General features: G+C 64.7%; 212 protein-coding genes, 1 tRNA gene, 1 pseudogene and 1 riboswitch (1 of these 215 cut by a window edge). Of the genes and pseudogenes, 108 read left to right on the forward strand and 106 right to left on the reverse strand.

The features are described from left to right. Window positions 1-132 precede the first annotated feature (132 nt). Window positions 133-531, reverse strand: a complete 399-nt coding sequence (locus tag OWC48_RS22085) for an MAPEG family protein (protein ID WP_282521843.1) — start codon at window positions 529-531, stop codon at window positions 133-135. Between the two features lie 82 nt (window positions 532-613). Here OWC48_RS22085 and hemH point away from each other — a divergent pair, with 82 nt between their 5' ends. From hemH to OWC48_RS22110, 5 genes are all read left to right on the forward strand, one after another. Beyond that, window positions 614-1,651, forward strand: coding sequence for a ferrochelatase (hemH, locus tag OWC48_RS22090; RefSeq protein ID WP_282521844.1), 1,038 nt, complete (start codon window positions 614-616; stop codon window positions 1,649-1,651). 11 nt (window positions 1,652-1,662) lie between these two features. Then, on the forward strand, window positions 1,663-2,640 hold the full coding sequence (locus OWC48_RS22095) for an ABC transporter substrate-binding protein (RefSeq protein WP_306664430.1): 978 nt from the start codon (window positions 1,663-1,665) through the stop codon (window positions 2,638-2,640). Window positions 2,641-2,746: 106 nt separating this feature from the next. Then, window positions 2,747-3,274 (forward strand): hypothetical protein, encoded by a 528-nt coding sequence (locus tag OWC48_RS22100; protein ID WP_282521846.1) that lies wholly within the window; start codon window positions 2,747-2,749, stop codon window positions 3,272-3,274. A gap of 191 nt (window positions 3,275-3,465) precedes the next feature. Further along, on the forward strand, window positions 3,466-4,470 hold the full coding sequence (locus OWC48_RS22105) for an SPFH domain-containing protein (protein WP_282521847.1): 1,005 nt from the start codon (window positions 3,466-3,468) through the stop codon (window positions 4,468-4,470). Window positions 4,471-4,582: 112 nt separating this feature from the next. After that, window positions 4,583-5,026 carry an NfeD family protein gene (locus OWC48_RS22110; RefSeq protein ID WP_282521848.1) on the forward strand — a complete coding sequence of 148 codons (444 nt, stop codon included), beginning with the start codon at window positions 4,583-4,585 and terminating at the stop codon, window positions 5,024-5,026. Window positions 5,027-5,229: 203 nt separating this feature from the next. Here the strand turns inward: OWC48_RS22110 and OWC48_RS22115 are convergent, their stop codons facing one another. Further along, window positions 5,230-5,556 (reverse strand): helix-turn-helix domain-containing protein, encoded by a 327-nt coding sequence (locus OWC48_RS22115; protein ID WP_282521849.1) that lies wholly within the window; start codon window positions 5,554-5,556, stop codon window positions 5,230-5,232. A gap of 72 nt (window positions 5,557-5,628) precedes the next feature. On the opposite strand from OWC48_RS22115, the gene OWC48_RS22120 reads away from it, so the two are divergent. After that, window positions 5,629-6,183 carry a carboxymuconolactone decarboxylase family protein gene (locus tag OWC48_RS22120; protein WP_282521850.1) on the forward strand — a complete coding sequence of 185 codons (555 nt, stop codon included), beginning with the start codon at window positions 5,629-5,631 and terminating at the stop codon, window positions 6,181-6,183. 157 nt (window positions 6,184-6,340) lie between these two features. On the opposite strand, the gene OWC48_RS22125 is transcribed toward OWC48_RS22120, so the two are convergent. Continuing rightward, window positions 6,341-7,348 (reverse strand): SIS domain-containing protein, encoded by a 1,008-nt coding sequence (locus OWC48_RS22125; protein ID WP_282521851.1) that lies wholly within the window; start codon window positions 7,346-7,348, stop codon window positions 6,341-6,343. Window positions 7,349-7,539: 191 nt separating this feature from the next. On the opposite strand from OWC48_RS22125, the gene OWC48_RS22130 reads away from it, so the two are divergent. Further along, window positions 7,540-9,297: an outer membrane beta-barrel protein gene (locus OWC48_RS22130; protein WP_282521852.1), complete on the forward strand. Its 1,758-nt coding sequence runs from the start codon at window positions 7,540-7,542 to the stop codon at window positions 9,295-9,297. Window positions 9,298-9,498: 201 nt separating this feature from the next. Here the strand turns inward: OWC48_RS22130 and OWC48_RS22135 are convergent, their stop codons facing one another. After that, on the reverse strand, window positions 9,499-10,950 hold the full coding sequence (locus OWC48_RS22135) for a glutamate synthase subunit beta (protein WP_282521853.1): 1,452 nt from the start codon (window positions 10,948-10,950) through the stop codon (window positions 9,499-9,501). Window positions 10,951-11,082: 132 nt separating this feature from the next. Beyond that, on the reverse strand, window positions 11,083-15,816 hold the full coding sequence (gene gltB / locus OWC48_RS22140) for a glutamate synthase large subunit (RefSeq protein ID WP_282521854.1): 4,734 nt from the start codon (window positions 15,814-15,816) through the stop codon (window positions 11,083-11,085). Between the two features lie 491 nt (window positions 15,817-16,307). Between gltB and OWC48_RS22145 the strand changes: the two genes are divergently transcribed. Continuing rightward, window positions 16,308-17,081, forward strand: coding sequence for a hypothetical protein (locus OWC48_RS22145; RefSeq protein WP_282521855.1), 774 nt, complete (start codon window positions 16,308-16,310; stop codon window positions 17,079-17,081). 101 nt (window positions 17,082-17,182) lie between these two features. Here OWC48_RS22145 and OWC48_RS22150 read toward each other — a convergent pair whose 3' ends face one another. Both OWC48_RS22150 and OWC48_RS22155 read right to left on the reverse strand, forming a co-directional pair. After that, entirely contained in the window at window positions 17,183-17,953 is a 771-nt protein-coding gene (locus OWC48_RS22150) for an alpha/beta fold hydrolase (protein ID WP_282521856.1), read from the reverse strand. A 154-nt stretch (window positions 17,954-18,107) separates the two neighbouring features. Then, window positions 18,108-18,569 carry an Hsp20 family protein gene (locus OWC48_RS22155; RefSeq protein WP_282521857.1) on the reverse strand — a complete coding sequence of 154 codons (462 nt, stop codon included), beginning with the start codon at window positions 18,567-18,569 and terminating at the stop codon, window positions 18,108-18,110. Between the two features lie 207 nt (window positions 18,570-18,776). Between OWC48_RS22155 and OWC48_RS22160 the strand changes: the two genes are divergently transcribed. Then, on the forward strand, window positions 18,777-19,724 hold the full coding sequence (locus OWC48_RS22160) for an alpha/beta fold hydrolase (RefSeq protein WP_282521858.1): 948 nt from the start codon (window positions 18,777-18,779) through the stop codon (window positions 19,722-19,724). A gap of 185 nt (window positions 19,725-19,909) precedes the next feature. Here OWC48_RS22160 and OWC48_RS22165 read toward each other — a convergent pair whose 3' ends face one another. Both OWC48_RS22165 and OWC48_RS22170 read right to left on the reverse strand, forming a co-directional pair. Further along, complete coding sequence (locus OWC48_RS22165; RefSeq protein WP_282521859.1) at window positions 19,910-22,681, reverse strand: di-heme-cytochrome C peroxidase; 2,772 nt, start codon at window positions 22,679-22,681, stop codon at window positions 19,910-19,912. 191 nt (window positions 22,682-22,872) lie between these two features. Beyond that, a complete protein-coding gene (locus OWC48_RS22170; RefSeq protein ID WP_282521860.1) occupies window positions 22,873-24,669 on the reverse strand; it encodes an adenylate/guanylate cyclase domain-containing protein in 1,797 nt (598 codons plus the stop codon). Window positions 24,670-24,894: 225 nt separating this feature from the next. On the opposite strand from OWC48_RS22170, the gene OWC48_RS22175 reads away from it, so the two are divergent. Both OWC48_RS22175 and OWC48_RS22180 read left to right on the forward strand, forming a co-directional pair. Beyond that, complete coding sequence (locus OWC48_RS22175; protein ID WP_282521861.1) at window positions 24,895-25,527, forward strand: LysE family translocator; 633 nt, start codon at window positions 24,895-24,897, stop codon at window positions 25,525-25,527. A 66-nt stretch (window positions 25,528-25,593) separates the two neighbouring features. Continuing rightward, window positions 25,594-26,004, forward strand: coding sequence for a GFA family protein (locus tag OWC48_RS22180; protein ID WP_282521862.1), 411 nt, complete (start codon window positions 25,594-25,596; stop codon window positions 26,002-26,004). Between the two features lie 3 nt (window positions 26,005-26,007). On the opposite strand, the gene OWC48_RS22185 is transcribed toward OWC48_RS22180, so the two are convergent. Next, window positions 26,008-26,760 (reverse strand): sulfite exporter TauE/SafE family protein, encoded by a 753-nt coding sequence (locus OWC48_RS22185; RefSeq protein ID WP_282521863.1) that lies wholly within the window; start codon window positions 26,758-26,760, stop codon window positions 26,008-26,010. Window positions 26,761-26,852: 92 nt separating this feature from the next. Between OWC48_RS22185 and OWC48_RS22190 the strand changes: the two genes are divergently transcribed. Then, entirely contained in the window at window positions 26,853-27,743 is an 891-nt protein-coding gene (locus OWC48_RS22190; protein WP_028148086.1) for a LysR substrate-binding domain-containing protein, read from the forward strand. 224 nt (window positions 27,744-27,967) lie between these two features. Here OWC48_RS22190 and OWC48_RS22195 read toward each other — a convergent pair whose 3' ends face one another. From OWC48_RS22195 to OWC48_RS22205, 3 genes are all read right to left on the reverse strand, one after another. Next, the gene (locus OWC48_RS22195) at window positions 27,968-28,945 is read right to left on the reverse strand and encodes a tripartite tricarboxylate transporter substrate binding protein (RefSeq protein WP_282521864.1); all 978 of its coding nucleotides are present in this window, start codon (window positions 28,943-28,945) and stop codon (window positions 27,968-27,970) included. 22 nt (window positions 28,946-28,967) lie between these two features. Next, window positions 28,968-29,750, reverse strand: coding sequence for a histidinol-phosphatase (gene hisN / locus OWC48_RS22200; RefSeq protein ID WP_282521865.1), 783 nt, complete (start codon window positions 29,748-29,750; stop codon window positions 28,968-28,970). 547 nt (window positions 29,751-30,297) lie between these two features. Further along, a complete protein-coding gene (locus tag OWC48_RS22205; RefSeq protein WP_282521866.1) occupies window positions 30,298-31,188 on the reverse strand; it encodes an N-formylglutamate amidohydrolase in 891 nt (296 codons plus the stop codon). Between the two features lie 328 nt (window positions 31,189-31,516). Between OWC48_RS22205 and cpdR the strand changes: the two genes are divergently transcribed. Both cpdR and OWC48_RS22215 read left to right on the forward strand, forming a co-directional pair. After that, a complete protein-coding gene (cpdR, locus tag OWC48_RS22210) occupies window positions 31,517-31,876 on the forward strand; it encodes a cell cycle two-component system response regulator CpdR (RefSeq protein ID WP_007597092.1) in 360 nt (119 codons plus the stop codon). A gap of 74 nt (window positions 31,877-31,950) precedes the next feature. Then, window positions 31,951-32,025: transfer RNA gene (locus OWC48_RS22215), tRNA-Val, on the forward strand. Window positions 32,026-32,241: 216 nt separating this feature from the next. Here OWC48_RS22215 and OWC48_RS22220 read toward each other — a convergent pair. Continuing rightward, window positions 32,242-32,766, reverse strand: coding sequence for a DUF4440 domain-containing protein (locus OWC48_RS22220; RefSeq protein ID WP_282521867.1), 525 nt, complete (start codon window positions 32,764-32,766; stop codon window positions 32,242-32,244). Window positions 32,767-32,927: 161 nt separating this feature from the next. Next, on the reverse strand, window positions 32,928-34,229 hold the full coding sequence (locus OWC48_RS22225) for a heme-binding protein (RefSeq protein ID WP_282521868.1): 1,302 nt from the start codon (window positions 34,227-34,229) through the stop codon (window positions 32,928-32,930). 505 nt (window positions 34,230-34,734) lie between these two features. Here OWC48_RS22225 and OWC48_RS22230 point away from each other — a divergent pair. After that, on the forward strand, window positions 34,735-35,220 hold the full coding sequence (locus OWC48_RS22230) for an L-2-amino-thiazoline-4-carboxylic acid hydrolase (protein WP_282521869.1): 486 nt from the start codon (window positions 34,735-34,737) through the stop codon (window positions 35,218-35,220). A gap of 11 nt (window positions 35,221-35,231) precedes the next feature. Further along, window positions 35,232-35,477 (forward strand): hypothetical protein, encoded by a 246-nt coding sequence (locus tag OWC48_RS22235; RefSeq protein ID WP_282521870.1) that lies wholly within the window; start codon window positions 35,232-35,234, stop codon window positions 35,475-35,477. Between the two features lie 111 nt (window positions 35,478-35,588). Here the strand turns inward: OWC48_RS22235 and OWC48_RS22240 are convergent, their stop codons facing one another. Continuing rightward, window positions 35,589-36,041 carry an NUDIX hydrolase gene (locus OWC48_RS22240; protein WP_282521871.1) on the reverse strand — a complete coding sequence of 151 codons (453 nt, stop codon included), beginning with the start codon at window positions 36,039-36,041 and terminating at the stop codon, window positions 35,589-35,591. A gap of 231 nt (window positions 36,042-36,272) precedes the next feature. Here OWC48_RS22240 and OWC48_RS22245 point away from each other — a divergent pair, with 231 nt between their 5' ends. Then, a complete protein-coding gene (locus OWC48_RS22245) occupies window positions 36,273-36,695 on the forward strand; it encodes a RidA family protein (RefSeq protein WP_282521872.1) in 423 nt (140 codons plus the stop codon). A 9-nt stretch (window positions 36,696-36,704) separates the two neighbouring features. Here the strand turns inward: OWC48_RS22245 and OWC48_RS22250 are convergent, their stop codons facing one another. Next, the gene (locus tag OWC48_RS22250; protein WP_282521873.1) at window positions 36,705-37,796 is read right to left on the reverse strand and encodes an enolase C-terminal domain-like protein; all 1,092 of its coding nucleotides are present in this window, start codon (window positions 37,794-37,796) and stop codon (window positions 36,705-36,707) included. Between the two features lie 195 nt (window positions 37,797-37,991). Here OWC48_RS22250 and OWC48_RS22255 point away from each other — a divergent pair, with 195 nt between their 5' ends. Continuing rightward, complete coding sequence (locus OWC48_RS22255) at window positions 37,992-39,554, forward strand: adenylate/guanylate cyclase domain-containing protein (RefSeq protein WP_282521874.1); 1,563 nt, start codon at window positions 37,992-37,994, stop codon at window positions 39,552-39,554. 268 nt (window positions 39,555-39,822) lie between these two features. Here the strand turns inward: OWC48_RS22255 and OWC48_RS22260 are convergent, their stop codons facing one another. The 5 genes from OWC48_RS22260 to OWC48_RS22280 form a co-directional block, all read right to left on the reverse strand. Continuing rightward, window positions 39,823-41,046, reverse strand: coding sequence for an ABC transporter substrate-binding protein (locus tag OWC48_RS22260; RefSeq protein ID WP_282521875.1), 1,224 nt, complete (start codon window positions 41,044-41,046; stop codon window positions 39,823-39,825). A gap of 319 nt (window positions 41,047-41,365) precedes the next feature. Next, the gene (locus OWC48_RS22265; protein WP_282521876.1) at window positions 41,366-42,298 is read right to left on the reverse strand and encodes an alpha/beta hydrolase; all 933 of its coding nucleotides are present in this window, start codon (window positions 42,296-42,298) and stop codon (window positions 41,366-41,368) included. Window positions 42,299-42,440: 142 nt separating this feature from the next. Beyond that, window positions 42,441-42,956, reverse strand: coding sequence for a hypothetical protein (locus OWC48_RS22270; protein WP_282521877.1), 516 nt, complete (start codon window positions 42,954-42,956; stop codon window positions 42,441-42,443). A gap of 19 nt (window positions 42,957-42,975) precedes the next feature. Continuing rightward, complete coding sequence (locus OWC48_RS22275; protein ID WP_282521878.1) at window positions 42,976-44,598, reverse strand: NAD(P)/FAD-dependent oxidoreductase; 1,623 nt, start codon at window positions 44,596-44,598, stop codon at window positions 42,976-42,978. 325 nt (window positions 44,599-44,923) lie between these two features. After that, window positions 44,924-45,493 carry an alpha-ketoglutarate-dependent dioxygenase AlkB gene (locus tag OWC48_RS22280; RefSeq protein ID WP_282521879.1) on the reverse strand — a complete coding sequence of 190 codons (570 nt, stop codon included), beginning with the start codon at window positions 45,491-45,493 and terminating at the stop codon, window positions 44,924-44,926. A 79-nt stretch (window positions 45,494-45,572) separates the two neighbouring features. Between OWC48_RS22280 and OWC48_RS22285 the strand changes: the two genes are divergently transcribed. Beyond that, entirely contained in the window at window positions 45,573-45,713 is a 141-nt protein-coding gene (locus OWC48_RS22285) for a hypothetical protein (RefSeq protein WP_007597071.1), read from the forward strand. On the opposite strand, the gene OWC48_RS22290 is transcribed toward OWC48_RS22285, so the two are convergent. From OWC48_RS22290 to OWC48_RS22300, 3 genes are read right to left on the reverse strand one after another with little or no spacing between them, the layout of a single operon-like run. After that, the gene (locus tag OWC48_RS22290) at window positions 45,710-47,296 is read right to left on the reverse strand and encodes an ATP-binding protein (RefSeq protein ID WP_282521880.1); all 1,587 of its coding nucleotides are present in this window, start codon (window positions 47,294-47,296) and stop codon (window positions 45,710-45,712) included. The two genes, OWC48_RS22285 and OWC48_RS22290, sit on opposite strands and share 4 nt — an antisense overlap. After that, window positions 47,293-47,997 (reverse strand): response regulator, encoded by a 705-nt coding sequence (locus tag OWC48_RS22295; RefSeq protein ID WP_282521881.1) that lies wholly within the window; start codon window positions 47,995-47,997, stop codon window positions 47,293-47,295. The genes OWC48_RS22290 and OWC48_RS22295 overlap by 4 nt, the downstream gene beginning before the upstream one ends. Window positions 47,998-48,013: 16 nt before the next feature. Then, window positions 48,014-49,510 (reverse strand): DUF4153 domain-containing protein, encoded by a 1,497-nt coding sequence (locus OWC48_RS22300; RefSeq protein WP_282521882.1) that lies wholly within the window; start codon window positions 49,508-49,510, stop codon window positions 48,014-48,016. A 191-nt stretch (window positions 49,511-49,701) separates the two neighbouring features. Between OWC48_RS22300 and OWC48_RS22305 the strand changes: the two are divergent. Further along, window positions 49,702-51,065, forward strand: a pseudogene (locus OWC48_RS22305) (glycoside hydrolase family 3 N-terminal domain-containing protein). Here OWC48_RS22305 and OWC48_RS22310 read toward each other — a convergent pair. Continuing rightward, window positions 51,041-52,663 carry an ABC transporter substrate-binding protein gene (locus OWC48_RS22310; RefSeq protein ID WP_282521883.1) on the reverse strand — a complete coding sequence of 541 codons (1,623 nt, stop codon included), beginning with the start codon at window positions 52,661-52,663 and terminating at the stop codon, window positions 51,041-51,043. The pseudogene OWC48_RS22305 and the gene OWC48_RS22310 overlap by 25 nt on opposite strands. Before the next feature lie 83 nt (window positions 52,664-52,746). After that, window positions 52,747-53,628, reverse strand: coding sequence for a LysR family transcriptional regulator (locus OWC48_RS22315; protein WP_282521884.1), 882 nt, complete (start codon window positions 53,626-53,628; stop codon window positions 52,747-52,749). A 97-nt stretch (window positions 53,629-53,725) separates the two neighbouring features. Here OWC48_RS22315 and OWC48_RS22320 point away from each other — a divergent pair, with 97 nt between their 5' ends. Then, the gene (locus tag OWC48_RS22320) at window positions 53,726-54,403 is read left to right on the forward strand and encodes a peroxiredoxin-like family protein (RefSeq protein WP_282521885.1); all 678 of its coding nucleotides are present in this window, start codon (window positions 53,726-53,728) and stop codon (window positions 54,401-54,403) included. A 3-nt stretch (window positions 54,404-54,406) separates the two neighbouring features. Here the strand turns inward: OWC48_RS22320 and hydA are convergent, their stop codons facing one another. Together hydA and OWC48_RS22330 are read right to left on the reverse strand one after the other, a co-directional pair. Then, window positions 54,407-55,861: a dihydropyrimidinase gene (hydA, locus tag OWC48_RS22325; RefSeq protein ID WP_282521886.1), complete on the reverse strand. Its 1,455-nt coding sequence runs from the start codon at window positions 55,859-55,861 to the stop codon at window positions 54,407-54,409. Window positions 55,862-55,975: 114 nt separating this feature from the next. Further along, window positions 55,976-56,584 carry a TetR/AcrR family transcriptional regulator gene (locus tag OWC48_RS22330; RefSeq protein ID WP_282521887.1) on the reverse strand — a complete coding sequence of 203 codons (609 nt, stop codon included), beginning with the start codon at window positions 56,582-56,584 and terminating at the stop codon, window positions 55,976-55,978. A 103-nt stretch (window positions 56,585-56,687) separates the two neighbouring features. Between OWC48_RS22330 and OWC48_RS22335 the strand changes: the two genes are divergently transcribed. The 6 genes from OWC48_RS22335 (at window position 56,688) to OWC48_RS22360 (ending at window position 60,879) form a co-directional block, all read left to right on the forward strand. Continuing rightward, complete coding sequence (locus OWC48_RS22335) at window positions 56,688-57,383, forward strand: PspA/IM30 family protein (RefSeq protein ID WP_282521888.1); 696 nt, start codon at window positions 56,688-56,690, stop codon at window positions 57,381-57,383. A 40-nt stretch (window positions 57,384-57,423) separates the two neighbouring features. Next, a complete protein-coding gene (locus OWC48_RS22340) occupies window positions 57,424-57,699 on the forward strand; it encodes a YiaA/YiaB family inner membrane protein (protein ID WP_282521889.1) in 276 nt (91 codons plus the stop codon). A gap of 219 nt (window positions 57,700-57,918) precedes the next feature. Then, the gene (locus OWC48_RS22345; protein ID WP_282521890.1) at window positions 57,919-58,980 is read left to right on the forward strand and encodes an amidohydrolase family protein; all 1,062 of its coding nucleotides are present in this window, start codon (window positions 57,919-57,921) and stop codon (window positions 58,978-58,980) included. 71 nt (window positions 58,981-59,051) lie between these two features. Beyond that, a complete protein-coding gene (locus OWC48_RS22350) occupies window positions 59,052-60,164 on the forward strand; it encodes an amidohydrolase family protein (protein WP_282521891.1) in 1,113 nt (370 codons plus the stop codon). Between the two features lie 21 nt (window positions 60,165-60,185). Next, a complete protein-coding gene (locus OWC48_RS22355) occupies window positions 60,186-60,599 on the forward strand; it encodes a Rieske (2Fe-2S) protein (protein WP_282521892.1) in 414 nt (137 codons plus the stop codon). Window positions 60,600-60,672: 73 nt separating this feature from the next. Continuing rightward, on the forward strand, window positions 60,673-60,879 hold the full coding sequence (locus OWC48_RS22360) for a hypothetical protein (RefSeq protein WP_014491844.1): 207 nt from the start codon (window positions 60,673-60,675) through the stop codon (window positions 60,877-60,879). Window positions 60,880-61,043: 164 nt separating this feature from the next. Here OWC48_RS22360 and OWC48_RS22365 read toward each other — a convergent pair whose 3' ends face one another. Next, on the reverse strand, window positions 61,044-61,889 hold the full coding sequence (locus OWC48_RS22365) for an SDR family NAD(P)-dependent oxidoreductase (protein ID WP_282521893.1): 846 nt from the start codon (window positions 61,887-61,889) through the stop codon (window positions 61,044-61,046). A gap of 184 nt (window positions 61,890-62,073) precedes the next feature. Here OWC48_RS22365 and OWC48_RS22370 point away from each other — a divergent pair, with 184 nt between their 5' ends. The 3 genes from OWC48_RS22370 to OWC48_RS22380 all read left to right on the forward strand — a co-directional run bounded on the left by OWC48_RS22370 (window position 62,074) and on the right by OWC48_RS22380 (window position 65,552). Then, on the forward strand, window positions 62,074-63,570 hold the full coding sequence (locus OWC48_RS22370; protein WP_282521894.1) for an aldehyde dehydrogenase family protein: 1,497 nt from the start codon (window positions 62,074-62,076) through the stop codon (window positions 63,568-63,570). Between the two features lie 121 nt (window positions 63,571-63,691). Then, a complete protein-coding gene (locus OWC48_RS22375; RefSeq protein ID WP_282521895.1) occupies window positions 63,692-64,819 on the forward strand; it encodes an alkene reductase in 1,128 nt (375 codons plus the stop codon). A gap of 226 nt (window positions 64,820-65,045) precedes the next feature. After that, window positions 65,046-65,552, forward strand: a complete 507-nt coding sequence (locus tag OWC48_RS22380) for a GFA family protein (RefSeq protein WP_282521896.1) — start codon at window positions 65,046-65,048, stop codon at window positions 65,550-65,552. On the opposite strand, the gene OWC48_RS22385 is transcribed toward OWC48_RS22380, so the two are convergent. Beyond that, window positions 65,506-65,937, reverse strand: a complete 432-nt coding sequence (locus OWC48_RS22385) for a TfoX/Sxy family protein (RefSeq protein ID WP_282521897.1) — start codon at window positions 65,935-65,937, stop codon at window positions 65,506-65,508. The genes OWC48_RS22380 and OWC48_RS22385 overlap by 47 nt on opposite strands. A 151-nt stretch (window positions 65,938-66,088) precedes the next feature. Between OWC48_RS22385 and OWC48_RS22390 the strand changes: the two genes are divergently transcribed. Beyond that, complete coding sequence (locus tag OWC48_RS22390; protein ID WP_282521898.1) at window positions 66,089-67,750, forward strand: thiamine pyrophosphate-binding protein; 1,662 nt, start codon at window positions 66,089-66,091, stop codon at window positions 67,748-67,750. A gap of 157 nt (window positions 67,751-67,907) precedes the next feature. Here OWC48_RS22390 and OWC48_RS22395 read toward each other — a convergent pair whose 3' ends face one another. Continuing rightward, on the reverse strand, window positions 67,908-69,287 hold the full coding sequence (locus OWC48_RS22395) for an LLM class flavin-dependent oxidoreductase (RefSeq protein ID WP_282521899.1): 1,380 nt from the start codon (window positions 69,285-69,287) through the stop codon (window positions 67,908-67,910). A gap of 296 nt (window positions 69,288-69,583) precedes the next feature. On the opposite strand from OWC48_RS22395, the gene OWC48_RS22400 reads away from it, so the two are divergent. The 6 genes from OWC48_RS22400 to OWC48_RS22425 all read left to right on the forward strand — a co-directional run bounded on the left by OWC48_RS22400 (window position 69,584) and on the right by OWC48_RS22425 (window position 75,382). Then, window positions 69,584-70,969, forward strand: coding sequence for a M20 family metallopeptidase (locus OWC48_RS22400; RefSeq protein ID WP_282521900.1), 1,386 nt, complete (start codon window positions 69,584-69,586; stop codon window positions 70,967-70,969). 99 nt (window positions 70,970-71,068) lie between these two features. Further along, window positions 71,069-71,980 carry an amino acid ABC transporter substrate-binding protein gene (locus OWC48_RS22405; protein ID WP_282521901.1) on the forward strand — a complete coding sequence of 304 codons (912 nt, stop codon included), beginning with the start codon at window positions 71,069-71,071 and terminating at the stop codon, window positions 71,978-71,980. Window positions 71,981-72,224: 244 nt separating this feature from the next. Beyond that, window positions 72,225-72,956 (forward strand): amino acid ABC transporter permease, encoded by a 732-nt coding sequence (locus OWC48_RS22410; protein WP_282521902.1) that lies wholly within the window; start codon window positions 72,225-72,227, stop codon window positions 72,954-72,956. Between the two features lie 4 nt (window positions 72,957-72,960). After that, a complete protein-coding gene (locus OWC48_RS22415; RefSeq protein WP_282521903.1) occupies window positions 72,961-73,653 on the forward strand; it encodes an amino acid ABC transporter permease in 693 nt (230 codons plus the stop codon). Between the two features lie 12 nt (window positions 73,654-73,665). Beyond that, on the forward strand, window positions 73,666-74,397 hold the full coding sequence (locus OWC48_RS22420; protein ID WP_028147939.1) for an amino acid ABC transporter ATP-binding protein: 732 nt from the start codon (window positions 73,666-73,668) through the stop codon (window positions 74,395-74,397). Between the two features lie 124 nt (window positions 74,398-74,521). Next, window positions 74,522-75,382, forward strand: a complete 861-nt coding sequence (locus tag OWC48_RS22425) for a D-amino-acid transaminase (RefSeq protein ID WP_282521904.1) — start codon at window positions 74,522-74,524, stop codon at window positions 75,380-75,382. Between the two features lie 221 nt (window positions 75,383-75,603). On the opposite strand, the gene OWC48_RS22430 is transcribed toward OWC48_RS22425, so the two are convergent. The 3 genes from OWC48_RS22430 to OWC48_RS22440 all read right to left on the reverse strand — a co-directional run bounded on the left by OWC48_RS22430 (window position 75,604) and on the right by OWC48_RS22440 (window position 78,990). Further along, window positions 75,604-76,065 carry a carboxymuconolactone decarboxylase family protein gene (locus tag OWC48_RS22430; RefSeq protein ID WP_007615070.1) on the reverse strand — a complete coding sequence of 154 codons (462 nt, stop codon included), beginning with the start codon at window positions 76,063-76,065 and terminating at the stop codon, window positions 75,604-75,606. A gap of 40 nt (window positions 76,066-76,105) precedes the next feature. Further along, window positions 76,106-77,722, reverse strand: a complete 1,617-nt coding sequence (locus OWC48_RS22435; protein WP_282521905.1) for an MDR family MFS transporter — start codon at window positions 77,720-77,722, stop codon at window positions 76,106-76,108. Window positions 77,723-77,838: 116 nt separating this feature from the next. Beyond that, window positions 77,839-78,990 (reverse strand): HlyD family secretion protein, encoded by a 1,152-nt coding sequence (locus OWC48_RS22440; RefSeq protein WP_282521906.1) that lies wholly within the window; start codon window positions 78,988-78,990, stop codon window positions 77,839-77,841. A 141-nt stretch (window positions 78,991-79,131) separates the two neighbouring features. On the opposite strand from OWC48_RS22440, the gene OWC48_RS22445 reads away from it, so the two are divergent. Next, on the forward strand, window positions 79,132-80,043 hold the full coding sequence (locus tag OWC48_RS22445; protein WP_282521907.1) for a LysR family transcriptional regulator: 912 nt from the start codon (window positions 79,132-79,134) through the stop codon (window positions 80,041-80,043). 114 nt (window positions 80,044-80,157) lie between these two features. On the opposite strand, the gene iaaH is transcribed toward OWC48_RS22445, so the two are convergent. Both iaaH and OWC48_RS22455 read right to left on the reverse strand, forming a co-directional pair. Next, window positions 80,158-81,576 carry an indoleacetamide hydrolase gene (gene iaaH, locus OWC48_RS22450; protein WP_282521908.1) on the reverse strand — a complete coding sequence of 473 codons (1,419 nt, stop codon included), beginning with the start codon at window positions 81,574-81,576 and terminating at the stop codon, window positions 80,158-80,160. A gap of 76 nt (window positions 81,577-81,652) precedes the next feature. Continuing rightward, window positions 81,653-85,102: an indolepyruvate ferredoxin oxidoreductase family protein gene (locus OWC48_RS22455; protein WP_282521909.1), complete on the reverse strand. Its 3,450-nt coding sequence runs from the start codon at window positions 85,100-85,102 to the stop codon at window positions 81,653-81,655. 151 nt (window positions 85,103-85,253) lie between these two features. Here OWC48_RS22455 and OWC48_RS22460 point away from each other — a divergent pair, with 151 nt between their 5' ends. After that, complete coding sequence (locus OWC48_RS22460; RefSeq protein ID WP_282521910.1) at window positions 85,254-85,709, forward strand: Lrp/AsnC family transcriptional regulator; 456 nt, start codon at window positions 85,254-85,256, stop codon at window positions 85,707-85,709. Window positions 85,710-85,831: 122 nt separating this feature from the next. Here the strand turns inward: OWC48_RS22460 and OWC48_RS22465 are convergent, their stop codons facing one another. Genes OWC48_RS22465 through OWC48_RS22475 form a run of 3 tightly spaced genes read right to left on the reverse strand, consistent with a single transcriptional unit; the run spans window position 85,832 to window position 89,072 of the window. Then, window positions 85,832-86,617 carry a fumarylacetoacetate hydrolase family protein gene (locus tag OWC48_RS22465; protein WP_282521911.1) on the reverse strand — a complete coding sequence of 262 codons (786 nt, stop codon included), beginning with the start codon at window positions 86,615-86,617 and terminating at the stop codon, window positions 85,832-85,834. A gap of 15 nt (window positions 86,618-86,632) precedes the next feature. After that, window positions 86,633-88,000, reverse strand: a complete 1,368-nt coding sequence (locus OWC48_RS22470; protein WP_282521912.1) for an LLM class flavin-dependent oxidoreductase — start codon at window positions 87,998-88,000, stop codon at window positions 86,633-86,635. 19 nt (window positions 88,001-88,019) lie between these two features. Next, a complete protein-coding gene (locus tag OWC48_RS22475; RefSeq protein WP_282521913.1) occupies window positions 88,020-89,072 on the reverse strand; it encodes an Ldh family oxidoreductase in 1,053 nt (350 codons plus the stop codon). 295 nt (window positions 89,073-89,367) lie between these two features. Here OWC48_RS22475 and OWC48_RS22480 point away from each other — a divergent pair, with 295 nt between their 5' ends. After that, entirely contained in the window at window positions 89,368-93,432 is a 4,065-nt protein-coding gene (locus OWC48_RS22480) for an EAL domain-containing protein (protein ID WP_282521914.1), read from the forward strand. Here OWC48_RS22480 and OWC48_RS22485 read toward each other — a convergent pair. The 5 genes from OWC48_RS22485 to OWC48_RS22505 form a co-directional block, all read right to left on the reverse strand. Then, window positions 93,406-93,747 carry a hypothetical protein gene (locus tag OWC48_RS22485; protein WP_282521915.1) on the reverse strand — a complete coding sequence of 114 codons (342 nt, stop codon included), beginning with the start codon at window positions 93,745-93,747 and terminating at the stop codon, window positions 93,406-93,408. The genes OWC48_RS22480 and OWC48_RS22485 overlap by 27 nt on opposite strands. Before the next feature lie 222 nt (window positions 93,748-93,969). After that, a complete protein-coding gene (galE, locus tag OWC48_RS22490) occupies window positions 93,970-94,962 on the reverse strand; it encodes a UDP-glucose 4-epimerase GalE (protein WP_282521916.1) in 993 nt (330 codons plus the stop codon). Between the two features lie 19 nt (window positions 94,963-94,981). Next, window positions 94,982-95,788 carry a WecB/TagA/CpsF family glycosyltransferase gene (locus OWC48_RS22495; RefSeq protein WP_282521917.1) on the reverse strand — a complete coding sequence of 269 codons (807 nt, stop codon included), beginning with the start codon at window positions 95,786-95,788 and terminating at the stop codon, window positions 94,982-94,984. Beyond that, window positions 95,781-98,159, reverse strand: a complete 2,379-nt coding sequence (locus OWC48_RS22500; protein WP_282521918.1) for an exopolysaccharide transport family protein — start codon at window positions 98,157-98,159, stop codon at window positions 95,781-95,783. Before OWC48_RS22500 ends, OWC48_RS22495 begins: the two co-directional genes overlap by 8 nt. Window positions 98,160-98,441: 282 nt before the next feature. Next, window positions 98,442-99,242 (reverse strand): class I SAM-dependent methyltransferase, encoded by an 801-nt coding sequence (locus tag OWC48_RS22505; protein ID WP_282521919.1) that lies wholly within the window; start codon window positions 99,240-99,242, stop codon window positions 98,442-98,444. 396 nt (window positions 99,243-99,638) lie between these two features. On the opposite strand from OWC48_RS22505, the gene OWC48_RS22510 reads away from it, so the two are divergent. Then, window positions 99,639-100,667: a glycosyltransferase family 2 protein gene (locus tag OWC48_RS22510; RefSeq protein ID WP_282521920.1), complete on the forward strand. Its 1,029-nt coding sequence runs from the start codon at window positions 99,639-99,641 to the stop codon at window positions 100,665-100,667. Window positions 100,668-100,673: 6 nt separating this feature from the next. Here the strand turns inward: OWC48_RS22510 and OWC48_RS22515 are convergent, their stop codons facing one another. Continuing rightward, on the reverse strand, window positions 100,674-101,660 hold the full coding sequence (locus OWC48_RS22515; RefSeq protein WP_282522119.1) for a glycosyltransferase: 987 nt from the start codon (window positions 101,658-101,660) through the stop codon (window positions 100,674-100,676). Between the two features lie 248 nt (window positions 101,661-101,908). Between OWC48_RS22515 and OWC48_RS22520 the strand changes: the two genes are divergently transcribed. From OWC48_RS22520 to OWC48_RS22535, 4 genes are all read left to right on the forward strand, one after another. Continuing rightward, entirely contained in the window at window positions 101,909-102,976 is a 1,068-nt protein-coding gene (locus OWC48_RS22520) for a glycosyltransferase family 1 protein (RefSeq protein WP_282521921.1), read from the forward strand. A 50-nt stretch (window positions 102,977-103,026) separates the two neighbouring features. After that, complete coding sequence (locus tag OWC48_RS22525) at window positions 103,027-104,379, forward strand: O-antigen ligase (protein ID WP_282521922.1); 1,353 nt, start codon at window positions 103,027-103,029, stop codon at window positions 104,377-104,379. 117 nt (window positions 104,380-104,496) lie between these two features. Continuing rightward, entirely contained in the window at window positions 104,497-105,639 is a 1,143-nt protein-coding gene (locus OWC48_RS22530) for a GNAT family N-acetyltransferase (protein WP_282521923.1), read from the forward strand. A 110-nt stretch (window positions 105,640-105,749) separates the two neighbouring features. Continuing rightward, the gene (locus OWC48_RS22535; protein WP_282521924.1) at window positions 105,750-106,634 is read left to right on the forward strand and encodes a protein-L-isoaspartate O-methyltransferase; all 885 of its coding nucleotides are present in this window, start codon (window positions 105,750-105,752) and stop codon (window positions 106,632-106,634) included. A gap of 101 nt (window positions 106,635-106,735) precedes the next feature. Here OWC48_RS22535 and wrbA read toward each other — a convergent pair whose 3' ends face one another. The 3 genes from wrbA to OWC48_RS22550 are packed head-to-tail and all read right to left on the reverse strand — an operon-like array spanning window position 106,736 to window position 108,882. Beyond that, window positions 106,736-107,335 carry an NAD(P)H:quinone oxidoreductase gene (wrbA, locus tag OWC48_RS22540; protein WP_282521925.1) on the reverse strand — a complete coding sequence of 200 codons (600 nt, stop codon included), beginning with the start codon at window positions 107,333-107,335 and terminating at the stop codon, window positions 106,736-106,738. A 46-nt stretch (window positions 107,336-107,381) separates the two neighbouring features. Beyond that, window positions 107,382-108,080 (reverse strand): pirin family protein, encoded by a 699-nt coding sequence (locus tag OWC48_RS22545; RefSeq protein WP_282521926.1) that lies wholly within the window; start codon window positions 108,078-108,080, stop codon window positions 107,382-107,384. Window positions 108,081-108,129: 49 nt separating this feature from the next. Further along, entirely contained in the window at window positions 108,130-108,882 is a 753-nt protein-coding gene (locus tag OWC48_RS22550; RefSeq protein ID WP_282521927.1) for an SDR family NAD(P)-dependent oxidoreductase, read from the reverse strand. A 119-nt stretch (window positions 108,883-109,001) separates the two neighbouring features. Here OWC48_RS22550 and OWC48_RS22555 point away from each other — a divergent pair, with 119 nt between their 5' ends. Then, the gene (locus OWC48_RS22555) at window positions 109,002-109,940 is read left to right on the forward strand and encodes a LysR family transcriptional regulator (protein WP_028147962.1); all 939 of its coding nucleotides are present in this window, start codon (window positions 109,002-109,004) and stop codon (window positions 109,938-109,940) included. Between the two features lie 129 nt (window positions 109,941-110,069). Next, window positions 110,070-110,591 (forward strand): REP-associated tyrosine transposase, encoded by a 522-nt coding sequence (locus OWC48_RS22560; protein WP_282521928.1) that lies wholly within the window; start codon window positions 110,070-110,072, stop codon window positions 110,589-110,591. Window positions 110,592-110,644: 53 nt separating this feature from the next. Here the strand turns inward: OWC48_RS22560 and OWC48_RS22565 are convergent, their stop codons facing one another. Beyond that, a complete protein-coding gene (locus OWC48_RS22565) occupies window positions 110,645-110,902 on the reverse strand; it encodes a hypothetical protein (RefSeq protein ID WP_166344774.1) in 258 nt (85 codons plus the stop codon). A gap of 148 nt (window positions 110,903-111,050) precedes the next feature. On the opposite strand from OWC48_RS22565, the gene OWC48_RS22570 reads away from it, so the two are divergent. Both OWC48_RS22570 and OWC48_RS22575 read left to right on the forward strand, forming a co-directional pair. Further along, window positions 111,051-112,037 (forward strand): tripartite tricarboxylate transporter substrate binding protein, encoded by a 987-nt coding sequence (locus tag OWC48_RS22570; RefSeq protein WP_282522120.1) that lies wholly within the window; start codon window positions 111,051-111,053, stop codon window positions 112,035-112,037. A 95-nt stretch (window positions 112,038-112,132) separates the two neighbouring features. Continuing rightward, window positions 112,133-112,495, forward strand: coding sequence for a cysteine rich repeat-containing protein (locus OWC48_RS22575; protein ID WP_282521929.1), 363 nt, complete (start codon window positions 112,133-112,135; stop codon window positions 112,493-112,495). A 126-nt stretch (window positions 112,496-112,621) separates the two neighbouring features. On the opposite strand, the gene OWC48_RS22580 is transcribed toward OWC48_RS22575, so the two are convergent. From OWC48_RS22580 to OWC48_RS22590, 3 genes are all read right to left on the reverse strand, one after another. Then, window positions 112,622-113,488, reverse strand: coding sequence for an adenylate/guanylate cyclase domain-containing protein (locus OWC48_RS22580; protein WP_282521930.1), 867 nt, complete (start codon window positions 113,486-113,488; stop codon window positions 112,622-112,624). A 186-nt stretch (window positions 113,489-113,674) separates the two neighbouring features. Further along, window positions 113,675-114,142: a YbaK/EbsC family protein gene (locus OWC48_RS22585; protein ID WP_282521931.1), complete on the reverse strand. Its 468-nt coding sequence runs from the start codon at window positions 114,140-114,142 to the stop codon at window positions 113,675-113,677. 41 nt (window positions 114,143-114,183) lie between these two features. Further along, the gene (locus tag OWC48_RS22590) at window positions 114,184-114,915 is read right to left on the reverse strand and encodes a haloacid dehalogenase type II (RefSeq protein WP_282521932.1); all 732 of its coding nucleotides are present in this window, start codon (window positions 114,913-114,915) and stop codon (window positions 114,184-114,186) included. Window positions 114,916-115,448: 533 nt separating this feature from the next. Between OWC48_RS22590 and OWC48_RS22595 the strand changes: the two genes are divergently transcribed. The 3 genes from OWC48_RS22595 (at window position 115,449) to OWC48_RS22605 (ending at window position 117,246) form a co-directional block, all read left to right on the forward strand. Then, window positions 115,449-116,045: a superoxide dismutase gene (locus tag OWC48_RS22595; RefSeq protein WP_028147969.1), complete on the forward strand. Its 597-nt coding sequence runs from the start codon at window positions 115,449-115,451 to the stop codon at window positions 116,043-116,045. Between the two features lie 71 nt (window positions 116,046-116,116). Next, complete coding sequence (locus OWC48_RS22600) at window positions 116,117-116,710, forward strand: hypothetical protein (RefSeq protein ID WP_282521933.1); 594 nt, start codon at window positions 116,117-116,119, stop codon at window positions 116,708-116,710. 38 nt (window positions 116,711-116,748) lie between these two features. Next, complete coding sequence (locus OWC48_RS22605; protein ID WP_282521934.1) at window positions 116,749-117,246, forward strand: heme-binding protein; 498 nt, start codon at window positions 116,749-116,751, stop codon at window positions 117,244-117,246. 78 nt (window positions 117,247-117,324) lie between these two features. Here OWC48_RS22605 and OWC48_RS22610 read toward each other — a convergent pair whose 3' ends face one another. Continuing rightward, complete coding sequence (locus tag OWC48_RS22610; RefSeq protein ID WP_282521935.1) at window positions 117,325-118,209, reverse strand: amidohydrolase family protein; 885 nt, start codon at window positions 118,207-118,209, stop codon at window positions 117,325-117,327. A 342-nt stretch (window positions 118,210-118,551) separates the two neighbouring features. On the opposite strand from OWC48_RS22610, the gene ykgO reads away from it, so the two are divergent. The 3 genes from ykgO to OWC48_RS22625 all read left to right on the forward strand — a co-directional run bounded on the left by ykgO (window position 118,552) and on the right by OWC48_RS22625 (window position 119,811). Continuing rightward, entirely contained in the window at window positions 118,552-118,677 is a 126-nt protein-coding gene (ykgO, locus tag OWC48_RS22615; protein ID WP_006611362.1) for a type B 50S ribosomal protein L36, read from the forward strand. A 107-nt stretch (window positions 118,678-118,784) separates the two neighbouring features. Beyond that, on the forward strand, window positions 118,785-119,426 hold the full coding sequence (locus tag OWC48_RS22620; RefSeq protein ID WP_282521936.1) for a M48 family metallopeptidase: 642 nt from the start codon (window positions 118,785-118,787) through the stop codon (window positions 119,424-119,426). 124 nt (window positions 119,427-119,550) lie between these two features. Continuing rightward, window positions 119,551-119,811: a hypothetical protein gene (locus tag OWC48_RS22625; RefSeq protein ID WP_282521937.1), complete on the forward strand. Its 261-nt coding sequence runs from the start codon at window positions 119,551-119,553 to the stop codon at window positions 119,809-119,811. Between the two features lie 7 nt (window positions 119,812-119,818). Here OWC48_RS22625 and OWC48_RS22630 read toward each other — a convergent pair whose 3' ends face one another. Next, a complete protein-coding gene (locus OWC48_RS22630; protein WP_282521938.1) occupies window positions 119,819-120,001 on the reverse strand; it encodes a hypothetical protein in 183 nt (60 codons plus the stop codon). 327 nt (window positions 120,002-120,328) lie between these two features. Between OWC48_RS22630 and OWC48_RS22635 the strand changes: the two genes are divergently transcribed. Next, entirely contained in the window at window positions 120,329-121,285 is a 957-nt protein-coding gene (locus OWC48_RS22635) for an alpha/beta fold hydrolase (RefSeq protein ID WP_282521939.1), read from the forward strand. Window positions 121,286-121,403: 118 nt separating this feature from the next. Here the strand turns inward: OWC48_RS22635 and cycA are convergent, their stop codons facing one another. Then, window positions 121,404-121,799 carry a cytochrome c-550 CycA gene (gene cycA / locus OWC48_RS22640; RefSeq protein WP_282521940.1) on the reverse strand — a complete coding sequence of 132 codons (396 nt, stop codon included), beginning with the start codon at window positions 121,797-121,799 and terminating at the stop codon, window positions 121,404-121,406. Between the two features lie 264 nt (window positions 121,800-122,063). On the opposite strand from cycA, the gene OWC48_RS22645 reads away from it, so the two are divergent. Both OWC48_RS22645 and OWC48_RS22650 read left to right on the forward strand, forming a co-directional pair. After that, a complete protein-coding gene (locus OWC48_RS22645; RefSeq protein ID WP_282521941.1) occupies window positions 122,064-123,557 on the forward strand; it encodes an FAD-linked oxidase C-terminal domain-containing protein in 1,494 nt (497 codons plus the stop codon). A gap of 16 nt (window positions 123,558-123,573) precedes the next feature. Then, window positions 123,574-124,746 carry an acyltransferase family protein gene (locus OWC48_RS22650; protein WP_282521942.1) on the forward strand — a complete coding sequence of 391 codons (1,173 nt, stop codon included), beginning with the start codon at window positions 123,574-123,576 and terminating at the stop codon, window positions 124,744-124,746. A gap of 45 nt (window positions 124,747-124,791) precedes the next feature. Here the strand turns inward: OWC48_RS22650 and OWC48_RS22655 are convergent, their stop codons facing one another. Further along, window positions 124,792-125,268, reverse strand: coding sequence for a putative quinol monooxygenase (locus tag OWC48_RS22655; protein ID WP_282521943.1), 477 nt, complete (start codon window positions 125,266-125,268; stop codon window positions 124,792-124,794). A 221-nt stretch (window positions 125,269-125,489) separates the two neighbouring features. On the opposite strand from OWC48_RS22655, the gene OWC48_RS22660 reads away from it, so the two are divergent. The 4 genes from OWC48_RS22660 (at window position 125,490) to OWC48_RS22675 (ending at window position 129,963) form a co-directional block, all read left to right on the forward strand. Beyond that, window positions 125,490-126,728, forward strand: coding sequence for an FAD-binding protein (locus tag OWC48_RS22660; RefSeq protein ID WP_282521944.1), 1,239 nt, complete (start codon window positions 125,490-125,492; stop codon window positions 126,726-126,728). Next, window positions 126,725-128,047, forward strand: a complete 1,323-nt coding sequence (gene glcF, locus OWC48_RS22665) for a glycolate oxidase subunit GlcF (RefSeq protein ID WP_282521945.1) — start codon at window positions 126,725-126,727, stop codon at window positions 128,045-128,047. Before OWC48_RS22660 ends, glcF begins: the two co-directional genes overlap by 4 nt. Before the next feature lie 69 nt (window positions 128,048-128,116). Then, window positions 128,117-128,491, forward strand: coding sequence for a histone (locus OWC48_RS22670; protein WP_282521946.1), 375 nt, complete (start codon window positions 128,117-128,119; stop codon window positions 128,489-128,491). A 440-nt stretch (window positions 128,492-128,931) separates the two neighbouring features. Next, window positions 128,932-129,963 (forward strand): TorF family putative porin, encoded by a 1,032-nt coding sequence (locus tag OWC48_RS22675; RefSeq protein WP_282521947.1) that lies wholly within the window; start codon window positions 128,932-128,934, stop codon window positions 129,961-129,963. Window positions 129,964-130,231: 268 nt separating this feature from the next. Here the strand turns inward: OWC48_RS22675 and OWC48_RS22680 are convergent, their stop codons facing one another. Next, window positions 130,232-131,992 carry an ABC transporter ATP-binding protein/permease gene (locus tag OWC48_RS22680; RefSeq protein WP_282521948.1) on the reverse strand — a complete coding sequence of 587 codons (1,761 nt, stop codon included), beginning with the start codon at window positions 131,990-131,992 and terminating at the stop codon, window positions 130,232-130,234. Between the two features lie 305 nt (window positions 131,993-132,297). Here OWC48_RS22680 and OWC48_RS22685 point away from each other — a divergent pair, with 305 nt between their 5' ends. Beyond that, the gene (locus tag OWC48_RS22685; RefSeq protein ID WP_282521949.1) at window positions 132,298-133,962 is read left to right on the forward strand and encodes an L-lactate permease; all 1,665 of its coding nucleotides are present in this window, start codon (window positions 132,298-132,300) and stop codon (window positions 133,960-133,962) included. Between the two features lie 242 nt (window positions 133,963-134,204). Further along, window positions 134,205-134,603 carry an META domain-containing protein gene (locus tag OWC48_RS22690; protein ID WP_282521950.1) on the forward strand — a complete coding sequence of 133 codons (399 nt, stop codon included), beginning with the start codon at window positions 134,205-134,207 and terminating at the stop codon, window positions 134,601-134,603. Window positions 134,604-134,814: 211 nt separating this feature from the next. On the opposite strand, the gene OWC48_RS22695 is transcribed toward OWC48_RS22690, so the two are convergent. The 3 genes from OWC48_RS22695 to groES all read right to left on the reverse strand — a co-directional run bounded on the left by OWC48_RS22695 (window position 134,815) and on the right by groES (window position 138,206). Beyond that, a complete protein-coding gene (locus OWC48_RS22695; protein ID WP_282521951.1) occupies window positions 134,815-136,026 on the reverse strand; it encodes a hypothetical protein in 1,212 nt (403 codons plus the stop codon). A gap of 143 nt (window positions 136,027-136,169) precedes the next feature. Then, window positions 136,170-137,801 carry a chaperonin GroEL gene (gene groL, locus OWC48_RS22700; RefSeq protein WP_282521952.1) on the reverse strand — a complete coding sequence of 544 codons (1,632 nt, stop codon included), beginning with the start codon at window positions 137,799-137,801 and terminating at the stop codon, window positions 136,170-136,172. Window positions 137,802-137,909: 108 nt separating this feature from the next. After that, window positions 137,910-138,206 carry a co-chaperone GroES gene (groES, locus tag OWC48_RS22705; RefSeq protein ID WP_014491914.1) on the reverse strand — a complete coding sequence of 99 codons (297 nt, stop codon included), beginning with the start codon at window positions 138,204-138,206 and terminating at the stop codon, window positions 137,910-137,912. Between the two features lie 329 nt (window positions 138,207-138,535). On the opposite strand from groES, the gene OWC48_RS22710 reads away from it, so the two are divergent. After that, window positions 138,536-139,057, forward strand: coding sequence for a hypothetical protein (locus tag OWC48_RS22710; RefSeq protein WP_074122687.1), 522 nt, complete (start codon window positions 138,536-138,538; stop codon window positions 139,055-139,057). A 164-nt stretch (window positions 139,058-139,221) separates the two neighbouring features. Here the strand turns inward: OWC48_RS22710 and OWC48_RS22715 are convergent, their stop codons facing one another. Beyond that, window positions 139,222-140,001, reverse strand: coding sequence for a protein phosphatase CheZ (locus OWC48_RS22715; RefSeq protein ID WP_063985625.1), 780 nt, complete (start codon window positions 139,999-140,001; stop codon window positions 139,222-139,224). A gap of 314 nt (window positions 140,002-140,315) precedes the next feature. Here OWC48_RS22715 and OWC48_RS22720 point away from each other — a divergent pair, with 314 nt between their 5' ends. Beyond that, window positions 140,316-141,131: a L,D-transpeptidase gene (locus tag OWC48_RS22720; protein WP_282521953.1), complete on the forward strand. Its 816-nt coding sequence runs from the start codon at window positions 140,316-140,318 to the stop codon at window positions 141,129-141,131. Between the two features lie 72 nt (window positions 141,132-141,203). On the opposite strand, the gene OWC48_RS22725 is transcribed toward OWC48_RS22720, so the two are convergent. The 6 genes from OWC48_RS22725 to OWC48_RS22750 all read right to left on the reverse strand — a co-directional run bounded on the left by OWC48_RS22725 (window position 141,204) and on the right by OWC48_RS22750 (window position 146,703). Then, complete coding sequence (locus OWC48_RS22725) at window positions 141,204-142,064, reverse strand: DUF2076 domain-containing protein (RefSeq protein ID WP_282521954.1); 861 nt, start codon at window positions 142,062-142,064, stop codon at window positions 141,204-141,206. 125 nt (window positions 142,065-142,189) lie between these two features. Continuing rightward, window positions 142,190-143,035, reverse strand: a complete 846-nt coding sequence (locus OWC48_RS22730; protein ID WP_282521955.1) for a ChbG/HpnK family deacetylase — start codon at window positions 143,033-143,035, stop codon at window positions 142,190-142,192. Continuing rightward, on the reverse strand, window positions 143,032-144,078 hold the full coding sequence (locus OWC48_RS22735) for a glycosyltransferase family 2 protein (RefSeq protein WP_282521956.1): 1,047 nt from the start codon (window positions 144,076-144,078) through the stop codon (window positions 143,032-143,034). Before OWC48_RS22735 ends, OWC48_RS22730 begins: the two co-directional genes overlap by 4 nt. A gap of 85 nt (window positions 144,079-144,163) precedes the next feature. After that, the gene (gene hisG / locus OWC48_RS22740) at window positions 144,164-145,141 is read right to left on the reverse strand and encodes an ATP phosphoribosyltransferase (RefSeq protein WP_282521957.1); all 978 of its coding nucleotides are present in this window, start codon (window positions 145,139-145,141) and stop codon (window positions 144,164-144,166) included. Between the two features lie 3 nt (window positions 145,142-145,144). After that, on the reverse strand, window positions 145,145-146,296 hold the full coding sequence (locus OWC48_RS22745) for an ATP phosphoribosyltransferase regulatory subunit (RefSeq protein ID WP_282521958.1): 1,152 nt from the start codon (window positions 146,294-146,296) through the stop codon (window positions 145,145-145,147). 188 nt (window positions 146,297-146,484) lie between these two features. Continuing rightward, a complete protein-coding gene (locus OWC48_RS22750; protein ID WP_282521959.1) occupies window positions 146,485-146,703 on the reverse strand; it encodes a hypothetical protein in 219 nt (72 codons plus the stop codon). Between the two features lie 199 nt (window positions 146,704-146,902). On the opposite strand from OWC48_RS22750, the gene OWC48_RS22755 reads away from it, so the two are divergent. Beyond that, window positions 146,903-147,409, forward strand: a complete 507-nt coding sequence (locus OWC48_RS22755; RefSeq protein ID WP_282521960.1) for a hypothetical protein — start codon at window positions 146,903-146,905, stop codon at window positions 147,407-147,409. 70 nt (window positions 147,410-147,479) lie between these two features. Further along, window positions 147,480-148,430 (forward strand): helix-turn-helix domain-containing protein, encoded by a 951-nt coding sequence (locus OWC48_RS22760; protein ID WP_282521961.1) that lies wholly within the window; start codon window positions 147,480-147,482, stop codon window positions 148,428-148,430. A 56-nt stretch (window positions 148,431-148,486) separates the two neighbouring features. Here the strand turns inward: OWC48_RS22760 and OWC48_RS22765 are convergent, their stop codons facing one another. Then, complete coding sequence (locus OWC48_RS22765) at window positions 148,487-149,251, reverse strand: 16S rRNA (uracil(1498)-N(3))-methyltransferase (protein WP_282521962.1); 765 nt, start codon at window positions 149,249-149,251, stop codon at window positions 148,487-148,489. A gap of 211 nt (window positions 149,252-149,462) precedes the next feature. Here OWC48_RS22765 and OWC48_RS22770 point away from each other — a divergent pair, with 211 nt between their 5' ends. Together OWC48_RS22770 and ubiA are read left to right on the forward strand one after the other, a co-directional pair. Next, window positions 149,463-150,122: a hypothetical protein gene (locus OWC48_RS22770; RefSeq protein ID WP_166083821.1), complete on the forward strand. Its 660-nt coding sequence runs from the start codon at window positions 149,463-149,465 to the stop codon at window positions 150,120-150,122. Further along, the gene (ubiA, locus tag OWC48_RS22775) at window positions 150,119-151,051 is read left to right on the forward strand and encodes a 4-hydroxybenzoate octaprenyltransferase (RefSeq protein ID WP_282521963.1); all 933 of its coding nucleotides are present in this window, start codon (window positions 150,119-150,121) and stop codon (window positions 151,049-151,051) included. Before OWC48_RS22770 ends, ubiA begins: the two co-directional genes overlap by 4 nt. Before the next feature lie 113 nt (window positions 151,052-151,164). Here the strand turns inward: ubiA and OWC48_RS22780 are convergent, their stop codons facing one another. Beyond that, on the reverse strand, window positions 151,165-151,683 hold the full coding sequence (locus OWC48_RS22780; RefSeq protein WP_282521964.1) for a DUF6101 family protein: 519 nt from the start codon (window positions 151,681-151,683) through the stop codon (window positions 151,165-151,167). A 276-nt stretch (window positions 151,684-151,959) separates the two neighbouring features. Here OWC48_RS22780 and OWC48_RS22785 point away from each other — a divergent pair, with 276 nt between their 5' ends. The 8 genes from OWC48_RS22785 to OWC48_RS22820 all read left to right on the forward strand — a co-directional run bounded on the left by OWC48_RS22785 (window position 151,960) and on the right by OWC48_RS22820 (window position 159,544). Continuing rightward, entirely contained in the window at window positions 151,960-153,363 is a 1,404-nt protein-coding gene (locus OWC48_RS22785; protein WP_282521965.1) for a TldD/PmbA family protein, read from the forward strand. Beyond that, window positions 153,350-154,168 (forward strand): 3'(2'),5'-bisphosphate nucleotidase CysQ, encoded by an 819-nt coding sequence (locus tag OWC48_RS22790; RefSeq protein ID WP_282521966.1) that lies wholly within the window; start codon window positions 153,350-153,352, stop codon window positions 154,166-154,168. Before OWC48_RS22785 ends, OWC48_RS22790 begins: the two co-directional genes overlap by 14 nt. 60 nt (window positions 154,169-154,228) lie before the next feature. After that, window positions 154,229-154,471 (forward strand): DUF4170 domain-containing protein, encoded by a 243-nt coding sequence (locus OWC48_RS22795; RefSeq protein ID WP_014491932.1) that lies wholly within the window; start codon window positions 154,229-154,231, stop codon window positions 154,469-154,471. Next, on the forward strand, window positions 154,468-155,181 hold the full coding sequence (locus tag OWC48_RS22800; RefSeq protein WP_282521967.1) for a lysophospholipid acyltransferase family protein: 714 nt from the start codon (window positions 154,468-154,470) through the stop codon (window positions 155,179-155,181). The genes OWC48_RS22795 and OWC48_RS22800 overlap by 4 nt, the downstream gene beginning before the upstream one ends. Beyond that, on the forward strand, window positions 155,144-156,478 hold the full coding sequence (locus OWC48_RS22805) for a 3-deoxy-D-manno-octulosonic acid transferase (protein ID WP_282521968.1): 1,335 nt from the start codon (window positions 155,144-155,146) through the stop codon (window positions 156,476-156,478). The genes OWC48_RS22800 and OWC48_RS22805 overlap by 38 nt, the downstream gene beginning before the upstream one ends. Next, complete coding sequence (lpxK, locus tag OWC48_RS22810) at window positions 156,471-157,487, forward strand: tetraacyldisaccharide 4'-kinase (RefSeq protein ID WP_282521969.1); 1,017 nt, start codon at window positions 156,471-156,473, stop codon at window positions 157,485-157,487. Before OWC48_RS22805 ends, lpxK begins: the two co-directional genes overlap by 8 nt. A 313-nt stretch (window positions 157,488-157,800) precedes the next feature. Beyond that, window positions 157,801-158,136, forward strand: coding sequence for a GYD domain-containing protein (locus tag OWC48_RS22815; RefSeq protein ID WP_282521970.1), 336 nt, complete (start codon window positions 157,801-157,803; stop codon window positions 158,134-158,136). A gap of 1,093 nt (window positions 158,137-159,229) precedes the next feature. Beyond that, complete coding sequence (locus OWC48_RS22820) at window positions 159,230-159,544, forward strand: hypothetical protein (RefSeq protein ID WP_282521971.1); 315 nt, start codon at window positions 159,230-159,232, stop codon at window positions 159,542-159,544. A 16-nt stretch (window positions 159,545-159,560) separates the two neighbouring features. Here OWC48_RS22820 and OWC48_RS22825 read toward each other — a convergent pair whose 3' ends face one another. Continuing rightward, window positions 159,561-159,788, reverse strand: a complete 228-nt coding sequence (locus OWC48_RS22825; RefSeq protein ID WP_014491939.1) for a DUF2093 domain-containing protein — start codon at window positions 159,786-159,788, stop codon at window positions 159,561-159,563. Window positions 159,789-159,982: 194 nt separating this feature from the next. On the opposite strand from OWC48_RS22825, the gene OWC48_RS22830 reads away from it, so the two are divergent. The 3 genes from OWC48_RS22830 to OWC48_RS22840 all read left to right on the forward strand — a co-directional run bounded on the left by OWC48_RS22830 (window position 159,983) and on the right by OWC48_RS22840 (window position 162,532). After that, window positions 159,983-160,807 (forward strand): dienelactone hydrolase family protein, encoded by an 825-nt coding sequence (locus tag OWC48_RS22830; protein WP_282521972.1) that lies wholly within the window; start codon window positions 159,983-159,985, stop codon window positions 160,805-160,807. Between the two features lie 265 nt (window positions 160,808-161,072). Beyond that, entirely contained in the window at window positions 161,073-161,222 is a 150-nt protein-coding gene (locus OWC48_RS22835; protein WP_008130160.1) for a hypothetical protein, read from the forward strand. Between the two features lie 134 nt (window positions 161,223-161,356). Next, window positions 161,357-162,532, forward strand: coding sequence for an IS481 family transposase (locus OWC48_RS22840; protein WP_282521973.1), 1,176 nt, complete (start codon window positions 161,357-161,359; stop codon window positions 162,530-162,532). Window positions 162,533-162,672: 140 nt separating this feature from the next. Here OWC48_RS22840 and xseA read toward each other — a convergent pair whose 3' ends face one another. Beyond that, window positions 162,673-164,295: an exodeoxyribonuclease VII large subunit gene (gene xseA, locus OWC48_RS22845; RefSeq protein ID WP_282521974.1), complete on the reverse strand. Its 1,623-nt coding sequence runs from the start codon at window positions 164,293-164,295 to the stop codon at window positions 162,673-162,675. Between the two features lie 138 nt (window positions 164,296-164,433). Between xseA and OWC48_RS22850 the strand changes: the two genes are divergently transcribed. The 3 genes from OWC48_RS22850 to OWC48_RS22860 are packed head-to-tail and all read left to right on the forward strand — an operon-like array spanning window position 164,434 to window position 166,298. Further along, window positions 164,434-165,444 carry an alpha/beta hydrolase gene (locus OWC48_RS22850; protein WP_282521975.1) on the forward strand — a complete coding sequence of 337 codons (1,011 nt, stop codon included), beginning with the start codon at window positions 164,434-164,436 and terminating at the stop codon, window positions 165,442-165,444. Then, entirely contained in the window at window positions 165,441-165,995 is a 555-nt protein-coding gene (locus OWC48_RS22855; protein ID WP_282521976.1) for a hypothetical protein, read from the forward strand. Before OWC48_RS22850 ends, OWC48_RS22855 begins: the two co-directional genes overlap by 4 nt. A 3-nt stretch (window positions 165,996-165,998) precedes the next feature. After that, window positions 165,999-166,298, forward strand: a complete 300-nt coding sequence (locus OWC48_RS22860; protein ID WP_282521977.1) for a transcriptional regulator — start codon at window positions 165,999-166,001, stop codon at window positions 166,296-166,298. Window positions 166,299-166,407: 109 nt separating this feature from the next. Here OWC48_RS22860 and mauJ read toward each other — a convergent pair whose 3' ends face one another. After that, a complete protein-coding gene (gene mauJ, locus OWC48_RS22865) occupies window positions 166,408-167,751 on the reverse strand; it encodes a methylamine utilization protein MauJ (protein ID WP_282521978.1) in 1,344 nt (447 codons plus the stop codon). Continuing rightward, window positions 167,748-167,993, reverse strand: coding sequence for a hypothetical protein (locus OWC48_RS22870; RefSeq protein WP_282521979.1), 246 nt, complete (start codon window positions 167,991-167,993; stop codon window positions 167,748-167,750). Before OWC48_RS22870 ends, mauJ begins: the two co-directional genes overlap by 4 nt. Before the next feature lie 225 nt (window positions 167,994-168,218). On the opposite strand from OWC48_RS22870, the gene OWC48_RS22875 reads away from it, so the two are divergent. The 3 genes from OWC48_RS22875 (at window position 168,219) to OWC48_RS22885 (ending at window position 171,051) form a co-directional block, all read left to right on the forward strand. Further along, window positions 168,219-168,437 (forward strand): hypothetical protein, encoded by a 219-nt coding sequence (locus OWC48_RS22875; protein ID WP_282521980.1) that lies wholly within the window; start codon window positions 168,219-168,221, stop codon window positions 168,435-168,437. A 274-nt stretch (window positions 168,438-168,711) separates the two neighbouring features. Next, window positions 168,712-169,995 carry a phosphoribosylamine--glycine ligase gene (gene purD / locus OWC48_RS22880; RefSeq protein WP_282521981.1) on the forward strand — a complete coding sequence of 428 codons (1,284 nt, stop codon included), beginning with the start codon at window positions 168,712-168,714 and terminating at the stop codon, window positions 169,993-169,995. Window positions 169,996-170,148: 153 nt separating this feature from the next. Further along, entirely contained in the window at window positions 170,149-171,051 is a 903-nt protein-coding gene (locus OWC48_RS22885; protein ID WP_282521982.1) for an alpha/beta fold hydrolase, read from the forward strand. 142 nt (window positions 171,052-171,193) lie between these two features. Here OWC48_RS22885 and OWC48_RS22890 read toward each other — a convergent pair whose 3' ends face one another. Next, entirely contained in the window at window positions 171,194-171,652 is a 459-nt protein-coding gene (locus tag OWC48_RS22890; protein WP_071909524.1) for a nucleoside deaminase, read from the reverse strand. A gap of 118 nt (window positions 171,653-171,770) precedes the next feature. Between OWC48_RS22890 and OWC48_RS22895 the strand changes: the two genes are divergently transcribed. Together OWC48_RS22895 and rsmD are read left to right on the forward strand one after the other, a co-directional pair. Further along, on the forward strand, window positions 171,771-173,861 hold the full coding sequence (locus OWC48_RS22895) for a pseudouridine synthase (RefSeq protein WP_282521983.1): 2,091 nt from the start codon (window positions 171,771-171,773) through the stop codon (window positions 173,859-173,861). Next, window positions 173,862-174,416: a 16S rRNA (guanine(966)-N(2))-methyltransferase RsmD gene (rsmD, locus tag OWC48_RS22900; RefSeq protein ID WP_282521984.1), complete on the forward strand. Its 555-nt coding sequence runs from the start codon at window positions 173,862-173,864 to the stop codon at window positions 174,414-174,416. A gap of 111 nt (window positions 174,417-174,527) precedes the next feature. Here rsmD and mutL read toward each other — a convergent pair whose 3' ends face one another. Further along, complete coding sequence (gene mutL, locus OWC48_RS22905) at window positions 174,528-176,339, reverse strand: DNA mismatch repair endonuclease MutL (RefSeq protein WP_282521985.1); 1,812 nt, start codon at window positions 176,337-176,339, stop codon at window positions 174,528-174,530. A 241-nt stretch (window positions 176,340-176,580) separates the two neighbouring features. Between mutL and OWC48_RS22910 the strand changes: the two genes are divergently transcribed. After that, complete coding sequence (locus OWC48_RS22910; RefSeq protein WP_282521986.1) at window positions 176,581-176,898, forward strand: ribbon-helix-helix domain-containing protein; 318 nt, start codon at window positions 176,581-176,583, stop codon at window positions 176,896-176,898. Between the two features lie 198 nt (window positions 176,899-177,096). On the opposite strand, the gene OWC48_RS22915 is transcribed toward OWC48_RS22910, so the two are convergent. Genes OWC48_RS22915 through OWC48_RS22930 form a run of 4 tightly spaced genes read right to left on the reverse strand, consistent with a single transcriptional unit; the run spans window position 177,097 to window position 180,070 of the window. Beyond that, window positions 177,097-178,665: a GMC family oxidoreductase gene (locus OWC48_RS22915; protein WP_282521987.1), complete on the reverse strand. Its 1,569-nt coding sequence runs from the start codon at window positions 178,663-178,665 to the stop codon at window positions 177,097-177,099. 29 nt (window positions 178,666-178,694) lie between these two features. Continuing rightward, a complete protein-coding gene (locus tag OWC48_RS22920) occupies window positions 178,695-179,243 on the reverse strand; it encodes a gluconate 2-dehydrogenase subunit 3 family protein (RefSeq protein ID WP_282521988.1) in 549 nt (182 codons plus the stop codon). Between the two features lie 44 nt (window positions 179,244-179,287). After that, window positions 179,288-179,683: a VOC family protein gene (locus OWC48_RS22925; protein ID WP_282521989.1), complete on the reverse strand. Its 396-nt coding sequence runs from the start codon at window positions 179,681-179,683 to the stop codon at window positions 179,288-179,290. After that, a complete protein-coding gene (locus OWC48_RS22930; RefSeq protein ID WP_282521990.1) occupies window positions 179,684-180,070 on the reverse strand; it encodes a c-type cytochrome in 387 nt (128 codons plus the stop codon). Between the two features lie 303 nt (window positions 180,071-180,373). On the opposite strand from OWC48_RS22930, the gene OWC48_RS22935 reads away from it, so the two are divergent. Further along, window positions 180,374-180,679: a hypothetical protein gene (locus tag OWC48_RS22935; RefSeq protein ID WP_282521991.1), complete on the forward strand. Its 306-nt coding sequence runs from the start codon at window positions 180,374-180,376 to the stop codon at window positions 180,677-180,679. 69 nt (window positions 180,680-180,748) lie between these two features. Here OWC48_RS22935 and arfB read toward each other — a convergent pair whose 3' ends face one another. The 7 genes from arfB to OWC48_RS22970 form a co-directional block, all read right to left on the reverse strand. Further along, a complete protein-coding gene (arfB, locus tag OWC48_RS22940) occupies window positions 180,749-181,168 on the reverse strand; it encodes an alternative ribosome rescue aminoacyl-tRNA hydrolase ArfB (RefSeq protein WP_282521992.1) in 420 nt (139 codons plus the stop codon). Window positions 181,169-181,285: 117 nt separating this feature from the next. After that, entirely contained in the window at window positions 181,286-182,653 is a 1,368-nt protein-coding gene (locus OWC48_RS22945; RefSeq protein WP_282521993.1) for a pitrilysin family protein, read from the reverse strand. Further along, complete coding sequence (locus OWC48_RS22950) at window positions 182,650-184,044, reverse strand: M16 family metallopeptidase (protein ID WP_404979817.1); 1,395 nt, start codon at window positions 184,042-184,044, stop codon at window positions 182,650-182,652. The genes OWC48_RS22945 and OWC48_RS22950 overlap by 4 nt, the downstream gene beginning before the upstream one ends. Before the next feature lie 204 nt (window positions 184,045-184,248). Beyond that, window positions 184,249-184,971 carry a hypothetical protein gene (locus OWC48_RS22955; RefSeq protein WP_282522121.1) on the reverse strand — a complete coding sequence of 241 codons (723 nt, stop codon included), beginning with the start codon at window positions 184,969-184,971 and terminating at the stop codon, window positions 184,249-184,251. 106 nt (window positions 184,972-185,077) lie between these two features. Beyond that, a complete protein-coding gene (lspA, locus tag OWC48_RS22960) occupies window positions 185,078-185,572 on the reverse strand; it encodes a signal peptidase II (RefSeq protein WP_166344691.1) in 495 nt (164 codons plus the stop codon). A 9-nt stretch (window positions 185,573-185,581) separates the two neighbouring features. Further along, a complete protein-coding gene (gene ileS / locus OWC48_RS22965; protein WP_282521995.1) occupies window positions 185,582-188,590 on the reverse strand; it encodes an isoleucine--tRNA ligase in 3,009 nt (1,002 codons plus the stop codon). Between the two features lie 204 nt (window positions 188,591-188,794). Further along, window positions 188,795-189,766, reverse strand: a complete 972-nt coding sequence (locus OWC48_RS22970) for a bifunctional riboflavin kinase/FAD synthetase (RefSeq protein WP_282521996.1) — start codon at window positions 189,764-189,766, stop codon at window positions 188,795-188,797. 231 nt (window positions 189,767-189,997) lie between these two features. On the opposite strand from OWC48_RS22970, the gene OWC48_RS22975 reads away from it, so the two are divergent. Continuing rightward, a complete protein-coding gene (locus OWC48_RS22975) occupies window positions 189,998-190,393 on the forward strand; it encodes a response regulator (protein ID WP_007596883.1) in 396 nt (131 codons plus the stop codon). 216 nt (window positions 190,394-190,609) lie between these two features. Here the strand turns inward: OWC48_RS22975 and OWC48_RS22980 are convergent, their stop codons facing one another. The 3 genes from OWC48_RS22980 to OWC48_RS22990 all read right to left on the reverse strand — a co-directional run bounded on the left by OWC48_RS22980 (window position 190,610) and on the right by OWC48_RS22990 (window position 194,748). Next, the gene (locus OWC48_RS22980) at window positions 190,610-191,464 is read right to left on the reverse strand and encodes a TIGR01459 family HAD-type hydrolase (RefSeq protein WP_014491965.1); all 855 of its coding nucleotides are present in this window, start codon (window positions 191,462-191,464) and stop codon (window positions 190,610-190,612) included. Window positions 191,465-191,479: 15 nt separating this feature from the next. Further along, the gene (locus OWC48_RS22985) at window positions 191,480-192,967 is read right to left on the reverse strand and encodes an EAL domain-containing protein (protein ID WP_282521997.1); all 1,488 of its coding nucleotides are present in this window, start codon (window positions 192,965-192,967) and stop codon (window positions 191,480-191,482) included. A 230-nt stretch (window positions 192,968-193,197) separates the two neighbouring features. Further along, window positions 193,198-194,748 carry a winged helix-turn-helix domain-containing protein gene (locus tag OWC48_RS22990; protein ID WP_282521998.1) on the reverse strand — a complete coding sequence of 517 codons (1,551 nt, stop codon included), beginning with the start codon at window positions 194,746-194,748 and terminating at the stop codon, window positions 193,198-193,200. Between the two features lie 120 nt (window positions 194,749-194,868). Between OWC48_RS22990 and OWC48_RS22995 the strand changes: the two genes are divergently transcribed. Beyond that, on the forward strand, window positions 194,869-195,708 hold the full coding sequence (locus OWC48_RS22995) for a class I SAM-dependent methyltransferase (protein ID WP_282521999.1): 840 nt from the start codon (window positions 194,869-194,871) through the stop codon (window positions 195,706-195,708). Window positions 195,709-195,757: 49 nt separating this feature from the next. Here the strand turns inward: OWC48_RS22995 and OWC48_RS23000 are convergent, their stop codons facing one another. The 7 genes from OWC48_RS23000 to uvrC form a co-directional block, all read right to left on the reverse strand. Further along, window positions 195,758-196,888, reverse strand: coding sequence for a YihY/virulence factor BrkB family protein (locus tag OWC48_RS23000; protein ID WP_282522000.1), 1,131 nt, complete (start codon window positions 196,886-196,888; stop codon window positions 195,758-195,760). A gap of 1 nt (window position 196,889) precedes the next feature. Continuing rightward, complete coding sequence (locus OWC48_RS23005; protein ID WP_282522001.1) at window positions 196,890-197,477, reverse strand: phage holin family protein; 588 nt, start codon at window positions 197,475-197,477, stop codon at window positions 196,890-196,892. A gap of 90 nt (window positions 197,478-197,567) precedes the next feature. After that, entirely contained in the window at window positions 197,568-198,527 is a 960-nt protein-coding gene (prmB, locus tag OWC48_RS23010; RefSeq protein ID WP_282522002.1) for a 50S ribosomal protein L3 N(5)-glutamine methyltransferase, read from the reverse strand. Beyond that, window positions 198,527-199,024, reverse strand: a complete 498-nt coding sequence (locus tag OWC48_RS23015; RefSeq protein WP_282522003.1) for a molybdenum cofactor biosynthesis protein MoaE — start codon at window positions 199,022-199,024, stop codon at window positions 198,527-198,529. The genes prmB and OWC48_RS23015 overlap by 1 nt, the downstream gene beginning before the upstream one ends. A gap of 3 nt (window positions 199,025-199,027) precedes the next feature. After that, window positions 199,028-199,279 carry a molybdopterin converting factor subunit 1 gene (gene moaD / locus OWC48_RS23020; RefSeq protein WP_018318355.1) on the reverse strand — a complete coding sequence of 84 codons (252 nt, stop codon included), beginning with the start codon at window positions 199,277-199,279 and terminating at the stop codon, window positions 199,028-199,030. Then, entirely contained in the window at window positions 199,276-199,893 is a 618-nt protein-coding gene (pgsA, locus tag OWC48_RS23025) for a CDP-diacylglycerol--glycerol-3-phosphate 3-phosphatidyltransferase (RefSeq protein ID WP_014491974.1), read from the reverse strand. Before pgsA ends, moaD begins: the two co-directional genes overlap by 4 nt. A 107-nt stretch (window positions 199,894-200,000) precedes the next feature. Further along, on the reverse strand, window positions 200,001-202,064 hold the full coding sequence (uvrC, locus tag OWC48_RS23030) for an excinuclease ABC subunit UvrC (RefSeq protein WP_282522004.1): 2,064 nt from the start codon (window positions 202,062-202,064) through the stop codon (window positions 200,001-200,003). 249 nt (window positions 202,065-202,313) lie between these two features. On the opposite strand from uvrC, the gene OWC48_RS23035 reads away from it, so the two are divergent. Further along, the gene (locus OWC48_RS23035) at window positions 202,314-202,937 is read left to right on the forward strand and encodes an outer membrane protein (protein WP_014491976.1); all 624 of its coding nucleotides are present in this window, start codon (window positions 202,314-202,316) and stop codon (window positions 202,935-202,937) included. 86 nt (window positions 202,938-203,023) lie between these two features. On the opposite strand, the gene OWC48_RS23040 is transcribed toward OWC48_RS23035, so the two are convergent. The 4 genes from OWC48_RS23040 to OWC48_RS23055 all read right to left on the reverse strand — a co-directional run bounded on the left by OWC48_RS23040 (window position 203,024) and on the right by OWC48_RS23055 (window position 205,815). After that, the gene (locus OWC48_RS23040; protein WP_008544396.1) at window positions 203,024-203,239 is read right to left on the reverse strand and encodes a cold-shock protein; all 216 of its coding nucleotides are present in this window, start codon (window positions 203,237-203,239) and stop codon (window positions 203,024-203,026) included. A 257-nt stretch (window positions 203,240-203,496) separates the two neighbouring features. Further along, a complete protein-coding gene (locus OWC48_RS23045; protein WP_282522005.1) occupies window positions 203,497-204,357 on the reverse strand; it encodes a 23S rRNA (adenine(2030)-N(6))-methyltransferase RlmJ in 861 nt (286 codons plus the stop codon). Between the two features lie 153 nt (window positions 204,358-204,510). Further along, entirely contained in the window at window positions 204,511-205,224 is a 714-nt protein-coding gene (locus OWC48_RS23050; RefSeq protein ID WP_282522006.1) for a ribonuclease T2, read from the reverse strand. A gap of 129 nt (window positions 205,225-205,353) precedes the next feature. Beyond that, on the reverse strand, window positions 205,354-205,815 hold the full coding sequence (locus tag OWC48_RS23055) for a hypothetical protein (protein ID WP_282522007.1): 462 nt from the start codon (window positions 205,813-205,815) through the stop codon (window positions 205,354-205,356). A gap of 183 nt (window positions 205,816-205,998) precedes the next feature. Here OWC48_RS23055 and OWC48_RS23060 point away from each other — a divergent pair, with 183 nt between their 5' ends. Continuing rightward, a complete protein-coding gene (locus OWC48_RS23060) occupies window positions 205,999-206,292 on the forward strand; it encodes a hypothetical protein (RefSeq protein WP_282522008.1) in 294 nt (97 codons plus the stop codon). Window positions 206,293-206,336: 44 nt separating this feature from the next. After that, the gene (locus OWC48_RS23065; protein ID WP_282522009.1) at window positions 206,337-206,867 is read left to right on the forward strand and encodes a DUF3617 family protein; all 531 of its coding nucleotides are present in this window, start codon (window positions 206,337-206,339) and stop codon (window positions 206,865-206,867) included. Between the two features lie 51 nt (window positions 206,868-206,918). Here the strand turns inward: OWC48_RS23065 and OWC48_RS23070 are convergent, their stop codons facing one another. Genes OWC48_RS23070 through OWC48_RS23080 form a run of 3 tightly spaced genes read right to left on the reverse strand, consistent with a single transcriptional unit; the run spans window position 206,919 to window position 209,596 of the window. Then, window positions 206,919-208,307 carry an ATP-binding protein gene (locus OWC48_RS23070; protein ID WP_282522010.1) on the reverse strand — a complete coding sequence of 463 codons (1,389 nt, stop codon included), beginning with the start codon at window positions 208,305-208,307 and terminating at the stop codon, window positions 206,919-206,921. Between the two features lie 18 nt (window positions 208,308-208,325). Continuing rightward, entirely contained in the window at window positions 208,326-209,057 is a 732-nt protein-coding gene (locus tag OWC48_RS23075; protein WP_282522011.1) for a response regulator transcription factor, read from the reverse strand. Beyond that, the gene (locus tag OWC48_RS23080) at window positions 209,054-209,596 is read right to left on the reverse strand and encodes a MarR family winged helix-turn-helix transcriptional regulator (protein WP_282522012.1); all 543 of its coding nucleotides are present in this window, start codon (window positions 209,594-209,596) and stop codon (window positions 209,054-209,056) included. Before OWC48_RS23080 ends, OWC48_RS23075 begins: the two co-directional genes overlap by 4 nt. A 336-nt stretch (window positions 209,597-209,932) precedes the next feature. On the opposite strand from OWC48_RS23080, the gene OWC48_RS23085 reads away from it, so the two are divergent. The 5 genes from OWC48_RS23085 (at window position 209,933) to OWC48_RS23105 (ending at window position 214,215) form a co-directional block, all read left to right on the forward strand. Next, on the forward strand, window positions 209,933-211,015 hold the full coding sequence (locus OWC48_RS23085) for a branched-chain amino acid aminotransferase (protein ID WP_282522013.1): 1,083 nt from the start codon (window positions 209,933-209,935) through the stop codon (window positions 211,013-211,015). 138 nt (window positions 211,016-211,153) lie between these two features. Beyond that, complete coding sequence (locus OWC48_RS23090; RefSeq protein ID WP_282522122.1) at window positions 211,154-211,678, forward strand: YegJ family protein; 525 nt, start codon at window positions 211,154-211,156, stop codon at window positions 211,676-211,678. 83 nt (window positions 211,679-211,761) lie between these two features. Then, on the forward strand, window positions 211,762-213,282 hold the full coding sequence (gene hisS / locus OWC48_RS23095) for a histidine--tRNA ligase (RefSeq protein WP_282522014.1): 1,521 nt from the start codon (window positions 211,762-211,764) through the stop codon (window positions 213,280-213,282). 55 nt (window positions 213,283-213,337) lie between these two features. Next, window positions 213,338-213,604 carry a tautomerase family protein gene (locus OWC48_RS23100; protein ID WP_282522015.1) on the forward strand — a complete coding sequence of 89 codons (267 nt, stop codon included), beginning with the start codon at window positions 213,338-213,340 and terminating at the stop codon, window positions 213,602-213,604. A gap of 206 nt (window positions 213,605-213,810) precedes the next feature. Further along, a complete protein-coding gene (locus tag OWC48_RS23105) occupies window positions 213,811-214,215 on the forward strand; it encodes a thioesterase family protein (protein WP_282522016.1) in 405 nt (134 codons plus the stop codon). A 136-nt stretch (window positions 214,216-214,351) separates the two neighbouring features. Here the strand turns inward: OWC48_RS23105 and proC are convergent, their stop codons facing one another. Together proC and OWC48_RS23115 are read right to left on the reverse strand one after the other, a co-directional pair. Beyond that, complete coding sequence (gene proC / locus OWC48_RS23110; protein ID WP_282522017.1) at window positions 214,352-215,176, reverse strand: pyrroline-5-carboxylate reductase; 825 nt, start codon at window positions 215,174-215,176, stop codon at window positions 214,352-214,354. A 200-nt stretch (window positions 215,177-215,376) separates the two neighbouring features. Further along, entirely contained in the window at window positions 215,377-215,877 is a 501-nt protein-coding gene (locus tag OWC48_RS23115; protein WP_028169834.1) for a YbjN domain-containing protein, read from the reverse strand. Between the two features lie 387 nt (window positions 215,878-216,264). Next, a riboswitch (FMN riboswitch) is annotated at window positions 216,265-216,440 on the forward strand. 74 nt (window positions 216,441-216,514) lie between these two features. Here OWC48_RS23115 and OWC48_RS23120 point away from each other — a divergent pair. From OWC48_RS23120 to OWC48_RS23150, 7 genes are all read left to right on the forward strand, one after another. Further along, window positions 216,515-217,072 (forward strand): 6,7-dimethyl-8-ribityllumazine synthase, encoded by a 558-nt coding sequence (locus OWC48_RS23120; protein ID WP_282522018.1) that lies wholly within the window; start codon window positions 216,515-216,517, stop codon window positions 217,070-217,072. A 100-nt stretch (window positions 217,073-217,172) separates the two neighbouring features. After that, a complete protein-coding gene (locus OWC48_RS23125; RefSeq protein WP_282522019.1) occupies window positions 217,173-218,375 on the forward strand; it encodes an MHYT domain-containing protein in 1,203 nt (400 codons plus the stop codon). Window positions 218,376-218,599: 224 nt separating this feature from the next. Further along, complete coding sequence (locus OWC48_RS23130; protein WP_282522020.1) at window positions 218,600-219,463, forward strand: xanthine dehydrogenase family protein subunit M; 864 nt, start codon at window positions 218,600-218,602, stop codon at window positions 219,461-219,463. An 11-nt stretch (window positions 219,464-219,474) separates the two neighbouring features. Further along, the gene (locus OWC48_RS23135) at window positions 219,475-219,975 is read left to right on the forward strand and encodes a (2Fe-2S)-binding protein (RefSeq protein WP_282522021.1); all 501 of its coding nucleotides are present in this window, start codon (window positions 219,475-219,477) and stop codon (window positions 219,973-219,975) included. Next, entirely contained in the window at window positions 219,972-222,392 is a 2,421-nt protein-coding gene (locus tag OWC48_RS23140) for an aerobic carbon-monoxide dehydrogenase large subunit (RefSeq protein ID WP_282522022.1), read from the forward strand. The genes OWC48_RS23135 and OWC48_RS23140 overlap by 4 nt, the downstream gene beginning before the upstream one ends. Before the next feature lie 106 nt (window positions 222,393-222,498). Continuing rightward, window positions 222,499-223,365: a MoxR family ATPase gene (locus OWC48_RS23145; RefSeq protein WP_282522023.1), complete on the forward strand. Its 867-nt coding sequence runs from the start codon at window positions 222,499-222,501 to the stop codon at window positions 223,363-223,365. Continuing rightward, window positions 223,362-224,338 carry the 5' portion of a VWA domain-containing protein gene (locus tag OWC48_RS23150; RefSeq protein WP_282522024.1) on the forward strand. It continues 232 nt past the right edge of the window, so the window shows 977 of its 1,209 coding nt (coding positions 1-977); its start codon is at window positions 223,362-223,364; its stop codon lies off the right edge, out of view. Before OWC48_RS23145 ends, OWC48_RS23150 begins: the two co-directional genes overlap by 4 nt.

The raw sequence follows: 224,338 nt of genomic DNA on the forward strand, positions 1-224,338 counted from the left end.
CGGCATCAGCGCTTCCACAAAGCTCGGCTGTCCCGTCTGCTTAACCGCCATCGCTACCCTCCAAGGCTTTGCCCGAGGGAATCACAATTGACGAATTACGCAACAGGCCCACAAGGGGAGAAGGAAGAAAGATCACACCGGCAAAAACCGCTTCAGCGCCGGCATGAAGAAGATCCCGAGATTGATCGCAAAGCCGATGCTCCAGAGGATCGAGCGCAATGTCGGGCGGTTGCCGAGATAGGTCAGCACGTAGGCGATCCGCACGATCAGGAACAGCACGGCGAGCTCGTCGATCAGCCGCTGCGGCGAATCCCGGAATTCGGCAAGCAGCACCGCGAAGGCGAAGAACGGAAAGGTCTCGATGCCGTTCTGGTGGGCACCGAGCGCGCGCTGCGCCAGCGCATCCTCGAAGAAGGCGGGGTCGCGCGGCCGGGAATTGTCGAACGTGCGAAACCGCGTCCATTTGATCGAGACGATCGTCGACAGATAAAGCAGCAGCGCTCCAAATACGCACCATTCCGCGAGCGTCATCTTTCCTCCCCCGCTTGGGCGCGACCCTAGCGAAACCGGCCTCATCTTGACAAGTTCGGAGCAACGCGCGACGCAACTGATCATGACGACAATTGCCCCCATCGCAGCGCAAAAGCCCGCCGTCCGGTCCAGCCTGCGGCGCGTCGGCGTGCTCCTGGTCAACCTCGGCACGCCCGATACGGCCGATGCGCCCGGCGTGCGGGTCTATCTCAAGGAGTTCCTCTCGGACGCCCGCGTCATCGAGGACCAGGGGCTGGTCTGGCAGTTCGTGCTCAACGGCATCATCCTGCGCAGCCGTCCCCGCACCAAGGCGCTGGACTATCAGAAGATCTGGAACAATGAGCGGAACGAGTCGCCGCTGAAGACCATCACGCGCTCGCAGAGCGACAAGCTCGCGGCCGCACTGTCTGACAGCGACCACGTCGTCGTGGACTGGGCGATGCGTTACGGCAATCCCTCGATCAAGTCGGGCATCGATGCGCTGATCGCGAAGGGGTGCGACCGCATCCTCGCCGTGCCGCTCTATCCGCAATATTCCGCCTCGACCTCGGCGACGGTCTGCGACGAAGTGTTCCGCGTGCTCGCCCGCTTGCGTAACCAGCCGACGCTGCGGGTGACGCCGCCTTATTACGAGGACGAGGCCTATATCGAGGCGCTCGCGATCTCGATCGAGACGCATCTGGCAACGCTGCCCTTCACGCCGGAGCTGATCGTCGCGTCCTTCCACGGCATGCCGAAATCCTATGTCGACAAGGGCGATCCCTATCAGTCCCACTGCGTCGCCACGACCGAGGCGCTGCGTCGCCGGCTCGGCATGGACGAGACGAAACTGCTGCTGACCTTCCAGTCGCGCTTCGGCAATGACGAGTGGCTCCAGCCCTACACCGACAGGACCATGGAGCGGCTGGCCAAGGAAGGCGTGCGTCGCATCGCGGTGGTGACCCCCGGCTTCGCCGCCGACTGCCTGGAGACGCTGGAGGAGATCGCGCAGGAGAATGCCGAGATCTTCAAGCACAATGGCGGCGAGCAGTTTTCCGCGATCCCCTGCCTCAACGACAGCGTATCTGGCATGGACGTGATCCGCACCCTGGTGCTGCGCGAGCTTCAGGGCTGGATCTGATGGCGCGTCCCATGAACCGCCGCGAGACTTTGGCGCTTCTTGGGACGATCGCCGCGCTGCCGGCCTCGGTGCTGGCGCAGCAGCCGAACGCCACGCGGCGGCTCGGCGTGCTCTCGGTCACGGCCGCGGATGACGCGATCGGGCAGGCCCGCAGCACGATCCTGGTCGAGACGCTCGCCGCCCATGGCTGGAAGGAGCACGACAATCTCAGGATCGATTGGCGCAGCGGCGCTGGCGACCGGGCGCGCATCGCGCGCCTCGCCGACGAACTCGTGGCGCTCAAGCCGGACATCCTGCTCGCGGTCGGCACGCCCTCGGTCGAGGAGCTGCGCCAGCGCACCACGACGATCCCGATCGTGTTCGCCGTCGTCACCGATCCCGTCAGCCAGGGCTTTGTCAAAAACCTCGCTTATCCCGGCGGCAACATCACCGGCTTCACCGATTATGACGGCCCGCTCGCCGGCAAATGGCTGGAGATGCTGACGCAGGTCACGCCAAAGGTGTCCCGCGTCTTCGTCGTCTACAATCCAGCCACCGCGCCGTTCGCGCCCCTGATGCTGCACACGATCGAGGACGCCGCACGGACGCTTCACGTGACGGTCGAGGCAGCACCAGTTCACGACGCCGGCTCGATCGCCGCGCTGGCTTCGCGGAAGGATGGCGGCCTTTTGGTGCTGCCTGACTTCTTCACCATGGCCAATCGTGCCCAGCTCCTGGCTGCAATCGGTGAAGCCCGCGTGCCGGCGGTGTTCTGGAGCCGCACCTTCGTCGACGAGGGCGGGCTGATGTCCTACAGCACCGACAGCGCCGAGCAGCTCCGCCGCGCGGCCAACTACATCGATCGCATCCTGAAGGGCGCGCAGGCAGCCGACCTGCCGGTCCAGAATCCCACCAAGTTCGAGCTTGCGATCAACCTGAAGACGGTGAGGGCGCTGGGGTTGACGATGTCACCCTCGTTGCTCGCGATCGCCAACACCGTGGTTGAATAGGGGCGCCGATGCTGCCTTCGACTGGTGATTCCAGAATTCCTGGGGCAGAATGACGGTGGGGATGTTGCCGCGAGCGATGCGGCTCGAACGGGGCGGGCGCGATTGCATGCGGGGATTGTTGCTTGTAGCTGTCGTGGCCTGCGGACTCGCCGGCTGCAACACGACCGGGGACGTAGCGTCGACCATGTATCCGGAAGCAGTGCGGGCCGGCGGTGCCGTCAAGAGTGATACGGCCATCGTCCTGGTCGCAAACGGCGGCAGCGAGACGATCAACTATCTTCAGTTCGTTCACAACGGCTTTCCCGCGATCAATGCGCGAGGGATCAGCCTTGCTCCGGACGGCCTTGTTGCGATTCCGGTCGCGGTCGGAACGACGGGGCTTGAGCTGCAAAACTATACGACGACGGGTCGCCCGGGCACCTATCTCCCGAATGGCGCGTCGATGGGATTCGTGCCGGTGCATACGCCCAAGATCGATCTTCCCTCCCCTGGACTGTATTACGTTGCGACCGTCTTTCCGGGGCAGCAACGCAGCTTCGAGACAAGGCCGACGGCCGTCCAACTGGCGAAGCTGCGCAAGGAGCGGCCCGAGCTCGCCGCGCTGAAGCCGGTGAATTTTACATGGTCCAACTAGGACACCGTTGCTAGGTTGCCGCCGTGCCGTTTCAAGGGTTTTCTCACAATACTTATCGGCGATCGTTCCGCCTCCGTACTTCTTGTGGAAATGTCGCTCCGCGCCGACGTGAATGGTGACCGCTGAACCGGTAAGGTCACGTTCCCGACCAATGACAGCGCGGGAAGGGGCTTTCCCGCCTTGGAGGAAATATGAGCGGTTTCGATGTTTTCGCGATTGTTCTGGTTTTGCTCGTCATCGTCACGCTGGTTGCCGGCGTGAAGACGGTGCCGCAGGGCTATGACTGGACCATCGAGCGGTTCGGCAAATACACCCAGACGCTGAGCCCCGGGCTCAATCTGATCGTACCCTATTTCGATCGCGTCGGGCGCAAGATCAACATGATGGAGCAGGTGATCGACATTCCCGAGCAGGAGGTCATCACCAAGGACAACGCCACCGTGACGGTGGACGGCGTCGCCTTCTATCAGGTGTTCGACGCCGCGAAGGCGAGCTACGAAGTCGCCAACCTCAACCAGGCGATCACGGTCCTGACCATGACCAACATCCGCTCGGTGATGGGCTCGATGGACCTCGACCAGGTGCTGTCGCACCGCGACGAGATCAACGAGCGCCTGCTCCGCGTCGTCGACGCCGCGGTCTCGCCCTGGGGCGTCAAGGTCAACCGCATCGAGATCAAGGACATCGTGCCGCCCGCCGACCTCGTCGAAGCCATGGGCCGGCAGATGAAGGCCGAGCGCGTCAAGCGCGCCGACATTCTGTCCGCCGAAGGCCAGCGCCAGTCCGAGATCCTGCGCGCCGAGGGAGCCAAGCAGGGGCAGATCCTCCAGGCCGAGGGCCGCAAGGAAGCCGCGTTCCGCGACGCCGAGGCCCGCGAACGTTCCGCCGAGGCCGAGGCCAAGGCGACGCAGATGGTCAGTGAGGCCATCTCCAAGGGAGACGTCGCCGCGCTGAACTATTTCATCGCCGACAAATATATCAAGGCGTTCGGGCAGCTGGCCGACTCGCCGAACCAGAAGGTCATCATGCTTCCGGTCGAAGCGATGAGCATGCTGGGCTCGCTCGCCGGCATCGGCGAGATCGCCAAGGCAACGTTCGGAGAAAGCGCGGCGTCCGCGGCCGCTGCCGCCCGCCGTGGCGGGTCGGTGCCGACGACCGGCCCCACGCCGCCGGCGGTGCCGCCCCGGCAGGGATAATCAAAGCGCATGCGCTTCCGATGAGGGCATGCGTCAATTTAAAGCGCATGCCCCGGAAAAGTGGAGACCGGTTTTCCGATCAGGGCATGCGCCAATAGAAGGAGGTCGTGTCATGACCGACATGTTCGTATCGCTCGGCACCTGGAATTGGCTGATCTTCGGCTTCATCCTGATGGCGCTGGAAGTGCTGGCGCCGGGCGTATTCCTGTTCTGGCTCGGGCTCGCCGCGTTGCTGGTCGGCCTGATCTCCTTTGCTGTCGCCGTGTCGTGGCAGATCCAGCTCGTGATGTTCGCAATCTTCGCGGCCGCCGCCGTGCCGGTGTGGCGCCGGCTGGCGCGGCCGAAGCTGGACGCAAGCGCCAGCCCCTTCCTGAACAAGCGAAGCGAGGCATTGCTCGGCCGCGAGTTCACGCTGGAGAAGCCGATCATCGACGGCAACGGCACCGTGCGCCTCGGCGACACGGTCTGGCGCGTGGCCGGGCCCGATACGCCGGCCGGGACGCGGGTGAAGGTGGTGCAGGTGGACGGTGCGAATTTGACGGTGGCCGCGGCGTAGCCGCGCTTACCCTCCCCTGGAGGGGGAGGGTCGATCGCGCGAAGCGCGAGCGGGGTGGGGTGATCTCTCCACGCGGGCACTGTAGGCTGTGGAGGCACCGTCACCCCACCCCGTCTCACATTTCGCTGCGCTCCATGTGAGCCGACCCACGGGCGAGCTACGCTCGTCCCGGACCCCTCCAGGGGAGGGTAAGCGAGAAGACCTCACTTCTGCCACCTCTCCGCGAACCGGTGCAGCGGCATGAACGTCTCGCACAGCTCGCGCCCAAGCGCCGTCAGCCCGTAACCTCCTCCGTCGCCCAGCTCCACGAACCCCGCGTCGCGCAGCTCCGTCAGCCGCGCCTGCAGCACCGTCGGCGAGGCCTCGTCGCAGGCGGCGCGCAGCGCGCGGGAGGTGAGGGGGGCGTCGCGCAATTCCCACAGGATCCGCAGGCTCCAGCGTCGGCCGAGGAGGTCGAGCAGCGCCATGATCGGCCGGCCGGTGCGCGAGCCGCGCACCGTCCGGGTCCCTGATGCTGCCTGCTTCGCCATCCCGGCCCTCTTGCGCTGTGCTACAAATAATGTAGCGTATTGCTACGATAATTGTAGCAACGGAGACAGCTGATGTCCCAGGCCACGCCGCGTATCGCGCCGCTCGTTCCGCCTTATCCCCCGGAGATCCAGGCCCAGTTCGACCGCATCATGCGTGGCGCCCCGCCGCTGGCGCTGTTCCGGGTGATGGCGGGCCACGCCCGCGCCTGGGACAAGTTCCGCGCCGGCGGGCTTCTTGATCCGGGGCCACTTTCCCTGCGCCAGCGCGAGATCGTGATCGACCGGACCTGCGCGCTGACCGGATGCGAATATGAATGGGGCGTGCATGTCGCGATCTTCGCCGGGCCGGCGAAGCTCACCGAAGATGAGGTGCACGCCACCGTGCTGGGCGACGCGACGTCACCCTGCTGGTCGACGGCCGAGCAGGCGCTGATCGCCGCCGTCGACGCACTGCATCACCGCGCGACGTTGGACGACGCCGAATTCGCCGCGCTGTCGGCGCATTACGACGAAGCCCAGATCCTGGAGATCATGCTGCTGTGCGGCTTCTACCGCACGGTGTCGTATCTGGCGAACGGGCTGAAGCTGCCGCTGGAGGAGAAGGCTGCGCGGTTTCCGGCGGTCTAACCGCCGTCATTGCGAGCGTAGCGGTGCCGCTCTTGGTCCCTCATCCTGAGGAGCGCGGAACGCGCGTCTCGAAGGATGAAGGCCCGGCCGGTGGCCTCGCCCTTCGAGACGCGCGCCGTTGGCGCGCTCCTCAGGGTGAGGGTCAATACAGCGCGCCCTACGCCACGCCCGCCCGCAGCAGATCGTGCAGGTGCACGATGCCCACCACCTTGTCGGCTTCGGTCACGACCAGCGTCGTGATCTTGCTTGTGTTCAGCACCTCGATCATCTCGGTGGCGAGCATCGAGGGCGGCACGGTCTTCGGCTGCCTGGTCATGATGTCGTCGACGGACGCCGTCAGGAGATCCGGCCGCATGTGGCGACGCAGATCGCCGTCGGTGATGATGCCCGCGATGCCGCCGGCATCGTCGACGATGCAGACGCACCCCAGGCCCTTGGCCGACATCTCCATCACCGCGTCCGACATCTTGGTGCCTTCAGGCTTGACCGGGATCTCCGCGCCCGTGCGCATGTAGTCGCGGACGAATTTCAGCATCGCGCCGAGCTTGCCGCCGGGGTGGAAATGCGCGAACTCCAGCGCGGTGAAGCCGCGGCCTTCGAGCAGCGCGATCGCAATGGCATCGCCGATTGCGGCCTGCATCAGCGTCGATGTGGTCGGCGCCAGATTGTGCGGGCAGGCCTCGCGCGCCTTCGGCAGCTCGATCACGATGTCGGCGGCTTGTCCCAGCGAAGACGCCGCGTTCGACGTCACCGCGATCATCGGGATCGCGAAGCGCGCCGAATAATTCACCAGCGTCTTCATCTCCGGCTGCTCGCCGGACCAGGACAGCGCCATGATGACGTCGTCGGTGGTGATCATGCCGAGGTCGCCATGGGCGGCTTCCGCGGTGTGGACGAAGAAGGCCGGCGTGCCGGTCGAGGCCAGCGTCGCCGCGATCTTGCGCGCCATGTGGCCGGACTTGCCGAGGCCGGTGACGATGACGCGGCCCTTGGCGTTGCGGATCAGGTCGACCGCCTTGGCGAATGTCGCGCCCAGCGGACCGCGCAGGGCGGCGGCGAGCGCATTGATGCCGCCGCTCTCCGTCTCCAGCGTGCGGAGCGCGGATTCGACGCTGTCGGGGATGGGGCCGGATGATGGGGTCATCAGCGGTTTCGAGCTCGGCATGTTCAGGTCCAGGGAGGAGGGGCGCTCGCCCGTTGGCGCCTGCTTAGCATGCCCGAGCGGGCGAGGCGACGCGGCCGCCAAAGCCCTCAACCGGTCATTAACCATAATTGTTTTAACTCCATTAACGATGGTTCCCGCCCGCGGGCGGAGGTCGTCGTGGAAGTCTTTGATTTCGTTGGAGTTCTTACATCGTGGGGGCGCCTCCAGGCACGAGCCGGAGCAAACGCGGGCATTTCCTGCGCGCGGCTTTGCCATGCCTCGCGCTGACCGCCCTGCAAAGCGTGCCGGCGGCCGCCCAGAGCCTCACGCCCGACCTGTTCAATCCCAACCGCGGCGGCTTTGCCGCGCCCGACACGCTGCCGACGCGCCGCACGGCGGGCGTGCCGCAGGCGCCGTCGGATACGCTTCCGGCGCTGCCCGATCCCAATGCCGATCCGCGCAAGCGCCAGCAGGCGCCGGCAACCTCGCGCGTCGGCCAAAACTCGACCAACCAGGTCCCGACCTACGGCCTGCCCGCCGCCAACGGCGCAAGCGGCTCCGGCTACGACTCGCTCAACCGCAAGCGGCAGCAACCAAAGCTCTATCCCGGGCAGCCGAAGCCGAAGCGCCCGGTCGGACCCGGCTCGCCGGTGCCGCCGGCAACGCCGGACCGGACACTCGGGCCGCCGCGCATCGCGCCGCCGCCGTCCGAGACTGCGCACAAGGTGCCGGTGCCGCCGGCGATGGCCGGCAACGTGCCCGGCCAGCCGCTGCGCCGTCGCCTCAAGGTCGATGACGACGCGTTCGGCGCGGTCGGCGACTATGCCGGCAGCTTCCTGATCAAGGGCGGGCTCGAGCTCTCGGCCGGCTACGACACCAATCCGGCGCGCCTGAACAAGCCGATCGGCTCGCCGGCCTATGTCGTCGCGCCCGATCTTCTCGTGATGTCCGACTGGGAGCGCCACGCGCTGGTCGCCGATCTGCGCGGCTCGTTCTCCGGCTACACCAACAACATGCCGGCGACGATCGACGGCTTCGCCTCGCCGTCGCCGGTCGAGATCGATCGCCCCGACTTCACCGGTCATGTCGACGGCCGCCTCGACGTCGACCGCGACTTCAAGCTGACCTCGCAGCTCCGCCTGCGGCTCGCCACCGACAATCCCGGCAGCCCAAACGTGCAGGCCGGCCTGCAGAAATATCCGGTCTACGCCGCTTACGGCACCACGCTCGGCTTCGACCAGACTTTTAATCGCTTCCAGGTCGCAGCCGGCGCCACGGTGGATCGCACCGCCTACACCGATTCCAAGCTCACCGATGGCTCGACCTTCAGCAACGGCGACCGCGACTTCAACCAGTATGGCGGCATCGGCCGCTTCTCCTACGACCTGAAGCCGGGCCTGAAGCCGTTCGTCGAGATCGAGGGCGACACCCGCGTGCACGACCAGGCCGCCGACCGCAACGGCTACTTCCGCGATTCAAACGGCGGCTATGCCAAGGTCGGCTCGTCGTTCGAATTCTCGCGCATCCTCATCGGCGAGATCTCGGTCGGCTATACCGCGCGCAATTATGTCGACCCGCGCCTGAGCCAGCTCGCGGGCTTCCTCACCGCGGGCTCGCTGATCTGGAACGCAAGCGGCCTGACCACGGTGAAATTCGCCACCGACACGCAGATCGCGGAGTCCACGGTCCCCGGCTCCTCCGGCGTGCTGGTGCACACCTACGGGATCGAGGTCGATCACGACTTCCGCCGCTGGCTCACCGCCGTCGGCAAGTTCACCTACGGCACCTACGACTACCAGAACCAGAATCGCAACGACAAGACCTACTCACTCGAAGGCAATCTGATCTACAAGCTCAACCGCAACATCTGGATCAAGGGCACGCTGCGCCACGACATCCTGAACTCGAACCAGCCGGGGTCGAGCTCCCAGGGGACGGTGATGTTGGTGGGGGTGAGGTTGCAGAATTAAGGCGGCGGTGCGTCGCGATTGAGCGTATGCGGCTTAGTTGGCTTCGCTCTCGCCACTCACTCCGCTGTCATGCCCCGGCTTGACCGGGGCATCCAGCACGCCGCGGCTTATCCGTATACGTTTGACGTCTCTGGAATACTGGATCGCCCGGTCAAGCCGGGCGATGACACCGTTTGCTGATTTGGCGGCCGAGCAACAAGCTCAGCGCGGCAGATCCGTCTTCCCCATCAAAAACGTGTCGATCGACCGCGCACACAGCCGGCCCTCGCGGATGGCCCAGACCACCAGCGACTGGCCGCGGCGCATGTCGCCGGCGGTGAACACGTTCGGGCGCGAGGTCTGGTAGTCGAGCGTGTTGGCCTTGACGTTGCCGCGCGGGTCGAGGTCGACCGAGAGCAGCTTCAAGAGGCCCTCGTGCACGGGATGGACGAAACCCATCGCGAGCAGGATGAGCTCGGCATCGAGCTCGAACTCGGTGCCGGCAATCGGCTTGAACTTGTCGTCGACGCGCACGCAGTGCAGCTTCTTGACCTTGCCGTTCTCGCCGGAAAACTTCTGCGTCAGCACGGCGTATTCGCGGACCGCGCCTTCGGCCTGGCTGGAGGAGGTGCGCATCTTGAGCGGCCAGTTCGGCCAGGTCAGGCCCTTGTTCTCGCGCTCGGGCGGGGCGGGCATGATCTCGAGCTGGGTCACCGAGAGCGCGCCCTGGCGCAGCGAGGTGCCGATGCAGTCAGATCCGGTGTCGCCACCGCCGATGACGACGACATGCTTGCCGCCGGCCAGGATCTCCTGGACGCCGCCGAGCGGCTCCTCGGAGACGCGGCGGTTCTGCTGCGGCAGGAAGTCCATGGCGTAGTGGATGCCTTGAAGATCGCGGCCGGGGATCGGCAGGTCGCGCGGGGCTTCCGCGCCGCCCGTCAGCGCAACCGCATCGTACTCGTTGAGCATCTGGCGCGGGTCGACATTGCCGTCAGCGCCGACATTGCTGTTGTAGTGGAAGGTGACGCCTTCGCCTTCCATCTGCTTGACGCGGCGGTCGATGATGCCCTTCTCCATCTTGAAGTCGGGGATGCCGTAGCGCAGCAGGCCGCCGGCCTTGGCGAACTTCTCGAACAGGTGCACGTCGTGGCCGGCGCGCGCGAGCTGCTGCGCGCAGGCCATGCCGGCCGGACCCGAGCCGATCACCGCGACCTTCTTGCCGGTCTTCACGGCCGCCACTTCCGGCCTCAGCCAGCCATTGTCCCAGGCGCGGTCGACGATCGCGCATTCGATGGTCTTGATGGTGACGGGGTTGTCGTCGATGTTGAGCGTGCAGGACGCTTCGCACGGCGCCGGGCAGATGCGACCGGTGAACTCCGGAAAATTGTTGGTCGAGTGCAGGTTGCGCGAGGCCTCTTCCCAATTGCCCTGGTAGACGAGGTCGTTGAAATCGGGGATCTGGTTGTTGACCGGGCAGCCGGGCGTGCCGGGCGCCACCGAGCCGGTGCCGTGGCAATAGGGAATGCCGCAATTCATGCAGCGCGCGGCCTGGTCGCGCGTTTCCTTCTCGGTCAAGGGAACGACGAACTCGTTGTAATGCTTCACGCGCTCGGCGACCGGGGTGTACTTGCGGTCATGCCGTTCGATTTCGAGAAAACCCGTGATCTTGCCCATTAAACCCGAAGTCCCTGCCGCTTAAATTCGTTTTGTTTCTTCCTCGCCGTCATTGCGAGGAGCAATCCAGTCTGCATCAAGGAAGAAAGTCTGGATTGCTTCGCTTCGCTCGCAATGACGGGGTGTGATGCCCTACGCCCCGATCGCGATTTTCGGCTCGGCGTCCGCGTTGGCGGCCATTTCGCGCAGTGCGCGCCGGTACTCCACCGGCATCACCTTGCGGAATTTGGGCAGCCAGTCCTTCCAATTGGCAAGGATCTCGGCGGCGCGCTTGGAGCCGGTCGCTTTCGCATGGCGCGTGATCAGGACGTGCAGGCGCTCGACGTCGGAGTCGAGCAGGTTCTGGAACACGTCGACCCGGCCATGCGCCTCGAGGTCACCGGCGTGATTGTAGGTGCCGGCGTTGATCAGCTCTTCCGACAGGACCGGCTCGAGCTCAACCATGCTGAGATTGCACAGCTTGTCGAAGTCGCCGGTCTCGTCGAGCACGTACGCGATGCCGCCGGACATGCCGGCCGCGAAGTTGCGCCCGGTCTTGCCGAGCACGACCACGATGCCGCCGGTCATGTATTCACAGCAATGATCGCCGGCGCCTTCGACGACCGCCACCGCACCCGAGTTGCGCACGGCGAAACGCTCGCCGGCGACACCGCGGAAGTAGCACTCGCCCTGGATGGCGCCATACATCACCGTGTTGCCGACGATGATGCTCTCTTCCGGCACGATGCCGCTGTTGGCGGGAGGCTTGACGATGATCTTGCCGCCCGAGAGGCCCTTGCCGACATAGTCGTTGGCTTCACCTTCGAGCTCGAAGGTGACGCCTTGCGCCAGCCACGCGCCGAACGCCTGGCCGGCGGTGCCCTTGAGGCCGACATGGATGGTGTCGTGCGGCAGGCCGGCATGACCGTAGATCTTGGCGACCGCGCCCGACAGCATCGCACCCGCGGAGCGGTTGGTGCTGTTGATCCTGGCCTCGATCTTCACCGGCGCGCCGCGGTCGAGCGCAGGCGTCGCCTTCTCGATCAGCGTGCGGTCGAGCACCGCTTCCAGATGATGGTTCTGGCGCTCGGAGTAATAGATCTTCTGGCCCTTCTCTTCCTTCTGCTTGACGAACAGCTTGGAGAAATCGAGGCCCTTGGCCTTCCAGTGCGCGACCAGCCTGGTCTGATCGAGCAGCTGAACCTGTCCGATCATCTCGTTGAAGGTGCGGAAGCCGAGCGACGCCATGATCTCGCGGACTTCCTCGGCGACGAAGAAGAAGTAGTTGATCACGTGCTCGGGCTGGCCGGTGAAGCGCTTGCGCAGGACGGGGTCCTGGGTGGCGACGCCGACCGGGCAGGTGTTGAGATGGCACTTGCGCATCATGATGCAGCCGGCGGCGATCAACGGCGCGGTGGCGAAGCCGAACTCGTCGGCGCCGAGCAGCGCGCCGATCACGACGTCACGGCCGGTGCGGAAGCCGCCGTCGACCTGGACCACGATGCGGCTACGCAGTTGCTCGCGCACCAGGGTCTGGTGGGTTTCGGCAAGGCCGATCTCCCACGGCGAGCCGGCATGCTTGATCGAGGTCAGCGGCGAAGCGCCGGTGCCACCCTCGAAGCCTGCGATGGTGACATGGTCGGCGCGCGCCTTGGCAACGCCGGCGGCGACCGTGCCGACGCCGATCTCGGAGACGAGCTTGACCGAGACGTCGCCCGTCGGGTTGACGTTCTTGAGGTCGTAGATGAGCTGCGCCAGATCCTCGATCGAATAGATGTCGTGATGCGGCGGCGGCGAGATCAGGCCCACGCCCGGCGTCGAGTGCCGGACTTTTGCGATGGTCGCGTCGACCTTGTGGCCGGGCAGCTGGCCGCCTTCGCCGGGCTTGGCACCCTGCGCCATCTTGATCTGCATCATGTCGGAGTTGACGAGATACTCCGTGGTGACGCCGAAGCGGCCCGAGGCGACCTGCTTGATCGCCGAGCGCATGGAATCGCCGTTCGGCATCGGCTTGAAGCGGTCGGCTTCCTCGCCGCCTTCGCCGGTGTTCGACTTGCCGCCGATCCGGTTCATGGCGATCGCGAGCGTGGTGTGCGCCTCGCGCGAGATCGAGCCGAAGCTCATCGCACCGGTGGCGAAGCGCTTGACGATGTCCTTGGCCGGCTCGACCTGGTCGATCGGGATCGGCTTGCGCTTCTCTTCGTCAGCGTTCTTGATCCGGAACAGGCCGCGCAGCGTCAACAGCCGCTCGGACTGCTCGTTCAGGATCTTCGCGAAGGCGCGATAGCGCTCCAGCGAATTGCCGCGGGCGGCGTGCTGCAGCAGCCCGACCGACTCGGCGGTCCAGGCATGGTCCTCGCCGCGGCTGCGATAGGCATATTCGCCGCCGACATCGAGCGCGGTCTTGTAGACCTGCGCCTCGCCGAACGCGTCGGCATGACGGCGCACCGCTTCTTCCGCGATCTCGGCAAGGCCGACGCCCTCGACGCGGGTGTGCGTGCCGGCAAAGAACTTTCCGACGAAATCCGCCTTGAGGCCGACCGCATCGAAGATCTGCGCGCCGCAATAGGACTGGTAGGTCGAGATGCCCATCTTGGACATCACCTTGAGAAGGCCCTTGCCGATCGACTTGATGTAGCGCTTGACGATCTCGTAGTCGTCGAGCGAGCCGGGCAGGCGGTCCTTCATCGCGATGATGGTCTCGAACGCCAGATAGGGGTTGATCGCTTCGGCGCCGTAGCCGGCGAGGCAGGCGAAGTGATGCACTTCGCGGGGCTCGCCGGATTCGACGACGAGGCCGACCGAGGTGCGCAGTCCGACACGGATCAGATGATGATGCACGGCGGCGCAGGCGAGCAGTGCCGGGATCGGCACCCGGTCGGTGCCGACCATGCGGTCGGACAGGATGATGATGTTGACGCCCTCGCGGACGGCGGCTTCCGCACGCGCGCAGAGCTCGTCGAGCACCTGGTCCATGCCGGCAGCACCAAGACCGGCGTGGAAGGTGGTGTCGAGCGTGCGCGACTTGAAGTGCGACTCGGCGACCTCGGAGATCGAGCGGATCTTTTCGAGATCCGCATCGGTCAGGATCGGTTGGCGCGCTTCGAGACGCTTGGTGGTGGCGAGGCCCTGCAGGTCGAACAGGTTCGGCCGCGGTCCGATGATGGAGACGAGGCTCATCACCAGCTCCTCGCGGATCGGGTCGATCGGCGGGTTGGTGACCTGCGCGAAGTTCTGCTTGAAGTAGGTGAACAGCGGCTTGGCCTTGTCCGACAGCGCCGAGATCGGCGTGTCGTTGCCCATCGAGCCCGCGGCTTCCTCGCCGGTGGAGGCCATCGGCGTCATCAGGATGGAGATGTCTTCCTGGCTGTAGCCGAACGCCTGCTGGCGATCGAGCAGCGACAAATTGGAGCGCACGCCGGTGGTCGGCACCTTCGGCAGCTCTTCCAGCACGATCTGGGTCCGCTCCAGCCACTCCTTGTAGGGATGGCTCCGGGCGAGTTCGGCCTTGATCTCGTCGTCCGGAATCAGGCGGCCCTGCTCGAGGTCGACCAGCAGCATCTTGCCGGGCTGCAGCCGCCACTTGGTGATGATCTGGTCCTCGGGGATCGTCAGCACGCCCATCTCGGACGCCATCACGATGCGGTCGTCTTTGGTCACGAGATAGCGCGCCGGCCGCAATCCGTTGCGGTCGAGCGTGGCGCCGATCTGGCGGCCGTCGGTGAAGGCGATCGCGGCGGGGCCGTCCCACGGCTCCATCAGGGCTGCATGATATTCGTAGAAGGCGCGGCGCTTCTCATCCATCAGGGGATTGCCGGCCCACGCCTCCGGAATCATCATCATGACGGCGTGTGGCAGCGAGTAGCCGCCCTGCACCAGGAATTCGAGCGCGTTGTCGAAGCAGGCGGTGTCCGACTGGCCCTCGTAGGAGATCGGCCAGAGCCGGTTGATGTCCTTGCCGTAGAGCTCGGAGCTCACGGAGGCCTGGCGCGCCGCCATCCAGTTGGTGTTGCCGCGCAGCGTGTTGATCTCGCCGTTATGCGCGATCATGCGGTAGGGATGCGCCAGCGACCAAGCCGGGAAGGTGTTGGTCGAGAAGCGCTGATGCACCAGCGCCAGCGCGCTCTCGAAGTCCGCCTCGTGCAGATCGGGATAGTACTTGCCGAGCTGGTCGGCGAGGAACATGCCCTTGTAGATCACGGTGCGGCACGACATCGAGCAGGGATAATAGCCCGCAAGCCCGCGGTCGCGGCGCTGGTAGATCGCCTGCGAGATCGACTTGCGCAGAATGTAGAGCCGGCGCTCGAAATCGTCCTCGGTCTTGGCGGTGCCGTTGCGGCCGATGAACACCTGCATGCAGGCGGGCTCGGTCGGCTTCACGGTGACGCCGAGCGAGGAATTGTCGGTCGGCACGTCGCGCCAGCCGAGCAGGGTCAGGCCCTCTTCCTTGATCTGGTCGGCGATGATGCTCTTGATGACGTTGCGCCAGGCGGTGTCGCGCGGCATGAACAGCGCGCCGATGGCGTATTCGCCCGGAGCCGGCAACGTGAAGCCGAGCTCCTTGGCCTTGCGGCTGAAGAAGGCGTGCGGAATCTGCACCAGGATGCCGGCGCCGTCACCGGCGCGCGGGTCGGCGCCAACGGCGCCGCGATGCTCGAGGTTGCAGAGGATGCTGAGCGCGTCCGCGACGATCTCGTGGGACTTCTTGCCCTTGATGTTGGCGATGAAGCCGACGCCGCAGGAATCCTTCTCCAGGCTCGGATCGTAGAGGCCTTCGGCCGGCGGGCGCGAATTGTGTTCCTGAATCGGATCGGTCGTTTTCGAGGCGACGGTCGCCGACAGCTCTTCTGCCACGATGTTTGCGCGCTCGAATTGCGACCCGTTCATTGTTCCAATCCTCTCCATGCGGCAAGCTGCCTCACCGCTATCTTCGGCGCACCTTCGGCGTTCCGCGGCACCCGCCTCTGGGTCACCGCTCGTCCGCTGCGAGCCGCATTTTCTTAAATTCAGGCCAAGGCGTTCTTCGTCCCCGAGAACGGCTTTGCCTGTTGCCTTCCTGGCGCTCGAAAGCACCGACTTTCGTTGCAATCCGTATGCCGGAACTGCAAGGAAAATTGAGACAGTCTTCCTGTCCTAACCAACACCTTGCCAAATTTTTGTCTATCACACAAGCGCGCGGAAGTCCCGATTCCCAGAGTGTCAATCAGCGCTTTCCGCATGGCACGCGGCCCCGGTTTTGAAGCAAACGCGCCCTGATCCGGCCCTGCCGACGCCGAAATCCCGAATGAAGCTTCGGATCAGCCCTTCGAAAGGCGCGCCACGCCGCAAGAAGCGAAAGAGTGCGAGACATTCGGGGGCCTGACAGGAGCGTGTCGACCATGAAGTTTTTCACAGGATGTGTGGCCGCTGCCACGCTGGCGCTGTTGGCAACGGCCGCCGAGGCACAGGTTCCGGCAAACGGCGCTGCGCGGGGCGCCTATATAGCGGTCTCGGATTTCGATGGACCCTATGGGCCGCCGGAAGCCGCGCCGCCACCGCCGCCGCGTTACGGCTACGGCTATGGCTACGAGGAGCGGGGCCCGGCGCCGGCGCTGCTGCCGTCGACGGAGGTCTACGCCGTGCTGCGCGACAACGGCTTCTCGCCGCTCGGCATCCCGCGCCTGCGCGGCAGCGTCTACACCATCGCGGTGATCGACCGCCGCGGCGACGACGGCCGGCTGGTGATCGATGCCCGCGACGGGCGAATTCTGCGCTTCATGCCGGCCGCCGACGCCTTCGGCATGGCGCCCAGCGATGAGGTGCCGACGGTTGCACCTTACCGTCCGCAAAGCGCGCTGCCGCCGCCGACCATGGTCCGCAGCGGCCCGCCGCGTCCACCGGCCTCGATCCCGCATGTCGCCAGCCGCACCGTGCCGCTGCCCAAGGCCGCCCCGCACCGCGGCGAGGCACCTGTCGCCGCCACCAAGCCGGCCGCGCCTGCACCCCAGCAGGCACAAGCGCCGCAGCCACAGCCCGCCCAGCAAACCGCTGCCGTGCAGGCAAAGCCCGCTGAAGCCGCACCGCAGACCGCAGGACCGACCGTCGGTCAGGCCAAGCCGGCTCCGACGATCATGCCGACGCAGGAGATGCCGGCGGCGCAGGGGTTGGACTAGCGCGCTCGTTTGCGACTGCACGCCCCGCTCCGGACGGAGATATGAGCAAAACAAAAGCGCCCGAGAATCTCGGGCGCTTTTTCATTGCGGCGATCGCGCGCTCAGCTGCGCGCATACCCCGCGGCTTCCAGGATCAGGTTCGCCACCTCCTTCGGATGCGACACCAGCGAGAGATGGCCGGCATCGAGCTCGATCGTGGTTGCGTTCATGCGCTTGGCGAGGAAGCGTTCGAAATCCGGATTGATGGTGCCGTCGTTCTTCGACACCGCGTACCAGCTCGGCTTCGTGTGCCATGCAGCTTCCGTGGTGCGGCCGGCGAAAATCGAGGCGGCCGTCGGCCATTGCACGGCGTAGAGCTCCCTGGCCTGCTCCGGCTTCACGCCATTGGCAAAATATTTCAGGAAGGCGTCTTCCGAGAGTTTTGTGTAGCCGTCGCGCTCGACGATGCCGGCGCGGGCCGGGCCCGCCGGAAACTGCTTCGACAGCGCGACGAAGTCTTCGTTCGCATCGGGCGCGCGTGCGGCGACGTAGACGAGGCCGGTGACCTTCGGGTCGTTGCCGACCTGGCTGATCACGGTGCCGCCCCAGGAATGCGCGACCAGCACGGTCGGACCATCCTGTTCGGCCAGCACGCGCTTGGTCGCCTCGACGGAGTCAGCAAGCGACGACAGCGGATTTTGCACGGCAGTGACGTGCAGGCCCGCGGCCTGGAGGATCGGGATCACCTCCGACCAGCTCGATCCGTCGGCCCAGGCGCCGTGCACCAGCACGACGTTCTTGGCTTTCACCGTCTGCGGTGTCTGCGCATGAGCCAGGCTGATGGGGCCCGCCAGCAGGCTCGCGGCGACGAAAAGGCTGCGCCAAAGTGACATGATCGTGCTCCGTATTGTTTTTGCTGCGATGTCCAAAGGACGGAGCGCGTCGTCGCGGCGTTACGTGTCCTCACCGTTCTGTGATGCGATGCAAAAACGAAAAAACGCCCCGGGGCACCGGGGCGTTTTCGCAACTTGGCGGTTGTCGACGTGCTTAGGCGGCGACTGAGCTCTCGATCACCTGCGCCTTCGGCGCGCTCGCGTTGATGGCGATCTGGCGCGGCTTCTTGGCTTCGGGAATCTCGCGCACGAGGTCGACGTGAAGCAGCCCGTTCTCGAGCGAGGCGTCCTTCACCTGCACGAAGTCGGCAAGCTGGAAGGCGCGCTCGAAGGCACGCGCGGCGATGCCGCGGTAGAGCACTTCGGACTTCGAGTTCTCGTTGGCGACTTTCTCGCCCTTGATCGTCAGCGTGTTTTCCTTCGCGACGATGGAGAGCTCGTCCTTGGCGAAGCCCGAGACCGCAACCGTGATGCGGTAGGCGTTCTCGCCGGTACGCTCGATGTTGTAGGGGGGATAACCGGGGCTACCGTCCGAACTGGCCTGGTCGAGCAGGCTGAAGAGGCGGTCGAAGCCGACGGTGGAACGGTAAAACGGAGTCAGGTCGTAGCTACGCATGGTCTAGTCCTCCATTGAGCGACTGTTGGTAACCCGCCCGCCAATCGGGCCGGGCTTTAGTCTGTGTGCAGCCTGATGTTCCGGTTCCGAAACACTGGTAGCGGCCTGCACCAAGGTGATATGGGTTCAGGGGAACGGCGTTCAAGAGGGCGGCAGCTTGCGCCTTTTCGGCGCTCCAGCCCCTTGATTTGCAGCATTTCTCGCCCAATGACGCTGATCTCGATTCCGTCCAATCCCGTTCCCGAAGACGTCGTCAGCGGCACCATCAAGACACCCGATGGCGCCGAGCTGCGCTTTGCGCGCTGGGCGCCGCCGGCGAACCGCAAGGGCACGGTCTGCGTCTTCACCGGACGCAGCGAGCAGATCGAGAAATATTTCGAGACCGTGCGCGACCTGCGCGACCGCGGCTTCGCGGTGGCGATGATCGACTGGCGCGGGCAGGGCCATTCCTCGCGCCGTCTGCGCGATCCGCGCAAGGGCTATGTGCGCGACTTCTCCGATTTCGAGATCGACGTCGAGACCTTCGTTCAGCAGGTGGTGCTGCCGGATTGCCCGCCGCCCTTCTTCGCGCTCGCCCATTCCATGGGCGGCACGGTGATGCTGCGGGTGGCGCACGCGGGCAAGCGCTGGTTCGACCGCATGGTGCTGTCGGCGCCGATGATCGACCTGCCCGGCCGCGCCACCTCGTTTCCGGCGCGGGCGCTGCTAAAGACGATGCGCCTGATGGGGATGGGCGGTCGCTATGTCCCCGGCGGCACCGACCACATCACCGGGCTCAATCCCTTCATCAACAATCCGCTGACCAGCGATCCCGTGCGCTATGCGCGCAATGCCGCGATCCTGGAGGAGGATCCGACGCTCGGGCTCGCGTCACCGACGGTCGCCTGGGCCGATACCGCCTTCCGCGCCATGAACACCTTCAAGGGCAAGAACTACCCGTCCGAGATCCGCCAGCCGATCCTGATGCTGGCGGCCTCCAGCGACACCGTGGTCTCGACCGCGGCGATCGAGGAGTTTGCCTATCACCTGCGCGCCGGCTCCCATCTCGTGATCGCCGGCGCCAAGCACGAGATCCTCCAGGAGCAGGACCGCTACCGCTCACAGTTCTGGGCCGCCTTCGACGCCTTCGTGCCGGGCACGCCGCTGTTCAAGTGAGGTGGCGGAAGCTTCCTGAGGACGGCTGATCGTTCCACAATCTCCGTCATGCCCGGGCTTGTCCCGCCTGCGCGGCCGAAGCCGCTTCGGCGCGGCGAAGGCCCGGGGCATCCACGCCTTGCTGCGCGATCAAGGAACGTGGATGGCCGGGACAAGCCCGGCCATGACGATGAACCTTCTCTGCCTCACAGCGTCTTCAGATACTCGATCAGCTCGTAGCGCTCGTCGTCGTTCTTGAACTCGCGGCCGATCACGCCCGGGCGTCTCGGTTCACCTTCCTTGCGCTCGAAGGAATGGCCGCGCACGCTATTGCCCTGGACCGGCTTGCCGTCAGGTCCGTTCATCGAGAACTCGGTTTCGCCCATCTTGCACTTCTCGCCCGCGGTGACCGCAAAGCCGACCGTCACGGGATCGTAGTCGCGGCGCCCCATGCAGAATTCTTGCGGGCGCTCGTTCTGCGGCTTCAGCAACCAGTAGAGCGACGGCACCGAGCCGTTGTGCAAGTAAGGCGCCGTTGCCCAGATCCCGTTCAGCGGACGCGCGCGATAGCGCGGCTCGGGCGTCGGATTGAGACAGTTCTTGCGCGCGAGATTCCACAATTTCGCCCGCTCGGCGTCCGGGACCTTCTCGTCGTCCATCCATTTGCGGGCGACGAGATCGACCACCGTCATGAGGCCGAGCGCATAGACCATCTCGTTGGGCGAGGTGCTCGCCGTCGAGACGTCGCATTGCCACCATTTCTGGAGGTCGGCTGTATTCACCTTCAGGAAGCCGGGCACGTCGACAATCCTCTTGCCGAGCACGAGCGACTGTTCGGGATCCGTCTTGATCTCGTCGAGGGGAATCGTCACCGCGTTCAGGACCTTGCTGTCGCCGCTCGGCTCCCAATGTCCCGAGGACCAGAAGGCCTTGGTGTTGACGGCCGGCAGGTGGCATCCAGCGCACATCTCCGCGTAGATCTTGCGGCCATTGTCGACCTTCTTCTGATCGATCCTCCATGCGTCGCCGAGGATCTGCGAGGGCCATTGCGGCGCCAGCAGACCGCCGAATTTCGGATCGGCCGAGGGATCGGCCGGCTTGAACGGATCGGGACCCCTGAGCATGTCCTCGATCCAGCCGAGCGTCCTGATGTGAACGGAGGACCGCCACAGCCTGTCCTCCGGATAGGCATCGGACAGGTTGAGCAGCGCGTTGACGCCCAAGGCTTCGCCGGCGTTGCGGATCAGCGGCTGCTCGATCGAGGCGTCATATTGGGCAAACTTGAACCACGGCACGGTCCAGATCGCGGGGAAGCTGACCGGTGCGTCCTGGGCATGCAGGTTCTTCTCGAATCCCTTGACCCCGCTCAGCGCGAGATCCTGCGAGAACACCTGGTTGCCGATGCGATTGAGGGCGTCGAGGCGGCCGAACCCTTCCTCGGTGTCCTTCTGCTGCTTGCCGTCCCAGGTCTTCTTGCTCTCGATCGTCTCGTTGTACTTGTTCTGCCAGTCGATCAGGAATTTGCCGATCGCGCCGAGCTTCTGCTTGAGCGCGTCGCGGTCCGCCTTGCTGGCTTCGCTCCCGAGCACGCGATCGGCGAAACGCTGAAAGCGGAACGGGACGTACAGCGTGTAGGCGATCGACAGGCCCGTCGACAGCTCGAGCTTCTTCAGATCGGTCATGGCCGGGCCGCCGTCGAAGCGGACGTCGATGCCCTGATAGTGGATCTGGCCGGTATGGCAGGCCGCGCAAGTCAGCCCGATCTTGTCCTGTTCGTGATGGCCCGTCGCGGGATCGACGACGCCGGTCATCCGTGCGAAGCCGACCGGCAGGCCGTCGACGTTCTCGGCGGGGGTCCACCTCGTCGACCAATCCGGCACCTGCGTCGTCTCATAGACATTGGCGTAGCCGAAGCGGCGCAGCGTCGTCGCGTCGGTCTGGATCGACTGCGGGCTCGGGATGAAGCCGAAGCGCTCGAGATAGGCGCTATCCTTCATCATGCCCGGCCGCGAGAACAGGCGAAGGCGCGGCTGCTCCAGCGCCATGAACCATTCATAGGGCACTGGAAAGGTCGCGGTGCCCTGGCTGGCATGATGAAACCAGTGCCGGTCCTTCAGCGACCAGTTCTGCTCGAGCCAGTAGGCGGCGGTCGTCTCGGGGACCGCGGGCAGGGGCGGCGGCAGAAGATTCACGAGGATCCCCTTCTGCGGCAGCATGGCGCGGACCTGGTTGGGGAATTCGGCGACCGCGACGAGGGCGACCAGACCTAGGGCAATCAGCAGGGCCGCGAGCTTGACGGCGCCCCGCACCACGCGCTGACAGGTCGACAGCACCGGCTGCGACACGACCCGCTGGTTGATGCGCGCGGGAAATTTGCGCTCGTTGAACAGCGTACGCACGTCGGCGATGCCGAGATAGCGGTTCTCGCCTTCGCCCTTGCCCATGATCTTCAGCAGGATGGGCCATTCGAATTGCATCAATATCCGATAATACCAGCGCGCAGCGCTCCCGGCTCGCTTGAGGTTGTCGCGCATGTAGGTCTGTATTTCCGACGCGTTGATGCCGGGCTCAGTACCGCCGCCGTTCGGATCGGAATAGACCCTGCCGAAGCTGGCCAGGCGGGCGATCTGATCCTCGTTGACTTTGCCGTCGACGCCGAGGATGCGCGAACCGGCGCCGCGCTTGTCCAGGGGGCCGCCGCGCAGCGCATCGAGCTGTGCGCCCGAAAAGATGCTCTTCAGGATGTGACCGAAGCCGTTGGCGATCAGCGCGATGCCGCGGGTCTCGACGCGGGCCACAATCTTCATCAGCCCCTTGTCACCGCTCGCATTCGCGATCGTCTGCGATAGCTTGCCGATCGGCACGGTCCCGCCGTCGACGAAACCTTCGCCGACGAGGCCGCGCAGGAAGGGGCAGGGATTGTCTGGCGAGACCTGGATCGAGGGATCGAAGGGAGGCTTCGAGGCGGGGTCGTTCATGGCCCAAAATCCTGAAAACAGCGAATCGTGAAATGAAGACGCGCCGATCAAGCGCGGAAAGTCCTAACAAACCGACAGCAACCTATACTACTTCAGCGTGTAAAGAAGTGTGGCTGAATTCACGGTCCTGTCAATAAAAGTCGGCCCGCGGTTTGCGAAGGGACCGGGTCGGGACCGAGAAGGCCCGCCTGTCAGGACTCGGCCGCGCGTTTGACGTCGCTTTGCACCAGGGTCAGCTTGCCGAGCGGCACGCCCGCGTTCAGAAGTCCCTCGCGGTAATGGGCAAGGTCCTCGGGCCGCTTCCAGTGGAAATTGCGCAAGTGACGATCGACATTCAGTGTCGGGTAGTTGCGCATCAGCACGCCGACGGCCTCGCCCGCCTCATCGTCCCGGCCCAACTGTGCCAACGCCGCGGCACGGATCGCCAGCGCCTGCATGTGGTTCGGGTTGATGTAGAGCTGCTCGCGGGCCCAGGACAGGGTCGCGTCGTATTGCCCCAGCAGATAATGGCTGAAGGCGTTCAGCGCGGCCCATTGGTAGCGCGGATCGCTGTTGTCGCGCTGTGCGGCCATCGAGAACAGCTCGATCGCCTCGCGGTGCTCGCCGATGACGAAATGGCAGATGCCGAGCACGCCGCGTGCGCCGTTGTCGTAGGGATTGAGCGCGACCGCGCGCTTGGCGGCGTCCATCGCGGCCTCGTAATGCGCCTCCATGGCATGCGCCCAGGACAGGATCGAGAAGGCGAAGGAGGAGCGCGGGTCGAGCCGGACGCTGGTCTCGGCGAGGGCCATCGCCTCGGCCCACATCTCGCGCGTGCCCTTGACCCACCCGAACTGGATGCTCTGGATCTGGATCGTGGCGAGATAGGCGTGCGCGATCGACAGTTTGGGGTCGAGGCTGATGGCTTCGCGGAACAGGCCGACGGCGGTGGCCAGGTCTTCCTTGGTCTGCCGGTAGTAGTGCGACAGCCCCTTGAGGAAGCGGTCCCAGGCGGTCACGTCGGTGGAGAGCCGCGCCGGCGCCGAGGCCTCGGCACGAACGATCTCGGTGGCGATGGCGGCGGACAGATTGGTGGTGATCTCGTCCTGCATCGCGAACAGGTCGCCGATGTCGCGGTCGTAGCGGCCGGTCCAGAGCTGCTCGCCGGTCTCCGGCGCGATCAGCTCGGCGGTGACGCGGATCTTGGCTCCGGCGCGCCGCACCGAGCCCTGGATCAGATAGGTGGCATCGATCTCGCGCGCGATCAGGCGGGTGCCGGTGTTCTTGCCCTTGAACGCGAAGGTCGAGTTGCGGCTCAGCACACGATAGAAGGATTGCAGCGACAGCGCGTGGATCAGATCCTCGGTGAGGCCGTCGGAGAAATATTCGTCCTGGGCGTCGCTGAGATTGGCGAAGGGCAGCACGCCGACGATCGCCGTGCGGTACTGCTGCGACAGCGCCGACGCCTCCCGGAGCTCGGGCGCGAGCGCCGGCGCACCCTCGGGCATCCAGGTCCAGACCCCGACCGGGTCCTTGATGTTCTTGAAGCGATGGTTGCCGGCATCGACCAGCAGCGCGGTCAGGTGTTTGCTCGCCTCCCGGTAGGCCTTGGCCGAGATGGCGAAGCCGCCGGGGCTCGCCACCGATTCGAGGCGGACGGCAATGTTGACGTCGTCACCGAATACCTCGTCCTCGTCGGCGATGACGTCGCCCATGTGGATGCCGAGGCGAAACTGCATGGCGCGCTCGGCGGGCAGGTGATGGTTGCGCTCCGCCATCAGCGTCTGCATCGCGATCGCGGCCTCGACGGCGCCGACGATGCTCGCGAACTCCAGCAGGAAGCCGTCGCCGGTGTTTTTGACGACGCGGCCGCCATGGTTGAGGATGATGGGATGGATCGCGCTGCGATGGGCCTTGAAGGCGGCATGGGTGCCGGCCTCGTCGCTGCCCATCATGCGCGAATAGCCGGCGACATCGGCGCAGACGATGGCGGCCAGACGTCTTTCCATAGTCCGGAGCTCCAAGAGACTTGGACGGGACCGATGACCGGCCACGGCGTGGCAGTCGCCTCGAATCCCGCATTGCCAAGAACCCAGCCTTTATAAAGCAGATAAGGCCGAGCGAAAGCATCATCCGCATTGCAAATTTGAGGTAAATTCCCCGCAATTCTGGCGATGGACGGCGGCGGCCGGACCGAATAAGCCCGCCTTTCAGGGCTGACGGGGGCACCTCACATGCTGGGCATTCACGAAATCTGGCTCTTCATCCTGTCGGGCATATTGCTCAACATCACGCCCGGCCCGGACTCGGTCTACGTGATCGGCCGCAGCATGCAGATGGGCTGGCGGGGCGGTGCCGCGGCCGCGCTCGGCATCAGTTTCGGCTGCTTTTTCCACGTCGCGGGCGCGGCAATCGGCCTTTCGGCCCTGCTGATGGCCTCATCGACCGCCTTCTCGATCCTGAAGCTGGTCGGCGCGGCCTATCTCGTCGTGACAGGACTTCAGATGCTGTGGTCGCGCCCGGCGCTGGCCGCAGTCATCGACGAGCCGGTGCGCAGCCCGCTGCGGCGGGTCTTCCTCCAGGGCGTCTTCACCAACGCGCTCAATCCCAAGGTCGCGCTGTTCTTCCTGGCCTTCCTGCCGCAATTCGTCGCAGCCGATTCCCTGCACAAGCCGCTCGCCTTCCTGACGCTCGGCTTGATCTTCATTTTTACGGGAACGTTGTGGTGCCTGGTGCTGGCGGCGTTCGCGGCAAGGGCCGCCCATCGCTTGCGGAGCTCCGAGGGCGCGATCGCCTGGGTCAACCGCGCCCTCGGCGGCCTCTTCATCTATCTCGGCATCCGCGTCGCCATGCTGGAGACGCGATAACTCGTTCGAACGAATGATGGTTACAGCACGCAGTCGGCCCGATAGAGGCTGCGCGGGGAGGTTTCAATGGTTCGTGGAAGCTGTCTGTGCGGTACCGTGCGTTTCGAGGTCGATCAGGTGCGCGCGCTGACGCATTGTCATTGCGCCAATTGCCGCAAGCTGACCGGTGCCGCCTTCGCCACCTACGCCCATGTCGATGCCGACAAGTTTCGCTTTGTTGCCGGCGAGGACATGACGGTGGCTTACGAATCCGCACCGGGGAGCTTCCGCCATCGCTGCAAGACCTGCGGTTGCCTGACGCCGGGCAAGGCGAGCTATCTGCCGACCGTCAGCATTCCCGCCGGCCTGCTCGATGACGATCCCGATGTCAGGCCCCGCCTCCACGTCTTCACCTCGTCGCGCGCGCCGTGGTGGACGATCCAGGACGATCTGCCCCAGCACGAAAAATGGGTGCCGGGTTACGAGCCCAAATCTTAAGCCTCAGGCGAACTCCTTCAGCAGTGCACTGCCCGCGAGATAAACGCCGAGCAAAATCATCGCGATCAGGAACCAGCGGCGAAACGCTTCCGCCGGCATCCGCGCCCGCACCAACTGGCCGACGAACATGCCGGCAAAGGCCATGGCCATGCCCACGGCGCCCGGCACGGCGTTCGCCGGCGTCAGCAAGCCGCCGGCGGTGAGATTGAAGGCGAGCGCCAGCGTCGCCGTCGTGAAGAACACGCCGAGCGCCTGCACCAGCTCGTCCTTCTCCATGCCGATCGCCTGCATGAACGGCATCGACGGGATCACCTGCACGCCTGTCGAGGCCGAGATCACGCCGGTGATCACGCCGACCACGCCGCCGGCCCATTTCTCGTTCTGGGGCGCGACGCGGAACTCGAATTTGCTGAGCCCGATGATCGCGTAGATCACGAGCAGGATTCCGAGCACGATCGTGCCGTAACGGGCATGGGGACCGGTCAGCGCGCCGGCATTGAGCCAGCATCCGATCACGGTGCCGATCATCAGCGGCCACAGCCGCCTCAGGATGTCGCGCAGATAGGGGCCGGAGAAGGTCTGCCAGATATTGGTGACGATGGCGGGCACGATCACGATGGCGATCGCGCGGCTCGGCGCCATGCTCACCGCGAGCAGGCCCATGGACACGGTCGGCAGGCCGAGCCCGACCACGCCCTTGACGAATCCGGCGATCAGGAAGACGGCGGCGATGAGGATGAGGAGCGGGTCGATCATATCTTGCACATTGACCGAAGCCGCGCGCGGGCACAATCTGGAGGTTACGGAGACAGTCTTCGTTCTTGGCGGAGGCTGAGGAGAATCCAGCCATGCGCTTCGACCTCGTCGACCTCCAGCTGTTCATCGCGGTCGCCGACCAGCGCAGCATCACCCGCGGCGCCGAGCGATCGAATCTCGCCTTGGCCTCTGCCAGCGCGCGCATAAAAGGGCTCGAGGACGCGCTCGGCGTCGCGCTGCTCAAGCGCGGGCGGCGCGGTGTCGAGCTGACTGCGGCGGGCGAGAGCCTGCTCGACCATGCGCGGGTCGTGATGCACCAGGTCGACGCCATGCGCGGCGATCTCGCCGGCTTTGCCAGCGGCGTGCGCGCGAGCGTGCATTTTCTCGTCAACACCTCGGGGCTGTCGGAGCATCTGCCGAAGGCGCTGGCGGGCTTCCTGCGCGAGCATCGCGACGTCGCCATCGACATCGAGGAGCGCGAGAGCACCGATATCGCGGCAGCGATCACCGCCGGTGCCGCCGATCTCGGCTTTGCCGCCGAGCACGCGCTGCCCGACCATATCGAGCGCTTCGTCTTCAGCGAAGACCACCTGACATTGGTGACGTCGCGGCGCGGCCCGTTCGCGGGCCGTCGCCAGATCGATTTTCAGGAGACGGCCGCTTGTGATTTTGTCGGGCTCACCAGTGCCACTGCGCTCCAGATGCACATTTCGAAGCACGCCGCCCGGCTCGGCATGCGTCCGCATTACCGTGCGCGTCTGCGCGATTTCGACGCGATCTGCCAGATGGTCGCCGCTGACGTCGGCATCGCCCTGGTGCCGATATCCGCCGCCCGCCGCTGCGCCAAGCTGATGCCGCTGGCCATGGTCCGCCTGCGCGATGCCTTCGCCAACCGCAAGCTCGTGATCTGCGCACGCAGCTTCAAGGCGCTGCCAAGGCCGGCCAAGATGCTGGTGGAGCATTTGCGGGCGGCGGCGGTGTGAGGGCGGCTTTTTGGATGTGAGCCTACGCTGCGGCTGTGCGCACAACTGCGCTCCCTCCCCCCTTGCGGGGGAGGGCGGGGGAGAGGGGTGGCCCAGGAAAAGGTACCTCTGTCGCGAAGAAGAGAGATCGATGGAGTCCCCGTGTGAACCCCTCTCCCTAGCCCTCCCCCGCAAGGGGGAGGGAACGCACCTGTCGCGTTGTGAGGCCGTTCGCCTACCGCGCGCTACTTCGCCGTCTCGACCCCGGCGTCCTTGATCACCTTCGCCCACTTCTTGGTCTCGTCCGCGATGAAGCTGCGAAAATGCTCCGGCTCGTCGCCGATCAGCGTCGCGCCTTGGGCGGCGAGCTTTTCCTTGACCGCGGGATCCGCCATGGCCTTCGTCGCCAGGCCATGCAGCGCGGTGACGATCTCCTTCGGCGTGCCCTTGGGCGCCACCATGCCGTACCAGTTCTCGATGCGAAGATCAGCAAAGCCCGCTTCCGCGGTGGTCGGCACGTCGGGCGCGGTCGCGGAGCGCTCGGCCGAGCCGACCGCGATCGGCTTCAACGCGCCGGCCTTGACCTGCGGCAGCAGCACCGGAAGATCCAGGAAGGTCATCTGCACCTGCTGGCCCAAGAGATCGTTCACCGCGGGAGCTGCACCACGATAGGGCACGTGGACGATGTCGATCTTCGCCGTCAGCTTGAACAATTCGCCGGCGAGGTGCGGCAGGCTGCCGGGGCCGGAAGAGGCGAAATTGAGCTTTCCGGGCTGCGCCTTGGCGAGCGCAATCAGCTCGCCGATATCCTTGGCGGGCACGTTGGTGGCGACGACCAGCATTTCCGGCACGGTCGCAACCAGCGTCACCGGCGCGAGGTCGCTCGAAGTGTCGTAGGCGACCCGCTCCATGCTCGGGCTGATCGCGAGCGCGCCGGCTGAGGAGATGGCGATGGTGTAGCCGTCGGGCGCGGCCTTCGAGACGGCGTCGGTGCCGAGCACGCCGCCCTGGCCGCCGCGGTTGTCGATCAGCACCGGCTGCCCTGATAGCTCCGACATGCGCTGGCCGATCACCCGCGCGATGATGTCGTTGGGACCGCCGGCCGGGAACGGCACGATCAGCTTGATCGGTTTTGCGGGAAAATTCTGCGCCGATGCCAATGACGGCAGCAGCAGGACCAATCCCAAGAACAATTCAACGAGCAGCCTGCGTGAAATGGTCATGCAAGCCTCCCGCTCGCGATTGTTATTGGTTGAGCAGTTTCAGTGCTTCTTCGTGAACTCTGGCGTCGCCGGCCGCGATGATGCGGCCGCCGCCCTGCGCCGGCTTGCCTTCCCAGGTGGTGACGACGCCGCCGGCGCCGGTCACGATCGGGATCAGGGCCGCGATGTCGTAAGGCTTCAACTCGGTCTCGACCACGAGATCGACGTGACCGGCCGCCAGCATGCAATAGGAGTAGCAGTCGCCGCCGTAGCGCGACAGCCGCGCGCCCTGTTCGATGCGGCTGAAGATGGCGCGGTCGCGCTCGTTCATCAGCAGCGGGCTGGTGGTGTAGCTTGTTGCTTCCGACAGCGCGGCGCAGCGGCGGACCTGGAGCCGGCGCTCGCCGGACGGGCCTTTATACGTGGCCGAGCCGTTGTCGCCGGAGAAGCGCTCGCCGATGAAGGGCTGGTGCATCATGCCGTACACCGGCGCGCCCTTGTGCAGCAGCGCGATCAGCGTGCCCCAGATCGGAAAGCCGCCGATGAAGGATTTCGTGCCGTCGATGGGGTCGAGCACCCAGACATAATCGGCGTCCTCGCGCTCATTGCCGAATTCCTCGCCGACGATGCCGTGCTGGGGGAAGCTCGCCTTGATCAGCCGGCGCATCACCGCCTCCGCGGCGCGGTCGGCCTCCGTCACGGGGTCGAAATCCTTGGTCTTGCTCTTATCGTCGATCGACAGCGAGGTGCGGAAGAACGGCAGGATGGTTTCGCCGGACGCGGTGGCGAGCCGTCCGATGAAGGCTGAGAAGTCGATCACCGTCACGGCGCATCCTCAAAACGAAAGTCGGGTGAAGCTCGCTCTTGCCTAGCTCAATTCGCTTCTCGCGTGCAGCGTTGAGTTGATTTGCACCCTGGTATTTTGGATGCCGCAACCGGTTGCCACATCCCAGTCATATGCTGGCCAAATATCGATCACAGAGTTGAAAACTTAGTTCCGAGCATGCCTTGTTCGTATGCAAACGGTTATCAACCCATTGAATTTCCTTATCAAAGAAACTGAATCTGGGTTTCGCTATAAGCAAATGAGCCATGTGCATATTGCATGGGAAACGGCTCAAAAGGCCTTGCACTTTGTGCGCCGCGGCCGCATATTGTTGCGGTGCGGTAGCGCTCTGCGTTACCGCTGCCCTCCTTGGGCGTTTCCTCCCTAGACTTGGGCCGCTTCTTCATCAGAAGCGGCCCTTTTTTCTTTGAGCCTCGATCTTCACTTCGAGCGCGCGAAAACGCGAAGCGAAGATTCGGCGCACGATACGCTGGCAGCTTGATCTGATGTTTGATCGGCGACGCGATCGCGCGGCGACGGCTCGCGTCTATTCGGCCGCGGCCTGGAACGGGCCGAGATCGCCGAACGGGATCGTCGTCGCCAGCACGTCGGCGAGCACGCCGAAGTCGTTTGCCACTTGCGCAAAGCGCGGACTGCGCTCGCGCCGCCGCTCGTCCATGTAGATCGCGCGGTTGAGCTCGAGCTGCACCGCGTGCAGGCCGCTTGCGGGGTTGCCGTAATGCTCGGTGATGAAGCCGCCGGCATAGGGCTTGTTGCGGCCGATCGAATAGCCGAGGCCGCCCATGGTCTCCTCGACCCTGTCCGGCAGCAGCGGCGTGCAGCTCGTGCCGTAGCGGTCGCCGATCACGATGTCGGGCCGCCGCGGCTCGTCCCTGCTGACGCCGACCGAGGGCATCGAGTGGCAGTCGACCAGCACCACGGTGCCGAACATCTGGTGCACCTTGTTGATCAGCCGGCGCAGCGCGCGATGATAGGGCTTGTACAGCGTCTCGATCCGCGCCAGCGCATCGTCGACCAGGATGCGTTCGCGGTAGATTTCCTGACCGTCGCCGACCACGCGCGGGATGGTGCCTAACCCGCCGGCGACCCGCATCGAGCGGGTATTGGCAAAGCTCGGCAGCCGGCCGGTGAACATGCGGGGATCGAGCTCATAGGGCTCGCGATTGACGTCGACATAGGAGCGGGGAAAGTTGACCCGTACGGTCGGAAAGCCGCGCTCGCTCAAATGGCCGATCAGCTCGTCCATGAAGGAATCTTCGGACCGCCGCAGCGTCGTCAGGTCGATCCTGGAGGCGCTGAGGAATTCGTCCGGATAGGTCGAGCCGGAATGGGGCGAGTTGAAGATGACAGGCGCGCGCCATTGCGCGGGCTCCACGATCTCGAAGGCGGGCGACACGTCGCCGTCAAACCGGGTCATCTTCTCAGGCTTCGTCCCTTCGCGCCGCGGGATCCGGGTCTCGGATCAATTGATTCGGCCGGTGGAGCGGCTCTTATGTGTCGTCATTGTCTGGAATCGCAACCATTCTGCCAAGCGAAAAGATGTGATCGGCGCTGGAACATGTCTTAACCGTGTGGGCAGGGAAGCGGGGATACGCCGGCGCGGCTCGATTGATTCGTGCCGCATTCGGGTTCACAAGTGACCGGCAGCGCAGCCAGCCCAGGGTAAAGATTTTCACCCCAAATTTACCCTCTGTCGGGCTTAGTAACCTCTGCTGATATCCTCTGGGGATTTGACGTTTCCTGCCATGCCCAAAATCCTGCTCGCCGAAGACGACAACGACATGCGCCGTTTCCTGGTCAAGGCGCTGGAAAACGCTGGTTTTCAGGTCTCGTCCCACGACAACGGCATGGCCGCCTATCAGCGGCTCCGGGAAGAGCCGTTCGAGATGCTGCTGACCGACATCGTGATGCCGGAGATGGACGGCATCGAGCTCGCCCGCCGGGCCTCGGAACTCGACCCCGACATCAAGATCATGTTCATCACCGGCTTCGCCGCGGTCGCCCTGAACTCGGATTCGGACGCCCCCAAGAACGCCAAGGTGCTGTCCAAACCCGTGCATCTGCGCGAATTGGTCAGCGAAGTGAACAAGATGCTGGCGGCCTAAATCGGCTCCCTTCGGTCCTTGCACCGGCTCCCCTGAGCCGTTATAGGGACCCGACCCGATCTAGACGATATCTAGGGCGCGTAGCTCAGCGGGAGAGCACTACCTTGACATGGTAGGGGTCACAGGTTCGATCCCTGTCGCGCCCACCATCCTTCGCTCGCAAAGCGAGAGAAGGATGCCACGCCGAAGCCCAAAGGGCGCAGGCGGGCTGCCCGCCACGAGCTTCGGCAAGGCAAGCCCAACAATCCGAAATTGCGAAGCGAACGTGTAGCCCGGATGGAGCGAAGCGCAATCCGGGGTGTATCCTCTCCGACGCCGTCCCGGATTACGCTGCGCTCCATCCGGGCTACGATTCTCGATCGCGGCTATTTCAGTTCCGTGTTCGCGACCGGCAGGACGGAGGCGACTGACCAGCCGTTCGCATCCCGCACGTAGGTCTGGCTGATCAGAAACGTATTCTGTTGGGCTGGCTTGCCGGGAAGGCCGCGCGTGAAGACGATGGGAACGAGGACCTGCATGACCTCGTTCGAGATCACGGCGACGTGGAATTTCGACATGTCGGGTTCGAGGTGCCAGGTGCCCTCGTAATAGCCCTTGAAGCGGTCCGCGACCGCATCTCGGCCTCTTGTCTCGATGCCTCTCGCAAACAACAGCGTGCCGGGCGAATTCCACAGCATGGCCTTCACATCGTCCGCGTTGTGCGCATTCTGCGCGGCAATGAACTTTTCGAAGATGGCTCGTGCCGCCGCATCATCTGCCGCGGCCAGCGCCGGTCCGGCCGACCAGGCCGTCGCCGCGAGAAACAGCGCTGCGGCAATTGCCGCAAGATGACGGCGCCGCGCAAACGGCCGTAGCCTGATCGAGCCTCGAGACATCTTGGAAGGGGGCATGTTCATCTCTCTTTTGGATGACAATGATCATACCATTGTTCGTCTCGCCGGCTTTTCAGGATCGCGCGAGCGGCGGTCACCGTTGCATCACGGATGCGTTGGTTCAGGCCACGTCCCGATGCCGCGGAACGTGGCGCTTCGTCGTCACACCGCCATCCGCCTCACGTCAGCGGCAACAGATGATCCGGGATCGGCACGGGTGCGGCCGGCACCAGCGATGCGACCGAGACGTGCGGCCAGGTCAGCCCGGCGAAATCCAGCATGACCTTCTGTGAATACTGGATCTGCGTCGTCGCCACCCTGACGTGGCCGCCCTTGAATCCCTTGTTGGGCACGAACGGGATTGCGGCGACAAAGCTCGGAACCAGCGGCACGTTGCTTCTCTGGCGCGGTTGCAGGATCACCGGCGGCGTTCCCGGCGGCAGGGCCGGCACGTCGATGTCGTAAACCACCGTCTCGATCCAGAACACCGCGTCCATCTGGAAGGCGTTGGCGTTGGCGCTCCCGCCGCCTGGCGGCGGATTGGGCTGCCCCTCGAGGAATGCGATATTCGCGGTGCCGCCCGCGAAGTTCGGCGCGGTGGGATGAGGTCCAGGCGAGGGAATGGCCGGCAGCGGTCCGTCGGACAGCGGCGTGCCGGGCTTCGTGGATGTCTCGATGACGATGGTCTGCGTGATGGTCTGATGCGCGATCTGATTGCGCAGCACCGTGTTCGGATCGGTGATCATGGCCTGGGTGAGCCTGCCGGAGGCGATCAGCGCGGTCAGATCCTGAGGCAGCCTGCGAGTCGTGTTGTTGGTCGCGGTCTGGTTCTGGAATGTGATCTTGTTGCCCGGATTGCCGCCGACGAACGGGGTGATGTCGATCGCCGCGATGGTTGGCTTGCCGGCGACCGGAGCCAGCGCGGTGCCTTGCGCAGTGATCGTCGTGCCGTGCGGGATCGATGCCATGCGCGCAACGGTGAACGGCTCGTTCGGAATGGTGGTGGCGGGCACCGCCAACCAGATGCCGGGTTCGAAGTGAATGCCCACGGGCTCCTGCGTGGTGACGTCGCGGATGGTCTGCAGATAGGGCACGCCGTTCAGGAATGCGTCCCTCTGCTGGTTGGAGCCGCGATTGGGGATCGAGCCGAGGCTGGGTTCGAAGGAGAGCGTCTCGTCGGTGAGATTGAGCTCCAGCACGTTGTCGTCGGGATCGGTCGTGTTGACTGGTCCCGGCATCGGTGTCGGCGTGATCTTGCTCTCCGGCCGGAAGATCGTGTTGAAACCCCTACCCGTGAACGTGCCCTTGAAGGCCGCAAGCGGACCGAGGGGCGACGGCAGGGTGACCGGCGGGGGAGCTGCCGCTGCCGCTGCGGCGGCCGCCGCCGGCCGTGCGGCAGCCCTGAATGCTTCATCGACCTCGTGGATGGAGAAATTCGCGGTCTTGGTGAATGCACTGGTGAGTGGTTTGGGCTCGTCCATGGTGATCCCTCGCGATGCTGCAACTGTCGATGCCGGCATTTCCCCGGGCCGGCTGTCCGGGCAGGTGAGTCCTGGCAGGTGAGTCCTGCGCTATTGCGCCTCGTGATCCCGATCGCGTCTCGTGATCCCGATCGCGTCTCGTGATCTGCCCGATGCCGGGCATGACAACATCGTTCACGCGCGCTCATGCGCGCGTGCCGACTACGTGCATCGATCGGGCTTACGTTGTTGGTCGGGCCGGATACTGAACGGATCTGCGTGAATCGATCGTGATTTTCAACTTGCGGTTCGAGCAAATGTGCGGTCGCGAAATTGGCGAGCCCTGCGAACTGGCCGAAGCATTGCTTCCTTCTCCGTGCTCGAAAATGAGATCATCAAAATGAATGTCGGGCGCCTGGCCGGCTTCGGTTATACTGGACCATCATACAACCTTAAGATGGTCGCAAATGTGTGCCAGGTCACAGGGCCAAAGAGTCGCAGCAACGAGAGACGAGCGAGGCTGCCCATGAGCGTTTCCGTCATCGAGCAAGCAAAAATCCAGGCGCAGGTGCTGGTGCCGCTGGTCAAGGCATTGCAGGCCGAACTCGGCGAGGCGCGCGCCAACGCGCTGGTGCGCAAGGCGCTCGGCGATCTCTATCGCGGCTTCGGTGAGGCGTTCTGGAAAACGAAGAACGAGACCGAGAACAAGACCGATCTCGGCAAGGCCGTGTCGTCGGCGTTCAAGACCTATGCCCGCGACGATGCCCTCGCCTATGACGTCGTAGCGCAGACCGAAGACACCTTCGCGTTCGACGTGACGCGATGCGCCTATGCCGAGTTCTACAAGGCGTTGGGCGAACCGGAGCTCGGCTTCCTCCTGGTCTGCACCGCCGATTTCGCGACCGCGGACGGGTTTGGTCCCGACGTCAGGCTCACGCGCACGCAGACCATCATGCAAGGCGCCAGCCATTGCGATTTTCGCTACCGGCGCGAGGCCGGGGGATCACGGTGAAGGGGACACAAATGATGCGGGTAAGCTGCCTTGCCATGGCAATGCTGGCGCTGATGGCGTCATGCGCCGATGCGGCGATCGTCGACTGGCAGGCCGAGCTCCAGCGCTGCCGCGTGCTGCGGCAGAACGTGGCGCCACTGCTTCAGGCCGGCGAGGGGATATCAGCCGTCGGCCGCTCCAACAGATCCGTCCGCCGTTGCATCTGGATCCAGCGCATGGCGGTGCGCAAGAAGATCCCCGGCGCGGAGGTTTGGTAGCACTCCGTCATTGCGAGCGCAGCGATGCAATCCAGAATCTTTCCACGGTGATAGCCTGGATTGCTTCGCTGCGCTCGCAATGACGATGTGGAGGGAGCGACGTCCTCAGGTCTATCTCCCGCGCAGCAAGCCCTTCAGTCCCGCCGGATAAAGGCTCGGCCCACCCTCCACGTCGAGCTCCGCAAGATCGAACCAGCGTGCGACGATCTCTTCGCCGTTATCCTCGCGGAAATCGATGCGGTCCTGGCCGCTGAACGCGCCGTCTGGAAGCGCGACCTCCGCGATGAACATCACCTCGTGCCCGGTCGATCCCTCGTGCACAAAAATGTTCTCCATCACCAGCGGCTCGCCGATGATCGTGATGTCCATGCCGAGCTCTTCGTTGAATTCGCGCACCAGCGCAGTCCGCCAGCTCTCGCCGAATTCGATCTCCCCGCCGAGCGGCCTGACGCCCTTGATCCGTCCTGCATCGTCACGCACCTCGGCCGCGAGCAGCCGCCCGCCCCGCCAGTGCAGGCCGATCGCGACGACGCGGACGTGAGGGTGGGGCCGCCATGTGGACATGGGGGCATCGTTATCGCGCCCGCCGCCGCTGCGCAATGCGCGGTGGCGAGACCTTGTCGGGCTGGATGCGCACCGCCTTCGGCATGCAAATGCTTCGCAGCCTTGATCCGTGACTCTCCGCCTGCCATTGTCCGGTCATCCATTACGGCGACGAGCCTGGTGAGATGCAATTTGCGGCGTTCGGCGAAACGTGTCGCTTCGCCGGACGTGACGAGAAGGCAGGTTTCCGAGATGAGCAGCGTGAACAAGCCCGGTGGCAACTATTTGCCGGTGATCATCCATAGTGGAATTGCGTATGTCAGTGGTCAGCTGCCGCGTCGCGGCGAAGACCTGCTGTATGCGGGCAAGGTCGGCGCAAATGTCGATATCGCGGCCGCGCAGGAGGCCGCTGCTCTCTGCGCCGATCTCTGCATTTCGGCTGTCAATCACGCAACAGGCGGAGAGGACAGGATCGTCCAGGTCCTGCAGCTCGTTGGATACATTGCTTCAGCACCTGGATTTACCCAGCAGTCGCAAGTCATGAATGGGGCCTCCGACCGGCTGATCGAGCGCTTGGGGGATCGCGGTCGTCACACGCGCACGTCTGTCGGCGTCGCCGAGTTGCCGCGGGGCGCTCCCGTCGAGCTGAGTATGATTGCCGCTGTTCGGTCGTAAGAGGCGGTCTTATCCGGCGAGATACTTCTTCACCGCCGCCTCATCCCACGCAATCCCGTTGCCGGGCTCCTCGCCCGGCAGGGCAAAGCCGTCCTTGATCTGCAATCGTGTCGCCAGCACCGCGTCGGCCCAGTCGACATATTCCAGCCAATGCGCGGTCGGCGTCACGCAGAGCAAATGCGCGCTGACCTCCGAGAACAGATGCGTCGACATCTCGATGCCGGCGGCATGTGCGAGCGCGGCGGCGCGGAGCCAGCCGGTGACGCCGCCGATGCGCTGGACGTCGGGCATCACGTAGTCGCAGGCTTCCGCGGACAGCGCTGATTGCATCGAGAAGGCGCTGTCAAAATTCTCGCCGATCTGGACCGGCGTGCGGAGCGCATCGGCAATGCGGGCGCAGCCGGCATAGTCGTCGTGGCGGATCGGCTCCTCGATCCAGGTCAGCCCTTCGTCGTCGAGCATCTCGCCGCGGCGGATCGCTTCGGTGACCGTCAGAGCCTGGTTGTAGTCGCACATCAGCGTGACCTGATCGCCGACGGCCTTGCGCACCGCGCGCACCACGGCGAGATCCTCCCGCGCATCGGGCCGGCCGACGCGGATCTTTGCGGCGTGAAAACCTTCGGCCAGCAGCTTGTGGGCTTCGTCCACCGCGGCGCCCGCCGGCATGATGCCGAGCCCCTTCGAATTGTAGGCCCTGACCGGCTTCGGCGCGCCGCCGAGCAGGCGCGTGAGCGGCAGGCCTTTGCTGCGCGCCAGCGCGTCCCATGCCGCCATGTCGATGCCGGATTGCGCCAGCCGCTGCAGGCCGGCGAGGCCGAGCAGGGTGAAGCGCTGGGTCAGCTTGCGCTCGATCTCGAACGGCAGCAGCTCGTCGCCGGCGACGAGCTCTGACATTTCCGTGACCATCGCCGTCAGCGGCTTCAAGGCCGACGGCGTGATCGAGAACAGATAGGCATGTCCCACCGCGCCCTGGTCGGTCTCGCAGTCGATCAGCACCAGCGGCGCCTTTGCGACCGCGCCGGTCGAGGTCTTGAGCGGCAAATTCATCGGCACGATCACGGGGCGCGCGTTGAAGCGCCTGATGCGGATGGTCTCGGTCATATGGAGTATCTCCCGGCGGAGTGAATGCAGGTTAATGTCGATCTTAAACATTCGCCATGAAACGAAAAGCCATTTGCTGCGACCCACCATGAAATGGGGTTGCGCGGCCTCGCACTTGCGGGCTCTGTGCCGCCGCAAGCTCTTGCCGCGAATTCCAGGGATTTGCGACAAGATCGCACACGACGGAGCCACAGCGTGAAACAAGAGATCTCCGAAGAACAGCGCAAGAGCGGCATCCTCACGGGGGCCGTGATCGCCTTGCTCCTGCTCGCTTTGCCGCTCGCGGTATGGCTGGACCTGACCGACCTCAGCAAGACCGCGCTGCGCCGGCAGGCCGCCGACCTCAACTCGGTGATCACGAGCGTGCGCAGCTACTATGCGTCCAACGTGGTCGGCCGCATCCTGGCCAACCCTGATGGCACCACCAGGGTCGTGCACAATTACGAATCCGTCCCCGGTGCGATCCCGATCCCGGCGACGCTGTCGCTGGAGCTCGGACGGGTGATCGGCGCGCAGCAGGAGAACATCGCCTACCGCTTCGTCTCGGATTTCCCGTTCCAGAACCGCGCCGCGCACCAGCTCGACAAATTCGAGAAGGACGCGCTCGACGCGCTTCGGAGGGATCCCGAGCAGAAGATCGTCGAGACCGAGACCTCGCTGTTCTCCGACAAGGTCCGGCTGGTCGCGCCCGTCAGGATGGGCCCGGCCTGCGTCAGCTGCCACAACAGCCACCCCGAGAGCCCGAAGAAGGACTGGAAGGTCGGCGATATCAGAGGCATCCAGGAGGTGATCATCGCGCAGCCGATCGCCGCCAACATCTTCTCGTTCAAGTTCCTGCTGGCCTATTTCCTGATCGCCGCGGGCTGCGGCCTGTCGTTCCTCTCGCTCCAGCGCCGCCAGGCCGGCCGCATCAAGGGCATGAACAAGGAGCTCGAATCCGCCAACGACTTCCTGGCTTCGTTGTCGATGAAGATCTCGCGCTACATCCCGCCGCAGGTCTACAAGAGCATCTTCAGCGGGCAGAAGGATGTCACCATCCACACCGAGCGCAAGAAGTTGACGATCTTCTTCTCCGACATCCAGAATTTTACGGCGACCGCGGAGCGGCTTCAGCCGGAATTGTTGACCCAGCTCCTCAACGAATATTTCACCGAGATGTCGGCGATCGCGCATGAATATGGCGGCACCATCGACAAGTTCATCGGCGATGCCATGCTGATCTTCTTCGGCGACCCCGAGACCAGGGGCGACCGTGCGGACGCGCAGGCATGCCTGCAGATGGCCTGGCGCATGCAACAGCGCCTTGCCGAGCTCAATGCGAAGTGGCGCGCCTCCGGCATCGAGCAGCCGTTCCGCTCGCGCATGGGCATCAATTCCGGCTATTGCAATGTCGGCAATTTCGGCAGCAGCGACCGCATGGACTACACCATCATCGGCGCGGAAGCGAACCTCGCCGCGCGCCTGCAATCGATCGCCGAGCCCGGTGGCATCGTGCTGAGCTACGAGACCTTTGCGCTGGTCAGCGACATCGTTCGCGCGCACGCGCTGCCCGCGATCACGATGAAGGGCATCAGCCGCGAAATCATTCCCTATTCGGTCGACGCACTCAACGATGCGGCGGCGGAGCGGAGCGGGGTCATCACCGAGCGCGCGCCCGGCCTCGAGCTCTATCTCGACCCCGCCGTGGTGAAGTCAGGCGATGCGGCGCGGGTGCGCTCGCTACTGGAAAGCGCGCTGGCTTCGCTGAAGCCGGCGTGAGACGGCGCGCGCAGTCTTGCGTGACTCCTCTTGAGAGCGCGCCGTGTGGCACCCCTCTCCCTAACCCTCCCCCGCAAGGGGGGAGGGAACGCATTTGAGCGTGCGGTTGGATTTGGTTCTGTGAACTCATTGAGCTTCTGAGCCCAGCCCTCACGGCGCGGCACACTGCGCTCCCTCCCCCTTGCGGGGGAGGGCGGGGGAGAGGGGGGGCCCAGCAAAAGGTGCGTGCTTGAACGCCGCGCTGCACCAACCCACGTCCACGTGAAGCTTACCGCGCCGCCCCTTCCGTAAACGCCGTCTCGATCACATCGCCAAAAGGTTGCCACGACCTGCCGTCAAACTGCACCAGCCGCATCTGCCTGATCGGCAGGTAGCTGTTCGGCGAGGTGCTCATCCTGATGTTGGGCAAGGCAACGGAGGGCTGCTGATCCCTCAGCGAGGCCGCCTGCCTCATGATGTTCTCGCGCGAAAAATCGTCGCCGCATTGCTTCAGCACCTGCGTCAGCGCTTCGGCTGCGGCGTAGCCATAGAGCGCCGCGGTGTTGTTGGTGCTTTCGACGTGGTGGTACTTGTCCATGAAGGCGAACCAGTCCTTCATGGCGGGGTCGTTCTTCCATGCGGGGTCGCTCGGATCCTTCAGGAAGGCCGCCGAGATCACGCCGGCCGAATTCTCCAGGCCCGCGGGCGCCATCGCGTTGGCGATCGAGGCGGAGGCGTCGTTGACGATGATGACCGGGCGCCATTTGAGTGACGCCGCCAGCTTGATCACCTTGGACGCCGTCGACGGCACGCCGAGAAAGACGAAGATGTCGGCGCCAGCGCGCTTGAGGATCGAGACGTGCCCTTCGAGATGCTCATCGGCAATGTCGAAGGCGATGTCGACGAGGACAAGGCGGTTCAGGTCGCCAAGACCTTCCTGGATGCCCCTGTAGAGCATGCGTCCGAACTGGTCGTTCTGCCAGAGCACCACGATCTTCTTCTTGGGATAATAGGCCTGGATATAGTTGGCATAGATGCGCCCCTCCGACCGGAATGAGGGCTGCCAGCCCATGGTCCAGGGAAACGCCTTGGCCTGGCTCAGCTCCTCGTCGCCGGAGGCGACGAACAGCTGCGGGATTCTCTTCTCGTTCAGGTACCAGCGCGTGGCGATATTGCCGGGCGTGCCGAACGAGCCGAACATCAGGTGCACGTCGTCCTTCTCGACCAGATTGCGCGTCAGCTCCAGCGCGTTGGCCGGATCGGAATTGTCGTCGCGCGTGATGAAGCGGATCTTGCGGCCGTTGATGCCGCCGCGCGCGTTGATCATGTCGAAATAGGCGGCTTCCGCCTGGCCGATGGCGCCGAATTCCGAGAGCGGTCCCGAATACGGCATGACATTGCCGATGCGGATTTCGTCGTCGTTCGCGGGTTGCTCGGCGCGTTGCTCGGACATCGCGCCAAGCGACGCGATAGCGATCATCGAAACGAACAGCATCCTGCCGATGACGCGCATGCTCGATACCTTGATATTGGCCCCTCCAAGAGGTCGGCTCAATCCGCACCAAGTCCGCTTGATCTACGTCAAGCGTTTGTCAAACCTGTGGCTTGATCGCCCGCTTCAAGGCGACGCATCGCAGTCGAACGAAGCGACAGCCGTGTTGACGGGCTCCGGCAGTCTTCTCTGAGAGAGTCCCCGTGTGGCACCCCTCTCCCTAGCCCTCCCCCCTCTTGTCCGCCGTAGCCTTGGCCAAGGCGGATGCGGGGGAGGGCGGGGGAGAGGGGTAGCTCAGCAAAAGGTGCGAGTGGATCGGCACGCCGCCCGCAACGCGCCGCTACGGCAGCCCGCGCGCCTCGAGCTGATGCACCAGCAGCAGCGTCGGTTCGGCGAGGCTGTCGCCGGAGCCGTCGAGGCCGAAGGCGGCGGCGATACCGTCGCGGCTGCGCAGCAGCGCGCTGCGCGGGCAGTGGCCGGCGCCGCACAGCGTCTTCTTCAAGGTCTCGCCCTGCGCCACGAGGCTCGCGGGATCATTCGCGGCCCAAGCCAGCACGATCGGCGCGTCGACGTTGAGGATGCCGGGGAAGACCGACCGCTTGTCATATTGGGTTGCATCAGTGCCGAGATAGGCCTTCTCGCTGTCGTTCGCGTCCTTGCCAGCGCGGTAGATCCCGGACACCAGCACGACGGCCGCGACGTCGGCCCGGTCGGTCTGGAACTCGGGATGCGCCAGCAAGGTGGCGACATGGAAGGCGCCGGCGCCGTAGCCGACCGCGACGATCTCGCGGGCATCGCCATTGAACAGGTCGATATTGCCGTGGACCCAGGACAGCGCCGCCGCGACGTCGGTCGCACCCATCGGCCAGGTTGCCGAGGGCGCAAAGCGATAGCTGACGCGCACGCCGATCATGCCGTTACGCGCGGCAAAGCACATCGCCTGGTCCTGGATCTCGCGGGACAGGTCCGGCGCGCCGCGATCGCCGGTAAAGGTGTCGCCCCCCACGAACAGCAGCACGGGCCGGGGCGTATCCGCCTTGGTCTCGCTGCTGGTGGCGACGTCGAGCACGTTGGCTTCGCTCTCGCCGTAGCGCAGCCCGCGCGAGAAGGAGATCTGCTCGCACAGCCGCGCGGTGCCACCGGCGGTCGTGTCGTTGTCGGTGAGCCCCACCCGGACAAGATCGGACGGCCGTGTGAGCCGCGCCGGCGACGGACCGTGTGCGGAGGCTGCCGTCATGCCCAGGATGAGAAAAAAAGCGAGATAATTCTTCATGTTGGTATGTTGGTGCCGGCCTGCGTGCCCGATATGGGCTCGCGCGTTTGGCCTGTCTTTTCAATTCGCCTTATTAGTTAGTTGGTCTTGAGGCGATTTCACGGCACCCGGTTTCTTGCCCATGTTCTTGCCCATGCGCAGTTCAATTCCCCGGCTGGAACGTGCAGTCGGCCCCGCTGCCGTCTCTCCGGCGGATGGCATTGGGGTCGATCGTGCAGCTCAGCTTGCTCAGGCTCTCGAAGTTCGATCCCGCCGCACCATCGGACGGAATGCCGGCGAGCGCTTCTGTCGCGAAAATTTCATTGGCCGTCGAGCCGTTCACGGTCCTGCTCTTCTTGCCGAAGGCCAGCTCGCAGTTGCGTAGCGTGATGTCGACATTGCCGGTGCGGCAGACGATGCTGTCCGCGGTCACCACGATCGGCTTCTTGTAGGGAATCTCGGCATTGGCGGCGAACAGCATCGCCACCGCCTTCTTCTCGGCGCCGGTCAGGTCCGGCGACAGCGGCGCGATCACGCCCGCGAGCGCCAGCGCCGTCGAGCCCGAGACTTTTGCAGGCGTTGCCTCCGAGGCCCCGGCGGCGTTGAAGGCGCCGGCAAAAGCGAGCGCGGAGACGATGCGGGCCCAACTCCTGGATCGGGCCCCTGTCGTGAATGTCATTCGCGCCGCTCCTCTTCGGTCACGGCTTCGATGCCGCAAGGCGCCCGGAGCCTATGACAGAATTGCTGGTCCTGGCAGAGCCCTGCGCTCCAGGCTGCTTGTCGATGGCCTTGATGATCGCGGCCGCCGCCGTCTGGCCGGACTGGAGAGCGCCTTCCATGTAACCGAAATAGGCAAAGCAGGTGTGCTCACCGGCAAAGAACAGGCGGTCCTCGAAGCCCTTGGCCAGCAGCGGCCCGGCGAGGCAGATCTCGCCGGGGGCGGGACAGGAGTAGCCGGCGGCGGTCCATTCGTCCCGCGGCCAGGCCATGAACTCCGGCTGATCGGCCAGATGTGCGACATAGCCCTTGTAGACGCTGCCGATCTGCTGCGCGTAGAACGCGTCGACCTGCGTCTGGTCCCCGGGCTTGTAATGCTTGAGAGCTTCCGCCGCGACGTCGGCGCCGGCAAACAGGCTGAGCTCGACCGGGTGCTCCGGCGGGGCGATCTGGTTGTCCGTCCCTTCCCAGGTGACACCGAACTGGTTCGAGATGGCGGTCGGGGCGAGGCCCTCGCCGATCCAGAAGCGCTTCTTGAGCGGGCTGAGATATTTCACCGCCGTCCCCATCGTGACGTAGTAGTCGTGCGGCAGGTGGGGCGTGATCGTGATCTTGGCGTCCGGTGAGTCCGGCCACAGGCTCGGGGGTATCGCGAGCACGGCATAATCGGCGTTGAAGGACGCGCGTGCCGTTCCGTTGCCGGAGGGGCCGAATTCCAGGGTCACGCCCTCGCCGTCGATGCGGATGGCGCACACCGGCGTCGACAGGTGGGTGCTGGCGCCCTTGTCCTTGATGTCCTGCGCGAGACGAATGGCGAGCTCCTGATTGCCTTCCGAGCAGCGCAAAGTCTCGGTCTGGGTGAAGAAGGCGTCGATCTGGTTCTTCATCCGTCCGCCCGCGACGACGGTCAGATTGGCAAGAAGGCTCTGCTCGGTGGTCGGCTGGCCGGCATCGTTGGAGAACTGCTCCTCCATGGCGTGCATGGTGAGCTTCGAGCAGTCGAGGCTGGCGATCCACTCCGCAATCGTCCTGGCGTCGAGTTTCCTTGCGCCCTTGGTGCGCCAGGGCTTGTGAGGCTTGACCCTGCCGGCCCACCGGCTGAGCTTGCGGAAGGCGTCGTCCATCTCGTGATAGACCAGCTTCATCTGGCCGTCGGAGAGCTTGTGGCCGTCGAGAAACAACGGCATGTCGAGCTCGAGCGCGTCGAAATTGGTGTCCGAAGTGATGACGGACAGGCCGAGCTCGAACCGCTTGGCATATTTCAGCCAGAGCGGATGGTTGTAGCCGATCAGCTCGCCGCCGGCCTCGACGATCCCGCTCGGCTTCTTCTTGCTGAGAACCCGGCCGCCGAAGCGGTCGCGGGCCTCGAACAGCGTCACCTCGCAATGCGCGACGAGTTCGGAGGCCGCCATCAGGCCGGCGAAGCCGCCGCCGATGATCGCGACTTTCGGGCGTCGCACCGCCAGCGCGCGGAGCGCGGTGGGCGAGCGGATCGCGGGCGGGGTGGGTTGAAGGGCGAGCTTGTCCTTGACCCGCCGCTGGCGCTCTGCCCCCGAAATCCTGGGCCCGTAACGCCGGTGCAGCCGCGCAAACAGCGAACGCATCGCGAGCCTCCCTTGAAAATGTCTTCTGCCGGGACGGCGCCGTGCCGCCCTGAAATGCTGCAACATCGGCTAAAAATTGGCCGGCCGATAGAAGCGAGATTAACTTACAATCTTGCGGAGAGTCGAGTGGCGGCTTCTCTTCCGCCGACGTCTTGCCCCTGGCCCGCAATTGAAGGGAAAATCCGCGAATCGCGCGGCGATTGCGCGGCGCGGCTGTTTTGGTCCGACGGGTCAAACATTTGGGGCGCGCGACCGCGGTCGCATGCCGGCCGCGCGTTCTACTGTGCATGGGGTTGTTTTCGCAGTTTTAGTTTTGGACCGGCCGTTACACCCGCTTCATCGTCCGGAAGGTGATGGAATAGCGGCGTGCCTCGACCGGCGGGATGCTGTGCTCCCATTGCGACCGCGCCTCGCCGTCCATCATGTAGAGCGAGCGCGGCAGGGCTTCGAGCGCGTGGCGCTCCCATTTGTCGCCGCTGCGGCGGCGAAAGCGGAATTTGCAACGAGCGCCCAGCGACAGGCCGAGGATCTCCTTGAAATGCGGCTTGTCGCGGTGCCAGCCGATGCCGACGCCGGTGTCGTATTCGGTGCAGAGCACCTGCCGGACACTGCCATCGGCGAGGCCCGCCCAGGCTTCGACCTGCCGCGCGACGGGCAGGACCCAGTCCGGGATCGGCTCGGCCTCGGCCAGCCGTTGCAGCGAATAGTCATAGCGATAGCCGAACGACGCCACCCGGCGGTTGCCCTCGAAGGCGCCGAACTGGAAGCGCTGCAATGGCAATGCTGCAATGCGGCCGATCAAGTCCTGCTCGACGGCGGCCTCGACGAAGTCATCGGTATAGCGAAGCCCGGCAGGGCCGGCTTGCGGGGCGGCGAATAAACCAAGCTGCGTCATTGCTCGCATTTCCGTGATGGAACCTAATGGCGGCTGATGCGACTTACATAGGACACGGAAAAAAACGTGCGAGGCTGTCATGGCAGAGAAGCATACCGCCGATCCGGCAGAGATCATGCGGGCGACCGGTCATCCTGAGCTGGAATATGCCGCCGGCTGGACCATCGCTGGTCTGGTCACCATCGGCACCATCGTCGCCGCCTGGGTGTTTGCCATTTAGGCTGCGGGAAACTGAAGCTCGAAGGCCGCGCCCTCGTCAGTCGGCTTGAGCCTGATCGAGCCGCCATGGCTCGCCATCACTGCGCGCGCGATTGCCAGCCCCATCCCGGTGCCGCCCTGGTCGCGGCGGGTGGTGAAGAACGCATCAAAGATCCTGTCGCGGTTCGGCGCCGAAATCGGCTCGCCGTCATTGCTGACCGTCACAAGCAGGGTCGTCCGCCCGTCCACCGCCTCCAGCCTGATTGTCCCGGCTTTGTGCCGCATCGCGTTGTCGGCGAGATGCGACAGTACGATCAGCGCCTTCTCGCCGGACATGCCGATCGCCCGATCGAGGCGGCCGCTGGCCTCGATTGAGCTGGCTGGAAAGCGGCTCCGGAGGTCGGCGATGACGGGCGCAAGCTCGGTGCGCTCGTTCTGCGGCAGGCTCTCGGCGCGGGCGAGCTCGCGCAGCCGCTGCGCCATTGCCTCGAGCCGTTGGGTGTCCGACAGGATGTTGGCGATGAACGTCTTCTGCTCGGCCGGCGTCAGGCCGTCGGCCTTGCCCTGATACGAATCCTGCAACAACTCGGCCGCGCCCTTGATCGAGGTCAGCGGCGATTTCAGCTCGTGGGTGAGGTGGGCCGAGAACGTCGCGATATAGTCCGAGCGCCGCGCCAACTGTTCCGCCATGCCGAGAAAACTGTGCGAGAGCTGGGCGAACTCGCGGGTGCCGTAATGCCGGAGCGGCCTGAACGCCTCGCGATCGCCGCGGCCGATCCGCGCGGCGCGGTCGATCAGCTCGCGCATCGGCAGCGTGATGGTGCGCGAGAACACGAGGCCGATCGCGATGGTGCCGAGGATCACGGCAAGCCCCGCCAGCACGAACTTGGCCCGCTCCTGGTAGAGATGGTCAAAAATGTTGCTCGGCGTCCGCGTGGTGTAGATCACCCCCGCAACGCGGTTGTTGACGATGACGGGCATCGCCGAGAACACGTGCACGCCGAGGCCGCGGCTGAACGAATAGATCGGCGGCGGCGGCCGATCCGGGACGCGGTTGCGCAGGGTGGCGCGGTATTGCCCGTGCAGCGCGTCCGCGACCTCCTCGATATGGGCCAGCGACTGCCCGACCTCGTAGCGCCCGGCGATCACCACGCCCTGCGGATCGAGGATGCGAAAGCCTGCCAGCGTCACCTTCTGGGTCTCGCGGATGATCGGCGTCAGCCTTGCGCCGATCTCGACATAGGCTGGCTGCGCCGGCTGCGGAGCGGCTTGCGCATCGGGCCGCCGTCGCAAGAGATCGTTGGCGGTGAGGTCGAGCGCGGGACGGATCGGGGTGACCTGGTCGCCGGGGTCGGGCAGCACGTTGGGCGGCACCTCGGCGCCGAGCGTCAGGCCGTTGTCGAGCCGCGCCGTGACCTCCTGCGCATAGATCGTCGCAAGCACGCGGCTCTGCGCGATCAGCTCGGCCTGGGTCTGGCGGATCAGCTGGTTGTCGTAGAGGCGGAAGAAGAACAGGCCGACCAGCGGCAGCACGCCGACGGTCGCCAGCACCGTGAAAATCACGAGGGTGAGCGACGGCCGCCATTTGTCCGGCGCTGCGCTCATGCCTCTTTCTCGCAGCGGCCGAGCTTGAAGCCGACACCGTGGATGGTCTCGATGACGTTCTCGCAGGCCAGCGCCGCGAGCTTGGCGCGGATGTTGCGGATGTGGCTGTCGATGGTGCGGTCGGAGACCTGGATGTTGAGCTGATAGGCCGCCCGCATCAGCTGCTCGCGGTTGAACACCGAGGTCGGCCGGGTCAGGAACGCGCGCAGGATGCCGAACTCGATCGCGGTCAGCTTCAACGGCGTGCCCGAGAAGGACGCCACGTGCTGCTCGGGATCGATCAGGAGACCGCCTTGCGACAGCGCGGCCGGCCCGGCCTTGGCCTCGCCATTGCGCGGGCTGAGGCGGCGCAGGATGACGTTGACCCGCGCCACCAGTTCGCGCGGGCTGAACGGCTTTGTCACGTAATCGTCGCCACCGATCTCGAGGCCGAGGATGCGGTCGATCTCCTCGTCGCGCGCCGACAGGAACAGGATCGGCACGTCGGAGCTCTTGCGGATATCGCGGCAGACGTCGAGGCCGTCGAACTCGGGCATGCCGATGTCGAGCACGATCAGGTCGGGCTTGTCGGCGGCAAAGCGGGCGAGTGCCTCCTTGCCGTCGCGCGCCTCGATCACGTCCATGCCGGCCTTCTTCAAGGCGACGCGGATGACCTCGCGGATGTGGCCCTCGTCGTCGACGATGAGAATGCGATGCGCCAAGAACCTCTCCGCTTCCTCAGCCTGCCTGCTGATCCTTCGCCTGCGCGTCCAGCCTGCGCTGGAGCCGCCAGCTCCGAAAGCCCCAGCTCCGCCAGGCCAGATCCTGGCGCTGCTGTTCTACAAGGCGGTCGCGGCGCGACACAAGGCAGCTCTCGGGGGCGCCGGGTCGGAGCAAGATGGCCTTGTCGATGGCAGGCAGCGCCTGCGGCCCGAGCGTCAGGAGATAGTTGATGTCGATCTGCACGCCCTTGCCCGATGCTTCCCGGCTGTGGGCGACATTGTAGTCGGCAATGAACGCATCGAAGTTCACGAGCGAGCAGCTATAGAGCACGATCGTCAGCGCGATCAGATTGGCGCCGACGAGCCACTGGTTGGACCGGTTGAGCGCGATGCGCGCCACGATCAGGACCAGCCCGAGCGCCACCAGCCCCATCCAGATGAAGGCGGCGATCCGCCAATAGGTCAGCATGTAGATGTCGACATAGAGGTCGAGGCGAAGGATGGAGGAGGCGACGAGCAGGACGTTCTGCCCGACCCAGAGATAGACCAACGGCCGGATCACCTTCGATTTCTCGGTTGCCCCGCCCGGGCGCATCGCCACCAGCACGAAGGCGGCGGCGAGCAACGCGGTCGCTATCAGCGGATAGGCGCCGCGATGGGCGTAGGCCGCATAGGTCAAATTGTCGGGCAGTGCCACATGGCCCCAGAGATAGATGCCGTCGAGAATGGACTGCGCCGCGAACAGCAGGTTGAACAGGATCAGCGAGCGCAGAATGGTGGAGGGGTTCAGAAATTCGGCCGAGACCAAGGGCGGGAGCGGGGGCGGCACGGGGCCGTCGGCAACGGCGGTGGTGACAATCGTCCTGCGCCGCCAGCGCACATGGATGAACGGCCAAGCCAGCGCCAGCATCATGGCCCAGAATAGTATGCGCGGGATGCTGACATATGCGAGGATGAGCTTTGGATTGAGCAGGGACACCCACTGCTCGATCACCGGATTGGCCGCAGCGAACAGCGCGACGAAGACGGTGCTCAGCACGGCGGGCATCAGCCAGAGCGCGAGGCCGCGGGTGAACGCCGACATGTTGAAGACCTGGAGCGCCTCGAGGAAGAACCTGAAGGGCCCGAACAGGACAAAGTTGCGCAGCGCGCGGGCACGCTCAGCGAACCCGGTCGTTTCCGGATTGGTCGCGATCAGAAGTGCAATGGCCAGCGCCATGGTGAGGATCAGGAAGGACAGCATGTTGAGCTCCTCGACGGCCGGCACGAGGCCGGCGACGAGAATGGCCGTGCCGATCATGGCGCGCCGCAGATCCAGGGCCGCATGATTGAAGAGCACCGACACGCAGGCCATCGCGATCGCAAAGAGCGTCAGCGACAGCCCGATCCGCTGGCCGTAGAATAGCCAGTCGGCGAGCGCGGCCAGCACCAGCGCGAGGCCGACCTTGGCCGGGATCGAGGAATGCCTGATCGGCTGGATTTCCTCTGCTATCGTTGAAGCCAGGCTCGTCATGTCCAAATGACCTTTCGTGATGGGTGGCATCACGAAGTCTGAACGGCGCTTGTGCAGAAGGCGGGACCATCGTCTGCACGGTTTCAGGAGTCTTTTGCAGTTTTCGTGCAGGCGCGCGTTTGCCTCTCGCGCAGCGTGATTCGCTTTGATAGGTGCGAAGCATTAGCCACTCCTATAGCGCGTGACACATCATGCAATTCCTCGGTCGTATCGGTCTCGTCCTGCTCTGGCCGGCCGCGCCGCTCATCGCATTCGTGGCGGCCAACAAGAACGATCCCTATCTGGTCCCACTGCGCGGCGCAGGAAACCTCGCGCTTGTCGTCGCAAGCATCGTGATCGTCATCGTCCTGCTGCGCAGAGAACGGTGGCGTACCATCGCGGGCAAGTTGCTCGTCGTGCTCTGGTGCCTGCCGCCGGTCCTGATGTCGGCGGCGCATCTGAAGTTCGAGCTGCGCAAGCACGATGTGCTTGCCGCGAGCGCCACCGAGGCCCGTCAGCTCGGACCTCACTTCATGGTGGGCTATTCCTCCTTTCCCGAGGTTGCGCGCCTTGCCGAGCAGGGCTTGATCGGTGGCGTCTATGTGACCCGGCGCAACATCCGCGGCCGGACCGTCGAGACGTTGCGCACCGAGATCGCGGCGCTCCAGGACAAGCGGCGGGTGGCGGCCTGCCGCCGCTGGTGGTTGCGGCAGACCAGGAGGGCGGCATCGTCGGACATCTCGCGCCGCCGCTGACGAAGGTACCGGCGCTGGCGACGCTCAGCGGGCTCGCTCCCGACGAACAGCAGGCCAAGGCCGAAGAGTTCGGCCGCATCCATGGCCGCGAGCTCGCCGGGCTCGGCGTCAACCTCAACCTCGCGCCGGTACTCGACCTCAAGCCGCCGGTTCGGCGCAATCGCCTCGATTTTCACACGCTGATCGGCCAGCGCGCGATTGCGACCGATCCTGCCGTCGTCAGCACGATCGCGAGCGCCTATGTGCGCGGGCTGGAAGAGTCAGGCGTCGGTGCTACGCTGAAGCATTTTCCCGGCATCGGCCGCGTCCGTACCGACACGCATCATTTCAGCGCGAAGCTCGACACGCCGGTTAGGGAATTGGAGGCAACCGACTGGCTGCCGTTCCGCGAGGTGTTGTCGCATTCGCGCAGCGCGCTCATGGTAGGGCACGTGACGCTCACGACCGTCGATCCCGATCGCGCGGCCTCGCATTCGAAACGCGTCATTGACGGCATCATCCGCGACAAGTGGGGTTACCAGGGCATGGTGATGACCGACGACCTCGTGATGGGTGCGATCTACCAGCACGACGTCTGTAAAGCCGTGGTCGAGGCGATCAACGCCGGCGTCGATCTGCTGCTGGTTGCCTATGACGGTGCGCAATTCTACCGGGTGTTCGCCTGCGCGCTGGATGGGGCGCGGCAGGGCAAGCTCGACGCGGCGATGCTGCGCACGAGCGAGGCACGGTTGGCGCGGGGCTTCCCGACGGAGCAGGTGCGGGCCGCCTCAGACGTCGTCCGCGTTGTCGACCGGCATCAGCCCTTCGCGAACTGGCGGTAGTCGGGTTCGCGGTGAAACCAGAACTCGTAGCCGGTGATGGCCTTTTGCATGGCGACGTCGTGGATCGGCTGGTTGAGCGGAACGACGGGAACGTCGCGCATGCAGAGCGCGATGAAATCCTTCACGCACCGGTCGTATTCCGCCGCATCCGCCGTGAAGCGCGCCTTGTCGATCAGCGCGTCCATCGCCTTGTTCTGGTATGACGAGATGTTGAAGATCGAATTGTTGCCGTGGAAATTCCAGTAGAAATAGTACTCGGGATAATCGAGCCAGCCGCTGAATCGATTGAGCGCGAGCGGCAGCTCCTTCTTGTTCAGCGTCGTGCGCCAGTTCGCGCCGGGGATTTTTTCGATTCCCGCCTTGATGCCGATCTTGGCGAGACTTTCCTGGATCAGGATCGCGGCCGGCTCGCCGACGGTCGCAGTGCCTGTGTCGAGCGACAAGGTCGTCTCCAGGCCGGACTCAAAGCCTGCTTCCTTCATCAGCGCCCTGGCCTTGTCGAGATCGGTGACGTAGGGAAACGGCTGCGGCCAGACCGGCTTCGAGACATCGGCGGCGCCGCCATACATGGGAACGGCGCGGCCGAAGAACGCGCTGCTCTGGATCTGCTCATAAGGCATCGCCCACGCGATGGCCTGCCGTAGCTTCACATTGTCGAACGGCGGCTTCGCGGTGTTGAGTGCGACGTACCAGAGCGCGTTCGGGATCGGCACGCCTGATACCTTGACCTTGCCCTCCCGAATGATCTGCTCGAAATCACGCGGCGCAAATCCGCTGGAAATATCCGCATCGCCCCGCTCCAGCATCGCGCGGCGCGTGCCGGCCGAGGGGACGTCGCGCGCGATCACGCGCTTGATCTTCGGCAGCGGTCCGCTCTTCCAGTCGTCGAAGCGGGCCAGCACGGTCTCGCTGCCGGGCTTCCAGCTTTCGATCCTGTAGGCACCGCCGCCGGCCTCGTTGGTCCTGAGCCAGGCCAGCGCCCAGGGGTCTTCCGCCGTCGCGTTCTTCTTGGCGAGTTCGGAATTGATGATGAAGGGCACGACAACGGCGACGTTGAACAGCAGCATCTTGTCCTTGCGGACATAGTCGATGCGGAAGGTGTGGTCGTCGACCAACAAGAACTGCTCGGGCTTCTCCAGCGATCCCGCGGACATCTGGAAGGTCGGGAAGCCGCCGACCTTCACGGCACGGTCGAACGACCATTTGACGTCCTTGGCGGTAACAGGCGTGCCGTCGTGGAATCTCGCGTCCTTGCGAAGCTTGAAGGTGCAGGACATGCCGTCGGCGGCGACCTCCCAGCTCTCGGCGAGTTCGGGCGCGAGCTTCTCGCGATCATAGGACACCGTCCCATCGGGCAGCGTCTTGGAGGCATAGGTCAGCAGGCGATCGTAGCAGTTCCAGGACAGGCCGTTCACGGTCTGGTTGGAGCCGACGCCCTGCATGTCGAGCGAGTTCGGCCCAAGCTCCTGCACCACCAGCAGCGTCTCGGCACGCCCCTGCGCCCTGGCGAAGGAGGGCGTGATCGCCGTCAGCCCGGCCGCGCCAAGGCCGCCGAGCACCAAATCGCGGCGGCTGATGTCGAAAGACGATGCGTTCATCGATGCCTCTTTTGCGGGAGATCTTCAATGTAAGGAGGCAAGGCGCGTGCCATCAGGCGCGCTTCATGGCGTCGCATCCGCGCCTATCTCAACTCCTCCGCCAGGAAGTCGACCAGCGCGCGCACCTTGATCGAGGGGCGCGGACCCGCCGGGAACACGGCATACACCTCCACCGGCGCGAGCTTGTAGCTCTTCAACACCGGCACCAGCGCGCCCGCCTCGATCTCGGGGCCGGCCATCACCGGCGACGTCATCGCGATGCCGAGGCCTGCCAGCACACTCGCGAACACGCCGGGACCGGAATCGGTGGTGATGCGGCCGCGGACATCGACCGAGGTCTCCGCGCCGTTGCGGGTGAACGACCAGGTGGTGCGACCGAACATGCCGGGGCCGAAGATGCAGTCGTGCGAGGCGAGATCGGCAGGCGTCTTCGGGATGCCGCGCTCGGCTAGATAGGATGGCGCCGCGACGAGAAAGCGCGACACGGTCGCAAGCTTGCGTGCGCCGAAGCCGGAATCGTCGAGGGGGCCGAGGCGAATGGCAACGTCGGTGCCCTCCACAACAAGGTTTTGCCGTTCGTCGGCGACGGACAGCTCGACGCGCAAGAGGGGATGAGCCCTGAGGAATTTCGGCAGGCGCGGAATGATGTTTCGCGTGCCGTAGACGATCGGCATCGTGATGCGCAGCGTTCCACGCAAGGAATCGACGCCGCGCGCGGCATCCTCGGCATCCTCGATATCAGCCAGCACTTCGCGCGCACGCGTCAGGAACAGCGCGCCGGCGTCTGTGACCGTGATGCTGCGCGTGGTCCGCAGCAGCAGCTTGACGCCGAGCCGCGTCTCCAAGTCACCGATGATGCGCGACACCGAGGGCTGCGACAGGCCGAGCTCGCGTGCGGCCTTTGAAAAGCTGCCGCTCTCCGCCGCGCGGACGAAGACGGCCAATTCCTGGAGCCGGTCACTCATTTGAAATCCGGATAAAACTTGTCCGTATCGACCGTATATCCCTTCATTCTCAAATGATCCAGATAGAGCGGGCCAACAGCAAAAGATGGAGCTACCCATGGCCCTGCAAGACAAACTCGACGCCTTCAAAGCGGACTTCGAAGCCGGCCGCTTTCCGCTCAAGCCGAGCAAGGAGGCGCTCGACACCATGCACCGGGCTACCGCCGAGCTGATCGCGAGCGGCCAGGCGCAGCGCGCCAAGAAGGCCGGCGACGCCGCGCCGGAATTCATCCTCAGGGATCCCGACGGCAAGCCTGTGTCCTCGCGCGACCTGCTCGCGAAGGGACCGCTGGTCGTGTCGTTCTATCGCGGCGTCTGGTGCCCGTATTGCAACCTCGAGCTCCAGGCGCTCCAGGAGGCGCTGCCAGAGCTCGCCGCGCGTGGTGCGAGCCTCGTTGCGATCTCGCCGCAGACCGCGCCGAACAGCCGCAAGTCGGAGCGCGAGAACAAGCTGTCGTTCCCGATCCTGAGCGACGTCGCAAGCGGCGTCGCCGACGCCTTCGGCATCCGCTTCGCGCTGCCGGCCGATCTCGTCTCGCTCTACAAGTCCTTCAAGAACGACCTGCCGACGTTCAACGACAATCCGGCCTGGGTGCTGCCGATGCCCGCGCGCTACGTCATCGGCCGCGACGGCATCATCGCCTATGCGGAAGTGAACCCGGACTACACCCAACGCCCCGATCCATCCGAATTGCTGCCGGTGCTCGACCGGTTGCAGGCCGGCAAGGCGGCTTGATCGTTACGGCGTGACCGCTCCGCGTGCGACCGCGCGCGGGGCGGTCAGTTGCTTCCATGTCGAGTTGGCGACGTGCACCGGCGAGAACGCCGGACGCTCGACGTAGTGGCCGTCGCCGGCCTCGGCGCGGAGATCGCCATCCTTCCAGACGATGCGGCCACGCGACAGCGTCGCGGCCGGTCCGCCGGTGCAGGCAAAGCCTTCGAACACGTTGTAATCGATCCGGCTCATCTGCCGCTTCGCGCTGATGGTCTCGCTCGCCCTGGGGTCCCACACCACGACATCGGCATCCGAACCGACGGCGACGGCGCCCTTGCGCGGGTAGATGTTGAGGATGCGGGCGATGTTCGCCGAAGTCACCGCGACGAACTCCTCCTTCGTCAACCGTCCCGTGGCGACGCCCGCGGTCCACAGCAGTGCGAGCCGATCTTCGAGGCCGCCGGTGCCGTTCGGGATCTTCCTGAAATCGCCGAGCCCGAACCGCTTCTGTTCGGTGGTGAAGGCGCAATGGTCGGTGGCGACTACCTGGAGCGAGCCGGCTTGCAGGCCGGCCCAAAGGCTGTCCTGATGCGATCTGTCGCGGAACGGCGGCGACATCACGCGCTGCGCGGAATGGTCCCAGTCCCTGTTCTGGTACTCGCCGGCATCCAGCAGCAGATGCTGGATCAGCGGCTCGCCATAGACGCGTTTCCCAGCGGCCCGTGCGCGGGCAATCGCTTCATGCGCCTCGCGGCAGCTCGTGTGGACGATGTAGACCGGCGTGCCCGTCATATCAGCGATCATGATGGCGCGGTTGGTGGCTTCGCCCTCGACCTCCGGCGGCCGTGAATAGGCGTGACCCTCGGGGCCGGTGACGCCGCGCGCGATCAGCGCTTCCTGCATCAGGGCGACGACGTCGCCGTTTTCCGCATGGACGACAGGCATGGCGCCGAGATGGGCGCAGCGCGCGAACGAGTTGTAGAGCTCGTCATCGTTCACCATCAGCGCGCCCTTGTAGGACATGAAATGCTTGAAGGTGTTGATGCCGTAGGTTTTGACCACGGTCTCCATCTCGTCATGGATCTGCTTCGACCACGACGTCACCGCCATGTGGAAGCCGTAGTCGGTCGCCGCCTTCTCGGATTTGTGCCGCCATTCCTGATAGGCCGCGAGCATCGACTGGCCGGGATCGGGCAGGCAGAAATCCACCACCATGGTGGTGCCACCGGTCAGCGCCGCCTTCGTCCCGGATTCGAAATCGTCGGCGGTCACCGTGCCCATGAACGGCATTTCGAGATGGGTATGCGGATCGATCCCGCCCGGGATGACATAGGCGCCGCCGGCATCGACGATCTCCGCGCCCGTCGGTGCATCGAGCGATGTTCCGATCGCGACGATGGTCTCGCCGTCGATCAGCACGTCCGCACGGCGCGAATGATCATGATTGACGACGGTGCCGCCGCGGATGAGGAGGGGCATGGGAGACTCCGGAGAGAGGACGAGACGCGGCGAAAGCTAAGCGTGCTGCCAGCGATGCGACAGGCGAAATTTTAGTCAGGTGCCGCCGCCAGTTTCGCTGCGCTCTCTCGGCTTCTACGCCGCCCGCGCGATCAAGCCGTCGATCATCGCCCGCACCAGGCCCGCGATTTCCTTCCGCAGCGCCGGCAGCGGCACGGCGACCAGCCTCTGCTCGAGCCCCAGCGCCACCATGCCATGCACGGCCGAGAACAGGCTGCGTGCGGTGATGCCGAGCTCCTCTGCCCCTCTGTCTGGAAACAACGCTGCCAGTGGCGTGTAGATGTGGCGGAACAGCTGCAACTGGTCGTGGACGGACCAGTCGGGGACTTCCTTGCCGGCCTCCATGCGATGCTCGAACATTGCGCGCCAGAGCTCGAGATTTTCTGCGGCGAAATCGCAATAGGCGATCGCGATGCGGACCAGCGTCTCCTGCGGCGATGGATTGTCCGCGCTCACCGCCGCGCTGAGCACCTTGTCGAGTCGGAGTAGCGTGCGTGAGCCGACGCGCAGGACCAACTCGTCCACGTCGGCGACGAGATTGTAGACCGCGCCATTGGCGCAGCCGATCTCGCGGGCGAGATCGCGGGTTTTTAGACCCGCCAACCCTCGCTCAGCAATCATCCGCTCGGCCGCCTGAATCAGGTCGGCCCGCAGTTTCTCTCGACGTTCCAAGGCTTTAGTCATTTGTTAATCAAATTCTTGAGCGACGCTCAAAAATATATTGAACGATGTTCAAGATCTCTGCTACAAACCATCCGTGAGCAACGCTCATAACAGGGAGCAGCAAATGTTCAAGACCGTAGTGACACTTTTCCGCGGCAGCGTGGCCGCCGCGGGCGAGGAACTGGAAGACCGGACGGCCCTTCTGATCCTCGACCAGCAGATGCGCGATGCGGCCGCCGCCGTCGAGCGCAGCAAGCGGACGCTGGCGCTGGCGATCGCCCAGGACCAGCAGGAAGGCCGCAAGCTCGAAGCGACCGTCGCCCGCATCGCCGATCTCGAGACCCGTGCGGTTGCGGCGCTCGACGGTGGCCGCGAGGATCTCGCCAAGGACGCGGCCGAAGCCATCGCGGGCCTGGAGGCCGATCGCGATGCGGCGATGACCGCACGCGCATTGTTCGCGACCGAGATCATCAGGCTGAAGCGCCATGTCGCGAGCGCGCAGGCCCGCATCACCGAGCTCGATCGCGGCCGTCGTGTCGCCCGTGCCTCGGAAGCGGTGCGCTCGCTTCGCCGCAGCGGCATCGAGGCGGCACGTCCTTACGAATCCACGCTGCCGGAGGCGGAGAGCACCTTGAGGCGCCTGCGCGACCGACAGATGGAAGCCCAGGCCGCTGACGACGCGCTGGTCGAGCTCGATGCGGCCTCCGGTCCGCTCGCCACTGCGGAACGGCTCGCCGAGCAGGGCTTTGGCCCCCGGCTCAAGACGACCGCGGACGACGTGCTGGTGCGGTTGAAGTCCAAGCGCATGCCGACTGCCTGATCCCAAACCCCATCATCATTCGAACCGACAGGAGACCATCATGAACCAGAACGGCCAGCCCCACAGCAGCGCCTGGGTGACCTTCACTTACGCGTCCTTCGCAGCCTCCGCGTTCCTCGTCGCCATCGGCATCTTCTTCCTGCCGATCGATCTCTGGATGAAGGGCTATCTCACCATGGGCATCGTGATGCTGATCCAGACCTGCATCACCTTGACCAAGACGGTGCGCGACAATCACGAGAGCAGCCGGCTGGTGAACCGGATCGAGGATGCCAGGGCCGAGCGCCTGCTGATGGAAGTCTCCAAGGCGGCTTGAGGCGAGAGCGCAAAGAGCGGAGGATGCCCCGGCATCCACCGCTCGCGCCGAGAGACCATCCATCATCGAGTAGCGCGGAGCTTTGTATCGCGCCTGCGAAATGCAACCGAGCCATGACGGATCGCGCGGGCGGGCGACCTTGCGCACCAGCGCGGTCAGGGGCACTCTGCGCAAGCGGCGCACAGGAACGCCGCCAATAAGATTGCGCGAGGAAGCTTCATGGCGGTGACGCGGATCGACTGCGATATCCACCCGGCGGTTGGTGGCACGCGCACGACACTGCTTCCCTATCTCAGCGATCACTGGAAAGAGCAGGTCGTGAGCCGCGCTATCGACGGGCTCGATCTCACCTCCTATCCGCCGAGCATGCCGCTCACGGGCCGCGCCGACTGGCGGCCGGCCAATGGCGCCAAGCCCGGCTCCGATCTCGCGATGGTGCAGAAGGGCGCGTTCGAGCAGCTGGGTGCGAGCCACGCGATCCTCAACGTGCTCTATGGCGCACAGGCCGTGTTCGACGCCTACATGGCGGCGGACTTCTGCAGGGCCATCAACGACTGGATCGCGGCCGAATGGCTGTCGTGCGATCCCCGCCTGCGCGCCTCCATCGTGGTGCCGATGCAGGACCCGGATCTCGCGATCGAGGAGATCGAGCGCCGCGCCGGCGACAATCGTTTTGTCTCCATCCTGGTGTTGGCGCAGGGCGAGACGCTGCTGGGACGGCGGCATTTCTGGCCGGTCTACCGGCTCGCCGAGAAGTACAGGCTGCCGCTCGCGATCCATGCCGGCACGCAATATCGGCAAGCGCCTAGCTCGGCCGGCTGGCCGTCGCACCGCTACGAATATTACTTCGTCGAGGCCCAGGCGTTTCAGGCGCAGATCCTGAGCCTCATTTATGAAGGCGTTTTCGGCAAGTTTCCGAACCTGAAGGTCGTGCTGATGGAATCAGGCGTGAGCTGGCTGCCGGCCTTCATGTGGCGCGCCAACAAGACCTGGCGCGGCGTCCGCGTCGAGGTTCCCTGGGTCGAACGCGAGCCGGCCGCGATCATCCGCGACAATTTCCGCGTCACCATGCAGCCCTTCGATGCGCCGACTGATGCAAAAAGCGTCGAGGAGATCATCGACCAGATCGGCTCCGAAAAGATGTTTTTGTTCGCGTCCGACTATCCGCACTGGCAGTTCGATGGCGACGATCCGATCCCGCCGCACCTGCCGAAGAGCATCATCGCGAAGATGTGCGTCGACAATCCGCTGGAGACGTTTCCGCGGTTATCGCTGAATTGACGCATGATCCGGAAAAGTGGGTACCGGTTTTCCGATAAGATCATGCGCAAACAAAAAGTTTGGAGGATCGCATGAGTGACGTCATCGACCGCCCGCTGCTCGACGAAGAAAAGCCCGCCACCTCGCGGTTGCGCATCGTCGATTGCGACGTGCATCCGAGCCTGCGCTCGACCGACGATCTCAACGAGTTCCTGCCGAAACGCTGGCAGCAGCATCTGAAGGAATATGGCAGCCATCTGCGCACGCCGTATCTCTTCACCACGCCCTATCCGCGATCCTCGCCACTGATCGCGCGGCGCGATGCGTGGCCGCCGACCGGCGGGCCGCCCGGCTCCGATCTGGCCTTCATGCAGAAGCAGCATCTCGATCCGCTCGATGTCGAGTTCGGGATTCTGCAGGTGCTTGATCTCTTCATCTTCTCGCAACAGAACCTGGAATTCGGCGCCGCGATCCAGCGCGCCATCAATGACTGGCAGCTGGCGTTCTGGTCGCATCGTGATCCGCGCCTGAAGGCTTCGATCCTGGTCGGGCAGGATGGCGTGGATCTCGCCATCGCCGAGATCGAGCGCTGCGCCAAAATCGGCGAATACATCCAGATCAATGTTTCTCCGCGCGCCAACGAGCCGCTCGGCCGCCGCCGTTACTGGCCGATCTACGAGCGTGCGCAAGAGTTGGACCTGCCGCTCGGCATCCATGTCGGCGGCTATGGCGGGCATCCGCCGACCGGCGGCGGCTGGCCGTCCTATTATGTCGAGGAGCACCAGTCCAACGCGCACACCATCGCGGCGCAGCTTGCGAGCCTCGTCATCGAGGGCGTGCCTGAGCGGTTTCCCAAGCTGAAGATCGTCTTCATCGAGGGCGGGTTCGGCTGGATCCCGTCGGCGGTGTGGCGGATGGACCAGCATTTCGAGCGCTTCCGCAGCGAGGTGCCGCATCTCAGGCGCAAGCCGTCCGAATATGTCCGCGAGCATTTCTGGTTCACGACGCAGCCGATCGACGAGCCCGACGAGGCGCGGCATCTGCGTTCGCTGATCGAATGGGTCGGCATCGACAGGCTGCTGTTCTCGTCGGACTATCCGCACTGGGATTTCGACGATCCGCGCTTCGCCTTCAAGACGCCGCTGACGGAGGCCGAGCGGAAGAAGATCTTCAGCACCAATGCCCGCGCGGTCTACAAGTTCTGAGCAAAGAGGTTCTGAAAGGATATGGCCCGTCACATCGTCGCGCGCACCTCGGAGATCCCGCCCGGCGGTAACAAGGTCGTCGATATCGCGGGCCGCGACATCGTCGTGTTCCACGTCAATGGCGAGTTCTTCGCACTGCTGAACCGATGCCCGCATGAGGGCGCGCCGCTGGAGAAGGCGGCATGCGTGGCGCGGCTGACCTCGCCCGAGCCCGGCGTCTATGAGCGTTCGCGCGTCGGCGAGATGCTGCGCTGTCCCTGGCACGGCTGGGAATTCGACATGCGCAACGGCCAATCCTGGTTCGATCCGAAACGGGTCAAGATCCGGTCCTATCCGGTCGCGGTGGAGCGTGGCGAAGAGTTGCAGAAGGGCCCGTACGTCGCCGAGACGTTTCCGGTGCATGTCGAAGACAGCTATGTGATTGTCGAGGTCTGAGCCGGCATTGCCGATTGAGATTCCAACGCAGGTGCGTTATGGCTCTCGCGCTTTCCAGAGGCGGAGATGAGCTTTGTCGAAACAATCCCTGCGTGAGGAGGCCGAGCGCCTGATCCGCGAATCGATGGAAAAGAAGACCATCGTCGTCAAGCAGGGCTCGACCCGCATCGAGGCCGTCTGCGGCAAGTGCGGCGCGCCGAACCGGGTGCAGGCGGAAAAGGGCCAGAGCCGGGTCAAATTCGCGTGCAAGAATTGCGGGCACCAGCAAGAAACGCTGTAGGGCGTTTGCGCGGTATTGCCGCGCCGCGAGTGCTCTTGCTCCTCATCCCGAGGAGCCCGCTGAAAGCGGGCGTCTCGAAGGATCGAGGCCCGAGCCGCCTCAGCCGGGCCTGCATGGTTCAAGACGCGCGCAAGGGCGCGCTCCTCACCATGAGGGTCTGATAGTTACTCCCCGTCCACAAATCTCTTGAACGCATCCGCATAGTCCGCATGCCAACGTGACAGCGGCGGGCGGTTCTCGACGATGTCTCCCGCCGCCCACAGCATCCGCTTCTCGTCGAGCGCGCGCGGCACGTCGTTGTCCGGGCAGAGGATATAGAAGTCGTCGGCCTCCAGCCGCGCCAGCATGAAATCCACGGTCTGCTCAGCCGTCCAGGCTCCGGCCGGCTTCTCGGTGCGGCCCCTTGCGGTGAGGCCGGTGAAGACGAAGCCGGGAATCAGCAGATGCGCGGTGATGCGGCAGTCCTTCGTGTTGCGCAGCTCGTGCTGCAGCGCTTCCGTAAAAGCCTTCACGCCGGCCTTGGAGACGTTGTAGGCGGGATCGCCGGGCGGCGTGGTGATGCCCTGCTTCGACCCGGTGTTGATGATGAGGCCGCGCCTGCCGCGCGCGATCATGTTGGCTGCGAAGATGCGCGAGCCGTTGATGATGCCCCACATGTTGACGCCGATGATGCGCTGCCAGTTGTCGGGCTCGCCGAACAGCGTGCTGCCCGGCTGGATGCCGGCATTGTTCATGAGGATGTCGGTACCGCCGAAGCGCTCGCGCACGCCCCGTTCGAGTTCCGTCACGCTCTCGGCCTTGCTGACATCGGCGGCGAACGTCATCACATGTGTGGCAGGCGTGACGGATGACAGCTTTGTTGCGGCTTCCGCGAGCCGCGCCTGGTCCACATCTGCGATGCACACCTTCATGCCGGCGCGCGCGAAGGCCAGCGCGGCTGCCAATCCGATACCGGATGCGCCGCCCGTGATCACGGCGACATTGTCTTTGACGATGGCGGAATGTGGCATGGCTGGTCTCCGGGGGAAGGGCACGGTCGAGCTATAACATGGCGCTCGCGCGACCCTGCACAAGTCGGCATGGGAGGTCTTCGTTCTACGCCGCCTTTACGCCTCTCCGCCACCGCTGTATCCTCGTCGACTTAACGATCCCGCCCAGATCGAACCAATCAATCATTTGACAGGGAGTGCAGCCATGGCTGTGTCGCAGGCTATTCCGATCACGCGCCATCCGTTCGCCAACGGGTCCTACAAGCAGATGCTGATCGACGGGAAGTGGGTCGATGCTGCCTCAGGCAAGCGCTTCGAGACCCACAACCCCGCCACCGGCGAATTGCTGGCGACGGTCGCCGAGGGCGACAAGGAAGACATCGACCGTGCCGTCGCCGCCGCTCGCCGTGCCTTCGAAGGCCCCTGGAGCAAAGTAAAACCGTTCGAGCGGCAGAACCTGCTGCTCAAGCTCGCCGACCTCGTCGAGAAGAATTTCGACGAATTATCGCAGCTCGACACGCTCGACATGGGCGCGCCGCTCAGCCGCACCCGCGCCTATCGCCTGCGCGCCGTCGGCATGCTGCGCTATTACGCCGGCCAGACCACCGCAATCCACGGCGAGACCATCGAGAACTCGCTGCCCGGCGAAATCTTCTCCTACACGCTGAAGGAGCCAATCGGCGTCGTCGGCGCCATCATTCCCTGGAACGGCCCGCTCACCGCAACGATCTGGAAGATCGGCCCGGCGATCGCGACCGGCTGCACCGTGGTGCTGAAGCCTGCAGAAGAGGCGCCGCTCACCTCGCTGCGCATCGCCGAGCTGGCGATGGAAGCCGGCATTCCGCCCGGCGTCATCAACGTCGTGCCCGGCTATGGCGAGACCGCGGGCGCTGCTCTCGCCTCGCACCATGACGTCGACAAGGTCGCCTTCACCGGCTCGCACGTCACGGGCCAGTCGATCATCCGCGCCTCCGCCAGCAATCTCAAGCGCGTCTCGCTCGAGCTCGGCGGCAAGTCGCCGGACATCGTGTTCGCCGATGCCGATCTCGATGCCGCAGTCCCCGGCGCCGCGATGGCGGTGTTCGCCAACTCAGGCCAAATCTGCAGCGCCGGCACGCGCCTGTTCGTCGAACAGTCGGTCTACGAAGAGTTCGTCGGCCGCGTCGCCGAGTTCGGCAAGAAGCTGCAGGTCGGCAACGGCCTCGATCCCAATGTGCAGATCGGCCCGCTCGTTTCCGAGGAGCAACTCAAGCGCGTCACCGGCTATCTCGACATCGGTCAGAAGGAAGGCGCGCGTGCGCTTGCCGGCGGTGGCCGCGTCACCGAAGGCGCACTATCAAAGGGCTTCTTCGTCTCGCCGACGGTGTTTGCGGGTGTCCAGGACAACATGCGCATCGCGCAGGAGGAGATTTTTGGTCCCGTCATCTCCGCGATCGCGTTCAAGGACATGGACGAACTGGTCAAGCGCGCCAACAACACCACGTTCGGCCTCGGCTCGGGTCTGTGGACGCGCGACGTCAGCAAGGCCCATGCGGTCGCGAAGAGCCTGCGCGCCGGCTCGGTGTGGGTGAACTGCTACCAGGCGATGGACCCGGCCGTGCCCTTCGGCGGCTACAAGATGAGCGGCTACGGCCGCGAGTCCGGCAAGCAGCACGTCGAGGAATATCTCAACGTGAAGGCCGTCTGGATCAAGACGGCGTAACGTTTATTCCCCTTCCGCTCGTTGCGGGAGATGAATATTTCCTTTTGCAGGGGCGGCTCCTTTTCCGGCGGCCGCCCCTCTTTATATGACCGCCATCCTTCCATAGCCAATTGGGTCCAGCATGAAATTCCCGGCGTTGTTTCAACCCTTGCAGGTCGGTCCGTACAAGCTCGCGCACCGCGTTGCGTTGGCGCCGCTGACGCGCATGCGAGCCGAGCGTGAGAGCTTTTCGCAGCGTCAGCTCAATGCCGACTATTACGGTCAGCGCGCCACACAAGGCGGCTTGATCATCGCTGAAGCGTCCCCCGTGCTCTCCCATGGCCGCGGTAACCCCGCGACGCCCGGCATCTATTCGGAGGCGCAGATCGCCGGCTGGCGCAAGGTGACGGATGCCGTGCACGCCAAGGGCGGCATCATCTTCCTCCAGCTCTGGCATGTCGGCCGCGTCTCGCATTCCTCCTTCCACGGCGGTGAGCTGCCGGTCTCGGCTTCGGCGATTGCGATCAAGGCCGAAGGCATGAAGGCGATGACCGCCGACGGCAAGATTTCTGACTACGAGACCCCGCGCGCGCTGGAGACCGACGAGGTCAAGGGCATCGTCGAGGCCTTCCGGCAGGGTGCCAAGAACGCGCTCGCCGCCGGCTTCGACGGTGTCGAGATCCACGGCGCCAACGGCTATCTGCTCGAGCAGTTCCTGCAGTCGCGCAGCAACCAGCGCACCGATCAATATGGCGGCGGAATCGAGAACCGCGCGCGGCTTCTGCTCGAAGTCACGCAGGCGGCCATCGACGTCTGGGGCGCGAACCGCGTCGGCGTGCGGCTGTCGCCCCACGGCATCGCCAATGATTCCGGCGAGCCCGATCCGATGCCGCTTTACTCGCACGTCGTGAAGGCGATCGACAAGCTCGACCTTGCCTATCTTCACTTCATCGAGCCGCGCTCCAGCGGCGCCGGCCGTGCCGACGTCCACTGGGAGAACGTGCCCTCCGCAATGGTGCTGTTCCACCCGCTCTACAGCGGCGTGCTGATGACCGCCGGCGGGTTCACCGGCGAGACCGCGAATGCGGCAATTGCCGACGGCCACGCCGACATCATCGCCTTCGGCCGCATCTTCATCTCCAACCCCGATTTGCCGCGCCGCCTTCGGCACGACTATCCGATCACGCCGTATAACCGCGCGACGTTCTACGGCGGCGAGGAGAAGGGGTATACGGATTACCCGGTGTATGACGAGCTCGCGACGGCGTAGAGACCTTCGTAGCCCGGATGGAGCGCAGCGAAACCCGGGTTTCTCGCCTCGCCGATAGACTTCCCCGGATTGCGCTTCGCTCCATCCGGGCTACAGGTCTATATTCGTAGCTCCGACGAGCCCACAAACTCCGTCATCGCGAGCGCAGCGAAGCAATCCAGAGTCTTTCTGCAGAGGCAGTCTGGATTGCTTCGCTGCGCTCGCAAGGACGACGGAAGGACCTACCATGGCCAAAGCCGCAGTCGCCGCAGGAACCGCCACCGGCCAATGCCTCTGCGGCAAGGTCACCTTCGAGATCGACGTCCCCGCGCGTTGGGCCTGGCATGATCATTCGGCCAGTAGCCGCCGCGCCCACGGCGCGGCCTATGCCACCTATGTCGGAAGCTGGAAGAAGCGCTTTCGCATCGTCTCGGGGAAAGCCGCGCTGGCCCGCTACGAGGACAAGGCGACCAAGACCGCGCGCAGCTTCTGCTCACATTGCGGGACGCCGGTCGCCTATGAGCGTCCGCGTGGGCCGCACATGGTCAACATCCCCCGCGCGCTGTTCAACGAGCGCACCGGCCGCCAGCCGCTCTATCATATCGCGATCGAGGAGCTTCAGGAATGGGCCTATACCGGCGAGCCGCTGGTGCCGCTGAAGGGCTTACCCGGTGTGGTCTGGCAGCGCTCGAAAAAGAAGAAGCGCACTAGCGGCGAAGACCCTTTCGAACTCGGCCGCGAGGAGGTGCTTTAGCCTTGGCGGCGACCTTGGTCTTCGCCGCAACGGCCTTCCGCGGCGCCGCTTTGCGTCCCGCGGCATTCGCCGCCACGAAGTCGAGCCCGCGCTCGACCCATTTTTTCAGATCGGCATCGCTCTGATAGCCGTCCGGCGCGACGCGCACGAAGCCGGTCATGATGCGCCCGCGCATTTCCATCGGGCTGGCGTGCGGCTCCTGCAGCATGCGTGCATGCGCTTCCGGGCCGACGCGGATCAGCATGCCGCCGCGCCCGCTGACGGTGCAGCACATGGTGTTGTTCACCATGAAGCAGAGGCCGCCCATCATCTTCTTTTCCGCGACGTCTCGCTGACCCGCCAGTAATTTGCGCACCCGCGCCGCGGTGTTCTCGTCATAGGCCATCGCGTCTCCCCATGCAGGCTTACGCCCAAGCATGTTCCCAGCTTGCCCGCGCCGACGCAAGTCTGCCATGACGGCGCTTCCTTGCGTGCCTCGGCCAAGTTCGGCCATCATGCCTCACCTTGCGGCAATACCCGCGGGGCCTGGAGGAAACATGAAGAACAAGATCACCGGCCGCTCCGCTTTTCTCGCGCTGCTCAAGGACGAGGGCGTTACCCATCTGTTCGGCAATCCCGGCACCACCGAGCTGCCGATCATGCATGCGCTGAAGGACCATCCTGATCTCACCTATGTGATGGCAATGCAGGAGAGCCTGGTGGTCGCGATCGCGGATGGCTACAGCCGCGCCTCCGGCAAGCTCGTCGCTTGCAACGTCCATGTCGCGCCGGGGCTCGGCAACGCGATGGGCTCGCTCTACAACGCCCAGTTCACGGGCACGCCGATGATCCTGACCGCCGGCCAGCAGGAGCAGGGCCACGGCCTGATGGAGCCGGTGCTTTATGGCCCGCTGGTGCGGATGGCCGAGCCGCTGGTGAAATGGGCGGTCGAGGTGACGCGGCTGGAAGATCTGCCGCGCATCGTCCGCCGCGCCGCCAAGGTCGCGATGACGCCGCCGACCGGGCCGGTGTTCATCTCGCTGCCGGGCGACATCCTCAACAGCGAGGTCGGCATCGATCTCGGCCGCTCCACCCGGATCGACGCCCGCGTCAAGCCGTCGGACGAGGCGCTGAGGGCGTTTGCAGCGCGGCTGCTCAAGGCCGAACGTCCCGTCATCGTCACCATGGACGAGGTGGTCAAGAGCGATGCACTGAAGGAGGCCGCCGAACTCGCCGAGCTGCTTGGTGCGGCCGCCTATCAGTCCTCGACGCCCTATGGCTCTCATTTCCTCTCGGAAAGCCCGAGCTTCGTCGGCACGCTGGCGCGCGTGCAGAAGGTCGCGCGCGACACGCTTGCGCCGTATGACCTCCTGATCGCACTCGGCGGCGATCCGCTGCGGATGTCGGTCTATAGCGAGGTCGACGCGCTGCCTGACGGACTCGGCATCGTCCAGATCGGCCTCGTCGATTGGGAGATCGCCAAGAACTACGGGGCTGAAATTGCGCTGAAGGCGGATCTGAAGGAAACGCTGCGGGCGCTGATCCCGGTGCTGAAGGAGATGGGCGGCGCTACGCTGGCAAGCCGTGCAAAGCAGCGCCTCGCCGAGCTCGCGCCGAAGAACTGGACCGCGCGGCGTGCTGCGCTGGTCGAGCAGATCGGCAAGACTGCCGGCCGCAGCCCGATCGATCCGGACTTCCTGGTGCTGCAAATGGTCGAGGCCATGCCCGATCATGCGATCCTCGTCGACGAAGGGCTCACCTCGAGCCGCCAGATCACGGCGCTGCGTCCGCACCGCGACCGCTTCGGCTATCATGGGCTTGCGTCCGGCGGCATCGGCTGGGGCCTGCCGGCCTCCGTGGGCGCCAGCCTCGCCAATCCGGATCGCCCGGTGGTTTGCTTCTCCGGCGACGGCAGCGCGATGTATTCGATCCAATCGCTGTGGACGGCGGCGCATCACAAGCTGCCGCTCAACGTCGTCATTGCCAACAATGGCGGCTACCGCATCATCAAGCAGCGCCTGCTCGCCTTCCATGGCGACGACAATTACGTCGGCATGGATTTTGTCGATCCGCCGGTGGATTTTGCAGGGATCGCGAAGGCGCTCGGCTGCGAGGCGATCAAGGTGAGTGATCCCCGCGAGCTGAAGGCGACACTGGCGTCGGCGTTCAACCGCCCCGGAACGAAGCTGATCGAGGTGATGGTGGATGGGAAGGTGTAGGGGGCGCCATCGCACTGGCACTCGCCGCGTTCTCAGCTGTCATCGCCCGACTTGATCGGGCGATCCAGTATTCCAGAGACGGCTGTGATTCCTCGATAGGCCGCGGCGTACTGGATGCCCCGGTCAAGCCGGGGCATGACAGCGTACCTAGCGGCTTCTACCCCTTCTTCCCCACCCGATATCCTGCCGCCGGATGCGGCGCACCGAGCCTTGCGCGGCCGTCGCCGAACAGCTTCTCCCGCAGGGTCCCTTTCGCATATTCCGGCTTGTAGCGTCCGCGCTTGGTCAGCTCCGGCACCAGCATGTCGGCGATATCATCGAAATCGCCGGGCGAGATCGCAAACGCGACGTTGAGGCCGTCGACGTCAGTCTTCTCGAACCAATCCTCGATCTTATCTGCGACGCTCTCCGGCGTGCCGACCACGACCGGGCCGGCGCCACCGATGCCGACATGCTCGATGACGTCGCGGACGGTCCAGACGCGGTCGGGGTCGCCGCGGGTGACGTTGTCGAGTGCACTGCGGCCGGCATCGTTCTGGACGTGACGCACCTGCTGGTCGAGCTCGTAGCCGGAGAAGTCGATGCCGGTCCATCCCGACATCAGGGCCAGCGCGCCTTCCGCACTGATATGCGACCGGTAGTCGGCATATTTCGCCGCCGCTTCGGCTTCCGTATTGCCGAGGATGATCGTCATCATGTTGAACATCAGGATCTCCGCCGGGTTGCGGCCGAGCGCGGCGGCTTCCTGGCGGATCGCGGAGACGCGCGGCCCGATGATCTTGGCCGACGGTCCCGACATGAACACGCATTCGGCGTGCTTCGCCGCGAACTGCCGACCGCGCGGCGAGGTGCCGGCCTGGTACAGCACGGGCGTCCGCTGCGGCGACGGCTCGCTGAGATGGATGGTGTTGTTGATGCGGTAATTCGCGCCCTCATGATTGACGCGATGAACCTTTGTGGGATCGGTGAAGATGCCGCGCGCCCGGTCGCGCAGCACGGCGTCGTCCTCCCAGCTGCCTTCCCAGAGCTTGTAGACCACCTCCATATATTCGTCGGCGATATCGTAGCGGTCGTCGTGCCCGGTCTGCTTGTCCTTGCCGGCGCCGCGTGCGGCGCTGTCGAGATAGCCGGTGACGACGTTCCAGCCGATCCGTCCCTCGGTGAGATGGTCGAGCGTCGACATCCGCCGCGCGAACGGGTAGGGCGGCTCAAAGGACAGATTGCTGGTGACGCCGAAGCCGAGATTTTTCGTCACCGCCGCCATCGCCGAGAGCAGCAGCAGCGGCTCGTTCGACGGCGTCTGCGCTGCATTGCGCAAGGCCGCGTCAGGGCTGCTGCCATAGACGTCATAGACCCCGAGCACGTCGGCCAGGAACAACCCGTCGAAACGCCCGCGTTCCAGCGTCCTGGCGAGATCGATCCAGTAGGGCAGGCGGTTATATTCGGCGGTGCGATCGCGCGGATGGGTCCACAGCCCGGGTGATTGATGCGCGACGCAATTCATCGCAAAGGCGTTGAGCCTGATCTGCTTGGCCATGATGATCCCCCGGCGCCCTGTACCGAGCGCTCTTCGAATGATAAACGTGCGCCCCAACTTGGCGAAGTTCTTGCATATAATTGGCCCTTGGCAAGGGCCAAGAATAGAAAGGCTTGCGCTTGGCAAGGCCAAAATCAGCGGCGCTCCCGCTCTTGGCAAGCCAATCTCAAGAGAGCAAGAACGAAATCGCAAGAGAACTACAAGAGAACTCCAAGAACTGTCCAAGTCCCCGCCACTTTCGAAGGGCTACCTGTCTCGGGTATGGTCCTTCGTCCCAACGCCCCGAAAAACCAGCCATGACCAGAGCCGACGCCATCGCCCGCGCCCGTGACGATTTCAAATCCGGTGCGTTCCTCACCGAGCTCGACCGCCGCGTGGCCTTCAAGACCGAAAGCCAGAACCCGTCGCGCGGCGCCGAGCTGCGCGGCTACCTGGAACAGGAGATGATGCCCTCCTTTGCCGCGCTCGACTTTACCAGCCGCATCGTCGAATCCCCGAGCGGCAAGGCGCCGTTCCTGTTCGCCGAGCATCACGAGAGCGCGTCAGCGCCGACGGTGCTGATCTACGGCCATGGTGACGTCGTCGACGGCATGGAGGGGGAGTGGCGCGACGGCCGCGATCCATGGCGCACGACGGTTGCGGGCACGCGGCTCTACGGCCGTGGCACCGCCGACAACAAGGGCCAGCACAGCATCAACATGGCGGCACTCCGCGCGGTGCGCGAGGCCCGCGGCGGCAAGCTCGGCTTCAACGCAAAATTCATCGTCGAAATGGGCGAGGAAATCGGCTCGCCCGATCTCGGCAAGGTCTGCGACCTCAATCGCGATGCGCTCAAGGCCGATTTGTTCATGGCCTCCGACGGACCGCGCCTGTCGGCCGACCGGCCGACCTTGTTCCTGGGCTGCCGTGGCGGCATCCGCATTCATCTCGACGTCAATCTGCGCGATGGCGGCCATCATTCCGGCAATTGGGGCGGCGTGCTCGCCAACCCCGCGACCATTCTCGTCAACGCGATCTCGACGCTGGTCGACGGCCATGGCCGGCTTCAGCTCGACGCGCTGGAGCCGCCGCGGCTTACCAACCAGATCCGCAGCTATCTTGCCGACGTGCAGGTGGTGCCGACCGAGGACGAGCCGGCGCTCGCGGAGAACTGGGGCGAGGAAGGGCTGTCGGCCGCCGAGCGGCTCTATGCCTGGAACACGCTCGAAGTGCTGGCGATGTCGTCCGGCAATATCGAGAAGCCCGCGAATGCCATCCCCGGCCACGCCAATGCCGTGCTGCAACTGCGTTTCGTGGTCGGCACCAAGGTCGACGGCCTGATCGATGCCGTCCGCGCGCATCTGGTGCAAAAGGGCTTTCCGATGGTCGAGGTGCGGGCCGCCCAGAGCTTTGCGGCGTCGCGCACCGATTTCGACAGCCCCTGGATCACATGGGCGGCGGATTCGGTGAAGGAGACCACCGGGAAAGCGCCGGCCGTTTTGCCGAATTTCGGCGGCTCGCTGCCCAACGACGTGTTTTCCGAGATCCTGGGCCTGCCGACGATCTGGGTCCCGCACTCCTATCCCGGCTGCTCCCAGCATGCGCCCAATGAGCACATCCTGCTGCCATTGACCGAAGAGGCCTTGACGGTGATGGCCGGGCTGTTCTGGGATCTCGGGGAATTGCCCAAGCCATTAAGCTGAGCCATTAACCTGAGCCGCAATCCAGCCGAAAGTCACATTCTAATCCGGCCTGATTTGTGCTTGCATCCGGCCGCATCATCCTGAAAGGGGAACAAAAAAGTGAGACATTTCCGTAGCATCGGCCTCGCGCTCGCCGCGACCTTCGCCGTCAGCCAGGCCGGGGCCCAGGAGCTGACCGGCACGCTGAAGAACATCAAGGACACCGGCGCCATTACGCTCGGCTTCCGCGACTCCTCGATCCCGTTCTCCTATCTCGACGACAACCAGAAGCCGGTCGGGTTCGCGATGGATATCTGCTACAAGATCGTCGACGCCGTGAAGAAGGAGCTCAAGCTCGACAAGCTCGAGGTCAAGCTCAATCCGGTGACTTCGGCGACCCGTATTCCGCTGATGGCCAACGGCACGATCGACCTCGAATGCGGCTCGACCACCAACAATGTCGAGCGCCAGAAGCAGGTCGCCTTTACCAACACCCACTTCCTGACGGCGAGCCGTTACGTCTTCAAGAAGTCGAGCGGCCTGAAGTCGATTGACGACCTCAAGGGCAAGACGGTGGTCTCGACCGCCGGCACCACCAACATCAAGCAGCTCACCGAGGCCAACGTCGAGAAGAAGCTCGGCGCCAACATCATCCCGGCCAAGGACCACGCCGAAGCCTTCCTGATGGTCGAGACCGATCGCGCGGTCGCCTTCGTCATGGACGACATCCTGCTCGCGAGCCTGGTTGCCGGCTCGAAGGCGCCGGACGACTACGTCATCTCCAAGGACGCGTTCTCGAAGCCCGAGCCCTACGGCATCATGCTGCGCAAGGATGACGCCGCCTTCAAGAAGGTGGTCGATGCCGCGACCGCTGCGGTCTACACCTCCGGTGAGGGCCAGAAGATCTACGAAAAGTGGTTCACGCAGAAGATCCCGCCGAAGGGTCTGAACCTCAACACCCCGATCTCGGCCGAGCTGAAGAACGAGTTCGCAAAACCGTCGGACTCGCCGAACCCGGACGATTACAAGTAAGATGCTGTCTACCTCTCCCCGCGTGCGGGGAGAGGTCGGAATTCGCGCAAAGCGCGGATTCCGGGTGAGGGGGACTCTCCACGAGTCGAACTATCACCTCCCTTGCGGAGAGCCCCCCTCACCCCAACCCTCTCCCCGCAAGCGGGGCGAGGGAGCATATTCGGGCCATTCTGGAGGGAGAGTGGCCGGTCATTTGCATAGGCGCCTGCGACTTCCATGATTGGCGCGTTCGCGCGGGGGACACGTGAACTACCACTGGAACTGGGGAATTTTCTTCGAGCCGAACCCGATGGGGACCGGCACCTATCTCGACATGCTGTTGTCGGGTCTGGTGCTGACCCTGAAGACGGGCGTACTCGCCTGGATCATCGCGCTGATCTTCGGCTCGCTCGTCGGCGTCATGCGCACGCTGCCGTCCAAGGGCGCCTACTGGTTCGGCTTCTGCTGGGTCGAGTTCTTCCGCAACATGCCGCTGCTGGTGCAGCTGTTCCTGTGGTTCTTCGTGCTGCCGGAATTGCTGCCGAAGGCCGCCGGCCTCTGGCTGAAGCAACTGCCGAACGCGCCGTTCTGGACGGCTGCGATCGGCATCGGCTTCTTCATGTCGGCGCGCGTCGCCGTGCAATTGCAGGCCGGTATCGGCTCGCTGCCGCGCGGGCAGAAGATGGCGGCGACTGCGCTCGGGCTGACCACCGTGCAGGGCTATCGCTACGTGCTGCTGCCGATGGCGTTCCGCATCATCCTGCCGCCGCTGACCTCCGAGTTCCTGAACACCATCAAGAACACGGCCGTGGCCATCACCATCGGTTTGCTCGAACTCACCGGGCAGGCGCGCTCGATGCAGGAATTCTCGTTCCAGGTGTTCGAGGCCTTCACCGCCGCAACCCTCCTCTATCTCCTCGTCAACGCCGTCGTGGTGACCGCGATGCGCTTCCTCGAGCGCTGGGTCGCGATTCCCGGCTACATCACGGGGAAATAGCGCCATGTTCAGCAATTTCGATTTCGGCGTCATTATCCGCGCGTTGCCCTATCTGTTCTACGAGGGCATGACGTTTACGTTGACGCTGACGGCACTCGCCGCGCTTGGCGGCCTGATCTTCGGCACTGCACTCGCGCTGATGCGGCTCTCGGGCTTCAAGATCCTGGGCCGCATCGCCGGCATCTATGTCGACTTCATGCGCTCGCTGCCGCTGGTGCTGGTCATCTTCTGGTTCTATTTCCTGGTACCCTATATCGGGCAGTGGCTGACCGGCGCGTCGCGCCCGATCAGCGTCGGCGCGTTCGCATCCTCGCTCATCACGTTCATCATGTTCGAGGCCGCGTACTTCTCCGAGATCATGCGTGCCGGCATCCAGTCGATCTCGCGCGGACAGCCGGCCGCGGCCAGCGCGCTTGGGCTCAACTATGCGCAGACGATGCGCTACGTCGTGCTGCCGCAGGCGTTCCGCAACATGCTGCCGGTCCTGATCACGCAGACCATCGTGCTGTTCCAGGACACCTCGCTGGTCTACGTGCTGTCGATCACGGACTTCCTCGGCGCGGCCAGCAAGGTCGCGCAGCGCGACGGACGGCTGGTCGAAATGTATCTGTTTGCGGCCGTCGTCTACTTCACCATTTCCTGCATCGCGTCCTTCGGCGTTCGTCGCCTCCAGGCGCGCATCGCCATCCTTCGATAGAGCGCATCGGTCATGATCGAAATCAGCCACGTCAACAAATGGTACACCCCGACCTTCCAGGTGCTGACCGACTGCACCACCAGCGTGACCAAGGGCGAGGTCGTCGTGGTCTGCGGCCCCTCGGGCTCGGGCAAGTCGACGCTGATCAAATGCGTCAATGCGCTGGAGCCGTTCCAGGAGGGCGACATCAGCGTCGACGGCACTAAGATCAATGACCCCAAGACCAATCTGCCGAAACTGCGTTCGCGCGTCGGCATGGTGTTCCAGCATTTCGAGCTATTCCCGCACCTGAAGATCATCGACAATCTCTGCCTCGCGCAGCAGAAGGTGCTGGGACGGTCGTCCGACGCGGCTGTGGCGAAGGGCATGCAGCTCCTGGACCGCGTCGGCTTGAAGGAGCAGGCGCAGAAATTTCCGGCGCAGCTCTCCGGCGGCCAGCAGCAGCGCGTCGCGATCGCCCGCGCGCTTGCCATGGACCCGATCGTGATGCTGTTCGACGAGCCGACCTCGGCGCTCGACCCTGAGATGGTGAGCGAGGTGCTCGACGTCATGGTCGATCTCGCCCGCGAAGGCATGACCATGATGGTCGTCACCCACGAGATGGGCTTTGCCCGCAAGGTCGCCAACCGCGTCATCTTCATGGACCGCGGCGAGATCGTCGAGGACGCGGCGAAGGAGGACTTCTTCGGCAAGCCGCGCAGCGACCGCGCGCAGAAGTTCCTGTCGAAGATTCTCTCCCACTAACCTCCGCCGTCATTCCGGGACGCGCCTCTTGGCGCGGGCCCGGAATGACGGGTTGAGGGTTTCGTGACCCAAACAAATCCCGTATACGAACTGGCAAAATTCCACTCCCGCCAGGAGACCTGCCTTGGATCCGATCGCCTACGTCAACGGCTCATTCGTCCCGCTCTCGGACGCCAAAATCTCGGTGCTCGATCGCGGCTTCCTGTTCGCCGACGGCATCTACGAGGTCTCGGCCGTGCTCGACGGCAAGCTGATCGACAACGCTTCGCATCTGACGCGCTTGGAGCGCTCGGTCGGCGAGATCAAGCTGAAGCTGCCGGAGACGGTCGAGCGCATCACCGAGCTCCAGAAGGAGCTGATCGCGCGCAACAAGGTCGAGAACGGCCTCGTCTATCTCCAGGTCACGCGCGGCGCCGACAAGGGCCGCGACTTCGCCTTTCCCAAGGGCGACGTCAAGTCGAGCCTAGTGATGTTCACCTCCGAGAAGGACATCATCAACGCGGCCTCGGCCAAGACCGGCATCAACGTGATCACGGTGCCCGACATCCGCTGGGAGCGGCGCGACATCAAGAGCGTGGCGCTGCTCGCGCAGGTTCTGGCGAAGCAGGCCGCGGCCGAAGCCGGCGCCGGCGAGGCCTGGATGCTGGAAGACGGCTACGTCACCGAGGGCGGTTCGTCCTCGGCGTTCATCCTGACCAAGGACGACGTCATCGTGACCCGCAAGAACTCCAACGCGATCCTGCCGGGCTGCACCCGCAAGGCCGTGGTGGCGCTCGCCGAAGAGCGTCAGCTCCGCGTCGAGGAACGTTCCTTCACGGTCGCCGAGGCGCTCGCCGCCAAGGAAGCCTTCGCCACCTCGGCGTCGCTGTTCGTCCAGCCGGTGGTTGCGATCGACGGCAAGAAGGTCGCCGATGGCAAGCCCGGCCCGATTGCCACGCGGCTGCGGGAGATTTATATCGAGTTCGCGAAGGCGACGGCGGTTTAAGCCGACCACGCTGCGAGGGGCGCGGCACTGCATCACCAAGCTTAGGTGTCATCGCCCGGCTTGACCGGGCGATCCAGTACTCCGAGGCGGTCGTGGTTCAATCGATGGGCCCCGGCGTACTGGATGCCGCGCCCCCGTGCGCAATTGCGCACTAGGCGGGGCATGACAGTTGGATGTGTGGAGGCGGCATTGCGTCCATCACGCCGTCACGAACATCGCCCCTACGCCACGGACGCCTTCACCTTCACCGGATGCACCGCGCGGAACGCGATCGCGATTCGGTTCCAGGCATTGATGGCCCCGATCAACATCGTCAGGTTTACCGTCTCCGCGTCGGAGAATTGCGCGCGGACCTGCTCGTAGACGTCGTCCGGCGCGTGGGTCTCGGAGATCAGCGTCACTGATTCCGTCCAGGCCAGCGCGGCACGCTCGCGATCGGTATAGAGCGGGGATTCGCGCCAGGCGTTGAGCAGATAGATGCGCTGTTCGGTCTCGCCGCGCTTGCGGGCGTCCTCGGTGTGCATGTTGATGCAGAAGGCGCAGCCGTTGATCTGCGACGCCCGGATCTTGACGAGCTCGATCAGCGATTTCTCGAGTCCCGTGGACTGGATCTGCTCCTCCAGCGCCATCAGCGCCTTCATCGTGTCGGGGGCGGCCTGGTAGAAGTTCATGCGGGGTTTCATGGTCGTTCTCCTTTGCTTGAGTTAGTCTCTTGGGTTGATCTCAGTGCGCTCCACCGGCCGAGGTCTGGCCGGGTTTCTTCAGGAAGAATACGGCGACGAGCGCCACGATCAGTGCCATGCCGAGCAGATAGAAGGTGTCGCTGAAGGCGAAGATGTAAGCCTGCTTCTGCACGGTATGGCCAATCGCGACATAGGCGCGATGCGCGGCGTCGGCGCGGTCGAGCACGCCGTGATTGATGAAATACTGGGTGAGCTGCTCCAGCCGGGTCCGCGTCGCCTGCTCGAACACCGAGACCGACTGCATCAGCACGTTGGAGTGATATTGCTCGCGCTTGGTCAGCACGGTCTGAAGCAGCGCGATGCCGACGGCGCCGCCGAGATTGCGCATCATGTTGAACAGGCCTGAGGCCGAGCCTGCATTCTCCGCTTCGATGCCGGCAGTCGCCACAGCCGACAACGGGGCCATCACGAGCGCTTGGCCGATCGCACGGACGACATTGGGCCACAACAGCTGGTCCGCAGCGTAATCGTTGGTCATATAGATGTTCATGAAGTTGGAGCCTGCGAACAACACGAAGCCGACGCCGATGATGATCCGCGCGTCGAACTTCCGCATCAGGCGCGGCACCAGCGGGATCAGCAGGAGTTGCGGCAGTCCGGTCCAGGCCAGCACCATGCCGATCTGCTCGGCATTGTAGCCCTGGATGCGCGCCAGATATTGCGGCAGGATGAACACCGAGCCGTAGAGCGCGACACCGAGCAGGAAGTTCGCGAGCATGCCGAAGCCGAAATTACGGCGCACCAGCAGGCGCAAATTGAGCAGCGGCTTCTTCGCCGTCAGTTCGATGATCAGGAAGGCGGTCAGCGCGGTGGCCGCGATGACCGACAGCTTGACGATGAAGGGCGAGCCGAACCAGTCGTCCTTGTTGCCCTCTTCCAGCACGGTCTGAAGCGCCGACAGGCCGATCGCCATGGTGAAGATGCCGGCCCAGTCGCCCTCGCGCAGCAGCGCAAGCTTCATGGGCTTGGCGTCGAGCGCGTACCAGAGCATGCCGACCATGATCGCGCCGGGCACGAGGTTGACGTAGAAGATGTACTGCCAGCCGAAATTCTCGGTGAGATAGCCGCCGATGGTCGGGCCGATCGCCGGTGCGAACGTTGCCGACAGCGCGAACAGCGCAAGGCCGACCGGCTGCTTGGCGCGCGGCAACAGCGTGATGATGAGCGTGAAGGCCATCGGGATCAGCACGCCGCCGGTGAAACCCTGCACCGCGCGCAGCACGATCATTTGCGGCAGGTCCTGCGCCAGCGCGCAGGCCGCGGACAGAACCAGGAACAGGACCGCGTTGGTGAGCAGATAGATCCGGATCGAGAACACCTGCGCGAGCCAGCCGGACAGCGGGATCACCACGATCTCGGCGATCAGATAGGAGGTCGAGATCCAGCCGCCGTCGTCGATGCCGGCGCCGATCGCGCCCTGGATGTCGGCGAGCGAAGCGTTGACGATCTGGATGTTCAGCACCGCCATGAAGGCGCCGAGGGTCGCGCCGATCACCGCGATCCAGGTTTTTGCGGAAACCGCCGGCGTGGCGGGCGCGGCAGGGGCGGGAATGCCGGCAGCGGAGGCGGCGTCGGCGGTCGGTTGGAGCGTGCTCATGGAAGCCTCGTCTCGGTCACGGAGACAGGATGCATTAGGCGGTTGGTTTCGATAATCGAGGAAGCGTGGGAAGGATCGTCCGGCGGGACTTGATAATCCTGCTAGCCTTCCCGGCTTCAGCCGCCGTCCGGGCGGGAGGCGTTGTCGGCGAGCCGCTTGGCCGTCTCGCGCTCGGCCAGCACAGTCGCCTTGGTGTCGATGGTCGGCACCGCCGACATGCCGGGCCTGAGCAGGCCGGTCAGGCTGTGGTCGTCGAGCACGATCTTCACCGGCACGCGTTGCACGATCTTGGTGAAATTTCCGGTGGCGTTATCGGGCGGCAGCAGCGCGAATTCAAGTCCGCTGGCCGGCGACAGGCTGTCGACGTGACCGCGTAGCGTGCGATTGCGAAAACTGTCGACGTGCAGCTCGACCGGCTGGCCCGCACGCACATGCGTGAGCTGCGTCTCCTTGAAGTTCGCGACGACATAGACCGCATCGAGCGGCACCACCGCCATCAATTGCGTGCCAGCCTGCACATACTGGCCGACGCGTAATGAGCGTGCGCCGACCGTGCCGTCCACCGGCGCGGTGATCTCGGTATAGGACAGGTTCAGCTCTGCCTGCTGTGCGACCGCGCGCGCCCGTTCGAGCTGCGCTGTGGCCTGGGCGCGCTGGGTGGTGAGCACATCGACCTTCCGTTGCGCGGCCACCAGGCCTGACTTGGCGTGCTGCAATTGCGCGTTGCTGGCGCGTAGCGCGGCATCGGTCTGCTGCGCGCGCTGGATCGTGCCGGAGCCCGACTTCATCAGATCGTCGTAGCGGGCGCGCTCTTCTTGGGCGAATTTCAGATTGGCGTCGGCCGCGGCCACGTCGGCCGTGCTCTGCTCGATGATGGGCTGCTGCAGCTCGAGCTGGGCGTCGATGTTGCGCACCGAGGCTTCGCCGGCGGCGACATCGGCGCGGGCCTGGTCGAGTGCCGCCTTGAAGTCGCGGTCGTCGATCTTCGCCAGCGTCTGGCCCGCCTTGACCTTCTCGTTGTCGCCAACCAGCACCTTCGCGATGTAGCCGGAAACCTTGGGCGCGACGATGGTGGAATCCGCCTTCACATAGGCGTCGTCGGTGGATTCGAGGTAGCGGCCGGTGCTCAGGTAGTCGTAGCCGAAGTCGCCGGCCGCGGCGATTCCGAGGACCAGTGCCAGGCCGATGGCCGCCCGCTTGATCGCCTGCCGGGACGGGCGAAAGCTGATTTTCTGATTGATTTCAGTAACATAAGAAGTATTCGACATGGCATCCTCGGAATTCCCAACCGCCCCGGTCCGAACGGTGCGGTATTGATGCCAGCAAGATGCGCTGTCTTCCCGCTTGTGATAATCCCGGAAGAAATGGAAGCATTATCCAGCCATAGCGGATAATCCGGAGCCAGACCGATGGACCGCTTCACCAGTCTCACCGCCTTCGTCCGGGTGGTTGAAAATGGCGGCTTCTCCGCCGCCGCCCGCCGGCTCAACATGTCCACGACCATGGTGAGCAACCACGTCCAGGCGCTGGAGGACCGGCTCGGGGTTCGGCTCCTGAACCGCACCACGCGAAAAGTCAGTCTCACCGAAATCGGCAAGGCCTATTACGACCGCTCGACGCAGATCCTCGCCGATCTCGAACAGGCCGATGACATCGCCGGCGCGCTGCAATCGACGCCGCGCGGCACGCTGCGGGTCCATGCCGCCACCCACATGGTGCCCATGGTCGCGTCGGTCGTGGCCAAGCTCCTCTCCACCTATCCCGAGGTTAAGGTCGATCTGCGCATGGGCGAGGTTGATGTCGATCTGATCGAGGAGGGATACGACATAGCCTTGCGCATGATTGCATCGCCGGATTCGAGCCTGATCGTCCGCCGCCTCGCCACGTGGCGGCATGTGTTGTGCTGCTCGCACGACTATCTCGAAAGACATGGCCGGGTGCAGCAGCTCGCCGAGCTCACCGAGCACAATTGCGGCCGTCACCTGAACTATCCTTTTGGCGACGAGTGGCGCTTCCTCGATCGCAAGGGGACACCGGCATCAGTGCGTATTTCCGGCAGGCTCGTCACCAACAGTGGAGAAGCGTTGCGGAACATGGCGCTGGAGGGGGCCGGCATCTGCCTGATGGCCGGATTCCTGGTCAGCGACGATCTCGACGCCGGCCGGCTGGTGCGTCTCCTGCCCGAATATCGGCCGGTCGAGATGTCGATGAACGCGGTCTATCCGCACCGGCATCATCTGTCGGCGAAGGTCAGGACCTTCATCGACATGCTCGTGCATCACAGCGCCGAGCAGCAGAAGCTGATCAATCCGTATTCGTGAATTGGCGGCGGCAGAGCCGTAGGGTGGGCAAAGGCGCGTTAGCGCCGTGCCCACCATCTCTCCATGATTCGAAAAGAGGTGGGCACGCTTCGCTTTGCCCACCCTACGATTTCGTCAACGCGGCGGCGGCAATCGTCCAAACACGGCGTCAAGCGCCATGCCGATTGCAAGCAGGCGGCGATCGCTTCCGGCAGGGCCGTCCAGTTCGAGGCCGACAGGCATTTTGCTTGTCGCGCCAAGCGCGATCGGGATCTGGACGCCGGGAATGCCGGCATTGCTGCCGGAATCGGTGTTCTGGATGATCAGGCCGAAATTCTCGAGACTGCTGGACTCCGGGTTGGAGGCAATTGCAACCCGCGGCGTGGTCGGGAAGGCGACGGCGTCGAGCTTGTTGCTGGCAAACGTATTGCCGTAGAGCGCCTGAAGCGCGGGGCGCGCGGTCCTGATCGCGGCGTCATAGATCGGCCTCGCGTCGAACAGCGCGTTGTCGGGGCCGGGCAGTTTTCGCGGGATCACCATGCCATCATAGATGCCTTTCACGTCGGCGCTGGAGATCTTCTCTGCCAGCGCCTCGATGCTGAGGCCGGTCCCGGTGTGCTTGAGATAGACGACCATGTCGTCATAGGCCTCATACAGCGCGACGGGAAAGCTGGCCTGGCCGTTGAGCTCGGTGAGCTCAGGCATCTCGATCTCGACGACCGTGACACCCTGCGCCTTCATTTTTGCGATCGCCGCGTGGAACGCAGCTTCCGTATCGGCGTCGAGATTGGTCAGCATCGATCTCGCGATGCCGATCCGCACCTGCTTCAGATCAGCCGGCGCAATCGCGTCGCCGCCTGCGATCACGCGGTCGAGCAGCGCGACATCAGCCATCGTCGCGGCCATGGGCCCCGCGGTGTCGCGGGTGTGCGAGATCGGCGCAATACCCTCTTGCGGATAGCGCCCGACCGTCGGGCGCAACGCGGCGCATCCGTTCAGCGCGGCGGGAACCCGGACCGATCCGCCGGTGTCGGTGCCGAGCCCGCCCGCGACGATCCGCGCGCCGAGCGCGGCGCCTGTGCCGGACGAGGAGCCGCCGGCAATCAGCGTGCGGTCATAAGCGTTGCGCACGCCGAACTCCGCGCCGGTCTTGAACGCGGTGTTGTAGCCGGAGACGCCGAAGGCGAGCTCGTGCATGCTGGTCTTGCCGATGATGACGGCGCCTGCAGCTCGCAGCTTCGCGACTACGGGCGCGTCGGCCTTCGGAACGTAGTCCTTCAGTGCCGGTGTGCCGGCGCTACAGGGCAGTCCCACGACTTCGATGTTGTCCTTGATCACGATGGGCACGCCGCCGAGCGGTTTTGTCTTGTCGCCCGATGTGTCGAACGCAGCCGCGGCCTTCAGGGCGCCGACCACGTCCAGCGTGACGAAGGCATTGAGCTCGGCGTGGGCTTTGGCGCGGCTCAGTACTTCTGACGTGAGTGCGGTGCTCGTGACTTTTCCGGCGCGCAGGTCGGCGACGGCCTGACTCAGGGTCAACTGGTCGAAATCCATGATGCGTCATCCGATTGCAGGGGCGCCAACAGGGCGCCACCTAAAGTCCGGAGGCTGAGGCCTCACTGGTGCCGCGTCAACCGCGGGCGTGCATCTTTTGCGTTACCGATGTCGTCAAATTCGTGAGCAGTCGCTCGACCTCGGGCTTCACCTTGGCGATCGCGGTGTCCTTTACTGGTCCGTAGCCGCGGATCTCCATCGGCGCTTTTGCGACGGCAACGAGGTCGGGCAGATGTGCAGCCTCGAGCTGGCCGAGCATGCGTTCGATCAGGCCTTCATACCAGGCGATCAATTCGCGTTCAGTGCGCCGCTCATTCGTGTAGCCGAACGGATCGAACGGTGTTCCGCGCAATCCCTTCAACCGCGCCAGCATCGCGAGCGGCATCTGGATCCACTGGCCGAAAGCGCGCTTGCGCGGACGGCCGCGTGCGTCAGGTTTCGACGGCAGGAACGGCGGCGCGAGGTGATATTGGACGCGAAAACCGTCCTCGAACTCGCGCTTCAGCTCGCCGAGGAAACCGCTCTGCATCTGCAGACGCGCCACCTCGTATTCGTCCTTGTAGGCCATCAACTTGAACAGGGCGCGCGCGACCGCCTCGGTCAGCACCTCACTGCTTAGAGCGGCTTCGGCGCTGCGGACCTTTGCGATGGTCGCCCGATAGCGCATCGCATAGGCGGCGTCCTGATAGGTGGTGAGGAAATCGGCGCGGCGATCGATGATCTGATCGAGAGTCTCGGCTTCGGGCGCCTCGTCCGTCTTCGGCAAAAACTCGGGATCGGCCGCGGCGATCCGGCCCCAGGCAAGGGCCTGCTTGTTGCGTTCGACCGCGACCCCGTTGAGCTCGATCGCGCGCAGCAGCGCCGGCAGCGCGACCGGAATCAGGCCGCGCTGCCAGGCAAAGCCGAGCATGATGATGTTGGCATAGACTGCATCGCCGAGCAGCCGTTCGGCGAGCGCGTTGGCATTGATGGTGTCGAGATTGTCGTTGCCAATGACTTGTCGGATCGCGCGCAGGCGGGCGGGCGAGGCGAGATCGGCGTCGCGGAAGCGGACGACGTCGCCGGTCGGCATCTCCGCGGTGTTGACCGCGGCGCGCATGCCCCGGCGATAGGTGCCGGACGCCTTAGGCGAGGAACTGACGACGAGGTCGCAGCCGATCAGCGCGTCGGCCGCGCCCTGGTCGATGCGGACCTGATGCAGCTCGTCCGGACTTGGTGCAAGGCGGATGAAGCTCAGCACGGGACCAAATTTCTGTGCAAAGCCGGTGAAATCCAGCACGGAGACGCCACGCCACTCCAGATGCGCGGCCATGCCGATCAGGGCGCCGACCGTGATCACGCCGGTGCCGCCGACGCCTGTTACCAGCAGGTCGTAGGGACGGTCGAGCGTGGCGGGAGCAGGCAGGGGAAGCGTAGCCGCGCGGCCGAGCGCATCGATTTGGCTTGCGCTCTTCTTCCGGCGGATCGCGCCTTCGACGGTCACGAAACTGGGACAGAAGCCGTTGAGGCAGGAAAAATCCTTGTTGCAGGTCGAGAGATTGATCTGGCGCTTGCGGCCGAACGGCGTCTCCTTCGGCTCGACGCTGAGGCAGTTGGACTCGACCGAGCAGTCGCCGCAGCCTTCGCAGACGAGATCGTTGATATAGGCGAAGCGCCTGGGATCGGCGGTCTGCCCGCGCTTGCGCCGGCGCCGTTTCTCGGTGGCGCAGGTCTGCTGATAGATCAGCACCGAGACGCCTGATACCTCGCGCAGCTCGCGCTGCACGGCGTCCATCTCCTCGCGCGGATGGATCGTCACGCCGATCGGCAGGTCTGCCGGCAAGAACTGCGCGGGATCATCCGACACCAGCGCGATGCGCCCGACGCCTTCGGCGCGAACGCTATGGGCGATGGCATGCACGCTGATGGGACCGTCGACCGGCTGGCCGCCGGTCATCGCCACCGCATCGTTGAACAGGATCTTGTAGGTGATGTTGGCCCTAGCGGCGATCGCCTGCCGGATCGCCATCGAGCCGGAGTGGTAGTAGGTGCCTTCGCCGAGATTCTGGAACACGTGCTTGTGGCCGGTGAAGCGTGACGACGCCGCCCAGTTGACTCCTTCGCCGCCCATCTGGATCAGCGAGGAGGTCTCGCGGTCCATCCAGCTCGCCATGAAATGGCAGCCGATGCCGGCCAGCGCCTTGGAGCCTTCCGGCACCTTCGTCGACGTGTTGTGCGGACATCCGGAGCAGAAATACGGCGTGCGCGTCGCACCACTGACGTTGATCGTGCGTGCGGCTTCAGGCATCAGCGCGACTGCGCGTGCGGCGAGATTGAGGCCTGGTAACATCGGATCGAGCCGGCGTGCGAGCACTCCAGCGAGCGCACGCGGCGACAATTCGCCGATCCAGGAGATTAGCCGCGCCCCTCGCTCGTCGTGCTTGCCGACCATGCGCTCGGGCTTTGAGCCTGGATAGTCGTAAAAATATTCCTTGAACTGGCTCTCGATGATGCCGCGCTTTTCCTCGACTACGAGGATCTCGCGCTTGCCCTTCACGAAGTCCATCGCGTCATGCAGCGCCAGCGGCCAGACCATGCCGACCTTGTAGACGTCGATCCCGATCTTGCGGCAAGCCGCTTCATCGAGGCCCATCAGCCGCAGGGCCTCCATCAAGTCGAGATGCGCCTTGCCCGTCGTGACGATGCCGTAAGTGGCGTTGGGAATATCGTAGATGTGGCGGTCGATCGGATTGGCTTTTGCAAAGGCGTAAACCGCGTGCTTCTTCGCCTCCAGCCGCTCCTCGATCTGGGGGCCCGGCAGGTCGGGCCAGCGATAGTGCAGGCCACCCGGTGGCGGCGCGAAATCGGGCGTGTTGAAGATGCGTGGCGGGCGCAGCGCGACGGATGCGCCTGACTCCACGATTTCCGAGATCGCCTTGAAGCCGACCCACATGCCGGAGAAGCGGCTCAGCGCGTAGCCATATTCGCCGAACTCCAGATATTCGCTGACGCTTGCCGGGTGCAGCGTCGGCATGAACCAGCTCATGAAGGCGACATCGGACTGGTGCGGCATCGAGGAGGAGACGCAGCCATGGTCGTCGCCGGCAACGACCAGCACGCCGCCACGCGGCGAGGAACCGTATGCATTGCCGTGCTTGAGGGCGTCGCCGGAGCGATCGACGCCTGGGCCCTTGCCGTACCAGAGCCCGAATACGCCATCGACTTCGCGATCTGCCTGCGTTTCGACCTGCTGCGAGCCGAGCACCGCGGTTGCCGCGAGGTCCTCGTTCACCGCGGGGAGAAATTCGATGCGATCCCGCTTCAGCCGCTCCTGGATGCGCCAGAGCTCGAGATCGACGCCGCCGAGCGGCGAGCCGCGATAGCCGGAGATGAAGCCGGCGGTGTTCAGCCCGGCGGCGCGGTCGCGCCGCGCCTGGTCGAGCGCGATGCGGACGATGGCCTGCGTGCCCGTGAGGAAGACGCGGCCCTCTTCGCGGTCGTAGCGGTCTGAGAGCTCGTAGCTGTCGAGTGATGGAACGGCGTCCATGGCGGACCTCGTGCGGCATCCTGCCGAATGAAGAAAGGGTATGCCGGGGAGGCTGGTAGGTCTTGCCTATTCACCCTGTCTTGATCGATAATCCGGTAAAATTTTGCGGAAGATGGCAAAATTCGGTAGAATTTACCGGATTGGGGACTCCATGATCGAAGAGCAGGACGCGCGGATTCTCGCCCATCTCCAGAAGGACGGCCGCGCCACCAACCAGCAGCTCGCCGACGAGGTCGGCATGTCCACCTCGGCGTGCTGGCGCCGGGTGCGTGCGCTGGAGGAGGCCGGCGTCATCCAGGGCTATGCCGCGCTGGTCGCGCGCGAGCAGGCGGGCTTTGCGATGTCGGCCATCCTGCATGTCTCGCTGGAGCGGCACGATGCCAAATTCGTCGACGAGTTCGTCGCGCGGGTGACCACGCGGCGCGAAGTGCTGGAGTGTTTCGCGACCACGGGCGACGCCGACTATCATTTGCGCGTCGTCGTGCAGGACATGGCGGCCTACAACAGGTTCCTCGACGAGTTCATGTTCCGCATTCCCGGCATCCGCTACGTCCGCAGCAACGTGGTGCTGAAGGAGATCAAGACGAGCGTGGCGCTGCCGTTTTGAGACGCGGGAAGTGCCGTGGTGCCGTAGGGTGGGCAGAAGCGCGCTTGCGCCGTGCCCACCATCTCGCCTCCATTACGAATGCGGTGGGCACGCTTCGCTTTGCCCACCCTACGGCACCTCTACTACCGCTGCTCCCGCACAAACCTGTTCCGCAACGTCCCCACGCCGGTGATGTCGATCTCCACCACGTCGCCGTGCCCGATGTCAGGCGAGGCGCCGTCCGTGCCCATCCAGATCACATCGCCGGGCCACAGCGTGAAGTACTTCGTCAGCTCGACCAGGAACGGCACCACACCGAAGATCATGTCGTTGGTGTAGAAGCGGTTGGTCTCCTTGCCGTTGACCCGGACGACGGTTTCCATTTTCGCCAGATTGGCCTCGGTTTCGATCCACGGGCCCATCGGCTTGAACGTGTCGGAGTTCTTCGAGCGCCACAGGCTGCGGTCGGCCTTCTGCCAGCTACGTTCGCTGACGTCGTTGCCGATGGTGTAGCCGAACACGCAATCCATCGCATTTTGCCTGGTGAGATGCTTCACCTTCTTGCCGATCACGACGACGAGCTCGCCTTCATAGTGGATCTTGTCCGTCGCAAAGGACGGGATCACGACGTCCTCGTCATGCGCGATCAGCGCGTTCTGGGCGCGGTAGCCGATCTCGGGTCTATCAGGGACGGCCGGCACCTCACCGCGCTTGTCGGCGGCTTCCTTCAGGTGCTTCAGATAGTTCAAGCCGACGCAATAGAACGTGCGCGGGATCAGCGGCAGCTCGATCCGAACCTGCGCCAGCGGATGCGTGCGCGAGGTGCGCTGCCATTCGCCAAAGGGATCGCCGTCGACCGCGATCACCTGGTCGCCCTCGACAATTCCCCAGGAGGTCTTGTCCGAGGCAGTGAATTTCAGCCAGCGCATGCTCTGTCCTCGTTGTTATTCCGCGGCATCGCGCGGCTGCACCTTCCAGGCGCCGGCCGCGGGCCGCTGCAGCCCGAGATTTTCGCGGAGTGTCTTGCCCCGATACTCCTTCTGGAACAAGCCGCGCCGTTGTAGCTCCGGCACGACGTGTTGCACGAAGTCCGCATAGGAGCCGGGCACATAGGTCGCGGCGATGACGAACCCGTCGCAGCCACGCTCGACGAACATCTCTTCCAGCCTGTCCGCGATCTCCTTGGGACCGCCGACCATGGCGTCGTGCACCTGGCCGCGGCCGGAGAAGGTGACGAAGTCGCGCGCGCTTGGATTGCTCTTGCCGGAATTCTTCAGCACGCCGTCGCGGATGCCCAGAATGCCCTGCATGCTCTTCAGCTCGTCCGTCGTCAACGGCTCGTCGAGGTCCTTGGAGGCGAAATCGTAGTTGAGCGCTTCAGCCAGCAGCGACAGCGCGTCGATCTCGAGCGGCAGCTTGTTGATCAGCGCCATCCTGTCCTCGGCCTCGGCCTTGGTCGCGGCGCAGACCGGCGTCGTCAAATTGCAAAGGCGCATCTGATCGGGATCGCGGCCAGCCTTGGCTGCCTCGTTTCGAACGGCGGCATAACCTTCCTTGGCACCGGCGAGATTGCGCGCGGCCGTGAAGATCACCTCGCCCCAATGGCCGGCAAAGCGCTGGCCGCGGCCGGATGCGCCGGCCTGGATGATGACGGGATGGCCCTGATCCGAGCGCGGCACGGTGAAGGGACCACGGGACTTGAAGGCCGCTCCCTTGTGATCGAGCCGCTTCACCTTGGCCGGATCGGCAAAGCGGCCGCTTGTCTTGTCCATGATGAGCGCGCTGTCTTCCCAGGTGTCCCAATGCCCGAGCACGACCTCCATGAATTCGTCGGCGCGGTCGTAGCGCGAATCATGTTCGGGATGGGAATCGCGGCCCATGTTGAGCGCCTCGCCGTCATTGAGCGAGGTCACAACGTTCCAGCCCGCGCGCCCCCCGGACATCAAATCGAGGGTTGCGAAGCGGCGCGCAACGTCGAACGGCTCGTAATAGGTGGTCGAGCAAGTGGCGCCGAGGCCGAGCTTGTCGGTGACCAGCCCCATCGTGGTCAGCACGATCAGCGGATCCATCTTCACGCAGCGGATGCCGTATTCGACGGTATGGGCATGATCGTTGCCGTAACGATCGGGCATCGCCAGCCGATCGTCGAAGAACGCCATGTGGAACTTGCCGGCTTCGAGGATCTTGGCGATCTCTTGATAATAGTCCGCCGACATCGAATCGTCGCGCGAGTCCGGATGCCGCCACGAGCTCGGCAAATTCGTGCAGTTCTGCGCCTGGAGGAAGCCGACCAGTACCATCTGCCGCGTCATGCTATTCTCCCAAATTCCATCACGCCAGATCGAGGACCGTGTCGAGCCGGTACTCCCCCGCCAGCGCGCGCAGTTTTTCCCAGGTCGCATCCTCGATCTCGATGCCGTCGCGCAGGCGTTGCTGCGCGCGCAATCCCTCGATCTCGCCGGGATAGTACACGCCCTTGCTGCCTTCGGAGGGTGGCGTCGATTTCAGATAGCGCGCGAATTCGGCGACCTCGCGCTTGAAATCCTTCAGCGGACGGAACGCGGCGACGTTGAACACCGCCATGAAGCATCCGTCATTGTGACGTCCGGTCGGTTCGACGCCGAAGCCGAGGCCGGTCAGCAGGCCGCAAAGCACCTCGACCATCGCGGCGAGACCGCTGCCCTTGTAGCCCTCGGTGCCGCCGAGCGGCAGCAGCGCGCCGCCCTTGCGATATTGCGTGGGGTCGGTGGTGTGCCGTCCCTCGGCATCGATGATCCACCCGGTCGGAATCTCCTCGCCGCGGGCGACCGCGAGCTGGATCTTGCCGGCCGCAACCGCCGAGGTCGCCATGTCGAGATAGAACGGCGCATCCAGATCGGACGGCACCGCGATCGAGATCGGGTTGGTGCCAAGCCGCGCCTCCTTGCCGCCGAACGGCGCCACGTGCTTTGGCGAGCGGCCGGAATCCGCCGTCGCAATCCCGATCATGCCTTCGCGCATCGCCATCAACGGATAGGCGGCGAGGCGGCCGACATGGCTTTGCCGGAACACGGTGCAGGCGGCGACGTTCGCCGTCTTCGCCTTCTCGATCGTCAGCGCCATCGCCTTGGCGTTGACATGGAAGCCGAACCCCCATTGGCCGTCGATCACGGTCGTGGTCGGGGATTCCTGGACGATGGTCCATTTGGCGCCGGGCACGATATGGCCGGCCTTGATGCGGTCGATGTAGGTCGGAACCGCGATCACGCCATGAGAGTCGTGGCCGGCGAGGTTGGCGTTGACGCAGCCTGTGGCCACCGCATCGGCCTCCTCCTCGGAAGCTCCGGCTGCCCGGAGCAGCGCGGCGCTGATGAGCGTGAGGCGGTCTGCCTTGACGATGGGCATGGTGTTCCCTCGGCATTGTGCCCTTAACGGGCTGCTTGTTGGGAGCCATCGTCTCAAAGCGTGGGAGCGATATCAATCTCCCGTAAACCAATACAGGGCTGCAAATTCGTAAAGAGAGCGCGCTTTTGGTCGAAGAGTCCTCCCGTGTGGCGGCATTCCCGACAGTTTGGCGCCGGCCGTTCGCAGCTCGTTCACTTTGATCGAGGGTTTGCAGCGCGCAATAACGACCACTTAGGCGGTCGCCGTTCATAACTCACCCGGGAGAAATAGGCAGAAATGCCCGGGAGCTGAGATCGTGCCGACGACCCTCGCGCGCACCTTTGCGGCGTTGAGCGCCATCAACGAGGCGATCCTCTACGCGAAATCGCCGGACGAGCTGTACCAGAAGGTCTGCGACGCCGGGTTTTCGAGCGGGGACTTCTTGGCCGTTGCCGTGTTTCTGGTGCGGCCGGACGGCCAGCGGCTGTGCTTTGCGGCCGGTTGCGGCGATGACGTTGCGCGGCTGCGTTCGCTTGAGATCACCACTGTCTCCGGCACACCCGAGGGAGCGGGTGTCGGCGGCGAGGCCTTTCGCAATCAGAAGCTGAGCATCAGCAACGATTACCTGAATGATCCTCGCTCGCTGGCGTGGCGCGAGGGCGCAGCCAAGGCCCACATCGGCGCGGCTGCGGCGCTGCCGCTGCTCTGCAACGGCAAGAGCGTCGGCGTGCTGTATGTGACCCGCAGCGAGGCCGGCTCGCTGAACGAGCAGATGGTCTCGCTGTTCGAGCGCATGTCGGCCAACATCTCCTATGCGCTGGACAATTTCGCGCGCGAGACCGCGCGGCAGACCAGCGAGCTCGCGACGCGGCGGCTCAACCGCATGTTCGGCGCGCTCAGCGCGACCAACGAAGCCATCCTGCGTGCGAAGACCGAGCGGGAATTGTATCAGCTCGTGTGCGACGCCTCGGTGCACGGCGGCAAGTCGCTGGCGACCTTCGTTCTGCTGAAGGAGCAGGACTCGCATTGGTTGAAGCCTGTCGCCGGCACCGGCGAGAATCTGGAGATCGTGGCGCGGACCCAATACTCCGTCGATCCCGAGAATCCCTATGGCCGCGGCATCTCCGGCGAGGTGTTTCGAACGCAGAAGCCCCATGTCGAACGCGATCTCGCGCGTCGCACCAGGGGAACGCCGTGGGAGCAGGCCTATCTCAGCACGGGTGTTGCCGCCTGCATCGCGGCTCCCCTGATCCGGAACGGCGAGAGCATCGGCGTCATCCTGTCCTTCCTCAGCCAGTCCTGGGCGAAGGACGAGGGCGTCGTCGCACTCATGCTGCGCATCGCCGAGAATGTCTGCTTCGCGATCGACAATTTCGACCGTGAGGCCGAGAAGGCGCGGATCGCCGAGGAGGAAGACCGCCTGGCGCGCATGTACGCGGCGCTGAGCGCGACCAATGAGGCGATCCTGCGCGCACGCTCGCGGGCCGAGCTCTTCGACCTCGTTTGCGAAGCGACGGCGAAAGGCGCCAAGTTCACCTCGGCCAACATCGCGCTCGTCGATCACGATGCCGAGCTGCTCCGCGTCGTCGCCTGCTACGGGCCGAACGCGGAGATGGTCCGCACCTTCAAGTTCTCCACCTCCGACCAGATGCCCGAGGGGCGCGGGCTGACTGGGACTGCCTTCCGGACGCGCCAGCCCTGCCTCAGCAACGACGTGCTGTCCGACGACCGGATCGCGCCCTGGGCGGCCAACGCTCGTCGGAACGGCATCGGATCCTCCGCGGCGCTGCCGCTGTTCAATGGCGACAGAGTCGAAGGCGTCTTCCTCTTCAACTCGCCGGAACGCGGCACGTTCACGCCCGAATTCGTCGAGCTGCTGCAACGGCTCCAGGCCAATGTCGCCTTCGCGCTCGAGAACTTCGATCGCGCGGACGAGAAGGCAAAGGCCGAGATGCAGCGCAACCGTCTTCGAGGCATGTTGGAGGCGCTGAGCGCGACCAACGAAGCGATCATGCGCGTGAAGTCCCGCGCCGAGTTGTTCGAGGCTGTGTGCGAGGCCGCCGTCCTCGGCGGCACGTTCACGTCTGCCACCATCGCCATGGTCGATCCGACGGGACGCCATCTCGATATCGCCGTCACCAAGGGCGAGTGCCGCAGTCACGTCGAGAACTGGCGTTTCGCCACGTCCGCCGATGAGCCCGAAGGACGGGGGCTCGCCGGCACTGCATTTCGCAGCAAGACACCTTGCGTCGCGAACGAACTCCTCACGGACGTTCGTGCGACGTATTGGCGTCGAATCGCACGGGATCAAGGCACGAAATCCGGTGGCTGCTTCCCGCTGCTCAAGAACGGCACCGATGCCGTCGGCATTCTGCTCGGGCGCCTTGCGGAGAACGTCTCTTTTGCGCTCGACAATTTCGACCGGGCCGAGGAGCGGTCACGGGCCGAGGCGCAGAAGGAGCGCCTGACGCGCATGTTCGCCGCGCTGAGCGCCACCAATGAAGCGATCGTGCGGGCCAAGTCGCGCACCGAGCTGTTCGAGCTGGTGTGTCAGGCCGCGTCCACCGGCGGCAAGTTCACCTCGACGACCATTGCGCTCGCCAAGGCCGACAGCGACCAGCTCGCGATCGTCGCGGCCGCCGGGCCGTCCGCCGAGACCACGAGGAACGTTCGTCTCTCCATCGACGCCGACCGACCCGAAGGGCGCGGTATGAGCGGCACCGCGTTCCGCACCCGGCAGCCCTGTGTCAGCAACGACTATGTCAACGACAGCCGTGTGAGCGCTTTCCATGCCGTCCTGCAAGGCGACGGCGCGCGCTCCGGCGCGGCGTTCCCGCTGATCACGCACGACAAGGCCGTCGGCGTCATGATCTACATGTCGACCGAGCAGGACACTTTCACCGCCGAGTTCGTCGAGCTGCTGCAGCGTCTCGCCGACAACGTCTCCTTCGCGATGGAGAATTTCGATCGCGCGGACGAGAAGAACGAGGCTGACGAGCGGATCGAATACCTCGCCTCGCATGACAGCCTGACCGACCTGCCGAACCGCGAGACCTTCAACGGGCTGTTGCGGGAGGCGATCGACGAAGCTCAACGCCACGATCACCGTTTCGCGGTGTTGTTCATCGATCTCGACCGCTTCAAGGTCATCAACGATTCGCTCGGCCATGAGGCCGGCGACTTGCTGCTGCTCGAAGTGGGGAGCCGGCTGCGCGGTGCGCTGCGGGAAACCGACGTGGTCGCACGCCTCGGCGGCGACGAGTTCGTGGTGATCCTCGACCAGTGCGGTGAGATCGACGACGTCCAGCGCATCGCGACCGGGCTGCTCGTGGCGCTCGCCGAGCCCATGGAGCTGGCCGGTCACGAATGCCACACCACGGCCTCGATCGGCATCGCGATGTATCCGGCCAACGGCTCCGACGTCCAGACGCTGACCAAGAACGCCGACATGGCGATGTATCTCGCCAAGGAAGACGGCAAGAACGGCTATCGCTTTTTCTCCAATGAGGTGAAGACGCAGTCGATCGAGCGGCTGTCGCTCGAGAGCGCGCTGCGCCGTGGGCTGGAACGCGAGCAGTTCTCGCTGAACTACCAGCCCAAGGTGGACATGGAGACCGGCCAGATCACCGGCGTGGAAGCGCTGCTGCGCTGGACGCACCCGGATCTCGGCAGCATCTCGCCGGCGCAGTTCATTCCGCTCGCGGAAGAGACCGGGCTGATCGTGCCGATCGGCCGCTGGGTGGTCAAAGAGGCCTGCGCGCAGGCCATGGCCTGGCAGCGCCGTGGCCTGTTGCCGGTGTCGATGGCGGTCAACCTGTCGCCGCGGCAGTTTGTCGACGAACATTTGTTGCAGGACGTCGACGAGGCGCTGGCGGCCTCCGGCATGTCGCCGGTGCTGCTCCAGCTCGAGGTCACCGAGAGCATGATGATGCGCAATGTCGGTCGCGCGCTGAAGGTGCTCGACGCCATCCAGAGCCGCGGCATCCGCCTCGCCATCGACGATTTCGGCACCGGCTATTCGTCGATGTCGCTGATGAAGCATTTTCCGATCGACACCATCAAGATCGATCGCTCCTTCGTGCGCGACCTGCCGCAGGATTCGGAGGACCAGGCGATCGCGCAGGCGATCATCAGCATGGGCAAGGCGCTCGGCATGACCGTGGTCGCCGAAGGCGTCGAGAACGCCGAGCAGGAGGCGTTCCTGCGCACCCATGGCTGCGACGAGATGCAGGGCTTCCTCATCTCCAGGCCGGTGCCGGCGCGGCAGATGGCCGAGCTGCTGCGGCCGATGGAGCTGCCTGTCGCACCGCCGCTTCAGCCGGAGCCGGACCTCGCTGCGACCGAGGCCGCGGCGTTACGGTTGAAACGCGCTGTCATCTGACGGCCGCGGGTGCAGCTCGCGGACCTCGTCTTGCTTGATTTCTGGTTTGCGCGGAAAATCATCGGGCCAGGGCTGCGAGGTTTGCTCTGCGAACAGCTCCAGGAGGGCATGCGCACCTTCGGCAAAGCTTGAGCCGTCGCCGAGGCCCAGCTCACGACACCACACCTGTCGCATCGGCTCGTGCGCGTCGACCACCGCCATCGCCGGTCCCCACCACCAGGCGGGTGCGGGCGAGCGTTCGTCCTCCGGCACGGCGTGCCATAGGACGAGTTCGTCCATCACGCGCTCGAATTGCAGGCTTGCGGCCTGATGCATTCGCTCCGTGCTCCCTGGGCCGTGCCTGAAAGCAGGCCGATGCCCGGACTCGATCGTGGCCTTCGCTGTGAAGAACAGGCTCGCGCTATTGGCGGAGCCTCACATGCCGCTTCCATTGGCGGCCATAAGAGCAACATGCGGCGGTCGGGACATGCGCCGCCGCCGGCTGTGATCTCTCTTTAGCCGCTCAGGGGCCCGACCGGCAAGTCGCAATACGGGCGTCTAGCGCGTCCTGAGCGGGTGCGCTGTCTGGTGCCAGGCCCAGGCAGTCCGGATCACCGTCTTTAGATCGGAATGGCGCGGTACGAAGTTCAGCACTTTTCGCGCGGCGGAGGCATCGGCGACCAGATAGGTGGGATCGCCGGCGCGACGCGGCTTCATGGTGTGCGGCACCTCGCGCCCGGTCTCCTGCCTGATGGCGTTCAGGATCTCGCGGACCGAAAAGCCGGAGCCGGTGCCCAGATTGAAGCTGCCGCCGGCGTGTCCCGTTTCCAGGAGCTTCAGTGCTGCGACATGCGCCGCAGCGAGGTCGGTGACGTGGATGTAGTCGCGGATCGCGGTGCCGTCCGGCGTGTCGTAATCGTCGCCGAACACGGCGAAGTCGACATGGCCCTGGAGCGCCATCATGGCGCGCGGAATGAGATGCGTTTCGTTGTCACGCAACTCGCCGATGCCGCCGGCCGGGTCGGCGCCGCTGGCGTTGAAGTAGCGCAGGCAGAACGCGCCGAAGCCATAGGCTGCGCGATAATCGGCGAGCATGCGCTCGATCATCCATTTCGACGCGCCATAGGGATTGATCGGTGCGCAGGGGAAGTCCTCCGGCAGCTCCTTGGAATCGGCGTTGCCGTAGACGGCGCCGGTCGAGGAGAACACGATGCGCTGGCAGCCTGCGTTGCGCATCGCCTGCAGCAGCGACAGCGTGCCCTGGACGTTGTTGATGTAGTATTTTTGCGGGTCGGTCATGGACTCGCCGACGAGGCTTGCCGCCGCGAAATGCATCACCGCCGTGAATTTGTGGTCGGCGAAGGCGCGCGCCAGCGCGGCGCCGTCGAGCAGGTCGCCCGTCACCAGCGGGCCGGCGACGAAGCTGCGATGGCCTGTCGAGAGATTGTCATAAACGACGGGCTGATAGCCGGCGGCAGACAGTGCGCGGCAGGCATGCGAGCCAATATAGCCCGCGCCTCCTGTGACGAGGACGGTCGGTCGGTCGATCATGTCGTCTTCTACTCTTCTCTCAGCGATTGGAAGGCCGTTTGCGGCTGAAGAGAAGATAGAGCGCGCGAGGGTTGGTGGTCAAATAGCGCCAGAGCAGGCGGCGCGGCTCGAGCCATGTGCGCCAGGCCCATTCGAGGCCGATCTTCTGCATCCATTGCGGCGCGCGGGACCGGCTGCCCGATAAAAAGTTGAACAAGCCGCCGGATGTCTTGATAACGCCAACATTGGTCAGCAGTGGCGTGTATTCCTCGACGAATGCCTGCTCATTGGGCACGCCGAGCGCGACCCAGAGATAATCCGGGGCAAGCGCGTTGATCTCCTCGACTTTCGCGCGCAGGGCGTCGCCGCGGAAATATCCGTGGCTGTGCCCCACGATCTTGAGGTTCGGATACAGCCGCTGGACATTCGCGACCGCCGCGGCGTTCTCTTCCTCGCTGGCGCCGAACATGTAGAAGGTGCGGCCGACGGCCTCGGCCTTGCGCGCGACCACGTGGAACAAATCGGTGGTCGCGACGCGCTCCGGCAGCGGAAACCAGGATTGCAGCTTTGACGCCGCCACCAGCGGCTGGCCGTCGGCATTGATCAAATCGGCGGCGCGGAACAGGCGCTCGGTCTGCGGCTCGGTCGAGCAGCGCGCCAGCACCTCGCCATTGGCCGAGGTCAGGTACAGCGGACGGCCGATGCGATGTCTGGGATCGGTTGCCTCGATCATGAAATCGGCGGTGGCTTCCAGGTCGAGCGCGGCCATGCGAAGGCCGCCGACGGTGGTCCGCGGCACGTCGGCGGTTGCGGCCCGGCCGTCCAGATTGACGCGGCGCTCAAGCATATTGTCTGCCTCGCTGGCGCGCTTGAGTTGCGGGGGTGAGCTCGTCGAGCACAACGCCGACGAGCTTGCGCTCGGCGCGGCCGAGCGTGTTCAGGATTTCTTCCAGGCCGTCGTTGATGTCGAGGCTGGTCGGCAGCACCGCTACCAGCGCGTCGGTGTCGTCGAGCAGCTTGCGGGTGGCTGCACCAAGCGGCGTCACGGGGCCGTCGAGGATCACGAGATCGTAGCCGCCGGCGGCGCGAGCCTGCTCGATGGCCTTGCGCATGGCCTCAGTCGCCTTGCCGGCATCGCCGGCGGCGGCCGGCAGCACCGAGATGCCGTTGACCGTCTTGATCTCGCGCGAGGCCTTGCTGCCGATCGAGAGCCAGCCGAGCCGGCTCGGCTCGCTCTTGCCGGGGCGGCTCACCTTGTTCGAGAGCGAGTGTGCCTGATGGTCGGCATCGATCATCAGTACGCGGGCGCCGTCGCGCGCGGCCGCGAGTGCGAAATTCAGCGCGGTCACGCTGCGCCCGGTGGTCTCGCCGGCGCCGACGAGCGCGATGACCGGCATGGCCTTGCCGACGGCGCGCCGGGCCACAGCGATGCGCATGTCGCGCCAGGCGTTGAGCAGCGTCGTCAGCGGAAAGCCGGGGCGCAGCGTCGGCCAGCCCAGCCGGGTCAGATCGACGCCACCGCCGGTGGCGAGGATGGCGCCGAGCGTGTGAATGACGTCGGCCTCCTGGAGGCGCGCGATCAGCGGCTTTCCGATCAGCGTGTTTTCGTCCATCTCAGGCTGCAGCGATGGCGCGGCCAGCTCCGGTAGTGATTGCGCAACCTCCGGAGCTCGCGGAGCCGGCTGCGGCTGGGCTACGTCCGGTGTCTGCGACACCTCCGGCGCTCGCGGAGCCCGCGGTGCCGGCGTGCGCTCACGACGGGCTGGTGTGGGCGCCGCCGGCGCGGTCGCGCCAGTGGACAGCAGCTCGGCCGCGACGAACCAGCTTGCAGCAGCGAGCGCGCCGAAGACGAAGCCGATCATGGCAAACATGCTCATCGCCGGCGGGAACGAGCGCCGCTGCGGCACGGTGGCTTCGCCGATGACGCGGGCCGCCGAGGTGTTCAGGGTCTCCTGCTCCTCGGTCTCGCGCGAACGCTTGAGGAAGGACTGATAGACGTCGCGGCTGGCATCGGCCTCGCGTTCGAGCTCGCGCAGGCGCACGGCGGCCTGGCTGAGCTGGACGCTCTGCCGCTTCTGCGCTTCCAGCGCCCGGTTGAGCGAGGCTTCAAAGTCGCGGGCGCGCGTCAGATCGTTCTTGGCGGACTGTGCGAAGCGATCGATCTCTTCGTTGATGGTGCGCTTGAGATCCTCGACCTGCTTCTCGGTCTGGCGCAGCGCCGGATGCCGCGGGCCGAGCTCGCCGGCCTGCTCCGCATATTTCTTGCGGGCATCGGCATATTGCGCGCGCAAATTCGCGATGGTCGGCGACTGCAGCGCTTCCGAATTCGCACCGGCATCGGCAGCGGTGCGCCGGCTGGCCTCGATCTGGTCGAGCCGCGCCTGTGCGTCCATCGTCGCGGCGCGGGCCGCGGAAAGCCGCTGGTTGCTGGCGGAGAGCTGCTGGTCGCTGATCAGCGCGTCCTGGGTGCCGACGAAATTGTTCTGGGCCTTGTAGGTGGCGAGCGCGGTTTCGGCACTGCGCAGCCGCTCGCGCAGCTCCTTGAGGCGGCCGGAGAGATCGTTGGTGGCGCGTCGCGCGGCCGAAGCCTGCGAGTTGCGGGATTCGGCGAGGTAGGCGCTGGTCAGCGTGTTGGCGAGCATCGCCGCCTTCGCCGGGTCGGTCGACCAGACCTCGATGTCGACGATGAAGCTCTTCTCGGTCTTGCGGACCGTGATGTGCCTATTCAGCGCATCGAGCGCCGCGAGCTGCACTTCCTTCGTCTCCGCGGCAGAGGGCGCGCGGGGCTGAAGGCCGATCAGGCCGAGCAGCGACGACATCAGGCTCCTGGCCTCACCGCCGCCGCCGAATTCCGGATCCTTGTCGAGACCAGCCTGCTGGATCACCTGGAGCAGCACGCTGTTCGAGGTAATCAGGCGCGCCTGGCTCTCCACCACCATGGCCATTCCGGAGACGTCCTGCGCGCGCGGCGTGAGCTCGCGATCGACGAGCTGAAGCTCGCGCGGATCGACATAGAGCTGGGCGGTGGCGGTGTAACGGGGTGTCACGCTCTTGCCCACGGTGACGGCAAGCGTCGCGCCAAGGAGCGCGGCAGCGGCAATCGCGATCTTCCGCCGCCAAAGCAGATTGACGAGCTCCAGCGCGTTGAAACCGGTCTGAGGCCTCTGTTGCGGGGCCTCCGGTCCGGCCCGATCTATCGGCTGGTTGTAGTCAAGCATCGTCCCCAGCTTTCATTCCAACGACCGCGGGCTGAGGGGTTACTCTTCGCTTTACGCCACGCACCCGGGATATAGGTGCCCAATCAACGCAACAGGGAAAATTAACCATACTCATTGAGGGACTATTCACCGAAATGGCAAACAAAGCGTTTAAGCGCATGCCACTCTTCGACGCGTCGCGATGACGCCGAGGTCCCCCAGGGATTAACGGTTCGTTACCGCGCGCAGCGAGGCCGCCAGGCTTCGCTCGTCCTGCGATGGACCGCGCGCGTGCCATGATGGTCAGCTCTTCCGCAGAATGACGTGGTAGTCGCCGCGGCGGACGTCGATCCCGCCCGGTAGCACGGCGTTCATCACGGCGGCGGCGGCATCGACCAGAGCGGCGAACAGCGGCTTGCGCCGGCGCATCTCGGGATAGCGCGGACTCTCGACCTCGCGGCGGTAGATCATCTCGAGGCCGTTGGCCGCGGCGAATGCTTCGAGCCGCGGCAGCGTCACCAGCGGATGGAAGAAGGTCGGGAACGGCGGCTCGCCGGGCAGGCCGGCATCCTTGATGCCGCGGATATTCCGGTAGAACCAGACATGAAACCAGTGCGGCGAGTATTTGGTGACGACGCCAGAGAGCGACCGCGGATTGGGCGCGCCGATCAGGATCATTCCGCCGGGCTTGAGCGCGTCGCGGAAATTCAGGAGCGCGGCATCAACATGAGGCAGATGCTCGATCACGTTGTAGCAGATCACCAGATCGAAGGTCTCGCGCCCGAAGCTGTAGGTCTGCACGTCGCCTAGGATTGCCTCGTCCGCGTAAGTGTTGTTGCGGACCTGGTCTTCGTCGATGTCGACGACGGTGACCTTGCTGCGGTTGAGCAGCTCCGGTGGCAGGACGCTGCACGAGCCGCCGCCGGCCTCGTAGGTGGCGAGCTGGCCCTGCGGCAGCTCGCGGCGCAGCACGTCGTGGACGGCGAGCAGGCTGTCGCGGGCTTCGCCGGGGACCAGATCGTGCAGCGCCTGGGTGCGTGCAGCGGCCGCTGGGATTTGGATCGCCGTGGCTGTCGCGAAATCGATCGAGGCTGGCTTGTTCATTTTTTCTGACCGCGCTTGTTCGACTCAAATTTACAGGAAAAATCTCGCATGCCCGAAGAGCAAATCCGATGCCGCGCCGCTTCACCGGTCGCGGTGCTTACGGTCGGGTTAATGCGGGCAGGCGTTAACTACGGCATTGTCCATGTTGGGCTGTTGTCCGCGTAATGGACTGCGAATTGCACTATCACTTATGCAGGGACTTGCAGGAGAAACGCGCAAAAGCGGTTAAGTGCATGGAGGGCGGGAGATCGGCGGCGTAGCGCCGTCGCGAGCCTCGGGCCCGCCGTTCATTTTGGGACTGATCTGTCCCGCGGAGACGTGCCGTCGCAGGACAGCGCCGATTCCTGCGTGATTGACGCAGGGCTTTTTCAATACATCTCGGACATCTAGGATGCCATGACGCTGATCCCGACAGACCTTTCCGCCAGCCGGATCTCGGATGCCGTGCGCGATCCCAACCGGGAGATCGCGGCGAGCTCCCGCGTCATTGACCTGTCGGTCGGCATCGTCGTCTGTATTCCCTGCTTCCGTCGCCCGCACCATCTGCGGCTGACACTGGACTCGCTCGTGAGCCAGCGCACGCCGCGCTCCTTCGCGGTGGTCATGGTCGAGAACGACGCGGCGGCGCGCGAAAGCGCGCCGGTTGCCGCGGAGTATCTGGCGGACGGCCGGCTCCAGGGCGTTTGCCTGGTCGAGAAGCGGCAGGGCAATTGCCAGGCGATCAACGCCGCCTTCGAGACGGCCCAGGCGCTGTTTCCCGCCGCGACCCGCTTCCTGATGATCGACGACGACGAGATCGCTTCGCCCGACTGGCTCGAGCTGATGGTTCGCACCGCGGAGGCGACCGGCGCCGACGTGGTCGGCGGGCCGGTGCTGCCGGTCTTCGACGACGACAGCAAGCCCTGGCTCGCACGCCATCCCGCCTTCTGCCCCGCCTATGATTACAGCGGCGCGGTGCCGCTGATCTATGGCTGTGGCAACTGCCTGATCACGCGTGCGGCGTTCGAGCGGTTCGATCGTCCGGCCTTCGACCTGCGCTTCAATTTCCTCGGCGGCGGCGATTGCGATTTCTTCGTGCGGTGCCGCGATGCCGGCATGATCTTCCATTGGACGGCAGAGGCGGTCATCACCGAGACCGTGCCGCAAAGCCGCACCAGCCTCGGCTGGATCGCCAAGCGCGGCCTGCGTATTGGCGCCATCAATTATCGCGTGCAGTACAAGGCCGCGCATAGTGCGGGCGCGCGGGCGCGGGTGTTCGCGCAGATGTTCGGACGGTTGCCGCTGTCGCTGGTTCGCACGGCCCGTCTGCTCGCGACATCGAAGGCCGTCGTCGCCATGCATCCCGCGCTGGTCGCGCTTGGCTCCATGCTCGCAGCGTTCGGCTTCGCACCGAAGCCTTATGAAGCGTCGAAAATCGCATCTTGACGCGGGCTAGATGCCCAAGCGGGCGAGGGCGACCCTGACCGCGGCGCGGGGCAGCGATTTGAGCGAGCGCCGGCCGACCATCCCGAGATAAGCAAAGGCGTCGCGATATCGACCGAAGCGGACCGCCTGCATCGCCGAATAGGTGACGAGATGAATCTCGGCGGCCTGGCGCAGCCCGGCCGCCGTGCCCACGGGCAGTCTCGCCAGGATCAGCCCATCGTCGAACACCCGCGTGATCGCGGGGAAGAAGTCCTTCGGCGTCCGCACCGCCGCATTCATCGTGTTGGCCGTGTGCAGGCGATAGTCGAGCAGGAGCTTTGGAGCGAACTCGAACTCGCCGATAGCGGCGAGGCGGCACCAGCAATGCCAGTCCTCGCAATATCTGAGGGACGTGTCGAAGCCGCCGATGGCGCGGAACGCCTCCGCACGTGCGAGCGCGATGCCGCCATTGACGATGAAATTGCCGGCCGCGAGCCGCGCCAGCACGTCGCCGGATGGCTTGCGGCGTCCCTTCAGCAGGCCCCGCCGCCCGATCTGCCGTCCCTCGCTGTCGATCGTGTTGTAGTCGCCGTAGACGAGAACCGCGCGCGGAGCAGCGCGGGCCGCCGCCAGCAGCGCCGCGACCGCGCCGGGGCGCAGGCGGTCGTCGGCATCGAGGAAGAGCAGCCATTCGCCGCTCGCATATCGTGCGCCGAGATTGCGCGCGGCGGATACGCCGGCGGAGTCGTTGGTCATCAGGCGCAGCCGCGGGTCGCGGATGGCGCGGACGATGGCCGCGGTGGTGTCGCTCGAGCCGTCGTCGACGACGATCACTTCGGTGATCTCGCCCTGCGCCAGTGCGCTGGCGAGGGTTTCGCCGATATAGGCTGCAACGTTCTTGGCGGGAATGACGACGGACACCGATGTGGTCGAGCTAGCCGGCAGCGGGAGACGCGGCGCCGGAACGACGCGCGAGGTAGCCGGCAAATCGAGAACATCTTCGGCGGTGATCAGAGCCACGGCTCGCCTTTAAGGGTCTGTTAACCAGGGCGCATCTGCCGATTGGCATTGCGATCAATCGCAACGTTGGCCCGTCGCGAATGATACTCGCATTACGGCCAAATCGTTGTCGCGAAGGAATGCGTGCCGCTGGTTTCGTAGATTAGCGTTAAGTCGCGGGCATTAAGCCTGTCGCAAATTTGGAAGAGTGCGACAGCCGGTCCCATGCGAGAATGCGGACCTGATTGCCGCGGATGGATCTGGTGCCCGCAAAGACGTTCGAACACGACCCCGATGCCATGGTCCTCAACCTCTTCTACGAGGACAAGGACGATCGCTGGTTTCCCGGCGACCGGCATCTGCGGCGCATGGCGCGCCGGATGCTGCTCGGCGAGCCGCGCATGAGCGGGCAGCTTCGCGTGTTCCTCAATCTCTGTGCGGGGCTTGATAGGCTCGGGATCCGCTACCGCGTCAACGACTACGGCTACATCGCGCAGCATCCCGACGAGCTTGCCTGCATCATCGGCCGCACCTTCCTGCTCGACAAGTTCACGTGGAAGAATCCGATCCTGCTCGGCGTCGCCGCCCACAATCATCCGCTCGACGATCCTGATCTGTTCAAGCGGCTGCCGGTGAAGAAGGTCGTGGTGCCCGGCCCTTGGTACGTCGACATGTACCGGCCGTACTGGCCCGACACGGAAGCCTGGCCGATCGGCATCGACACGGATCTCTGGGCGCCGTCGGCGCCGACGCAAATGACCGTCGACGTGCTGATCTACGACAAGGTCCATTGGGACCGCGAGCGCTATGCACCGGAGCTGATCGAGCCCGTCCGCGCCCGGCTTCTGAAGGAGGGCCGGTCGTTCACGGAATTGCGCTACGGCAGTTACAAGGAAGAGGACTATCAGGCCGCGCTGGCGTGTTCGCGCGCGATGATCTTCCTGTGCCAGAACGAAAGCCAGGGCATCGCCTATCAGCAGGCTCTGTCCTGCGGCGTGCCGGTGTTCGCATGGGATCCCGGCGGGCCGTGGCGGGACCCCGATTATTATCCGCACCGCGTCCAGTTCGCGCCGGTGTCGTCGGTGCCGTATTGGGACGACCGCTGCGGTGCCAAGTTCTTGGACCTCGCGGGGTTCGAGGCGGGCTGGGACAGTTTCTGGGCCGGGTGCACTGCTGATGCGTTCGATCCGCGCGGCTTCGTGCTCGACAATCTCACGCTGGAGCAGCGGGCGCTGCAATATTACGAGATCGCGCGGAGCATCGTGCGCCCGCAGGCGGCAACGCAGGCCGCGGGCCTATTGGTTGACGGATGCTTAACAAGGATGGGCTAGACCCAAAGCTTCCCCGGCTTCACCACCTGCCTTGAGCCATGGATCGAAGCATGGATCGAAGCGCCGCTGACATGACCGACGTCGAGACCCGAACGCTGGGCCACATGCTGCACGATGGGCTCGCGAGGCTGAATGCCGCGCAGGCGGCGCGCTGCCTCGTCGCGGTGGCGGCTCTGCTGCTGGTGCTGATTACGCTCGATCCGTTTCCTGACCTTCGCAACGAGGATGTGACCACGGTCGTCGGCGGGCGCATGGCGCTCACCTATATCTCCTGGGGTCTGCTGGCTGCGGTCGCAATGTTGTTCGTCGCCGCCACCGATGCGCCCGCGCTGAAGAGCCTGGTGACGCCATTGCATCTTTGCCTCGTCGGCTGGCTGTTGATCAACATCGTCTTCTCCGAGAGCCGCGGCGTTTCGATCCAGCGCTTTGCGCTGGCGGTCAGCGTGACGTCGTTCGCCGTGCTGTTGCCATTGCTGCCGCCGACACAGCGGACTTTCAACTTGTGCCTTGGCGGCGCCGCGCTCGTGCTGCTGGTGCTGTGCCATCTCGGCGTCTTCCTCGCGCCGCAATATTCGATGCACACCGCGCTCGACCTCACCGAGCCGCAGCTTGCCGGCGACTGGCGCGGCAGTTTTGGTCACAAGAACATTGCGTCGCCCGTGATGACCATCCTGGTCTATGTCGGAATTTACCTGGCCGCCGTCGGCTCGTTCGTGATGGGACCGGCGATCGCGGCGCTCGCCGGCATCTTCCTGATCTTCACCGGCGGCAAGACGTCGACGGTGCTGTGCCTTGCGATCTACGCGCTCGCCTCGCTGGTCTATGTCACGCCAGGCCTGTGGCTGAAGCGGCTCATCTGCTTCGTGCCGCTGATCGTGATGAACCTGCTGACGGTCGGCAGCGTCTTGAGCCCGGCGCTCGGGGCGCTGACGCGGCTGCTTCCGCTCGATCCCACCTTCACCGGCCGTTCCGCCATCTGGGAATTCGCGCTCGCGGCCGTCGCCGAGAAGCCGATCATCGGTCACGGCTATGCGGCGTTCTGGGACGATGTGACCGCGCGGCAGACGGCCCAGGGGTCCGAATGGGCGACGTCCGCCGCGCACAGCCACAACAGCTATCTCGACCTCGCGGTCACCATCGGCTTGCCGGGGCTGTTGCTGGTGATCCTCGTCTTCGTGCTCGCACCGCTCGGCAATTTCCAGTCGGCCCAGGCTCACAGCCGTAGCCGCGCGCTGGCAAAGCTGTTCCTCACCATATGGCTGTTCGGCTTGTATTACGGTGCCACCGAGACCTTCCTGCTCGAACGGCAGAATCCGATCTGGTTCATGTTCGCGCTTGCCGTGGCGGGCCTGCATTTCCTCGCCAGGTTCCAATGCGTCGAACAGACGGAACCGGAGCGCTGACAGCTTGTCGCAGCCGGCGCGATAGTGATGTTGGCTTAACGATAAGCCGTTACGTCACTTGTGGTCTGCGACAAACATAACCTATCTGGAAACATTCAGTAATCGCATGTCCCGCGGATGACGTTTCTCAGCGTCGAGCAATCAGATGGTCTTGTGTCCAGCACGTCGGGAATCGCTGTCGATTTCGCGCGTGATTGGCGGCAGGCCGCATCGCTCCTGAGCGCCGGGCATCGCACCGCATTCCAGCACGGTTACTGGCTCGGCGCATGGTACGAGGCGTTTCACGACTTTGCGCCGCTGATCGCATTGATCTCCGATGCCGCGACCGGCAAGGACATCGCCGTAGTGCCGATGATCAGCCACATCAGGCGCGGCATCCGCATCGTCGAATTCGCCGACCTCGGCGTCTCCGACAACAACGCGCCGATCCTGGCGCTTGATGCCGCGTTGGACGCGGCGGCGACGGATGCGATCGGCAAGGCGCTGGTCGACGCGGTGCGCGCCTTGCCCGAGCGCTTCGATCTGCTGCGGCTGAAGAAGATGCCGACCCATGTCGGTGGCAAGCCGAACCCGCTGGTGTCGCTCGGACGGATCGGATCCTGCTCGCTCAACGGCAATCTCGTGCTGACGGGCGACGACTATGGAGCTTATCGGGCCTCGATCAAGCGCATGCAGATGCCGCGCTGCTGGCGGGTCTTCAGTCGTCATGCCGGCGCGCGGTTCGAGATCGCCACGGATGTCGCGCGTGCGCGCGAGCTTTTGGACGTGATGGATGTCCAGCAGCAGGCCCGCATGCGAAAGCTCGGCTCGCGCTTCGTCCTCGACGACGACGCTCATGCCCGATTCTATCGCGAGGTCGCCCGCCAGGGTATCGCGGAAGGCTATGCCGTCATCTCGGCGCTAGTCTGCGACGAGGCCGTCGTCGCCACCACGTTCGGCGTCAGGTCTGGTGCGAGCTATTTCCTCCTGCGCATCAGCCACGCCGGCGATTCATGGTCGAACTGCTCTCCGGGACTGCTCGTCGCCGAGCGCACTATGGCGGCGCTGCATGCAGAGGGCGTGCGCCGTTTCGATCTCAGCATCGGCAACCAGGACTACAAACGCCGCTTCGGCGCCGAGAAGGTCGCGTTGACCGACGTCAGCATCGCGCTGTCCTGGCGCGGCGCTCCCTATGCATGGCGCGACCATGCCGCGCAGAATCTGCGCCGCTGTCCCAGGCTCGCCGCCTTCGCCAGCCGGGCGGTACGCAAGATGCGGTGACGGAGGCCGTCCGTACCCGCGTCATCGCACTGACACAAACTCGCGATGGCGTTGTGCTTCCGGTTCTCGCGGACGTTGTGCTATCGTCGCCTCCGCTTTCCGGAGGCGACATGGAAGATCGTTCGGCGAAATATCGCGCATTCTATGCGCAGTTGATCTGTGCCGCAGCCAAGACGACGGATCCCCGTATCGAGCAGGCCTTTCGCACGGTCAGGCGCGAACCCTTCGCCGGACCCGGGCCGTGGTCGATCGCCGTCGGGGGCCATCCCTATGTCGTGACGCCCGACGATGACCCCGCCTTCCTCTATCAAAACACGCTTCTGGCGCTGGACCCGGCGCGCGGCCTCAATATCGGGATGCCCGGCGCGCACGCTTTTTGGCTCACCGGCTGCGGTGTGAAGGAAGGCGAGACGGTGATCCAGATTGGTGCCGGGAGCGGCTACTACACGGCCATTCTCGCCGAGCTCACGGGACCTTCGGGCCGTGTCCATGCCTATGAGATCGACGAACGCCTGGCGGCACTCGCGCGCGAAAATCTGAAGGACATCCCGCATGTCGAGCTGGAAGATCGCTCGGGCATCGCGTCCGATCTGCCTGCCGTGGACGTGATCTATGTCTGCGCTGGCGCGGCGCAGCCGGCCACGGAATGGCTCGATGCGCTGCGGCCCGGCGGCCGGCTGGTGTTTCCGTTGGCGCCGGAGGGCATGCTCGGTGGCATGTTGATGATCACGCGCCCGGACGAGGGCGCGGTCTGGCCGGCGAAATTCCTGAGTCGAGCCCAATTCATCGGCTGCGCGGGACTGCAGGACGCGGACGCCGCCCAACGATTAGCCGAGGCGTTCGCGAAAGGATGGGAGAGCGTGCAGTCTCTGCGTAGAGCGGCCGCTCCGGACGAGACGTGCTGGTTTGCCGGTGAGGGCTGGTGGCTCTCGACGGCTGCGGCACCCGTCCCGACGGATTCAATCAAGCCCCACGCCGACCTCACGCAGGCATGACGGACCGCTCGCGGGCGGCATTCCCGAATGAGAATGCCGCCCGCGTCGCATCAGCCATGCAGTCGTTCGTCAAGCTTAGCTGCGAGGTTCAGCCATGTAGCTCAGCCATGAAGTTTCCTGGCGGTCTCCGCGATCTGGCGCCCCTGATAGCGCGCGCCGGCGAGCTCGTTGGCGCTGGGCTGGCGGCTGCCGTCGCCGCCGGTGATCGTGGTGGCGCCGTAGGGGGCGCCGCCGGTGACCTCGTCGAGCTTCATCTGGCCGGCAAAGCCGTAATTCATGCCGACCACGACCATGCCGAAATGCAAGAGGTTCGTGATGATCGAGAACAGCGTCGTCTCCTGGCCGCCATGCTGGGTCGCGCTCGCAGTGAAGGCGCCACCGACCTTGCCGTGCAGCGCGCCCTTGGCCCAGAGCCCGCCGGCCTGGTCCAAAAAGTTCGCCATCTGCGAGGCCATGCGGCCGAAACGGGTGCCGGTGCCGACGATGATTGCGTCGTAATTGGCGAGATCCTCGATCTTGGCGACGGGGGCTGCCTGATCGACCTTGTAATAGGACGCTTTGGCGACCTCGGCCGGCACCAGCTCGGGCACGCGCTTGATGTCGACGGTGGCGCCGGCCTCGCGCGCGCCTTCGGCGACGGCGTTGGCCATCGCTTCGATGTGGCCATAGGCGGAATAATAGAGGACGAGAACTTTGGTCATGGTGGTCTCCGCTGGGATTACGTGAGGTGATTGGTTGCTTGGATCGTTACGCCGCGTCGACGAGCACGAGCTCGGAGTCTTCGAGAGCCGTGATCTTCAGCTTGTCCTCGTCGCGGATCGCGGCGCCGTCGCGGGCGTTGACGCGCACGCCGTTGATTTCGACCGCGCCCGCCGCCGGCACGAGATAAAGGTGGCGCGACTTCTGAGCTGAATACTCAGCCGTTTCGCCGGCCTTCAGTGTGGTCGCCAGCACACGCGCATCGGCGCGGATCGGCAAGGCGTCCTTGTCGTTCTCGTCGCCGCTCGCGATGGTGACGAGCTTGCCGGAGCGGTCCGCCTTCGGAAACGGCTTCGAGCCCCAGGTCGGCTGGCCCCCGCGCGCCACAGGTTCGATCCAGATCTGGAAGATCCGGGTCTTGGTCGGCTCGAGATTGTATTCGGAGTGGCGGACGCCGCTGCCAGCGCTCATCACCTGCACGTCGCCCGCTTCGGTGCGGCCCTCGTTGCCGAGGCTGTCCTGATGGGTGATCGCGCCCTCGCGCACATAGGTGATGATTTCCATGTTGGCGTGAGGATGGGCGGGAAAGCCGGTGTCCGGCGCGATCTCGTCGTCGTTCCACACCCGCAAGGCGCCGTGACCCATGTTGTTCGGGTCGTAATGGCCAGCGAAGGAGAAATGATGCTTGGCCTTGAGCCAGCCGTGATCGGCGCCGCCGAGCTTTGCGAAAGGTCTGAGTTCGATCATCTGCGTAATTCCTTGTGTAATTCCTTGGGTTGAATGGGTGGCGCCTGGATCAGGCGCCGAACCCGCCGTCGACGTTGAGCACCGTGCCGGTGACGAAGGAGGCTTCCGGGCTAGCGAGGAACACGACGCCGGCGGCGACTTCCTCGGGGCGGCCGAAGCGCTGCAGCGCGTGCTGCTTGCGCTGCGTCTCGGCGAACTCGCCGCCGTCCTTCGGGTTCATGTCGGTGTCGATCGAGCCGGGCTGCACCACGTTCACGGTGATGCCGCGCGGGCCGAGGTCGCGTGCCGCGCCCTTGGTGTAGCCGACGACGGCCGCCTTGGTGGCGACGTAGTCGGCAAGGCCCGGGAACGAGGCACGGTCGGCGAGCATGGAGCCGACGGTAACGATGCGGCCGCCTTCGCCCATCAATTGCGAGGCCGCGCGGATCGCCGCGATCACGCCGTGCACGTTGATGGAATCCTGCCGTTCAAGCGCAGCCGTATGGGCGTTCGCATCGTCGATCGCGCCGCCCGCGGCAACGCCGGCATTGTTGACGAGGATGTCGAGATGGCCGAATTCCCTGGCGACGTCGTTGACGAGCTGCGTCACGTCCTTGGCCGAGGCCTGGTCGGCCTTGAAAGCGCGAGCCTTGACGCCGCGGGCCTTGAGCTCGGTAACGACCGCCTCGGCCTTTTCGGGCGAGGCGACATAGCTGATGGCGACATCCGCGCCTTCATTGGCGAGAGCGCGGGCCGAGGCCGCGCCGATGCCGCGCGAGCCGCCGGTGACGAGGGCAACCTTGCCTGAGAGCTTCTTGGTCATTGGATTTCTCCATTCCGTGGGTTTGCGATTGACCCTTGGATAAGCCTCCGCCTGTGGTATAGAAATAGAAACTGTTGAAACGCATTGTTTCCTTAAATATCCCAATTGGACCGGCTCCCATGGCAAAACTCCCCGATTTCGAGGCGCTCGCGATTTTCGCAAAAGTCGTGGAATTACGGTCGTTTGCAGGGGCCGCGAGCGAACTTGCGATGTCCAAGGCAACGGTGTCCAAGGCGGTCACGCGGCTGGAGGAACGGCTCGGCGCCCGGCTGTTCAACCGCACCTCGCGGCGGCTGGCGCTGACCGACGCCGGGCACAAGCTCGCCGAACGCGCCACGCGTCTGCTCGTCGACGGCGAGGCGGCCGAGAACGAGGCGCTGGCGCAATCGGTGGCGCCGCGCGGCCTGGTCCGGCTCGCCGTGCCCATGACGTTCGGGATCAAGGCGGTGGCGCCGCTGCTGCCGGAGTTCTTCGAAACCTATCCGGAGGTCTCGGTCGATCTGCATCTGAGCGATGCGACCATCGATCTGATCGGCGAGGGTTTTGACATGGCGGTGCGGATCGCGCGGCTGCCGGACTCTTCGCTGATTGCGCGGCGGCTCTTCACCATGCCGCGCTTCACGGTGGCCGCGCCGTCCTATCTCAAGAAGCATGGTCGGCCGACGCATCCGATGCATCTCGCCGAACACAAATGCTTCAGCTACGCCTATCTCTCGACGCCCAATGTCTGGAACTACACCAATTCGGCAGGCGAGCAGGCGAGCGTCCGTCCGGGCGGACAGCTTCGCGTCAACAACGGTGAAGCCGTGATGCCGGCGCTGATCGCCGGTCTCGGCATCGCCGAGCTGCCCGAGTTCATCGTCGGCGAGGCGATTTCGTCCGGCGAGGTTGAGGTGATCCTGAAAGACTGGAAGCAGGCCGAAGGTGCCGTGCATCTGGTGACCCCACCCGGCGGCCCGCGCCCCGCACGCGTCGAGGCGCTCGGTGACTTTCTCGCAGCGAAGCTGCCGGGCACCTGCAAGCGGCGGCCGAAGAAGGGTGTCAACAAAGCGGGGTAGATCCCTTGGTGGGCACGGCGCGTTGCGCCTTTGCCCACCCTACGTGATCTCGCTAGTCTATCCTGCAAACGGCTATCGTAGGGTGGGCAAAGCGAAGCGTGCCCACGCCTTTGCTTGATGGGATCGCAGATGTCTCGATATCGGCGCGCACAGGGCAGCACGTTCTTCTTCACGGTCGTGCTCGCCGACCGTTCAAGCACTCTTCTCGTTGATCAAGTTGATCGCCTGAGGCGAATTTATCAGACCGTCCAGCAGCGCCGCCCGTTCGAGACGGTCGCTATCTGTATCCTGCCCGACCATGTCCATGCCATTTGGTCGCTTCCAGACCACGACGTCGATTTTTCGTCGCGTTGGAATCTGATCAAAGGCGGCTTTTCCCGAGGGTTGGAGCCGCAGGAATCCTCGGCAAGCAAGCTTCTCAAGCGTGAGAAAGGCATTTGGCAGCGCCGGTACTGGGAGCACGCCATTCGCGACGACACCGATTTGGAGCGTCACGTTGATTACATTCACATCAATCCAGTGAAGCACGGTCTCGTCAGGCGTGTGCGCGATTGGTCTTTCAGCAGCTTTCATCGCTATGTTGAGCAGGGCACCCTTCCCGTGGATTGGGGAGGGGATGTGCGGGATATCGCGGGGCAATTCGGCGAATGATGGTGGGCACGCTTCGCTTTGCCCACCCTACGGCATCTCGCCTTGTCGTTCGACTACGACACCTTCACGCCGTTGATCGCGACAATGCGCAAGGCTGGCTTCAGCGTCCCCTCCAGCTGCGTCTTCAATTCGTGCACGCGTGGGTCGTTCGAGCGTGCCGCGCAGGCGGCGTATTGATGGACCGATTGCGCCAGCGCGCGCCGCGCTTCCGGTGTTCGCGTCAATTCGGGCTTTGAAAGCCGTAGGACGATCGCTGCGAGATTCACCAGCATCTCGTCCAGGGCGACGTCGATGGTCGCAAGATTCCGCATCACTCACTCCCTCAAGAGGGCAACAGCGGGTTCACGGATGCGTTCCTGACGGGGCCGGACATGGTCAATGCTTCGTTAATGCCTTGTTCTTGCCGCGTGGCACGCTAGGCTGGCGAAACAAAAGAAAATCGGGGGCGAGGGGACCATGATGGATCGACGCGATCTCTTGCGTGCCGCTGCGGCATTGCCGCTGTTGCGGGCTGCCTTACCTGACAAGGCCTTCGCGCAAGCCTATCCGGTGCGCAACATCACCATGATCGTGCCGTTTCCGGCCGGCGGACAGGCCGATCTCGCCGCGCGCCCGGTGGCGATGGCGCTGGAGCGGATTCTCGGCAAGCCCGTCATCGTCGACAACCGCGCCGGCGGCGGCGGCGGATCGGTCGGCAATGCCGCGGCGGCGCGCGCAGAGCCCGACGGCTATACGCTGCTGATGACACTGTCCTCGCTCGCGGTGCTCCCCGAGGCCGACCGGCTGTTCGACCGCCCCGTCGCCTACGAGGTCTCGCAGTTCATGCCGATCGCGCGCGTTCTGGCCGATCCCACGCTGCTCGCGGTGCCGGCCTCGGCGCCGTGGAAGACGGCGCAGGATTTCGTCGAAGATGCGAAGAGGCGGCCGGGCCAGATCACCTACGGCTCGTCCGGTCCTTACGGGACGCTGCATGTCGCGATGGAGATGTTCGCGAGCAGCGCCGATATCAAATTGCTGCATGTTCCGTTCCGCGGCGCGGGCCCGGCGCTGACCGCGCTGCTCAGCGGCACCGTGCAGGCGATAGCAGCCGCGCCCGGCACGCTGAAGCCGCAGGTCGACGACGGCAAGCTGCGCGTGCTCGGCAATTGCGGCGCACAGCGCATCGCGAGCTTCCCCGACGTTCCGACCTTCCAGGAGCTCGGCTACAAGGACGTCGAGATGTACATCTGGGCCGGGCTCTTTGCACCGAGTGCTCTTCCTGCGCCGGTCGCGAGCCGCCTGCGCGAAGCGATGGCGCAGGTGATGACGAGCCCGGATGTGCTCAGGAGCTTCGAGGCCTCGGGCAGTCTGGCCGCCTATCAGGACGCGCCGGCATTCTCGCAATTCGTGGCGACGGACAGCGCGCGGCTGATCGCGGCGGTGAAGAAGATCGGCCGGGTGGAATAGGTTCCCGCCGCACTTTCACATTTTTTTGTTGGTTCAGAACCTGACCGCGTCTCATTGATTGAAGACAAATCAAGGGAAACGAGAAGGATCGGGACATGCGAACAGAGCGAATTGCGCTGGGTCTGGCGCTTGCAGTCAGCGGCATCGTCGCGCAGGGCGCGGCGTCAGCCCAGGACTATCGCGGCACAATGGAACAGCAGATGGCGTGCACGCCGGATGTCTGGCGCCTTTGCAGCGACCAGATTCCGGATACGAACCGCATCGTGGCCTGCCTGCAGCAGAACACGCCGCAGCTTTCGAGCGCATGCCGGGCGGTGTTCCAGTCGAACAACCAGGCTCAGCCGCAGCAGCCGGTCCCGCGCGGCCGGGCTGTGCCGCCGCCGCGCTACAACAATGCGCCGCCGCCTGTCGCCGCGCCACCACCGCCGCGACCCTATTATGATGATGACAACGACTAGCGCGTGATCCGGAAAAGTGTGATCCGATTTTCCGAACAGGTCATGCTCAAGCAATAGCCTGAAGCGCGATGACAATTCATCGCGACATCTTCGCGCCTTGGGCGCGAAGATGCGGTCGCAACCGCCTCACTCCCGGCTCGTCTGGCGCTCGCCCTTGCTGTTCGACTCTGGTCGCTGCCGGAGCGCTGTCCGCAAGAGGGCACCGAAGAGTATTGCTGCGACCGGCCAGTGGAACCAGATCTTGTGCATGCCGGTGAAAACGTTGATCAGAATCAGAAAGCCCGAAACCGTGAGGGCCACTGCAACCGGGCGGGGCAGCTTCGCCAGCCAATCCGAGACGAAGCCCATCCAATTGGATGGCTCCTGCCTGTCGCCAATCCATCGCGCGCCGGTTTCCGAATTTGCAATTGCCCGCCCCTGGGGAGTGAGGCTTTCGTCAACCGGGAAGCTCCGTCGCCCAGCGCTTTGGCCGCTCACGGACACGCGATAGCTGGTCATGGGAGCAACGTTCTTCATTGGTCGCTGGCCGAGACAATCGAAGCCAACGGACAGTTTGTTGTGCACCTGATCGTAGACGGAACTCGAGATCACGACGCCGCCGGGTTCGGCGAGCTCTTGCAGCCGCGACGCGATATTGACCCCGTCGCCATAGATGTCGGACCCGTCCACCATCACGTCGCCGAGGTTGATGCCGATGCGAAACCGCATCGGGGGCGCGTGAGTTGGCTCCGAATCCTGGTTGGAAATTTCCTGCTGAATTTCGACCGCACATTGCACGGCCTCGACGACGCTGGCGAACTCGGCGATCACAGCATCGCCCCAAGTGTTCACGATCCGGCCGTCATGACGCTCTACCAGTCCCGCAAAGGCCGCGCGGTAGCGGCGCAGCGTCTCCAACGTTCCGGTCTCGTCTGCTTCCATCAGGCGAGAATAGCCCTGCACATCAGCGCACAGGACGGTGGTCAATCGTCGTTTCACCTTGTCGTCGGTCATGGTCCATATGGTAGCCTTCCTGACCGGCAATTGCATCAGGCATCGCATCTGGCCCCAACGCGGCTCAACGACCGGTCGTCCCGTCCCGAAACCGTCATAACCGGGCAACGAATTGCGGCCAGCCAGGTGCCAAAACCGATCTGGCGCCCTCCGCGCCGCGGTTCACGAGCACAGGCCGGAGCCGCCTTAAGGCCTGTGCTCGCAGACATCGACCCATTCGGCCGCGGTCAGCTCGGCCATCCGCTCGGGCGTGATACGCACGGCGCTATGGGTCGAGCCTGCGGCCGGCACCACCACGTCGAACGCCCTCAGCGATACATCGCAATAGATCGGCAGCGGCGACTTCAGTCCGAACGGGCAGACGCCGCCGACCTCGTGGCCGGTAATCTCGGCGACCTCCTCCAGCCCCAGCATCTTCGGCTTGCCGCCGAACGCAGCCTTGACCTTCTTGTTGTCCATGCGCGAGGTGCCAGCGGCGACGATCAGGATCACGCGCTCGCCGATGCGCAACGACAGCGTCTTGGCGATCCGACCGGGCTCGACGCCATAGGCTTCGGCGGCCAGCGGCACCGTGGCCGAGCTGATCGGGGATTCGATGACGGAGATGTCGGGGGCTCTCTCGGCGAAGAAGGCGCGAACGGATTGCAGGCTCATTCCAGTCAGCTCATTCCAAACTCATGGGCGGGCGGCGATGCTTAGGCGATCGTCGGCAGTTCCGAGAGCGCGCGGACACGATGATCCGGCGCGAACCCAAGCTCGTCCATCTGGGTCCGGATCGCCTTGAACATCGTCAGCGGTGCCACGAGTTCGTTCTCGACGCAAGCCAGCGCCATCGCCTCGGGCGTCACGCGCTCGATCCAGGCGACGTTCAGCCCGAACGACTTTGCGCCCGCGACGTCCCAGGGGTTGGACGAGACGAACAGAACCTCATCCGGCCTGGTGCCGAACGCCTCGCCGATCAGGGTGTAGGCCTCTGGAGATGGCTTGAAGACCTTCTTCGCATCCACGCTGATGGTGGCATCGAGCAGACGGTCGAGCCCGGAATTGCGCACGAGCGCATTCAGCATGTCCGGACTGCCATTCGAGAGGATGGCGAGTTTTCGCGGCTTCAGCGCCGCAAGCGCGGCGGCTGCATCGGGATAGAGATCGAGATGCAGATATTTCTCTATCACCCGCTCGAACGCTTCGCCTTCATAGGCGAGGCCGAGCAGGCGCAGCGTATAGGCGAGCGAGTCGCGCGTGATGGCGCCAAAATCCTGGTAGCGCCGCATCAGTGAGCGCAACCAGGTGTATTCGAGCTGCTTGATCCGCCAAACTTGCGTGATGATCTCGCCATAGCCCGGAAAAGCATCCTCGGTGATCTCCGCCACCGACTGGATGTCGTATAGCGTTCCGTAAGCGTCGAAGACGACGGCCTTGATGCTCATGGCTCGCTCCTTTGGGACTTTGCGGTGGCGCACGGACAATACCGAAACGGCCCGGTACTCGACAAGGTCGGAACCTTCTTCAAGCAATCGTCACCCCGTCGACCTCGCGCAGCAGATTGACACTGCCGCCGGCAGGCGTTTAATTCAGGCTACGGGGATTTGCGATCTCCCCGCGAGGCGACATGCCCAAGTATCGCGTCCTGGTCACCAAGGACGCCGCATGTCTTCTTTCATCTCGATCTCATCAGAGAAATTGTCCGGTCAATTGGTGCCGCCAGCGCGCCGACCTCGTCGATGTCCGTATCGATAGGGATCGCGCGGTCTATTTGCGCACGCGACAAGACGGCGAGCACCAAGAGCTAGCGAGCACGCGCGGGCAAGTCGGGGACGACGATGACCTGGAGGACTCCATGACGACGAATACCGACCGCCGAGACTTCATCAGGGGCGTGGGGGCCGCCGCGGCATCGACCGCAATACTCGCGGGGACGCAAGCCCTTGCGCAAGCCAATCAGCCAACAGGAGCCAGGCCAATGACATACCAGCCCAAGCCGATGCCGTTCGATCCGAAATCCATTGCCGGCATCTCGGAGAAGGTGCTCGTCAGCCACTACGAGAACAACTATGTCGGTGCCGTAAAGCGACTTAACGCGATCGGAACGCAACTCGCCGAGCTCGACTTCGCGAAAGCTCCGAACTTCGTCATCAACGGCCTGAAGCGCGAGGAGCTCGTCGCGTCAAACTCGATGATCCTCCACGAAATCTATTTCGACGGGCTTGGCGGTGCCGGCAAGCCGAGCACACCACTTGCCGACGCGATCGCGCGCGATTTCGGCAGCATGGAGCGGTGGCGCGCGGAGTTCTCCGCCATGGGCAAGGCCGAAGGCGGCGGCTCCGGCTGGGTGATTCTTTCCTACTCACCGCGCGACAAGCGGCTGGTCAATCAGTGGGCCGCCGACCACACGACGACGCTGGCCGGCGGACGCCCCGTGCTGGTGCTCGACATGTATGAGCACGCCTATCACATGGATTATGGCGCGGCGGCCGCGAAGTATGTCGACATCTACATGGAAGCGATCAAATGGGACAACGCTGCAACATTGTACGATCAATACAGGCGGGAAGCTTAGACGTCGTACAAAAAATGAGCGTAGCGCTGTTGGGGACGGCGTTGTTCCTATTGTTGGTCGGAGGAAACGCGATGGCAGAAACTGTAAATTTTGACAACGCAGCAACCGGCGCAGCGCCCGAAGGCTGGACTCTGACGATGACCGGTCGTGGCCAGCCCAAATGGACGGTCGAGGTGGAGCAGACGGCGCCAAGCAAACCGAACGTCCTGAAACAATCCGGTCAGGCGACGTTTCCAGTGGCGCTCAGGAACGGTACCAGCATCCTGGACGGGTTTGTCGAGGTCAAGTTCAAGGCGATCGCAGGCTCCGAGGATCGTGCGGCCGGTATTGTCTGGCGCGCAAAGGATGCCGACAATTACTATGTCGTGCGGGCCAACGCGCTCGAAGACAATGTTGTGCTCTACAAGACGATCAAGGGTGTTCGCAGCGCGCTCGATATCGTCGGCCGGAAAGGCGGCTATGGCGTCAAGGTATCGGTGCCATCAGGTCAATGGCATTCCCTGCGTTGCGAATTCGCAGGAAAGCTGTTCAAGGTAACGTATGACGGCAAGCCGATGTTCGAGGTCGAGGACGAATCGATCAGGGACGCCGGCATGATCGGCTTGTGGACCAAGGCCGACAGTGTCACCGTATTCGACGACCTGACATACGGTGCGCTGAACTAGGTTAAAGTCGGCGTCGACCCGCTCGCGTCGGAGAAACCATGCTCGCTCGAACCCTGCTTGCGGCCACCGTCCTGTTGATGCTCGCGCACCCGGCAAGGGCGCAGGAGCCGCTCGCGACCTACAAATCCCTGAGTCCCGAGCTGGCGCTTGATCTGGCCCGGGCATCGCTTGGCGATTGCCGATCACGCGGGTACCAGGTCGCCGTCGCGGTCGTCGATCGCTTCGGGGGGACACAGGTGATCCTTCGTGACAGGTTCGCAGGTGCTCACACCGTTTCAACGGCCTCGGGCAAGGCGTGGACCGCAGCAACATTCCGTACCAGCACCACCGAACTGAATGCCGTCAGCCAACCTGGCATGATGCAGGCCGGTATCCGCAACCTCCCCGGCACGGTCATTATAGGTGGCGGATTGATTGTCGAAGCGGGCGGTTCGCTGGTCGGAGCTGTCGGTGTGTCTGGGGCGCCGGGCGGTGATGCTGACGAAGCCTGCGCCAGGGCCGGAATCGACGCCATACGCGACAAGCTGGAGTTCTAGGGCCGCCTTGCCCGCCTGAGCGTGAGGGCTTCGGCAACCGGTCGAAGCCCTCAATGCGCGGTGGCGATGAATACGCGGTTAGATTCCCAGCAGTTTTCGCGCGTTGGCCTTCAGCACCTTCGGCCGGATCTCGTCGCGGATCTCGATCTTGGCGAAGTCCGACAGCCAGCGGTCCGGCGTGATCACCGGCCAGTCCGAGCCGAACAGCATTTTGTCCTGAAGGATCGAGTTGATGTAGCGCACCAGGATCGGCGGGAAATACTTTGGCGACCAGCCCGAGAGATCGATGTAGACGTTCGGCTTGTGGGTCGCGACCGACAGCGCCTCTTCCTGCCAGGGGAAGGAGGGATGGGCGAGGATGATCTTGAGGCCGGGGAAATCTGCCGCGACGTCGTCCATGTACATCGGGTTCGAATATTTCAGCCGCATGCCCATGCCGCCGGGCATGCCCGAGCCGACGCCGGTCTGACCGGTGTGGAACAGCGCGATCGCGCCGCCATTGTTGATCTCTTCGTAGAGCGGATAGGCCATGCGGTCGTTGGCGTAGAAGCCCTGCATGGTCGGATGGAATTTGAAGCCGCGCACGCCGTATTCCTCGATCAGCTTGCGCGCCTCGCGCACGCCGAGCTTGCCCTTGTGCGGATCGATCGAGACGAACGGGATCAGGACGTCGAGATGGTCGGAGGCAATCTCCAGCATCTCCTCATTTTTATAGCGCCGGAAGCCGGTCTCGCGCTCTGCATCGACCGGGAAGATCACCGCGGCGATGTTCTTGGAGCGGTAGTAGGCCGCGGTCTCCGGCACGGTCGGCGGATGCTTGTGCGGCGACTTGAAGTAGTCCGCCATCTGCGCCTGGAAATCGTCATAGCCGTCGTCGGGATGGGTGCCGCAGGGCTCCTCGGCGTGGGTGTGGATGTCGATGGCGACGACATCGTCGATGTTGGGCAGCTTCAGCTTCGGCATTGGTTTCCTCCCGACGGGTTGCCGAATTGATTATATGATATAACGAATTTGGCAAGGCGTTGCTGGAAGCAAAACCGCCGCCCGCGAAAGTCGTTGCTGTGCCTGGCCTCTGGGGAGCCAGATCGGGCCGATCCGGCCGCTTCTACTGTGCATGGGGTTGTTTTCCAGAATTTGCTGGCCCGGAACCGGGCAGTTAACATTGACAGCCGGTCCTCCCATGCCTTAAGAACCGCCCCGTCCCGGGCGGTCGGTCCGCCAGCGGGAAAGATCTCATTTTGCCACATTCGCGCGTGCCGAAACGGTAGTGCCGAACACGGCCTTTCGAACGTTCAGGATTCTGCCATGAAGGTCCGTAACTCGCTGAAATCGCTGCGCGGTCGCCATCGCGCCAACCGCCTGGTCCGCCGCAAGGGCCGGGTCTATGTGATCAACAAGGTGCAGCGCCGCTTCAAGGCTCGCCAGGGCTGATATTGCCCTCGCGGTCGCCTCACGCGCGCCCCGCAACACCACGGCTCACACGAGTTTGACGCCGCCTTTGCTTTGCAAGGGCGGCTTTGCGCGTCTAGACTTTGACCATGGCAGTGAGATTCCCTTTCGTACGCACCCTGTGTGTTGCCCTTGTTCTGGGTACAGCTGGCCTTACTCCAGCCCTGGCGCAGAAGGAGCTTCCGGCCCCGCCCGGCAAGGAGCAGAAGAAGCTGCCGGAGGCGCCGGCCAAGCTGCCCAAGGTTGATCGCTCCAAAAATCTCGATTTCCTGTTCGGCGCGCTGAAGGCCGCGCCCGACGAGGCCAGCGCCAAGCATGTCGAGGCGCGGATCTGGGCGATCTGGATCCAGACCCCGAGCGACACCGCATCGCTGTTGATGGCGCGGGCCAAGACCGCGGTCGACGCGCAGAAGATCGACATCGCGATCAAGCTGCTGGATTCGGTCATCAAGCTCAGGCCCGACTACATCGAGGCCTGGAACCGGCGCGCCACGCTCTACTACATGCAGAATGACTACGGCCGCTCGCTAGCCGACATCCGCGAGGTGCTGATCCGGGAGCCCCGCCATTTCGGCGCGCTCGCAGGCCTCGGCATGATCATGCAGGAGGTCGGTGACGAGAAACGTGCGCTCGAGGCCTACCGCAAGGCGCTGGCCGTCAATCCGCACCTCGAGAAGATCCCCGATCAGGTCAAGGCGCTGACCGAGAAGGTCGAAGGCCGCGACATCTAGCGGACAAGTTGATCATTTCCCGAGTGATTGCAGCGTGCGCGGATTAACCACGATCACACGTGCAGCGTTCTCAGGGGTATTGTTGAAGCGCGCGCGGGCCTACCTGCATGGCAGGAGCACGGCCATGAAGCGTTTGATCTTTGCAGGTGTATTGCTGCTCGCGTCGGGCTCGGTGAGCCTCGCCGACGGCTTGTTCTGGGTGGTCGGCAATCGCGCCACGGGCAAATGCAACATCGTAACCAGCAATCCCGTGATCATCGGCGACATCCGGTTTGGCGACGGTCCCTACAAGTCCAGGGCCGATGCCAAGCTTGCCCGTTCGACGATCCGCGCCTGCCCCGCGGTCACGCCCGACGAGGAAAAGGACGAGGACGGAACGAACTAGCCTGCACCTAGTGCAGGACGCTGCCGGCGCGCTCGACAAGGCCGTGATCGGCGGCTGCGGCGTAGGCCTTTGCAAGCTCCGTCTCGAGATGCTCGTTGATCAGGAGCAGTGCCCGCACGGCACCGCGCAGGTCGCCGTTGCAGCTTGCCACGATCTCGTCGATCGCAGTGTCGTTGGATCTGAAGCTCATCGACATTCTCCGGTTCAAATCAGGACAAATCCTGCCGGCCTTTCCCGCATCCCCTGGGGCTTGCGAGGAGGATCGGCGCCCACCCGCGCCTAAATGGCGGAACCGACCGTGGCGATTATATGGAAACCGCGATGACGACTGCATGAAGCTGGCCCGAGGCTTGCGCGTTGCGTGGAACGCCATTGATTTTGTTGTGTTTTTCCTACTGAAATTATGCACATATCCACAGCCCCGGCATTTCAGGTGGAGCGCCGGGTCCCACGGAGCGAAACTGCCGCCCGCAAGTCTCGTAACTGCCAGGTGCCCTGGATCGCCCGGATTCCCTTCATGATCGTGATGTCAGTCGTGACCGCGCTGGTTCTGCTGGCGCTGGCCACGCAGGCCGGCGTCCTGGCCGTGCAACGCGCCTTTCCGCCTCAGGGCCGGATGGTCGAGGTCGACGGTGCTGTGCTTCACGTCGTCGATATTGGTCCGCGCGGTTCAGGCATGCCGATCGTGATGCTGCACGGCGCGAGCTCCAATCTCGAAGCGATGCGGCGTCCGCTCGGCGACCTCCTCGCCAAAGACCATCGCGTCATTTTGATCGACCGTCCCGGCCACGGCTGGAGCACGCGGATGCGGCGGCAGGATTCGACGCCGCAGATCCAGGCCCGGATGATCGACGAGGCGCTTCGTAAGCTCGGGATCGATCGCGCGGTCTTCGTCGTGCATTCCTGGAGCGGTGCGCTCGGCGCGCGGATCGCGCTCGATCATCCCGGTCGCGTCGCGGGTCTCGTCATGCTGGCGCCGGTGACCCATCCCTGGCGCGGCGGCGTCGGCCGCTACAACGAGATCATCGCAACGCCGGTGATCGGCCCGCTGCTCGCCTACACCATCACGCTGCCGATGGGGTATTTCGTCGCCGAGGCCGGCGCGCGCAGCGTCTTCCTGCCGCAAATCATGCCGGACGGCTTCGTGCAGGACTCCGCGACGCCGCTCTTGCTGCGCCCGCGCGAGTTCATCGCCAACGCCTATGACCCGGTGACGCTGAAGGAAGCTGTGACGGCGCAGGCTGCGCGCTATGGCGAGATCAAGGCGCCGGTCACGATCATCGCCGGCGAGCCCGACAAGACGGTGAAGACCGACATCCACGCGCGTCCCTTCGCCGCGATGGTGCCGGGTGCAAAGCTGATCGTGCTGCCCGATCTCGGCCACATGGTGCAGAACGCTGTGCCGGATCTGGTGAAGACGGAGATCGAGACGATGATCGGGAAAATCGTCCCGGCGCAGGCGGCCGCCGATTAAAGCGTTTTCGAGCGAAGTGGATACTGGTTCGCGTGAAGAAAACGCGCCAAAACAAGAAGCCCGAGCTTCGGTTATGATTCAATCAGAACCGAAGCTCGGGCGACCGCCGTTCACGCGCTTACTGCTTGATTTTCCCGTCCTTGTCGAACTGGGAGACGTAGGACCAGAGATTGTTGATCTCGTTCTCGTTCTTGACGCCGGCGAACGCCATCTTGGTGCCGGGGATCTTGGCCTTGGGGTCCTTGATGTATTCCTTGAACGTGGCTTCGTCCCAGGTGATGCCGGAATTCTTATTCGCATCCGAATAATTGTAGTCCGGCGCGGTGCCTGACTTGCGGCCGTTGAGGCCGTTGAGCTCGGGGCCGACCTTGTTCTTGGCGCCTTCGCCGATGGCATGGCAGGCTAGGCATTTGTTGAACGACGATTTGCCGGCCGCAACATCCTGCGCCATCGCGGCGGGTGCGGCGGCAGTCATGGTGAGGATCATCAGTGCGCCAAAAGTCAGTTTTGTCATCGGGTGCTCTTCGTCTCTTCCCTGGTGGGTCTAGGCTGGTCGGTCTTGCCTGGTCGGCAAACGACGGACCCGCCGGTTTTGGCAGGCCCGCCCGGCTTGGACAAGCCGCGAAACCATGACAGGTTTCATGCTGTCCTACTTGTCCCAGAGCGAACTCGCCGGAGATCGCCGCTCCGACTTTCGGATGGCCTACCCAAACAGGCGCGGACGTGGTTGATTTGCCGCGACAATTTGATCGTGGGCTGCGAGTCGGAAGGATATGTTATGGCCATCTTGATGCCCGCGAGCGACCAGGCCGTGCTGGCGCGCCGCGCTGAGATCGTGGCTGCATTGCGCGCAATCGTGCCCGGCGAGGGCGTGATCGACAGCGCCTCCGAGATGCGGGCCTACGAATCCGACGGGCTGACGGCCTATCGGCAGCCGCCGATGGTCGTGGTGCTGCCCGACACCACCGAGCAGGTCTCGCTCGTCCTGAAATATTGTGCCGGGCAGGGGATCAAGGTGGTGCCGCGCGGCTCCGGCACTTCGCTGTCCGGGGGCGCGCTGCCGCTGGAAGATGGCGTGCTGCTCGGGCTCGGCAAGTTCAAGCGGATCCGCGAGATCGATTTCGACAACCGCGTCGTCGTCACCGAGCCGGGCGTCACCAATCTCGCCATCAGCCAGGCGGTCGCGCATGCCGGCTTCTACTATGCTCCCGATCCGTCCTCGCAGATCGCCTGCTCGATCGGCGGCAATGTCGCGGAAAATTCCGGCGGCGTGCACTGCCTGAAATACGGCATGACCACCAACAACGTGCTCGGTTGCGAGATCGTGCTGATGAGCGGCGAGATCCTGCGCATCGGCGGCAAGTCGGCGGAGAACACCGGCTACGACCTGATGGGCGTCATCACCGGCTCGGAAGGGCTGCTCGGGGTCATCACCGAGATCACGGTGCGCATCCTGCAAAAGCCGGAGACCGCGCGGGCGCTGATGGTCGGCTTCGCGCAGGTCGAGGCCGCCGGCGAATGCGTGGCGCGCATCATCGGCGCCGGCATCATCCCCGGCGGCATGGAGATGATGGACAAGCCGGCGATCCACGCAGCCGAGGCCTTCGTCCACGCCGGCTATCCGCTCGACGTCGAAGCGCTGCTCATCATCGAGCTCGACGGTCCCAAGATCGAGGTCGACGAGCTGATCACGCGCGTCGAGACCATTGCGAATGCCTGCGGCTCGACCACCTGCCAGATCTCGACCTCCGAGGCTGAACGCAATTTGTTCTGGGCCGGCCGCAAAGCGGCGTTTCCGGCCGTGGGCCGCATCTCGCCCGACTATCTCTGCATGGACGGTACGATCCCGCGCGGCGCGCTGCCGAAGGCGCTCGCCCGCATCCGGGAGCTCTCGGAGAAGTACCAGCTCGGCTGCGCCAACGTGTTCCACGCCGGCGACGGCAATCTGCATCCGCTGATCCTCTACGATGCCAACAAGCCCGGCGAGATCGAGCGCGCCGAGGCCTTCGGCGCCGACATCCTGCGCGCCTGCGTCGAGTTCGGCGGCGTGCTCACCGGCGAGCACGGCGTCGGCATCGAGAAGCGCGACCTGATGCCCGACATGTTCACCGAGATCGACCTCAACCAGCAGCAGCGGCTGAAATGCGCCTTCGACGCGCAGGGCCTGCTCAATCCCGGAAAGGTGTTTCCGACCCTGCACCGCTGCGCCGAGCTCGGTCGCATGCATGTGCATGCCGGGAAGGTGGCATTCCCGGACATTCCGCGGTTCTGACGGTCGGATACCCGGCATGGCGGCGACATGGGACGTTCGGATCAGTGTGACGAAAGAAGCGCCGGGCAGGCCGCCGGCGAAGTCGCGCCTGCTGTTCATCGACAATATCCGCTGGTCGATGATCATCCTCGTGCTGAGCATGCACGCAGCCGACACCTACAGTCCGTTCGGCAATTGGTACTATGTCGACCGGCGGGAGACCGGCTTCGGCACGGCCCTCTTCTTCGGCATCTATCAGAGCTTCCTCCAGGCCTTCTTCATGGCCGCGCTATTCTTCATCGCCGGCTATTTCGCTGTCGGCGCCTTCGATCGGAAAGGACTTTCGAAATTTGCGCATGATCGGCTGATCCGGCTCGGCTTGCCGACTTTGCTCTACATGTTGGTGATCGGCCCGCTGACGCAGTATTTTCTGTCATGGACTTGGGGCAAGGGCGGTTTCGGCCATCAATGGCTGACCCATCTGATGGACGGCGAATGGCTTTCCGAGACGGGACCGATGTGGTTTTGCGCGGTGCTGCTGCTGGTCTCGCTCCTCTATGGCCTGATCCGCCAGACCGGATGGCGGGAGCCCGAGGTTGCGCTGTGCGGCACGGGGATTGTTCTGTTCGTTGCGGCCATGGCGGCACTCACCTTCGCCGTTCGCATCGCCGTCCACGCCGATACCTCCGTGCTCAACGTTCACCCCGGCGATCTCCCGCAATACGCTCTCATGTTCGCAGCCGGCGCCGTCGGCTATCGCGGCAATTGGATGCTTGGGCTTGCCGAGCGCTCCTGTTTCCGCTGGGGACTGTTCGCGCTGTCGCTCTCTGCGCCGCTGTTTGCAGCGCTCGTGCTGTTCGGGGGAGGCCTGCAGGGTGACACCGCGCTCTATGCAGGCGGCTTCAACGTCGTCAGTGCCGGGAAGTGCTTGTGGGAGGCGCTGGTCTGCGTCGGCATGGGTCTCTTGATGCTGGCCGTCTACCGCCGCTATTTCGACGCGCAAGGGCCGGTCGCCAAATGGCTCTCGGACAACGCCTTCGGCGTCTACCTGATCCATCCGCCGATCCTGGTCGGCTTCGCCCTGCTTCTGCACGCACTGCCGCTCTTCGCACTCACGAAGGCGCTCCTGCTGACCATGTTGGCCGCGATCGGCAGCTTGGCCGTCTCGGCACTGATCCTGCGCAGATCGCCGCTGCGCGCGATCATATAGTCGTATGCCGCGGTCCGGATCGAACCGCGGCATACGAGCTGGTGTTTACATGAGTGCGTATTGAGCCCGTTCGCGCTTCGCCAGCAGCGGCAGGGCTTCGCCGGCGATCCAGGTCTTGAAATGTGCGCTCTCCTGATGCGCCTTGAAAGCCGCCTCGTCGCGGAACAGCTCGTAGAACAGGAACTGGGCCGGATTGTCCCTGGCGCGCGAGATCAGGAACAGCTTGACGCCGTCCTCGCGCTGCGCCTCCGGCAGGAAGCGGTCGAGGATCGCGGCGACCTTGTCGGCCTCGCCGGGCTTGGCCTGCCATTGCGCGACGACGAGCAGGCCGCCGCCGTCGACGGCGTCGCTGAGGGATTTCTGCGTGGCATAGTGGTTCATGGTCCTTGCTCCTTGCTGCTGGGCTTGAGATGACGCCGCCGCCCATGGCGAGAGATAGATCGCCAGGACGGCGCCGAAGGCCCGGATCACCGACCTGCGGCTGAACGCGCGCGGCACCGGCCGCTGATGTGTCGATCGCATGCTTGTCTCCATCGGTTGGCCTCGATCGCGATCGGTGCAAGCTTGTAGCGAGGGCCTGCCGGCTTTGGTTCGCCGCTGATCGAAGTGTCGATGTCGTGAACGCTTCGATCATGATCGAAGCGTTGCGGTCGCCCGTGCAGGATCCCCGATCGCACCTGCGATGATCGCCGGCGTCACGCCGCATTTGATTTTGGCGGCGAATTTCGCTACCGCCTTTTCCCGTGGATACGCTCAGGGTCAGAGACGCCAAAGACGTCGAAGAGGTGGTGCGCGCGGCGATTGCCAACGAGCAGCCGCTCGAGATCATCGGTCATGGCAGCAAGCGCAGCATTGGCCACACGATGGCGACCAACGCCGTGCTCGACCTCTCCGCGCTGAATGCCGTCACCTCCTACGAACCCAACGAGCTGATCGTCACGCTCCAGGCCGGCGCCCCGCTGGCCGACGTGCTGTCGCTGATCGATGCCAAGAACCAGCAATTCGCCTTCGAGCCGATGAACACCGCGCCGCTGCTCGGCACGCCGGTATCAGGCACCATCGGCGGCATGATTGCGGCCGGCCTCGCCGGTCCGCGGCGGATCAAGGCGGGCGGGGCGCGCGATCACCTGCTCGGGGCGCACGCCGTCTCCGGTTTCGGCGACAGCTTCAAGACCGGCGGCAAGGTGGTGAAGAACGTCACCGGCTACGACCTCTGCAAGCTGCTGGCGGGGTCCTGGGGCACGCTGTCGGTGATGACCGAGGTCACGCTCAAGGTGATGCCGAAGCCGGAAGCGGAGCGGACGCTGCTGCTGCGCGGGCTCGACGATGCCGCCGCCAACAAGGCGATGACCGCGGCGCTCGGCTCGCCCTTCGACGTCTCCGCCGCCGCGCATCTGCCGAAATCGGCGTTCCGGGCGAAGACCGACGGGCTTGGCGACATCGCCAGCCAGGGCGAAGCGCTGACCGTGCTGCGGCTCGAGGGCATCACGGCGTCCGCCGCGCACCGCGCAGGCTCGCTGCGCGAATTGCTGGCGCCGTTCGGCACCGCGACGCTGGTCGAGGATGCGGCCTCCGCCGCATTGTGGGCCACGATCCGCGACGTCCTGCCGTTCGCGGCCGGCGGTGCAATTGGGGCCTGGCCGGTGTGGCGGATCGTTTGTCCGCCGGCTTCCGGCGCGGCGCTCGGGACCCAGCTGGTGCGCGAGACCGGTGGCGACATCATCTACGATTGGGGCGGCGGCTTGATCTGGGCCGCGCTGCCGCCGAAGGCCGATGCGCATGCCTCGGCCGTGCGCCGGCGCGCGGATGCGGTCGGCGGGCACGCCACGCTGATCCGGGCGGCCGAGGACGTCAGGCGCGGTGTGGACGTGTTCCATCCGCAGGCGCCCGGCGTCGCCGCGCTGAGCGATCGGGTCCGCGCCAGTTTCGATCCGAAAACAATTCTCAATCGGGGCCGGCTGACGCGGGGCGCTGCGGCATGAAGACCGAATTCTCACTGGCGCAGCTCGCCGACCCCGACATCGCCGAAGCCGACAAGATCCTGCGCGCCTGCGTCCATTGCGGCTTCTGCACTGCAACCTGTCCGACCTATGTGCTGCTCGGCGACGAGCTCGATAGCCCGCGCGGCCGCATCTACTTGATCAAGGAGATGCTGGAGAAGGACCAGACCCCGACGGCCGAGGTGGTCAAGCATGTCGACCGCTGCCTGTCGTGTCTGTCCTGCATGACGACCTGCCCCTCAGGGGTGAACTACATGCATCTCGTCGACCAGGCCCGGGTCCGGATCGAGCAGCGCTATCAGCGGCCGCTGACCGAGCGGCTGTTGCGCCAGGTGCTGGCCTTTGTCCTGCCGAATCCGCAGCTCTTCCGCACCAGCATGTGGCTGGCGCGGCTCGCCCGTCCGCTTGCCGTATTCCTGCCGACGCCGCGGCCGTCGGCGACGCCCGGCCTGATTCCGCGCCTCAAGGCGATGCTGGCGCTGGCGCCGAACCGTCTGCCGTCGCCGGGCCCGCTCCCGGGCAGCGTGTTCGCGGCACTCGGCAAGAAGCGCGGCCGGGTCGCGCTGTTGCAGGGCTGTGCCCAGCAGGTGCTGGCGCCGCGCATCAACCAAGCCGCCATCAGCCTCCTCACCCGCCACGGCATCGAGGTTGTCCTGGTCCGGGACGAGCAGTGCTGCGGCGCGCTGACCCATCATCTGGGCAACGACCAGGATGCGTTGGCGCGGGCCCGCGCCAACGTCGCGGCGTGGCGAAAGGAAGCGGCTGGCGAGGGGCTCGACGCCATCCTGGTGACGGCTTCCGGCTGCGGCACGGTGATCAAGGACTACGGCTATCTGCTGCGCGAGGACACGGCGTTCGCCGCCGATGCAGCGCAGGTGTCCGCGCTCGCCAAGGACATCACCGAATACGTTGCCGGCCTCGGGCTCGCGACCACTACGCGACAGGACAACATCGTCGTCGCCTATCACTCCGCGTGTTCGTTGCAGCACGGCCAGAAAATCACGGGCCTTCCGAAAGAATTGCTTTCCAAGAATGGATTCGTGGTGAAAGATGTGCCGGAGAGCCATTTGTGTTGCGGCTCGGCGGGGACCTACAACATTCTCCAGCCCGAGCTTGCGGGCCGGTTGCGCGACCGCAAGGTGGCCAACATCGCAAGCGTCAAGCCGGACATGATTGCCGCGGGCAATATCGGCTGCATGGTGCAGATTGCCAGTGGCACGTCAGTTCCGGTCGTACACACGATTGAGCTTCTTGATTGGGCTACGGGCGGGTCGCGGCCGGCACTGAACGCGTCGAGCTGAACTTTCCTCCCGAGGTGACGGCTGAAGGCGCCCGATCGACCATTGTTCGGCGGCAACAGGAGGACCACGATGGCGAAAGCGAAGAAGAAGAAAAGCAAGAAGGCCAAAAAGGCCAAGAAGGCTGTAGCGGCGAAGAAGACCGCGAAGAGGGCAGCCAAGAAGTCCGCGAAAAAGTCTGCCAAGAAGGCTGTGAAGAAATCTGCCAAGAAGGCCGCCCCGAAGAAGGCCGCCAAGAAGGCTGCGAAGAAGTCGGCCAAGAAGGCTGCCAAGCCGGCTGCGCCGAAGAAGGCCGCAAAGAGAGCGGCACCGAAGAAGGCGAAGGCAGCTCCTGCGCCGAAGCCGTCAGCGCCGGTGGCAGCTCCGGCTCCGGAGCCCGCCGCCGAGACAAGCTGGGCGATGCCTTCGTCTTCTGCGGAGCCGACGCCGGCCGAGGAGCAAAGTTAGGCCCCAAGGTTAGGGTCCAAGTCAGGTCCAAGGTGAGGGCAAAGGCTGGGTCCGTCCCGACGACAACGACCGACAACAGGAAGGCCGCGGCGGTGACGCTGCGGCCTTTTTGCATCGTCACAATGGTCGCGGTCGGGTTGTCGTTTCTCGCGTCAGTCCGATTCGTGGTGCAGGCACCACTGCACCGGCGGCTCCCGTATTAATCCGGGCGGCTCTGCGCACTTTGGAATGCAAATAATGTGATCGAGAAGCAACACAGGCGGACAACCTTCTGTGGAATCGTCAGAACGCCCAAAAAGTCGGCAGATGCCCGTGATTTTTGCTTCACGGTTCGCATCCTCCCAGCCAGATTGTCGCGGTAACGAAATTTTGCAGTCAGGTCGTACGGCCCGGGGGGCTTCCGGGAAACCGACTGTGTGGAACTGGTGATGGGGATTGAAATGAAAAAAGTGGCTTTGTTGGCAACGGCGCTGGCAATGGTGACGGGTTCGGCTTTCGCGGCAGACATGCCGGTCAAGGCTCTGAAGGCCCCGCCGCCACCCGCCTTTGACCCCTGGGATGTCGCCTTCGGCGCCGGCATCATGAGCGATTACATCTTCCGCGGCGTCACTCAGTCTAACCACAATCCGTCGGTCGCCGCCTATTTCGAGCCGCGCTACAACGTCAACAAGGACCTCCAGCTTTACGTCGGTGCGTCCGCGGAAAGCATCTCGTTCCCGAACCGCGCCGCGGCTGAAGTCGACATCTACGGCGGTATCCGCCCGACCTTCGGCATGTTCGCCTTCGACTTCGGTATCTGGGGCTACCTTTATCCGGGTGGAAGCTGCTTCGGTTCGCAGGGCACCCTCGCCCAGGGCAATTGCGGCACCGGCCTCGACAATTCGCAGGGCGCGATCGGCCTTCCGATCAACGGCAACTTCGCCAAGAAGGACGCAAGCTTCTACGAAGTCTATGCCAAGCTGAACCTCAACATCAACGATCAGTGGGTCGTTGGTTTCAACGAGTACTATTCGCCGAACTTCCTGAACCTCGGCGCCTGGGGTAACTACGCCTCGATCACCGCCAAGTGGACCGCGCCGAGCACCACGTTCGGTGCCAGCGGCGTCGGCATGTATGTGTCGGGTGAATTCGGCCGTCAGTGGCTCGGCACCTCGGACATCTTCTACGGTATTGCCGGCGACCCGCTGTACTCCAACGGCATCAAGGAGCCGAGCTACAACACCTGGAACATCGGCGTCGGCTTCACCTACAAGGTGTTCACGCTCGATCTGCGCTACTACGACACCGACCTCTCGAAGGGTAACTGCAACGCCTTCACCAGCGACTTCTCGGCCACCAACTCCAGCCCTGGTTTCGTGACGCCGATCAATGGCGGCGCGAACGCGGCCACGGCGTTCGGCTCCAACTGGTGCAGCGCGGCCGGCGTCGCCAAGCTCTCGGTCGACCTGACGGCGATGACCAACCTGAAGTAAGTTTCTTCCCGAGACGACCTAACGAGGGCGGCAGAGCGATCTGCCGCCCTTTTGCTTTGGACTTGTGGTTTGGGCTTGGGCTCGTCTGCGAGAGCGCGCGGCCTGCATGGTTCGAGACGCGCCGCAAGGCGGCGCTCCTCGCCGTGAGGGTTGAGGATCTTGCCGCGATTACAAACCTCATCCCGAGCAGCCCGCCGGAGGCGGGCGTCTCGAAGGATGGCTGCAACGAAGGTCCTGTCGAGGTTAGCCTCAGGCCTGGTGTGCCACCTCAACTCGCCGCGGTCGGCTCCTTCTCGGCCGCCGCACCGTCCTTGCCGAGAACGTGGATCTCACCGTCCTTCACCAATGCCACCTTGCGGGTGTGGAAGGCGTCGAGCGTCGAGCGGTGGCCGATCGAGACGATGGTGGCGTGCGGCAGCTTCTCCGTCAGCAGCCGGTACAGCCGGGCCTCGGATGGTTCGTCGAGCGACGCCGTGGCCTCGTCGAGGAACAGGTAATCCGGCACGTGCAGCAGGGCGCGCGCCAGCCCCAGGCGCTGCTGCTCGCCGAGCGACAGCGTCCGGTTCCAATGGCCTTCCTCGTCGAGCCGTTTTGCCAGCCGCGGCATGCCGACCGAGTTGAGCGCTTCCGCGATCTTCTCGGGCGTGATCGTGCCATGCGCGGCGGGGTAGATCACGGCGTCGCCGAGCGGGCCGATCGGAAAATACGGCCTCTGGGGGAGCATCATCAGCCTTGCCTTCTCGGGAATGGCGATTGCCCCGGTGCCGAAGGGCCAGATGCCGGCGATGGCCCGGAACAGCGTCGACTTGCCGGAACCGGAAGGTCCCGTCACCAGCACCCGCTCCGCCGGCTCGACCATGAAGGCATCCGCGCTGACCAGGGGTTCACCGTTCGGCAGCTTCACCAGCAACTGCCCAAGCGTGATTGCCTTGCCGTTCGAGGGCGCAACGCCGATGGTCGGCTCGCGCGCCGCGATGTTGGCAGCGGAGCTGACCGACATCTCGAAGCCGTCGAGACGGGCGACGATCGCGCGCCACTCGGCCAGCGAGCGGTAGGCCGTCACGAAGAAAGACAGCGCATCCTGCACGCTGCCAAACGCCGAGCCGGTCTGCATCATGTCGCCGAGCTGGATGCGTTTGGCGAAGTAGGCCGGAGCAACTACGACGTAGGGAAAGATCGTTGCAGCCTGACCGTAGCTTGCCGTGAAGGCGGTGAGGCGCTTGGTCCGGCTCATGATCGCGTACCAGTTGGCGATGACGAAGCCGAAGCGGCGCAGGAGATGCCCTTGCTCCGCGCTCTCACCTTTCAACAGAGCGATCTGCTCGGAATTTTCGCGCACGCGGATCAGGTTGAAGCGGAAGTCAGCCTCGAACCGCTGCTGCTCGAAATTGAGGTTGATGAGCGGTGCGCCGATCCAGTGCGTCAGCCCCGTCCCCAGGATCGCGTAGACCAGCGCGCACCAGACCAGAAAACCCGGGATGACGAAATCGGTGCCGTAGATGTGCAGGGGGGCCTTGTTGGACAGACCCCAGAGGATGACGACGAACGAGGCCAGCGTCACGATCGACGACAGCAGACCGAGGCCAAGGACGAGCGTTTGCTCGACGAAGTTCTTGACGTCCTCGGTAATGCGCTGGTCCGGGTTGTCGGCCGGGTCGCCCTTGAGCTGCATGCGGTAGTGCGTGGCGCTGTCGAGCCATTCGCCGAGATAGTGTTGAGTCAGCCATCGCCGCCAGCGAATCTGGAGCCACTGGTTCAGGTAAAGCTTGTAGACGGCCAGTGCGACGTAGGTGAAAGCAAGGCCGAGGAAGATCCAGACCTCCATGACGAACTCGTTGAGATCGTAGGCCTGGAGTGCGCTGTAGAACCGGTTCTGCCATTGATTGAGCAGCACGTTGATCGCCACCAGCGTCAGCTCCATCGCGATGACGACGCCGAGCAGGCCGCGGCCGGCCCATTTGTCCTCGGACCGGAAATAGGGGATGGCGATTCGCCAGACTGTCGCGAGCGTGGCGCTGATGTTCTTCACAGAGCTCTGTCTCCTGAGGGGATGTGCACAACGCCCATGGGCCAAATGGCTGAGGCAACGGCAGCGCGCTTAGACTAAAGTCGCAAGTTCAGCAATTTGCGTTGGCTTGTCGCAGCTTGCAACCCTAGCATGGGCACAACGGCGCGGGGTGGGGGCCTCCGGGACTTCGCGGGCTTGTGAGCGGACGGGAACCGCCGCACTCGCGAGGAATTCGCGTCCAGCTCGGGGGTTATCGCTTCCAGCGTCAAGCAGGTTCGGCTGTCCACGCGGGCCGCCTGCCGCAACAGGCGTGGGGGAGGAAGACCATGTGGAATCAAGTCTATGACCCGCTGCACAGTCCAGTGCTGTCGACGATCGCTGCGGCGGTGCCTGTCGTCACACTGCTGGTCCTGATCGCGAGCGGCCGCGTCAAGGCGCATATCGCGGCCATCATCGCTGTGATCCTGACCAACCTGATCGCTATCTTTATCTTCACCATGCCGACAGGCATGTCGCTTCGCGCTTCAGCCCTCGGCGTCGTCGCCGGCTTCTTCCCGATCGGCTGGATCGTGTTGAACGTTATCTTTCTCTATCAGATCACGGTTGCAACCGGCCAATTCGAGTTATTGAAGCGCGCGGTCGGCGGCGTCACGGAGGATCGGCGCCTGCAGCTATTGCTGATTGCGTTCTCCTTTGGTGCCTTCTTTGAAGGCGCCTCTGGCTTCGGTACGCCGGTCGCCATCACGGGCTCTGTCCTGATCGGGCTTGGCTTCTCGCCGCTCGCGGCCTCCGGTCTGTCGCTGATCGCCAACACCGCGCCGGTTGCCTATGGCGCGCTGGGCACGCCGATCCAGGGCCTTGCCTCGGTCACCGGGCTTGACCCCTACATCCTCGGCGCGATGGTCGGACGGCAGTTGCCGGTCTTCTCGCTGATCGTCCCGTTCTGGGTGGTGTGGGCGTTCGCGGGCTGGAAGGGCATGAAGGACATCTGGCTGGCGATCCTCGTCACCGGCGTATCGTTTGCGATCCCGCAATTCGTGATCTCGAATTACATCAATCCCTGGATCGTCGATATCGGCGCTTCGCTGATCTCGATGGGTTGTCTAATTCTGTTCCTTAGGGTCTGGCAGCCGCAGCAGCTTTGGCTGTCGCCGGCGCTGCGAGGCAGGGACGAATCGGCCGCGACCATGGCCAAGCCGGCGTCGATGGACAGAACCCCGCTCACGCAACGCGAACTCTGGACCGCCTTGCTCCCATGGATCATCGTCTGCGTCGTCATGTTGATCTGGGGCAACGGTGCGTTCAAGAGCTGGGCGAACTCCATCTTCACCGTGAACTATCCAGTTCCGGATCTGCACAACATGATCAATAAGGTACCGCCCGTGGCGGCGAAGCCGACTCCTGAGGGCGCGGTGTTCGCATTCACATATCTGTCGTTCACCGGCACGGGCATGCTGATCGCGGCAATCATTTCCGCGGCTTTGGCCGGTTTTTCGCCGGCGAGGATGATCGTGGAATATGGCCGTACGATTAGGCTGTGCGCGATCTCGCTGATCACGATCTCGGCGATGCTTGCCATCGGCACGCTCACCCGTCTCTCGGGTGTCGACGCAACGCTCGGCCTCGCCTTCGCCGCAACTGGCGTGCTCTATCCCTTCTTCGGCACGCTGCTCGGCTGGTTGGGCGTGGCGTTGACCGGATCGGATACCGCCTCGAACATCCTTTTCGGCAACCTTCAGAAGATCACATCCGAGCAGCTCGGGCTGTCGCCGGTCCTGATGGCCGCGGCGAACTCGTCCGGCGGCGTGATGGGCAAGATGATCGACGCGCAGTCGATCGTGGTCGCCTCCACCGCCACCAACTGGTACGGCCACGAGGGCACCATCCTGCGCTTCGTGTTCTGGCATTCGATCGTGCTCGCCTGCCTCGTCGGTGTGCTCGTGACGTTGCAGGCCTATGTCTGGCCGTTCACGGCGATGGTGCTGAAGTAGCAGGCCACGCCACGCTTCAACGCAAATCCCCGCAGGGCTTCGCCGCCTTGCGGGGATTTTTGCATCCGAAGCATGATCCGGAAAAGTGCGAAGCGGTTTTCCGAAAAGATCATGCTCAAACAACAATCTGAAGCGCGATGACGATTCGTCCCAATCTCATCGCGCTTTAGCCTCCGCGAACCTTCTCAACGGCGTCGCCGTCTTATAGAAGGTGCCGCAAATCAGCTCGGTCGAGAGGTCTCATGGTTTCGCTCAAGCAGACGATGTGTTTGGCGGTTGCAATGCTGGCGATGTCCACGCTCGCGCGTGCAGAGGACGGTTTTCCGTTCGGTACCGAGATGACGCTGGAGGCCCTGCCGCAGCCGGGCTCGAAGCGGATTCCGAACATCGAGATCGGCAACAATGGCGAAGTCGTGCTGGAGCTCTGGTGCAAGGGCGGCAAGGGCCAGTTCTCGGTCGCCGGCAATACGGTGATCTTCGTCCCCGGCCAGATCCAGGACCGTTCCTGCCCGCCAGCCAGGGCGCAGGCCGACGACGAACTCGTCGCAGCGCTGGGCAGCGTTGAGACCTGGAAGCGTCAGGGCGACGTGCTGACGCTGATCGGCCCCAAGCCGCTGCGCTTCAGGACGACGGGGAATTGAGGCGCACTCGCTGTCGTGCCCCGGCTTGACCTGGCTTGACCGCGGCACCCAGTACGCCGCGGCCTCTCGATTCAACCACAACTGTCTCGGAGTACTGGATCGCCCGGTCCCGGCTCCGCCAAGGCTGCGCCGGGCCACGAGGGTGCTCGGCCGGCGAAGCTTTAGCGAAGACGGCAAGCCGGGCGATGACGGCGAGAGTGGGTGTCTGCGCCTACTTCCACACCGACTTGTCGGCGTCCCAGCGCTGGCCCTTCAGCTCCTTGGCGAGCGCCTCGATTGAGCCGTTGTCGTCGGGCTGATCGCCTTCCTCGTCGGCCGAAGCGTCATCCGAGAGGTTGAGCTTGGCGCCGCTGCTCTCATCGGCGGTCGTGGTCGAGGGGCTGCCGATCCAAAGCATCAGTTTGTCGGTCGCGCCGGGCTTGTCGGGCGAGATGAGGCCTGCAACTTCGATCGTGTCGGTGAGCTCGAGTGCCGGAAAATCCTGGTTCGGCCGCTTGAAGACGAGCTTGAGCTTGCCGGTGGCCGGGTTGAAGCCGTGCGAGACCTGCTTTGCTGCAAGTGTCCTGCTCAGCACGCCGGCGACGGCTGAGGCGAGCTTGTCCCGGCTGATCTTGTCGCCGTCGCGCCAATCGGCCGCGGCAAAGCGGATGGTGCGGTCCATCTCGGTCATGCCCGCGGTCCAGCCCGCCGCGGTGACGCCGGGCATCGCCTTGAACTTTGCCAGCAGCGCACCGGCGCGTTCCGGATCAACCGACATGTTGATGGTCTGCTCGCCGGCGCGCAGCGCGTCGCAGCCGACGGTCAGGCTCGCCAGCGTCACCTCGACGTCCTGGCCCTTCAGGCTCTTGAGGAACTCGGTCGCCGCATCCAGCTTGATCTTGACCGCGATCGCTTCCGGCGAGACGTCGGTGAAATCCTTCGGCTGCGGCGTGATGCCGTCGTCGGAGGTCTGGTTGTCCTGGAATTCCTTCTCGCTGAGATCGGAATTGTCGGGCGAGGTGACCTCGGTCACGGCCTGGCCGATCGCGATCTGGCCGCGGAACTCGAACGTGTCGCCGGCCTGTTTGCGCAGCAGCTTGACGGTGACGGGCGCCTTCTCGCCGAGGCTCTGCGTCGTACCCGTCAGGTTCTGGCCCGCGACCTGGAGATTGACGACGAAGCGGTCCTTGCGGTCGGAATTTTTTGCGATGGGATAGCAGACGTCGAGCACGGCCGCCGTCACCGTCTTGCCCTGCCGCGTCTCCTTCAGGATCACGTCGGCATTGCCGTCCATCAGGCCGTCGATCGAGGTGAAATAGCGGGTCTCCATCCCGCCCGGCGCCGTGGCCTTCGGCGACAGCTTCATCTGGGCGGATGCGACATCGGGCGAGACGGCAAGCAGGGCCGCCAAAAGGGCTGTCGAACAAACCAGAAGCGCACGCATCGATGAATCCTCGCGCAATCGAATCGGCGCGCCACCGTAGTGGGTTTTGGCCGCCGGTTGAATTGGAAAGCAGAAGGGGCAGGGTCGGCAAAAAAGAAGGCCGCCCGGAGGCGGCCTTCGCAACATTGTAACGGAACGGAGGCTTAGAAGCCGCCCATGCCGCCGCCGCCCGGCATGGCGGGCGGAGCTTCCTTCTTCGGCGTTTCGGCGACCATGGCCTCGGTGGTCACCAGCAGGCCGGCCACGGACGAGGCGTCCTGCAGCGCGGTGCGGACCACCTTGGCGGGATCGATGATGCCCTTCTCGACCATGTCGACATAGTCCTCGTTCTGGGCGTCGAAGCCGAAGGTCTCGGACTTGTTCTCCAGGATCTTGCCGACCACGATCGAGCCTTCCACGCCCGCGTTCTCGGAGATCTGGCGGATCGGGGCTTCCAGCGCCTTCAGCACGATGTTGATGCCGGCCTGGACGTCGGCATTGGCGTTGGTGAGACGGCCCACGGCCTTCTTGGCGCGCAGCAGCGCGACGCCGCCGCCGGGGACGATGCCTTCCTGCACCGCGGCGCGGGTGGCGTTGAGCGCGTCCTCGACGCGGTCCTTCTTCTCCTTGACCTCGATCTCGGTCGCGCCGCCGACGCGGATCACCGCGACGCCGCCGGCGAGCTTGGCGAGGCGCTCCTGGAGCTTCTCACGGTCGTAGTCCGAGGTGGTCTCCTCGATCTGGGCCTTGATCTGGCCGACGCGGGCCTCGATCTCCGGCTTCTTGCCGGCGCCCTTGACGATCGTGGTGTTCTCCTTGTCGATCACGACCTTGCCGGCACGACCGAGCATCTTCACGGTGACGTTCTCGAGCTTGATGCCGAGGTCTTCGGAGATGAGCTGGCCGCCGGTGAGGATCGCGAGGTCCTCGAGCATGGCCTTGCGGCGGTCGCCGAAGCCCGGCGCCTTGACGGCGGCGACCTTGAGGCCGCCACGCAGGCGGTTGACGACCAGGGTGGCCAGCGCCTCGCCCTCGACGTCCTCGGCGATGATGACGAGCGGCTTGCCCGACTGCACCACGGCTTCCAGCACCGGCAGCATGGCCTGCAGGCCGGACAGCTTCTTCTCGTGCAGGAGGATGTAGGCGTCCTCGAGCTCGGCGGTCATCTTCTCGGCGTTGGTGACGAAGTAGGGCGACAGATAGCCGCGGTCGAACTTCATGCCCTCGACGATGTCGACCTCGGTGTCGAGCGACTTGTTCTCCTCGACGGTGATGACGCCCTCGTTGCCGACCTTCTGCATCGCCTGGGCGATCATCTTGCCGATGGCTGCATCGCCGTTGGCCGAGATGGTGCCGACCTGGGCGACCTCGGAGGAGGCGGCGACCGGCTTGGCGCGCTTCTCGATGTCCTTGATGACGGCCGTAACCGCGGTGTCGATGCCGCGCTTGAGGTCCATCGGGTTCATGCCGGCGGCAACCGCCTTGGCGCCTTCGCGCACGATGGCCTGGGCTAGCACGGTCGCGGTGGTGGTGCCGTCGCCGGCGGTGTCGTTGGTCTTGGAGGCGACTTCGCGCAGCATCTGCGCGCCCATGTTCTCGAACTTGTCCTCGAGCTCGATCTCCTTGGCGACGGTGACGCCGTCCTTGGTGATGCGGGGTGCGCCGAAGCTCTTCTCGATGACGACGTTGCGGCCCTTCGGACCGAGCGTCACCTTGACGGCGTTGGCGAGAATGTCGACGCCGCGCAGCATGCGTTCGCGCGCGTCTCCGGAAAACTTGACGTCTTTGGCAGCCATTTCTTCAATCCCTCGTGTTTCGTGACGTGTCTACTGCTTGCGGAATGACCGAATGCCCGGATCGCGCGATCCGGGCATGACATTCAGCGGCTGTTCAGGCTGACGGCCTTAGGCCATGACACCCATGATGTCCGACTCCTTCATGATCAGGAGCTCTTCGTTGTCGATCTTGACCTCGGTGCCCGACCACTTGCCGAACAGCACGCGGTCGCCGACCTTGAGATCGATCGGGATCAGCTTACCGGCCTCGTCGCGGCCGCCGGGGCCGACGGCGACGACCTCGCCCTGGGACGGCTTTTCCTTGGCGGTGTCCGGAATGATGATGCCGCCCTTGGTCTTTTCCTCGGCGTCGATACGTTTGACCACGACACGGTCATGCAGCGGACGAAATTTGGATTTAGCCATGACGTTTCCCTTTGGAGGCTCGCTTCGGAAGGAATGGAAGTGGGTAGGGGCGGCGTCCGTCCACCCTCTTGCCGAGGATCGAACGGCGCGCTTAGCAATCGGGCTTTCCGAGTGCTAATAGTGCGCCCGGAAATATGGCTTGGCCGCGATCCTGTCAAGCAAGGGTGGTTAAGCGATTGGTGAGGCGGATATAGGATCGTGTCTAGAGAAACTTATTGGTCGCGCTGGCGTATAAAGGACGTCATTGCTCCGACAGCGGTTTTGCGCTTGGCTGCAGGAGGGATGCGGTCGGGGTCTCATTTGGGGGACGGTTTGCTCGGGGGAATGTCATGATCAGTTCAGCTCACGCACGCACGGTTGCCAATCTGGCGGCCGCCTCTTGCCTGGCGCTGCTGCTTGGCGCCTGCGGCGGCGGTATGAGCCTGCCGTCCTTCTCGTCGTCTTCGCCGCCGCCCGAGGCCGAGCCCGGCACCGGCCCGGAAATGCCGGCGAGCATCCGCGCCGACGAGATCGTCGGCCGCTGGGGTCTCGCCTCGTTCCAGAACCCGGCCGACCGCGCCCGCACCGAGGCCGCGGCCCGATCGCAGTGCAAAAATCCTTACGTGATCACCGCCGGTTCCTCCGGCGGCGTGATCATGCATCTCGCCGACCAGGCGACGCCGCAGGAGCTGCGCCTGAAGGGCTCGCCCAGCGGCAAGAACTACATCGGACCGGCGGGTCCCACCCCCGGCGAGCAGGACCGCGAGATCGTCTCCTTCGACGGCCGCGTCCTGATCACCCGCTTCATCGACAAGGACGCCGCCACCCGCTACGGCAACATGGTCTACGTCCGCTGCGCGCCGAGGGCGTGATCGGGGTTCGGCTCTAACCCGCGTCATTGCGAGCGTAGCGAAGCAATCCAGACTGTCTCGGCGGAGGCAGCCTGGATTGCTTCGTCGCTTCGCTCCTCGCAATGACGAGGAACAAAAAAGCCGGCTTTCGCCGGCGTTTTGTTTTTCCGTAGTGTCGCGCCCGATCAGTCGAACAGCGCGTCGATGTCGTCCTGCGAGGCGTGGCCGACGTCGCCGGCGAGCTTGGGGCCGTTGAGGAGCTTTTCGTCGTCGCTGCGGGTGTCGGCCGGCGCGGGCACATGGGCCTTGATCGCGTCGACGCCGCCCCAGATCTCCATCATCGCATTGATGTGCTGCTCGATGAACTTCATCGTGGTCATGACCTTGCTGATGCGCTGGCCGGTCAGGTCCTGGAAGTTGCAGGCTTCGAAGATCGAGATGACGCGTTCCTGGATGTCGTCGGCGAGCCGCTTCTGCTGGTCGGCCGATTGCACCTTGGACATCGCGCTGGCCGCCTGGTCGATCGATTCGGCGGCTTCGAGAATCTGCTGGGTCGCCTGCTCGGTACCGCCGACGACCGCGCCGAGCTCGCCATTGACCTTGGCCATTTCGCCGCCGTCGAAGCTCTTGCCGTGCAGCGTCGCGATCTCGCGCTTGGTGCGGTCGATGGCGTCGTGGATGAGGTCGAGCTCGACCTTCAGCTTCTCGCACTGCTCGATCTGCGCCCGGTAGGTATCGAGCATGGTACGAGCCTCGGAGAGCTCGTGGGCAGTGGAGGCGTCGATCGCCGCCATGGCTGCGCTGCCGGACAAGGGCACAGTGCCCTTCGCCATCTGTGCGCGGATCGCACGCAGCTCCGCCATGATCTCATTATGCATCGGCGCAGCCTCCTCAATCATTTCGGGGCTGGGCATCTCGCCGACAATAGCCTCTTCGACACGAAAACGTTTGCGGTGAATAGCCATCAGGAACTCCCCCCACCTCACTCACGCGTCTTTGTAGGCAGAAGCAATTTAACACGAGGTTCACAGCGGGAACTGTTGCGCGGCCGCACGCGACGGCACGAAAAGAAGCGATTAACCATGGGCCTGCGGCGTTCATCGAAAATAAACGCTGATCGCCAAATTGCACCCTCGCTCGCGACGTGGTGAATCGAAACGGCTGATACGTTTACCAAACAAAACGGCTTTTGCTCTTTATTGACCACGTCGCGGTCGCCGATCAGCCATCGGCTCTGCACGACGCATGTGATCTAGACGAAACAGTACAGAGTACGTCGATGTTCAAGAAAATGTCTGTCGCGCTGCTCGGCAGCGCTTGCACCTTCATTGCCGGCGCGAGCAGCGCCAGCGCCTTCGACAATAGTGTGCCGAACGATCCGCCTGCGGTGCTCTACCAGCCGCAGGTGCCGCCGGCGCCGGTGCGCGTCGCCTCCAATGCGAATATGGGCGGCGGCTTCATCGAGTTCCTGTTCGGTGACGGTCCCGGCCGCGGCCCGGCCTACGCGCCGCAGCAGCCGGTCTATCAGCAGCAGCCCGGCTATTACGACCAGCGCCGCCTGCCACCGATGGGCGAGCCGCAGATGCAGGGTGGATATCAGCAAGGCGCAGGTCTCCAGCAGGAGGCGGTCGATCCGCGCCAGCGTCCGTTCGATCCGAGATTCGAGAAGCAATCCGTCGACTATAGCGGCAAGGAAACTGCCGGTACCATCGTGGTCGATACGCCGAACAAATTCCTCTATCTGGTCGAGGGCAACGGCCGGGCGATGCGCTACGGCATCGGCGTCGGCCGTCCCGGCTTCACCTGGTCTGGCGTGAAGTCGATCACGGCCAAGCGGGAATGGCCGGACTGGACGCCGCCGGCGGAAATGATCGCGCGCCGGCCCGACCTGCCCCGGCACATGGAAGGCGGCCCGGAAAATCCGCTCGGCGCGCGCGCGATGTATCTGGGCTCGACGCTCTACCGCATCCACGGCTCCAACGAGCCCTGGACCATCGGCACCAACGTCTCCTCAGGCTGCATCCGCATGCGCAACGAGGACGTCATCGACCTCTATGGCCGCGTCAATGTCGGCACCAGGGTCGTGGTGATGTGAGCGCCTGACGTTCGACATGAAAACGGCCGCCTCCCGGGCGGCCGTTTTTGTTTGCAGCGCTATCGAGCAGCCTTACGCGTAATCGCTGCCGCCATCGTCTCCGCCGCCGAAATCGCTATCGTCGTCGGCCATGTCCATATTGCCGTCGTCGTGGTCGTTGTCGTCGTAGTTCTGATCGTTGTTGTTGTCCCGGTCGTTCGACGCCTGGTCGGCGAAGCCCTGGCGGGAACCGTCGTCGCGGTCGCGGTTGGAGCCGATGTCGTTGACACCGGCATCGCGCGCAAGCGAGCCGCCGGACTGGTCGCTGCCGCCCCAGGGACTTCCACCAGCACTGCGGTCGCCGAGCGCGTTGGTGTCGCCGAAGGCCTGCTGGTGCGATCCGCCCATCATGCCGCGGATGCTGGAGAGCAGCAGCGAACCGCCGACGACGCCGGCCGCGGCCGCCGCCGCGGTGCCGAGGAACGAGCCGCCGCCACCGCCCATCGGCGGGGCGCCATAGCCCTGACCCGGAGCTTGACCCGGGCCTTGGCCGTAGGCCTGTCCATAAGGGGGCGGCGCGCCGTAGCCGGGCTGCGTCTGCTGCATGGCCTGACCAGTGTTCCAGACCGACCGCGCGTCACGCGGCGGCACGTTCGGAACCGAGCCGCGCGAGGGGCCTCCGCCGAACAGGCTATCGCGCATGGTATCGAGGAAGCCGCCGGACTGCGCCTGCTCGGGCGCATGGGCCGCTTCCAGCTCCTGGATGCGGTTATGGGCGCGCTTCAGCGCTTCGTCCTGCAACAGCGTGGTCTGCACCAGCGCGTAGACCGCGCCAGGGGCCTTGCGCAGGCCATCGGAGATCGCGGCGATCGCATCGGGATCGCGCGGTGCATTTTCCAGTTTCGAAAGCCGGTCGAAAAGCTCGTCGACGAGCTGGCGTTCCTGCGGCGTCATGATCAGTCTCCCTCGCTCAAACCAAGCGCGAGGCAGATGTAGGGTTCCATTGTGGCCCCAACAGTGCCGGCCGGATTAAATTTCGGTATGCGACAAGCTGCCCGGCGGCATGTTTTCCGCCGGTTTCACCCCAGCGTGACGCCGCTGTCGGCGAGCAGGCGCGCAAACGCGTCGCCTGAGAGATAAGCGTGCTCGCGTTCGCGGACGTCCGTCATCGGATCGAGGCCGGTGAGGATGTCGTCGACGAAGCCGGGGTGGCACATCACGAGGCCGCCATCGGGGAGGCCTTGCAGAAACTGCCGCATCAACGCGCCGAAATCGGCCTCGCGCGTAAAATCATAGGCGCCGGCAAAGCCGGGATTGAAGCTGAGGCCGGCGCTGGCCGCGCGGCGGCGGAATTGCGCGCTCAGGATATCGAGCACCATGGCTTTCGGCGAGGCCAGCCGTTGAACGAGCGGCAGGTCGCGCCCGCCCTGGCGGACCCAGGCTTTGGGCGCGGCTTCGCTGACCGCATCGACAAAGCCGTCGCGCACCTGCGGATAGAGCTGCACATGCTGATGGCCGTCGACGAAGTCAGGCGCGCGCCCGAACGCTTCCGCGAACGCCGCCAGCTGCGCCTTGACCTCGTTGCGAACGAATTCGCGGTCGAGCCGGCGGGCAAGGCCGGCGCGCAGCAGCTTCGGGAACGGCATGAACATGTCGCCGTCCAGCGGTCGGAAATGCATGGTGAGCGGCCGGAACGGCGCCGACAATGTCACGTGCAGGCCGACCGCGCAGCGCGGGCTCGCTTTCGCCGCCGTCTGGAGTGCCTCGATCTCGCTGTGCTCGATCGCCGGTCCCACCATCATCACCGAGGTGGCATTGAGACGGCCGCGTTCGATCAGGTCGCGGATGGCGCGATTGACGCCCGGGCTGATGCCGTAATCGTCGGCGCAGAGCCAGATCCGCCGCAGGCCCGCGGCCGCGCTCATTCGGCGGCCGTCCTCTTCGAGGCGTCGTCGGCCTTCCCGGTCTCGAAATGCTTTTCGCTGTGCTCGGCGACGAAGTAGATCGGGCGCGCCTTCAGCTCGGACAGGATCTTGCCGATATATTCGCCGACGATGCCGATCATGATGAGCTGCACGCCGCCGATGGTCATCAGGCCGATCACGAGCGAGGGATAGCCGGGCACCTGCTTGCCCGTGGTCCAGACCTCCCAGAGGATCGAGAGGCCGAACAGGAAGGCGCCGCCGGCGAGGATCACGCCGAGCAGGCTGGCGAAGCGCAGCGGTGCCACCGAGAACGAGGTCACCCCTTCGATCGAAAGACCGAGCAGGCGCGCGGCGCTGAAGGTCGTCACACCATGGGTGCGCGGCGCCGGCTCGTAATCGACGCGGATCTGGCGGAAGCCGATCCAGCTCGCGAGGCCCTTGAAGAAGCGGTTGCGCTCCGGCAGCTGCCTGAGCGCTGCGACCGCGCGCGGCGACAGCAGGCGGAAGTCGCCGGCGTCTTCAGGGATCTTCTGGCGCGCGCCCCAATTGATCAGCGAATAGAACCCGCGCACGGCGACGCGGCGCAGGAAGGGCTCGTTGTCGCGATGCGCCTTGGCGGTATAGACGACGTCATAGCCGTCCTCGATCCAGTGCCGCACCAGCTGCTCGACCAGCATCGGCGGATGCTGGCCGTCGCCGTCCATGAACATCACGGCGCCGAGCCGGGCATGGTCGAGGCCGGCCATCAGCGCGGCTTCCTTGCCGAAATTGCGCGACAGCGACACCACCTGAACGTCGACCGCGTCGGCCGGCAGCGACCGGGCGATCGAGAGCGTCGCGTCCGCGCTGCCGTCGTCGACATAGACGACCTCGCAGGCGAGGCGATAGCGCTGCCGCAGCGTCTTGGCGAGATCGCAGATGCGCTGATGCAGGGCGGCGAGGCCCGCCGCCTCGTTGTAGACGGGGACGACAATCGACAACCCCTTCGCAGCGGCACTGGCCGCGGTGGTCGTCATGCCGGAAACGTCAGAGCCCAGCGTCATTGATCAAGGTTCCAGAGGCGTCCATGGTTCTCAGCAGCATATGGTAGCTGCCGTTTGCTGTCGCTACGCTGAACGGACCTGAGGCTCACTGCCGCAGGAATGCCTCGAGCTTCGCGAACAGCGGGTTCTCCCGGTCGAACACATAGTCGAGCGAAACCACCGAGACGGTCTCGGCGCCATGCTCGCGCAGGAAGCTCGCCAGCGCATAGAGCTGACCCGGCGGACAGTGCAGCGTCAGCATGCCCGACGAGGTCGGCCCGCCGAACGGGGCTTCGACGCCGAAGCGCTCGTGGGCTTCGCCGAGCAGGGCCGCGTCGCATTGCTTGAAGCGGGTGCGGACCTCGCGGTATTTGTTGGCCCGCGACCGTGCCGCGATGTGATCGAGGATGACGCGCGCGGTCTCCCGCGCCTGCGGTGTCCAGTCGGCATCCCTAGAGGCGACCAGATTGGCCTGGCTGCGCAGGATCACGCCGTCGTCGAGCACCCGCAGGCCATTGGCCGCGAGCGTCGTGCCGGTCGTGGTGATGTCGACGATCAGCTCGGCGCTGCCGGCCGCCGGCGCGCCTTCGGTTGCGCCCGCGCTTTCGACGATGCGGTAATCGGTGATGCCGTGGCTCTGGAAGAAGGTGCGGGTGAGGTTGATGAACTTGGTCGCCACCCGCATCCGCATGTGATGCTGCTCGCGGAAGCCGGTGGTGACGTCGTCGAGATCGGCCATGGTGCGGACGTCGATCCACGCCTGCGGCACCGCGACGACGACGTCGGCATTACCGAAGCCGAGCCCGTCGATCAGGGACACGCGCTTGTCGGCGTCCGCGATGTTCTCGCGCACCAGGTCTTCGCCGGTGACGCCGAGATGCGCAAAGCCGCGCGACAATTGCGAAGCGATCTCGCTCGCCGAGAGATAGGCGACCTCGACATTGTCGAGGCCTGCGAGCGTGCCGCGATAGTCGCGCGCGCCGCCGGCCTTCGACAGCTTGAGCCCGGCGCGGGCGAAGAACGCCTCGGTGTTTTCCTGCAGGCGGCCCTTGGAGGGAACGGCCAGGACGAATGGCGCGCTCATGACTTAAGCTCCCACCTTGCGGCCGATCCGGGTCAGCGCGTCGACCCAGACCGAGAAGCCGACCGCGGGGATCGGTTCGGCCGATCCGAGCTGGGTCATCAGCCCGTCATAGCGGCCACCGGCCACCAGCGGCTCGGCGCCGTTGCCCCTGTGATGCAGCTCGAATTCGAAGCCGGTATAATAGTCGAGGCCGCGTCCGAACGCGGTCGAGAAGCGCGTCTGCTTCACGTCGATGCCGCGCGCGGCCATGAAGCCGACCCGGCTTTCGAACTGGTCGACGGCAGCCGTGAGGTCGAGCTTCGCGTCCGTGGTGAGCGCGCGGAGCTCGGCGACGGCATCGTCGGGATTGCCTGCGATCGACAGGAAGCGCTTGAGCACCGCGATCGCCTCGCGCGGCAGCGCGCCGCCCTTCAGCGTCGACTGCTCGAGGAAACGGTCGGCGATCTCGGCCGTGGTGCGGCCCCCGACATTGGTGGTGCCGGCGATCGACATCAGATCGGTGACGAAGGCGAGCGCCGCCTTGCGGTCGGAGCCGGCGAGCGCGGCGAGCACACCCTCATATTCGCTGCGGGTCGCGGTGGTCGCGGCCGCCAGCTTCTCCAGATCTTTTTCCAGGCTGATCTTGCGGTTGAAATCCTTGACCAGGCGGCGGCGCCACACCGGATAGAGGTCGAGCGCATCGAGCAGGGCGTTGAACAGCGCCACGTCGCCGGTGCGGATCTCGACATCGCGGACACCGAAGGCGGCGGTCGCTTCCAGCGCCAGCGCCAGCATCTCGGCGTCGGCCGCGGCGCGGTCCTGGCGGCCGAACGATTCGATGCCGGCCTGAAGAAATTCGCTGGCCTGACCGCTGCGGTAGCGGAACACCGGGCCCAGATAGCTGAACCCGGCCGCCTGGCCGGCGCGGTTCGAGGTGAGGTAGTCGCGGGCGACGGGGATGGTCAGGTCCGGGCGCAGGCAGAGCTCCTCGCCGGACAGGTCCGTCGTCAGATACAGGCTCTTGCGGATGTCCTCGCCGGAGAGGTCCAGGAACGGCTCGGCCGGTTGCAGGATCGCGGGCTCGGCCCTGACATAGCCGGCCTGCGCGAACGACAAGAGCAGCGTATCCGCCCAGGCGGCGGAGCCGGCAGCATTTGAGGTGGCAGTCGCGGTCATAACAGGGGTCCATCGTCCCGGTGGAACCGGGCAGGGCGAGGGGGAGGCGAATTGGCGCAGGCCTTAGCATGGCCCGACAGCGGTTTCGACCTCCAAAGGATCAATCGCTTAATGGCTCTGGAGGTGGGACGCAGCGATCTGTCAGAAAGTATTTCAGGTATTTTAATACCTAGACCGGGGCTTGGCTTTCACTCAGTCTGGCCAGGGAGATCTCTGGGCGCATCGCCAAGCGATGCATCGGTGGAGGCCAAGGCAAGCCCTGCGGTTTCGGACACGGCGTGATCTGCGAGCTCCTCGGCAAGCTCGAGAATTCTCTGCCTCCTGCTCGGGTCCCTTATGCCGAGAAATGCCTTGATGAGCCCGAGCTCCTCGCGCCGCCGCCTGTCCGATGCAGCATCGTCGTCCATGGCCATGTCGTCCTGCGCGACACCTCAGTGCCCGTCGCTGATTTTTGTCCCCGCATGCGACTCAATGCAGCAACCGCACGCTCAACGTCACATTGAGAAATTGAGGAGGACAGGCAAGTCGTCGCATACTCATATTGGGTATGGCGGATGACCCGTTCGCTGCTGCCTTCGCTTACAATGTGAATGTTGGTTTTGATTCATGCGCAATGCATCAGATGTTATCCGGACAGTCTCGCGGCACACGCTGGCCTATATGCTGTTTTCGATCAGCGAGCTGTTCCGGCACTACGACGAATTCGATCCGCTGGACCTACTGATCGTTCATGCAATTCTCAACGCGAACGTCATCAATGTGATGAACGATCCGTCGCTGGACGAGAGATTCTCGAGCATTCATGCGGTCGAGCCGGATGCGATCAAGCAAGGGGTGTCCCGCGCGGCGCTCTCTCGCTTCCTCAGCCTGCCGCTCGAGACGGTTCGCCGTCGCGTGACGGGACTTAAGAGACGAAAGATTCTCGCCGAAACCAAGACCGGGCTCATCGTGACCGAGCAGAACGCATTCAGGTTTGGCAACAATCACGAACTGCAGAAGACTAATATGCTGCTGCTCACAAAACTGCTTCGCGATCTCAAGCGCGCCGGCATCAACGGGCCGGATGATCTGCGTGCCCCCAAGGGCGCAGCATCGACAAGGAAGGCGAAGTAAGCGGCAGGATATGGATCAAAGCCTTCTCGATACTGCTCACGATGGAACGCAAAGAACAGCATTAGACGGCTTGCTGTCGTTCCAGGGTCTCAAGCCATCCGCGGCTCTCCAGCTCCAATCGTACGACATCGATCATTTCGGAGAGAGTGAGAGATATGCCGGCGCATCCAGCATGCCGCTGTCGGCCGGGGCGACTGCAATCAAGCGCGCCCGGCTCAGCCTGCCGATCCTGACGCTGCTTCTGGTAAAGACCTTCCCGCGGATCGTTCGCGGTTATGATCTGGCGCACGCCATCGCCGTGGCGGTGCCGATGGACCATGTGACCTCCACCCGCATCAACGGGCAATCAATTGGTAGCTCCATACTCGTTCTCAAGGGGAGATCCGATTGCCTGGTCTATGAGCCGGCGGGGCGTTTGTGGGCTGTCGCCTATTTCAGCCTGCCCGAGCGCGAGCCCTGGTCTCAGCTGGATGACGGCTATCATTTGCTGAGCCCGGCATCGGACCTACTTGCCTCCCTGCATGGCTCGATTTCCACGACGCTTGAAACCGCGGCACACGATCCAGACTTCCTGAACGAGCCGACGTCGCGAACGGCGGCCGAACAATCCCTGTTCGTCACAATGGATGCTGCCATTCGGTCCAACGTGAATCGCGGGCCCATGCACTCCACGACGGACAGCTATCAGCGGATCGTCGCAGAGATGGAACGATTGATCCGCCACGATCTCGCGATCTGGCACAAGACGACAGAATTGGCAGAGCGGGTGGGCGTGTCCGTTCGGACCCTCCAGAGTGCGACGCAGGCCATCTGCGGCATGAGCCCTCATCGCTACAGCCGGGTCTTGCGTCTCTGGTCGGTACGGAAGCAGCTGCGCACCGGCCCGGCTCGTCGCAGTGTGAAGGCCTGCGCAATCGGCCATGGCTTCTGGCATCTGAGCGAGTTCGCGGCGAGCTACAGGGCGGCTTTCGGAGAGCTGCCGTCCGAGACCCTGCATCGGTCGAAGCGCGAGGTCATCTAAAGCGCGAACCTGTAGAGCCGCCGTGCGTGAATCGACGTTAGGTTCGCTTGGTTAGGTTAGGTGCCGTCCCAATCGCCCAGCACCGCCTGCACCAGCGCCAGCGCCGCCACCGCGGCCGTGTCGGCCCGCATGATCCGGGGTCCCAGCGCCAGCCGCAGGATTTTCGGCTGCCGCAGCAGTAGCGCCCGCTCCTCCTCGGCAAAGCCGCCTTCGGGGCCGATCAGCACGTCGATGCCAAGCCTGCCCTGGTCGTGTCCGGCTTCGCGTGCGTCTTGCAGGCTCTGAACGGGGTTTTGGACCTCCGCCGCCTCGTCGCAGAAGATGAGCAGCCGGTCGGCAGGGCGCTGACTGAGATACCGGTCCAGCGGCACCGGCTCGGCCACCGTGGCGATGCTGAGGATGCCGCATTGCTCGGCGGCCTCGACCACATTGGCACGCATCCGCTCGGTGTTGACCCGGGAGGCCTGGGTGAAGCGGGTCAGGACCGGCTGAAGCGTGGCGGCACCCATCTCGATGGCCTTCTGGACCATGTAATCGAGCCGGGCATGCTTGAGCGGCGCGAAGACGTAAGCGAGGTCGGCGAACTGGTCCTGCGGGCGGGTCTGCTGGAGGATCACGAGGCCGTCCGGCCGCTTGCGGCCCTCAATCGCAGCCTGCCACTCGCCGTCGCGGCCGTTGAACGCCAAAACCTCGGCCCCGGCGGCAAGCCGCAGCACATTGCCGAGATAATTGCTCTGGTCGCGGTCGAGCGGAACCCGGGCGTCCTGGGCAAGGGGGACATCGACAAACAGGCGGGGGGCGCGAAAATCGTGGGAGGGCATCGTTCAAAGGTCCAATTTACCGCCGTTATTAACCGAAAGCCGCCATTTCGGGGGTAAATATTGCCGAATCGGTGCGTCGGCGCGCCGCGCTCTTGCCCTATTCGGCGGGTTGTTAAGGGCCGGCGGGAATCGTAAAATCGCGAGCACGCTAGTTGCGCTTCAATTGGGAAGGCGCCGAGCCCCGTAAGCTCCTGCCGGAGAGACTGCCTTGATGATCCGTCGTTTGATGGTTCCGATCACTGCCGCCATGGTCACCTTGGGCGCCGCGGGTGCCCACGCGCAGGGCTTCCCTGCGCCGCTGCCTGGCCAAGCCCCAACCAGTTCCGCGTTTCCGCCTGTGAATGGCTCGGCGCCGACCGCTTCGGTCGGTACAGCGCCCCAAGGATCGTTTCCCGTGAACGGCGCCGCGCCCGTCGGTGGCGCAGGTGCCTTCAGCGCCGCCCCGCCGACGCAAGGCGGTCCCGGCGAGGACTGCATGAAAACCTTCATGCCGCTGCGCGAGGAAGCCGAGAAGCGCGGCAAGCTGATCAAGGCCGCGAGTGATCGTCACGCCGCGCCGGAAGAAGCCTGCAAGCTGATCCGCAATTTCAGCCAGGCTGAGACCAAGATGATCAAGTACATCGAGGCCAACGCCTCGAAGTGCGGGATTCCGGCGCAGGTCAGTGCGCAGATGAAGGACGGCCACAAGAACACCGAGGCCATGGCGACGAAGGTCTGCAACGTCGCGCAGCAGATGCAGAACCAGCCGCGCGGTCCGGCCGGTCCGTCGCTGAGCGAGGTGCTGGGCTCGGGCTCGGCGCCTGAAGCCAATGCCGGCAAGAAGGGCGGCAGCACCTTCGATACGCTCAACGGCAACGTCCTCACCCGATGAGTGATACATCCGCCCGCGTTGCCGATTCCACCGGCAACTGGGTCGATACGCTCGCGCCGCAATGGGCGCGGCCTTATTTGCGCCTGTCGCGCTTCGATCGTCCGATCGGCTCCTGGCTCCTGTTGATGCCGTGCTGGTGGTCGGCGGCGCTCGCTGCCGGCATGGCGCACGACGTCCGCGGCCTGCCGCTCACCATCGTGCTGTTCTTCATCGGCGCCTTCGTCATGCGCGGAGCAGGCTGCACCTGGAACGACATCACCGACCGCGATCTCGACGACAAGGTCGAGCGCACCCGCTCGCGGCCGTTGCCGTCGGGCCAGGTGACGACCAGGCAGGCGCTGGCCTTCATGGTCGCGCAGGCGCTGACCGGTCTCGTGGTGCTGCTGCAATTCAACCGCTTCGCGGTCCTGACCGGCATCGCCTCGCTTTTGATCGTCGCGATCTATCCCTTCATGAAGCGCATTACCTGGTGGCCGCAGATCGTGCTCGGCCTCGCCTTCTCCTGGGGCGCGCTGATGGGATTTGCCGTCACCTTCGGCCGCATCGAATTGACCGCGTTGGTGCTCTATGCCGGATCGATCTCGTGGGTGATCGGCTATGACACGATCTATGCGCATCAGGACGCCGAGGACGACGCGCTGATCGGCATCAAGTCCACTGCGCGGCTGTTCGGCGCGCACACGCACCAGGCGCTGATCCTGTTCTACGGGCTCGCGGTGATGCTGATCGGCGTCGCGCTGGCCTCAGGCGATGCGCGCTGGCCGGCCTGGCTCGGGCTTGCCGCGTTCGCCGTGCATCTGGCGTCGCAGATCGTGCGGCTTGATATCAGCGACCCCCTGCTCTGCAAGCGCCTGTTCTTCTCGAACAAGTATGCGGGCTTCCTGCTGTTTGCGGGATTGCTGGTCGACGCGGTGCTGCGGGCGGCGTAGCTGTAGGGTGGGCGAAGGCGCTCCTGCGCCGCGCCCACCATCTTCCCGAGATTGAGACAAAAAATGGTGGGCACGCTTTCGCTTTGCCCACCCTACGGCACCGTGCTTGCCGTTCAATTCCTTGCGATGATCTCGCGTTCGCCGTGATGAACCGACAGCTCGCGCGTCATGGCGGTGCGCCGGCGCATCAGGAATTTCGGACGGCGGGCGCGGATCGCGTTGGCGCGGCGACGGCGCGGCGTGGGCTTGCGGGCACCTTCGTCGAGCTGCGGAAGCGCGAACAGTTCGCTCCAGATCGTCCAGGCCTCGGCGAGCTCGTCGCCGTCGGCGCTGACCAGCAGCGGAACGGACAGCGAGGGATCGCGATGCACGAGGACGAGGGTCTGCGCCTCGTCATTGCCGCGCAACGCAACGCCGGTGAAGTCGCTGACGCGGACGTTGATCGCCATCTGCATGCCGCGGACGGCACGGCGCAGCACGACACGCTCGCGATGAAGCTCGATCTGCCTGGTGTATCCGTCGGCGCGCGGATCGTGCGCATCGAAGCGGACCGGAAGGGAAAGAGGGTCGAGCCGCAAGCTGCGGCCCGACCCGGCGGGAGCGATCCCGCTTGTTGCTGTTTGACGCCTCACGGCTTTAGTTCTCCCCGCCGGGATTATGTTCCCGGTCGATGCGAGGACCTTAGCGCGCGCCGTTCCGAAACCACTTAAAAAGGCTGGTTAATCCAGCGTCACCGCCGCTCATGATTGACAAGACCTTGGCACGCATGATTGACGAGACGTTGCGCCGGACTTGCGAATCTGAGCTTTTTGCGGGCTGAAAACGCTTGAAGTCCGTACCAATTGGGCACATCTGGTGTTCAGGGCCGGTATCGCCCCGAAACCTCCCGCCGCAACAGGATTTCGTTTGTGAACCCTTCACCAAGCTCGACGCTTTCGCCCCAGGATTCATCCAAGGCCAATCGCGACCTGTTCGATCAGTCCGCGCTCTCCGATCTCGCGCAGCGGCTGGTCGAGGCGGCCAAGCGCGCCGGTGCGGATGCGGCCGATGCGGTCGCCGTGCGCGGCGTCTCGCAGGGCGTCGAGGTGCGTGACGGGCGCGTCGAGGAATCCGAACGCTCCGAGGGTGACGATGTCGGATTGCGCGTGCTGGTCGGCCAGCGCCAGGCGGTGGTCTCGACCAACGACGTCAGCGGCGATGCCGTGACCAAGCTTGCCGAGCGCGCGGTGGCGATGGCGCGCGTCGCGCCCGACGATAAATATGTCGGCCTCGCCGATCCCGCGCTGCTCGCGCGCGACTTCCCCGATCTCGATCTGCTCGATCCCGACGTGCCCGCGACCTCCGAGCTCGAGCGCCGCGCGCTCGAAGCCGAGGCTGCCGCGCTCGCCGTGAAGGGCGTGACCAAGTCCGGCGGCGCCTCCGCCTCCGCCGGCATGGGCGGCATGGTGCTCGTCACCAGCACCGGCTTCCATGGTTCTTATTTGCGTTCCAGCCAGGGCATTTCGGCGACCGCGATATCGGGCGAAGGCACCGGCATGGAGCGTGATTACGACTTCACCTCGGCGCCGCACGGCGCCGATCTCCTGTCGCCGGAAATCGTCGGCCGTTCCGCCGGCGAGCGCACCGTGGCGCGTTCCAATCCGCGCAAGGTCGAGACCTGCAAGGTGCCGGTCGTGTTCGATCCGCGCGTTGCGGGCTCGCTGGTCGGCCATGTCGTCGGTGCCATCAACGGCGCCTCGATCGCACGCAAGACCAGCTTCCTGAAGGACAAGCTCGGCCAGCAGCTGTTCGCCAAGAACATCCGCATCATCGACGATCCCCTGCGCAAGCGCGGCCTGCGCTCGCAGACCTTCGATGCCGAAGGCGTGGCGGTGAAGAAGATCGCGCTGATCGACGAGGGCGTGCTGACGACCTGGCTGCTCGACTGCGCCACCGCGCGCGAGCTCGGCCTTGCCACCACCGGCCACGCCCATCGCGGCGTCTCGTCCTCGCCGTCGCCGGGGCCGTACAATCTGCATCTCGAACCGGGCACGCCGACCCCGGCCGAGCTGATCGCCGACATCAAGCAGGGCTTCTACGTCACCGACCTGATCGGCTCCGGCGTCAACGGCGTCACCGGCGATTACAGCCGTGGCGCCTCCGGCTTCTGGATCGAGAATGGCGAGCTGACCTATCCCGTCAGCGAGGTCACGATTGCGGGCCATCTGTTCGAGATCTTCAAGTCGATGCAGCCGGCGAACAATCTCGAGTTCCGCTACGGCGTCAATGCGCCGACGGTGCGCATCGAGGGTTTGACGCTTGGCGGACGCTGACGCGCATTCAACTGACGAAACCATCCTGACGCGCGATGCGGCGCTGCTGCAAGACGCGGTGCGGGCGGCAGGCAGCCTCGCGCAGTCGATGTTCCGCACCGAGTTGAGGACGTGGACCAAGGGCGCGTCCTCGCCGGTGTCGGAAGCCGACATTGCCGTCAACGACCTGCTCGAAGCGCGCCTGCGCTCGGCGACGCCCGATTATGGCTGGCTGTCCGAGGAGAGCGCCGACGACGAGGTGCGACTGTCGCGGCGGCGGACCTGGGTGGTCGATCCCATCGACGGCACCCGCAATTATCTCGGCGGCCACGACGAATGGTGCGTCAGCGTCGCGTTGGTCGAGGATGCCTCGCCGGTGCTGGCTGCGGTGTTCGCGCCCGCGACCGACGAGTTCTTCTTCGCGGCCCGCGGGCAGGGCACGACGCTGAACGGCAAGGCCGTGCGGGCGGCGTCCGGATCCGCGCTCGACTTCTCCCGCGTCGCCGGCCCGAAGCCGATGGTCGAGCGGCTCAATATGGCCGGCGGCGACATCAAGCTGCATCCGCGAATCGGTTCGCTCGCGCTGCGTCTGTGCCGGGTCGCCGATGGCGTGCTGGATGCGGCTTTCGCCGGGGGCAACAGCCATGATTGGGACCTTGCGGCGGCCGATTTGATCGTGCAGGAAGCGGATGGTAGGATGAGCGACCTCTCCGGAGATCCCATCCTCTATAACCGCCGGGAAGTCACGCACGGGGTGCTGGTGGCAGCGGGTCGCGATCGTCATGCGGGCATCGTCGCGCATTTTCGAAATCGGCCCTTGCCCTGAGTGCGTCCGCCGTGCTTCTCGAACACTGCTTTGCCGGGCAGCCCGTTAGGAACAGAACCCATGCCAGATAGTGCCCCGCAACAATTGCTGCATCTCGTCATCGGCGGCGAACTGCTCGATCTCGAGCACAACACCTTCAAGAACCTCGACGACGTCGAGATCGTCGGCCTCTATCCGAACTATGCGTCCGCTCACGTCGCCTGGCGCGCCAAGGCGCAGAGCACGGTCGACAACGCGCAGATGCGCTACTTCATCGTCCATCTCCATCGGCTGCTCGACCCGAATCAAGAACCGGCACGTTGAAAAAACTGCTTCGCAATACGCTGCGAAGCAGCTGGCTTCAGCGTGCCGTCGGGGTTCTGGCGGCCGAATATCTGCGTCTGGTCTGGCGGACCAACACATTCACGTTCGATCCGCCTGACGTCTACGACATCGTCGAGCCGCAGATCCCCGCGATCTTCGCCTTCTGGCACGGCCAGCATTTCCTCACGCCCTTCATCAAGAACAAGGGCTCCTACCGGGCCAAGGTCCTGATCTCCAGGCATCGCGACGGCGAGTTCAACGCGATCGCCGTCGAGCGGCTCGGCATCGGCCTGATCCGTGGTTCCGGTGACCACGGCGGTGCCTTCCACCGCAAGGGCGGGGTGGGGGCGTTCAGGGAAATGGTGCAGACGCTCCAGGACGGTTGTAATGTCGCGCTGACCGCCGATGTCCCCAAGCGCTCGCGCGTGGCCGGGCTCGGCATCATCATGCTGGCACGGGAATCGGGGCGGCCGATCATGCCTTTCGCGATGGCGACCAGCCGCTTCATCCGGCTCAAGAACTGGGACCGCACCACCATCAACCTGCCGTTCGGGCGGGGCGCATTGGTCGGCATCAAGGAAATCCACGTGCCGCCGGATGCCGACGCCGCCACCATGGAAGCGCTGCGGCTGGAGCTGGAAGAGACCTTGAACGAGGCGACCCGCCGCGCCTATGCGCAACTCGGCCGCCCGGGGCCCCAAGATGGCTAACTCGCTGCCGATAACGCTGCGGATGTACCGGCGCCTGGCCTCGGGCCTGGTGCCGCTTGCGCCGGCGCTGATCAAGCGGCGGCTGAAGCAGGGCAAGGAGGATCCCGCCCGCGTCGGCGAGCGGCGGGGCCTGTCCCGGGACGTGCGTCCGCACGGCCCCCTGGTCTGGATTCATGGCGCCAGCGTCGGCGAGGTGCTCGCCGCAGCCGCGCTGATCGAGCGCCTGCGCGACCTCAATCTGCGCATCCTGCTCACCTCGGGCACCGTCACCTCCGCCGCCGTCGTCGCAAAGCGCTTTCCGCCCGACGTCATCCATCAATACGTGCCGTATGATTCCCCGCGCTATGTCGCGCGCTTCCTCGATCACTGGAAGCCGTCGCTGGCGCTGTTCATCGAGTCCGACCTCTGGCCGAACCTGATCCTGGCGGGCGCCGCGCGCCGCCTGCCGATGGTGCTGATCAACGGGCGGATGTCGCCGCGCTCCTTCCCGCGCTGGCGGCGGATGTACGGCACCATCTCGGCGCTGCTGTCGCGGTTCGACATCTGCCTGGCGCAATCGAAGACCGATGCGGAGCGCTTCTCCGCGCTCGGCGGCCGCGACGTCGTCACCACAGGCAATCTCAAGCTCGACGTGGCCGCGCCTCCGGCCGATCCCGCCAAGCTCGAGCGGCTGATGGCGATGACGCGCGGCCGCCCGATCATCGTCGCGGCCTCGACCCATCCGGGCGAGGACGAGATGCTGGTCGCGGCGCATCGCAGCCTCGTCGGTTTCTTCCCGCAGCTTCTGACCGTGATCGTGCCGCGGCATCCGGATCGCGGCGCCTCGATCGCGGGCGTGATCACGGCGTCGGGCCTGAAGCCGGCGTTGCGCTCGCGCGAGGAATTGCCGACGGCCGCGACCGACATCTATGTCGCCGACACCATGGGCGAGCTCGGCCTGTTCTACCGCCTCTCGCCGGTCGTGTTCATGGGCGGATCGCTGATCCGCCATGGCGGCCAGAATCCGATCGAGGCGATCAAGCTCGGCGCCGCGATCGTCCATGGCCCGCACGTCTTCAATTTTGCAGACGTCTATGAGGCGCTTGATAGCAGCGGCGGCGCGCGCCAGGCCGATACGCAGGAGGTGCTGGTCAAGCAGCTCGGCCAGTTGCTGGCCGATCCCGCCATGCGCGACGGGATGCAGCGCGCCGGTGCAGGCGTGGTCGAGGAGCTCGGCGGCGCGCTTGAGCGCACCATGACCGCGCTCGAGCCCTATCTCCTGCAGCTCACCATCGAGATGGGGGCCGCCAATGCGTGAGCCGGCCTTCTGGTACCGGCCGCGCTCCTTCAAGTCTCATGCGTTACGGCCTTTGGGTCTGCTGTATGGCGCGATCACCGAACGGCGCATGCTGCGCCAGGGCGTTGACGCCGGCATCCCCGTGATCTGCGTCGGCAACTACCATGTCGGCGGCGCCGGCAAGACGCCGACCGTGCTCGCATTGACGAAGCTGTTGCGCGAGCTCGGCGAGACGCCGGTGGTGCTCAGCCGCGGTTATGGCGGGCGCCTCAAGGGTCCGGTGATGGTCGACCGTGAGCGCCACACCGCGTCCGACATCGGCGACGAGCCGCTGATGATGGTGCGCGACGTTCCTGTCGTGGTCGCGCACGACCGTCTCGAAGGCGTCGCGCTCGCAAAGTCGCGGGGCGCGACCGTGATCCTGATGGACGACGGCTTCCAGAACCCGCGCCTGCTGAAGGACGCCTCCCTGATCGTGATCGACAGCGAACGCGGCCTCGGCAACGGCAAGGTGTTTCCGGCCGGTCCCTTGCGCGCGCCGCTGAAGGCGCAGCTCGCGCGCACCGATGCGCTGGTGCTGATCGGCAATGGCCATGCCGCCGACGATGTCGCGGCGGAGCTTGCGAAGCGCAACAAGCCGGAGCTGCGCGCGCGCCTGAAGCCGGATGCGGCCTCGGTCGCGCAACTCCTCGGCAAACGAGTGATTGCGTTCGCCGGCATCGGCGATCCCGAGCGTTTCTTCCGCAGCTTGCGCGCCTGCGGCATCGAGGTCGCGCGCACGCGCCCCTTCGCCGATCACCACATGTTTTCGCAGGACGAGATCGCCGCGCTCGCCGCGGAGGCGCAGCGCGAGCAACTCACGCTGGTGACGACGGAAAAGGATCTTGCGCGCCTGCGCGGCCGCGAAGGCGTGCCCGACGGCATCGTGCCGTTCGCGGTGCAGCTCGAATTCGATGATCCGGCAGCGCTCCGGCAATTGATCAGCGATCATCTCTACAAGGCGCGCGAGCGGCGGTTCGGCAGGCGATGATTTCTTGATGATTTCTTGATGATTTCTTGGCGTGGGCCAAGCGCTCCGCCGTAGCCCAACACCGCGCGCCATGCGATATGCGACGATTGACCGGGGCGACATGTCGCGGCGGATGAATCCTCTTCCGCACGTTCCGGAGTTGATGTAGCCTTGCATGAGAGCCGTCACCGGGACGTGCCGAACTCCCGGCAATCATCGGCGGCGTTTATGCCCACGGCGGGCAACGTACCTTCATCATTTCAGATGCGAGACCGTTACGACCAGCTCGTAACGGCAGGAGAGTTATTGCCAAAAGCTCAGAGGAGAACATGCCATGCATTTTTGCCTCACTGGACAATATACACCACGCGCTCTCAACGCCATTTTGGAAAATCCCACGACCAATCGCCAGGAGGCGGCGACAAAACTCATTGAAGCGGCCGGCGGCAAGCTGATTTCGATGTACAGCGTTGCTGCCGACGGTCCAGGCGTTCTGGTGATTTTCGATGTGCCCGATCCAAGCGCGGCGCCGGCCATTTCCGGTCTGACCGTCACGGCGGGCACCCTGCAGAACGTGAAACTGACCCGGCTGTTCACGCAGGACGAGATCAAGCAGGTCCGCCAGAACGCGGCGAAGCTGCGCTCTTCATATACTCCGCCCGGAGGCTGACATCCGGATCTCGTGCGATGCCGCCGCAATCGTATCAAGCGGCGGCAACGCTCACCTCACAGCAAGAAGCAGGTCTGCACGCTGAGGCGAGGCGAAGGCCTTCCTGCGTCCATCGACGGACGATGTGGTGTGGCGCGTGCTGCGTCCGGCGCCACAGGTCCGACTGAACATGTTTGCCAGCGGACCCGTTATAACGGCGTGCAATCCCGGCTCAGCGGTCAGTCCATTCACCAGGCTCCAACAGCCATCATTCCGATGATGGTCAGGCACGAGACGCAGGCCACCATGACAGTATAGCATTCGGGTGTATTCATCGCTTGCTCCCAAACTGCCACCAATTGCTTGGTCACTGCTACGCGGGAGAGTTCGCCGGTCTCGGGCCGCTTTAATTCGGCACGCCGCGACCGGTCTTGCGTTGTGCGTCCGTCCTCTCATCGTCACCCTGATCCGCAAGATGATGATGCGCTTCGGAGGCTTCAGAGCGTTGAGCTATGATCAGAAGCTGTTTCCGCATTTCAGCGAGGCGGGCGCGGCAATATTCACGATAGAGCATGTCTAGTATGGTGGGCATGATCACCCCCATCCTTTGACTTTCGATTTACAAAATATGCCACCGCGAATTTTCGAGGTGATGGTAGCCCGCCAGATGGCTCTTCGGTATGAGCCCGTTCACAGACTGCGCCAATTCCAAAGCTCAATGGCCGTTTGGTTGACTTGATTGTCTGTGCGATAAAAGAGCAGGGTTAATTACCTAACATGCAGTTTAGCAGCGCTCTGTTTCACCAAGACTTCGTCAAACAACTTGAGGGCGCCGAACCGCAACGAAAAATCCAACCACAGCGCGAAGTGACTTACCACTGAGTGCAAGCGCGATTCGATGCAACGCGGATCGGCACGCCGGAGATCATTTCGGCTGCGAAGCGCGCAGTGCAGGTGCGCGCGAACATCGTCTCCATCCTCATGCTGCGCGAAAAGCTGTCCCGCTCGTGCTACGCCGGCAGGACAGCTACGTTTTGCGCACCCTGCGGCACCTGCCATTCAGGCAACATTCATCGCAAGACGCCTATCGGTTCCCGACGATCAGGAGAATCCGATGAAACTGCCATCCGCAGCCGTCGCTGCCAGTCTTGTGTGTCTGATCATTGCGCCCGTGTTTGCGCAGACGGCGCCGCCGACGGCTCCCGCTGCGCCGAACAGCACGGTGCCAGTCCCGGCGACCAAGCGCGTCACGTGTCTTGCGACGACGCAAAGCCTGAAGGGACAGGACAAGCGCGACCAGATGCAGCTCTGCATGGCGCAGGCGCGGGTCGACTGCCTGAAGCAGGCGATCGATCAGAAGGTTGTCGGCGAGCCCAGGAAGAGTTTCATCAAGACCTGCGTGGGCGGCGATGGCACGGAGCAGCAATAGTCGCGTGCCGGTGGCCTCACGGCTGCGGCTTCAGCGCGCCCGGGAAATGCCGCTGCAGCACGGCGGCTGGCGTGGCGTAGGCCTCTTGCAGGTCCACGCTCCAGTACTTCAATTCGTCGAGCGGAATCCGCGTGTCGGTGATCGCGCAACGCACGAAGGTCCCCGGCGAGATCACGCGGAAATCGCCGTCGAGATATTGCACCTGCGCTTCGCCATGGCCCGAGGGGCCGAACTTGTTCAGCACGGTCGAACGTCTCCGTGGAAGGCCTCTCCGTGGAAAACCCTGGAGGGCACGATGTGTTGGACGGGATTTAGCATAGATAGGGTGGCTTGTCCGCCCGGTAAACCCACCGGTTTGTGATGTTTTGTCGCCGTTTCCGCATGATAGTGCTTCGCGCTAGGGATGGCCGGTTCCGGCATCTTCCACGGCAGAATCCGATGCGCCTTCGACTGACCGCCCTGTTCCTGATGCTGTTGATGTCGGCCGCGCATGCCGCGCCGGCGCCGCAGCAGGTCGACATTCCGCTGTCGTCGGGAATCCTGCATGCGCAGCTCTACAAGCCCGAAGGCGAGGGGCCGTTTCCGACCGTGATCGCGCTGCACGGCTGCGGCGGCCTTGGCAATCATTCAGAATCGGTACTGCCGCGCTATCGCGACTGGGCGCTGCAATTGCTGGGGGCCGGCAACGCCGTGTTGCTGCCGGACAGCTACGGCTCGCGCGAGCTCGGGCCGCAATGCCGCGTCAAGGAGAGCCATGTCAAGGCGCGCCGCGAGCGCGTTGCCGACGTCGCGGCATCGCGCGCCTGGCTGATGAAGCAGAGTTGGGTCGCGCGCGACCGCGTCAGCCTGATCGGCTGGGCCAACGGTGCCAGCGCGCTGCTCTGGGCGGTGCGTCCGCAGAGCGCCGCGCGCGAAGCCGGGCCGGATTTTCGTGCGGCGATCGCGTTCTATCCGGATTGCCGGATTTCCGCCGGCCTCGGCTGGAGTGCGCGGGTGCCGACGCTGGTGCTGATCGGCGCCAATGACGACGTCTCGTCGCCGCCGGCCTGCCGCCAGATGGTCGACGGCGCCCGCGGCCGCAGCGCGCTTACGCGCATCGTGGTCTATCCCGACGCTTATCACGATTTCGACCGCGCCAATACGCCGCTGCACGCAGCTGCCGGCACCACCGACGCTGCCGCGCCCGAGCACGGCCATCTCGGCACCGATGCGCAGGCACGCGCGGAGTCGCAGCGGGAAGTGGTGGAGTGGCTGGCGCGGTGAGGATATCGTAGCCCGGATGGAGCGCAGCGAAATCCGGGACGGTCGCAGCGCGTGGCACGATCCCCGGATTGCGCTACGCTCCATCCGGGCTACGCATTCAGTCCGAGCGGGGCCGCCCGAGGAACAAATCTGGCGGACAGCCCCGCATCGACCACCGCCCTGCACGGAGTATGGCCGACCGTGAATCTACGTATCGCGTGTGGCGGCGGTTTCAGCAGGTGACGGCGCCTTAGTTCGACCACGATGTCGATTAAACGCAGTCCTCATGCGCAACCGCTTCGTCCTGTTCTCATCCGCACTGATCGTCTTCACCGTCGCGATCTTCCTGTTCGAAGCCCACGCCGGCGCGCCGATGATCGCGCCGGAACATTGCGGCTTCTGGACCACGATCGACGCGGGATTGTCCTGCCGGTAGGACGGGGCTGCGCGTCCCACACTCACTGTCATCGCCCGGCTTGATGTTTAGCCCGGACAGATCACTGACGGGTGTTCGGAGACATAGCTGACACATCAACATTGGCTGGATTGGTCCGATTCGGGAGGCCGTCCATGCCTTGGAGTGAGGTGTCAGTGATGGATCAGCGCCACGAGTTTGTGCGGCTGGCTTTGCAAGAGGGCGCCAACCGGCGCGAACTGTGCCGTCGGTTCAACATCAGTCCTGACGTCGGCTACAAGTGGATGGCGCGCTGGCAGGCCGGCGATCGGGAGCTGACCGACCGCTCCCGGCGCCCGCATGCGATGCCCAAGCGGAGTGAGGCTGCGGTCGAGGCAGAAGTCCTGGCTGTACGCGACAAGCATCCGGCTTGGGGAGCGCGGAAGATTGCCCATTGCCTGAAGCGGGGCGGGCAGACGGTGCCTGTGCCATCAACGGTGCACCAGATCCTGTGTCGGAACGGCCGGGTCAAACCGAGCGAGAATGCACCGCCCAATCCGGGCCACCGGTTCGAGAAGGAAGCTCCCAACCTGCTGTGGCAGATGGACTTCAAGGGTCACCTGCCGCTCGCCAATGGGACGCGGTGCCATCCGCTAACGATCGTCGACGATCACTCGCGCTACGTGCTGTGCCTGAAGGCCTGTGCCGACGAGCAGCGTCTCACCGTGCAGGATCATCTGACGGCGACGTTCCGCTGCTATGGCCTGCCGGAGGCCTTCTACACCGACAATGGCTCGCCCTGGGGCGATACGTCCGGCGTTCGTTGGACCGGACTGAAGGTGTGGCTGCTCAAGCTTGGCGTCAGGGTGGTGCACGCCAGGCCGTGCCACCCGCAGGCCCGCGGCAAGAACGAACGCTTCCATCGCACCCTGAAGGCCGAGGTGTTTGCAATGCGCCGCTTCCGAACTCTCCCGGAAGTCCAGCGCGCCTTCGACGCCTGGCGGCCGGTCTACAATCTGGAGCGGCCTCACCAAGGCCTCGATATGCACGTCCCTGCCGATCGCTTCCGGCCAAGTGCTCGTCCCATGCCGACCCGCGTTCCGAACGTCGAATACGACCGCGGCGAGATCGTGCGCAGGGTCTCATCGACCAGACCCTACATCTCCTTCAAGGGACGCTTCTGGAAGGTTCCCCAGGCCTTCGCCCGCGAACGCCTTGCCATCCGACCGCTGGATCGTGACGGCCACTACGGAATCTTCTTCGCCAGCTGGCAGGTCGCATCGATCGACTTGACCAATCGCCAACCTGTCAGTGATGTGTCCGAACAGGTGTCAGCCATGTCTCCCGACTAAACACTTGACCGGGCGATCCAGTACTCCGAGACGGTTGTGGTTCAATCGATGAGCCGCGGCGTACTGGATGCCCCGCTCCAGTGCGCAATTGCGCACAAGGCGGGGAATGACACCGAGGGCGGAAACGCCGCCCTCGCGCCTCAGAACAAATTGCCCTGATCCACCGGCTTGGCCACGCGCTTCGGGGCAGGTTTTGCGTCCTGCGCGGCCGGCTTTGCTTGCGCAGGCGCACGCTTTGCCGTCGGTGCCGGGCGATCCGCATCCGCCGTCGCGCCGACACGGCCGTCTGCAAACTCGATCTCGACGCGCGCGCCGGGACCAATCGCGTCCGCCGCATGCAGGGGATGGCCGGCTTCATCCCGCACCAAGGCAAAGCCGCGCGCGAGCACGCCGCGATACGACAAGGCCGAGAGCAGCTTGCCGCTGTTCTCGACGCGGGCATCCAGCCGCTGCAACAGCGTGACAACCGCGCGGCCCGCGCGTTCGGCCAGACGATGCGTGCGCTCGCGCTGGCGGGCAATTGCGTTGCGCTGCGCCTGCGCATTCGAAAGTTTCGAGGCGCGCAAGCGCACCTCCAGCCCGGCGAAACGGTCGCGCCGTTGCCGCAGCAGCGAGCGCGCGGACAGGCCGAGCCGCTCGCCGCACACGGTGAGGCGGTGATCGGCCTGCGAAATCTGCCCGTGCAGCACCCGCAGCGTCAGCTTTGCGCTCGCCGCGGTAAACCGGCGGAAATGCGCATGCGTGTTGGCCTTGAGCCCGCGGGGTAGCGACGCGCCCGCCGAATCCAGCCGTTGCCGCGGGATCGCGAGCAGGTCGCCTGCCGCGGGCAGGGCGCGCGCGGCGGCGCGCAGCTCGCTGCGGCGGCTCTCATGGGCGCGCTGCCAATAGGCGCGGGTGCGCCGCGCGAGATCGGCGACCTCGACGAAGAGATCGCTGCGCACCGGCACCGCCATCTCGGCCGCCGCCGTCGGCGTCGGCGCGCGCTTGTCGGCGACGAAGTCGATCAGCGTGATGTCGGTCTCGTGGCCGACCGCCGAGATCAGCGGGATCATGCTCTCGGCTGCCGCCCGCACCACGATCTCCTCGTTGAACGACCAGAGGTCCTCCAGCGAGCCGCCGCCGCGCGCGACGATCAGCACGTCGGGCCGCGGAATCTTGCCGCCTTCCGGCAGCGCGTTGAAGCCGCGGATCGCGGCTGCGACCTGCTCGGCCGAGCCTTCACCCTGCACCTTGACCGGCCACACCAGCACGTGGCGGGGAAAGCGGTCCTCCAGCCGATGCAGGATGTCACGGATGACGGCGCCGGTCGGCGAGGTCACCACGCCGATCACCTCGGGCAGCCAGGGCAGCAACTGCTTGCGCGCCTCGTCGAACAGGCCCTCGGCGGCGAGCTTCTTCTTGCGCTCCTCCATCAGCGCCATCAGCGCGCCGATGCCGGCCGGCTCCAGCGCCTCGATCACGATCTGATACTTGGAGGATCCCGGATAGGTCGTCAGCTTGCCGGTGGCGATGACCTCGAGCCCCTCCTGGGGCTTGAAGCGCATGCGGCCGTGCACGCCCTTCCAGATCACCGCCTCGATCTTGGCACTCTCGTCCTTGAGCGCGAAATAGCAGTGGCCGGAGGAGTGGGCGCCGCGGAAGCCTGAGATCTCGCCACGGACCCGGACATGGCCAAAGGCGTCCTCGACCGTCCGCTTCAGGGACTGCGAGAGCTCGGAGACGGTGAATTCGGGGGCGTTGAGCAGGGGTTCCGCTGAAGGCATCGGCAAACGATTCGGCATTTTGGGGTCGGACCCGACGTTAAGGATTTTCGCCGCGCGGCGCCAATCCGGGAATTGACGCGGAGAGTACTCTGTAATATAGAGTTCTCTATTGATTGATGAATTCAAGGGAGTTGAGCCATGGCGATCCGGCTGCTGCGCGGCGTCTTGCATGGACTGAAATGGGCCCTGTGTGCGGTCGGCGCTGTGGCGCTGATCCTGGCCGCGATGATCGCGACGCCGCTGGAGCGGCCGCCTGAGATGCGATCGGTCTCGGAGTCCGTGAAGCTCGTCGACTTCTCGACCATGCCACCGCTCGAGCGCTTTCAGGCCCGCGACGGCACCTGGATCGGCTATCGCCACTACGCGCCGAACGGACCCGCGACCGGCCGTGGCGCGATCTTCATCCATGGCTCCTCCGGCTCCAGCGGCACCGTCAATCACGCGCTGACCCATGCGATCGCATCGCGCGGGGTGGAGACCTGGGCGCTCGACATCCGCGGCCACGGCGGCTCCGGCACGCGCGGCGATATCGGTTATGTCGGCCAGCTCGAGGACGACCTCGTCGATTTCGTCGCCCATGTTCGCAAGGGCGCGCCCGACCTGCCGCTTACCCTCATCGGCCATTCCGCCGGCGCGGGCTTCTCGCTGCGGCTCGCTGCAACCCCGATCATGCAGGACATGTTCGTGCGCACCGTGTTGCTCGCGCCCTATCTCGGCTATGACGCGCCGACTAACCGGCCGAGCAACGGTGGTTGGGTCAGTGCCGACATTCCGCGTTTCCTGGGGCTCACGGCGCTGCGCAAGCTTGGGATCGACTGCTGCGCGCAGCTTCCGGTGCTGGCTTTCGCCGTGCCGGCGAATTCGGCGAAATACCTCACCTCGACCTATTCCGATCGCCTGATGCGCAACTTTGCGACGCGCGGCTACCGGCTCGATCTACCGGCAACGACACGACCGATCACGATCATCGCCGGCGCCGAGGACGAGATGATGATCTCGGACAAATATGCCGAGACCGTCCAGGCGATCAAACCATCGATCGACGTCAAGATGATCGACGGCATCAACCATATGGGCCTGGTCACCGATCCGAAGGCGGTCTCCGTGATCGCCGACGACGTGGCAACGCGCGGGGCAGGGCAGTCATGATCGACAGCAAGGAGGCCTCCGCAGCGCTGGCCGACATCGACGACATCGTCCAGCGCGTGAAGCAATCGCAGCTCTACGAGCTCGCAAGCCTCGCAGCGGTGTGGTGGGGCGTGCTGGTGTTCGCAGCCAATTTCGTCACCTGGCTCTGGCCGTTCTATGCGGTCTACGCCTGGGTCGCCACGGATGTCGTGGGCGTCGGCGGTCTGGTCGTGCTCCGTTTGCTGAATCCGCCGCAACACGCCAATGGCACCGCTGCCAGCATCAGGATGCTTCTGGTGCTCGTGTTGTTCTTCGTCTTCGGTTATCTCTGCACCAATGTGATCGGCCATTTCGGTCCGCGCCAGCTGGGGACGTTCTGGCCGCTCTATTTCATGCTGTTCTATACGCTGGCCGGTCTCTGGTTCGGCTACGCCTTCGTGGCGATCGGCCTCGGCATCGCCGCGCTGACATTGTTCGGCTTCTTCTACATCGGCGAGGCGTTCCCGCTCTGGATGGCCTTCGTCAATGGCGGCGGACTGATCCTCGGCGGCCTCTGGATGCGGCGGATCTAGCGCATGGCCGAGCTCGACGACATCATCCACCAGCCGCTGCGGCTGAAGATCATGGCGGCGCTGAACGCGCTGCCCGTATCCGCCGGCCTGGAGTTCGCCCGGCTCAAGAAGCTGACCGGCGCCACCGACGGCAATCTCGGTGCCCATATCGAGACCCTCGCCAAGGCCGGCTACGTCTCGGTCGACAAGGCCTTTGTCGGCAAGAAGCCGCAGACGACAGTGACTGCGACAGCCACAGGCCGCGGCGCCTTCGCGCGGCATGTCGCGACATTGCAGGAGATTATTGCGGGGAGGCAGGGGTAGGCTCTGCGATGCCGATTGCAGTGCCCTCTCCCCTTGCTGCCGTGCGCTGAGGTGGGCTCGCACGGCAAGCGTCGGTCGGTCCCGAAAGACGAAATCAGGCGTAGGCTGATCACTGTTCGCTCTTCGCGGCACGCTCCTTTCTGAACCGCTCTACTGTGTCCGCAATGGCCTCGTTGGGAGACACTGTCATCCTCATGTTTACAGGAACGACGACTTCGCAATCGATTGGCTCGATAGCGTTGCACGTCAGTTCCGCGATGGCGTTACCGAAGACTTTGTAGAAGAAGGTCGCGTAGGCCCTCACATCATTTTCGTCAGGATCGTTCTCGCCATGGACAAGTCCACCATCTTCAAGGTTCGTGTGTACGCGTCCGCTATTGTAGTCCAGAAAAAATACCAACAGGATTGTCCTTCGCTCATTGAGTAGAACAATTTTCACGACGCCTCTATCGAGCGCATCGACGTGCATGGTCATTCGCTCTAGACCCGGTATCGGTCCATCCGGCCACAAGCCGATGGAAACAATTCGGCCAACAAGGGCAGACACATCAGGAGGCGGATGATCTCCTCTTCTAAGAGCTTCCAAGGTTGCAGCGGGTAACAGTGGGTCCCACGGTGCTAATCGATCTCGCGTCCGATGGAGAGTGCGTGCGGTTGGGACGCCCAGCTCATCGCGGATATAGATTCGAGCAAGCTCCTCGATGATGACGAGGTCTGCGGACAAGCGCCTTCTGTCAGCGGGAATGTCGGGATCGACTATTTCGCCTTCGAGCGAGGCATGAGCTACCGCGCAACGTCCGCTCTCAAACAAATGGCTGGCTACATCGATGCCCGCAGCGCGCAATTCCACAACTCGGTTGGCCGCCCTGTCCGAGAGCTTGTCGATGTTCGCAGCAATCCATCTGCCCCATACCCTTCCATCGCGAAACTGCGATTCGATTACCTTGTAAAAGCTCAGGAAGGCATAACTGTCGTGTACTTCATCGAGCCGCTTTCCTTCACGCCAAAACGCAAGCGCTTTGCGGACATTATCGTCCTCGACAATCGGCAAGTGATTGCAGTTAAAGGATTTGGTGCCGGCAGTACCCATCGATGAGTAGACGGTCCGGGGATCGCCATACAGGGCCGGATGGGTGCCATGTATGTAGCCTGAGACGTCAACGTAACCGTTCGCGAACCAGCTTAGGACAGAAGTAAATCTATAGATTTTTGCTATCGCTGCATCGGCTCCGCCGGTGCCGGGATCGCAAGCAATGGTTATGCCGGGCGGAGACGGTTTGCCACTGCGTTCGCTTCCGCGCAGAAAGTACTCGTCGCCAGCATATTTGACACATACGTCGAGTGAAGGCCACGGAATGGACGAGGCGACCCCTGCCGTCAGCCAGCCTACACGACCCCGGAGCTTGCGATCTACGTCCTCACCGAAAGTGTGGGGGATGTATGGTGTTCTCATTGTCGTCTTCCGATAACGCGCCCACTTACATCGTACAGTGTCGTCGCATTGCTATTGCTGCTCTCGCGGCCGATCACCTTGCCTCGCGCATCATAGATCGTGGTCGTACCTTGACTATCGGTCGATGACGTGCCGCCGCTTCGCCCGGAGAGGTCGAAGTAGCGTTTCGATTGCGACGACTGCGCCGACGTCACGCCGGTGAGCATTGGGATTATCAGAAAAGCGAGCAGGGTCTTGGGCATCAGGTGAAATCGCCGGTAAATCGTGGGGAACGACCCCCAATCCCTTGAAACGGAGGGCTTTCCGCGCCACCTTGCGCGACCCTGACGGCTTCGGCCTAATGGGGGTAGTGATCCCCGAATCAAACATGGAAAAGCCGAGCACACTTTGGACGGCGGGCTCGGCTTTCCGTGGCGTTTCTCACAGGAGATGCTTTCGCATGTCCGTAACCACGAGGAGACCCTAGCGTGACTAGTCCGGTCGTTCAAGACAACCAACCCCGCAAGACCAAGTTCACATTCGAAGAAGCTGTTGACGTCTGGCTGCGCCGCTGGTGCGGGCAGTTTCAGCATGAGATCGCAGCCGCGTATGTGATCAACCCGCGTGCAGTGAATCAAGTCCTCAAGGGGATCACTCACGTCGGTAGCGAGCAAGAGGCCGCAAGGCGCGTAGGCCGCACGGCATAGTTATCGCGACCCGGCGGGCGGCTTCGGCCGCTCGCCATCGCTCTACGTGACGAGCAGCAGGAATCAGCTGCAAGGGACGCAGGACGGACGCAGATTCCGGCTTCTGCAATCCCTTTAACGGGGTAGATAGAACCTCATTCTCTCACAAGGGGAGAAGGGGAGGCGGCTTCGCCGTGCCCCGGAATGACGGGGGAGTTCAGCCCGTTTCCCCTTGAGACCCGCCGCGATTCGTGCGACCTCCGCCCCCAGCAAAACCCCTCATTTCGAGCCTTCGATGCACATTCTCCTGCTCGGTTCCGGCGGCCGCGAACATGCCCTGGCGTGGAAGATCGCAGCCTCCCCCCTGGTGACCAAATTCTGGTGCGCGCCCGGCAATGCCGGCATCGCGCGGGAGGCGGAATGCGTGGCGCTCGATGTCGCCGACCATGCCGCCGTGATCGACTTCTGCAAGACGAATGCGGTCGAGCTGGTGGTGGTCGGTCCGGAGACGCCGCTCGCCGCCGGCATCGTCGACGAGCTCACCGCCGCCGGCATCAAGGCGTTCGGGCCGAGCGGGGTGGCTGCGCAGCTCGAAAGCTCCAAGGGGTTCACCAAGGCGCTGTGCACCGAATTCGGCATTCCGACCGGCGCCTACAAGCGCTTCACCAACGCCAATGATGCGCGTGCTTACGTCCAGAGCCAGGGTGCGCCGATCGTGGTCAAGGCCGACGGCCTTGCCGCCGGCAAGGGCGTCGTGGTCGCCAAGACCGTGCGCGAGGCCGAGGACGCCATCGCCATGATGTTCGAGGGCGCCTTTGGCGAAGCCGGCGCCGAGGTCGTGATCGAGGAATTTCTGCCGGGCCGCGAGATCAGCTTCTTCGCGCTGTGCGACGGCGAGACCGCCATTCCGCTCGCTTCCGCGCAGGACCACAAGCGGGTGTTCGACCACGATCTCGGCCCGAACACCGGCGGCATGGGCGCCTATTCGCCGACGCCGCTGGTGACGCCGGCGATCCACGACGCGATCATGGCCAAGATCATTCTGCCGACGGTCGCCGGCATGAAGCAGCGCGGCACGCCGTTCCGCGGCATCCTTTACGCCGGGATTATGCTGACGACGCAGGGCCCAAAACTGTTCGAGTTCAACGTGCGCTTCGGCGATCCCGAGTGCCAGGTGCTGATGCTGCGCATGATGTCTGACATCGTGCCGGCGTTCATCGCCGCCTGCGACGGGGAGCTGAAGCATTTTGATCTGCGCTGGTATCCGGAATCCGCGCTCACCGTGGTGATGGCCGCGAAGGGCTATCCCGGCGACTATCAGAAGGGCACGCGCATCGAGGGCCTCGATGACGCCTCAGAGGTCGAGACCGCCGAGATCTTCCATGCGGGCACGGTTGAGAAGGACGGCGCGATCCTCGCCAATGGCGGCCGCGTGCTCAATGTCTGCGCGCTAGGTGCGACCGTGACGGAGGCGCAGAGCCGCGCCTATCAGGCCGTCGACCGCATCAACTGGCCGGAAGGCTTCTGCCGCCGCGACATCGGCTGGCAGGCGGTGGAAGCCGAGAAGGCCCGGGGCTGACAGCGTTTTTTTGGCTCGGCGCGCGATTTTCGGCTGCTCCCGCGGCTTTCCAAAATTTCTCAAGAAGGACTTGAACTTAGCTACTGTGCATGGGGTTGTTTTCGACATTTTTGTCTGAGGCGGCCCAGGACTGACCAGATAAGGATGCCGAAGATGTCCGATCTCGCCGACCTCTACCCCGGCTTCGCCTCCGAATGGATCAACACCTCCTTGGGCCGCATCTTCGCCCGCGTCGGCGGCAAGGGCCCGCCGCTGCTGTTGCTGCACGGCTTCTCCGAGACCAACGTGATGTGGCATCGCGTGGCGCCGCAGCTCGCGGACCAGTTCACGCTGATCATCGCCGATCTGCCGGGCTATGGCTGGTCCGACATGCCCGAGAGCGATGCGCTGCACGTCCCCTACAGCAAGCGCGCGATGGCCAAGGCCATGGTGGAAGCGATGGAGCAGCTCGGCCACGTCCACTTCGCGCTCGCCGGCCACGACCGCGGTGGCCGGGTGTCGTATCGGCTGGCGCTCGACCATCCCGGCCGGCTGTCGAAGCTCGCGGTGCTCGATATCCTGCCGACCTATAATTACTGGGAGCGGATGAACCGCGCCTATGCGTTGAAGATCTATCACTGGACCTTCCTGGCGCAGCCCGCGCCGCTGCCGGAGACGCTGATCTCGGGCAATGGCGAGTTCTTCCTGCGCTTCAAAATGGCGAGCCAGACCAAGTCGAAGACGCTGGACGCCATCGACCCGCGTGCACTCGAACATTACATCGCCCCGTTCCGCGATCCCGCCCGCGTGCATGCGATGTGCGAGGACTACCGCGCCGGCGCCTATTTCGATTACGACCTCGACAAGGGCGATTTCGAAGCCGGCAAGAAGATCACGGTGCCGATGCTGGCGCTGTGGGGTGGCGCAGGCATCGCCCAGGCCGCCGCGACGCCGCTCGATATTTGGAAGCAATGGGCGACCAACGTCGACGGCATGCCGGTGGACTCCGGCCATTTCCTCACCGAAGAGAACCCGGACGTCACCGCAAAGGCGCTGCGCGAGTTCTTCGCAGGCTGAACTACGCTGTCGCGACACACACAACTGTCATCGCCCGGCTTGACCGGGCGATCCAGTACTCCGAGACGGTGGGGGTTGATCGATAGGCCGCGGCGTACTGGATGCCCCGCCTTCGCGGGGCATGACGGCGGAATATGTGAATCTACCGCCGCTCCCGAAAGAAGTCCTTGAGCAGCCGCGCCGCCTCGCTCTCGCCGACCCCGGAATAGACATCCGGCGCATGATGGCAGGTGGGGGAAGCGAAGAACCGCACGCCGGACTCGACTGCGCCGCCCTTGGGATCGGCGGCGCCGTAATAGAGCCGCCTCACCCTTGCAAAGGAGATCGCGCCCGCACACATGGTGCAGGGCTCCAGCGTCACGTAGAGGTCGCAGTCGACCAGGCGCTCGCTGCCGATCTTTTTGGCGGCCTCGCGCAGCGCAATGATCTCGGCATGGGCGGTCGGGTCGTAATCGGTCAGCGTCCGGTTCGCCGCGGTCGCGATCACCTCGTAATTGCGGACCACGACGCATCCGATCGGAACTTCGCCCGCCTTTCCGGCATTTTCGGCCGTTTTGAGCGCCAAATCCATGAAAGAGGGGGCTTTCAAGCCTCGTATCATCGCCAGAAACCTGCTAGTAGCTCCGCCTTCAGCAAGAGTGAATACCGGATTTGCCTGAGCATGCGGCTCGAAGCGAGCGCGCATAATGCTTCTGGCCACCCCCTAAGTGAGATTATTCATGCCTCGCGACAGCGACAAAGACAACGATTCCCGCGGCCGGCGTGATCGAGGCCCGGGCAGGGGTGGCCCGCCCAAGGGCCGGTCCGGCAAGCCGCGCGGCCCCGAGAAGAAATTCGCCAAGCGCGGCTCTGAGGGCGGGGGCGACAGCCGCCCGCCTCGCGGCGACCGCGACAGCCGTCCGTTCCGCCGCCGCGAGGAGGGCGATGCCCCGCGCCGCGATTTTAGCGACCGTCCGAAATTCAAGCGCGACGACCGTGGTGGTGAGGAGCGCGGCGAGCGCAGCTTCAAGCCGCGCGGCGACCGCCCGTTCTCCGATCGCGGCGCGCGCGATGGCGAGAAGCGGCCGTTCAAGCCGCGCGGTGATCGCCCGTCCTATGGCCGAGACGACCGTCCGCCGCGCAGCCGGGATCGCGACGATTCCCGTCCCGCCGGCCGATTCGGTGACAAGAAGTTCGGCGACAAGCGGCCGTATGCGCCGCGTGGCGACCGCCCGGAACGCAAGTTCGACGGCGAGCGGAAGTTTTCGAGGGGGGCACCGGATCGCAGCGATCGTCCGCGCGATCGTGGCGAGCGCAGCGATTCAAAGCCTTGGCAGAAGCGCGACGCGGGTCCGCGAGGCGATCGTCCGCCGCGTAAGGATTTTGGCAAGGGTCCGCGCAAGGATTTCGGCGGCCGTGACCGCAGCGAAGACAAGCCTTGGCAGAAGCGCGACGATCGGCAGGGTGGCGGCGATGACCGTCCGCGTTTCTCGCGTTCGCGCGACGATCGCGCGTCCGGCGATCGTCCGTTCCGCGATCGGCCGAAGTTCGATCGGCCCAAATTTGATCGCTCGCGCGACGATCGTCCCAAATTCGATCGGCCCCGTCGTGACAGCGATGGCGAACGCGGCGGTGACCGCCCGAAATTCAATCGTCCGCGCGAGCGCAGCGAAGGCCGCTCCGACTGGCACGAGCATCCGCGCAGCGAAGGTCGCTTCGGCGACCGTCCGCGCCGTGAAAACGAGGATGAGAGCAGGATCTTCGAGAAGCGCCCCGCTTTCGGTGGCCGCGGCGCCTATCGGGACCGTGATCGGGATTTCGAGGGCCGTCCGCGCCGTGACGAAGCACCGAAGCCGAAGAAGGCCGGCGAGCGTATCGCAAAAGTGCTGTCGCGAGCGGGCCTCGCCTCGCGCCGCGATGCCGAGGAGATGGTCACGCAGGGGCGCGTCGCCGTCAACGGCCGCGTCATCAATTCGCCGGCGCTCGACATCACCTCGAACGATGTCGTCACTGTCGACGGCAAGCCGTTGCCGGAGCGCGAGCGCACGCGGCTGTTCCTCTATCACAAGCCGCGCGGCCTGATGACGACGCATGACGACCCCGAGGGCCGTCCGACCGTGTTCGACAATCTGCCCGAAGGCCTGCCGCGGCTGATCTCGATCGGCCGGCTCGACTTCAACACCGAAGGCCTGCTGCTGCTCACCAACGACGGCGGGCTCGCGCGCACGCTCGAGTTGCCGGACACCGGCTGGCTGCGCCGCTACCGCGTCCGCGCCCATGGCGACGTCACCCAGGCGCAGCTCGACGAATTGAAGAACGGCATCGAGGTCGAGGGCGTCAAATACGGTCCGATCGAGGCGACGCTGGAGCGCGACCAGGGTGCCAATGTCTGGCTGGTGTTCGCGATCCGCGAAGGCAAGAACCGCGAGGTGCGCAACGTCTGCGCCCATCTCGGGCTCGAGGTGAACCGGCTGATCCGCGTGTCCTACGGGCCGTTCCAGCTCGGCGAGGTTCCCGAAGGCCAGGTCGAGGAGATCAAGTCGCGCGTGCTGCGTGATCAGCTCGGCGACAAGGTGATCGAGAAGTCGGGCGCGCAGTTCGACGTGCCGAAGAAATCGTCTTCACCCGACGGCGAAGTGCCTCGCGAGAAGAAGCCTGCCAGCAAGCGTGACGTGATCAACGATCGCAAGGGCCGTCGTGTCCTGGTACAGCGCACCGGCAGCGAGGAGGCACGCGAGCGCAACGAGTCCGAGGCCAACGGCTACGGCCCGCCGCGCCGCCCCAAGCGCGGCTATCACGGCAAGCGCGATCTGACGCCGCGGGAGGACTAATTGCGCGTCGTCGGCGGTCGTTTGAAGGGGCGCAATCTCGCCTCACCGTCCTCGCGCGACATCCGCCCCACGGCGGACCGCTTACGCGAGTCAGTATTCAACATTCTCGTGCACGCCTATGACGATCCGATTGCGGATGCGCGCGTGCTCGATCTCTTCGCCGGCACCGGCGCGCTTGGCATCGAGGCGTCCTCGCGCGGCGCAAAGTTCACGCTGTTCGTCGACAACGGCGCGGAAGCGCGCGCGCTGCTGCGCAACAATGTTGAGACGCTCGGCCTTGGCGGCGTGACCAAGGTCTATCGCCGCGATGCCACCGATCTCGGCCCTGCGCATCCCGTCGAGCCATTCTCGCTGGTGTTCCTCGATCCGCCCTATGGCAAGGGATTTGCGGAGAAGGCGCTTGCGAGCTTGCGCGATGGTGGCTGGCTCACACCGGGTGCGCTGCTCGTGGTCGAAGAGGCGAAGGCTGCGCAGTTTGCGACGCCGGAAGGTTTCGAGGAATTGGAGCGGCGGGCTTACGATGACACGGAGTTCGTGTTTTTGAAGAAGCCGTAGTCTCGCTGCCGTAGGGTGGGCAAAGCGAAGCGTGCCCACCACTTCTATCGCAATCGTGGAAAGATGGTGGGCACGGCGCGTTGCGCCTTTGCCCACCCTACGACACCGGCCTCACCGCCGCCCGAACAGCTTCTCCACATCGCTCAGCTTCAGCTCGACATAGGTCGGGCGGCCGTGATTGCACTGGCCGGAGTTCGGGGTGTCCTCCATCTCGCGGAGCAGGGCGTTCATCTCCTCGGGCCTCAGCCGGCGGCCGGCGCGCACCGAGCCGTGGCAGGCCATGGTTGCGGCGACGTGCATCAGGCGGCGCTCCAGCGGCAGCGCCTCGTCCCATTCGGCCATATGCTCAGAGAGATCGCGCAGCAGTCCGCCTGCATTGGTCTTGCCGAGCAGCGACGGCGTCTCACGCACCGCGACCGCGCCGGGGCCGAAGGATTCGATCGCCAGCCCGAACGACGCAAGCTCCTCGCTGCGCTCGAGCAGGCGCTCGACCGTCGCCTCGTCCATCTCGACGATCTCGGGGATCAGCAGGATCTGCCGCTGCACGCCGTTGGCGGCGAGCGAGGCCTTCAGCCGCTCGTAGACGATGCGCTCATGCGCGGCATGCTGGTCGACGATGATCAGGCCGTCGCGGGTCTGCGAGACGATGTAGGTCTCGTGGATCTGGGTGCGCGCCGCACCGAGCGGGCGGTCGACGAGGTCCGCCACCGGCTGCGTCTCGAACCGCACGTCCGCGCTGGGCGCGCCGACATCGAACGCGGCCTGCGCGCGCTCGGCGAAGGCAGGTGCGGCGGAGCCTTCGAATGACGGCATCGGCGCGACCGGGGCGGATGGCGAGGCGCGCCAGTCCCAGCTTGCCGGGCGCGGCGCAAAGGCCGGCCGGAACGAGGACAACGCGCTCTCGCCACTGTTGGCGGCCGTGCGCCGGCCCTCGCGCGCGAGCGCTTCCTTCAGCCCGTGCACGATCAGTGCGCGCACGAGGCCGGCGTTGCGGAAGCGCACCTCGGTCTTGGCCGGATGCACATTGGCATCGACCTCGCGCGGATCGAGCGTGACGAACAGCGCCAGCACCGGATGGCGGTCGCGCGGCAGATAGTCGGCATAGGCCCCGCGCACGGCGCCGAGGATCAGCTTGTCGCGCACGGGACGGCCGTTGACGAAGAGATATTGCCCGAGCGCGTTGGCCTTGGTCAGCGCGGGCGCTGCGGCATAGCCGGCGACGACGACGCCCTCGCGCTCGGCATGGACCTCGATGGCGTGGCTGCGGAATTCTGCGCCGAGGATATCGCCGAGCCGCGTCAGCCGTCCGGCGGCGCCGGGCAGCGCGGCGGTCCAGGTCACCGGCGCGCGGTCCTCGCCCGCGAGCGTGAAGGCGACGTCGGGCCGCGCCATGGCAAGGCGCCTGACCACCTCGCGGATCGCCTCTGCCTCGGTGCGATCGGTCTTCAGGAATTTCAGCCGCGCGGGCGTTGCATAGAAGAGGTCGTTGACCTCGACGCGCGTGCCATGCGCCAGCGCCGCCGGCATGATCTCGGATTTGTCGCCGGCCTCGACTGACAGCGCCCAGGCATGCGGTTCGCTCGCATGCCGCGTCGTGATGGAGAGACGCGCCACCGAGCCGATCGAGGGCAGGGCCTCGCCGCGGAACCCGAGCGTGCGGATCTGGAGCAAATCCTCGTCGTCGAGCTTGGAGGTGGCATGGCGTTCGACCGCGAGCGCGAGGTCCTTCGCGGTCATGCCGCCGCCGTCGTCGGTGATTCCGATCCGCCGCCGGCCGCCGCCATCGGTGAAGACGTCGATCCGGCTCGCGCCGGCATCGATGGCATTCTCGACCAGTTCCTTGACCACGCTCGCCGGACGTTCGACCACCTCGCCGGCGGCGATGCGGTTGACGACTTGCTCTGGCAGTTGGCGGACGGGCATGGGGCTTTCGATCTGGATTCGCTGACGGCGCTATTCTAGGCCGTGTTGCGTCAAAAGCATGTGTTGGGCAACAACCGTGTGGCGGCTTGGGGACGAGGGATGCCTATCACATTGAAGGGATTGGACGTTCGAGAAAATCGCGCAACCGGGACGGAGCGGTCGTCCTGCTGCCGTCCTGATTGTGGGGGGCCGGACAGCGGTGTAGCATCGTGAAAAAATGGCAAAAGGACGGGAGGACGCCATGTGCCATCTCTTCGCGCACCAGCCCCAACGCGACTACGAATCCCAGACCCGCTCGCTCAGGATCGGCGGGCACTGCACCTCGATCCGGCTGGAAATGGCGTTCTGGGACACGCTGGAGGAGATCGCGGCCAAGGAGAACATGAGCGTCGGAAAATTCCTGACCACGCTCTACAACGAGGTGCTCGACCATCACGGCGAGGTCAATAATTTCGCCTCGCTGCTGCGCTGCTCCTGCCTGATCTACCGCTCCCGGAGCATGGTGCCGGTGCAGGAGTTCAAGGGTAACGTCACGCCGATCCTTGATGCGGCCGAATAGCTATCCCAACGAAAGTGCTTAGCCCGGATTACGCTTCGCTCCATCCGGGCTACGATACTCTCTCCGCCGTCATTGCGAGGAGCTCTTGCGACGAAGCAATCCAGACCGTCACCGCGGTGGGATTCTGGATTGCTTCGCTTCGCTCGCAATGACGGGGAGAGAGCGGTGGGCTCCATGCGGAGCCGATAACGCCCGACGTCAGATCTCCTTCTTCTGCATCGCACCCGCCATGTAATCCGCCTGGCGGATCGCGAGTGCGACGATGGTCAGGGTCGGGTTGCAGGCCGCGCCGCTGGTGAACTGGCTGCCGTCGGAGACGAACAGGTTCTTGACGTCGTGGCTCTGTCCGAACTTGTTGACCACGCCATCCCGCGGCTTCTCGCTCATCCTGTTGGTGCCGAGATTGTGCGTGCTCGGATAGGGTGGCGTCGGATAGGTCACGGTGGCGCCGACGGCGTCGTAGACCGCCGCACCCTGCTTGTAGGCATGTGCGCGCATCGCGAGGTCGTTGGGATGGTCGTCAAAATGCACGCTCGCGACCGCTTGGCCGAACTTGTCCTTCACGCTTGGGTCGAGCGTGATGCGGTTGGTCTCCTGCGGCATGTCCTCGCCGACCAGCCACATGCCGGCCATCCTGGGATAGCCGTCGAGCGCGGCGGTGAACGGACGGCCCCAGGCGCCGGGATTGAGGAAGGCCGCCATGAACGGCAAGCCGATCGACAGCGTCTCCATCTCGTAGCCGCCGACGAAGCCGCGCTTCGGATTGTTGGCGGCCTCGTCGCGAATGATGCCGGCCATGGTGGTGCCGCGATACATGTGCACGGATTTCTCGAACACGGCGTAGACGCTGCCGGTCATGTGCCGCATGTAGTTGCGGCCGACCTGGCCCGATGAATTGCCGAGGCCATCGGGGAACATGGTCGAGGCACTGTTTAGGAGCAGCCGCGGGCTCTCGATCGAATTGCCGGCGACCGCAACGATGCGCGCCTTCTGGCGCTGCATCGCGCCACTCTCGTCGGCATACACGACGCCGGTGACCTTACCGCCGGCGTCGTGCTCGATCTTGACCGCCATGCTGCTCGGCCGCACCTCGAGATTGCCGGTCGCCTCGCCCTTGGGGATCTCGGTGTAGAGCGTCGACCATTTCGCGCCGGATTTGCAGCCCTGGAAGCAGAAGCCGATCTGCTGGCAGGCGCCGCGGCCGTCGCGCGGCTGGCTGTTGATCGCCATGTTGCCGGTGTGCACGGTCTTGTAGCCGAGCTTCTTGGCGCCGGCCTCCAGCACCTTGAAATTATTGTTGCCGGGAAGTCCGGGAATGCCGTTGGTGCGGGTTACACCCATCTTGTTCTCGGCCTTGGCGTACCACGGCTCCATCTCCGCCAGCGTGACCGGCCAGTCCAGCAGGTTCGCGCCTGGAATGTTGCCGTAGGCGCTCTTGACCTTGAACTCGTGCTCGTCAAAGCGCAGCGACGCGCCGGCCCAATGCGTCGTCGAGCCGCCGACCGCCTTGACGATCCAGGCGGGAAGGCCCGCGAAATCCTTGGCGACGCGCCAGGTCCCCGACGTGGTGCGGGCATCGGTCCAGGCGAGCTGGGAAAAGCTCTCCCACTCGTCGTTGACGAAATCCTGGTTCTCGATGCGGGGACCCGCTTCGAGGATCACCACCTTGACGCCCTTCTGCGCGAGCTCGTTGCCCAGCGTGCCGCCGCCGGCACCGGAGCCGACGATCACCACAACGCTGGAGTCGTTCAGATCGAATTTTGCCATATGCGTTCTCCTGAACCGTTGGGTGAGTCTTAAGCCTTCGGCAGCCAGTCGATGTCGGCAAAGCCGCGGTTGATGTAGCCGCCGTGCTCGGCGGAGGAGCCCTCGTAGCCGAAGCGCGGCCAGACCTCTTTCTGGTTGTAGAGCGACACGACGAGATCGCCGCGCACCTTCTGGAAGAAGTCGCTCTGCTCGATCTCCGTCAGCAGCACCACGCGGTCGGCTTCCCATGGCACTTCGGCGTAAGCGAGCTTGTGGCGATCCCGTGCATTCTGGTCGAGCCGCGTGATGCCGTCGCTGATCAGTGATTTGACGGCGGGGTCTTTGGCCGCCTTGCCGTCCCACGGCTTGATCGCTGTGATGTAGTAGCTGTCGCCGAGGACATCGTGCGGATAGATGTCGCGCGCGACCTTCAGCAGCGTCTTCATCGTCGCCGGCGAGAGCGTGCTGGCATCATCGGCCCAGGCATCTTCGATGCTGACGGCGACGCTGGTCGCGACAGCGACGACCGGCACGGCGGTCGCCGCGCCCTTGAGAAAGACGCGGCGGCTGTGCTTGCTTCGACGATCGACTTCTCTCATGGCATTCCTCCGTAGATTTTGTGATTTGGATCTTGTGATTTTGATCAGCCGAAACGACCCCCTCGCTGGATCACCTCGATCTTATAGCCATCGGGATCGCTGACGAAGAAGAAGCGCGCCAGCGTCCTGCCATCGTGCTTGAAGTCGCGCAGCGGTCCCGGTGCGAGCTTCTCGCGCTCGAATCGGGCATGTTCGGCATCGAGATCCTCGACCACCACGGCAATATGTCCGTAGCCGTCGCCGAGCTGGTACGGCTCCTTGCGGTCGAAATTCACGGTCAGCTCGACCTCGAAAGGTGAGGAGGGGTGACGCAGGTAGATCAGGGCAAAGTCGGAAAATTTCAGGTGGCCGGCGACCTCCAGGCCGAAGGCGCGCTTGTAGAAGTCGAGCGAGCGGGCCTCGTCGAGCACGCGGATCATGGAATGAACGGGCTTTGCCATTCAGTTCTGCTCCTTGAGAAAAGCGATGATGGCGGCGCGCGTTTCCGGCTTCGCCTGCCGGTAGACCATGGTCACGCCGGGAATGACGGCTTGCGGATTGCTCAGCCAGGCGTCGAGCTTGGTCTCGTCCCAGGCGAAGTCCGCTTTCGATAGCGGCTCCGAGTATTTAAAACCTTCGCTCTTGCCGGCGGGACGGCCGACGACCTTCACCAGCGGCGGGCCTTGCCGCATCGGTTCCGACTGGGTGAGTGTGTGGCACACCGCGCATTGCTGCTTGAACAGTGTCGCGCCATCCGGCTGCTTGGCGGCCGGCGAGGGCATTTGCGCATCGGCAACCCGCACCACCAGCACCATCGCGGTGCACAATCCCAGCACGATTGCGCGCATCGCCAAGAATCCGCCCATCCACATCAACGTGCGCAAACTCTAGGCGGCGTCAAAGATGCGGTGGTAGTAGCGGGCTGTTTCGCTGCGCGCGGAGACACTGGTGGCTGCGTGTGTTCCGCAATGCCTTATATGCGGAGCACAATTCCGCGAAACCGCCGTCAAATCCCTAAACGATCACCACACCATGCGCATTGCATGACGACCGCGCCGCTTGAACTCTCTACGCGATGCAATGACCCGGTGCAGGTGAGCGGCGCAGGATGCAGCCGAGCCATTCGTCGCGGAATAATCCAGGAGAAATGGATGAAGTTGGTGAAGACCTCGATGATCGCATGCGCCCTGTCGGCTCTCATTGCGACGCCCGTTCTCGCGCAAGGCGCGCCACCCGCCAAAACAGGCGGCACCGTGCAAGGCAAACCGATGCAAGGCAGCACAATGGGCAGCGGGGATGAGGAGATGAATGCTCAGCCGGGCGCGGCGGGCGAGAAGACGGGTATGAAGTCGACCAAAGGCACCAAGGGCACGGTCGGCACCACCGGTAGCGCTGCGCATAAGGGAACCGCCGACGATTCCGCGACGGGCGGTGCAGCGCCGGGCAAGCGTTACTAGTCCCGTCGGGTGAAGCAAGCAAACTCCGGTCGCCCTGCGGCCGGAGTTTTTTTGACTGGATCGGCTTTGCTAGTCGTCGAAGCGGCCGCCGCCGCGCCCAGCCTTGATGTCGCTGCGGCGCTTCTTGCCGTCGAGCCGGCGCTGCTTGGAGCCAAAGGTCGGCCGCGTGGCGCGGCGCGGCTTCGGCCGTATCATCGCCTCGGTCAGGATCTCGACGAGCCGGTCGATGGCGTCCTGGCGGTTACGCTCCTGGGTGCGGAAGCGCTGGGCGTGGATCACGATCACGCCGTCCTTGGTCATGCGCTGGCCGGCAATGCGGGCGAGCCGGATCGCCGCATCCTCCGGCAAGGTCAGCTTGCGCGTGTCGAAGCGCAGCTGGGCCGAGGTCGAGACCTTGTTGACGTTCTGCCCGCCCGGGCCGGAGGCGCGGACAAAGCCGATCTCGATATCGTCCTCGTCGATGACGAGATCGCGGGATATCCGCAGCATGATGGCACCATTCGTGATGTCCGGACATATCGCGGACGTCCACGTTCGGCAATGGCGCATCCTGGAAACGCAAATGGCCGGGCGAGCCCGGCCATTTCAGGAAAACGTCAGGGGACGTTAGTTCGACTTCGTCGCCGGTGCCGCGGCCGGTTGCGCGGCGGCCTGTGGGGCGCGGCCAACGACCACGGTCAGGAGGCCCTGGCCCCAGAGGCGCTTGGCGGCGGCCTTGGCGTCGTCCAGTGTCACCGCGTCGACGATGGCGTTGCGCTTCTCGATATAGTCGATCGGCAGCTTGTCCTGCTGGTATTGCAGCAGCGCCTGCGCGAGCTTCGAGGAGGTATCCAGCGCCAGCATCTGGGAGCCCTTGAGGTAGGACTTGGCCTCGTCGAGCTCCTTCTGCGTCGGGCCCTCCTCGGCGATGCGGCGCACTTCCTTGTCGATGGCGTCGATGGTGTCGCCGGCACGGTCGGCGCGGGTGCCGGTGTTGCCGATGAAGACCGCCGAATGCTCCATCCAGAGCAGCGATTCGAACACGGAATAAGCCAGCCCGCGCTTCTCGCGCACCTCGCGATAGAGCCGCGAGGACAATCCGCCGCCGCCCAGGATGTGGTTGACGACATAGGCGGCCATGAAGTTCGGATCGCTGCGCTTCACGCCGGGGCCGCCGAAGGTGATCACGGTCTGGGGCACGTCGAGCGGCACGAAGGCGCGCTGCGGCGGTTTTGCCGCCTCGACGTCGGCGACCGGCGTGAGATTGGCCTTTGCGGGCAGGCTACCAAAAGTGTGGTCGAGCAGTTTGCCGAGCGTGGCCGGATCGACGTCGCCGACCACCGCGATCTTCAGCCCGTCCTTCGCAATCACGCGGCCGACATAATCCTTCATGTCGGCGACCGTGATGGTCGGCACGCTGTCCAGCGTGCCATTGGTCTGCCGGCCATAGGGATGGTCGCCGAACGCGACCTCGAGGAATTTGCGGCTCGCCAGCGACGACGGATTGGTGGTCTCGCGGCGCAGGCCCGAGATCACCTGTGAGCGGATGCGCTCGACGTCGACGGTGTCGAAATGCGGCGAGGTCAGCGCGCTCCTGAGCAGGTCGAAGGCTTCGTCCTTGTTGTCGCGCAGCATCCGCAGGCTGCCGCGAAAGGTGTCGCGGGTGGCGCTGAAGGAGAGCTCGATGGCGCGGCGATCGAGCCGCTCATGGAAGGTCTTGGAGTCGAGATCGCCGGAGCCTTCGTCGAGGAGGTCGCCGACCAGATTGGCGACGCCGGACTTGTCCTTGGGATCCTGCGCCGAGCCGCCGGCAAAGGAATATTCCATGGCGATCAGCGGCACGGTCGCATCCTGTACGAACCAGGCTTCGATGCCGCCCGGCGAAGTCAGGTGCTGGATTTTTGCAGCCGCCTGTGACGGCGAGACCGTAGCCAGCGCGAGTGCCGCGCCGGTGGCAAGCGAGAATGCAACGCGTCGAAGGAAGGGATAGGTCACGAACGCTTCTCCTCGCGCTTGGCGGCACTGGTGTCCTTGATCAGATAGCCCGTCACCGAGCGCTTCTTCTCGAGCCATTTCTGCGCGACAGCGCGAACCTGGTCGGCGGTGACCGCGCGAATGCGGTCGGGCCAGCTCCTGATGTCCTCGATCGAGAGGCCCGTGGTCAGCGCGCCGCCATACCAGCGCGCCAGCACCGCCTGGTTGTCCTGGGCGTAGATCGCTTCCGCAATGAGCTGGGTCTTGACCCGCTCGAGGTCCTCGGCGCGGATCGGGTTTTGTGCGATGTCGGCGATGACGCCGTCGACCACTTGCTCGACATCGGCAAAGCTGACGCCCGGTTTCGGTGAGGCCGAGATCGCAAACTGGGTCGGGTCGAGCGAGATGCTCGAATAGCTTGCGCTGGCGGAGACCGCGAGCGGCTTGTCGACCACGAGCGCGCGGTAGAGATAGGAATTGCTGCCGCTGCCCATCAGCTGCGCCAGCACGTCGAGGGCGGCGCTTTCACCGGCCGCGGCGGTCGTCGCCGACGGTACGAGATAGTAGCGGCGCAGGCTCGGCTGCTCGACGCGCGGGTCGGCCAGCGTGACCGTGCGCGGCGCCGCCGGCTCCGGCTCCTGCGGGCGGACGCGGCGCGCCGGGATCGCGGGCTGGGCCGGAATGGAGCCGAAATTCCGCTCGACCAGCGGGCGGATGTCGGCGGCTTCCACGTCGCCGGCGATCACGAGGATCGCGTTGTTCGGCGCGTAGAAGCGGCGGTAGAAGGCGAGCGCATCCTCGCGGTCGAGCTTCTCGATCTCCTGGTGCCAGCCGATCACCGGTCGGCCGTAGGGATGATTGAGATAGAGCGCGGCCATGATCTGCTCGTTGAGCCGCGCATCCGGATTGTTGGCGACCCGCATGTTGTACTCTTCGAGCACGACGTCGCGCTCGGGCAGCACGTTCTCGTCCTTGAGGATCAGGCCGGTCATGCGATCGGCCTCGAACTCCATCATGGTCGGCAGCTGCTCTTTCGGCACGCGCTGGTAGTAGTTGGTGTAGTCGACCGAGGTCGAGGCGTTCTCGTTGCCGCCGACGCGGAGCACGGTCTGGGAGAATTCGCCGACCGGATGCTTCGAGGTGCCCTTGAACATCAGATGTTCGAGGAAGTGCGCGAGCCCAGATTTGCCCGGCGTCTCGTCGGCCGAGCCGACCTTGTACCAGATCATCTCCGTGACCACGGGTGTGCGATGGTCCGGGATCACCACGACCTGCATGCCGTTGGCGAGCGTGAAGCTGGCGGGCGGAGCCGATGTCACCGTGGTCTGGGCGAGGGCGGCGCTCGCTGAGAGGACACTCGTCGAAAGCAGCGCGGCAAGGAGGCAGGCGGCCGATCGGTAAGAGGACATCATGATCCTTATGAAAAGGCCGAGCCCGGATGTCCGGCTCGGAGGCACGGCATGCTACACCGTGCGGCTGAGGCTTCGCGTCACGAAGCAGAGAACTCAACGCTTAGGCAAGTTACTGATAAGCAATATGCAGACTGCGTCCGGCGTGCGTAAGCCGCCGGTGCCAGGATGCGCCTGTCAGGATGTCGCGGTGGGGCAGGAGCGGTATTATTCCTTGTCCTTGCCCGACATGATGTCGAAATAGGTCCGGCGCGACTTGTCCGGCCCGGCGCCATAGGCGTAGTTCGGGGACGGCGTCTGGTAGCCCGGCGGCGGCTCGACCAGCGACGAACGCGGCGGTTCGCTGGTGAATTTCTTCTCTTCGGAGCTGTTGCCGCCCTTCATCATGTTCCACAGACCACCGGCGTAGCCGAGTTCGGCGGGACTGAGCGACGGGTTGCCGTTGGTACCCGGCTGGATCGGGTCATTGCTTGTACGGGGGGCTGCGGCGACCTCGCCGGCCTTCATCTCAGCGGGCGTCAGAGGCTGGGCGGCCTGCCAGTTTTCCGTTGCCTTGGTAGCCTTCTTGCGTGCGGCAATGGCTTCCTTGCGGCGCTTCTCCTCGGGGTCCTTGGGCCAGTTCGGTGCATTCTTGGCCTGGGTCGCGGGAGGCGGCAGGTCCAGCTTGGGCGGCACGACCAGCGGGGAGCGCTCGCGATATTCGATGCCGGGCTTTTCCATGCTCTTGGCACCGATGCCGGACATCAGATTGTCGATGATCTTCTCTTCGAAGGTCATCCCGTCATCATCCTCGTCGTCGTCACCGGCGCGGACCGGGCCAGCCGTCATGACGAGGCCGATGCCGAGCATGACAGCGGACAATTTCAACGCCCGCCAGAACCCCGCTTTGGGATCTCGAACCATCGAACCGCTGGTCTCGGAGCTGCGCATCACTGTACCTGTTCCATATTGTGGCAGATTGCTGCACTTTGCCGCTCGTACGCGGCCAATCCTCGCAAAAAGCAGGGTTCCACCTGCCGGTCCGTATCGGCCGGGATCAGGGCGCTTTTGCGGCGGGTACCCCCAGGAAGGAATCATACAATAGCGCCGCCACCCCGACAACGATGGCCACGTCAGCGAGGTTAAACACGTACCAATTATAGGTATTTCCACCGATCTCGATGTGGAACAGGGCGAAATCGACCACCGCGCCGTAGGCGAAGCGGTCGATGCCATTGCCGATCGCGCCGCCGATGATCAGCCCGAGGGCGATCGTGGCAAGCAGGGTGTGCGAGCGGGCCATCCAGATGGCGAGAGCGACCACGGCGACGACCTTGACCGCCATCAGCGCGATCTGCGCCGACTGGCCATCGTTCTGGAGCCAGCCGAAGCTGATCCCGATGTTCCAGGCCAGCACCAGGTCGAAGAACGGCGTCACCTTCACCACGCCGCGACGGGCGAGGTCGAACACGTTCAGGAGCCAAAGCTTTGAGGCCTGGTCGGCCACCAGCGTGACCACGGCCGCGAGGATGCCGGCGCGAAGCGGGGTCATGGCCGGGGATCAGACCCCCACCCCCAGCGCCTTCCATTCGCGCAGCGCCTGGGCGTCGCGCGGGGTGACGTCGGGGTATTCAGGGTCTTCACCGACCGTCGGCGAGATCTTCCAGGAGCGGGCGCATTTGGTGCCGACCGCCTTCTCGACGACGACCGCGACGCCGGGCACCGCATCGAGACGGAATGCGCCCGCCGGCGCCTCGCCCTCACGCACCTCGTAGTTCGAGGTGATGCAGACCTCGGCGAGATCGGTGTCGAACAGCGTCGCCAGCATGTCGCGGTCGGCGACATAGATCACCGGCGAGGCCTCGAGCGACGAGCCGATGTTCTTGGCGGCGCGTTCGAGCTCCAGCGCGCCGGTGACGACGCGGCGGACGTTGCGGATCGTCTCCCACTTCGCGGCGAGCCTGTCGTCACGGAGCTTCTCGATGCCTTCGGGAAACAGGGTTAGATGGACGGAAGGCTCCGCGTTTGGCCGGAACATGCGCCAGGCTTCGTCGGTCGTGAAGCTCAGGATCGGCGCAAGCCATTTCAGGAGCGCATCGCACAACAGGTCGATCGTGGTGAGCGCGGCCTTGCGCGCCGGCGAGGACGGCGGGTCGCAATAGAGCGTGTCCTTGCGGATATCGAAGTAGAACGCCGACAGCTCGGAGTTCATGAAGGCCGCGAGGCTTGCGACGACGGTCTTGTAGTCGAAGGCGGCATAGGCCGTGCGAACGGTTTCGGCATGGCCGGCCAGTTCGTGCAGCATCAGCCGCTCGAGCTCGGGCATCTCGGCATAGGCGACCTTCTCGCTCGCCTTGAAGTGATGCAGCGTACCGAGCATCCAGCGGATCGAGTTGCGCAGCTTGCGATAGGTCTCGATCGTGTTCTTCAGGATCTCCGGGCCGATGCGCTGGTCGTCGGCATAGTCGGTGGCGCAGACCCACAGGCGCAGGATGTCCGCGCCCGAATCCTTGATCACCTTCTGCGGCTCGACGGTGTTGCCGAGCGACTTCGACATCTTGCGGCCGTTCTCGTCGAGCGTGAAGCCGTGGGTGAGCACGACGTCGTAGGGCGCGCGGCCCCGCGTGCCTGCGCTTTCCAGCAGCGAGGAATGAAACCAGCCGCGATGCTGGTCGCTGCCTTCCAGATACATCACGGTGTCGTTGCCGCCGTCGATCTTGCGGACGATGTTGCCGAGCTGCGGGAAGTTCTGGCGATCCTCGAGTACGAAGGCGTGCGTGGAGCCTGAATCGAACCAGACGTCGCAGATGTCGTCGACCTTCTTCCAGTCCTCGCTCGCGCGGGACCCTAGGAAGCGTTCGCGGGCGCCGTCCATGTACCAGGCGTCGGCGCCTTCCTCCATGAAGGCTTCGGTGATGCGCTGGTTGACGATCTCGTCCTGCAGGATCTCGGCCGAGCCGTCGCTCTTCTCGCGCACGAACACGGCGATCGGCACGCCCCAGGCGCGCTGGCGCGAGATCACCCAGTCCGGACGGTTGGCGATCATGCCGTTGATGCGGTTCTCGCCCGACGGCGGCACCCATTGCGTGACCGAGATCGCATGCAGCGCGCGGGCGCGCAGCGTGTCGCCCTTCTTCGCATGGCCGTCCTCGCTGATGTCCTTGTCCATCGCGATGAACCATTGCGGCGTGTTGCGGAAGATCACCGGCTTCTTCGAGCGCCAGGAGTGCGGATATTGATGCTTGAGGCGGCCGCGGGCGAGCAGCTTGCCGCCCTCGATCAGCGCCTTGATCACGGCCTCGTTGGCATCGCCCTTCTCGCCCTTGTCGTTGAGCACGCGCTTGCCGGTGAAGCCGGGGGCCTGCGCCGTGTAGGCGCCGTTCTCGTCGACGGTGTAGGGGATCGCGGTCGGGATGCCGCGCGCATCGAGCTCGCGGGTGTTGGCCGTCCAGACGTCGAAGTCCTCGCGGCCGTGGCTCGGCGCGGTGTGCACGAAGCCTGTGCCGGTGTCGTCGGTGACATGCTCGCCGGCGAGCAACGGCACGATGAACTCGTAACCGCCACCGAAGCCGCGGAGGGGATGGGCGCATTCCACGGCGTCCAGCGTGTCGCCGGGAATGTCGCGCACCTTCTCATAGGACGTGACGCGCGCCTGCTTGAACACCTCTGCGGCGAGCGCATCGGCCAGGATCAGGAGATCGCCGTTCCTGGCCCAGTTGTCGGCGGGCGCATCCGTCACCTTGTAGAGGCCGTAGGCGATTTTCGGCGAGAACGAGATCGCGCGGTTGCCGGGCAGCGTCCAAGGCGTGGTGGTCCAGATCACGACCGAGGCACTGGCGAGTGCGCCATGTGCCGGTGACGTGACGGGAAACTTCACCCACACCATGTCGGAAGTGTAGTCCTCGTACTCGACCTCGGCTTCCGCAAGCGCGGTCTTCTCGACCACGCTCCACATCACCGGCTTGGAGCCGCGATAGAGCGTGCCGTTGGCCGCGAACTTCATCAGCTCACGGGCGATCTGCGCTTCGGCCGGATAGCTCATCGTCTGATAGGGATGATCCCAATCGCCGATGATGCCGAGCCGCTTGAACTCCTCGCGCTGCACGTTGATCCAATGCGTCGCATAGGCGCGGCATTCCTTGCGGAACGCCACCATCGCGGCGGAGTCGCGGAAATCGGGCTTCTGCTTGCCCTTCTTGCGGTAGTTCTCCTCCTCGATCTTCCATTCGATCGGCAGGCCGTGGCAGTCCCAGCCCGGCACGTAATTGGAGTCGAAGCCGAGCATCTGCTGGCTCTTGGTCACGACGTCCTTGAGGATCTTGTTCAGCGCGTGCCCGATATGGATGTTGCCGTTGGCGTAAGGCGGGCCGTCATGCAGCACGAATTTGGCGCGGCCCTCCGCTTCCCGGCGCAGCTTGTCGTAGAGGCCGATGTCGTTCCAATACTTCAGCAGTTCCGGCTCGCGCTGCGGCAGGCCAGCGCGCATCGGGAAATCCGTCTGCGGCAAATAAAGGGTCTTGGAATAGTCTTTGACTTCAGACTTTTGGGACTTTTGCGGCTTTTCGGACATGGGGCTGACTGGCTCGGAAGGGCGCGGAAACGGATAGCGACTGGAATCGCGGGGTGAAACGACAACATCCCGGTCTTGCGCCGAACCTATAGGCTCAGGCGGAAGCCGGGCCGCTAATCCCTATGATGCGCCGCGCAAACATGGGCTCTCCATAGCAGCCGGGAGGGGGAAGCGCAAAAGGTTCGGCGGGACCGGTTTTCGGCCTCAATCGATCACGCCAAGCCGCGGAAACGCGTCCGGGGCGGCGGCCAGCATGGCGCGGGCGCGGGCGGAATCGTCGTCCATCTGGCGGATCAGGGCCTCCAGGCTGTCGAATTTCAGCTCCTCGCGGATGAAGCCGACGAAGGCGCAGTCGAGCGCTTGTCCGTAGAGGTCGCCCTTGAAGTCGAACAGGAAGATTTCCAGCAGCGGCGCGCCATTATCAAAGGTCGGACGGCGGCCGAAGCTCGCCACCCCGTCCAGCCGCTCGGCGCCGTGGCCGACCCGCACCGCATAGATGCCGTGCTTGAGGCCGCAATTGGCATCGAGGCGGATGTTGGCGGTGGGATAGCCGAGGTCGCGGCCACGCTTCTCGCCGTGGATCACCTCGCCGGTGATGAACCAGGGCGCGCCCAGCATGGTGGTGGCCTCGTCGATCTGGCCCTCCGCGAGCGCGATCCGGATGGCGCTGGAGGAGACCGGCCGCTCGTCGATGTCGACATGGGCCTGCACGTCGACCTCGATGCCGAGCCGGGGCGCCTCGTTGACCAGGAGGCTCGGCGAGCCGACGCGACCCTTGCCGAAATGGAAGTCGTAGCCGACCGCGATGCCGCTGACGCCGAGGCGTCCGATCAGGTCATGGTGAATGAAGTCTTGCGCGCTGGTCCCGGCCCTGGCCTTGTCGAAGGTCATGACCACGGCGCCGGCGAGCCCGGTTCCGGCCAGAAGCCGCAGCTTGGCCGGCTCGTCCGTCAGCCGGAATTGCGGAGTGTTCGGGCTGAAAAACCGGCGCGGATGCGGCTCGAAGGTCAATGCCAGCGCAGGGCGGCCATGCGCCCGGCCCATTTCCAGGGCGGCGGCGATCACCGCGCGATGGCCGAGATGAACGCCGTCGAAATTGCCCATGGCGACCACGGCGCCCCTCAAAATCGCGGAATCCGGCGTTGTGTCGCGGATAACGGTAAAATGCGGGACCATCAGGGGAATTCTCGAAGCGGCAGGACCTGCGGACCGTGGCTTGACCGGCCGGACGAAGTCAAGCGGCAGGGGGAGCGGCCGCATTGAACGTGATTTCAGTCCTTCGGAGGCGCCCCCAGTTAACGCGCTGTTTAACGCCTTGGTGCTAGTCCTTGAAATGTGGAACAGCGGGGCTCCGGCCCCGGTAGGTCCGATCGTAATATTTCCTGGGTTTGCGTTGGGGGAGTCGAGATGGCGGTTGATTTGTCGATGTCGGTTCTGGTGGTTGATGACTACAGCACCATGATCCGTATCATCAGGAATCTCCTGAAGCAGCTTGGCTTCGAGAATATCGATGATGCAAGCGACGGTTCGGCGGCGCTGAACAAGATGCGTGGCAAGAAGTACGGGCTCGTGATTTCCGATTGGAACATGGAGCCGATGACGGGTTACGACCTGCTGCGCGAAGTGCGCGCGGATCCGAACCTCGCCACCACGCCTTTCATCATGATCACCGCGGAATCGAAGACCGAGAACGTGATCGCGGCCAAGAAGGCCGGCGTGAACAACTACATCGTCAAGCCGTTCAACGCGGCGACGCTGAAGACCAAGATCGAAGCGGTCTTCCCGGACATGGCGAGCGCGTAAGCGCCGCCTGACCGCATAGCAGCTCTCTATAGAGATCATCATGCCCGGGGCTCGTCCCGGGCATCCACGTTCTTGGATCCTGCAAATGAAGACGTGGATGGCCAGGGCGTAGGCGAGCGGAAGCGACACCGTCCTCCGGACGGCTAAGCCCGGCCATGACGGCATTTGGGTCTAAGCAATTGGTCTAAGCCCGCAGCACCTGCGTGGGCTCCACCGTCACCACTTCAATTCCCGCATCAGCGCCTTGGGCGGGTGACCGAACAACTCCATCACCGATTTCGGGTCGAGCTGGTCGAGGCCCTCGAACTCCTCGGCATGGATGCCGCGGGTGACGAACAGGCAGTCGATGCCGAATTCGCGCGCGCCGGTGAGGTCGGTGCGGACGGAATCGCCGATCGCCAGCACCTTCTTCCGGTCGATCATGTGACCCTGGCGTTCGCCGGCGAGCATCATCGCGCGCTCGTAGATCGGGCGATGCGGCTTGCCGTAGAAGATCACCTCGCCGCCGAGTTCGCGATAGAGTTCCGCGATCGCGCCGGCGCAATAGATCAGCCGGTCACCGCGTTCCACCACGATATCGGGATTGGCGCAGACCAGCGTCAGCTTGCGCTCGCGCGCCTTCAGCATCATGCCGCGATAGTCTTCCGCCGTCTCGGTCTCGTCGTCATAGAGGCCGGTGCAGACGATGTAGTCGGCTTCTTCCAGCGGCGCGGTCGTCGCATCGAGGCCGCGATAGATCGAGTTGTCGCGCTCGGGTCCGAGCCAGAACATCTTGCGGCCGGGATGCTCGGCGACATAGAGCCGCGTCAAGTCGCCCGACGAGACGATCGCGTCATAGGTCTCGTCCGCGACGCCGAGCTTGCGCAATTGCCGTTGGACGGAGTCGGCCGGGCGCGGGGCGTTGGTGATCAGGATCACCGTACCGCCGCGGCTGCGATAGGTATGCAGCGCCTCGCAGGCCTCGGGAAAGGATTCCAGGCCGTTGTGGACCACGCCCCAGATGTCGCTGAGCACAACGTCAACGCCGCCCACGAGCTCGCGCAGGCTTTCGGCGAAATGCAGCGTGGTCATGATGCGTGCGGCCGATCAGATCCGGCGCGCGAGCGCCGCGTTGCCGGTGATGCGTTGGGCTGGAGGCGCTGAAGACGTCGCGCCAGATGTCGCGCCTTGGCTGGGAGAAGCGGAGCCATTGGATCCCTGAATTTCCTGCGCCGGGTTCGGCGAGGCCCCGCCGGTAGCAGATGCCCCCTCGGGCCGCAATGGCCGGGGCGGGGCGAACAGGAACCCCTGACCGAACCGTACGTCATAGTCGAGCAAATCGACCACTGCGCGCTCGCCCTCGATCCGTTCGGCGATCAGGTCGATGCCGAAGCGGCCGAGCAGGTCGGAGAGGTCGGAAGGGTGGATGTCCGAGGTCGAGGCCTGCCTGGGGTCGAGCAGGAGGGACGCCGGCACCTTGATGAAGCGCACGCCGCGATCGGCGAGCTCGCGCGGCTCGATCCTGAGGTCTGTGACATGGTCGATCGAGAAGCGGAAACCGCGCTGGGCGAGCGCCGCGAGATTCTCGGTCTCGGCCGGACCGAGATTGCGGAACGTCGACTGCTTGAACTCCAGCACCAGCGAGGGCGCCAGCGCCCGGTTGGCTTCGAGGAAGTCGAGGCACTGCGCGAAGCTGGTGGAATTGCCGAGCGTGGAGGCCGCGACGTTGCAGAACACGCCGACATCCTTGTTGCGCACCATCAGGCGCCGCAGCACCTGCACGCAGCGCAGCATCACCATGTTGTCGATGCGTCCGATCAGACCCGAGGCTTCGGCGATGCTGATGAATTCCTCGGCGGCGATCAGCTGGTCGCGCTCGTCGCGCAGGCGCGTCACGGCTTCGTAGAACCGCACCTTGCGCTGCGGCAGCGTCACCATCGGCTGGAGGAAGATGTCGATGCGGTTCTCGTCGATGGCGTTGCGCAGGGTCGCCAGTAACTGGGTCTGGTTGCGGCCATTGGCCGTCTGAACCGGAACGGCGGCCTGGGTCTGGATCGCCGGTGTTGGCCGCGGCGGCGGTGCGGGCAGTGGCGGAGGGGCGGCCGGCCGCTCCTCGAAGGGCGCAATCAGGTCGAGCGGCGCCTCCGGCTCTGGCCGGGCGACTGGAGCGGGGGCGGGCGTCGGCGCGGCCCCGGCCAGGAGGTCTTCATGGGCTGACACGGTGGTGGCGAGCTGCCTGACCAGCCCGCCGAGCTCGTTGATCTCGCCGACCACTGACTGGATGCGGTCGGAGTTGGTCGAATTGGCCGAGGCGATGCGCCCCTCCATCGCCGCGAGCCGGCGGCCGAACTCGGCGACCTGGCGGGCGAGGTCGGCGGTGCCGCGCGAGAGGTCGGCGATCTGGCCGCCGACGTCACTGCGGTCGCGCAGCCGCATCGAGACCGCGTTGTAGAGGATCAGGAAGGTCAGCGCGGTCAGCGCCACGATGGCGGATTCGGTTCCGCTGATGCCGGCGACCGAGTAGAGGACAAGCCCGAGCGAGGCCGCGACCAGAACCATGCAGATGGCGATGAAGATCGTCGAAATGCGAATCATGCCGCGCGTTACGCCTCAAAGAGCTGACTGCCTCATCCGGGAAAACACGGGTCAGTGTGCGAACCCGTCACGCCTCGTGCTCCCCCAAGCAAGGCAACCTTATCATCATTGTTGATTCGAGGGGATAGCGGCCTGTTCGCGGAGATGGAGCATGATCCGGAAAAGTGTGCAGCGGTTTTCCCTCGCGACAAACGCGGAACGCGTTTGCGCGGAGATTATGCCCAGACAGTCTAGGTCAGGCCGGCCCGGCGAAAGCCTTCGAGATAGTGCTCGCGGTCGGCGGCGAGCTTGATCGGCATGAACTCGGCGATCCAGGCGAGCGAGACGTTGGGCTGGGCACGGTGGAGTTCCTTCAGCGCCGCGCGGGCGGTCTCGGCTTGCCCGGCCATCGCCGCGGCCGCGGTCAGCACCCGGTGCCCGCCGACGAAGTCACTGCGCTGGCGCAGGGCTTCCTGTGCGAGCCGGATCGCTTCCGCATAGTCCCTGCCGAGGAAGCGGGCAAAGGCGGCGATGCCGAAATAGACGGGTGCGTAGGGGTCGCGCGGGCTGAGGCGGATCGCCCGCCGCGCGGCGTCGTCGGCATCCCGCCAGCGGCCGCAATAGCTGAGCGTCAGGCCATAGTAGCCCTGCGCCAGCGCAAAGTTCGGATTGAGCCGCAGCGCGGTCTCGAATTCGGCAAGCGAATCCTCGAACCGGCGTGCATGGCCGAGCGCATTATGCGCCCAGGCATCCTGGTCGTCGGCGCGGATCGCGGCCCGCGCCGCGCGCTCGGCCACCGGCAGCGCCGCGGCCATCTCCATCCAGCCCATATGCGCCGTGAACATGTAGCTGGTGCCGAGCAGCCCGAGCGCCTTGCCGTAGTTCGGGTCTAGCGCGATGGCCTTTTCGAGCAGGGCTCGCGCCGCGACGTGGTCCTGCCGCGTCACGCGCCAGTAGTGGGAGAGGGCGCGCATCAGAAGGTCCCAGGCGTCCAGGCTGTCGGGCGGCTTGCGCTCGGCGCGAAAATTCTCCGCGGCATAGAGCTGCGGCTCGATCGCGGCGACGATGCGTTCGGTGATCTCGTCCTGTACGGCGAAGACGTCGGCGAGCTCGCGGTCGTAGCGTTCGGCCCAGAGATGGCTGCCGGTGGCGACATCGTTGAGCTGCGCGGTGATGCGGACGCGGTCGCCGTCCTTGCGGACGCTGCCCTCGACGACATAGCGCACGCCGAGCTCCTCGGCGACCTGCCGCAGGTGAACCGTGCGGCCCTTGTAGATGAAGGAGGAGTTGCGCGCGATCACGAAGAACCAGCGCAGCTTCGACAGCGCGGTGATGATGTCCTCGCTGATGCCGTCGGAGAAATAATCCTGCTCGGCCTCGCCGCTCATGTTGGTGAAGGGCAGGACGGCGATTGCGGGACGATCGGGCAGCGGCAATTCCGTCGGTGTTGCGTCGGGCGGCTTGCCCGGCGCCGACGATGAGGCCGCGGCGGAGCGTTCGGTCACTTCGCCGACGAACCGCACGCCTTTGCGCGCGACGGTGCGGATCAGCCGCTGATCTTCGCCATTGTCATTGACCGCGCGCCGCGCCGCGTTGATCCGGCTGGTCAGCGTCGATTCCGAGACGACGCGGCCGTTCCAGATCGCGTCGAGCAGATTGTCGCGCGTGACCACGCGCTCGCGGTTGCGGACCAGATAAAGCAGGAGATCGAACACCTGGGGCTCGAGCGCGACGAGCGTCTCCGCCCGCCGCAATTCGCGGCGCGCGGGGTCGAGCACGAAATCCTCGAAATGAAATGTCACGCCACCCTCGGCTCGCGCGGGGAAATCAAGGTGTTCTCAGCGTAAAATAACGCCACTCTCAAGGCCAGCGAGCCGCATGCGCCCTATCGTCCCGGCGTCTTCAACCGCAGGAGAATTGCCATGTCGACATCCGCCGCGCTCAAGCCGGCCATCGCCCAACCCGATCTCGCCGCCGTCAAGCAACGCCAGCACGGCGCCTGGTCATCCGGCGACTACGCCATTGTCGGCACCACCTTGCAGATCGTCGGCGAGCAACTCTGCGAGGCGCTCGACTTGCGCGCCGGCAGCAAGGTGCTTGATGTCGCCGCGGGCAACGGCAATGCGACGCTGGCCGCCGCGCGCCGCTGGTGCGACGTCACATCAACCGATTATGTTCCCGCGTTGCTCAAGCGGGGACGCGAACGGGCCGCGGCGGAGCATCTGATGGTCGAATTCCGTGAAGCGGATGCCGAAGCGCTGCCGTTTGCGGATGCCAGCTACGACGTCGTGCTCTCGACCTTCGGCGTCATGTTCACGCCGGATCAGGACAAGGCGGCGTCCGAGCTCGCGCGGGTCTGCAAGTCCGGCGGCAAGATCGGTCTCGCCAACTGGACGCCCCAGGGCTTCATCGGTCAGCTCTTCAAGACCATCGGCAGGCATGTGCCGCCGCCGGCGGGCGTGAAGTCGCCGGCCTTGTGGGGCACCCCCGGGCGGCTCGAAGAGATGTTCGGTGGCCAGGCCTCCGAGATCGCCGCCGAGCCGCGCATGTTCGCTTTCCGCTATCGCTCGCCGGAGCACTGGCTCGAGGTTTTCAAATCCTATTACGGGCCGATGCTGAAAGCGTTCGTGGCGCTGGAGGAGACCGGCCAGGCTGCGCTGCGGCGCGATCTCATGGCGCTGCTCGGCGAATTCAACCGTGCCGACGACGGTACGGTGGTGGTGCATAGCGAGTATCTTGAGGTCGTGATCAGCAAGCGCTGAACTGCCGTCGTGATCCGGTCAGGCCGAGCCCCGGCCTGACCGCCGGCAATCAGGATGGCGCGGCGGCGCCGACCGTGTCGGCCGAGACGGCCTCGCGGGTGCCAAGCGGCTTGGGCGGCCCGGTGGTCGTATCCCGAAGGGTCTGCCGTTCGATCTCCGAGTTCAGCTCGGCCCCGAACATGATGACGATCGCCGACATCCACATCCACATCATCAAGCCGATCGCCGCGCCGAGCGAGCCGTAGGTCGCGTTGTAATTGGCGAATTCCGAGAGATACCAGGACAGCAGCGCCGAGCCGGCGATCCAGAGAATGGCGGCCGTTACTGCGCCCAGGCTCAGCCATTGCCAGCGCGGCGCGTCGCGGCTGGGTGCGAAACGGTAGAGGACCGCAAGCGCCGCCAGCAGGATGACGAACAGCACCGGCCATCGCGCGAGAGCGACGATCAGCTTGCTCTCGGGCGCGATGCCGAGATGGTTGAGCGCGAGCGGGAAGGCGACCACGGTGCCCACCATCAGCAGCAGCGCCGCGATGCCGCCGACCGTGAAAGCCAACGACACCGTGTTCAGCCGGACGAAGCTGCGCTTTTCGCGCTCCTCATAGGCGACGTTGAGGGCGTCGAAGATGGCTTTGACGCCCGCATTGGCGCTCCAGATCGCGAGCAAGAGGCCAAACAGGAAGGTGACACCCAGGGCAGTATTGCCGTGGGACACCACGCGCGCGACCTGGTCCTCGACGATCTGGAACGCGCCCTCGGGCAGCATCATCGCGAGCGAATGCAGGTTGGAACTGATCGTCGAGGGATCGGCGAACAGGCCGTAGGATGAGACCAGCGCGGTCACGGCGGGAAAGATCGCGAGCAGCCCGAAGAAGACGACGCCGCCCGCGGTCGCGAGCAGGCGATCGTCGTCGATGCGCTGATAGGTGCGCCAGAAGATGTCTTTCCAGCCCGCCCACGGGATCGCGAAAGGGCTTTTCGCGCGCCGGCCGTGGCCGGGCTGCATGGCTGCGCCGGCCGGGCTCGTTTCCGGCGAGTTTGCTTCATTATTGCGATGGTCTTGCGGAGGCCCCGACCGGATGGGGCCGGACTCCTGAAAGTAGCGTTCCGCAGACAGCACGAAGACGGCCGTGGCGGCGACCAGCAACCAACTGTCGAAGTGCTCGGTGTGCCGCGCGCGCATTTCAAGCGTCCAATCTGTGGCCGTGCCGCCGCCGCCGTGCGGCCGTGAAGCCCAGCAGCCCGACGGCTGCGAGCATCAGACCCAGCTGCACGGGCCGGTTGGTCCGGCTCGACAGGGCGTTGCCGCCACGGCCACGTTCGCTCGGTGCGAGCGGCACCAGCGGAATCGTCGTTGCGACCTCTTTCACCGCCTGCTTGACGGTTCCGCGCGGGATCCGCGGGGTGGCGATCGCAACGCGCATGCGGCTGGCAAGCGGCACGATCGGCTTGTCCCGACGCTTCATTTGGGCCAGAGCCACGCCGGCGCAGGATATGGCCAGCACCAGGAGCACGGCCGCGACCGCACCAAAGCCCCAGAATTGTCCGTGGGTGATTGCGACCCAACGATAAAGGGCCACCAGGCCGACAAAGAAGGTGGCGATCAGGAACAGCCCGGCCACTGCGAACAATCCTGCCGCGACCGCATAGGACGTTACGCGGCCCGTGGCCTGATTGGTGCGGTCGCGCAGGTACGATCGCGCGGCGCGCTTGAGATGATTGATCTTGAGCGCCATTCCGGCGCGCAGCAATTCGCCCGATGGCGCGAGCATGCGGACATCCTCCGAGAACGAAAAATTCGTCGGGGGATGAACGTGGCGGAATTTGACTTGTTCCGCGCGGAGCGCGGGTGCCGGGACGGATCAGCCGAGATCGGCGGCCGAAATCCAGAACACCTCGCCCTCGGAGTCCTCGGTGTCGAGCCAGAGCAGCGGCAGTTCCGGAAAGGCCTCGTCGACCAGTTCGCGGCCGCGGCCGATCTCGCAGATCAGGCCGCCATCCGGCGTCAGGTGATCGGGCGCATCGCGCAGGATCCGGCGCACCACGTCGAGACCGTCGGGGCCGCCGTCAAAGGCGAGTTTTGGTTCGGCGCGGCATTCCGGCGGCAGCGCGGCCATGCCTTCGGCGTCGACGTAAGGCGGATTGGTGATGATGAGGTCGTAGCGCGCATCGCCGAGTGGGGCGAACAGGTCGCCGCGATGCAGGCTGATCCGGTCATCGAGCCCGAATTCGCCGACATTTCGCGTGGCGACTTCGAGCGCGCCCTTGGAGATGTCGACGGCATCAACGGTGGCATTCGGGAAATGGTGCGCGGCGAGGATGGCGAGACATCCAGAGCCCGTGCAGAGATCGAGCACACGTTCGACGGCCGTGGGGTCGTCGATCAGCGAGCCGGCCTCGCCCTCGCCGCCGAAATGCGACTCCAGCAGCTCGCCGATGAAGGAGCGCGGAACGATGACCCGCTCGTCGACATAGAACGGCAGGCCGCGCATGTAGATCTTGTTGACGAGATAGGCGGTCGGTTTGCGCGTGGTGACGCGCTGATGGATGAGGTCGACGATGGTCTTGCCTTCCGCCGACGTGACGCAGGCATGGGCAAAGATCTCGAACTGGTCGGGATGCAGATGCAGGGCTTCGCAGACCAGGAAGGCTGCTTCGGCGACCGGATCCGTCGTGCCATGGGCGAAGGCAAGTTTTGCTTCAACGAAGCGGCTCACGGCATAGCGGACGAAATCGATCAGCGTGAGCAGCTCGCCGCGGCCGACCTTCGCGAGTTTCGGTGCCGCGCGGCCGCGCGTGGTCTTCTTGGATGCTTTTGCCATCAGGATCGGGTCCAGCGTGCGGCGGCCTCGTCGTCACGGGCGTGGGCTTCGACCCAGCCGGTGCCGGTGGCGTTCTCTTCCTTCTTCCAGAACGGCGCGCTGGTCTTGAGATAATCCATCAGGAACTCGGCTGCCTGGAATGCCGCCTGGCGGTGCTGCGACGCCGTGAGCACCAGCACGATATTCTGCCCCGGCATGAACCGGCCGACGCGATGAATGATGGTGACGCCGTTCAGCGGCCAGCGCGATGTAGCTTCGTCGGCATGGCGCTTGATCTCTTCTTCCGCCATGCCGGGATAATGTTCGAGCGTGAGGGCGGCGATCTTCGCGCTGTCCTCGTCGCCGCGGCAGATGCCGGAAAAGCTCACGACCGCGCCGATGTCGGTGCGGCTCCCGGTCAGGATCGCGATCTCGCGCGCGATGTCGAAATCGTCCTGCTGGATGCGGATGGTGACGGGGCAGGGGCTGACGGGGGCGGTGCTTACGGGGGCGGTCATGGCCTAGCCGCCGGTCATCGGCGGGAAAAAGGCGATCTCGCGGGCGCCCGCGATCGCGGCGTCCGATTTGACGTGGGCATGATCGATCGCGGTGCGGATCACCTTCGGCTTCTCGAACGCGTAGGCATAGGCCTCGCTCTGGCCGGACAGCCAGGCGATCAGCTCCTCGACGGTGCGCACGGTCGCCGGCGGCTCGATGGTCTCCTCGGCCTTGCCGACGCGCTCGCGCACCCAGGCGAAGTACTTCACCTTCATGCCTCATCCTCCTTGATGAGGTGATGGATGCCGGCGCGGAAATAGTCGTAGCCAGTGTAGATGGTGAGGATCGCCGAGGCCCAGAGCAGCGCCAGCCCGATCATCGAGACCACGGGCACCACCTCATCGCCGGCCGGGCCCGCGAGCAGGAAGCCGATGGCGATGAGCTGAACGGTCGTCTTCCACTTCGCGAGCTTTGTCACGGGAACGCTCACCCGCAACGCCGCGAGATATTCGCGCAGGCCCGAGACCAGGATCTCGCGGCACAGGATCACGATGGCGGCCCACAGCGACCAGCCATGGATGATGCCGTCGGCAGCCAGCATCAGCAGGCAGGAGGCCACCAGCAGCTTGTCGGCGATCGGATCGAGCATCCGACCGAATGCCGATTGCTGATTCCAGATCCGCGCGTAATAGCCGTCGAGGTAATCGGTCACTGCTGCCGCGATGAAGATGGCGACCGCGACCCAGCGCAGCCACAGCGGCTGATCCAGAATCGACTGCGCATAGATGCACCCGACCACGACCGGGATCGCGGCGATCCGGCCATAGGTCAGGATGTTCGGGAGGGACATCGCGCGGCTGGTCGTCCCTCGTGTCGTGGCGATGTTCATTCGTCCTACCAATACCGCTCGTGCCTGAAGGTCAACCGTCCCGCTCCCCAATTGGGGTGCAGCATGCGACGACCATATGACCAGGGCTCCCTTTGGGCCCCCTTAGTTCACCCCGGCTGGGGATGGAAATAGTCGAAAATCCTGCGGGCGCTCTCGGCGCTTACCCCCGGAACCTTGCCGAGATCGGCGATCGAGGCCCGCTCGATCTCCTTCAGGGTTCCGAAATGGTGCAGCAAGGCACGTTTGCGTGACGGGCCGATGCCCGGAATCTCCTGCAAACCGGCCTCGCGGATGTCCTTCTTGCGCAGCTTGCGGTGCGAGCCGATGACGAAGCGATGGGCCTCGTCGCGCAGGCGCTGGATGAAATAAAGCACGGGATCGCGCGGCTCCAGCTTGATCGCCTCGCGCTCCGGCATGAACAGGGTTTCGCGGCCGGCATCCCGGTCCGGTCCCTTGGCGACCGACATCAGCGACACCTGGGTCAGGCCGAGATTCGCAAAGATCTCCCGGACGGCGTTGAGCTGGCCGCGACCGCCGTCGATGATCACGAGGTCGGGCCATTGCGGGAAGTCGTCGTCCTTGGCCTTGCCGGCGGCGTCCTCGGGCGGATTGATCAGGCGCTTGAAGCGGCGTTCCAGCACCTCGCGCATCATGGCGAAATCGTCGCCCGGCGTGATCCCTTCCGACTTGATGTTGAACTTGCGGTACTGGTTCTTCACGAAGCCGTCGGGACCGGCGACGATCATGGCGCCGACCGCATTGGTGCCCTGGATGTGGCTGTTGTCGTAGACCTCGATGCGCTTGGGCGAATGCGGCAGGCTCAACGTCGTGGCCATGGCGTCGAGCAGCCGGCTCTGTGTCGCGGTGTCCGCGAGCTTGCGGCCGAGCGCCTCGCGCGCATTGGTCAGCGCGTGGGCGACCAGCTCCTTTTTCTCGCCGCGCTTGGGCGCCGTGACCTCGATCTTGTGGCCGGCCTTGATCGACAGCGCATTGGCGAGCAGCTCGCTTTCCTCGATCTCGTGCGAGAGCAGGATGTTCTTCGGCGGCGGCTTGTCGTCGTAGAACTGGGCGAGGAAGGAGCCCAGCACTTCCTCCGGCGTATAGGTCTTCTCCGCGCGCGGGAAATAGGCGCGGTTGCCCCAGTTCTGGCCGGTGCGGAAGAAGAACACTTCGACGCAAAAGAAGCCGCCCTCCTGGTGGACCGCGAACACGTCGGCTTCTTCCACCGTGCGCGGATTGATGCCCTGCTGCGACTGGATCGCCGACAACGCGGCGAGGCGGTCACGGTAGAGCGCCGCGCTCTCGAATTCGAGCTCGCCGGAGGCCTTCTCCATCTCGGCGGCAAGCTCCTGCTTCACCGCGTGGCTCTTGCCGGAGAGGAAGTCGGTCGCCTCGCGCACCAGCGTCGTATAGCCGGGGAAGTCGATCTCGCGGGTGCAGGGGCCGGCGCAGCGGCGGATCTGGTAGAGCAGGCAGGGCCGCGAGCGGCTCTCGAAGAAGGAATCGGTGCAGGAGCGGATCAGGAACGCGCGCTGCAAGGCGGTGATGGTGCGGTTGACCGCACCGGCGGAAGCGAACGGGCCGAAATAGCGCCCGGGCCGGGTCTGCGCGCCGCGGTGCTTCAGAATCTGCGGCGCCCAATGGTCGCCGGTGATCAGGATGTAGGGAAACGACTTGTCGTCGCGCAGCTGCACGTTGAAGCGCGGCCGGAGCTGCTTAATGAGGTTGGCTTCCAGCAGCAGCGCTTCGGTCTCGGTGTTGGTCGAGACGATCTCCACGGTCACCGTGGCCGCGATCATGCGCAGGATGCGCGCCGGTTGCGGCGCGCTCTGGCGCGCATAGTTCGACAGGCGCTTTTTGACGTTCTTGGCCTTGCCGACATAGAGCACGTCGGCATTGGCGCTGAGCATGCGGTAGACGCCCGGCGAGGTGGGCGCGAGGCGCACCGCGCGCTCGATCGCCTCGTGGCCGGTCGCCAGCGGCTCTTCGCCGACCGCGCCGCTCTCCTCCAGAATGTCAGGCAGCAGCGCATCGTCCTCGTCCTCGCCAGCGGTGGTGGCGGGATCGAGGTCCGGCGGCGCCAGGCTCTCCGGCGGGGCGTCGGCCGTCGTGCCGCGCGGCGGTTTGCGCGCGCGCGCGTCGTCCGGATTGTCGGTGGAATCGTGAGCCATGATGCGAATTTAAGCGCTGGGGGTGCCGATTTGAAGTTCCAGCCTTGCGGCACACACAGGATGGCGGCGCAGTTCCCGGTAACGCTTGCTTAAGCCTGTTAACAGCGCGGTAACCCGGCTTAACAGGCCTTTAACCTAAAACTCTCGATAAATCTTACGCGAAAAAGAGGAGGTTCCGTAACCATGCGATTTTGCCTCGCGCGGCGGCGCAGGCATCGCGGGGAGCGGCAGTTGCGTTGGAGAGTACCGATGAGGGGGTTCGTTGTAGGCGCGGCCGTGTTGGTTGCAGCCGGCTGGACAGCTTCGGCAGAGGCCGCCGATCTCAATTACGGGCAGGGTGCGCCCTACACCGTCAATCAGCCGCTCAATGCCTATAGCTGGGCCGGTCCGTATCTCGGTGCCAATCTCGGCTATGAGTGGGGCTCGGTGAGTAACTCGCCCGTCAAGCCCTCCGGTTTCGTCGGCGGTGTGCAGGCCGGCTACAATTTCCAGAACGGTCCATGGGTGTTCGGCGTCGAGGGCGATATCCAGGCCGCCGGCGCTGATGACACCTTCGCGCCGTGGAAGTTCTCCAATCCCTGGTTCGGCACGCTGCGCGGCCGTGCCGGCTATGCGTTCAGCAACGTGCTGTTCTACGGCACCGCCGGCCTCGCCTTCGGCGAGCTGCGCGCGCAGACATTCGGCTGGACGGAATCGCACACCACCGCAGGCTGGACCATCGGTGCCGGCGCGGAAGTCGGCTTCGCGCCGAACTGGAGCGCCAAGCTCGAATATCTCTACATCGATCTGTCGACGAGCCAGTTCGCAATTACCGGCGTGTCAAACGGCTATAGCGCCAGCGTTGTGCGCGCAGGCGTGAACTATCACTTCTGATAGCTGAAGAAGAAAATACCGGACAACAACCTCCCGGCCGCTCGCGGCCGGGATTTTTTTTCGCCAGGTGTTCGCTCGAAAACGCCCTAGGAGAGGATGACCAAATTGACCGCCTTTGGTCCCTTCCCCTTCTTGTCCGGCTCGACCTCAAAAGTAATGCGCTGTCCTTCGGCGAGATCTTTCAGTCCCGCCCGCTCTACAGCAGTAATGTGCACGAAGACGTCGCGGCCGCCGTCGTCGGGCTTGATGAAACCGTAGCCTCGCTCACCGTTGAAAAACTTAACCGTTCCCGTCATGGCCATCGGGAAAAACTCCCCCTCATTGCTCCTCCGTCGCGACGCAGACTCACGTCACGACATGACCGGGCCTTACGAAGCCCGGGAGCTGGCCATCCTTGGGCGGACCATTTCTTTCGGTCCGATCGGATCTTTCTTAGGCCTTCACTCCGCCGCAACCATTCGCGGAAGCGGAACGTAAAGCCAGTCACGGAAACAGCATAATACGGTTCTCTGCAGATTGACTACCGCTCCTGCATATTTTTCCCAAGAATGCCGGGGTGTTACGGCTTCGGCACCTCTAATCGGAATCTGGCAGCTCCGCCCTGTCCGAGCGGCATTTCCAGCTCGGGCAGGAGCGTCTTGAGCTCGCCGTGCAGCGTGTACGGCGGATTGACGATCAACAATCCGGCGGAGGTGAGGGCAGCGCCATCAAGCTGCGGCGCGACACTGAATTCGAGACGCAGACATTTTCCCGGTGGTTTTGCTGCGGCCGCGAGCCGCGCCACTGATTGCACCAGCGTGTCGGTGGCGCGTCGGCTCTTGGCCGGATACCAGATTACATAGATACCGGTCGGCCATTTCGTGAAAGCCGCCGAGAAGGCGTCGCCGAGCTTTTCGAACTCGTCTTTCGCCTCGAACGGCGGGTCGATCAGCACGAGCCCGCGCCGTTCCTTCGGTGGCACGAAGGCCGGCAGCGCGACCCAGCCGTCGAGATCAACCACGCGCGCCTGTTCGTCGCGGCGCAGCACACCGATAAGCGCCTTGCGCGCGTTCGGCTCAAGCTCGCAGGCAACGAGGCGGTCTTGCGGCCGCAGCAGGCCGCGCGCGATCAGCGGCGAACCCGGATAAGCCTTGAGCTCGCCCTTCGGATTGAAGGCGCGAACGATGTCGAGATAGGGCTTGGCCAGCGCCACGGCGTCGTTCGACAGGCGCGCCTGCATCAGCCGCGCGATGCCGGTCAGCCATTCGCCGCTGCGGCGCGCTTCGTCGCTTTCGAGATCGTAGAGGCCGGTGCCGGCATGGGTGTCGATGACACGGAATGCCCCCGGCTTGTCCTGGAGGTAAGTAATGATGCGCGCGAGCACGATGTGCTTGATGACATCGGCGAAGTTTCCGGCGTGGAAGGCGTGACGGTAGTTCATGGTGGAGAGTTACGACATCGCGCGATGAAAGTAACTGCCGTCATTCCGGGGCAGTGCGCAGCACTGAACCCGGAATCCATTTCGCCACCCGTTACGCGGGTAAATGGATTCCGGGTTCACGCTTCGCGTGCCCCGGAATGACGGCGACGCAGTCTATCCACCCCTGATCGGCGGCATCGTCACCTGGTCGCGGCGGCAGGCGCGACGCTCGATCTCCTCGCAGGCCCGGAATTGCAGGTCCTTGCTGAGGCAGATGCGGACCTCGGAGAGCCGGGTCCGGTTGCAGGTGACCGAGATGGCCGCGTTGCTCAGGCCCGCATTGGCCTTGATGAAGGCTTCCTCCACCTCGCCCGGTGCCACGGTCTTGGCCTGCGACAGTTCGAGATATTCCGCCGGGATCTTGATCGCAGCGCGCGCCTTTCGAATCGTCTCGAAATAATTGCGGCTGTCGAGCCCGGAGCAGGTGCCGTGCTTGTCCCACTCGTTGAAGATCAGCCCCGGCGCCGGCATCAAATCGAGCATCGAAGAGACGATGTTGCGGTTCAGGCGTGGCGATGGCCGCTGGCAATATTCGGGGAAGCCGTTCTCGTATTGCGGCCAAAGCCCGTGCACCACGAACGCGTAGGGCCGCCCGCTGCACTGCATCTGCGAACGACCGCCGCCGCGGTTGCGCTCGGACGCCTCCTCGCAGAACGAGGGCGACCATGACAGCGACAGCACATAGAAATCGAATTCGCCGGGCGCGTTCTGCCGTTTGTCCTGGGCCTTCGCGCCGCCCGGCAGCGCGACCAGCCCGGCGGCAAGAACCAGGGGAAGGGTCAGTGAGATCACGAGACGGGAGAACGAATGCAATCTAAAATGAAACATGGCGACGCCCCTCAACTAGACTGTGCAATCAGCCTAGCAGGCAACAAGAACATTTCAAGAACAAAATGCGAGATGGCCGTCAGCCGCCTGATCAGTCCGATTCAGGCCTTTCCGATCAAGGCTCGTCTATCAAGGCCTGGCGGCGCGGCAGGCCGGATTGTAGGCCCAGTTGCGGTCGAGCCCGACCACGCACCATTCGACGCCATTGCCGTAGCCGGCGAAGCCGCCATCCTCGATGATCGAGAAATGCACCTTGCGCACCTTGCCGTCATTGAGCATGGCGTCGCCGGTGCAATAGCGGCGCGGAATGTTGTCGGACTGCCAGGGCCGGAACGCGATCTCGTGAACGGCGGCGAAGCCTGTGATCTTCAACGAGGAATTCCAGAACGAGCTTTCCTTCTCCCAGAACTGGGTGGCGATGGTCGGCAGCGCCTTGTCGCAATCGACGACGGCGCCGTCATAGCGCGGCCCGTTCAGCCAGAAGTTCAACTCCAGCGGATTGGCGGCCCTGGCCTCACCGAGCGACAGCGCTCCGAACATGAGGCCAAGCAAGGCGGCAAAGCGGAGCGATTTCAGGGTGAGGGCGCGCATGGGCAATCCGGACTGCTGGGTCTTGCGAAGACTAGACGGTGCCGCGAAGGCCGGGGCAGGTCAAGTGCAGCGCGGCAACACTTGGCCAAGAGTTGACCCTAACCTCGTAGCCGGCGGGGCATCAGTTCTTTTCATGGGCATCCCGGCACCGTAAACTGGCGCCAACCAATTGGAGTGACGGGAATGCGAATCATTGCGGCCGCGGGCCTTCTTGCCCTGGGTATGATGGCCAGCCAGTCGGCACGCGCCGATATGCTTCCGGTGCCCCCGTTCAAGGGCAACGACACCGGCGGCATCATCGCTTATTCGCTGGCGACCCAGACCGATGCGCGGCAGGTCGCGGTCGATCACTGCGCGCGCTACGGCAAGGTCGTGAAATTCCTCGCGGTGCAGGCCTATGAGGGCGGCTATATCTCGTTCTCCTGCCGCTGGGTGCCCTACGGCGCCGCCCAACAGCCGATCCGCACGCTGTACTGAGGCGCTTTCGGAACGTCGCAATCTCTCAGCCGGGAGCTTCCCACATGACGCGCAAGCTCGCTTTGCTCGGCTCGGCCCTTTGTCTTGTGTTACAGGCAGGCAGCGCCAGCGCTGACGATCTGCCGGTGCGCAAGGCCGGTCTCTGGGAAATGAAGATGGTCAGGACCGGCACGCCCATGCCGGAGATGACCATGCAGCACTGTACCGACGAGACCGTCGACAAGGAGATGAACAACAACGTCTCCCCGATGGCCAAGCAGATCTGCGCCAAGCAGGACATCAAGAAGACCGCGACCGGCTATGTCAGCGATTCCGAGTGCAGCGTCGCCGGCATCAGCACGACCTCGCATGCCGAGATCACCGGCGATTTCAACTCGGCCTATACGGTGAAGACCTCGTCGCATGCGCAAGGCGGTGCCGCCGGAGCAGCAGGCCGCGACACCACGATGCAGCTCGAAGCCAAGTGGCTGGGGGCCTGCAAGCCCGACCAGAAGCCCGGCGACATCGTAATGCCCGGCGGCTTCAAGATGAACGTGCGTGACATGGACAAGTTGAAGGCGCTGCTGCCGAAGTAGGGTTGGGTGAGCCTCCCCTCTCCCATTGCAAGGGGAGAAGAAAGAGCAAAGCTACACCGGAATCCGCACACTCGCCCTTAGTCCCCCCATCGGGCTGTCGCCGAGGGTGATGTCGCCGCCATGCGAGCGCGCGATGTCGCGGGCGATGGCGAGGCCGAGGCCCGTGCCGCCTTCGTCCTGGTTGCGGGCGTTGTCGAGCCGGAGGAACGGCTTGAACACCTCTTCGCGCAAATGCGTGGGAATGCCGGGGCCGTCGTCCTCGACCGTGACGGTCAAATAACGGTGATCGCGCTGGCCGTTGATGGCGATGCTCTTGCCGTAGCGCGCCGCGTTGGTGACGAGGTTGGCGAGGCAACGCTTGAACGAGGCCGGCTTCACGGTGACCACGGGCAGGCCGTGGAACGCGACGGTCGCGGTGTGGCCGTGGCGCTCGGCGTCGCTGCGCAGTTCCTCGAGCGCCTGCGCCATGTCGGTCGGCTGCGACTGCTCGCCGGAATCGCCGCGGGCAAACGCAAGGTAGTCCTCCAGCATCATCGACATCTCGTCGACGTCCTTGCGCATGCCCTCGAGCTCCGGGTTGTCGCCAATCAGCGCCAGCTCGAGCTTGAACCGGGTCAGGATGGTGCGCAGATCGTGGCTGACGCCGGCAAGCATCGCGGTGCGCTGCTCCATCGTGCGCTCGATGCGTGACTTCATCTCGAGGAAGGCGACCGACGCGCGCCGCACCTCGCGCGCGCCGCGCGGCCGGAAGTTTGGCGCCTCGCGGCCCTTGCCGAAACTCTCGGCGGCGTCCGCCAGCCGCAGGATCGGCTTGATCTGGTTGCGCAGGAACAGCACCGCGACGATCAGCAGGATCGAGGACGTGCCGACCATCCAGAACAGGAAGATCTCCGAGTTCGAGGCATAGGCGGCGCTGCGCTGCGCGAACACGCGCATCACGGCATCGTCGAGCTGGATCCGGATCTCGACGAGGTTGGAGCGGCCGACGGTGTCGATCCAGAACGAGCGTCCGATCTGGCGGCCGAGCTGCACGGACAGCGTCTGGTCGAGCAGCGAGAAGAACGGCTTCGGCCCCGGCGGCGGCATGTCGCCGGCGGGCAGGAAATCGACGACGAGGCCGAGGCGCTGCTGGGCGATGCGGCGGATCTCGTTGCGATCCTTGTCCTGCGGATAGCCCTTGTAGACGTCGATCAGCGCGGCGATGTCTTGCACCACAGCAGCCGACAGGCGGCGCGTCACCGTGTTCCAGTGCCGCTCCATGAACACGAAGGCGACGACCGATTGCAGGATCACCATCGGCACGATCATGATGAGGAGTGCGCGCGCATAGAGGCCGGTCGGCATCCAGCCCTTGAACGCGTTGCCCATCCAGCCATTGGCGGCGGAGACGCGGCCGGCGGCGCTCTTCAACAGCGTCAGGCCGGTATCGATCGTGCTCATCGGTCGCGCTTCACTGCTTTATGGCGACGCCACCAGGCGGTAGCCGATGCCGCGCACCGCCTGGAGGAACAGCGGATTGGCGGGATCGGTCTCGATCTTGCGCCTGAGGCGATTGATCTGCACGTCGACGGCGCGCTCGTTGACGCTGCCATTGCCGGTGAGCGCGCTGCGCGGCACGGTCTCGCCCGGTGCCTCCGACAGGATCCGCAGCATCTCGCGCTCGCGGTCGGTGAGGTGGATGACCTCCTCGCCCTGGCGCAATTCGCCGCGATCGAGATGGTAGACGTAGGGGCCGAATGCGATTTTCTCGACCGCCGCGGCCTGCGGCGGTGGCGCGGCGCGCTTGAGGATATTGTTGATGCGCAGCGCAAGCTCGCGCGGCTCAAACGGTTTTGCCACGTAATCGTCGGCGCCGATTTGCAGGCCTTCGATGCGGGCTTCGGCCTCGTGCCGCGCCGTCAGCATCACGATCGGCACCGAGGAGGAGGTCCGGATGAAGCGGGCAAGGTCGAAGCCGGTCTCGCCGGGCATCATGACGTCGAGGATCAGGAGATCGAAATGCAGGCCCATGAGCTTCGAGCGTGCATCGCCGGCGCTTGCGGCAGTGGTCACGCGATAGCCTTCGCTGGCGAGGAAGCGCGACAGCAGATCGCGGATGCGACGGTCGTCGTCGACCAGCAGCAGATGCGGCGCATCGTCGGCCGGTTCTACCGGCGGGCGGGCTAGCGTGGCAGCGAGTGGCACGTTCACTCCTTTCCGTCTTGATTGACGTTGGCGAAGATCGTCTCCAGCACCTTGTCCGGATCGTCGCGGTCGATCATCGCGCGCAGGAAGCGCTTGACGGTCTCGGCATCCTGCGGCGCCATCTCGGCGAGTGCCTTGGTGATCCGCGTGGTCTGGAGCCCGGCGAGCTTCTGCACCAGCGCCTCGCCCTTCGGCGTCGCGTAGAGCAGGCGCTGGCGGCGGTCGTTGTCGCCGGTCTTCTGCACGATATAGCCCTCGTCCAGGAGCTGCTTGAGCACGCGGCCGAGCGACTGTTTTGTGATGCGCAGGACGTCGAGGAGATCGGCGACCTTGAGGCCGGGATAGCGGTAGACGAAATGCATGACCCGGTGGTGGGCCCGGCCGAAGCCGAAAGCCTCCAGCTCCTGGTCGGGATCGCCGACGAAATCACGATAGGCGAAGAACAGCAGTTCAATGATATCCCAGCGCAAATTGCCTCCATCGCCTGCGGCCGGCCGCGGCTCGGCTGCGTCTTGAGGGGGAGTTGCGAAATTTATGTCAGGCATATTGACGTATATTGGGTTCAATGTTACAAAACGATCAGCCCGCACGAAATTTTAGATCGTTTCGCGTCGGGTGGCAGTTCTAGGAGCGGCCGGAGAGAGCCGGACAGGCGGCGACGGCCGAAGCAGATCTACCGTGCGATTGTCGAGCGGCATTTCGGCAAAACATACTGGACTTCCGCCTTCCGCAAAAGCATGTCCTCGGCGACATGCTGGCCACGGAAACCGGCCGTAACAAGGCTGGCGGCGGTCCAGCCACAACCTAATCAAGCCAGCCGGGCCCGAACAGGGCAGGCGGGCGCCAGAACAGCGCCGCTACCGGCAGCGGGAGGCAAGGACATGAGTATGAAATTCGACATCCAGCCCGCATCCAATCCGACATCCGAGAAGGACCGCGTCGCCAAGCTGGTGGATCCCGGCTTCGGGCGGGTCTTCACCGATCACATGGCGATCGTCCGCTACAACCAGGCCAAGGGCGGCTGGTACGAAGCACGCGTCGAGGCGCGCGCCAACTTCCAGCTCGATCCGGCCGGCGCGGTCCTGCACTACGCCCAGGAAATCTTCGAAGGCCTCAAGGCCTACAAGCGTGACGACGGCGGCGTGAACCTGTTCCGCCCGGACGCCAATGCGCGCCGCTTCAAGGACTCCGCCGACCGCATGGCGATGGCGCAGCTGCCAGAGGACGTCTTCATCGAGGCGGTCGAGCAGGTCGTGCGCATCGATCGCGCCTGGATGCCGGGCGGCGAGGGCAGCCTTTATCTGCGCCCCTTCATGATCGCGAGCGAGACCTTCCTCGGCGTCAAGCCGTCGTCCGAATACATCTTCGCGGTGATCGCTTCTCCGGTTGGCTCCTATTTCAAGGGCGGACCTGCGCCGGTCTCGATCTGGGTGTCGGAGAACTACACCCGCGCCGCGATCGGCGGCACCGGCGCCGTCAAGTGCGGTGGGAACTATGCCGCGAGCCTGCGTGCGCAGGCCGAAGCGATCCAGCACGGCTGCGATCAGGTCGTCTTCCTCGACGCGGTCGAGCGCCGCTACATCGAGGAGCTCGGCGGCATGAACGTCTTCTTCGTGTTCGACGACGGCTCGCTCTCGACGCCGCCGCTCGGCACGATCCTGCCCGGCATCACCCGCGACTCCATCATCGCGCTCGCGAAGGATGCCGGCAAGACGGTGCGCGAGGAGCCGTACTCGCTCGACCAGTGGCGCAAGGATGCGGCGAGCGGCAAGCTCAAGGAAGCGTTCGCCTGCGGCACCGCTGCCGTGATCTCGCCGATCGGCAAGGTGCGCTCGGTGAGCGGCGATTTCGAGATCAGCGGCGGCGCCGCCGGCCCCGTCGCCACGGGCCTGCGCAAGCAGCTCATCGACATCCAGTACGGCCGCACCAACGATCCGCACAACTGGATCAAGAAGGTGCTTTGAGACGCTTTGAGATTATTTCCCCTCTCTCGCGAGGGAGAGGGGAAACGCGCAATGTTTGTGGCTTTTCGCGCCATGAACGTGTGGCTGCCGACACGCGACAAAGCCAGGAGACATCGAAGCATCCTGGACATCGTGAACATGGCAACAAAACTCTCCCAACCGCTGAAGTGGATCGTTCTCGCCGCAATCACCGGCGTCAGCGTTTTCGGCATCCTGACCATCGGGCCCATGCCGGAGGTCGTCGCACAAGACCGCTCGCCGATCGTCGACGTGCGCACCACCGATCCCGAGATGAACACCGCGATCGCGCGCGCCCGCGGCACGCTTCCGACCTTCTGGGCGTCCTATGACGCGCCAAAGCCGTCGGAGACCGGGCACGCCTTGAAGGTGCGCTTTTCGACCCGCAGAGGCGGAGAGCATATCTGGATCGGCGAAGTGAAAAAGCTGCCGAACGGCACCTATTCGGGCCTCTTCGCCAACGAGCCGCGCGATCTGCCGGGCAAGCGGGCCGGCGACGCGGTCAAGTTCAGCGAAGCGGACATTTCAGACTGGATGTTCATGCGCAACGGCAAGATCGTCGGCGGCGAGACCATCAAGCCGACGCTGAAGTCGCTGCCAAAGGCGGATGCGGAAGCGCTGAGGGCCCGGATGGAGCAGCCGTAAGTCTCTTACCCTCTCCCAGCAAGCGGGGCGAGGTAAAGCGAACTCCGGTTGCCGCCTCCCGCGTCGGCTGGTAAACGCCGCGCATGGCCGAGAAACCCAAAAAACCCCAGAAACTGAAGGCGCGCCTGCCGCGCGGGCTCGAGGATCGCGATCCCTCGGCGATCCGGGCGACGCGCGAGATGGTCGAGAAGATCCGCGCCGTCTACGAGCTCTACGGGTTCGAGCCCGTGGAAACGCCGGCGATGGAATACACCGATGCGCTTGGCAAGTTCCTGCCCGACCAGGACCGGCCGAACGAGGGCGTGTTCTCGTTCCAGGACGATGACGAGCAGTGGATCAGCTTGCGCTACGATTTGACCGCGCCGCTCGCCCGCTATGTCGGCGAGCGATACGGCACCGACGGTCTGGTCCTGCCCTACCGCAGCTACCGCGTCGGCTACGTGTTCCGCAACGAGAAGCCCGGCCCCGGCCGCTTCCGCCAGTTCATGCAGTTCGATGCCGACACGGTCGGCTCGGCGACGCCGGCGGCGGATGCCGAGATCTGCATGATGGCCGCAGACACGATGGAGGCGCTCGGCATTGCGCGCGGCTCCTATGTCGTGAAGGTCAACAACCGAAAAGTGCTCGACGGCGTTCTGGAAGCCATCGGGCTCGGCGGTGACGAGAACGCCGCGCGCAGGCTGACCGTGCTGCGCGCGATCGACAAGCTCGACAAGTTTTCCGCCGACGAAGTGCGCAAGCTGCTCGGTCCCGGACGATGGGATGGCGGCGAAGAAGGCAAGGGCGACTTCACGAAAGGCGCCAATTTGAGCCCCGCTGAGGCTGACGTCGTTCTCGCCATCACCAAGCCGCGCGACGATTGGAAAGACGCGATCGCCGCGGCGGAAACTTACCTCGCCAAGAGCGAGATTGGTCAGGCCGGCGTCAGCGAGCTGGAAGAGATTGCCAGACTGGTGACAGCGTCGGGTTATGGCGCAGACCGCATCAAGATCGATCCCTCCGTCGTGCGCGGCCTCGAATATTACACCGGCCCCGTCTACGAGGTCGAACTGCTGCTCGAGACCAAGGATGAAAAGGGCCGGCCGGTGCGGTTCGGCTCGGTCGGTGGTGGCGGCCGCTACGACGGCCTCGTCTCGCGCTTCCGCGGCGAGCCGGTGCCGGCGACCGGTTTCTCGATCGGTGTGTCCAGGCTTCAGGCCGCGCTGACGCTGCTCGGCAAGCTCGACACGCGGCCCGAATTCGGCCCCGTCGTCGTCACCGTGTTCGATCGCGACCGTGTCGCCGACTACCAGAAGATGGTGGCGTCCTTGCGCGCAGTCGGCATTCGTGCCGAGCTCTATCTCGGCAATCCCAAGAACATGGGCAACCAGCTCAAATATGCCGACCGCCGCAACTCACCTTGCGTGATCATCCAGGGCTCGGATGAAAAGGCGCGCGGCGAGCTGCAGATCAAGGATCTGATCGAAGGCGCCAAGGCCGCCGCCGCCATCGCCTCCAACCAGGAGTGGCGCGAGAGCCGCCCGGCGCAGTTCTCGTGCAGCGAAGCCGACCTCGTCGCAAAAGTGCGTGAAGTCCTCGCGCGCCATGACGTGAGCTGGGGCTAGCCATTCGCAAGCAGCGTCATGCCCGGGCTTGTCCCGGGCATCCACGTCCTGTTTGATGGGAAAGAACGTGGATGGCCGGGACAAGCCCGGGCATGACGAACGCAGCAGGGAGAAGACGATGCCTGAGATTACCGTCAGCATGGCCGAAGGCCGCACCGACGAGCAGAAGGCCGGCATGATGCGCGACATCACCCAGGCCCTGGTGAAGAATCTCGGCGTCGATGCCGACGCCGTCGTCATCCAGATCAACGAAGCCCCGCTCCGCCACAAGATGAAGGGCGGCAAGACCTTTGTTGAGCGCGCGGCGGCTGCGAAGAAATAGTTTCGGCTGGTTCGGCAAACACAACTGTCGTCCCCGCCTAGTGCGCAATTGCGCACGGGAGCGGGGACCCATAACCACAGGGAGTGGTTATTTGGCGAGCTGGTAACTCCGAGTCTTCGCCAAACTACTCCCTGTGGTTATGGGTCCCGGATCAGCGCTCCGCTTCGCTGCGCTTGTCCGGGACGACAGCGGAGTTTGAGGCCCCCATGGACGCACGCGACTTCATCAAGGTCGGCATGAGCGCCGAACGCACGCTGGTGGTGCCGGCTGAGCGGACGGTCGGGCATTTCGTGCCCGGCATGCCCATGGTCTATGCGACGCCGATGATGATTCTGGAGATGGAGATGACGTCGGGCGATGCGATCCGCGCCGCGCTTCAGCCGGGCTGGGTCACCGTCGGCACCGAAGTCGACATTCGCCACCTCGCAGCCGCTCTCGTCGGTGCGACGGTGCGGACCACCGCGAAGGTGGTCGCAGTCGAGCGCCGCGTCATCCGCTTCGAGGTCGAGGCGTTCGAGGGCACGCGCAGGCTCGGCGAAGGCCGCCATGCGCGCGGGCTCGTGAATGTCGAGATGTTCAACAAGCGGCTGGCCGCAGGCTCGAAACTGTAGTCGTAGGGTGGGCAAAGGCGCGAAGCGCCGTGCCCACCATCCTTTCGGGATCGCGAACGAAGTTGGTGGGCATGCTTCCGCCTTCGCTCGTCGAGCTTCGGCGGACAAGCCGCTTTGCCCACCCTACGGCACTTGTTTACTTCGCCAGTTCCTTCGACCGCTTCGTCGCGGCCGCGATCGCGCGGATCATCAGATCGCGCAGGCCCGGCTCGCCCATCAGCACGCCGAGTGCCGCGGCCGTGGTGCCGCCGGGCGAGGTGACGTTCTGGCGCAGCGTGCTGGAGGGAAGCTCCGACTGATGCAGAAGTTCACCAGAGCCGGCGACGGTCTCGCGTGCAAGCTTCGTCGCCAGCGCCTCGGGCAGTCCGGCTTCGACGCCGGCGCGCGCGAGCTCTTCGGCGAGCAGGAACACATAGGCGGGGCCTGAGCCGGACACCGCGGTGACCGCATCCATCAGGCCTTCATCCTCGACCCATTCGACCGAGCCGGTCGCACGCAGCAGCGCATCGGCCACGGCGCGCTGAGCGGCACTGACGTTCTTCGCCGCGACGGCCACCGTGATGCCGCGGCCGATCGCGGCCGGCGTGTTCGGCATCGCGCGCACCACGGCGCCACCGCAGACCTCTTCTAGCGATGCGATCGTGGTTCCCGCCATGATCGAGACCACCGAGGTCTTGTCCGAGACGAATTGCTTCAGCCTGGCGCCGGCCTCGCGGAACATCTGCGGCTTCACCGCGACGACCAGAGTCTCGACCGTGCCGGCGGCCTTGACATCGGGATTGAGCGCAACGCCGTTGGCGGCAAGCGCGGTGATCTCAGGTGAGATGTGCGGATCGATCACCGCGACGCGACGCGGATCGAGCCCGCCCGAAAGCCATCCGGTCAGCATCGCGCCGCCCATCTTGCCGGCGCCGGCGAGGAGGATGGTGCCGGTGATGTTCTTGAGAGTGCTGTTTGCCATCGCTGCCGCCACACGTTCGCTGTCGTCCCCGCGAAAGCGAGGACCCCCGCGCGAGCGCTTGCGCTCGTCGCATAACCACAGTTGGTTCTAGTGGATGAAGGTGGTGGCAACAAGCCGCATGCCACAAGGGACATCACGCGGTATGGATCCCGGATCTTCGCTGCGCTCGTCCGGGACGACAGCGGAGGGCGAGGCGAGCCTTACGCCTCTCCCACCGTGTCGAACATCGCCGCGTCCATCGCCTGCGCGGTGGTCTTGCCGGCCCACACCACGAACTGGAACGCGGGAAAGTAGCGCTCGCAGGCATGGATGGCGCCGGCGAGCATGGCTTCGCATTGCGCGGTCGAGGCGGTGAGCCCGCCCGGCAGCACCAGGGCCTGGCGGTGCATGATCATGCCGGTGTTGGTCCACAGATCGAAATGGCCGACCCATAGCTGCTCATTGACCGCGGCGACGAGCCGTTGCACTTCGCTCCGCCGCGCAACCGGAATCTTCATGTCGAAGGCGCAGGCCAGATGCAGCGCCTCGATCTCGCCCATCCACGTGAAGGAGATCTGATAGTCGGTCCATTGTCCCTTGGAGACAATCGTGAGCTCGTCTTCGCCGGAGCGTTCGAACGGCCAGTTGTTGCTGGCAGCGATGTCCTCGACCACCGCGAGCGGGTGATTTCTGGAATCGATAGTGCCTTCGAGCAGGGACATTCCGTCTCGACCTCTTGCCTTTTTGTTGTCTTTGATACGCACTCGGTCGGCCCGGCGCGCTCCCTCAACGTCGCTGTCGCGATCCCCTCGGATCAGCGCGAGCCTGTCGCGGATCAAGTGATGTGATTTGCGGAATCTGCGCAACTGGCTGCCGAGTCCGTCCACAAGCCAGGACTCGTTCGTCCACAGCTCATCTCCGCCACAATTCTTAACGAATGAGAACAAATCGGAATCGGATTCGCCGATGGCGCGCCAATCGTTAATTCCGCCGGGCGAGGTCACACCCGTCATGGCGGCATGGGACCATGCGGTTTTTCATGCGGAACACGCTTGCTGCGGCCGCCGGCCGGCGTCATATTTCGCCTCAGGCCGTTCATCCCGGGCGGCCGATGTTCTCAGGGCGGGGTGAAAGTCCCCACCGGCGGTAAGGGTCGCAAGGCCCAAGCCCGCGAGCGCCTTCCCCCAAGGATCTTCCTGAAAAGGAATTTTGCCGAAGGGAAGGGTCAGCAGATTCGGTGCAACTCCGAAGCCGACGGTTAAAGTCCGGATGAAAGAGAACGGTCGGTGGCAGACGCATCGCAAGGTGCGGCTGCTTGTCGTTCCGTGTGCCCTGATTCTGGTCCTTTGAAGGAAAGCCATGAATCAGATGTTGCAAGACCCCCAAACCGAAACTTCCGAAGTCACCCAACCGCCGGTTCCGCAGGATCCGGCACCCGAGCATCCGCGCTTCGCGAAACCGCAGCGGGTGGCCTTCGTGCAGGCCTGCTGGCACCACGACGTGGTCGAGGAGGCCCGCATCGCCTTCGTGAAGGAGGCAGCCGCGCGTCACCTCAATCATGTCGACGTGTTCGAGGTGCCGGGCTCGTTCGAGATCCCGCTGCATGCGCAGATCCTCGCCAAGACGCGGCGCTATACCGCGATCGTCGCGGCGGGCCTCGTCGTCGATGGCGGCATTTACCGCCACGAGTTCGTCGCCGACACCGTGATCAAGGCGCTGATGGACGTGCAGCTCCGCACCGAGGTGCCGGTGTTCTCGGCCGTGCTGACGCCGCAGCAATTCCACGAGACCGAGGTGCACTACGATTTCTTCCGCAGGCACTTTGCGATCAAGGGCGTCGAGGTCGCGGAAGCCTGCGCCAACACACTGCTCGGGCTTGAGCGCCTGCGCGGCCAGGTCGCGGCGGGCATCGTGTAGCTGTCCGCTCACACGCCGCTGATTGTCAATCCCGTCGCCGTCCCTATAAAGTCGGCGGCGGGAGGAGGCCGGCCGTGGAGACGGGGCGGCCGACAAGATCATGTTCGAAGGACACGATCCCTATCTCGTCGCGCTCTCTGTGGTGATCGCGAGCCTGGGTGGCTATACCGGCTTTGCGCTTGCTGCTCGCATCCGCAACACGCCCGGCGTCAGCAACCGCGTTCTGCTCGCGGGTGCGGCTGCGTTTCTGGCCGTCGGCATCTGGACCATGCATTTCGTCGGCATGCTGGCCGCGCCGCTGCCGCCCGACACCGTCTATCTCGTCCTGCCCACCATCATCTCGTTCCTGATCTGCGCGCTGGTGGTCGGCATCTCCTTGTTCTTTGTCTCGATCGGCGAACCGTCCCTGAAGCGGGTGGCCTCGTCGGCCGTTTTGCTCGGCGTCGGCATCGCCAGCATGCATTATGTCGGCATCCACGGCCTCGCCGGTCATTTCGGCATCGTGCACGACAAGACTATGGTGGCGCTGTCGGTCGTGGTGGCGATCGTCACCGCCTATGGCGGTTTGCGCGCCTTCCTGGCGCAGCAGGAGGGCGTCCGGCTGATCGTCAGCTCGGTTGCGTTTGGCATCGCCGTCTCCGGCATGCATTACACGGCGATGCTCGGCATGCATTTCGAGCCGCTGACCGGCGCGGTGCATCACCATGCCGGCGGCGGTCTTGCCGCGTCGCAGCAAATCCTGTCGATCATCGTTGCGGTGCTGTGCTTCGTCATCGCAGCCGGCTTCCTGCTGTCGCTGGTTCCCGATCAACGGCGTCAGACGTCGAACTCTGTTGCTGCCGAACCGCCTGCTTCGCCGGTCGCGGCGGCCGCCATCGAACTGATCGCTGCGCCGGCTGCAGCTCCGCGCCCGGTGGCCCCGCTCGGCGGTCTCGGCCAGCCGCCCCGCGCGCCGGTTCCCCGGTTGCCGGTCGAGAGCGCCGACGGCACGCACTTCATCGAGACGGCCAATGTCCGCAGCGTCCGGGCCGATGCGCACTACACCCGTGTTCACGACGGCACCCGCGAGCGAATGTGCCCCTGGTCGATCTCGGAGGCCGAGGCCCAGCTCGACCCCTCGCTGTTCCTGCGTGTGCACCGCAGCCATATCGTCGCGATCCCCCATGTCGCGCTGGTCCGGAGAGAGGGCGATGGCGCCGTGCTCGAGCTCGACGGCCCGTCGCCGCACCGGGTGCCGGTGAGCCGGGCCAAGATCGCCGAGGTGAAGGCGCGGCTGGGGCTGGCGAATAGGCGGCAGGCGTAGAGTCGGGCCGCACGGGAGGCGCGCTCTTCCTTACCGTCCCCCTCCAGGGGAGTGGCCGCCGCGCCATAACGTCGCTAGCCCTGACGCAATTCGTGCGTTCCCCGCCGCAACTCGTGCGAAATCCGATGTTCCGTGCCCCAACGATTGCGGGCAGCCCTGCCGGGAGTGACCGTCCCCTCCAACGTCCGCGCCGTCACGCGCCAGAGGACGACGAGGAGGAGATGATGATCCCAGGCTCATTCAGCTATCACCGGCCGGCGAGTGTCGCCGATGCCGTCAAGCTCTTGGCAGACCTTGGCGAAGATGCACGGCCCCTGGCCGGCGGGCACAGCCTGGTGCCGATGATGAAGCTTCGGCTCGCCACCCCCGCCCATCTGATCGACCTGCACGGCATCGCCGCCCTCAAGGGCATCCGCCGCGACGGCCAAAATCTCGTCATCGGCGCGATGACCACCCAGCATGAGCTGCTGGCCTCCGACGACGTCGCCAAGGCGATGCCGATCCTGCACGAGGCGGCGCTGCTGATCGCCGATCCGCAGGTGCGCTACCGCGGCACGATCGGCGGTAATGTCGCCAATGGCGATCCCGGCAATGACATGCCGGCGCTGATGATGACTTTGGGGGCGAGCTACCGGCTCGAAAGCGCCGGCGGTGCCCGTGACGTCGCGGCCGCGGACTTCTACCAGGGCGCCTATTTCACCGCGCTCGAGCCCGGCGAGATCCTGACCTCCGTCTCGGTTCCCGTGCCCGCGGCCGGCCACGGCTCCGCCTACGAAAAACTCAAGCGCAAGGTCGGTGACTACGCCACCGCCGCCGCCGCCGTGGTCCTCACCATGTCCGGCGGCAAGGTCGCGACCTGCTCGATCGGGCTCACCAACGTCCACGAAACGCCGCTGCTCGCCACTGATGCCGCCAACGCCGTGATCGGCACCAGCCTCGATGCGGCCACGCTGAAGAGGGCAGCAGCAGCCGCCGAAGCGATCATGGCACCGGCCGCCGATGCGCGCGGACCGGTCGAATACCGAAAACATGTCGGCGGCATCATGGTGACGCGCGCGCTGCAGCGCGCCGCTGCTGTCGCGAAGTAAGGGAGAGATCAATGGCCAAAACACACGTCACCATGAAGGTGAACGGCGCCGAGGTCGAAGGCCTCGTCGAGCCGCGCACGCTGCTGGTGCATTTCATCCGCGAGAATCTGCAGATGACCGGCACCCATATCGGCTGCGAGACCACCCATTGCGGCGCCTGCACCGTCGATATCGACGGCATGTCGGTGAAGTCCTGCACCATGTTTGCGGTGCAGGCCGAGGGCAGCGACATCACCACGGTCGAAGGCATGGCCAATGCCGACGGCACGTTGTCGGCTTTGCAGGAAGGCTTCCGCATGATGCATGGCCTGCAATGCGGCTTCTGCACGCCCGGCATGATTGTCCGCGCGCATCGGCTGCTGAAGGAAAATCCCTCGCCGAGCGAGCCGGAAATCCGCATGGGCATCTCCGGCAACATCTGCCGCTGCACCGGCTACCAGAACATCGTCAAAGCCATTCAATACGCCGCCGCAAAAATCAACGGCGTCGAATTCCAGGAGGCCGCAGAATGAACGACCTCACTCCCACGCGGGAACAACGTACCGCCGCACTCGAAGGCATGGGCTGCAAGCGCAAGCGCGTCGAGGACATCCGCTTCACGCAGGGCAAGGGCAATTACGTCGACGACGTCAAGCTGCCGGGCATGCTGCATGGCGACTTCGTCCGCTCGCCGCACCCGCATGCGCGCGTCAAGAAGATCGACGACAGCGAGGCGCTGAAGGTGCCCGGCGTGCTCGCGGTCATCACCGCCGAGACGCTGAAGACCGTCAACCTCGCCTGGATGCCGACGCTCGCCGGCGACGTGCAGATGGTGCTGGCCGACGGAAAAGTGCTGTTCCAGAACCAGGAGGTCGCCTTCGTGGTCGCGACCGACCGCTATGCGGCCGATGACGGCATCAACGCGGTGATCGTCGAGTACGAGCCTCTCGCCCCGCTGGTCGATCCCTTCAAGGCGATGGACGCGAACGCGCCGGTGCTGCGCGAGGATCTCGTCGGCAAGATGTCCGGCGCGCATGGTCCGCGCAAGCACGACAACCACATCTTCGAGTGGACCGTCGGCGACAAGGAACTGACCGACGCGGCCTTCAACAAGGCCGAGGTCAAGATCAAGGAGATGATTTCCTATCACCGCACCCATCCGTCGCCGCTGGAAACCTGCCAGTGCGTCTGCTCGTTCGACAAGATCAAGGGCGAGCTGACGATCTACGGCACGTTCCAGGCCCCGCATGTGATCCGTACCGTGGTGGCGCTGATCGCGAAGCTGCCGGAGCACAAGATCCACGTCATCGCGCCCGATATCGGGGGTGGCTTCGGCAACAAGGTCGGCGCCTATCCCGGCTATATCTGCGCGGCGGTGGCCTCCATCGTCACCGGCAAGCCGGTGAAATGGGTCGAGGACCGCATCGAGAACCTGACCGCGACCTCGTTCGCGCGCGACTATCACATGACGACTGAGATCGCCGCGACGAAAGAAGGCAAGGTCACAGGCCTTCGTGTTCACGTGCTCGCCGATCACGGTGCGTTCGATGCCTGCGCCGACCCGTCGAAATGGCCGGCCGGCTTCTTCAACATCGTCACCGGCTCCTACGACTTCCCGACCGCGCATCTGGCGGTGGATGGCGTCTATACCAACAAGGCACCGGGCGGCGTCGCCTATCGCTGCTCGTTCCGTGTCACGGAGGCGGCCTACTGCATCGAGCGTGCCATGGATATTCTGGCGCAGAAGCTCAACATGGATCCGGCTGAGCTGCGCTTGAAGAATTTCATCAAGCCGGAACAGTTCCCGTATCACTCGGCGTTGGGCTGGGAATACGATTCCGGCGACTACCACACCGCCATGCGCAAGATGATGGAGACGACCGGCTACGCCGCGCTCCGGAAAGAGCAGGCGGAGAAGCGGGCCGCGTTCGCGCGCGGTGAGACCCGCGAGATCATGGGGCTCGGCGTCTCCTTCTTCACCGAGATCGTCGGCGCCGGCCCGTCGAAGAATTGCGACATCCTCGGCATCGCCATGTTCGATTCCTGCGAGATCCGGATGCATCCGACCGGGGCCGGCATCGCGCGGATGGGCACCAAGAGCCAGGGCCAGGGCCACGAGACCACTTGGGCCCAGATCATCGCGACCGAGATCGGCATTCCCGCCGACAACATCATGGTCGAGGAGGGCAACACCGACACCGCGCCTTACGGGCTCGGCACCTATGGTTCGCGCTCGACGCCGGTCGCGGGTGCCGCGATCGCCATGGCCGCACGAAAGATCAAGGCCAAGGCGCAGATGATCGCGGCCTACAAGCTCGAGGTCCACGAGGACGATCTCGAATTCGACATCGACGGCTTCCGGGTGAAGGGTCTGCCGGAAAGATTCATGTCGATGAAGGATATCTGCTGGGCGGCCTACAATTCGGTGCCGCCGGGCATGGAGCCGGGGCTGGAGGCGGTTAGCTATTACGATCCGCCCAACATGACCTATCCGTTCGGCGCTTATCTTTGCGTGATGGACATCGACGTCGATACCGGCGTGTACAAGGTCCGGCGCTTCTATGCGCTCGACGATTGCGGCACCCGCATCAATCCGATGATCATCGAGGGCCAGGTGCATGGCGGCCTCACCGAAGCCTTCGCGATCGCGATGGGCCAGGAGATCCGCTACGACGACGTCGGCAACGTCGTCACCGGCTCGTTCATGGATTTCTTCATGCCGACCGCGGTGGAGACGCCGCATTGGGAAACCGACTTCACCGTCACCCCGTCGCCGCATCACCCGATCGGCGCCAAGGGCGTCGGCGAAAGCCCGAATGTCGGCGGCGTGCCTGCCTTCTCCAATGCCGTCAACGACGCGTTCTCGTTCTTAGGGTCCACGCACATCCAGATGCCTCATGATTTCTGGCGCAACTGGAAGGCGGCGAAGGATCTCGGGGCGGTGGCGTAGTGTTGTCGTCATTGCGAGGAGCGAAGCGACGAAGCAATCCAGACTGTCTCCGCGGGACCATTTCTGGATTGCTTCGCTTCGCTCGCAATGACGGGAGAGCATAAGCATGAAAGGCCGTGACGAAATCGCGCATGCCTTGGCCGCGTCGGGCTATATCGCCGATGCGGACCTCGCGACCGCGATCTCGCTGATGCAATTGTTGCGGCGTCCGCTGCTCCTAGAGGGCGAGGCGGGCGTCGGTAAGACGGAAGTGGCGAAGGCTCTCGCCAAGGTGCACGCGACCGAGCTGATCCGGCTGCAATGCTACGAAGGTCTTGACCAATCCTCCGCGCTCTATGAGTGGAATTACCAGCGCCAGCTGCTGGCGATCCAGGCGCACCGTGGCACCGACAGCATCGAGGACCAGGTGTTCTCGGAAAAATATCTGCTGGAGCGTCCCTTGCTCGCCGCGATCCGCCGCGCGCAGGCGCCAGTGTTGCTGATCGACGAGATCGACCGCGCCGACGACGAATTCGAAGCCTTCTTGCTGGAACTGCTATCGGACTACCAGGTCTCGATCCCCGAGCTCGGCACTATTCCGGCGGTCACGATCCCGCATGTCGTGCTGACCTCGAACGGCACACGCGAGCTCTCCGACGCGCTGCGCCGGCGCTGCCTCTATCATTATGTCGACTATCCCGACGTGGATCGCGAGACCCGCATCATTCTGGCGCGCGTCGCTGGCGCCAGCCCGTCGCTGTCACTCCAGATCGCGCGCATGGTCGAGAACGTGCGCAAGGAGGAGCTGCGCAAGGTCCCCGGCGTCGCCGAGACGCTGGACTGGGCGGCGGCCCTGGTCGGCCTCGAGATCAGCGATCTCCACGACGCGCCCGAGACCGTGTATGAGACGCTGGTCTGTCTGTTGAAGACCCATGAGGACCGTGCCCGCGTCACGCCCGAGGTGACGCAGCGTCTGTTGGGGAAGGTCGCATGAGCTGTTGCGGCTCCAGCCCCGGATATGACGACCTCAATGAGGTCTCTCGTCTCGTGTCCGCGCGTCTCGCCGCCTTCCTGCGCACGCTTCGCGATGCCGGCTTTCGCGTCGGGCTCGCCGAAGGACAGGATGCGGCGACGCTGATGTCATCGGGCTATGCGGCGCGGCCAGGTCTGCTGCGCGCGGCGTTCAAGCATCTGTTCTCGGCGCGCAAGTCCGACTGGGACAAGTTCGATGGCCTGTTTGACGCGTTCTGGCTGGGCAAGCGCGTGCGCTCGCGCTCCCGCACCATCGGCTCGACGCCCGGCGCCAATAATCCCTCGCTGAAGAGCTTGCAGGACACGGCAGCGGAGCAGGGCGGTAGCCAGTCCATCACCGACCAGCTTCTGTCGTCCGATGATGCGCCGGAAGGCGGCTCCGGCGAGGGCCGCATGGAAGGCGCCTCGCGGGCGGACAATTTTGCGGAAGTCGATTTCAGGAAGCTGAGCGATCCCGATCAGGTCGCGCAGGCCCATGAGGCCGCAGCCCAACTCGCCAGGGCGATGCGCACACGGCTGACGCGGCGCGATCTGGCGCGCCGGCGCGGCTACCGGCTCGATCTCCGCCGCACCATTCATCGCAACATCAGCCATGGCGGCGTACCGATCAGCCTGGTGAAGCGGCAGCGCAAGGACAAGCCGTTGCGGCTGGTCGTGCTGCTCGATGCCTCGGGATCAATGAGCATGTATACCGCCGTCTTCCTGCGCTTCATCCACGGTGTGCTCGACCAGTTCCGCGAGGCCGAGGCGTTCCTGTTCCACACGCGCCTCGCCTACGTCTCCGACGCGATGAAGGAGAAGGACGCCGGCCGTGCGCTCGACCGGCTCTCGATCATGGCGCAGGGCGCGGGTGGTGGCACCAGGATCGGCGAGAGCCTGCAGACCTTCAACCGCTGGCACGCCGCGCGCGTGATCCATTCGCGCAGCTGCGTGAT

It is taken from the genome of Bradyrhizobium sp. Arg816, assembly GCF_029989365.1.
Taxonomy (GTDB): Bacteria; Pseudomonadota; Alphaproteobacteria; order Rhizobiales; family Xanthobacteraceae; genus Bradyrhizobium.

Bases quoted from the DNA above. Each gene is read 5' to 3' on its own strand.
- OWC48_RS22085 (WP_282521843.1), bottom strand. From the start codon at position 531: ATGACGCTCGCGGAATGGTGCGTATTTGGAGCGCTGCTGCTTTATCTG.
- hemH (WP_282521844.1), top strand. From the start codon at position 614: ATGACGACAATTGCCCCCATCGCAGCGCAAAAGCCCGCCGTCCGGTCC.
- OWC48_RS22095 (WP_306664430.1), top strand. From the start codon at position 1,663: ATGAACCGCCGCGAGACTTTGGCGCTTCTTGGGACGATCGCCGCGCTG.
- OWC48_RS22100 (WP_282521846.1), top strand. From the start codon at position 2,747: ATGCGGGGATTGTTGCTTGTAGCTGTCGTGGCCTGCGGACTCGCCGGC.
- OWC48_RS22105 (WP_282521847.1), top strand. From the start codon at position 3,466: ATGAGCGGTTTCGATGTTTTCGCGATTGTTCTGGTTTTGCTCGTCATC.
- OWC48_RS22110 (WP_282521848.1), top strand. From the start codon at position 4,583: ATGACCGACATGTTCGTATCGCTCGGCACCTGGAATTGGCTGATCTTC.
- OWC48_RS22115 (WP_282521849.1), bottom strand. From the start codon at position 5,556: ATGGCGAAGCAGGCAGCATCAGGGACCCGGACGGTGCGCGGCTCGCGC.
- OWC48_RS22120 (WP_282521850.1), top strand. From the start codon at position 5,629: ATGTCCCAGGCCACGCCGCGTATCGCGCCGCTCGTTCCGCCTTATCCC.
- OWC48_RS22125 (WP_282521851.1), bottom strand. From the start codon at position 7,348: ATGCCGAGCTCGAAACCGCTGATGACCCCATCATCCGGCCCCATCCCC.
- OWC48_RS22135 (WP_282521853.1), bottom strand. From the start codon at position 10,950: ATGGGCAAGATCACGGGTTTTCTCGAAATCGAACGGCATGACCGCAAG.
- gltB (WP_282521854.1), bottom strand. From the start codon at position 15,816: ATGAACGGGTCGCAATTCGAGCGCGCAAACATCGTGGCAGAAGAGCTG.
- OWC48_RS22145 (WP_282521855.1), top strand. From the start codon at position 16,308: ATGAAGTTTTTCACAGGATGTGTGGCCGCTGCCACGCTGGCGCTGTTG.
- OWC48_RS22150 (WP_282521856.1), bottom strand. From the start codon at position 17,953: ATGTCACTTTGGCGCAGCCTTTTCGTCGCCGCGAGCCTGCTGGCGGGC.
- OWC48_RS22155 (WP_282521857.1), bottom strand. From the start codon at position 18,569: ATGCGTAGCTACGACCTGACTCCGTTTTACCGTTCCACCGTCGGCTTC.
- OWC48_RS22160 (WP_282521858.1), top strand. From the start codon at position 18,777: ATGACGCTGATCTCGATTCCGTCCAATCCCGTTCCCGAAGACGTCGTC.
- OWC48_RS22165 (WP_282521859.1), bottom strand. From the start codon at position 22,681: ATGAACGACCCCGCCTCGAAGCCTCCCTTCGATCCCTCGATCCAGGTC.
- OWC48_RS22170 (WP_282521860.1), bottom strand. From the start codon at position 24,669: ATGGAAAGACGTCTGGCCGCCATCGTCTGCGCCGATGTCGCCGGCTAT.
- OWC48_RS22175 (WP_282521861.1), top strand. From the start codon at position 24,895: ATGCTGGGCATTCACGAAATCTGGCTCTTCATCCTGTCGGGCATATTG.
- OWC48_RS22180 (WP_282521862.1), top strand. From the start codon at position 25,594: ATGGTTCGTGGAAGCTGTCTGTGCGGTACCGTGCGTTTCGAGGTCGAT.
- OWC48_RS22185 (WP_282521863.1), bottom strand. From the start codon at position 26,760: ATGATCGACCCGCTCCTCATCCTCATCGCCGCCGTCTTCCTGATCGCC.
- OWC48_RS22190 (WP_028148086.1), top strand. From the start codon at position 26,853: ATGCGCTTCGACCTCGTCGACCTCCAGCTGTTCATCGCGGTCGCCGAC.
- OWC48_RS22195 (WP_282521864.1), bottom strand. From the start codon at position 28,945: ATGACCATTTCACGCAGGCTGCTCGTTGAATTGTTCTTGGGATTGGTC.
- OWC48_RS22205 (WP_282521866.1), bottom strand. From the start codon at position 31,188: ATGACCCGGTTTGACGGCGACGTGTCGCCCGCCTTCGAGATCGTGGAG.
- cpdR (WP_007597092.1), top strand. From the start codon at position 31,517: ATGCCCAAAATCCTGCTCGCCGAAGACGACAACGACATGCGCCGTTTC.
- OWC48_RS22220 (WP_282521867.1), bottom strand. From the start codon at position 32,766: ATGCCCCCTTCCAAGATGTCTCGAGGCTCGATCAGGCTACGGCCGTTT.
- OWC48_RS22225 (WP_282521868.1), bottom strand. From the start codon at position 34,229: ATGGACGAGCCCAAACCACTCACCAGTGCATTCACCAAGACCGCGAAT.
- OWC48_RS22230 (WP_282521869.1), top strand. From the start codon at position 34,735: ATGAGCGTTTCCGTCATCGAGCAAGCAAAAATCCAGGCGCAGGTGCTG.
- OWC48_RS22235 (WP_282521870.1), top strand. From the start codon at position 35,232: ATGATGCGGGTAAGCTGCCTTGCCATGGCAATGCTGGCGCTGATGGCG.
- OWC48_RS22240 (WP_282521871.1), bottom strand. From the start codon at position 36,041: ATGTCCACATGGCGGCCCCACCCTCACGTCCGCGTCGTCGCGATCGGC.
- OWC48_RS22245 (WP_282521872.1), top strand. From the start codon at position 36,273: ATGAGCAGCGTGAACAAGCCCGGTGGCAACTATTTGCCGGTGATCATC.
- OWC48_RS22250 (WP_282521873.1), bottom strand. From the start codon at position 37,796: ATGACCGAGACCATCCGCATCAGGCGCTTCAACGCGCGCCCCGTGATC.
- OWC48_RS22260 (WP_282521875.1), bottom strand. From the start codon at position 41,046: ATGCGCGTCATCGGCAGGATGCTGTTCGTTTCGATGATCGCTATCGCG.
- OWC48_RS22265 (WP_282521876.1), bottom strand. From the start codon at position 42,298: ATGAAGAATTATCTCGCTTTTTTTCTCATCCTGGGCATGACGGCAGCC.
- OWC48_RS22270 (WP_282521877.1), bottom strand. From the start codon at position 42,956: ATGACATTCACGACAGGGGCCCGATCCAGGAGTTGGGCCCGCATCGTC.
- OWC48_RS22275 (WP_282521878.1), bottom strand. From the start codon at position 44,598: ATGCGTTCGCTGTTTGCGCGGCTGCACCGGCGTTACGGGCCCAGGATT.
- OWC48_RS22280 (WP_282521879.1), bottom strand. From the start codon at position 45,493: ATGACGCAGCTTGGTTTATTCGCCGCCCCGCAAGCCGGCCCTGCCGGG.
- OWC48_RS22285 (WP_007597071.1), top strand. From the start codon at position 45,573: ATGGCAGAGAAGCATACCGCCGATCCGGCAGAGATCATGCGGGCGACC.
- OWC48_RS22290 (WP_282521880.1), bottom strand. From the start codon at position 47,296: ATGAGCGCAGCGCCGGACAAATGGCGGCCGTCGCTCACCCTCGTGATT.
- OWC48_RS22300 (WP_282521882.1), bottom strand. From the start codon at position 49,510: ATGACGAGCCTGGCTTCAACGATAGCAGAGGAAATCCAGCCGATCAGG.
- OWC48_RS22310 (WP_282521883.1), bottom strand. From the start codon at position 52,663: ATGAACGCATCGTCTTTCGACATCAGCCGCCGCGATTTGGTGCTCGGC.
- OWC48_RS22315 (WP_282521884.1), bottom strand. From the start codon at position 53,628: ATGAGTGACCGGCTCCAGGAATTGGCCGTCTTCGTCCGCGCGGCGGAG.
- OWC48_RS22320 (WP_282521885.1), top strand. From the start codon at position 53,726: ATGGCCCTGCAAGACAAACTCGACGCCTTCAAAGCGGACTTCGAAGCC.
- hydA (WP_282521886.1), bottom strand. From the start codon at position 55,861: ATGCCCCTCCTCATCCGCGGCGGCACCGTCGTCAATCATGATCATTCG.
- OWC48_RS22330 (WP_282521887.1), bottom strand. From the start codon at position 56,584: ATGACTAAAGCCTTGGAACGTCGAGAGAAACTGCGGGCCGACCTGATT.
- OWC48_RS22335 (WP_282521888.1), top strand. From the start codon at position 56,688: ATGTTCAAGACCGTAGTGACACTTTTCCGCGGCAGCGTGGCCGCCGCG.
- OWC48_RS22340 (WP_282521889.1), top strand. From the start codon at position 57,424: ATGAACCAGAACGGCCAGCCCCACAGCAGCGCCTGGGTGACCTTCACT.
- OWC48_RS22345 (WP_282521890.1), top strand. From the start codon at position 57,919: ATGGCGGTGACGCGGATCGACTGCGATATCCACCCGGCGGTTGGTGGC.
- OWC48_RS22350 (WP_282521891.1), top strand. From the start codon at position 59,052: ATGAGTGACGTCATCGACCGCCCGCTGCTCGACGAAGAAAAGCCCGCC.
- OWC48_RS22355 (WP_282521892.1), top strand. From the start codon at position 60,186: ATGGCCCGTCACATCGTCGCGCGCACCTCGGAGATCCCGCCCGGCGGT.
- OWC48_RS22365 (WP_282521893.1), bottom strand. From the start codon at position 61,889: ATGCCACATTCCGCCATCGTCAAAGACAATGTCGCCGTGATCACGGGC.
- OWC48_RS22370 (WP_282521894.1), top strand. From the start codon at position 62,074: ATGGCTGTGTCGCAGGCTATTCCGATCACGCGCCATCCGTTCGCCAAC.
- OWC48_RS22375 (WP_282521895.1), top strand. From the start codon at position 63,692: ATGAAATTCCCGGCGTTGTTTCAACCCTTGCAGGTCGGTCCGTACAAG.
- OWC48_RS22380 (WP_282521896.1), top strand. From the start codon at position 65,046: ATGGCCAAAGCCGCAGTCGCCGCAGGAACCGCCACCGGCCAATGCCTC.
- OWC48_RS22385 (WP_282521897.1), bottom strand. From the start codon at position 65,937: ATGGCCTATGACGAGAACACCGCGGCGCGGGTGCGCAAATTACTGGCG.
- OWC48_RS22390 (WP_282521898.1), top strand. From the start codon at position 66,089: ATGAAGAACAAGATCACCGGCCGCTCCGCTTTTCTCGCGCTGCTCAAG.
- OWC48_RS22395 (WP_282521899.1), bottom strand. From the start codon at position 69,287: ATGGCCAAGCAGATCAGGCTCAACGCCTTTGCGATGAATTGCGTCGCG.
- OWC48_RS22400 (WP_282521900.1), top strand. From the start codon at position 69,584: ATGACCAGAGCCGACGCCATCGCCCGCGCCCGTGACGATTTCAAATCC.
- OWC48_RS22415 (WP_282521903.1), top strand. From the start codon at position 72,961: ATGTTCAGCAATTTCGATTTCGGCGTCATTATCCGCGCGTTGCCCTAT.
- OWC48_RS22420 (WP_028147939.1), top strand. From the start codon at position 73,666: ATGATCGAAATCAGCCACGTCAACAAATGGTACACCCCGACCTTCCAG.
- OWC48_RS22430 (WP_007615070.1), bottom strand. From the start codon at position 76,065: ATGAAACCCCGCATGAACTTCTACCAGGCCGCCCCCGACACGATGAAG.
- OWC48_RS22435 (WP_282521905.1), bottom strand. From the start codon at position 77,722: ATGAGCACGCTCCAACCGACCGCCGACGCCGCCTCCGCTGCCGGCATT.
- OWC48_RS22440 (WP_282521906.1), bottom strand. From the start codon at position 78,990: ATGTCGAATACTTCTTATGTTACTGAAATCAATCAGAAAATCAGCTTT.
- OWC48_RS22445 (WP_282521907.1), top strand. From the start codon at position 79,132: ATGGACCGCTTCACCAGTCTCACCGCCTTCGTCCGGGTGGTTGAAAAT.
- iaaH (WP_282521908.1), bottom strand. From the start codon at position 81,576: ATGGATTTCGACCAGTTGACCCTGAGTCAGGCCGTCGCCGACCTGCGC.
- OWC48_RS22455 (WP_282521909.1), bottom strand. From the start codon at position 85,102: ATGGACGCCGTTCCATCACTCGACAGCTACGAGCTCTCAGACCGCTAC.
- OWC48_RS22460 (WP_282521910.1), top strand. From the start codon at position 85,254: ATGATCGAAGAGCAGGACGCGCGGATTCTCGCCCATCTCCAGAAGGAC.
- OWC48_RS22465 (WP_282521911.1), bottom strand. From the start codon at position 86,617: ATGCGCTGGCTGAAATTCACTGCCTCGGACAAGACCTCCTGGGGAATT.
- OWC48_RS22470 (WP_282521912.1), bottom strand. From the start codon at position 88,000: ATGACGCGGCAGATGGTACTGGTCGGCTTCCTCCAGGCGCAGAACTGC.
- OWC48_RS22475 (WP_282521913.1), bottom strand. From the start codon at position 89,072: ATGCCCATCGTCAAGGCAGACCGCCTCACGCTCATCAGCGCCGCGCTG.
- OWC48_RS22485 (WP_282521915.1), bottom strand. From the start codon at position 93,747: ATGCATCAGGCCGCAAGCCTGCAATTCGAGCGCGTGATGGACGAACTC.
- galE (WP_282521916.1), bottom strand. From the start codon at position 94,962: ATGATCGACCGACCGACCGTCCTCGTCACAGGAGGCGCGGGCTATATT.
- OWC48_RS22495 (WP_282521917.1), bottom strand. From the start codon at position 95,788: ATGCTTGAGCGCCGCGTCAATCTGGACGGCCGGGCCGCAACCGCCGAC.
- OWC48_RS22500 (WP_282521918.1), bottom strand. From the start codon at position 98,159: ATGCTTGACTACAACCAGCCGATAGATCGGGCCGGACCGGAGGCCCCG.
- OWC48_RS22505 (WP_282521919.1), bottom strand. From the start codon at position 99,242: ATGAACAAGCCAGCCTCGATCGATTTCGCGACAGCCACGGCGATCCAA.
- OWC48_RS22510 (WP_282521920.1), top strand. From the start codon at position 99,639: ATGACGCTGATCCCGACAGACCTTTCCGCCAGCCGGATCTCGGATGCC.
- OWC48_RS22525 (WP_282521922.1), top strand. From the start codon at position 103,027: ATGGATCGAAGCGCCGCTGACATGACCGACGTCGAGACCCGAACGCTG.
- OWC48_RS22530 (WP_282521923.1), top strand. From the start codon at position 104,497: ATGACGTTTCTCAGCGTCGAGCAATCAGATGGTCTTGTGTCCAGCACG.
- OWC48_RS22535 (WP_282521924.1), top strand. From the start codon at position 105,750: ATGGAAGATCGTTCGGCGAAATATCGCGCATTCTATGCGCAGTTGATC.
- wrbA (WP_282521925.1), bottom strand. From the start codon at position 107,335: ATGACCAAAGTTCTCGTCCTCTATTATTCCGCCTATGGCCACATCGAA.
- OWC48_RS22545 (WP_282521926.1), bottom strand. From the start codon at position 108,080: ATGATCGAACTCAGACCTTTCGCAAAGCTCGGCGGCGCCGATCACGGC.
- OWC48_RS22550 (WP_282521927.1), bottom strand. From the start codon at position 108,882: ATGACCAAGAAGCTCTCAGGCAAGGTTGCCCTCGTCACCGGCGGCTCG.
- OWC48_RS22555 (WP_028147962.1), top strand. From the start codon at position 109,002: ATGGCAAAACTCCCCGATTTCGAGGCGCTCGCGATTTTCGCAAAAGTC.
- OWC48_RS22560 (WP_282521928.1), top strand. From the start codon at position 110,070: ATGTCTCGATATCGGCGCGCACAGGGCAGCACGTTCTTCTTCACGGTC.
- OWC48_RS22565 (WP_166344774.1), bottom strand. From the start codon at position 110,902: ATGCGGAATCTTGCGACCATCGACGTCGCCCTGGACGAGATGCTGGTG.
- OWC48_RS22570 (WP_282522120.1), top strand. From the start codon at position 111,051: ATGGATCGACGCGATCTCTTGCGTGCCGCTGCGGCATTGCCGCTGTTG.
- OWC48_RS22575 (WP_282521929.1), top strand. From the start codon at position 112,133: ATGCGAACAGAGCGAATTGCGCTGGGTCTGGCGCTTGCAGTCAGCGGC.
- OWC48_RS22580 (WP_282521930.1), bottom strand. From the start codon at position 113,488: ATGACCGACGACAAGGTGAAACGACGATTGACCACCGTCCTGTGCGCT.
- OWC48_RS22585 (WP_282521931.1), bottom strand. From the start codon at position 114,142: ATGAGCCTGCAATCCGTTCGCGCCTTCTTCGCCGAGAGAGCCCCCGAC.
- OWC48_RS22590 (WP_282521932.1), bottom strand. From the start codon at position 114,915: ATGAGCATCAAGGCCGTCGTCTTCGACGCTTACGGAACGCTATACGAC.
- OWC48_RS22595 (WP_028147969.1), top strand. From the start codon at position 115,449: ATGACATACCAGCCCAAGCCGATGCCGTTCGATCCGAAATCCATTGCC.
- OWC48_RS22600 (WP_282521933.1), top strand. From the start codon at position 116,117: ATGGCAGAAACTGTAAATTTTGACAACGCAGCAACCGGCGCAGCGCCC.
- OWC48_RS22605 (WP_282521934.1), top strand. From the start codon at position 116,749: ATGCTCGCTCGAACCCTGCTTGCGGCCACCGTCCTGTTGATGCTCGCG.
- OWC48_RS22610 (WP_282521935.1), bottom strand. From the start codon at position 118,209: ATGCCGAAGCTGAAGCTGCCCAACATCGACGATGTCGTCGCCATCGAC.
- ykgO (WP_006611362.1), top strand. From the start codon at position 118,552: ATGAAGGTCCGTAACTCGCTGAAATCGCTGCGCGGTCGCCATCGCGCC.
- OWC48_RS22620 (WP_282521936.1), top strand. From the start codon at position 118,785: ATGGCAGTGAGATTCCCTTTCGTACGCACCCTGTGTGTTGCCCTTGTT.
- OWC48_RS22625 (WP_282521937.1), top strand. From the start codon at position 119,551: ATGAAGCGTTTGATCTTTGCAGGTGTATTGCTGCTCGCGTCGGGCTCG.
- OWC48_RS22630 (WP_282521938.1), bottom strand. From the start codon at position 120,001: ATGAGCTTCAGATCCAACGACACTGCGATCGACGAGATCGTGGCAAGC.
- OWC48_RS22635 (WP_282521939.1), top strand. From the start codon at position 120,329: ATGATCGTGATGTCAGTCGTGACCGCGCTGGTTCTGCTGGCGCTGGCC.
- cycA (WP_282521940.1), bottom strand. From the start codon at position 121,799: ATGACAAAACTGACTTTTGGCGCACTGATGATCCTCACCATGACTGCC.
- OWC48_RS22645 (WP_282521941.1), top strand. From the start codon at position 122,064: ATGGCCATCTTGATGCCCGCGAGCGACCAGGCCGTGCTGGCGCGCCGC.
- OWC48_RS22650 (WP_282521942.1), top strand. From the start codon at position 123,574: ATGGCGGCGACATGGGACGTTCGGATCAGTGTGACGAAAGAAGCGCCG.
- OWC48_RS22655 (WP_282521943.1), bottom strand. From the start codon at position 125,268: ATGCGATCGACACATCAGCGGCCGGTGCCGCGCGCGTTCAGCCGCAGG.
- glcF (WP_282521945.1), top strand. From the start codon at position 126,725: ATGAAGACCGAATTCTCACTGGCGCAGCTCGCCGACCCCGACATCGCC.
- OWC48_RS22670 (WP_282521946.1), top strand. From the start codon at position 128,117: ATGGCGAAAGCGAAGAAGAAGAAAAGCAAGAAGGCCAAAAAGGCCAAG.
- OWC48_RS22675 (WP_282521947.1), top strand. From the start codon at position 128,932: ATGAAAAAAGTGGCTTTGTTGGCAACGGCGCTGGCAATGGTGACGGGT.
- OWC48_RS22685 (WP_282521949.1), top strand. From the start codon at position 132,298: ATGTGGAATCAAGTCTATGACCCGCTGCACAGTCCAGTGCTGTCGACG.
- OWC48_RS22690 (WP_282521950.1), top strand. From the start codon at position 134,205: ATGGTTTCGCTCAAGCAGACGATGTGTTTGGCGGTTGCAATGCTGGCG.
- OWC48_RS22695 (WP_282521951.1), bottom strand. From the start codon at position 136,026: ATGCGTGCGCTTCTGGTTTGTTCGACAGCCCTTTTGGCGGCCCTGCTT.
- groL (WP_282521952.1), bottom strand. From the start codon at position 137,801: ATGGCTGCCAAAGACGTCAAGTTTTCCGGAGACGCGCGCGAACGCATG.
- groES (WP_014491914.1), bottom strand. From the start codon at position 138,206: ATGGCTAAATCCAAATTTCGTCCGCTGCATGACCGTGTCGTGGTCAAA.
- OWC48_RS22710 (WP_074122687.1), top strand. From the start codon at position 138,536: ATGATCAGTTCAGCTCACGCACGCACGGTTGCCAATCTGGCGGCCGCC.
- OWC48_RS22715 (WP_063985625.1), bottom strand. From the start codon at position 140,001: ATGGCTATTCACCGCAAACGTTTTCGTGTCGAAGAGGCTATTGTCGGC.
- OWC48_RS22720 (WP_282521953.1), top strand. From the start codon at position 140,316: ATGTTCAAGAAAATGTCTGTCGCGCTGCTCGGCAGCGCTTGCACCTTC.
- OWC48_RS22725 (WP_282521954.1), bottom strand. From the start codon at position 142,064: ATGACGCCGCAGGAACGCCAGCTCGTCGACGAGCTTTTCGACCGGCTT.
- OWC48_RS22730 (WP_282521955.1), bottom strand. From the start codon at position 143,035: ATGAGCGCGGCCGCGGGCCTGCGGCGGATCTGGCTCTGCGCCGACGAT.
- OWC48_RS22735 (WP_282521956.1), bottom strand. From the start codon at position 144,078: ATGACGCTGGGCTCTGACGTTTCCGGCATGACGACCACCGCGGCCAGT.
- hisG (WP_282521957.1), bottom strand. From the start codon at position 145,141: ATGAGCGCGCCATTCGTCCTGGCCGTTCCCTCCAAGGGCCGCCTGCAG.
- OWC48_RS22745 (WP_282521958.1), bottom strand. From the start codon at position 146,296: ATGACCGCGACTGCCACCTCAAATGCTGCCGGCTCCGCCGCCTGGGCG.
- OWC48_RS22750 (WP_282521959.1), bottom strand. From the start codon at position 146,703: ATGGACGACGATGCTGCATCGGACAGGCGGCGGCGCGAGGAGCTCGGG.
- OWC48_RS22755 (WP_282521960.1), top strand. From the start codon at position 146,903: ATGCGCAATGCATCAGATGTTATCCGGACAGTCTCGCGGCACACGCTG.
- OWC48_RS22765 (WP_282521962.1), bottom strand. From the start codon at position 149,251: ATGCCCTCCCACGATTTTCGCGCCCCCCGCCTGTTTGTCGATGTCCCC.
- OWC48_RS22770 (WP_166083821.1), top strand. From the start codon at position 149,463: ATGATCCGTCGTTTGATGGTTCCGATCACTGCCGCCATGGTCACCTTG.
- ubiA (WP_282521963.1), top strand. From the start codon at position 150,119: ATGAGTGATACATCCGCCCGCGTTGCCGATTCCACCGGCAACTGGGTC.
- OWC48_RS22795 (WP_014491932.1), top strand. From the start codon at position 154,229: ATGCCAGATAGTGCCCCGCAACAATTGCTGCATCTCGTCATCGGCGGC.
- OWC48_RS22805 (WP_282521968.1), top strand. From the start codon at position 155,144: ATGCGCAACTCGGCCGCCCGGGGCCCCAAGATGGCTAACTCGCTGCCG.
- lpxK (WP_282521969.1), top strand. From the start codon at position 156,471: ATGCGTGAGCCGGCCTTCTGGTACCGGCCGCGCTCCTTCAAGTCTCAT.
- OWC48_RS22815 (WP_282521970.1), top strand. From the start codon at position 157,801: ATGCATTTTTGCCTCACTGGACAATATACACCACGCGCTCTCAACGCC.
- OWC48_RS22820 (WP_282521971.1), top strand. From the start codon at position 159,230: ATGAAACTGCCATCCGCAGCCGTCGCTGCCAGTCTTGTGTGTCTGATC.
- OWC48_RS22830 (WP_282521972.1), top strand. From the start codon at position 159,983: ATGCGCCTTCGACTGACCGCCCTGTTCCTGATGCTGTTGATGTCGGCC.
- OWC48_RS22835 (WP_008130160.1), top strand. From the start codon at position 161,073: ATGCGCAACCGCTTCGTCCTGTTCTCATCCGCACTGATCGTCTTCACC.
- OWC48_RS22840 (WP_282521973.1), top strand. From the start codon at position 161,357: ATGCCTTGGAGTGAGGTGTCAGTGATGGATCAGCGCCACGAGTTTGTG.
- xseA (WP_282521974.1), bottom strand. From the start codon at position 164,295: ATGCCTTCAGCGGAACCCCTGCTCAACGCCCCCGAATTCACCGTCTCC.
- OWC48_RS22850 (WP_282521975.1), top strand. From the start codon at position 164,434: ATGGCGATCCGGCTGCTGCGCGGCGTCTTGCATGGACTGAAATGGGCC.
- OWC48_RS22855 (WP_282521976.1), top strand. From the start codon at position 165,441: ATGATCGACAGCAAGGAGGCCTCCGCAGCGCTGGCCGACATCGACGAC.
- OWC48_RS22860 (WP_282521977.1), top strand. From the start codon at position 165,999: ATGGCCGAGCTCGACGACATCATCCACCAGCCGCTGCGGCTGAAGATC.
- mauJ (WP_282521978.1), bottom strand. From the start codon at position 167,751: ATGAGAACACCATACATCCCCCACACTTTCGGTGAGGACGTAGATCGC.
- OWC48_RS22870 (WP_282521979.1), bottom strand. From the start codon at position 167,993: ATGCCCAAGACCCTGCTCGCTTTTCTGATAATCCCAATGCTCACCGGC.
- purD (WP_282521981.1), top strand. From the start codon at position 168,712: ATGCACATTCTCCTGCTCGGTTCCGGCGGCCGCGAACATGCCCTGGCG.
- OWC48_RS22885 (WP_282521982.1), top strand. From the start codon at position 170,149: ATGTCCGATCTCGCCGACCTCTACCCCGGCTTCGCCTCCGAATGGATC.
- OWC48_RS22890 (WP_071909524.1), bottom strand. From the start codon at position 171,652: ATGATACGAGGCTTGAAAGCCCCCTCTTTCATGGATTTGGCGCTCAAA.
- OWC48_RS22895 (WP_282521983.1), top strand. From the start codon at position 171,771: ATGCCTCGCGACAGCGACAAAGACAACGATTCCCGCGGCCGGCGTGAT.
- mutL (WP_282521985.1), bottom strand. From the start codon at position 176,339: ATGCCCGTCCGCCAACTGCCAGAGCAAGTCGTCAACCGCATCGCCGCC.
- OWC48_RS22910 (WP_282521986.1), top strand. From the start codon at position 176,581: ATGTGCCATCTCTTCGCGCACCAGCCCCAACGCGACTACGAATCCCAG.
- OWC48_RS22915 (WP_282521987.1), bottom strand. From the start codon at position 178,665: ATGGCAAAATTCGATCTGAACGACTCCAGCGTTGTGGTGATCGTCGGC.
- OWC48_RS22920 (WP_282521988.1), bottom strand. From the start codon at position 179,243: ATGAGAGAAGTCGATCGTCGAAGCAAGCACAGCCGCCGCGTCTTTCTC.
- OWC48_RS22925 (WP_282521989.1), bottom strand. From the start codon at position 179,683: ATGGCAAAGCCCGTTCATTCCATGATCCGCGTGCTCGACGAGGCCCGC.
- OWC48_RS22930 (WP_282521990.1), bottom strand. From the start codon at position 180,070: ATGCGCGCAATCGTGCTGGGATTGTGCACCGCGATGGTGCTGGTGGTG.
- OWC48_RS22935 (WP_282521991.1), top strand. From the start codon at position 180,374: ATGAAGTTGGTGAAGACCTCGATGATCGCATGCGCCCTGTCGGCTCTC.
- arfB (WP_282521992.1), bottom strand. From the start codon at position 181,168: ATGCTGCGGATATCCCGCGATCTCGTCATCGACGAGGACGATATCGAG.
- OWC48_RS22950 (WP_404979817.1), bottom strand. From the start codon at position 184,044: ATGATGTCCTCTTACCGATCGGCCGCCTGCCTCCTTGCCGCGCTGCTT.
- OWC48_RS22955 (WP_282522121.1), bottom strand. From the start codon at position 184,971: ATGCGCAGCTCCGAGACCAGCGGTTCGATGGTTCGAGATCCCAAAGCG.
- lspA (WP_166344691.1), bottom strand. From the start codon at position 185,572: ATGACCCCGCTTCGCGCCGGCATCCTCGCGGCCGTGGTCACGCTGGTG.
- ileS (WP_282521995.1), bottom strand. From the start codon at position 188,590: ATGTCCGAAAAGCCGCAAAAGTCCCAAAAGTCTGAAGTCAAAGACTAT.
- OWC48_RS22970 (WP_282521996.1), bottom strand. From the start codon at position 189,766: ATGGTCCCGCATTTTACCGTTATCCGCGACACAACGCCGGATTCCGCG.
- OWC48_RS22975 (WP_007596883.1), top strand. From the start codon at position 189,998: ATGGCGGTTGATTTGTCGATGTCGGTTCTGGTGGTTGATGACTACAGC.
- OWC48_RS22980 (WP_014491965.1), bottom strand. From the start codon at position 191,464: ATGACCACGCTGCATTTCGCCGAAAGCCTGCGCGAGCTCGTGGGCGGC.
- OWC48_RS22985 (WP_282521997.1), bottom strand. From the start codon at position 192,967: ATGATTCGCATTTCGACGATCTTCATCGCCATCTGCATGGTTCTGGTC.
- OWC48_RS22995 (WP_282521999.1), top strand. From the start codon at position 194,869: ATGTCGACATCCGCCGCGCTCAAGCCGGCCATCGCCCAACCCGATCTC.
- OWC48_RS23000 (WP_282522000.1), bottom strand. From the start codon at position 196,888: ATGCGCGCGCGGCACACCGAGCACTTCGACAGTTGGTTGCTGGTCGCC.
- OWC48_RS23005 (WP_282522001.1), bottom strand. From the start codon at position 197,477: ATGCTCGCGCCATCGGGCGAATTGCTGCGCGCCGGAATGGCGCTCAAG.
- prmB (WP_282522002.1), bottom strand. From the start codon at position 198,527: ATGGCAAAAGCATCCAAGAAGACCACGCGCGGCCGCGCGGCACCGAAA.
- OWC48_RS23015 (WP_282522003.1), bottom strand. From the start codon at position 199,024: ATGACCGCCCCCGTAAGCACCGCCCCCGTCAGCCCCTGCCCCGTCACC.
- moaD (WP_018318355.1), bottom strand. From the start codon at position 199,279: ATGAAGGTGAAGTACTTCGCCTGGGTGCGCGAGCGCGTCGGCAAGGCC.
- pgsA (WP_014491974.1), bottom strand. From the start codon at position 199,893: ATGAACATCGCCACGACACGAGGGACGACCAGCCGCGCGATGTCCCTC.
- uvrC (WP_282522004.1), bottom strand. From the start codon at position 202,064: ATGGCTCACGATTCCACCGACAATCCGGACGACGCGCGCGCGCGCAAA.
- OWC48_RS23035 (WP_014491976.1), top strand. From the start codon at position 202,314: ATGAGGGGGTTCGTTGTAGGCGCGGCCGTGTTGGTTGCAGCCGGCTGG.
- OWC48_RS23040 (WP_008544396.1), bottom strand. From the start codon at position 203,239: ATGGCCATGACGGGAACGGTTAAGTTTTTCAACGGTGAGCGAGGCTAC.
- OWC48_RS23045 (WP_282522005.1), bottom strand. From the start codon at position 204,357: ATGAACTACCGTCACGCCTTCCACGCCGGAAACTTCGCCGATGTCATC.
- OWC48_RS23050 (WP_282522006.1), bottom strand. From the start codon at position 205,224: ATGTTTCATTTTAGATTGCATTCGTTCTCCCGTCTCGTGATCTCACTG.
- OWC48_RS23055 (WP_282522007.1), bottom strand. From the start codon at position 205,815: ATGCGCGCCCTCACCCTGAAATCGCTCCGCTTTGCCGCCTTGCTTGGC.
- OWC48_RS23060 (WP_282522008.1), top strand. From the start codon at position 205,999: ATGCGAATCATTGCGGCCGCGGGCCTTCTTGCCCTGGGTATGATGGCC.
- OWC48_RS23065 (WP_282522009.1), top strand. From the start codon at position 206,337: ATGACGCGCAAGCTCGCTTTGCTCGGCTCGGCCCTTTGTCTTGTGTTA.
- OWC48_RS23070 (WP_282522010.1), bottom strand. From the start codon at position 208,307: ATGAGCACGATCGATACCGGCCTGACGCTGTTGAAGAGCGCCGCCGGC.
- OWC48_RS23080 (WP_282522012.1), bottom strand. From the start codon at position 209,596: ATGCCTGACATAAATTTCGCAACTCCCCCTCAAGACGCAGCCGAGCCG.
- OWC48_RS23085 (WP_282522013.1), top strand. From the start codon at position 209,933: ATGAGTATGAAATTCGACATCCAGCCCGCATCCAATCCGACATCCGAG.
- OWC48_RS23090 (WP_282522122.1), top strand. From the start codon at position 211,154: ATGGCAACAAAACTCTCCCAACCGCTGAAGTGGATCGTTCTCGCCGCA.
- hisS (WP_282522014.1), top strand. From the start codon at position 211,762: ATGGCCGAGAAACCCAAAAAACCCCAGAAACTGAAGGCGCGCCTGCCG.
- OWC48_RS23100 (WP_282522015.1), top strand. From the start codon at position 213,338: ATGGGAAAGAACGTGGATGGCCGGGACAAGCCCGGGCATGACGAACGC.
- OWC48_RS23105 (WP_282522016.1), top strand. From the start codon at position 213,811: ATGGACGCACGCGACTTCATCAAGGTCGGCATGAGCGCCGAACGCACG.
- proC (WP_282522017.1), bottom strand. From the start codon at position 215,176: ATGGCAAACAGCACTCTCAAGAACATCACCGGCACCATCCTCCTCGCC.
- OWC48_RS23115 (WP_028169834.1), bottom strand. From the start codon at position 215,877: ATGTCCCTGCTCGAAGGCACTATCGATTCCAGAAATCACCCGCTCGCG.
- OWC48_RS23120 (WP_282522018.1), top strand. From the start codon at position 216,515: ATGAATCAGATGTTGCAAGACCCCCAAACCGAAACTTCCGAAGTCACC.
- OWC48_RS23125 (WP_282522019.1), top strand. From the start codon at position 217,173: ATGTTCGAAGGACACGATCCCTATCTCGTCGCGCTCTCTGTGGTGATC.
- OWC48_RS23130 (WP_282522020.1), top strand. From the start codon at position 218,600: ATGATCCCAGGCTCATTCAGCTATCACCGGCCGGCGAGTGTCGCCGAT.
- OWC48_RS23135 (WP_282522021.1), top strand. From the start codon at position 219,475: ATGGCCAAAACACACGTCACCATGAAGGTGAACGGCGCCGAGGTCGAA.
- OWC48_RS23140 (WP_282522022.1), top strand. From the start codon at position 219,972: ATGAACGACCTCACTCCCACGCGGGAACAACGTACCGCCGCACTCGAA.
- OWC48_RS23145 (WP_282522023.1), top strand. From the start codon at position 222,499: ATGAAAGGCCGTGACGAAATCGCGCATGCCTTGGCCGCGTCGGGCTAT.